A 228279-nucleotide genomic window follows, 5' to 3' on the forward strand; every position below is an offset into this window, starting at 1 on the left:
TTCGCTCGCCAACTGCTTCACCACGGCCAGTACTTCGTTGACCAGTTCCGGGTCCAGCGCCGAAGTGATTTCGTCGCAGAGCAGCACCTTGGGTGACATCGCCAAGGCGCGAGCAATCGCTACTCGCTGTTGTTGGCCTCCGGAAAGGCGTTCGGGATAGGCATCGAATTTCTCTGCCAGCCCGACCTTGTCCAGCATCTGCTGCGCCAGTCGTTCAGCGTCGGCATCGCCCATCTTCTTCACGACTTTGACTGCCAGCATTACGTTTTCGCCCGCGGTCAGATGGGGGAAGAGGTTGAACTGCTGGAACACCATGCCGACTTGACCGCGATTTGCGTGGCTGCCTGATCACCGAAGGCATGCGCGCGGACGATCCGATCGCTCGAAACATGGCCGAGAAATTCGGCGATGCAGGGATCCAGGCGATCCGCTGTTACTTGGACCAGGTACGCCCGGACGCTGCGTAGACCCTGGCTGACTACATGCTGATCACCCTGCGATAGTTGTCGGCGGCAGCATGCAGTGGCATGACCAGTCAGCGCCTGGTAGATGTGGCACGGATTGCCGGCAGGCTGATTGCCCGTGAGTTCGAGGCAAGCGACAGCGCTGCGAATTCCTGAGCCACCGAGCATGGCCGCTATCCCAGCAGGGTAAGCGGTCAGTAGTCAGTGACAGCCGTACCGGCGATGTGCTCGGCGAATCCGACTCCCAGCAGCTTCGCCGGCGTCTGGAAACCCTGCCGCCGCTCGCCGCTTCAATACCCGGCGCGCCGCCTCAACGGCAGCGATTGGCTTGTAGGTGTAGCCGTTGACGGTCTCGATTACTGAACGGGAAACTGTGCCGTCAGCGCCGGTCACCTCGGCCACTGCTCGGGCGCGATGAGCTTCACGCTGTTGCGCGTTCGGGCCCTCGGGAAGCTGCGAAAGGTCTCCTTGGAAGGGATCGCCGGAGTGCACGAACATGGCAATGTTGGGAATGCCGGTGGAGTGCCAGCCGGTAACCAGATCACCGAACGACAGCGGTTCACACAACTCCATGCCGTCGCCAAAATCGAGGTGTCACGGCTGCGCATCAGGCGTTGGCACGAGCTGTCCGTCAATCCGGGCCAGCAGCCCCGCTCCAACTATTTCGCTCACGCTCAGTGCCGACCCGCGTGACATGGACCCCGCAACCTGCAGCGCAATATTCAGCGAATGCGGACTTTGCACTCGACGAGCGACATGTACCGCCAGGCAGTCGGTCGGCACTACGTCCCAGCCGACGCCAGGCAGAAGCATGACCCCTGACTCAGCCCCCTCAGCGCCCCAATCGCTCGGCCAAACGATACACATTGATCTCCGCCGTGAGTCAGCCTCGCTGCCGAGCTGGGCTTGATCTATGCAAGCCGCGAGCGTAGACCGTGTTTAGTGGATCTCAAACGCTGATGAATGACGCCGTTTGCCTCGGCTGCATACGCATGCTCTCCCGGTAACCAAGCGACGTTTGGGTGGCATGCATTGGTTCGCGAAGACATCCCCTGTGGGATGCTCCCCATCTTCGGCTGACTTAATAGGAATAAGGAGCGGAGATTCACGTCAGAAGCAACGGTTAGCCAACGCTACGGCTAAAGGGATAAGACAAGTAGTATCATTTGTTTTTGACTTGGCAAATCTGGAAGGAAGCTGAATGGCGCAAATAAAAAAAACAGAGGTCAGACAAGCTATCGTTGAATCGGCGTTCACCCTGTTCAAGCACAAGGGATACACCGCAACGACGATGAGCGCCATCGCACGTGAAGCAGGGATGACGGTGTCTAACCTGTACGTGTATTTCGATTCGAAGATTCTGATCCTTTATGAAATCTACAGCCCCTGGCTGGTCGAACAGGTCGGCCGTCTGCGCGAATCGGTGCATAAGCTTCGTCAACCACGCGCGCGGCTTAAACGTATATTGATCGGTATATGGGGCGACATTCCCACTGCTGACCAGGCATTTGCGAACTGCATGATCGAGGCACTAGCCAGCGCCCCTCGTAACCAGGGCAAGCCCGACAATATCCTAGTCTGGTCCGAGCAGCAGATAACCGATTTGCTGCGCGAGAACCTCCCTCCTCACCGGCATGGGCTGATCGAAGACAACCTCTACGCCCACGTACTCTGGATGGCCTTCGATGGTTTCGTCGTCAACCAGCGCATCGGTGATTTGCGCGACGTCGAACGCATCGCCGACCTCTTCGTCGACATGCTCCTGGGTCAGGAAGACTGACCCCTAGCGGCCTACAGCTGGTCCAACACTTGACGATCACCCTCTAGCAAGCCCATCGCGCCAACCGGGCCAGCATTCGCCACCTCCTCCGTAATCTGCCGCGAGCCTGCCCCACCATCGCGCGGCCGGCTGCTCAGCTGACGCCTTTACTCCTATTGCTCCGCACGCGCGCTGCCAGCAGGCGCCTGAGCGCCTTCGATAACGTCCGCTCGGCCGAAGCGAGGCCGTCGGCATCGACGCATCAGCCACCGCGCAATCAAAAAATAAAGCCGCACGTTTTTGCACCAACTTGCTACCAGCAATCCCCCCTTCCGCACCAAGCCGGAGCGTACTAATTGCGCCAAAAACTCTTAAAGGCCAGCCATATGGCGGGCTACAGGCGTATTGATCCAAGTCAGCCGAAAAGCGATTGACAATCTTTTTTCTGGATTAGAGAATCATATTCACTAATGACGTCCTCCATCGCCTGAAGGGATTTCCATGACTGACAACACCTTGCGCTTTATCACCGATCGCTACCCGGAGCTGGGGAAAGGGCCAATACCTTCAGCGCCATACATTTCGCCTGAGTATTACGAGCGGGAGAAAGAAGCGATTTTCAAGAAGACTTGGCTGCACGTAGGCCGGGTGGAAGAGATTCCCAAGGCGGGTGACTACATCGTCAAGGACCTGGACTGCGCCAACGCCTCGATCATCATCGTTCGCAACAAGAAGGGTGAGATCAACGCGATGCACAACGTGTGCTCGCACCGCCTGAACCAGATCGCCTACGAAAAATGCGGCAACACCCGCAAGTTCGCCTGCAAGTTCCACGGCTGGGCGTTCGATCTTGACGGCAACCTGACCGGCGTTCCGGAAGAGGAGTGCTTCTTCGATCTGGACAAGAAGGAGCATGGCCTGGAGCGTGTGGCCTGCCAGGTCTGGCAGGGTTTCATCTTCATCAACCTGGACCCGAATCCGAGCGAGTCGCTGGACGAATACCTTAAGCCGATGTTCGGCTGCATCGAAGGCTATCCCTTCGAGAAAATGACCGCCGGTTTTTCCTGGGTTTCGGAAGTTAACTGCAACTGGAAACTGGCGCTGGACGCCTTCCAGGAGGCCTACCACGTCGCCTATATCCACGGTCTGTCGATCGCCGACGCGGTGGAAAAATCCGAGAACGGCGCTATGCCGCCGCTGGATGCGCTCTGTGGCGAATACCACCGTCGACTGTCCCTGGGCGGCAACCAGAAATCGGTCTACGGCAACCCGAAGGCAGTCACCGAAGGTGGCGCTGCTGCCGAGGAAGCACTATCCGAAGCTGCCAAGACCCGTCCGATTTCAGCCGCTGCACTGCGCGCCGCGATTGGCAGCGCCAAGCATGATTTCCCGCTCGACGCACTGCCCGAAGGCATGAACTGGACGAAGAGTCCGAACTGGTTGTTCGACATCAACGTGGTCTTCCCGGACCTCTATCTGTCGCTGCGTCCGAACTATTTCCAGTGCTACACCTTCCGCCCCACCGCGCACAACAAGACCCGCATCGAGTGCCGCGTGTTCTACCCGGAAATGACCACTGCCGGCGGCCGCTTCTTCCTGGAGTACATGAAGGTCGCGCTGCGTGACGTACTGCTCGAGGACATGAGCACCGTCGAGCGCACCCAGAAGGCTGCCGAGACCGGCGCCAAGAAATTCATGCTGCTGCAAGACAGCGAGATCCTGGTGCGCCACTCGTATCACGCCGTCGAGCGCATGTTGAACAAAAACCAGCCCAAGGCCAGCGCGGAGTAACACGCATGAACCTGATCGCCACTCTCAACCTCGACAACCCGGTCGTGCAACTGCCTGAAGCCTTTGCCAGCCTGCAACCCTTCGTCAGCCTGTGGGCCCTCGACACCGAGACCGCGCGCAACGTCCAGCGCCACGCGCAGCCCATGGAAGCCATCCGTGCCTTCGCCGACACCATGCTGGCGCACATGGACGCGCTGATCGCCTTCGTTAACCGCAAGCCCATGAGCGAGTTCGACGAAGTCGACGAAACCCTACTCAAGCTGCTGCTTTCCCTCGCCGAAGTCGCCCCAGCCGTGGAGTTCTATGGCCAGCAGGAAGTGGTCTGGGGCTTCGACCCGCGCCGCTTCGTGGCCGAGGAAGACTTCAACATGAAGCCCAAATTCTAAGGAGTCACAGATGCCTAAATGCAGAGTATTCGGAATCGACGACGGGCTGAAGGAAGTGGTTGTCGATGGCCTGTACATGAAGCACCTGTTCGGCCAGAACATCAGCGTTTCCATCGTCAAGTTCGTTGAAAAGGTCGGCCACGACCTGCCGGCCAAATCGCACCACCACGGTGAAGAAGCCTCGCTGCAGATCGTTGGCGAGTGTTCGGTCTTCGAGGGCCAGGGCACACCTGGCGACCCTGAAGTGAAGATGGCGCAACGCAGCGCCATGATCATCCCGGCCGAGCTGGATCATTACGGCAGCAACCGCTTCGGGGCCGAGGGCGTGAGCATGCGCCTGAACGTGGTCACTCCTCCACGCCCCGAATTCGGCCCGGAAGACAGCGTGCCCTACTACCCCCTCAAAGATCGGGAGGCACGCGCATGAGCAGCCTGGAACATTGCCTGGTAACCCCGCCGCTGGCCGAAGCCGAGAGCGGCAAAACCGGCCTCAGCGGCGACAAGTTCGAACTGCAGCTGCGCACCTTCGCCGAGGGTGAAACCGTCGAAGGCGGCCTGCCCGACCTCGGCGAGGAAGTCGGCGCGATCCTGGAAGGCAGCTTCGCGGTCGACGCCGCTGGCGAGCACTACGAGCTCAGCGCCGGCGAAGCCATCGTGATCCCGCCCCACGAGCCGCGCCAGTGGCGTTGCCTGAGTGCCACCGGCGTGCTGTACCGCGCCGTGGTACGCCTGACAGAGCAGGTCCCTGCATGAGCGGCAAGCGCGTCCTGATCGTGGGCGCAGGACATGCGGGCGGCCGCGTGGCGCAGAACCTGATCGCGCTAGACGAACATTGCCAGGTAATTCTGGTGGGCGAAGAATCCCATGCCCCCTATGAACGTCCGGCGCTGTCCAAGGACGTGCTGCTCGGCAAGCAGAGCAGCGATGAGCTGACCCTCGGGCCAGTGACGTTCTGGAACGAAACCCCGCGCCTTCAGCGCGTGGTGGGCCGCGTGATCGAGCTCAACCGTGCTCAGCGCAGCGTCACCCTGAGCGACGGTAACCAGATCGCGTTCGACGATCTGGTCATCGCCACCGGTGGCGCGGCACGCACCCTGAACATACCCGGCGGTGACTTGCCGGGCCTGCATGTGTTGCGCACCATTACCGATTGCCATCAGCTGGCCGATGCCCTGAAACAGGCAAAAAGCGTTGCCATCATCGGCGGCGGCGTCATCGGCATGGAAGTGGCAGCCAGCGCCACCCAGCTGGGCGTCAAGGCCACGGTGCTGGATGTCGGTGACCGGGTCATGCGCCGCTGCCTGCCAGCGGATGCCTCAGCCTGGCTTCGCCAGCTCCACCTCGACGCTGGGGTAGACCTGCAGTCGTCGGTCCGCCCGCAGGCGATCGCCAAGGTCAATGAGCAGTACGCCATCCAGGCAAAGCGTGAGGATGGCAGCACCTTCCAGGTCTGGGCGGACCAGGTGTTGGTGGCCGTGGGCATCGAATGCGAGATTTACTTTGCCCAGGCCGCTGGCATCGAGTGCGACAACGGCGTCGTGGTCGACGAATTCTGCCGCAGCCCTTCCGAGCCCTGGTGCTATGCCGTCGGTGACGTGGCCAATACCTTCAGCCCCTTCTACGGCCGGCACATGCGCCAGGAAACCTGGCGTAACGCCGAAAACCAGGCGCGTGCCGCGGCCCTGCAGATCGTCGGTCAAAACGAGTCGTACCACGAGATCCCCTGGATGTGGAGCGACCAGTTCAACCACAACCTGCAAGTGGTCGGCTCCGTCGAAGACTTCGATCAGCAGGTGCTGCGCGGCAACCCGGCCGAACACCAGGCCACCTGGGTACTGCTCAAGGAAAGCCGTGTGGTGGGCGGCGTGATGATCAACCAGGCCAAGGACCGCAAGCCCCTGGAAGCGCTGATCAACTCCCGTGCGCTGATCGACAGCCAATTGCTGGCCGACAGCAAGACCGCGCTGAAGAAGCTGGTCGCATGAGCCCGGACCTGCTGCAGCGCGTGCTGCGTCTGGAAGCCATCGAAGCCATCCGTGGCCTCAAGGCGCATTACAGCGCGCTGGCCGATGCCAAGTACACCGGCAACTACCAGCGCCAGCCAGCTGCGCGCATGCGTGAGCTGGCGCAGCAGCAGGCAGCCTGCTTCACCGAGCAGGCGGTGTGGTTCGGCGGCGAATTCGGCGGCGACCGGACTGGCCGTACAGCCCTGGCGCAATGGTTTGAAAGCTCACCCTGGTGCTGGGCGGCCCATTACTACCTGAGCCCGCAGATCACCATCGCCAACGACCTGACGCATGCCTCAGCCACCTGGCAGCTCTGGCAGCTGGCCCTGCGCGAAGACAACGGCGAAGCGATATTCCTGACCGCCACCACCCACGAAACCTATGCCCGCTGCAACGAACAGGGCTGGCTGATCGACTCCATGCGCTTCACCGGGCTGCATGTGATGCCGGCCAACCAGGGCTGCATGCCTCTGTATCCGGACCTGCCCAGCCTGGACAAAGCGCGCCTCCCTCTCAACGACCCCGAACCGGCCTCATCGACCGGTCAGTAAGAGCTACGAATCATGAGCGCATCGGAAAACCTGATTTACACCACCGCCCCTGCAGCTGATGCCTGGATTGAACTGGGCGCGCTGGACGATCTGTTCGACGACGGTCAGTGCTACGGCACCGTGATCAACGGCCTGAAGATCGGCCTGTTCTACGTCGACGACCAAGTGTACTGCGTCGATGACATCTGCACCCACGGCAACGCCCTGCTCAGCGAAGGCGACCTGGAAGGCCATGAAATCGAATGTCCTCTGCACGCCGGCGCCTTCGATGTGCGCGACGGCAAGGCACTGTGCAGCCCGCTGATCAAGGACACCCGCGTGCACAACGTACGCGTCGAAAACGGCGTCGTATTCGTCCAACTGAACCTGTAAGGAGCAGCCTATGAGCCTGGAAAACACGCGTCCCAAGATTGCAGTCATAGGCACCGGCGGCACCTTCGCCATGCAGGCCCGGCATCGTTTCGACTGGGTCGAATACGGTGAAAGTCAAATCGTTCTGCCCATCGACACCCTGCTCGATGAGCTGGGCGAACTGGCTCCCCACGTCGACTTGCTGCCCATCGCCTTCCGCGCGCTGGGGAGCGTCTCCATCACGCCGACAGACTGGCTGGAGCTGGCTCGCCTGATCGAGCAGACCGCCCAGGAACACCCGGACATTGATGGCTTCGTCATCACCCACGGCACGGCCACCCTGGAAGAGACCGCTTACTTCCTAGACCTGGCACTGAACCTGGACATGGGCCTGGTCATCACCGGTGCGCAGCGCCCCTCCAATACTGCCGGTACTGATGTACCAGCCAACCTGCGGGCGGCGCTCGCCGTCGCAGCCAGCCCGCAGGCGCGCGAGTGCGGCGCCCTGGTGGTGATGGACAACAAGGTCTACAGCGCCCGCGACGTGACCAAGAGCTCGAGCTTCGACCTGGCTGCCTTCGAGGCAGTGCCTTTCGGCCCGATTGCTCAGGTCGACGCCACGGCCCAGGTGCATTGGCGGCGCCTGCTGCCGGCCAATTCCTGGAGCACCCAGTTCGATCTGGCGCGCGTGGAAAGCCTTCCCCGCGTGGACATCGTGCTCTCCTACGCAGGCTGCGACGGCGTGCCGATCCAGGCTCTGGTGGCAGCAGGCAGCCAGGCCATTATCAGCGCCGGGCTGGCGCCGGGACGTCCGTCATCCGGTGAAGCGGCGGCATTGGCCGAAGCCGTACGTCAGGGGGTGGTGGTCGTGCAGTCGACTCGCGCCATGCGTGGCAACGTCCCTGTGCAGGACTTTCTGCTGCGGGCGGGCGTGCTCGCCGGCGGCGACCTCAGCCCGCACAAGCTGCGCATCCTGATGATGCTCGCCCTGACTCAAACCAAAGACTCCGCCCAACTGCAGCACTGGCTGCTAGCAGGCTGAACGCAAGCGCATTCCGAGTGGCGCAAAAGCGCCACCAACCTAGATCAATAACAACAAAAGGCATCCCACCACTTAGTACTTCCTGCCCTAACAACAAAACCGCACACCCAGGCGACGCAACAGCGCTCGCTCCGGGCTGTGAATGCATGAATTTACGCAAGGTGAATAAAGGAATGAGCCGATCTGCACTGTATTACTGCGCCCTGGCAGCAGCCGTGGCTAGTGTGAGCACCACCGCCGCCGCTTCCTCCGCGCAGAGCCAGAGCGCAGGCTTTATCGAAGACAGTTCGCTAAAGCTGTTGGTGCGCAATTACTACTTCAACCGTGACTACCGCAACGGCACCTCCAACATGAACCGCGCCGCCGGCACCACCAACGGCTATCGCGGTGAGTGGGCCCAGGGCTTCCTGAGCTATTACAGCTCCGGCTTTACCCAGGGCACCGTAGGCTTCGGCATCGACGCACACGCCTTCCTCGGCATGAAACTTGACAGCGGCAAGGGCAAGACAAACACCGGTCTGTTGCCTACCAACAAACAAGGCGAACCCCAGGACGACTACTCCGTCGCCGGCTTGGCAGCCAAAGCCCGGGTCTCCGACACCGTACTCAAATACGGTGACATGGAGCTGACCTCGCCCATCTTCATGACCGACCAGGGCGCCATCCGCCTGTTCAACTCGACCGTTCGCGGCTGGAACATCGTCAGCCGCGAGCTGGACAACTTAAGCTTCGAAGCCTCCCGCGTGACCTCCGGCCGTTCGGCTGCGCAGAACGACCACACCTCCACTATCCACAGCCAGTACGGTACGCGCCCCGCTACCGACTCGCTGAACATCTACGGCGTCAACTATGCCAACGGCAACTTGAAGACCAGCCTGTACGGGATGAAAGCCGAGGACCTGTGGCAGCAATATCTGGCCATGGCACAGTACGTGCACCAGATTGATGCAGGCAGAAGCCTGCGCACCAACTTCGTGCTTTACGACACCCACGAAAGCGGTGCCGAGCGCGGCGGGAAGATCGACAATACCACCTGGTCGCTGATGGTTGGCTACAAGACCGGAGCACACACCTTTTCCGTCGCTCACCAATCGGTACAAGGCGACTCGCCATTCGATTACCTGGGCTTCAGCGATGGCCTGACCACCCTGCCCCAGCTAGCTAACAACGTGCAGATCCACGACTTCAACGCGCCCCGGGAAAAGTCCTGGCAGCTGCGCTACGACGTCGACATGGCGGCGTTCGGGGTGCCGGGCCTGGGCCTGATGGCGCGCTATATCCGCGGCACAGGCGGCGACGGCAGCCACATCCAGGCGGACAGCATGTATGCCGGCCGCTACCAGTCCGGCGCCAAGCACTGGGAACAGAACCTCGAAGCACGCTACGTGGTGCAGAGTGGTGCAGCCAAGAACCTCAGTTTCCGGGTTCGCCACGCCTTGCATCGGGGCAACGGCAACGAAGCTCGTGAAGACATGAACGAGCTGCGCGTCATGGTCGATTACCCCATTAACATTTTTTAAAACCTCTTAAGCGAATATGGTTCGTTTCTTGCCTGATGAATGCCAGAATCAATTGCCTGCGAGGCGTCGGTCTGGCCTCACCAGGCAGGAAGCAAAACTGCCCTGCGGCACTTTTACGAGATAAGAAAAATGAGCCTGTCAAAATCCGCGTTAGTCCGAAAATTCAAAGGCACCCTGTGCGCCGCCGTCATCAGTTCGTTTGCCCTGGCAACTCCTTTTGCGAGCGCCTCGGAAATCGAACTGCGTGCAGCAGTGTTCGTCACGGTGGACACCAAATGGAGCAAGCCATTTGAGATGTTCGCCGAGCGCGTGAACCAGTCCGGCAAGGTGAAGATCCGCCTGATCGGGCCGGAAGCGCTGCCCGCCTCGGAGCAACCCAATGCCCTGCGCTCGGGCATGGTCGACATGGTCGTCACCCCACCAGGGACCTACAAGTCGGCAATGGTCGAGGTGAACGCTCAGGACCTGTCCAACATGACCCTGGCCGAGCAGCGCGCGTCGGGCGGTTACGATGCACTGAACGAAATTCTGATTAAACGCCTGAACGGCTTCGCGCTGACCACCTATGGCACTGGCGTGCCCTTCCACCTGTTCCTGAACAAGGACATTTCCAGCGCAGCGGATCTCAAGGGCCTGCGCGTGCGCACCCAGCCGATCCACGTGCCATTCTTCACCACCTTGGGAATGAGCTCCGCCACGGTTTCGGTTCCGGAGCTCTACACCGCGCTGGAGCGTAACGTCGTGCAGGGTTACGGCTTCGGTCTCTGGGGTATCGAAGACTTCAGCTGGGACGAGATGACCAAGACCCGCGTCGAGCCAGGCTTCTACAACGTCGTGATCAACGTGCTGATTAATGACCGCAAGTGGAAGAGCCTGTCGCCCGAGCATCAGGCGGTGCTCAAGGACGCCGTCAGCTGGTTCGAACAGGAGCTGCTGGTTTACACCCAGGAGGAAAACGCCCGAACGCGCGCGCTGCATGAGGAGCGCGGCATCAAGGTGGTGGACCTCGGCCCCGAGTTCGCGCAACAGGCCTCCGATGTGTACTGGGCTGAACTCGAAAGGCTCAGCCCCAACAACATCCCCCGGCTGAAATCCCTGCTGGTCAAGTAAGACTGAGGCTGCCCCTTCCGGGGGCAGCCGTGTTCTGCCCTGCCATAACCGGCAAGAGAGTTATCTATGCACCTTTTTCTGCGAAGCTTCTATTTCCTGGTCAATACCTGCGCGGTGCTGGCGGCAGTCTGTGTTGCGTTGCTAATCGTCATCATTGGCGCCGAAGCCATCTTCCGCTCTCTGGGCTGGGGTCTGTTTCGGGGCGTCATCGACCTGTCCGAATACGGACTCTTCATCATCGCGGTACTGGGCGCCCCGTGGCTCCTGGCACGCAACAAACACATCAAGGTCGACTTCCTCGCGTCCAACCTCAAGGGCGCCTGCAAGAGCGGCGCGCAGCTCATCGTCAACCTGCTGATGCTGTTCATCTGCGGGGTAATTTTCTATTACTCGCTGATCGTGCTGGGCGAGTCCTTCATGCGCGACGAGCACATCTACAAGGAACTGGAATTCCCGGATTGGTGGCTGCAATGGCAGGTGCCGCTGAGCATGCTGCTGATGTTTATCGAAGTGGTTCTACGCATGGCCAAGGTTGAGCGTGACGCTTACATCATGAAGTTCGAGGCAGAGGCGCTCGCCAACCTGCCTAACGTGGAGGCCTGAGTATGGACTGGGTAACAACGCTGATTCTGATGTTCGGCGGCGTGATATTTTTTCTGCTGCTGGGCCTGCCGATCGTTTTCTCCTTTCTGGTCGTCAACCTGATAGGTGCGTTCTTCGTCATGGGCGGAGACGTGGGCATCATGCAGATGGTGCGCAACATGCAGGGCTCGGTCGCCCAATACGCGTTGGCGCCCATCGTGCTCTTCGTGTTCATGGGCGAGATCATGCTGCATACCAAGATTGCAGCACGGGCGATCGACGCCGTGGACCGGCTGTTCAGCCGCGTCCCCGGGCGCCTGTCGCTGATCGCCGTTACCGGTGGTACCGTGTTCGCCACCCTGTCCGGCTCGACGCTCGCCAACACCGCGGTGCTGGGCAAGACCTTGCTGCCGGAAATGAAAGAGCGGGGTTACGCGCCGGGCATATCCATGGGTCCGATCATGGCGGTGGGTGGTATCGCCATGCTGATCCCACCATCGGGCCTGGCCGTACTGCTGGGCAGCCTGGGCAAGATTTCCATCAATCAGCTGCTGATTGCGGCCATTGTGCCAGCGGCGATGATGGCGGTGCTGTTCTTCGTCTACATCATCGCGCGCTGCATGGTTAACCCGAGCCTTGCGCCGGCCTATGAAGTGGAAGACCGCTCCTGGTCCGATCGCCTGCTGCCTTTCTTCAAGTACGTCGTGCCCCTGGGCGGCATTTTCGTCGCGGTGGTCGGCAGCATGGTTGCCGGTATCGCCACGCCGACCGAATCCGCGGCACTGGGCTCGCTGGCGAGTATCCTGGCCGCTGCTCTGTACCGCTCCCTGAGCTTCAGAGCGCTGATCGACTCGATCACCGAGACAATGAAGTTCTCGGCCATGATTCTGTTCGTCATTTGCGCCTCGTCCACCTTCTCGCAGATCTTGGCCTTCTCCGGCGCCACCCATTCGATCTCGATGTTCGTCGCCGAGCTGGGGCTGTCATCATTCGCTCTGCTGCTGGCGATGCTGGCCATTCTGCTGGTGCTGGGTTGTTTCATGGAGCAGGTGAGCATGATGATGTTGACCCTGCCGATTTTCATGCCCATCGCCCTTAGCGCGGGTATCGAGCCGGTATGGTTCGGCGTGATGCTGCTGATCGTGCTGGAGATGAGCCTCTGTACCCCGCCTTTAGGGCTGCTGATCTTCGTCATGCAAGGCATCGCCCCAAAAGGCACCACACTGCAAAACATCTATGCGTCGGTAACGCCCTTCATCCTGCTGGAGGTGCTGGTTCTGGGATTGATCATGGCCTTCCCGATCATCACCAGTTGGCTGCCATCGATGCTGCTGTAGCGCTACGTCAAACGGGCCGTCTCGGCCCGTTTACGAGATCAGCCCGGTGGGCAGGCCCGACAGGGCCCAGATTTATGCCGAGAGTCTAAACATGAGCCTGGGATTTGGAACACGCGCCAGAATCGGTCAACTCTATCCATCCGCTGGCCTGTGCGATTACGAAATACAACTGATGGCACCGGAGGGCGTGCAGTTCCTGACCACGCGCGTGCCCTTCAAGAAAACTGACATCAACCAGCACCACGCTTTCTGCGCACACCTGGAGCAGCATGCCTACCTGCTGGCTGACGCCGGTGTCGACCTTATCGCCGTCAACTGCACGGCTGTCACCATGATGGCCGGCCCGGAGCAACTGCGTCGCCGGCTGCTCAGCGCCACAGCCAAGCCGGCTGTGACCACCATCGACGCGGTACTGGCGGCCCTGCCCCAGCAAAGGATGCAGCGTATCGGCCTGCTGACACCCTACCCGCTGGAGGTGAGGCAGGCTGAGATGGCCTACTTGGCGCGGTACGGCATAGAGGTGGTGGTCGAGCACGCCACGCCCTGCCACAGCCCCATCGAGCAAGGCAGCCTCAGCTCGCAACATTGGTTCGAGATGGCCGAGAAGTTCGCCGGTGCGCCAATCGACGGTCTGCTGATCAGCTGTTCCGGCATCCAGATCGCCGCTCAGTTACAGCGCATCGAAGAGCGCCTGCAATTGCCAGTTATCTCCAGCAACCAGGCCCTGCTCTGGCATTGCCTGAGGCAGCTGGGCATCTCCGAACGTCCGTCCGGCTACGGCTCCCTGCTGGCTTCCTGAACCCTGAAACAGGTCCGAAAGAGCCTGTGGGCACCTTATAAATGACCAACAGCATTCTGTTCATCATCGCCGCCCTGAGCGCCTTCGGGCCCCTGGCGGTCGATTTCTACCTGCCCAGCTTTCCAGCCATGGCTACGGCCTTCTCCACGGATGTGGAGAATATCCAGCACTCGCTGGCGTCCTATTTCATCGGACTGGCCATCGGCCAGATCATCTACGGCTCCCTGTCGGACCGCTTCGGCCGGCGCATCCCCATGTTGGTGGGTGTCGGCATCTTTACCCTGACGTCGCTGGCCTGCGCCCTGGCCACCAGCCTTGAATGGCTGATCGGCCTGCGTTTCCTCCAGGCGCTCGGGGGCTGCGCCGGGATGGTCATCGGCCGGGCCGTTACCCGGGATCTGTGCGACCCGATCAACTCGGCCAAGGTGTTTTCGCAACTGATGCTGATCATGGGCGCCGCGCCCATGCTGGCGCCCCTTGGCGGCGCGCTGCTGCTGGAGCGTTTTGGCTGGGAGTCGATTTTCATCAGCCTGGCGATCTTCAGCGCGCTGTGCTGGGTCGCCGTGCTGGTGGGGCTGCCCGAGACCCGCGACCCCAACGAGCCGCCCGCGCCGCTATCCGGCGCCCTCAAGGCCTATGGCACCCTGCTCTGCGACAAGCCGTTCATGGGTTACGTGTTCAGCGGCGGCATGGCCCTGGCCGCGAAATTTGCCTATATCTCCGGCTCGCCCTTCGTGTTCATCCAGCTGTTCGGCTTGAGTCCCGAACAGTACGGCTGGCTGTTCGGCATCAACGCCATAGGCTTTGTCATCGGCGCGCAACTCAACGCCAGGCTGCTCAATTACCAATCCCCCGACTACTGGCTGATCCGGGTGGTCTGGCTGTTCATCATCTGCACCGCAACGCCTCTTGTCTGCCTGCTGCTGATGCCGGGAAACTTCTGGCCCGTCCTGGTCAGCCTGACGCTGGCGCTGTCCGTCCTTGGGCTGCTGACCCCCAATGCCATGGTGGGCGCCATGGCCACTCACGGCCGCATCGCGGGCAGCGCCTCGGCACTCATGGGCTGCCTGCAATTCACCCTGGCGGCGCTCGCCTCCGCCTTGGTCGCCACCCTGCACGATGGCACTGCGGTGCCGATGCTGGGAGTGATCTTCGGCTGCGCGCTGCTGTCGCTGGCGGCAACCGAGGTAACCAGACGCAAGGCTGCCGCTGACAGCCAGTCCTGATCCCAGGCATTGGCGCGCGCTAAAGCCCGTCGCCAAGCCCCTCGCCCGTTGCCGGCCATTCCCTTGGTCAGGACGACGGGCAATTGGGGGCATGGGCTAGCTGAATGACAGCCTGATGCAAAAAAAATGGCACACCCCTTTTGAGGGTGTGCCATTTGCCAACAGCACGAATCAACTGTCAGGGATTAGCCATTCAGGCACTCTGCAACGCGCGTGGACGCTCGCTGCGAGCCTCTGCTTGTGCAGAGGTCGCAAGCTGCAACTGAAAGTCGAAATCCATGACAGCGAATCGATCGCTGGCAACTCCACGGCTGCGTGCGGCTTCCCCATCTTCGATGATGCGCAGCTCGCCGATCAGCCCGTCACGGGTGGCGTAGGCAAAATCGTCCCACAGGTACTTGTCACCCTCGAAGTTGATCTGCGTGGTCAGGTGACGGTAGCCAGGTGCCGAAATGAAGAAATGCACGTGGGCCGGTCGCTGGCCGTGGCGGCCAAGCAGATCCAGGCATTCCTGGGTCGGGCCTTGCGGATCACAGCCATAGCCTGAGGGCACGATGGTACGGGCGCGGTAGTAGCCTTGCGCGTCGGTGACGATGCGCCGGCGCAGGTTGTAGTCGGACTGGCTGCTGTCGAAGTAAGAGTAGTTGCCCTTGGTATTGGCGTGCCACAGGTCAACCACGGCGCCAGCCAGCGGCTTGCCCTGCTCATCGATCACCTGCCCCTGCAGGAACATGACGGTACCCGGGTCGGTTCCATCATCCATGCGAACCTCGCCCTCGCCCATAGGCGCGCCAGCAACGTACAGCGGTCCTTCGATAGTACGTGGCGTGCCGCCTACCAGCCCTTGCTGCTCATCCTTGGCGTCCTGCAGCAGATCGAGGAAATGCTCGATGCCGAGACCCGCAGCCAGTAGCCCCGCCTCACCGCGAGCGCCCAGGCGGTTAAGGTAGTCGACGGCTTTCCAGAACTCGCTTTCGGTAATTTCCAGGTCTTCGACGACGCGCGCGAGATCCTGCACCAGCCGCAAAACGATCTGCTTGACCCGCGGGTTGCCCTGCTCCTGGCCCAGGCCTGCGGCCTGCTCAAAAAAGCTGGTGATTTCGGCAGTGTGGGAAATTTTTACAGTCATGCTTCGCTCCTCGAATTGTTCTTGTGAGGGTGTTTAAGCCTTAGCGGTCGTCGTCATGGATCGACGAAGGATGGCGGCATAGCCCGTCGATCTCGATGTCCATGTAGGGGAACAACGGCAGCTGCATCAGGGCGTCGTGCAACGCTTCCACGCTGGGAACGTCGAATACGCTGTAGTTGGCGTAGTGGCCGGCGATGCGCCACAGGTGACGCCACACGCCCTCGCGCTGCAGGCGCTGGGCCAGAGCCTTCTCGTCGGCCTTCAGCTGCGCCGCTTTTTCCGGGTTCATGTCGACCGGCAGGTTGACTGTCATCTTCACGTGAAAAAGCATGGTCTCTCCTTACTCTGAAATTGCCTTAACGGCGAGCGAAACGCGCCAACTGTTGTTCGTCCAGGCTCAGGCCCAGCCCTGGCGTGCGCGGTACATGCAGGTGGAAGTCCCGATAATCGGGCGCCTGGGTGACGATTTCCTCGGTCAGTAGCAGCGGCCCGAAGAGTTCGGTGCCCCATGTCAGCTGGTTGAGGGTGAGGAAAGCATGGGCCGAGGCTAAGGTCCCGACGGAGCCCTCGAGCATGGTCCCGCCGTAGAGGGCGATACCGGCGGCCTGAGCGATCTGCGCGGTGCGCAGCACGGCCCGCGGCCCGCCATTCTTGGCGATCTTCAGCGCGAAGATGCTGGCCGCGCCGTCTGCGGCCAGGCTGAAGGCGTCCTCGACGCTTTCGATGGACTCATCGGCCATGATCGGCGCCGAGCTGCGCTGGTTCAGGCGTACCTGGCCACTTCGGTTGATGCGCGAAATCGGCTGCTCGATCAGATCGACGCCGTTGTCGCCCAGTACCCGGCAGGCATACAGCGCCTGGGACTCATCCCAGTACTGGTTGACATCGACCCGTACGCTGGCGCGATCGCCCAGTTCGCGCTTGATGGCGATGACGTGCTTGAGGTCCTGCTCCAGCGGGTTGGCACCGATCTTTAGCTTGAACAGCCGGTGACGGCGGATCTCCAGCATCTTCTCGGCTTCGGCGATGTCCTTGGCTGTATTACCACTGGCGAGCGTCCAGGCAACCTCCAGGCTATCGCGCACGCGACCACCCAGCAGTTCTGAAACCGGTAAGCCCAGACGCTTGCCCTGGGCGTCCAGCAAAGCGCTTTCGATGCCAGATTTGGCAAAGGTGTTGCCCTTGGCAATCTTGTCGAGCTTGAGCATGGCGGCGTTGATGTTAACGGCGCTCATACCCACCAGCGCCGGCGCCAGATAGGCGTCGATGTTGACCTTCATGCTTTCCGGGCTTTCGTTGCCGTAGGCCAGGCCGCCAATGGTGGTGGCCTCACCGATACCCTCAACGCCATCGCTGCAAGTGATCCGCAAAATCACCATGGTCTGCTGCTGCATCGTATGCATGGCCAGCTTGTGCGGGCGGATCGTCGGCACATCGACAATAACGGCCTGGACGCGTTCAATCAGTGCGTTTGTCATTATTCGAATTTCCTTTGACTTCAGCCACCTAGGCTTGAGGAGAACTCGAGGCGGCGTGCGGATAAGGATTGCGCATGCCCCTGCACCCGGTCCAATATCAAAGAAATGCCCTACGATACCCAGGAGGTATGATGGAGCTGCGCCACCTTCGCTACTTCAAGGTGCTGGCCGAGACGCTGAACTTCACCCGCGCTGCTGAGATTCTGCATATCGCACAACCCCCGCTGAGCCGGCAGATCAGCCAGCTCGAACAGGAGCTGGGTACCTCGCTGCTCGTTCGCGAGCGTCCGGTGCGCCTTACCGAGGCCGGGCGTTTTTTCTACAAGCAGGTCTGCATTCAGCTACAACAGCTTGAAACCACCGTCGACAGCACGCGGCGCATAGGCCAAGGCCAACGTCACTGCCTGGGCATCGGCTTTGCCCCCTCGACGCTGTACACCAACCTGCCCAAGCTGATCCGCGAACTACGGCAGGACAGCGAGCTGGAGCTGAGCCTCAGCGAGATGACCACGGTGGAGCAAGTAGAAGCCTTGAAGAGCGGCCGGATCGATATTGGCTTTGGCCGCATCATCATCGACGATCCGGCCATCGAGCAGGAGGTGCTGAGCCAGGACCCCTTGGTGGCGGTGCTTCCCAAAGACCATGCATTGGCCGGCCACCCGGTGACACTCGAACAGTTGGGAACCGAAGAATTCGTGCTGTTTCCCACGCAGCCAAGGCCCAGCTATGCCGACCACATACTAGGGCTGTTCGCCCACCACGGCATAAGTCTGAAGGTCAGTCAGTGGGCCAACGAGCTGCAAACGGCCATCGGCCTGGTGGCGGCCGGAGTAGGCGTTACCTTGGTGCCCTCGTTGGTGCAGCAGCAACATCGTACCGACATCCAGTACGTGCGCCTGCTGGATACCCGGGCATGCAGCCCGATGATTTTCAGCCGCCGCGCCGGGGACGTCAGCTCATTGGTCACGCGCTGTCTGAGGTTTCTCGACGAGACCTAGAAGCAGAAACAGCCTGCCCCCAAACGCATCAAAGATCAGATTTTGGCAGTTAGCTAAGATCACCGAGGTGTTTGGCGCCCCGACTGGCAAACCACTCGATGTAGTTACGCCGCACTTTGATGCCATATTCGACATCTACAGCGGGCAGGTCCGCGGCGGCAAACCTTTTAGGGGCCAGAAGCGGACATTCCAGTTGAGATATCTAGATAAGCAAAAGGAGGCTCACCTTGTTCGAAGCCCCTTTGCCTTTGTCATCGCGACACCAAAAATGCCTGCACTTTCTTAGCGAAGGCATTGCGCTGCTCGACGTTAGACAGATGCGCTGCATCGAGCTCAATCAGCTCAGCGCCGGGTATACGCGCCTGCATAAAGCGACCGTGTTCTGTGGTCGTCACCGGGTCCTTGGCGCCACAGACAATGAGCGTCGGCACTTTGATCGTACCCAACTGCTCACGATAATCGGCGTCGCGAACCGCCGCGCAGTTGGCAGCGTAGCCTTGCGGTGATGTGCCGGCGATCATCTGTGTGATGCAATCGACCTCGAGGGGCTGCTGCTGGGCAAAAGCAGGCGTGAACCAGCGCGAAACCGATGCATCGCGCATGTCTCGCATGGCCTGTTCGCCGCCCTGCAGCACAGTATCGATACGCTCGTTCCATATCTCGTGAGTGCCAATTTTCGCCCCAGTGTTGCAGATCACCAGTCGGGTCAGCCTTTCGCCGGCGTTGATGCCAAGCCACTGGCCGATCAGGCCGCCCATGGACAGGCCACAGAAAGCGAAACGACCTATACCCAGCGCATCCACGAGCCCAAGTACATCACGCCCTAGCTGTTCGATGCTGTAGGGGCCCGGCGTGACCGACGAACCGCCATGGCCGCGCGTGTCGTAGCGCAGCACGCGGAAACACTCGCTGAAGGCCGGCGCCTGGGCATCCCACATGTGCAGATCGGTGCCCAGCGAGTTGGAGAGCACGAGCACCGGCGCGTCGACCGGGCCCTCAAGACAGTAATTCAGTTCGCAATCGTCAAGTTTTACGGTGGCCATGGAAAATCCATTAAGAAAATAAAAAAAACGAACTGCACGGCGAGGACACAAGGAGTCGACCACGCAGAGCGCAGCTCATCGCAAACCTTTCACACCCGTTCGACCGCCAGCGCCAGTCCCTGACCCACACCCACACACATGGTCGCCAGGCCCAGCTTGCCACCGGTTTTTTCCAGTTGGTGGATCGCTGTCAGCACCAGCCGTGCGCCGCTCATGCCCAGCGGATGGCCCAGAGCGATGGCGCCGCCGTTGGGGTTCACTTTGTCGCTGTCATCGGCCAGGCCCAGATCGCGGGTCACGGCCAGGCCCTGGGCGGCGAAGGCTTCGTTGAGCTCGATCACGTCGAAATCATTCACGGCGATGTTCAGTCGCTCGCACAGTTTGCGCACCGCCGGCACCGGACCATAGCCCATCACCCGCGGCGCCACGCCGGCGCTGGCCATGCCGAGGACTTTGGCGCGCGGCTTGAGGCCGTATTTCTGCACTGCTTCGGCGCTGGCGAGGATCATCGCCGCTGCACCATCGTTCACCCCTGAAGCGTTGCCTGCGGTGACCGTCTTGTCAGCACCGTTGATCGGCTTGAGCCGCGCCAGCGCTTCGGCCGTGGTGTCCGCACGGGGATGTTCGTCGCTATCAACCACGGTATCGCCCTTACGTCCCTTGATCACCACCGGTACGATTTCCTCGGCGAAGAACCCGGCAGCCTGGGCGGCGGCGGTGCGCTGCTGGCTGCGCAGGGCAAAGGCGTCCTGATCCTCACGGCTGACATTGTAGTCCTCAGCCACGTTATCGGCGGTCTGCGGCATGGCATCGACGCCATACAGTTCCTTCATCTTTGGGTTGATGAAGCGCCAGCCGATGGTGGTGTCCTCGATTTTCTGCGTGCGACCAAAAGCCGTGTCAGCCTTGCCCATCACATAGGGCGCGCGGGACATGGACTCAACGCCGCCAGCAACGGCCAGCTCGATCTCGCCGCAGGCGATGGCGCGAAAGGCGCTCCCCACAGCATCCATACCCGAAGCGCAGAGCCGGTTGAGGGTCACGCCCGGCACGGTTTCCGGGATACCGGCCAGCAGAGCGGCCATGCGAGCGACGTTGCGGTTGTCTTCGCCGGCCTGGTTGGCGCTGCCCATGAACACTTCGTCGATAGCTGAAGGGTCGAGTTGCGGGTTGCGCTCCAGTAGCGCGCGAAGCGGAATCGCCGCCAGATCATCGGCCCGCACCGCTGCCAAGCCGCCGCCGAAGCGGCCGATGGGTGTACGCACGGCGCCGCAGATAAAGACTTCGCGGGTCATTCGTCACCTCCAGCCTGGCCATGGGCCGCCGCCGTGCGGGCTTCCAGCGCACGCAGCGCTTCCAGTTCTTCGGCGTGTGGCGCTTCGGTGGTGGCTACCTGCTCAGAGAAACGGATTTCCCAGCCGGTGTTCTCGATCACCTGCTCGCGGGTCACGCCCGGGTGCAGGGAGGTCACCACGAATTCATTGGTGCCGTCTTCCGGCTCCATGATGCACAGGTCGGTGATGATGCCTACCGGGCCATTGCCCGGCAGCCCGAGCTGCTTGCGATGCTCGCCGCCTTCGCCGAATCCGACCGAAGTAACGAATGCCAACTTGTCGACAAAGGTGCGATGCGACTGCTTGAGAATGATCAACACCTGCTTGGCCGAGCCGGCAATTTCCGGCGCCCCGCCCGCCCCTGGCAAGCGCACCTTGGGCTGGTGATAGTCGCCAATCACGGTGGTGTTGATATTGCCGTACTTGTCCACTTGCGCCGCGCCGAGGAAACCGACGTCAATGCGCCCGCCCTGCAGCCAGTAGCGGAAGATCTCACCTGTGGGCACCACGGTGTCAGCGGTCTCGGCCAGCTCGCCATCACCGATGGACAGCGGTAACACCGAAGGTTTGGCGCCGATGGGGCCGGATTCGTAGATCAGCACCACTTCCGGTGCATGGGTCAGACGCGCCAGGTTGGCTGCCTTGGACGGCAGTCCGATGCCGACGAAGCAGACGCTGCCATTGCCGAGGCGACGCGAGGCGGCCACGGTCATCATTTCATTGGTCGTGTAGGTCATCACTTGGCCTCCTGCTGCGCGGCCAGCTTGGCCTGGAATGCACTGAAATCGGCGGTACCGCGGATAAATTCATCAATCCAAGCGGTAAAGGTTTCACGGCTGCGGGCAATCGGGTCCCACGCCTGATAGAAGCGGTTGTCGCGCTCGTAGTAGCCATGTGCGTAGGACGGATGTGCGCCACCCGGGACCAGGCAGACGGCGGTTAGCGCCCAGGTTGGCAGCACGCAGGAATTCATCGGCGCCTGCAGGTCATCGACAATTTCCTCGACGGTGACGATGCAGCGCTTGGCTGCCAGAGCCGCCTCCTTCTGTACGCCAAGAATCCCGGAGATCAGCACGTTGCCCTTGCGGTCGGCCTTCTGCGCGTGGATCACGGTGACGTCCGGGCGCACGCTGGGCACTGCCGCCAGGGTCTCGCCGGTGAACGGGCAGTCGATGAACTTGATCATCGGGTTGACCTTCGGCAGGTCGGAGCCGAGGTAGGCACGCAGCACCGCGAACGGCAGGCCGGAGGCGCCCGCGACGTAGGCATTTGCTAGGTCGGCGTGGCTGTGTTCTTCGATTTCCAGCGGCTGCGGCCACTGTTTTTCCACCGCGTCACGCAGGCGATGCAGAGAACCCACGCCTGGGTTCCCCCCCCAGGAGAAGATCAGCTTCTTCGCACAGCCGGCGCCGATCAGCAGGTCGTAGACCAGGTCGGGGGTCATCCGCACCAGGGTCAGGTCTTTCTTGTCCTGGCGAATGATTTCGTGAGCGGCAGCGGTGGGAATCAGATGGGTGAAGCCTTCAAGGGCGACGGTATCGCCGTTCCTGACGAAGCGATCAATTGCTTCGCGGAGAGAAAGAATTTCGGCCATGGTCATGTCTCGTGTAATGGACTGAATGCACCAACGGATCGGCGCCTGCTCCAAACACTAACCATCGCCCCCTAGCGAAACAATCCGATTATCGATTAACCGTTCGATAATCGAACACAAACAGCGTTCCTTAAAAACGCGACTTCGGCGGGAATTGTCCTTTTCGCGGGCGTGGCCCGCGCCTACAGAAGCGGGCTATACAACCTCTGTAGGAGCAGGCCATGCCTGCGAACAGGGACCTTCTGGGAACGTTTCGGGCGGCCGCTATGAAAGCAGCCGAGGGATGAGTCGCCTAACGCGCTGCGGTCATTTATCGCGCACTCGCGCGCTCGTCGAATCCTCAATGAAACAGGCGCGTACTCAGCTCTTTGCTTGCTTCCAGTAGCATCGGCAGGAAACGGGTTTCCAGTTCCTGGCGAGTCACGCGGCTGACGTGGGTGCCAACGTTGAGTGCCGCCAGGACCTGGCCGGCAGAATCCTTCAAGGGCACGGCCAGTGAACGCAGCCCGATTTCCAGCTCCTGATCGACAATGACCCAGCCCTGCTGGCGAATTTCGGCAACCGATGCACGAATGGCTTCCGGGGTATGCAGCGTGCGGCTGGTCTTGATCTGCAGATTGGCGTTTTCCAGATAGTCGTCCAGCGCCGCATCATCCAGCGCGGCCAGCAGGATGCGGCCCATGGACGTGCAGTAGGCCGGCAACCGGCTGCCGACGCTGAGGTCGACGGAAATCAGCCGCTGGGGTGTGGCCGAGCGGGCGACATAGAGCACCTCATCGCCTTCCAACGTGGCCATGGAACATGCCTCGTGGAGCTGGTTGCTGAGCTGGTCGAGAATCGGCTGCGCGGTTACGGCCAGGGGTGTCGAGGACAGGTAGGCGTGGCCGAGGGTCAGCACCTTGGGCAACAGCGAATAGGTTCGCCCGTCAGTGGTGGCGTAGCCGAGCTTGATCAGCGTATACAGGCATCGCCGTACCGCCGCCCTGGGGATCTCGGTGCGGTGGCTGATCTGGGCGATGGTCAGGTGGCGCTTGCGCTCCTGAAAAGCATGGATGACCGCCAGCCCGCGCGCCAGTGAACTCATGAAATTCGGGTCGCCTGTCAGCGCTTCAATGCGCTTGGCCGGCGATGCCACGATGGCCGGCGCCATTGGCGGTACAGCGGGGCGAGATTCCTCAGTCATAGCAGACGACCTTGTCAGAAAGCGGGTGCTCGATTATCGACCAGAGATCCGATAATCGCAAAATGCTTGGCGCCGCCTGCCCTCCTTATCTTGGGGGTAGACCAAGGACCGGTCATTACAGCTCTGTCCCAGCGCCACTGACTGACCCGCGGCCAACGGTTGCGGGCCCACAGGTCCTTACAGCAGCTGCCAGGTGTAGTTGAAGATCAAGCGGTTCTCGTCGATGTCGCTGCGGTAGTTGGAACGCGCGACGACATTGCGCACACGCACGTTGAGGTTTTTCAGCGGGCCACTCTGGAAGGTGTAACCCACATCCAGATCGCGCTCCCACTCCTTGCCCTCGAAGCCCCTGCCGGTGTCCACGTTGTCGCCCGAGATATAGCGCACCGTGGTCACCAGACCGGGGATGCCCAGCGCGCTGAAGTCGTAGTCATGGCGAACCTGCCAGGAGCGCTCATCGGCGCCGGCGAACTCATAGGTGGGGACCTCATTCCCCAGCGGCGTGATGTTGTTGAACACGCGTGGAAAGGCGTCATCGCCGAACATGGCCTGATAGCCAACCATAAAGGTGTGCCCGCCATACCTGGCGGAAAGCTGGGAGTACGCCGCCTGGTTGTCGATATTGCCCAGCAGCTGGTCGCCGTCCTCCTTGGAGTGATAGAAACCAATGTTGGTGCCCAGTACCCAGTCGCCCACCGGCTCGCTGTGCTTGAGGTTGTAGAAGCGCTGGTTGTAGATATCTTCCAACTGCGCGTACCAGACGCCCACCGAGGTTCGCTTGTCGTTGAAGGCATAATCGGCACCGGTGTAGTTGAAGCGGTCGCTGGCCGCGTCGCCACCCAGCTGTGGTGTATGGCCGAGTTTTGCGCGCATCTTGTCGTCACCCGCCGCATTCAGCAGGCTGCCGGAACGGAACTGGCCACCATGTAGGGTCAGACCGTCGATCTCCTGGGAAACGATACTGGCGCCCTGGTAGGTCGGCGGCAGCAGGCGGATATCGCTGAAGGTGAGCACCGGCAGGTTAGGCGTTTGCTCCCCGATCTTTAACTCGGTCTGCGACAGCCGCACCTTGAGCGCCGCGCCGAGACGGCTGTAGTTATCCACGGCCTTGCCATCTCTGTCGTTCGGCAACAACCCGGTATTGACCCGCCCCCCGCCGCTATCGAGCTTGATGCCTAGCTGGCCGAGCAGATCGACGCCGAAACCTACCGTGCCCTGGGTGTAGCCGGAGTTCACTTTGAGAATGAAGCCCTGCGCCCATTCTTCGGACTTGGACTGCTGGCTGGGACCGACGATATCGGAGAAGTCACGGCTGAAATAATAATTGCGTGCCTGCAGGGTCGCCGTGGTGTCCTCAATGAAACCACCCTCGGCAGCGAAGGCAGACGGCATCGCCAAGGAGGCTCCGATAGCCAGGGCCAGCGGAGAGATGTTCAGCATTTTGGTCATGTCTTTTCTCGTTGTTGTTGTTTTTTAGGTACAGGCCAGCGCTTCCCGGGCACAGCAGCGGAAAGCGGCGGCAATTTCGGTTGCTCTTTTCGTTTCTTTTTTAGGTTTAGCTCAGCGCGCCGGCTGTTCGCTTTCGGAAGCGACTGGCGGGTGAGCCGCAACACTTGGCTTGGGCTTCTTCAGCCCCAGCAGAAAATGGACGGCGATACCGAAGATCAGCCCCCAGAAGGCGGCGGACAGCCCTAGCAGCGACATACCCGAAGCAGTCACCAGGAAGGTGATCAGGGCGGCTTCACGATCCTTCGGAACCGCCATCGCCGAACTCAATGCGCCGCCAATTGCTCCCAGCAGGGCAAGACCTGCAAGGGCTGCGATAAGGGCCGCCGGAAAGGCGGTAAAGATCGAGACCAGGGTGGCGCCGAAAACGCCCAGCAGCAGATAGAACACACCGCCGGAAACGCCCGCGACATAGCGCTTGCCGGGGTCCTCATGGGACTCCCTGCCGGTACAGATGGCGGCAGTGATGGCCGCCAGGTTCAGCCCGTGGCAGCCAAACGGCGCCAGCAGCAATGAGCCCAGCGCGCTGCTGCTGATCAGTGGGCTGGCCGGTGTGTGGTAGCCATCGTTGCGCAGCACCACCATGCCTGGCACGAACTGCCCGGTCAGCGACACCATGACCAGTGGCAAGGCGATGCTGAGCATCACCTGCCAGCTGAATTCCGGCGTGATCCAGACCGGCGTGGCCAGCCCGATTACCAGCGCTCCGCTGTTCAGTTCCCCGCTGGCGAGCGTCATCAGCACGCCCACCACCAGCACGGCGAGCACTGCATAACGGGGCAATACCCGCTTGAAGATCAGGTAGGTGATGAACATCGCCAGCACCAGCCAGGGCTGATCCTTGACCGAAACGAACAGGCCGATGCCGAAGGAAAACAGGATGCCTGCCAGCATCGCCGCGGAAATCGCAGCAGGCAGTTTGCCGATGATGCGATCGAAGGCCCCCGACAGGCCGACCAGCAGGATGATCGCATTGGCGACCAGATAGGCACCGATTGCCTGATTCAGGGAAATGCCCGGCAAGAGCGTGACCAGCAGTGCCGAGCCAGGCGCGGACCAGGCGATGACGATGGGCACTCGATAGCGCAGGCTCAGAAGAATACCGAGCACGCCGCTGCCGATGGAAATGGTCCAGACCCAGGACGACAGCACGTCATGGGGCATGTTGGCCGCCTTGGCCGCCTGGAAGATGATCACCAACGGGCCGGCATAGGAAATCACCGTCGCGATAAAGCCGGCGACCACAGCAGATACCGAACAGTCCTTCAGTAGCGCTTTCATAGTGCCTCGCAAGTCAGGCATGGCTATCCGTGGCAGTGCCCGGATTGCTCTTGTTGTAGAGGTAACGCGGTGAAACGGTGGAACCAGGCGGGTCAACGGTGGATAAAAAGAGCGTTATCCACCCTACGAACCCTGATGCAAACGTAGGGTGGATGGCGCTTTATCATCCACCTTGAGTACCGCGAGAGGCTTAGGCCTCCTGCAGAGCGCGCGGACGCTGACTGCGTTGCTCGGCCTGGGGGGCTGGAGCCTTCTGCAGCTGGAAGTCGAAGTCCACTTCGGCAAAGCGGCCTTCAACACCACGGGCCCGTGCAGCTTCGGCATCTTCATTGAAGCGGATCTCGCCCACCAGGCCATCGCGAGTGGCATAGGCGAAGTCGTCCCACAGGTACTTGTCGCCGGACAGGTTGATCTGCGTGGTCAGGTGACGGTGACCTGGCGCGGAGATAAAGAAGTGGATGTGCGCCGGACTGTAGTGGTCAACAATTCCCGGACACAGAATTGAGTTTTTCTTCCGCAACCGCCGGCGGTACGAAGCCGTTGTGCTGATGCGGCCTTATCCAGTTGTACCGCTGCATGAGGTAGCGGCCGATGTCCTGCTCGGCCAACGCTGTCGTCATGTAACCCACTGTCGGCACCCACTCCGTTTTCAGGCTACGAAACAGCCGCTCCATGGGCGAATTGTCGTAACAATTTCCCCTTCGGCTCATGCTCTGAATCATCCGATAGCGCCAGAGCCGTTGGCGGAAACCCCGGCTGCCATATTGGCTGCCCTGGTCGCTGTGAAACAGCACGCCTTGTGGTCTGCCACGCATCTCGTAAGCCCTGTCGAGCGCTTTGACGACCAGTTCCGCATCAGGCTTGGCGGACATCGCCCAACCCACCACTCTGCGGCTGTACAAGTCCAAGACCGCCGCCAGATAGCTCCATCGACCCTCTGCCCAGATATACGTGATGTCGCCACACCAGACCTTGTTTGGCGCAGCCACGGTGAACTTGCGATCAAGCACATTGGGAATGTCGGGGCGCTCGACCGTGGCCTTCTTGTACGCATGAGAACCGGGCTGTTTGCTGATCAGTCCTTGTTCCTTCATCAATCTTCTGACTCTGAAACGCCCGACGTTAACGCCTTCATCCCGCAGCATGGCAACCAGACTGCGACTGCCCGCTGAGCCACGACTTTGGTTGAACAGCTCGTTGACACGACTGCGTAGGTTCACTCGGCGGACATCGATATGACGCCGCCGGGCCAAGTGGGCGTAATAACAAGACCGGGGTAGCTCGAAGACTGAACACAACAGTTGAACAGGGTAGTGCTTTACCAACTGCCGAATCGACTTCAACGTCTGCGCCCGTGTTCCTCGGCCATCAAGAGCGCAGTGGCCTCCTTTAATATTTTCTTCTCAAGCTCCAGCCGGTTGATACGGGCCTGAAGCTCCTGAATGGTCTGCTGCTCCGGTGTGAGCGCCTTGGCAGTGGGCGTAACGCCCCCGCGCTCCAGCTGCAACTGGGTAACCCAGCGGCGCAATAAGCTCTCACCTACATCGAGAGATCTGGCGGCCTCGGGACAGCTGTAGCCTTGGTCGAGCACCAGGCTGGCAGCCTCTCGCTTGAAAGTCGGGGTGAAGGTACGTCGTTGTCTGCTCATCGAACACCTCTGTATGGCGAGCATTCTCGCCCTAAATGGGTGTCTGGGGTTAGTAGACCACTACAGACCGAGAGAGCGCAGCAAAGGCCAGTGGAGGTAAACCTTCAAACCCCGCTATGCGCGGCGAGGTTGTGATACTGCCCTTTGAAATACAGCAATGGCTGCGCAACAGCAGCTTCTTGCAGGTTCAACGCCTTCACTTCACCAATCACGATCAGGTGATCACCCGCGGCGTGCTCGGCGTGAATTTCGCAATCGAGCCAGTGCAGGCTACCGCCAATGATTGGGTTGCCCAACGGCGACTCCTGCCATTCGACCCCCTGCCACTTGTCCGCACCTTGCCGAGCGAACTGGTTGGAAATCCTGGCCTGCTCGCCCGAGAGGATATTGACCGCGAACCGGCCGGCCCGGCGAATCTTCGGATAGCTGTACGAGTTGGCCATGACGCTGAATGACACCAGCGGCGGGCTCATCGACACGCTGTAAAACGACTGGCACGTAAAGCCGAGCGGCTCGTCATCGATGAGTGAGGTGATGACCGTAATACCGGAGGCGTAGTGCCCGAGCGCTTCGCGAAAGCGCAATGGCTCGATAGGAGTAGAAAGCGACATGGTAGATCCTACAGATTGAGTGCAGCTCGAAAGCGCTCGGGAGAACCTGAGTAGCCCTCAGGCCCTCCCTAAATCACTTTCGATCTGGCGCTAAGCGCTTAGGCGGAGAGCTCTCTACGGACGATTTCCGCGCCGGCGCTCAACGCATTCAGCTTGCCTCTCGCCACCTGGCGAGACAGCGGAGCCATGCCGCAGTTGGTGCACGGGCAGAGCTTGTCTGCATCGACGAACTGCAGGGCCTTGCGCAGGGTGTCGGCCACCTGCTCGGGGGTCTCGATGGTATTGCTGGCCACGTCGATGGCGCCGACCATCACCTTCTTGCCGCGAATCAGCTCGATCAACTCCATCGGCACGCGGGAGTTCTGGCACTCCAGCGAAACGATGTCGATATTGGAGGCCTGCAGTTTGGGGAAGATCTCCTCGTACTGCCGCCATTCCGAACCCAGGGTCTTCTTCCAGTCGGTGTTGGCCTTGATGCCGTAGCCGTAGCAGATGTGCACGGCAGTTTCGCACTTGAGGCCCTCGATGGCGCGCTCCAGGGTGGCGATACCCCAGTCGTTTACCTCGTCGAAGAACACATTGAAGGCCGGCTCATCGAACTGAATGATGTCGACGCCCGCCGCCTCCAGTTCCTTGGCTTCCTGGTTGAGTATCTTGGCGAATTCCCAGGCTAGCTTTTCACGGCTCTTGTAGTGGGCGTCGTACAGCGTATCGATCATGGTCATGGGGCCTGGCAGGGCCCACTTGATCGGCTGGTCGGTCTGCTTGCGCAGGAACCTGGCATCCTCCACAAAAACTGACTTCTGACGGCTGACCGCACCCACCACCGTCGGCACGCTCGCGTCATAGCGATCGCGGATGCGGACGGTCTCGCGCTTCGCGAAATCAACGCCGTCGAGGTGCTCGATAAAGGTGGTGACGAAGTGCTGGCGAGTCTGCTCGCCATCACTGACGATATCGATACCGGCATGTTGCTGCTCTTGCAATGACAGACGCAGCGCGTCCTGCTTGCCATCGGTCAGCTCTTCGCCTTCCAGTTTCCACGGTGACCAGAGTGTCTCGGGCTGTGCCAGCCAGGAGGGCTTGGGCAAGCTGCCAGCTGTCGAGGTAGGTAGTAATTTCTTCATGATAATTAATCTGCACGCCTGGTTTATTTAGAGGTTGTAGTTGGCCGACCATTGCTCAAGAACGCTCTGGTACGGCTTGATGAAGTGCTCTTCGGCAAACTTGCCCTGCTCCGCAGCCAGGCGGCTACGTTCTTCTCGGTCATACACAATTCGAGTCAACGAATAATCCTGGTGCTTCAGGCTCGGCTGATAGCATTTCCCCGCCGCAGCATTGGCGTTGTAGATCTCGGGGCGGTAGATCTTCTGGAACGTCTCCATCGTACTGATGGTGCTGATCAGCTCGAGGTTGCTGTAATCCACCAGCAGATCACCAAAGAAATAGAAGGCCAGCGGTGCGGCGCTGTTACGCGGCATGAAATAGCGAACCTGCAGCCCCATCTTCTGGAAGTACTGCTCGGTCAGAGACGACTCATTCGGCAGGTATTCGAAGCCTAGGACGGGATGCTGGTTCTCGGTCTGGTGATAGGTCTTGTTGTCCGAAACGCTCAGGCAGATGACCGGCGGCTTGCTGAAATTTTCCTTATAGGCCTTTGAGTTCACGAAGCTCTTGAAGAGCTTTCCGTGCAGCTCACCGAAATTGTCGGGAATGCTGAACGTGGGCTGCCCCTTGTTGTGATCCAGCAGCAGGATGCTGAAGTCATAGTCGCGCACATAGGAGGAGAAATTGTTCCCCACGATGCCTTCGATGCGCTCACCGGTTTTGTGATCGACAATAACCGTCTTCAAGATCTCGATTGCCGGGAAAGCACCAGCACTGCCTTCTAATTCAATATCGGCGGAAATAATTTCCAACTCAACTGAATAGCGATCGCCATTGGGATTATCCCAGTGCGCCAGCGAATTGAACCGGTTGTTGATCATCTGCAAGGTATTGCGCAGATTCTCCTGGCGGCTAGTGCCTCTGGCCAGATTGGCAAAGTTGGTGGTGAGGCGCGTGCTCTCCGCGGGCTGATAGCTCTCATCGAAGCGGATGCTTTTAATGCTGAAGGCAAGTTCTTTATTCATCGCGCAACACCCTAATCTCTGAAGCCCAAACCATTGCTTGCCATTGCGCATGGCCAAGAAACAACTTCCTGACTTAATTGCCTGGCAGCACTTGTATATTTCGATGAGGGTATTTTAGGGGGGAGGCCAGGATGAGAAAAAGTCAATTAAATTCATCGTGTCATTAGTCGTGCTCATGTTGCAGTGCGCGACCGCTGCCACCACGGAGTTGGAGCCCCCGGCCCGCCAGAGCTGACGAGCCGCCACAAGCTATCAGGGCGCAGGGGCTGGCGGCTGCAGCTTGCGCTGCCTATGAACGTCAAGCCGAATCAGCGAATCGTTTTCCGGTTGGTAGACGTAGGTATGCCCATAAGCCATAACCCGTCCATAGCGCCGAGCAATGCTGTAGGGCGTGCTCTTGACGTTTTCGATCACCGCCGGCGCAGCGTCACCAACCTTTGCCATTGTTCACCCTGTAGGAAATCACTCGCTGCACTTGGGAGTCAGCTGTTACTGGCATCGTCATCGCCGTAGTACTGCACGCCGATACGAATGAGGTCGCGGCCACTGGCCTTGCGCTGGTGGTTGGTGTCGCGCAACGAGTAGATACAGCCACAGTACTCCTGCTGGTAGAAGCGCTCGCGCTTGCTGATCTCGATCATCCGCGCCGAGCCGCCGCCCTTACGCCAGTTGTAGTCCCAGTAGCTGATGCCGGGGTACTTGGCCGCCGAGCGATGGCCGCAGTCGTTGATCTGCTGCATGTTCTTCCAGCGCGAGATGCCCAGCGAGCTGGAGATCACCGAAAAACCATGTTCATGGGCGTACAACGCGGTGCGCTCGAAGCGCATGTCGAAGCACATGGTGCAGCGGATGCCGCGCTCCGGCTCGTGCTCCATGCCCTTGGCGCGGGCGAACCAGTTGTCGGTGTCGTAGTCGGCATCGACGAAGGGCACGCCGTGCTGCTCGGCGAAGCGGATGTTCTCGTCCTTGCGCAGCAGGTATTCCTTCTGCGGATGGATGTTGGGGTTGTAGAAGAAGATGGTGTAGTCGATGCCGGAGGCGCTGATCGCCTCCATGACCTCGCTGGAACAAGGTGCGCAGCAGGAGTGCAGCAGCAGCTTGTCAGCACAGCCCGGCAGGCTCAGCTTGGGTCGCTGCAAGTCAGACATGGGGGCTCTCCAGAAAACAGAAAGACGAAGCGGAACACGGACTCCGCTGCGTCAGCGGTCACGCCTGAGGGTTAGGCCAGTTCGGCACGCAGCTAGCGAACGACGCGCAGGAAGCCGAGGCTATGCATCACGGTCATCGGACGGCCTCCTGAGTTCGTGGATGACACATATTCTCGACACCGACAGTCGCATGAGGCAAGCTCAATTTTCTCTGGATCATCTCAAATTTTGCTCATTATGCTCGAACTACGCCACCTCAAGACCCTGCACGCCCTGCGCGAAACCGACAGCCTGGTGGAGGCTGCCGAACGCCTGCACCTGACCCAGTCTGCGCTGTCACATCAGTTCAAGGAGCTTGAAGAGCGTTTGGGCCTGCAACTGTTCGCGCGCAAGACCAAGCCGGTGCGTTTCACCAGCGCCGGCCTGCGCCTGTTGCAGCTGGCCGACCATCTGCTGCCACAGCTGCGCACCGCGGAACGCGACCTGGCGCGTTTGATCAGCGGCGCCGCTGGCAGGCTGCACTTGGCCATCGAGTGCCACAGCTGCTTCCAGTGGCTGATGCCGACCATCGACCAATTCCGCAACGCCTGGCCCGAGGTGGAGCTGGACATGGCCTCGGGGTTCTCCTTCGCCCCGTTGCCGGCGCTAGCGCGCGGTGACCTCGATCTGGTGGTGACCTCCGACCCCGTGCAGATGAACGGCATTTCCTACGTGCCGCTGTTTGGCTATGAAGCGTTGCTGGCCGTCGACAATCACCATGCTTTGCGCGGAAAAGCCTCTATCGAACCCACCGACCTGCTCGGGCAGACGCTGATCACTTACCCGGTCGAGCGCGACCGCCTGGACATCTTCACCCGCTTCCTCGAACCGGCCGACGTCGAGCCGGCGCAGGTGCGTACCTCGGAGCTGACGATGATGATGATGCAGCTGGTGGCCAGCGGTCGCGGTGTATGCTGCCTGCCCAACTGGGCGCTGCACGAGTACAGCTCACGTGGCTACGTGACTGCCAAGCGCCTGGGCGAGAAGGGCCTGCACTGCACGCTGTACGCCGCAATCCGTAGCGACATGCTGGAAGTGCCGTACGTCAGTGACTTCCTGTTAACGGCAAAGGATATTTCGTTTGCCACCCTGGAAGGTGTCAACGCTGTAGCCGGACTCGCCGTCTGACGCTCCCCCTGGCTATCAGCATCAAGGCCCGCTTTTGTCTTTCTCGAACTTTACCGCTTTTCAAACATGCCTTCAGATCATGAACATACTGGAGGTGGGCCTTGGTACGACCCGTCATCAGTCGCCATGCCCCTGCAATGCGCTTCGGCCTGGTACTGAAGAGAAATGAGCATGTTGAGGCAGGCGCTGCAGGAACAACGCTTCGTGTGCGTCGTTGAGTTCATCCCGAAGCCTTCCGCCGAACGCTTCGCCTCCTTCGAGAGGCTGATGCAACGCTCACAGTTGTGCGGCTGGCCAATGATCGCGGCAATAGCCGACCGGGTCAGCAGCAATTTCGATCCCGCGCCATCGGACGCATTCTCACAGCTGGCGCGCCCGTTGCCGACGCTGCTCCACTTTTCCGGCAAGGATCGTGAGCGTCACGACCTCCTCGCGCAATTGGAGCGGATGGACGCCCTGGGTCTGGATCAACTCCTGCTCCTCAGTGGTGATCGTCTGCCCGGCCACGAGCCCGGCCAGAAATCGGTCCGCTATCTGGAATCAGTACCAGCGCTGCAGATCGTCCGGAGTGCCAGGCCGGCCTGGCTGCTCGGTGCTGCCCTTAATCCGTTCAAGTACCACGAGGAGGAAGGCGGCGCGCAGTACTTCAAGGCTGAGAAGAAGCTTGCGGCAGGTGCAGACTTCCTCACCCTGCAATTGGGGTTTGATGCGCAGAAACATCTGGAGGCCCACCAGTGGGTGCAGCAGCAAGCGTCTCCTGTTCCGCTGCTGGCCTGCGTCATGCAGCTGACCCTCAGCCGTGCCGCCATCCTGGAGCATGTTCCCGGCTTAGTGATTTCCCCCTTGATGCGCGACCTACTGGCCGCAGAAGAAGCCATCTCCAGTGCATACGCTCGGGAGCGCAGCCTTACACGCCTTGGTCTGCAGATCATTGGTCTGCGCTTGATGGGGTACGCCGGCATCCACCTGTCAGGCATCCACGACCCAGAGCAGCTGCACGCCCTGGAGCAAGTCATCGAAGCCCGAATGGCAGACATTCAGACGCTGGAGCAATGGTCTGTTGCCTGGGAAGCCAGTTGGCAGCTATCCGGTCAACCAGTTGTGACATTCCAGCCGCCCCATGCCGATTGGCAGTTGGGCATGTCTCACGTCAGTGCCACTAGAAAGGAACAGCTCCGCTACCACGTGCTGTCGGGCCTGCATTCCCTACTGTTCAGCCATACCAACTCGCTGAGCAGAGGGTTCGGCTGGATACTCAAGCGCCCCCTCTGGCACACGCCGCCTGGCAGACGCTGGCTTCATCAGCTGGAGCGCAGCCTGAAAAGGCCGGTCGTAGGCTGTGATACCTGCGGCAACTGCCGCCTTGAAGACACCTTGTACATTTGCCCGGAAACCTGCCCCAAGGGACTTGCGAACGGCCCCTGCGGAGGAACCCGGCTCAATCGTTGCGAGTTCGGCGATAGAGAGTGCATTCACAGCATCAAGTACCGAACGGCAAAGGCAATCGGCCAGACACGCGTGCTGACCGATCGCCTGATCCCATGCGTGGACGCCGACTCCCGATATCAAAGCTCTTGGCCTCGTTGGTTTGAGCCCCCTTCAGAAGGGGCTCAAAGCGAAAAGAGCAGCTCAAACGATGCACCGGAAGAAGCCTAGGAGAGGCTGAATAACCACGGTTTTCGGCGTCTTGTCGATGGGCTCAGGGATCGACCTGCCCCATCAGCTCCGCCACCGACTCCGGACGGTTTGCATAGCGCTGCGCCAGCACTGCACAAACCATCAGTTGGATCTGGTGGAACAGCATCAGCGGCAGGATCAGCATGCCGATTCCCGCGCCGGCGAACAGCACCTGGGCCATGGGCACGCCGGTTGCCAGGCTCTTCTTAGAGCCACAGAAGAGGATGGTGATGCGATCTTCCTGATTGAAGCCCAAGCGCTTGCCCAGCTGCGAGGTGCACAGCAGCACCAGCGCCAGCAGCACGCAGCAGACCAGCAGAAGGCCGCCCAAGGCCTGCAGCGGCACCTGGTGCCAGAGCCCCTCGACCACCGCCTCGCTGAATGCGCCATAGACCACCAGCAGGATCGAGCCCTGGTCGACGAACTTCAGCCAGTTCTTGTTGCGCGTCACCCAGCCGCCAATCCAGCGGCGGGCGATCTGCCCGGCAATGAATGGCAGCAGCAACTGCAGCGTGATCTTGCCGATCGCATCCAAGGTCGAGCCGCCGTCGCCTTGCGTGCCCAGCAGCAGCGCCACCAGCAACGGGGTGAGGAAGATGCCGAACAGGCTGGACGCCGCCGCGCTGCAGATCGCAGCCGGAATATTGCCGCGCGCCAGCGAGGTGAAGGCGATGGCCGACTGCACTGTGGCCGGCAGCGCGCAGAGGTACAGCACGCCAAGGTACAGCTCCGGGGTCACCAGGGGCGCCAGCAGCGGCTTGAGCGCCAGGCCGAGCAGGGGGAACAGCACGAAGGTGCAGGCGAAGATCAGCAGATGCAGACGCCAGTGCAGCGCACCGGCAATCACGGACTCGCGTGACAGCTTGGCGCCATGCAGGAAAAACAGCAGGGCGATGCCCAGGTTGGTGACCCAGGAAAACACCACCGCCGCCTGGCCGCTGACCGGCAACAGGCTGGCGCAGATGACCACGGCGAGCAGGCTCTGCGTGAACCGATCGGGGAGTAGGCTGGACAGGGACATGAATGGTTCTCGTGCTTGTAGGACAGTGGGCGCGACACTATCGTGTTGCGCCATTACCGACTAACGCCAAAGAGCCAGACAATGCCGTCTAACGGACAGCAGAAACCCTTCCGCCGCAGCATCCCCGGGCTAAAGAGCCTACCCAGGCCGCTCTATGGACGCTTCGAGTCGCTGCCCAATCGCGCCCTCACCCATCGTCACAGCCACCCCTGGGTGCAGCTGTCCTATGCCATCGCCGGGGTGCTGGAAATCCATACCGATGCCGGCCGTTTCGTTGCGCCGCCGCAGCGCGCCGTATGGATTCCCGCTGGCCTGCCGCACCGGGTGTTCAGCTCGCCGCACACCGAAATGCGCAGCCTGTACGTGGATTGCAGCGTGGCCACCCGGCCAGCCGACGGCTGTCAGGTGCTGCAGGTCAGCCCGCTGCTACGCGAGTTGATCAACGCGTTTAGCAACCTACCGGTGGCATACGATCAACAGGGCGAGCACGGTCGTCTGGCCCAGGTGCTGCTCGACCAGCTCAATGAGGCGCCGCCCGTTGACCTGATGCTGCCACTGCCCAAGGACTCTCGCCTGCGCGCTCTGTGCCGGCGCTTGCAGGCGCAGCTGGACGGCCAGGTCACCCTGGCGCAATGGAGCCAGCGTCTGGGCGTATCTGAAAAAACTCTCAGTCGCCTGTTCCTGCGTGACACCGGACTGACCTTTCGTGCCTGGCGCCAGCGTCTGCGCTTATTCGGCGCGCTGACACCATTGGAGCAGGGCCAGCGGGTGACCGATGTGGCCCTGAGCTGCGGCTACGACTCAACCTCGGCCTTCATCGCTGCCTTTCGCCAGCAGTTCGGTTGTACTCCGGGTGAGTTTTTCCGCGGCGGCTGAGCTACAGGACTGGCATCAGGTACAGCCCACATTTCAGCACCATCCCAGGCCAGCAGGTTGCATCCCAGTCTTGCCTTGCTGCCTGGAGCAATGTCCGCTTCTGGCCGGAAGCGGACGGTACAAAACTGGACCTGGGTTCATCTTGACCGGACGCACCAATGTCTGTAACGCCTTCATTTGAGGTTTAGGGTCCGATCCTCGCCTAGCCATGGCGCAGTTCGATTAGAACTGCGCCACATACGCAGCCCCAAATGGCGCAGTTCATTAAACTGCGCCAAGTCATCAACGCTCGCGAACGCTGCGATGCTGCTGGCTCGAAATCAAAAAACAACAGCTACTCAAACAGTCGACTCCACTCTCGGCTCACCAGTGATCGACAGATAACTGGTGAACCTCCGAAGCACCGATGCGAGACCGTCTTCAGTTGTGTCTCTGCCACGTATGAAATCTCTTCTCCGTCCTGATTGAGAAGGACGCCTCCAGCACCTTTTAGCAATGCGTGTCCTGCTACCACATCATGTGCGGAAACCTGAACAAGTGACACACCAGCAACCCCATCACCTGCAGCTACACGAGCTAACCGGTAGGCAATGCTTGGCATCGCGACAAATCTACCCGGAGCACACAATTCAGAATTTAGCTCTGGCTTCATCCTGGCAGCAGTACTGACCATTACTTGACTGTCTGAACTCCACTCCTGCTTTGACAGATGCGCGTCAACCGGTTCGCCATTACGCAGCACCGATGGCATGCCTTTAGCCCAGGCGATGCAGTCAGCAGGGCACCCTTCCAGCACAGGCGCATACACCACACCGAGAACAGGCTGAGCATTTTCAAGTAGTCCTACCGAAATGGCAGAGCCCTTGAACCCCTTCAAAAAGTCAGCAGTCCCATCGTTAGGATCGACTACCCAGCAGAACGGGGCACCGGTCAGCGAATGTCCTGTTTCCTCGCCCCAGAAATCCCCATCCAATAGGTCCAGCAGGCAAGGCCGCAATAGAGCCTCGATTTCTACATCAACATCCGCTTTATCACCTGCACCGCGAGGGCCCTCAGGACGCTGCCACTCTGCGACTAGAAGCTCGCCAGCCCTAGTGACCGCCTGGATGACCCCGGAGAGCACCGATGAATAATCCATTTGCTTTCTCCAGCGCTCATCCAGCCTTAAGAACCAGCATGCAGCCGCTCAACGCGGAGTCTTCGGCACAATGCCGACCTGCATGCCAAAGGGATTAAACACACTGTTCAACGTCTGAACCGTCGGGTTGCTCTCATCCAGTTCAAGCTGTCGCAAGGCACGCAAGGACAGCTTGCACATCTGTGCAAATCTGGCCTGCTGCAAGCCAGTCACCTCCTTCCGAAGACGCCGTACAGCTCCTCCGATTGTGATCTCGCCGCTAGCCAACTGCTGCTGCAGCTCATTCAAAATGCGATTGCGCTCAAGAATGTCCATTAGACCAACCCCCACTGGTTCAGCCGCTGCCGGAGATTTCTCAGGGCTATACGAGGGTGACTCATAGTCGAATCGGGAAGCCCTTCTGCACTCAGCAAGTCAGGTAACGCAAGGAACTCCTGAGCTGCCAACCGCAGCCGTTGGAACAGGTCATCAGCATCAACCCACTCTGAGACCTCATCACAGGCAGCTCTCCAGTTGACCTCACCTGCCAGCTCGATGTGCTTTGGCCACTTCGTCGTACGCGTTACACCTTCCTCGTCCATGACCATGGGTGCCAGGTCGTAGATTGGCGCTAAGCGAACCCCTTGCTCGCAACGAAGAATCGCGGTGTTGCGTCCGTGGTTGTCCGAATTGCCGAGTATCTGATTCAGCAGATCACGTCGCATGTATTCAAATATCAGGTCGCCGACCTGCTGTTCCTGCCCAACAGCTCGCCACAGTTCGACCAGCTTCTCTAGTACCTGCGTATGCAGCATATAGCTACCCGCCTCGGTTACACCGCATAGCGAGTACATGGACTCAACAGCAGTTCGGCTAACCCCTGCCGGGCCAACCTCCCGATCAAAGCGATGCATCCAGAGACTGGGCTTATTGCCCTCCTCCAATGCCAGCCCTTCAGCTGCAACCGTATCTATTCCGAGCTGCTGGACAGCGCGATAGAAGCAGTACTCGCTGCGCAGAATATCCTGATCGGTCTGACTGGCTTTATTACGCGCAAACTTAACAAACCAATGCTGAGCAGCATCTGCATCTGGCAGCACGGCATCTGGATGCAAGGCGCCCTGCCGATCTTCTGTCAGCAATAGCTTGGGGGCCTCACCACCAGCCCCTGTCGCCCCACCAATAGCTGCGCCCTGTTCATATGCGTACTCTAGGAACCGCACGTCCCGACTAATAACCTCATCGCGCGTGAAGCCGAGCACTGGACTGCCCGCAATCGCCTCCACAGACTCCTTGATGCGCAGATTGCCAATTGGCGCCGGCGTGCAACGCCCAAGGAGGTAGAGGTCAAGATTGAGCCCCTCGGGCCGCTCGCCTCCCAAACGCTTCAGTAGAAAGCGTCTTGCCGCACCAGACGGCAGAATGTCCAAGAGAAATGCAGGCGCTTTCTTGTCTCGCCAAGAGTCCCAACCGAGGGGATAAGCTGCACTGACAGCCACATTCAGCCGATTGCCGACAAACTCCAAGGAGTCAACCAAGTAGCCCTGCTGGTACCCATAAGCGCAAACGCCCTCCAGCCCCTCCTCGGGCTGCTCGAAACAGATCGCCATGGCATCACGCCACTGGCCATCCGTATAAACCTGCAATGTAAGATTATGCATACCAGCCACCGGCAACTTAATGCCTAAACCTTAGACAAACGGCCACATAAAGGCAATTTAATGCCTAATTTACCGCATATGAGGCCGAGAAACAGGCATTAAAATGCCCAATACACAGAGACTAGTTACAGATCCAAAAGTAAATTCTCGGGTTCAAATCCCAACTGCGAGTTGAACCTGGCACCTGCATACGTCTAGCTACCGCCCTGCGCGAGAGTTTTTGACTGCACTCTTGTGCGCTCAAGCAACCCGCCTATCTGACTTCAGAGTGAAATCTGCCAAACCTTTAGAAAAGGACTACGTCCTATTCGATGGAGCCGGCCCCCAGCTGAGACAACACGCCGATGGAAACGGCTGTTCCGCAGCCTGAACGACGAGCTGCATGACAGCCAGAGAGGTGCAGCGGGACATCAGCAGTTACTTGACGCATCGGTATAACTGGTTGAGGCCTCATCAGGCCAATGCTGGACTGCCGCCCGCTGTAGCCGAAGAAGAACTCAACCCACTGTCCGGGATGGCTTGACCACTACACCTGGCACAGGCTCGGCGACCGCTACCTGAACAGCGTCTCCTTCACCGCCAGTCCGTCTGGTAGGCCGCCAAGCAAGACAGCCCGCCGAAAACCCGGATAATGGCGGCCATTTTGTTTTGCTTGCCGGTGCCATTCCATGGAAATCAAGGTCAACTTTCTCGACAACCTTCGCCTGGAGGCCAAGTTCGACGACTTCACGGTGATCGCCGATCAGCCGATTCGCTACAAGGGCGACGGTTCGGCGCCGGGGCCGTTCGACTATTTCCTCGCGTCCTCGGCGCTGTGCGCGGCGTACTTCGTCAAGCTGTACTGCCAGACGCGCGACATTCCCACCGAGAACATCCGCCTGTCGCAGAACAACATCGTCGACCCGGAAAACCGCTACGCGCAGATCTTCAAGATCCAGGTCGAACTGCCGGCGGACATTTCCGAGAAAGACCGCCAAGGCATCCTGCGCTCCATCGACCGCTGCACGGTGAAGAAGGTGGTGCAGCAGGGTCCCGAGTTCATCATCGAGGAAGTCGACAACCTCGACGCCGATGCCCAGGCGCTGCTGATGCCGGTGAGCGACACCACCACCTACATTCCGGGCAAGGACCTGCCGCTGGAGCAGACCATCGCCAACATGTCGGGCATCCTCGCGGATCTCGGGATGAAGATCGAGATCGCTTCCTGGCGCAACATCGTTCCCAACGTCTGGTCGCTGCATATTCGCGACGCGCAGTCGAACCTGTGCTTCACCAACGGCAAGGGTGCGACCAAGGAAAGCGCCCTGGCCTCGGCGCTGGGCGAGTTCATCGAGCGGCTGAACTGCAACTTCTTCTACAACGATCAGTTCTGGGGCGAGGACATCGCGAGCGCCGAGTTCGTCCATTACCCTAACGAGCGCTGGTTCAAGCCGGGCCCGAAGGACGCGCTGCCCGAGGAAATCCTCGACGAGCACTGCCGGGCCATCTTCGATCCGGACGGCGAGCTGCGCGGCTCGCACCTGTACGACACCAACTCGGGCAACACCCTGCGCGGCATCTGTTCGCTGCCCTTCGTGCGCCAGAGCGATGGCGAAACGGTGTATTTCCCGTCCAACCTGATCGAGAACCTGTACCTGTCCAACGGCATGAGCGCCGGTAATACTCTGGCCGAGGCGCAGGTGCAATGCCTGTCGGAAATCTTCGAGCGGGCGGTCAAGCGCGAGATTCTGGAGAACGAGCTGTGCCTGCCGGATGTGCCGCAGGACGTGCTGGCCAAGTACCCGACCATCGTCGCCGGCATCCAGGGTCTGGAGGAGCAAGGCTTTCCGGTACTGGTCAAGGATGCCTCGCTGGGCGGTGAATTCCCAGTGATGTGCGTGACCCTGATGAACCCGCGCACCGGCGGCGTGTTCGCCTCCTTCGGCGCGCACCCGAGCCTGGAAGTGGCGCTGGAGCGCAGCCTCACCGAACTGCTGCAGGGGCGCAGCTTCGAAGGCCTCAACGATCTGCCGCAGCCGACCTTCGACAGCCTGGCGCTGACCGAGCCGAACAACTTCGTCGAGCACTTCATCGACTCCAGCGGCGTGGTGTCGTGGCGCTTCTTCGGCGCCACGCCAGACTTCGAATTCGTCGAGTGGGATTTCTCCGGTGAAGGCAGCGATTCCAACGAGCAGGAAGCCGCGACCCTGTTCGGCATCCTCGAGAACATGGGCAAGGAGGTCTACGTGGCCACCTATGACGACCTCGGTGCCAACGCCTGCCGCATCCTGGTGCCGGGCTACTCGGAGATCTATCCGGTCGAGGACCTGATCTGGGACAACACCAACAAGGCCCTGCTGTTCCGCAAGGACATCCTCAACCTGCACGCCCTGAGCGACCGCGAGCTCAAGTCGCTGCTACGCAACCTGAACAACAGCGAAGTCGACGACTACACCGACATCACCACACTGATCGGTGTCGAGTTCGACGACAACACCGTGTGGGGCCAGCTGACCATTCTCGAGCTGAAGCTGCTGATCAACCTGGCGCTGAAGAAATACGACGACGCCAAGGAGCTGGTGGAGATGTTCCTGCAGTACAACGACAACACCGTCGAGCGCGGGCTGTTCTACCAGGCGGTCAACGCCGTGCTGGAAATCCAGCTGGATGACGACCTTGAGCTGGCCGACTACGAGCACAACCTGCGGCGCATGTTCGGCAACGAGCGCATGGATGCGGTGATCGGCTCGGTAGACGCCAGCGTACGCTTCCATGGTCTGACCCCGACCAGCATGAAGCTCGAAGGCCTGGACAAGCACCTGCGCCTGATCGACAGCTACAAGAAACTGCACGCCGCTCGCGCCAAAGCGGCCGGGCTGGCGGGCTGAGCATGCACGCCGACGTCGCGGCCTTGATGCTGGCGGCCGGCTACAGCCGCCGCTTCGGCAGCGACAAACGGCGTCTGCAATTGTCCGACGGACGCTCGCTGCTCAGCGCCAGCCTGGCCCTGCCCTGCGCCCTGCTGCACGAAGTGTGGCTGGTGCTGCGCCCGAACGACGATGCCGCCGAACTGGCGTTGCCCGAGGGCATCAGGCTGGTGCAGCATCCAGCAACGGCGCAGGGCATGGGCCACAGCCTAGCCGCCGGCATCACGCGCTTGCAGGCCGAATCCTCGGCGCAGGCCGTGGCGATCTTTCTCGCCGACATGCCGCATATTCGCCGCGAAAGCCTCGAAGCCCTGCTGGCTTGCGCCAACGCGGGCAACATCGTCCAGCCGAGCTATCAGGGCAAACGCGGCCATCCGGTACTCTTCGGCCGCGACTTCTGGCCCCAGCTCTCCCGCTTGAGCGGCGATGCCGGCGCCCGCACCCTGCTGCAGGAAAATACCCAGGCCGTGCAACTCGTCGAGCTGGATGATCCCGGCGTGCTGCAGGACATCGACAGCGCCGCAGACGGCCAACGCCTGCAACAAGGCTGAGATGCCCTTACGCCTGCGCAGGCCTTTCCTCTAGACTGCGTCCAGTTCTTCCCAGCCGAGCCCCGCCATGCCCTCCCGAGACAGCTCCCAGATGCCCGAAAGTTCGCTGGAGCGCCGCATCAAAGCGCGTTACGAGGCGATGTCCGCCGTCGAGCAGAAACTCTCGGACGTGATTCTCGCCTCGCCTGGGCAACTGGCGATGCAAACGGCCACCGAACTGGCCGGCAACGCCGGGGTGTCGAAGGCCACTGCCACGCGCTTCTTCCGCTCACTGGGCTACGACTCCTACGAACAAGCGCGACGCGAGGCGCGCGCCGCACGCAGCGCCGGCTCACCGCTGTACATGCAGGACCGGGGCAAGGAAGACGCCAACACCAGCGACCTGATCAAGCATCACCTGGATCAGGAAATCGCCAACATCTACCAGACCTACCAGTCGCTGGACCGCAATGAACTGCTGACCATCGTCCAGGCCGTCGCCAACGCGCGCCGCGTAGTGATCATCGGCTTTCGTCACAGCCAGACCATCGCCCACATGTTTCGCAGCAACCTGATTCAGGTGCGCGCAGACATTCTCCTGCTGCCCTCTGCCGGCGACAGCCTGGCCGAGTACATGGCCGACCTCGGCCCGCAGGACCTGGCCATCTGCATCGGCCTGCGCCGGCGCATGCCGCAACTGGAGGCGGCCATGGCAGCGCTGCACGAGATGGCAGTGCCCATGCTTTACCTGGCCGACGTGCTGGCCGGCCACCCGGCACGCCTGGCTAGCTGGATCATCCGCTGCCAAACCGAGAGCAGCCTGATGTTCGACAGCAACGTCAGTGTCTCGGCCATCACCAACCTGCTCTGCTCACTGGTCGGCAAAGAGCTGAGCGAGCGCAAGTCGTCCTACCTGCAGCGTGTCGAACTACTGCACCAGCAACTCGACGAGCTGGAAAAGTCGCCCTGACGCACCAACAAGTTTCACCCTGCACCATTAACGCGCAGCCAGGTAAATCATTTCGCCTCGCTGTGAAATATTTTTTTCATGAAATAAATCCACGAAACCACTGTTTCAGAGCCTTTGCGCTCGCGCCTCACCTTCCACTCCGGGCGCTGGCATAAGTTCTGCTATGACTCCATGGCCACCACACCGCACCTGGAGTTCCCATGCATACCTTCACCTCCCGCGTTGCCACGACCCTGGCGGCCCTGACCCTCGGTCTGGGTATCGCCTGCTCTGCCGCTGCCGACAGCCTGGACGACATCAAGGCCAAAGGCACGCTGACTGTCGCCATCGACCCGACCTTCGCGCCTTACGAGTACACCGATGCCGACGGCAACATCATCGGTTACACCCCGGAAATCATGAAGCGTGTCGCCGAGCGACTGGGCGTCACCCTGCAGTACCAGAAGATGTCCTTCGGCGGCATCATCCCCTCGCTGATCGCCGGCTCGGTCGACGCTGAAGGCTCTTCGCTCAACGTCACCGCCGAGCGCGCCGAGAAAGTCCTGTTCACCGTGCCCTTCGGCAAGAGCGTGAACGCCGTGCTGATGCGCGCAGACGACGAGCGCATCGGTGAAGGCGCTCTGACCCTGGAAGCACTCTCCGGCCTCACCGCCGCTGTCAAAACCACCACCGCACCTGAGCAACTGCTCAAGCAGTTCAACCAGGACCTGCAGGCGCAGGGTCTGGCACCGATCAAACTGGTCAGCGTCGACAGCGTCGATCAGACCCTGGCGACCCTGATGACGCGCCGCGCAGACTTCGTGTTCGACGACATCACCGTGCTCGGCGGCCTGTCCCAGCGCCTGCCGGGCAAACTCAAGCAGGTTGGCGAGCTGGGTGACAGCCAGTGGATCAGTTGGGCCACGCGCAAGGAAGACCAGCGCCTGAACCAGGTGATCAACGACGAAATCACCGCACTGAAGCAGTCCGGCGAACTGACCAAGCTGCAACAAGAGCACCTCGGCGTGACCTTCGAGCTGCCTTCCGAAAACTTCATTCCGAGCAAATGAGTCATCCCATGTCCTGCGATCATCACGTACACGTGCCAGCCGGCCACGGCCAGACCTTCGAGGTCCGGGCCGGGCAATACCTCACCGTCATCGACAGCAATGGCCAGCAGGCTGCGGACTTCGTCGCCGTCGTGCTTGGCGATACCGCGCAACACCTGTCGCCGGTACACACCCGCCGTCACCTGAACTCACTGTTCTTCCAGGTTGGCGATCATCTTTACTCCAACACCGACGAACCGCTGCTCACGGTGCTCAGCGACAGCTGTGGCGTACACGATGCCAACGTCCCGGCCTGCGACTCGACGCGTTTCAGCATCGACTTCGGCGTGGATGACCACCGCAACTGCCTGGACAACCTGCACGAGGGGCTCAGCGCCTACGGCGTGCTGGCCGTCAACGTGCCCGAGCCGTTCAACCTGTTCCAGAACGGCCCGGTTACCGCCGACGGCCGTATGCAGGTCACCGACCCGACCAGCAAGCCGGGCGATCGCGTGGTGTTCAAGGTGCTCAAGGATCTGGTGTGCGCCGTTTCGTCCTGCCCTCAGGACATCATTCCCGGCAATGGCCTGCTGGTTACCCCGATCGACATCCGCATCAGTGACGATGCGCCGGAACTCGTCTGAGGAGCACCACCATGCTGTTGATGAAAAACCCCGCCACTGACCGTGCGCCACTGCCTGCCGTACGTGTCGAAGTCGCCGCCGGCAGCGCCGGTTCCATTGCCCTCAAACGCGGCCAGTTGCTGCGCATCGAAGCGCTCGAGGACGGCGCCGTCGCCAGCCTGTTCGGCTTCAGCGAGAACGACCCGATGGTGCACCTGTCGGTGCACCACACCCGCGTGTTCAGCAACTCCTACGTACTCGGCTCGGGCATGCGCCTGGTCAACAACCGTCGCCGCCCGGTGATGGTGCTGGGCAAGGACAGCGTCGGCCGCCATGACCTGCTGCTGCCCGCCTCGACCAGCGCCTACCTGCGCAGCAAGGGCTACGACGGCATGGGCTGCGTGGAAGCCGTGCAGGCCGAACTGGATCGACTGGGCCGCCAGCAGCCGAAGCTGCCCGACCCGATCAACCTGTTCATGCACGTTTCGCTGGAGCGTGACGGCACCATCATCCCGCAGAGCAACACGGTCAAAGCCGGCGACAAGGTGACCTGCCGTGTGGTGCAGGACATGCTGTTCATCGTCTCGACCTGCTGCACCGGCGTGGAAGGCAACGACAAGCCGGGGGCCGTCGCCCTGTCGGCCGCCGAAAACCTCAGCGACTTTGCGGGGTAAATCGTGCTGGCGCAGATCCTCGAATCCATTCCCCAGCTGGCAGAGGGTCTGCTGGTCACCCTGGAGCTGACGCTAGCCGCGGCGATCGTCAGCTTCTGCGGCGGCCATCTGATCTGGTGGTTGCGCGAGCGCGAGTCGGCGCCGGTGCGTGCCATCGGCCGGCTGTACGTCAGCCTGATGCGCGGCACACCGTCGATCGTGCAACTGTTCCTGGTGTTCTTCTCGTTGCCGCTGATCGGCCTGGGCGGGCAACCGCTGCTGGCGGCGATCATCGCCATCGGCCTGAACAGCGCCGCCTACACGGCAGAAATTCTCCGTGCCAACTACCGCACCCTGCCCAATGGCCAAGTGGAAGCGGCACAGGCGCTGGGCATGTCACGCTTCGAATGCTGGCGCCACATCCTCGCGCCACAGGCGCTACGCCGCAGCATGCCGGCCCTGGTCAACGAGTTCACCCTGATTCTGAAAACCACACCGCTGGCCTCGGTGGTCGCCGTTACGGAGCTGACCTATGCCGGGCAACTGATCGTCGCCCGCACCTACGAAGCCACTCCGGTGATGATCGTTGTGGTCGCCGGCTATCTGCTGATCTGCTGGCCCATTCTGCTTTTGGTTCGTCGTCTCGAATCACGTCTTGATCGCGGGAGGAACGCCTGATGGATATCGCCGTCATCGTCACCTACGCACCAATGCTGCTGCAGGGCCTGCTGCATAGCCTGTGGCTGTTCCTGCTGACATCCCTCACCGCGCTGGCCTGGGCCTCGCTGCTGACCTGGACCAGCATGTGCAGCCCGCAGGCAGCAATGCGCGCGTTGGTCGCCGGCTACACCCGGCTGATTCTCGGCCTGCCGCTGCTGGTGCTGATCTACGTGCTGTTCTTCATCCTGCCGGAGTACGGCATCACCCTGTCATCGCCGATGGTCGGGGTCACCGCCCTGACGCTGTACTACGGCCCGTACCTGACGCAGGTGCTGCGCGGCGCCTTCGAGTCGATCCCCAGCGGGCAATTCGAAGCGTGCAGTGCGCTGGGCATTTCACGCTGGCAAACCTTCCGCCACGTGGCTCTGAAACAGGCGCTGCCGGTGGCCTTGCCGCCAGTTACCGGGCTGTTGATCGGCCTGCTGAAAGACACCGCCCTGCTCTCCATCGTCTCGGTGGAAGAGTTCATGTTCAGCGCCAAACAGGCCATTTCGCAAAGTTACGCCCCACTGGAAATCTACCTGGCCGTGGCCCTGTGCTACTGGCTGGTCTCCCTGCTGATCGACAGTGCCAGCAGCGCGCTGGAGCGCCGCCTGTCTCGCCATCGCCAGCCCCAATCCGCTTAGAGGAACCACCGATGTCCGTCACTTCCATCGTCATCCCCGCCGGTCACGGCAAGGCCGTGCGCCTGCGCGCTCAGCAATGCGTACAAGTGGTCAATACCCACGGCACCCAGGTCGTCGACTGCTGGGCATGGAGCGCCTATGACCTCGACGAGTACATGTGCATGGAGGCGACCCGCGTCTACAACCAGCACCTTAACCCACTGCTCGGCGACAGCTTCGTGACCAACGAGCGCCGCCCGATCCTGACCGTGGTGGAAGACACCTCGCCCGGCGTACACGACACCTTCATGGCCGCCTGCGACCGTCGCCGTTACGAGCTGCTCGGCTGCACCCACTACCACCGCAACTGCGCCGACAACATGTTCGAAGGCATGCTGGAACTGGGTGCCACGCCGTCGCGACGCAACCTGGCCTCGTTCAACATTTTCATGAACATCCGTGTGCAGGCCGACAACATCCAACTCGACACCCTGCCGACCGTCACCCGCCCCGGCGACTACATCACCCTGCGCGCCGAAATGGACTGTTTCGTCGCCTTCTCGGCCTGTCCGCAGGACATCGTCAGCATCCAGGGTCAGGGCGACAACACACCGAAGGACGCTGAACTGCGCATCATCGACGAGCCATTCGCGCACATCCCGGTACGCGGTCCATGGGTGCCGGAGCACCTGCAACAACGCTGAGCGCCGTAGGGCGGATGCAGCCTCCAGCACCTGACTGACGACTTGCGCCCGCCCAACCCGCTAACCGCGCCCGGCCTGGCTCATCAGGGTTTCGCTGAGGGCCTGCGCCGCACTGGACAGCTGATGTCCGGCCAGATGCAGCAGGCCGATGCGTCGTGAAACCTGCGGTTCGCTGAGCGGCAGGCAACGCGCGCCCAGCCCTTCCATCTGCTGCCGGCACAATTGCGGCACCGCACTGACGCCCAGGCCTTCGGCGACCATGCGTCCGACCGTCACCAGTTGATGACTCTCGAACGCCACCGGCAGCTTGCCGTGGCTGGCGGTCACGCTGTCTTCCAGCAGCAGGCGCACCGCCGAGGGCCGCTGCAGGGTGATGAAGGGTTGCGCCAGCAGTTGCGCCCAGGTCAGCGCCGACTGCCCGGCCAGCTCACTGCCAGCCGGCACCACGGCGACGAAGCGGTCCTCATACAACGCGGTGAACTGCAGGCCATCGAGGCTCAAAGGCTCGAAGGCGATACCCAGCTCGACCCGACCATCGCGCACCATCTCCATCACCTGTTCGTTGATCACGTCATGCACCGCCACGTTGACCCGCGGATAAGCATCGCGAAAGGCGCGCAGCGCCGCCGGCAGGCGGTTGCCGGCGAACGACGGCATGGCCGCTACCGCCACTTTGCCCATCTGCAGGGTGAAGTGCTGACGCAGCAGATCCTCGGCGTTGTCCCAGTCGGCCAGCAGACGCACGGCGATCGGCAGCAGGGTTTCGCCTTCCGGGGTCAGCGCCACGCTGCGAGTGGTGCGCACCAGCAACTGCCCACCGAGAGACTGCTCCAGATTCTTTATCGCCAGGCTCAGAGCCGGCTGCGACAGATGCAGGCGTTCGCAGGCCTGGGCGAAGCTCAGGCTCTGCGCCACAGCGAGGAAGGCGCGTAGCTGCTTGACGGTCATTAATTTATTTACCTGATCAATCGAGAGGAAAAACAAACTTAACAAATAAGCCTGCAGCGCTGAAGCTTGGCCACACCTTGGCAGTGCGCCACAACAACAAGAGGCAGCCTCGAATGAGCGGACTCGACAAACGCGTCGGCAGCTATGAAGAAGCCCTGTACGGCCTGCAGGACGGCATGACCGTACTGGCCGGCGGTTTCGGCCTGTGCGGCATCCCCGAGAACCTGATCGCAGAGATCCGCCGCCGTGGCGTGCGCGATCTGACCGTGGTCTCCAACAACTGCGGCGTCGACGGTTTCGGTCTCGGCGTGCTGCTGGAAGACCGGCAGATCCGCAAGATGATCGCCTCCTATGTCGGCGAAAACGCCCTGTTCGAGCAGCAACTGCTCAGCGGCGAGCTGGAGGTCGAACTCACCCCGCAAGGCACCCTGGCCGAGAAGCTGCGCGCTGGCGGTGCCGGCATCCCCGCTTTCTTCACCGCCACCGGCTACGGCACCCCTGTCGCCGAAGGCAAGGAGGCGCGCGAGATCAACGGCCGTCACTACATCCTCGAGCCCGCCATCACCGGCGACTTCGCCATCGTCAAAGGCTGGAAGGCCGACCACTTCGGCAACGTGGTCTACCGCCACACCGCGCAGAACTTCAACCCGGTGGTCGCCACCGCCGGGCGCATCACCGTGGTCGAGGTCGAAGAGATCGTCGAACCGGGTGAACTCGACCCGACGCAGATCCACACGCCCGGCATCTATGTCGACCGGCTGATCTGCGGCAGCTTCGAGAAACGCATCGAAAAACGCACCCTGCGCAGCTAGCAGGTTGTTGAAAACGTTAACGAGGCAGCCGAGACAAGGCAAAAACAGGCGAAAAAGTGGAGTTTACGAGCTGTAAATGAGCATTTTGAGCCTGTTTTTAACGCCGTATCGGCAACGCAGGTAGTTTTCAGCAGCCTGCTAAGAGGACAAAGACCATGGCACTAACCCGTGAACAAATGGCCCAGCGCGTGGCCCGCGAGCTGCAGGACGGCTTCTACGTCAACCTCGGCATCGGCATTCCCACCCTGGTGGCCAACTACGTGCCCGAAGGCATGCAGGTGATGCTGCAGTCGGAGAACGGCCTGCTCGGCATGGGCGCCTTCCCTACCGAGGAGGAGGTGGACGCCGACATGATCAACGCCGGCAAGCAGACCGTCACCGCGGTCAAGGGCGCGGCGATCTTCGACTCCTCGCAGTCCTTCGCCATGATCCGTGGCGGCCATGTCGACCTGACCGTGCTCGGCGCGTTCGAGGTGGACGTGCGCGGCAACATCGCCTCGTGGATGATCCCCGGCAAGCTGGTCAAGGGCATGGGCGGCGCCATGGACCTGGTGGCCGGTGCCGAGAACATCATCGTCACCATGACCCACGCCTCCAAGGACGGCGAGTCCAAGCTGCTGGAGCATTGCAGCCTGCCACTGACCGGCTGTGGCTGCATTCGCAAGGTGCTGACCGATCTGGCCTATCTGGAGATCGAGAACAACGCCTTCATCCTGCGCGAACGTGCGCCAGGTGTGAGCGTCGAGGAAATCGTCGCCAAGACCGCCGGCAGGCTGATCGTGCCCGAGCATGTGCCGGAGATGCAGTTCTAGGTTGTCTACCGCCCCGGAGCACGCCACCACGTATGGTGTATCTCCGGGGTGTTTTTTATTTGTCCCTGTAGGAGCGGATTCATCCGCGAAGCTCTTGCTCTGCCACGCCAAGAGGATCAATCCCATGCAAGACGTCGTCATCGTTGCCGCCACCCGCACCGCCATCGGCAGCTTCCAGGGCAGCCTGGCCGATATTCCCGCCCCCGAGCTCGGCGCCATCGTCATCAGGCGCCTGCTGGAGCAGACCGGCCTCGATGCCGCGCAGGTCGATGAAGTCATCCTCGGCCAGGTGCTCACCGCAGGCTCCGGTCAGAACCCGGCGCGCCAGGCCGCCATCCGCGCCGGCCTGCCGCATGCCGTACCGGCCATGACCCTGAACAAGGTCTGCGGCTCGGGGCTGAAAGCCCTGCACCTGGCGGCCCAGGCCATCCGCTGCGGCGATGCCGAGGTGATCATCGCCGGCGGCATGGAGAACATGAGCCAGTCCCCTTACGTGCTGCCCAAGGCCCGCACCGGCCTGCGCATGGGTCATGCGCAGATGCTCGACAGCATGATCGTCGACGGCCTGTGGGATGCCTTCAACGACTATCACATGGGCATCACCGCCGAGAACCTGGTGGAGAAGTACGGCATCAGCCGCGAAGCCCAGGACGCCTTCGCCGCCGAATCGCAGCGCAAGGCCGTGGCCGCCATCGAGGCCGGCCGTTTCGATGCAGAGATCACCCCGGTGCTGATCCCGCAGCGCAAGGGCGACCCCATCGCCTTCGCCCGTGACGAGCAGCCGCGTGCCGGCACCAGCGCCGAATCTCTGGCCAAGCTGAAACCAGCCTTCAGGAAGGACGGCAGCGTCACCGCCGGCAACGCCTCCAGCCTCAACGACGGCGCCGCCGCCGTGCTGCTGATGAGTGCGGCCAAGGCTCAAGCGCTGGGCCTGCCGGTGCTGGCCAGGATCGCCGGCTACGCCAATGCCGGCGTCGACCCGGCGATCATGGGCATCGGCCCGGTCTCGGCCACCCGTCGCTGCCTGGACAAGGCCGGCTGGAGCCTGGCCGACCTGGACCTGATCGAAGCCAACGAGGCCTTCGCCGCCCAGGCGCTTTCGGTCGGCCAGGAGCTGGGCTGGGACACCGACAAGGTCAACGTCAACGGCGGTGCCATCGCCCTGGGCCACCCCATCGGTGCCTCGGGCTGTCGTGTGCTTGTCACCCTGCTGCACGAGATGATCCGCCGCGACGCAAAGAAAGGCCTGGCCACGCTGTGCATCGGTGGCGGCCAGGGTGTGGCGCTGGCCATCGAGCGCACCTGAGCAACTGAAACACCGTAGCCCGGCTGTCATCCGGGCTACGCCAGTCAGCCCGGATGACAGCCGGGCTTTATCATGTCCCCTGCAACTCGAAGGCGTAGCCAACCTCCAATACCTGGTTAAAGCCCTTACACAACCATAAGAAAGAGGCATCACCCCATGTTCAACACCCTCACTCGCATGAGCGTGAGCCTGGTACAGAAGTACCTGCCCTCACCGTTCGTTTTCTCTGCGCTCCTGACCTTGGGCGTTCTGCTCGCCGGTATCCTCTCCACCGGCCAGTCATTGCCAGCCATGGTGCAGCACTGGAGCGGCGGCTTCTGGACGCTGCTCGGCTTCGCCATGCAGATGGCACTGATCTTCGTCACCGGTCACGCCCTGGCCAGCGCGCCGATCATCAACCGTCACCTCGACCGTCTGGCCGGCATGGCGCGCACACCGGGCCAGGCGATCATCATGGTCACCCTGGTGGCGCTGGTCGGCTGCTGGGTCAACTGGGGCTTTGGCCTGGTCATCGGCGCCGTGTTCGCGCGCGCCCTGGCGCGCAAGGTCGATGGTGTCGACTACCCGCTGCTGGTGGCCTCGGCCTACTCGGGTTTCCTGGTCTGGCATGGCGGACTGGCCGGCTCCATCCCGTTGTCCATGGCCACTGGCGGGCCGGACCTGGCGCGTATTACCGCTGGTGTGCTGAGCGACCCGGTGAGCATCACCGAAACCCTGTTCAGCCCGCTGAACCTGACCATCGTGGCCCTGCTGTTCATCGGCCTGCCACTGCTCAACCGCGCCATGCACCCGCGCCAGGGCGCCAAGGTGGCCGACCCGGCCAAGCTGGTGGAAGCGCGCGCCGAACTGCCGGCCCGCGAAACCCCGGCGCAGCGCCTGGACGACAGCCGTATTCTCGGCCTCGCCCTGGTGGCCATGGCCGGTATCTACCTGTTCAACCACTTCGCCAGCAAGGGCTTCGTCCTCGGCCTGGATGTGGTCATCGCCATCTTCCTGTTCAGCGGCCTGCTGATGCACGGCACCCCGGAGCGCTACATGCGCGCAGTGGACGAGAGCGTGCGCGGCATCGGCGGCATCGTCCTGCTGTTTCCCTTCTACGCCGGGATCATGGGCATGATGATGGGCGCCAATGCCGAGGGCATCTCCCTCGGGCGGCAGATCACCGAAGCATTCATTTCCTGGTCGTCGGCCGACACCTTCCCGCTGCTGGCCTTCCTCAGCGCCGGCGTGGTCAACGTGTTCGTACCCTCCGGTGGCGGCCAGTGGGCCGTGCAAGGCCCGATCATGCTGCCGGCTGCGCAGGCACTGGGCGTCTCGCCAACCGTCACCGCCATGGCGATTGCCTGGGGTGACGCCTGGACCAACATGATCCAGCCGTTCTGGGCGCTGCCACTGCTCGGCATCGTCGGCCTCGGCGCCCGCGACATCATGGGCTACTGCCTGATCATGCTGCTGTACTCGGGCGTGGTGATCAGCGGTGCGTTCTACTTCCTCGGCTGACCAGGCAGCTAGGCCTTGCAGGGTGGGCTGGGCGGCGATCCGCTTCAGCCCACGCTGACCAACCCAGGTGGGCTAAAGCCCACCCCACTGGCTGAACGTTCACTTTTTTTACCCTCTCGCGATCAACTCCCTGTGAAGCCTCGCGAGCTAGAGCGATGCAAGGCAGAAGGAGGCGAGCAACGGTCGGAGTCGCGGGCGACTGTACTCTTGTACATGAGCATTGCTAGCTTGCTTCTAACGCAGCAGCGCCGACTCGCAGCAGGCCGAACTCAATCCCCCATCAGCCCCTGCGCCTTGGCCATGGCCACGGCCTGGGTGCGCCGCTGCACACCGAGCTTCACGTTGATCCGCCGCGCATGGGTCTTGACCGTGTGCAGCGAGATGAACAGGCGATCGGCGATTTCCTGGTTGGAACAGCCCTGCGCGATCAGCTGCAGTACAGCCAGCTCGCGCGAGCTGAGCAGTGCGGTCCCGGCGCTGGCCGGTTGATCCAGCGCCGACGATGGCTCGAACAGACGCTGGTGCAGGTTCTGCCCGGTCTCACCCGGCAGCATGCGTTCCAGCCATTGCGGCTGGCGTTGCTGCAGATCCTGCAGAGGCCGCAACAGACGCAGTTGCCGTGCCTCGCCGATGGCCTGCTGCAACAGCTCATCGGCCTGCTCCAGCTGCCCCTGCGCCAGTAGCGCCTCAGCCAGGCTGACCCGACACTCGCAGGCCAGGGTGCGATGGCCGGCAAGCTGGCTTTCATCCAGCAGCAGGCGCAACGCATGTTCGGCGGCAGCCTGATGGCCGAGCAGCAGATCGCTGATCGCCAGGCTGTGGCGCAAGCGCGGCAGCAGGTCGTAGAACTCGGAGGGCGCCAGCTGCTGGCGCTGCTGCAACTGTTGCAGGGTCTGCGCGAGCAGTTCACGCGCACGTCCCGTCTGTCCCTGACGCATCAGCAAACGCCCGGTCTGCAACTGCAGCACGCAGCGGTAACGCACCTCCGGCACCCGCGACCACTGCATCACCCGCTCGGCCTTCTGCAGCCACTGGTGCGCCTCTTCGAGGTCACCACGACTCTCGGCCAGCTCCAGCAGCCCCAGGTAGCCGGAAATGATGTAGGCATCCTCGCAATGCTCGGCTTCCTGCAGCCCCAGGCGATACGCCTGCTGCGCCTCCTCATCCAGTCCCTGGCGCGCCAGCAGGCTGGCCCGTACCAGCAGCAGGCGGGCGACCACCGGGCTGTGGCTGAAACCTTCACGCAGCAGTGCCAGCGTCTGCTCGGCCAGCTCGACTGCACGCCCGGTCTCGCCGCGCATCTTCAGCAGCAGGCAATGATCGGTAATGAGCAGGGCTTCGTAAATCAGGCTGCCATTCAGCCGCGCCAGTCGCAGGCCCTGGTCCAGCGCCTGCTTGGCCTGGTCCAGAGCGTGCTCGGCCATATGCTGCTGGGCCAGCGCCTGGTAACAGAGCACGCTCTGCGACCAGCTGCCCTCGTCCAGCATCTGCAGCGCCTCCTGGCAGTGCAGCCGCGCATCGCGACGCCCACACTGACGCGCCAGCACGCCCGACAGCGCCTGCCAATGGGCGATCAGCTTGCGCTGACGCCGCTCATCGGGTTGCGGCATGAAATGCGCCAGCCCCTTGATGCAGGCGCTGGCCTCGTCGAAACGGGCGCAGATGATCAAAGCCCAGGCCTGCAGCACGATCAGCCGCGGCGAACTGGCGAACAACCAGTCCGGCAGCTCCGCGCGCCATTGCAGCAGTTGCGCGACCGAGTGGCCCTGCAGCAACTGTTCCTGATCGAAGCGCTGCAGATAGTTGACCGCGACCTCGACCTGCCCCGCCTGCAGGGCATGCTCGACCGCCTCGCGGACGTCGCCATGCTGGGCGAACCACTGACAGGCGCGCACATGAATCGAGGCCGGCACCGGTGCCCCCGGCAGGCGCCGCAGCACCTCGGCCAGCGGCCGCCACAGGCGGAACCAGGTGCCGCTGCTGTCGAGACAGCGCACGAACAACTGACGTCGCTGCAGCTCGCTCGGCAGCTCGGCACCACGGCCGTCCAGCAGATGCTCGCAGAGCGACAGGGAAAAACGCGGCAACAAGGCCAGCGCATGCAGATCGCTGCGCAACTCCTGGTCCAGATCGTCCAGTACCTCACGCTGCACATAGTCGCGCAGCACCGGACAGCCATCGTGCAAGCGCTGACGCAGCGCGTCTTCGTCGGCATCGAGCAGCAGCAGACGAATCGCCGCCAGCCAGCCTTCGCTGCGCGCCAGCAACGTCTGCCGCAGATCATCGGCCATCCCGACCTGCAGGGCCGCCAGCAGCTCGCTCAGTCCGGCCTCATCCAGCGCCAGCTCTTCGCCCTTGAGCTCCAGCAGGTCACCCTGCAGCAGCAGGCGCGGCAGGTTCCAGGCTGGTGTACGGCGGCTGGCGACCCACCAGGTGACATGCGCCGGCGCTGCGGCGAACAGACGGTCGAGGCAGGCATCGAGCGCTTCGTCGGCCTGCCGCGGATAGTCGTCGATAAAGATCCACAGACGTCCCGAGCGCTCATGCAGATGATCGATCAGTACGCTTTCGCTGACCTCCTCGCCCGGCACCTGCATGGCTGCGGCCAGCCGCCTACACAGTTGCGCCGGCGTCAGGCTGCGCCCGGCGAGATCGAGCCAGACCCGCCCGACGGCGGCTGGCGTCTGCCGCGCGCACTGGCCGAGCAGCACGCTCTTGCCGGTACCAGCGGGCGCGCACAGCAGGCGCAGGCGCGACTCGCTGGCGAGCAGGCGCTGCTGCAAGGCGGGTCTGGACACAACGCATGGCGGCAGCCGCGGTAGATCGACAGGTTGCGCCTGCAGCGCAGTCGGGCGGGCGATGGCAAGGGTCGGCATGGCAGCGGTTCTCTCTGTTTGTCGTTGTTGAACCACCCGCCGATGGTACCCCGATCACCGCCCACGACCACCCCTTGACGCTTATGGCGCGAGATTCACGGGAGAGGGGCAGGCACAAAAAAGCCGGTGACGCACTGGGCGCCACCGGCTTGTTCAGGCGGCAGTCGGGTCAGCGAACGCCGGCGTTACGCAGTGCGGCCGGGGTGAAGTCCTTGGCCGAGGCCTGGGTGCCGTACTGCACCGCGGAGCGTTCCTCGTTGGCCATGCCGATGGCGATGTAGCGGCCAGCGATCACGTCGTAGAGGGCTTCCAGCGCGTACACCGGGATCTTCTTGTCGTACTGCTGGAACAGCAGCGCCTCGCCGACACGCCAGAGCTGACCACGACCGTCGTAATGCTCGGACATGGCGATCTGCCAGGAATCCTCATCGACGAAGAAGCGACGCTTGGCGTAGATGTTGCGCTCGCCGCTCTTCAGCGTGGCTTCCACTTCCCATACCCGGTGCAGCTCGTAGCGCGCCAGGTCCTGGTTGATATGGCCGGCCTTGAGGATGTCGCTGTACTTCACCTGCGGCGAGGCCAGGCGGAAGTTGTTGTAGGGGATGAACGCCTCGCGCTTGCCCACCAGCTTCCAGTCGTAACGATCCGGCGCACCGCTGAACATGTCGAAGTTGTCGGTGGTGCGCAGGCCGTCGGCGGCAGTACCCGGACCGTCGTAGGCTACCTGCGGAGCGCGGCGCACACGGCGCTGACCGGCGTTGTAGATCCACGCCATGCGCGGCTCGCGCACCTGGTCGAGCGAGTCGTGCACCAGCAGCACGTTGCCGGCCAGACGCGGCGGCGCGGTGACCCGCTGCTTGAACAGCAGCAGGGTGTTCTCGGCCTTGGCCGGATCGATGTCCGGCAGGTCGTCGGGCACCGCCACCTCATCCTCGAAGTTCACCAGGGTGTAGGAGCCGTTGGTCTGCGGCGAGGCCTGGACGATGCTGCGCTTGAGGTTGCCGCCGCGATAACGGGTGATGTGGTTCCACACCACTTCCAGACCGTTCTGCGGGATCGGGAAGGCGTAGTAGCGGCTGTGCTTGAAGTTGGTCAGGCCGTTGCCCCCCTCCACCAGCCCGGTGTTCAGCGCGCTGGTTCTGGCAGCCTCGTAGATACGATCCGGCACGGCCGCGCTGCGATGGGTCGGATAGACCGGCATTCGGTAGCTTTCCGGATAGCGCTGGAACATCGCCAGCTGGCCGGCGGTAAGGCGGTCGCGGTACTGGTCCAGGTTCTGCGCAGTGATGGTGAACAGCGGCTGCTCGCCGGCAAAGGGATCACTCAGAAAGCCACGGGCATCGACCTGCCCGGCGTCGCTGGCCAGGCCGCCGGTCCAGGCCGGGATGGTACCGGCATTGTTGCCGGCCATCTCCGCGCCCAGCGGGGTCAGGCTGGTACCGAGCTTGGCTGCTTCCTGTTCACTGACCGCAGCGAGCACGCTACCGGCCAGCAGGCTCAGGGACAGCGCGCCAAGCATCTTCAGGGTTGTATTCATCTGCATTCCTCAACTGATCCTGATGGCCTAGAAGCTCACGCCGAAGCTGAGCGCCAGGAAGTCGCGGTCGACCGCGATGTTGTAATCGCCGCCAAAGAAGTCGGTGTACGACAGGCTGGCGGTGTAGGTATTGCGATAGTCGGCGTCGATGCCGATGCTCACGGCCTTGCTGCCTTCGTTGAACAGGCCGTTGGGGCCGTAGCCGTCGACGTCATGCGACCAGGAGATGTTCGGCTTGAGGTTGACCCCGGCGAACACGTTGCTGTACTCCCACAGGCCGCGCACGCGGTAGCCCCAGGAGGTGCTGGTGACGAAACCGTGGGTGTCACCCTCGAAGCCGTAGGCACCGAACAGCGAATCGCGGCCGTAGCGCATCTTGTCGCGGCTCTCCAGACCGCCGACGTGAGCCATGCCGATCTCGCCCACCAGAGTGAAGCGGCCGGCACCCATGACCTGATCGAAGAAGTGGGTGAAGGTGGTCTGCACCTGGGTCACTTCCTTGCGCCGGTAGCCGATGTTGTCCTCGCCCGGCCCAGCACTGACTGGCGAGGTGCCCGGTGCGATGGGGTTGACCAGGCTCAGGGTCAGGTCCGTGGTGTTGATCTGCAGCGGCATGTTCGGCCGGTAACTGATCTCGCCGCTCCACGCGGTACCGGTAGGCAGGGTGGTGGAGAAGCTCGCACCGTACAGGCGAATGTCCTCGGGGTAGTCGAGGAAGTAGCGGCCGTTGCCGAGCATCACGCTCTGCGCCAGGCCGGCGCCGCTGCCCGGCACGATGCCTTCGGCGGTGCCGATGATCCCGGGCAGGGCTGCCAGGGTCGCCAGGCCGGCGTTCTGCGTACCGACGATGGGCGTGCGACTGTGGTAGTTCATGAAGTACAGGCCGTACTCGGTCTCGTCGCCCAGCCAGCGCAGGGCAACACCCCACTGTCCGCTGTCGCGGGCGTCACGGTCGCCGGCACGGGGAATGATCACGCCCTCGTCATCGACCCGGAAGCCCTGGCCGGCGCCGGCAGCCACTGGCTCGAGCCCGGCGATGGCCGGAGAGCCGACGTGGTAACCGCTGTCGCAGCCATCGGCCGCCACATCGGCGGTGGAGAAGAAGGTGCCGCAGTTGTCGGCGATGGTCTGGTCCCACTCCAGCTGATAGAAGGCCTCCATGCTCAGGCGGTCGGTCAGGCCCTGCGACAGATAGAGCATGTTGACCGGGATCAGACCTTCCTTGATCTCGGCGCCGGGACGGCGGAAGGCAGCCGCGTCGATCGGGTTGATCGAGTTGATGCTATTGCCGATGAAGGTGCTCTCGCCCCAGCTCACCACCTGCTTACCGACACGCACTGTACCCGGCAGATCGCCGATGGCGTAGTTGTGGTAGATGAAAGCATCGAGGATTTCCGCCCCGGCGGACTTGGCGCCCTCCTTGCGGTTGTGATCGTCGATGTCCTTGAACAGGCGGTGCTCGTCCTTGAGTTCGAAGTCGTACCAGTACTTGCCACGCACGAACACACCGGTATCGCGATAGCGCAACTCAAGGTCGTGGATGCCCTTGAAGATCTTCGAGAAGGTCTCGCCCTTCTTGAAGTTCAGCCGGCCGTCGTCACCGGTCTGCGACTGGCCCTGGCCGCCGTTGTTGGGGCCGATCAGGTCACGATCCGGGCTGCGCATCGACCAGCTGGCACCGACCGACAGCGAGCTGTCGAACTGCCCCTCGATCTCACCGATATTGAAATTGACGGCCTGTGCCGGGGCGGCGAAACCGACGGCAACGGCCAAAGCCAAGGTGTGCGGCTGGAATAGTCCGGGCCCTGTTGTTCTTGTCATGCGGGTCTCCTGAAGTGGGGGTGCAACTGCAGGAAACCCTACGCAGCGACCCCACCTCGGATAAGCGCACCAAGGAGGGATTTCACCTGTCGCCCGAAAGGATGAATGCCGCCCTGACGCGGGCGTACGCGAGCCGACCTCAACTTGCTGAATGACGGATCATCAAAGGGACAGGGAACTTTATGGCGGACAGGCTCAGCGCCAGCGATCGAGCAGGTTCACCGCCAGGCGGTCCAGCCAGCCCCACAGCCGTTGCTGCGTGCGGCGCCACCAGGGCCGCTGGCGCCAGTCGTCGAGCGTGATTTCGCGGCTGTTGGCGAAGTCGTCGATGAAGCTCGCCGCCACCGCCTGGGTCAGACCTGGGTCGAGCGCCTCGACGTTGGCGTCGAGGTTGAAGCGCAGGTTCCAGTGGTCGAAGTTGCACGAACCGACACTGACCCAGTCGTCCACCAGCACCATCTTCAGATGCAGGAAACGCGGCTGGTATTCGAAGATGCGCACACCGGCCCTGAGCAGCTTGGGGTAGTAGCGCTGACCGGCGAAACGCACCGGCGGATGGTCGGTATTGCGCCCGGCCAGCAGCAGGCGCACCTCGACACCACGGGCCGCAGCACGGCGCAGGGCTCGGCGGATCTTCCAGGTGGGCAGAAAGTACGGCGTCGCCAGCCAGACGCGCTGTCTGGCGCCCTTCAGCGCACGCAGCAATGAAAGCACGATGTCACGATGCTGCGCCGCATTGGCGTAGGCCACCCGCCCCAGGCCGACACCGGCTGGCGGACATTCGGGCAGGCTCAGCGCAACCGGCTGGTGGCTCGGGCGCCAGGAAAAACGCGCATGCCAGAGCTGTTCGAACAGCTGCTGCCAGTCGCCCACCAGCGGCCCCTCGATTTCCACCATGACTTCGTGCCAGGGACTGGGGGCCTCATCCGGCAGCCAGAATTCGTCGGTGGAGCCGGTGCCTCCGACATAGGCCAGGCACTGATCCACCAGCAACAGCTTGCGGTGATCGCGATGAAAATTGCGCATGCCCCGCCGCCAGCGCAGCGGGTTGTACCAGCGCAGCTGTACCCCCGCAGCCAGCATGCGCTCACGCAGCACGGCGCCCAGCCCCGCCGCGCCATAGGCATCGAACAGGCCACGCACCGTGATGCCTCGCTCGGCTGCCCGGCACAGGGCATCGACCAGGCGCTCGCTGCAGCGGCCGTCCTCGATCAGGTACAGCTCGATTTCCACCTGCTGGCGGGCGCCGTCGATGGCCGCCAGCATGCGCGGAAAGAACGCCGGCCCGTCCAGCAGCAACTCGAAGCGATTGCCGCCGCGCCAGGGAAAGATGCGACCGCGCGCGTGCACGCTCAACGCGCCGTGAAGATCAGCACGGCGCCCACCGGCACCGAAAGACTGATGGCGGGCAGATCGGCGACCTTGCGCAGCGCCTCGATGCCGCCGGCCAGGGCGAAGTCTTCGGCGTGCAGTACCAGCGGCGCCAGGGTCACCACCTGGAAACGACGCTCATCGAGACGGGTGACCAGCAGTTCGCTGTCCAGCTCGCGGCTGTGCTCGTTGAGGGTCAGTTGCAGGGGCAGGCGCAACTCCAGCTGCGCGCCGGGCGCCAGGTCGGTGAATTGCGCCAGATCTACCTGGGCACTGACACGCGCCTCGGGCAGACGCGAGGTGTCGAACAACATGGCACGCAGACGTTCGTCGCGCAGCGGGATGCCGGTGCTCAGCGAGTCCAGGTCCACGCGCAGGCGCGCGCGCCCATCGGCGGCGATCTGACCGTGCAGGGTGAGGAAGCGATGCACCTCCGACTGACTGCCGGAGTGCGTGGAAATGAACGACAGTCGCGAGGACTCGTTGTCCAGATACCAGTCGGCGTGAACGGGCAAGGCGGCAGCCAGCAACAGGGCAACAAGCGAACGGCGCATGAGAACTCGCAAACGGCATGACCAGGCGGCAACGATAGTCGCCACAACGAGGCTTGCAAAGCCCTGCTCCAGAGCCATTGTGCCGATGGCCATGCCCCTTAGCCCCGATAAAATCCGCAACTGCCGGACAGGGTCTAGTCGTTCGGCAGCAACTGGCAACCCTGCCGCTCGCCCAGCCAGACAGCGCTGTGTGTGCGGCCCAGGCCACTGGCGGTAACACGTTTGGCATCCTGGTCGTCGAGCAGGCTGCTGATCGGCACGTACTGCGCAACATAGCCTTCGCAATAATTCGCCGGATTGCCGCTGACGTAACGGCAGGAGCAATACTCCTTGGCCGTATAGGCACCGATGATGTCGGGGAACGCCGCCAGATGTGCGCGATTCGGCCAGGCCCAGGCCAGCAGCAGAATCAGCAGCAGCGCCAGCACGCTGAGAATCGGGTGACGACGAATCATGGCTGCACCTCCGCAAATGCCGCACGCACGCGCCTGAGCAACTCGTTGTGCTGGAAGCTGCGGTCGCGGTCATCGGCGTAGCGCACCACCACCAGTTTCTCCTGCGGCAGCACGTACAGCCCCTGGCCCCAATGGCCCAGCGCGGCGATGGTATCGGCCGGTGCATCCGGCCAGGGTCGCGTGCTGCCCGGCAGTTCTGCGTTGAGCCACCAGTGCCCACCCGGCACCGCGTCGCCTGGCGCGAAGCCCTGTGGCTGATAACCGGCGAACGGCGTGGAAACGAAATCGACCCAGGCCTGCGGCAACAACTGGCGTTCGCCCCAGCGACCGCCACGTTGCATCAGCAGGCCGACCCGGGCCAGATCGCGCGCTGTCATGTAGGCGTAGGACGATGCGATGAAGGTGCCGCTGGCATCGCGCTCCCAGGTAGCGCTGCTGATGCCCAGCGGCTCGAACAGCGCGGTCCAGGGATAATCGGCGTAGGCCTGCTCGCCAACCATGCCGCGCAGTGCGGCAGCCAGCACGTTGCTGTCGCCACTGGAGTAGCGAAAGCGCGTACCCGCTGCTGCATCAGCTGCGTGTGCAGCGGTGAAGGCGGCCATGTCGGCACGCCCACGGGTGTAGAGCATGGCTACCACCGAGGACTTCAGCGGCGCGTACTCGTAGTCCTCTTCCCAGGCCAGACCCGAGGCCCAGTTGAGCAGATGGCCGATCTTGATCTGCGGATGTTCGGCCATCGCCGGATAGTACTGCGCGGCCGGCGCATCGAGCTTGAAACGTCCTTCGCCGTAGGCCACACCCAGGGTGGTGGCCAGCAGACTCTTGGCCATCGACCAGGAAAGATGCGCGGTCTGCGCCGTGGTCGGCTCGGCATAGCGCTCGTAGACGATCTGCCCGTCGCGGATCACCAGCAGCGCATCGGTGCGTACGCCCTTGCGCTCGGCGTCATTGCGTTCGGCAAAGGCATAGTCTTCGAGCGCGGCCAGCGCAGCGCTCTCGGTACGGGGCTGGCTCTGCCAGTCGGGTTGCGGCCAGTTTTCCGCCAGAGCGGTGCTGGCGAGCAGGCTGAGACCGAGCGCCAGGCTCAGTCGACGAAGAGAAGGGGTGAGCATGATGGGCCTCGGTTAATGACCGAGGCGCACCCTAGCATGGCGAAGATGGCTGCTTGAAGGGCCTGTTGCGCCATCTCCGCGGCTCATTCGGGCAGCGCGCCCCTGCCGTCACTTGGGCAGTTGGTAATCTTCCGGGCCCATCAGGTCGAGACCGCACTCGAGGTTCTCGATCCAGTAGAGGAAGGCACTGATCATTTCCGGACCAACGAAAGGCCGGCCATGCTGCGGCACGATCATCGCCACATCCATCTCGCGCACCATCGCCGCCCACAGGCGACAGGCCTTGTTGCCGGCCATGTAGCGGCGGTGGAAGCCTTCCATGTTCGGCACATGGTTGACGAAGTCGCGCACCGGTGTGGCGTCATCGACCAGCGAAGCGCCCATGTCGCCGGAGAAGAGGATCTTACTCACCGGGTCGTACACCTGGAAGTTGCCCACCGAGTGCAGGAAGTGCGCCGGCACGGCCTTGAGGTTGCACTTGCCCAGCGGAATGCTCTGGCCACGGTCGGGCAGCGCAATGATGCGGTCGTAGGTGTTGATGCCCCGGCTCAGCGCCAGGTAGTTGGCGGTCAGGTGCGGCAGGAAGCGCGCCCACAGCTTGGAGCAAATCACCCGCGCACGGGTGTGCAGCAGCCATTTGTCCAGGGAGGCGATGATGTCCGGGTCCTGGTGCGAGGCGAAGATGTAGGTCAGGTCCTGCACCGGAATGTGCTTGGACAGTTCCAGCGACAGGGGCGTGTAGGTCAGATCGCCGCCCGGGTCGAGCAACAGGTACTGCTCGTTGTCGGTGATCAGGAACTGGTTGGACTGAACGCCTTCGCCGCTGACCAGGTCATCGAACATCAGGCATTGGTGGCTGCCGTTATCGAACAGCACGATAGGCTCGCGGCGCATGGAAACCTCGTAGATGAATCGCGAAACAACCTTATGCGCACGCCAGCATTGCGGTACTGATATGGATCAAAAGCCGGCGACAATGTGCCGCGCTTTCTCCAGGCGTTTGGCCCGCGCCGCCTCGGCGATGCGCAGCAGACCCTTGTCGCGCTGCCACAACTCGGCCCAGCCGGCAGGCCCGGCGGCGAGGGCGGCATCCAGCTCGCCAGCCAGGGCCTGTTGCTCGGCGAACAGCCCGGCCAGCAGCAGGTGCGTGGCGGGCGCATTCGGCTCCTGCCGCGCCACCTCGGCGCAGCCGGCGAGCAGCGCCTGCAGGCGCAACAGCAGAGCGTCCGGCCAGCAACTCTCGCGGCCGATGCCGAACAGCCAGGCGCTCACCGCCGTGAGCACATGGGTGTCTTCCAGAGTGCGAAAGGGTTTGACGTAGGCGTCCCAGCCGTCGCCAGCCAGGCGTTCACCCTGCGCCTGCTGCAGATGCAGACGCGCATGACCGATGTCGGGCATCAGCGGCAGCGCCGGCAGCGGCTCGATGCGCACACCCGGCGCCCCCTGACGCACCACGCCGAGAGCCAGGCGCGGCATCTGCCCTTCGCCCTCCTCGCGCGCGGCCACCAGCAGCCAGTCGGCGTATTCGGCGGCGGTGACGAAATCCTTGCGGCCACTGATCTGCAGGCCTTCGATGCGGGTGTTCATGTCCGCCGGGCGGGTGCTGCGATTCTCCGTCACGCACAGTGCGCCGGCCGTCCACGGCGCCGCCGGCCACAGCACGCGCAATGCGGCCTGGTAGCCGGCGAGAAAGGCCAGACCCGGCGTGGCCGCCTGCAAACCGCCCAGCAGCGCCAGCTCGAAGGGTTGCGGAGTACCGCCCAGCCGCGCCAGCAGGCGCGCGTACCAGTCTTCCAGCCCGGCTTCGGCATTCAGACGCTCGACGGGCTGAAACAGGCTCGACCAGGGCATCGCGACTCTCCTCGCAGCAGCCCCCGGGCTGCCGTCACACAAGCATCAAAAAAGCTTCACGGTGGCGACACCGCAGCTACCTAGCCTGAGCTTGCCCAACAAGATCGACCGGCTGCAAGCGTCCAGCCGGCATACAGAGGATCTGGCATGACTGAAAACGCCCGTCGCCTGCAGGCTGAACGCCTGCAAGGCCCCGTCGCCCTGCGTGAAGCCCAGGCCCTGCGCTACCGCGTGTTCAGCGCGGAATTCGGCGCCAGGCTCGATGGCGCCGAATTGGGTCTGGACAGGGACCACTACGACATCCACTGCCGGCATATCGGCGTACGTGATCTGCAAAGCGGTCAACTGGTGGCCACCACCCGCCTGCTCGATCACCAGGCCGCTGCCGGCCTCGGTGGCTACTACAGCGAAGAGGAATTCGCCCTGCACGGCCTGGCCGGTCTCGAAGGCCCGGTGCTGGAAATCGGCCGCACCTGCGTCGATGGCGCCTACCGCAACGGCGCCACCATCGCCGTGCTCTGGGGTGAGCTGGCCGAGATACTCAACGAAGGTGGCTACCGCTACCTGATGGGCTGCGCCAGCATCTCAATGCAGGACGGCGGCATCCAGGCCCGGGCCATCATGCAGCGCCTGCGCGAGCGCTACCTGTGCACCGAGCACCTGCGGGCCGAACCCAGGCACCCGCTGCCGCAGCTGGATCTGCCAGGCAACGTCATCGCCGAGATGCCGCCGCTACTCAAGGCCTACATGCGCCTGGGCGCGAAGATCTGCGGCGAACCCTGCTGGGACAGGGACTTCCAGGTAGCCGACGTGTTCATCCTGCTCAAGCGCGACGAGCTGTGCCCGCGCTACGCCCGGCATTTCAAGGCAGCCGTCTGAGGGCGCGTATACGGAAAACTTGCATCGCCCATGAAGGCCCTGTAGACAGAGGCCGGCTTTCTCACCTGGAGTCCTTCATGGCCCGACTGCGCCTTTCCCTGCGCCTGCTGCATCTGGCTCTGGTCATCGCCTTCGGCACGCTGCTGGCCGGCATCGTCAGCCTCTGTGAACGCATCGTGCGCCACGACCTGATGCCCCTGCGCCAGCGCCTGACGCGCTGGTTCCTCGCCCGACTGGGCAGCGCCCTGCCGTTTCGCGTCCGCGTCGAAGGCGAGCTGCCGGCGCAGCCGATGCTATGGGTGGCCAATCATGTGTCCTGGACCGACATCCCGCTGCTCGGCGCCCTGCAGCCGCTGTCGTTCCTGTCCAAGGCGGAAGTGCGCGACTGGCCGCTGGCCGGCTGGCTGGCGCACAAGGGCGGTACGCTGTTCATCCGGCGCGGCGCCGGTGACAGCGGCCAGGTCGGGCAACAGCTCACCCGCCATCTGCAGCAGGGCCATCACCTGCTGATCTTCCCCGAAGGCACCACCACCGACGGTCTGGCCCTGCGAACCTTCCACGGGCGCCTGATGAGCAGCGCCATCGACAGCGGCGTGGCCGTACAACCGGTGGCCATCCGTTATCTGCGCAATGGCCAGCCCTGTCCGGTGGCGCCTTTCGTGGGCGACGACGACATGCTCTCGCACCTGCTGCGCCTGCTTTCGGCCTCGGCCTGCGACGTGGAAATCCGCCTCTTGCAGCCGATTCCCAGCCAGTCACGCAGCCGCAACGAGCTGGCTCGGCACAGCCAGGCCATCATCGCCGGCGTCCTGCAAGCGGACGCGGCATCGCAAGGGCCAGCCGAGGCCGCCTAGCCTCAGCCGGCCGGCGGCACGATCAGCGCGTCGCTGTCGAGCGTGCCCAGCAGTCGGCTGGCTACGCTGCCAAGGAAAAAACGCGACGCGCCTTCACGGGCATGGGTACCGAGCACCAGCAAGTCGGCGCCGGACTGCCGCAGAGCCTCGCCGACCACTCCTTCGGGCGATCCGATCTGCACCAGCAGACGCTCCTGACTGAGCGACGCGCCGACAGCGTCCAGACGTTCCACCAGTTGCTGACGCAGCAGCTCGCGCTGGTTCTCCAGCACTTCGGCGCTGATACCCGCCTCCATCATCGCGCCTGCTGCCACCGGCTCGACCGCACTGGCCACATGCAGGCTGTCCAGGCTCGCCAGGCCCAGCTCACGGGCGCGCTGCAAAGCCTGCTGCGAGGTGCGCGAGAGGTCCATTGCCAGTACGGCCCGGCGGTACTCGTGGGTTACCGGCCCGTTGACTCGCAGCACCGGCAGATGGCTGCTGCGCACGACGCGCTCGAGCGTGGTGCCGACGAAGAAATCACGCAGCGCCGATTTGCGATGCGCTCCGACCACCAGCAGATCGGCGCCCATTCCACGCGCGCTTTCGACGATCACCGCAGCCGCTTCGCCGGTGCCGACGATCACTCTCGGCACGCTGCCGGCCTGCTCACCCAGGCGCTCGGCCTGGGCCAGCAGAAGAGTTTCCGCCTGCTGCACCTGACGCTGCACGTGCGCGGCCGGCGCATCGTCATCGATCACATGCAGCAGGGTCCATTCGCCGCCCCCCTGGCGACGCACCAGTTGCACGGCGCGCTGCACCGCATGCGCCGAACGCTCGGACAAATCGGTCGCTACCAGAATCTTGATCATTTCGTTTCCTCCATGGGTTCAACACCGAGTTACATTCAAGCGCCTGCCGGCGCCGTTCCCCTTGATGCAGGTCAGGCCAGCTCCACTAAAGCGCACTAGAGTGATCAGTACAGCTCGTCACGCCAGTTCAGGTGACCTGCACAGCCGCCCCAACGAAGGAGACGTGTGGCTCATGGGCAATCCTCCCTCTCGACATAGTGACCACGCCTGGCACGCTTTGACTGCACAGCAAGCGCTGGAGGCGCAGCACAGCAGCGCCAGCGGCCTCAGCCAGGCCGAAGCCGAACTACGCCTGCAAAGCCACGGCGCCAACCGTCTGCCGCCACCGCATCGCCGTGGGCCCCTGCTGCGCCTGCTCTATCAGTTCCACAACGTGCTGCTCTATCTGATGCTGGTGGCCGCCCTGATTACCGCCCTGCTCGGCCATTGGGTCGATACCGCGGTGATCCTCGTCGCGGTGCTGATCAACGTGATCATCGGCTTTATCCAGGAAGGCAAGGCGGAGAATGCGCTGGACGCCATCCGCAACCTGCTCTCGCCGCACGCCATGGTGCTGCGTGACGGCGAACGCCACGAAATCGATGCCGAACGCCTGGTGCCCGGCGACATCGTGCTGCTGGCATCCGGCGACAAGGTGCCGGCCGATCTGCGCCTGCTCAGCGTGAAGAACCTGCTGGTGGAGGAAGCCGCGTTGACCGGCGAATCGGTGCCGGTGGAAAAATCCGTCGCCCACTGCAACCGCGATACCGTGCTCGGCGACCGCCGCTGCATGGCCTTTTCCGGCACCCTGGTCAGCAGCGGCCAGGCCACCGGCGTGGTGGTGGCCACTGCGGCCGACACCGAACTGGGGCGCATCGGCGCCATGCTGCAGCAGGTGCAGGCGCTGTCCACGCCGCTGCTGCGGCAGATCGAGCAGTTCAGCCGCTGGCTGGCGGTGATCATCCTGATCCTCGCGCTGGCGACCTTCATCCTCGGCATCCTCTGGCACGGGCAAGCCCCCGGCGACATGTTCATGATGGTGGTGGCGCTGACCGCGTCGGCCATCCCCGAAGGTCTGCCGGCGATCATGACGGTGATCCTGGCCCTCGGCGTACAGCGCATGGCCGGCCACAACGCCATCATCCGGCGCCTGCCGGCGGTGGAGACCCTGGGCTCGGTGACGGTGATCTGCTCGGACAAGACCGGCACCCTGACGCGCAACGAGATGACCGTGCAGCGCGTGGTCAGTGCCAGCCGCATTCTCGATGTCAGCGGCGTTGGCTACGCCCCGGAAGGCGCCTTTCACCAGGATGGCACGCTGCGCGAGCCCGACGCAGAACTGCTGGAGATCGCCCGCGCCGCACAACTGTGCAACGACGCGCGCCTGCAGCAGGACGCTGCCGGCCACTGGCTGCTGCATGGCGACCCGACTGAGGGAGCACTGCTGACCCTGGCGCTGAAGAGCGGCCTCGACACCCGGAGCCTGCTGGCGCAACTGCCGCGCAGCGATGCAATCCCCTTCGAGTCCGAGCACCGTTTCATGGCCACCCTGCATCATGACCACGCCGGTCATGGCCTGATCCTGCTCAAGGGCGCCCCGGAACGCGTGCTGGAGATGTGCAGCAGTCAGCGCAGCGCCGACGGCGACAATGCGCCCCTGGACGCCGATTACTGGCGCCGCCAGGCCACCGACCTGGCCGCCCGCGGGCTGCGCCTGCTGGCCCTGGCCAGCAAGAGGGTGCCGGCAGAACAGCGCACGCTGACGTTCGCCGACGTGGACGATGGGCTGACCCTGCTGGCCCTGATCGGCATCATCGACCCGCCGCGTGAAGAGGCCATCGCCGCCGTCGCCGAATGCCAGCGCGCCGGCATCCGGGTGAAGATGATCACCGGCGATCACGCCGAAACCGCCCGCGCCATCGGCGCACAACTGGGCATCGGCGTCGGCCTGCCGACCCTGACCGGTGCCGAGCTGGAGCTGCTCGATGACCGCCGCCTGCGCGAAGTGCTGCCCGGCGTCGAGGTGTTCGCCCGGGCCAGCCCGGAGCACAAGCTGCGTCTGGTGCAGATCATGCAGGAGAGCGGCCAGGTGGTGGCCATGACCGGCGACGGGGTCAACGACGCGCCGGCGCTCAAGCGCGCCGATGTCGGCGTGGCCATGGGGCTCAAGGGCACCGAAGCGGCCAAGGAAGCCGCCGAAGTGGTGCTGGCCGACGACAACTTCGCCACCATCGCCGGTGCCGTGCGCGAGGGTCGGGCGATCTACGACAACCTGAAGAAGTTCATTCTCTTCTCCCTGCCCACCAACGGTGGCGAGGCCCTGATCGTGATCACCGCCATCCTGTTCCAGCTGGCCCTGCCGATGACCCCGGCGCAGGTACTGTGGATCAACATGGTCACCTCGGGCACGCTGGGCCTGGCGCTGGCCTTCGAGCCAGCCGAGCGCGGGCTGATGAATCGCCCGCCGCGTGATCCGGGCGAAGCCTTGCTGTCGGGCTTCTTCGCCTGGCGCGTGCTGATGGTGTCGCTGCTGATGATGGCCGCCGCGCTCGGCCTGTTCCATTGGGAACTGCAGCGCGGCAGCAGCCTGGAGATGGCGCGCAGCGTGGCGGTCAATGCGGTGGTGATCTGCGAGATGTTCTACCTGCTCAACAGCCGCAGCATCTTCGCCTCGGTAGTCAACCGCGACGGCCTCCTGGGCAACCGTGCGGTGCTCTGGACCATCGCCGCCTGTGCCGCTCTGCAGCTGCTGTTCAACTACGCGCCGCCACTGCAGCGGGTGTTCGGCTCCACCGGGCTGAGCCTGCAGCAATGGCTGCAGGTACTGCTGGCCGGCCTGGCGCTGTTCAGCGTGGCGGAACTGGAGAAGTGGCTGGTCAGACGCTATCGCCTGCACCCGCAGGCACGCTGATCAGCCGTCTGCCGCATCCAGCTGCGCCCGGGCGAAGGCCATCAGTTCCGGGTAAAAGGCGCGGAAGTCTTCACTGAGCGGCTCGTACAGCCGCTCCAGCTCGATCAGGCTGCCGTCGAGCAACTGCGGTCTGGACAGGCGTCGCTGCATGCCGGCGATCACCTGTTCCAGCACCGCGAACTCGCGGTAGCTGCCTAGCCAGTCCTGCTCCGCCATGCGCGGCGCCATCAGCGCCAGGCGCCCCGGCAGCTGCGGCTCGGCCGCCAGCACCCGATACACCCGGCCGGTGAACTGGTCCAGTGGCTGCGCTGCGTACGTCTGCCAGTCACGGGCCAGGCAATGATCGAAGAACAGGTCGAGCAACATGCCGGCCATTCTCCGCCGCTCCAGCGGAAAGCGTGCGCGCGCCTGCGCCTGCAGGGGATGGCTGTCGGTGAAGGCATCGATACGCCGGTGCAGGCGAATGGCTGCCTCGATTTGTGCCGGCCAGCGCCCGTTGAGCGGGCCTTTGACGAAGTCGCCATAGAGGCTGCCGAGCAACTGTGACGGGGCATTGCCGCCGAGATGCAGATGGGCGAGGTAATTCATCCCGGCAGCTTAACGCCGCTGGAAGAACAATCGAAGCGACTGATGAAGACTATTGGAACAATCGATCTGTATATCGCTCAGAGACGATATAAGGTTCGCCGCATGACGATACGCAACGATCACACCCTGGATATCGACGCCATCATCAAGGCCATTGCCCACCCGGTGCGCCGCGACATCCTCGGCTGGCTGAAGGAGCCCGAACGCCACTTCGCCGAACAGGCTCATCCGCTGGAGATCGGCGTGTGTGCCGGCAAGATCTTCCTGCGCACCGGGCTTTCGCAATCGACCGTATCCGCCCATCTGACCACCCTGCAGCACGCTGGTCTGGTGACCAGTCGCAAGGTCGGCCAGTGGCACTTCTTCAAGCGCAACGACGAGCTTATCCAGACCTTCGTCGAGCGCCTGGGCCAGCAACTCTGATTCGATCTTTAATCCCGGAGACATCGCATGCCGACATTGTTCGACCCCATCCAGATCGGTGATCTGCATCTGAACAACCGCATCATCATGGCGCCGCTGACCCGCTGCCGCGCCGACGAAGGCCGCGTGCCCAACGCACTGATGGCCGAGTACTACACCCAGCGCGCTTCGGCCGGCCTGATCATCAGCGAGGCCACTTCGGTCACGCCGATGGGCGTCGGCTACCCGGACACTCCCGGTATCTGGTCGGATGAGCAGGTTCGTGGCTGGAGCAACATCACCCAGGCGGTACACGCCAATGGCGGCAAGATCGTCCTGCAGCTGTGGCATGTCGGGCGCATCTCCGACCCGATCTACCTGAACGGCGAACTGCCGGTGGCTCCCAGCGCGATCAAGCCCGCCGGCCACGTCAGCCTGGTGCGTCCGATCAAGGAATACGTCACCCCGCGCGCCCTGGAAACCGAGGAAATCGCCGATATCGTCGAGGCCTATCGTCAGGGTGCCGAGAACGCCATGGCCGCCGGTTTCGATGGCGTGGAAATCCACGGTGCCAACGGTTACCTGCTCGACCAGTTCCTGCAGAGCAGCACCAACCAGCGCACCGACCGCTTCGGGGGCAGCCTCGAGAACCGTGCACGCCTGCTACTGGAAGTGGCCGATGCGGCCATTTCCGTGTGGGGCGCCGGCCGTGTCGGCGTGCATCTGGCGCCGCGCGCCGACTCGCACGACATGGGCGACGCCAACCGCGCCGAAACCTTCGGCTACGTGGCCCGTGAACTGGGTAAACGCGGCATCGCCTTCATCTGCACCCGCGAGAAAGTGGGTGAAGACAGCCTGACGCCACAACTGAAGCAGGCATTCGGCGGCGTGGTCATCGCCAACGAGCGCTTCACCAAGGATCAGGCCAACGCCTGGCTGGCCGAAGGCAAGGCCGACGCCGTGGCCTTCGGCATTCCCTTCATCGCCAACCCGGACCTGCCGGAGCGTCTGGCACAGGACGCCGCGCTGAACGAGCCGCATCCGGAAACCTTCTACGGCGCAGGCCCGGTCGGCTATATCGACTATCCGCGTCTGTAACGCACCGTACGACCGGCAATAAACGAACAAGCCCCGCATTGCGGGGCTTGTTCGTTCAGCCAAGCGCCTCAGCGCTGATCGATTTGCTGCTGCAGATTCATCACCTGGCTCTGCAGGGTGTTGATGTTGCGCGTCATCTGCGCGCGGAAGGCATCGAACTCGGCGGTGGTGGGGCCGGCGCTGGCGGCCGGGCGATTGTCCAGCTCGCTGCGCAGTACCAGCAGATCCTGCTCCAGGCTGCGGATGGACTGGGCCGGGTTACCCTGCTTCTTCAGCGCTTCGATATCAGTACCGAGTGCCTTGATCCGGGTATCGAGCTTGGCCAGCTCGGCCTGGGTCGCCTTGGCATCACCCTGCGCGGCCTTCAGCGCCGCCTGCTCGGTAGTGAGAGCCTGCAGGCGCTTGTCAAAATCGGCGCCGGCACCGATGCCGCTCTTGAGCTCATTACCCAGTTGTTCGACCCGTTTGTCCAGCGCGGCCTGCGCGGTAGCGCTCTGCTGTTGCTGCTGGCTCAGCTCGGCCAGGCGATTCTCCAGCTGCTTGACCTGCAGCTTGAGCGCCTCGCTGCCGCTGGTGACGCTGGATTCGGTCGCCACCACCTTGCCGGAAATATCCTGAATGCGTCCGGCCGCCTCCTCACTGATACGGGCGAAGCTTTCCTGGGTCGCCACCAGGCGCTGCTCCATCAGGCCGATCTGTTGCAGGCTCCACCAGCCCAGGCCGGCCAGGGCAAAACTCAGCGCACCGACCAGTGCCCACAGCGGCCCGGTGCTGGCGCCTTTGGGCGCCGCCTTGCTGCTGGAGACACGGCTGCTGCGTACAGCCGGCTCCTCGCGCGGCTCGGCGAAATCCTCGCGGCGCTCCGGGGTCAGGCTGGGCAGGTTGTCGAGCTCGTCGTTGGCGTCGTTACGCATGGTCGGACCTATGGTTGGAACGAAGAAACGGAAATGCCGCGCAGTATACCGATTCGCCACTATGCCATCAGCGTCGCGCCAAGCAGGTGCGCGATGCACCGACGAAGGGCGCGACAGGGCCATCGACTCGTCCGCATCCCAGCAGTTCCGTAGAAGTTGAACTGGTACGCACTTTGCTTTTGCCCTGACGCGAGCGCATCGATAGCACGTCGCTCACAAGCCAGCAGGCGGCCTGAAAGTTCTGCAGAGCACTTGGCACGACATGCGTGTTACAGCCGATGGGAAGCGGCTGGCCAGATCACGGCGGGAGAGGAAGGCCTCAGCCGGTGATCCTTCAACCAAGCGGGGGAAGTCATGATGGAACTGAACAAAGAAGTACTGGACTGCATGAAAGCACTGCGGCGTCGCCTGCGCGACGAGCAGGCAGCGGACATCCACCTGAGCCAGCCCAATGCAGTCGACGCCATGCTCGAAGGCTGCCTGAAGTCCCACGACGAAGAGACCCGCCGCCTGGGCCAGCGCCTGGCCGAACTCTCCGATCAACCCCAGCGCGTCGCCAAGCCGGTGGCCGAGGTGGAACTGCCGGTTGGCAATCCGACCGGCTCGGTGCGCATCTATCGCGGCCAGCGCATCTACTCCTGAGGCCCCATCTGCGCCTGCCACCAGGTGCAGAACTCGTCCAGCGCATCCCACAGGCTGGCCCTGGGCTCATAGCCCAGGTACTCACGGGCGCAGTCGATGTTCAGGGAAAAATCCCTGGCCATCACCGCCACGCCCAGGCGAAACAGGCTCGGCTCGGGATGCCCGGGCCACAGGCGACACACACCTTCATTGAGCGTCGCCGCAGCATAGGCCAGCGGGAACGGCACATGCCGGGTCACCGGCGGCAGCTCCAGGCGGCGCAGCACGTAGTTGACCACGTCCCACAACGGCACCGGCGCACCATTGCTGATGTTGTACACCTGGCCAAGGGCCGCCCCCCCGACCTGCAGCGAGCCGAGCAAGGCATCATTGAGATTGTGCACGCTGGTGAAGTCGACCTTGTTCAGGCCATTGCCGATGATCGCCAGGCGGCCCTTGCGCTGCATGCCAATCAGTCGCGGGAAGATGCTGGTGTCACCGGCGCCGGTGACGAAGCGCGGCCGCAGGGCGATCACCTCCAGACCGAACTCCTGTGCGGCGAACACCTGCTGCTCGGCCAGGTACTTGGTCTTGCCATAGTGATCGGAGAAGCGCCTGGGCAGCTGCTCCTCGCGGATATCGACATGGGATTTTCCATCGAAGTAGATCGACGGCGAGGACAGATGCACCAGGCGCCGGACCTTCTGCCTGAGGCAGGCATCGACGATATTCTCGGTGACCGTCACGTTGGCCTGGTGAAACTGCGCGTAATCACCCCATACGCCAACGGCGCCGGCGCAGTGCACCACCGCCTCGACATCCTGACACAGCGCCTGCGCCAGCTCGGCATCGCCAAGGTCGCCCTGGACGAACTCGGCGCCGCGCTTGATCAGATGCTGCACGCCTTCGGCACGGCGGCCGTTGACCCGCACATCCAGGCCCTGTTCGAGTGCGAACCGCGCGAAGCGCCCGCCGATGAAGCCACTCGCGCCGGTGACCAGAATCTTCATCGCATCCCCCAGACATTGGTTCTTGTAATGCCCGCACTCTAGCAGCGCACGGTCCGACCTGCGCTGTCGGCAGCGGCCAGAACTACGACTCTGCAGACCGCCAGGAGTGCAGTGGTACCAGCACCGAAGACGAGTGGCGACGCAACTGCTCGGTCAGTTCGCCAAGCAGTTCACCGCCGTTGCGCCAGTGATGCCAGTACAACGGCACATCGATGAAGCGCTCCGGCACCAGATCCACCAGCCTGCCGCTGGCCAGTTCGTCACGGACCTGCAGTTCCGGCACCAGCCCCCAGCCCAGCCCACCTTCGGTCAGACGCACGAAACCTTCCGACGAAGGACACAGGTGATAGGCGAAAGCGCCCGTCACGCCCAAACCAGCCAGGTAGCGATGCTGCAACTGATCATCCGGGCCATAGACGATGGCCGGCGCACGCGCCAGCGCCTCGGCGCTGACACCCGCGGAGAAATGTCGGGCGATAAAGGCCGGGCTGGCCAGGGCGCGATAACGCATCGCTCCCAGCGCCATGCTGCGCGCGCCGGCCACCGGCCGCTCGGCAGCACATACGCAGCCGGCCACTTCGCCGGCGCGCATGCGCCTGAGTCCCACTTCCTGATCCTCCACCACCAGCTCCATCAACACCCGCTGGGCGGCGCAGAACTCCGCAGTCGCCGCCGCCCACCAGGTAGCCAGGCTGTCGGCATTGATGGCAATGCGCAGACGCTCCGGCAAGGCCTGCTCATCCAGCCCCGGCACCTGGCCCTGCAGATCGCGTTCGAGCAGACGCACCTGCTGCACGTGGTTGAGCAGGCGCCGACCAATCTCGGTGGGCGCCGGCGGTGTGGCACGCACCAGCACGGGCTGCCCCACCCGCTCCTCAAGCAGCTTGATGCGCTGGGAAACAGCCGACTGCGACAAACTCAGCACCTGCGCCGCGCGCTCGAAACCAGCCTGCTCCACCACTGCGGCCAGAGCTGCCAGAAGCTTGTAATCGAACAATCGATTTTCCTAATGAGTGATCAGCAATATTTGTTTCTCTTATACATGCAGACGCCGCAGACTCGCCAGCATTCGGTCAGATCAGGAGCCAGGCATGTCCGGCGAAACCAACCTCGCGCGCCTGCTGCAAAGCATGACGCCCCAGCTCAACCCCGGTCAGTACGTGTTCTGCTGCGTGGCGGCCGAACATGACTGCAGCAACCTGCAGCCCATCGCCAGCCTGCGTGAAGCCGAAGGCCTGAGCCTGGTGTTAGCGCGCGAGAGTGCCGACCGGCACGGCCTGAGTTACGACTATGTCGCCGCCTGGATCACCCTGCAGGTGCATTCGTCACTGGCAGCGGTGGGCCTGACTGCCTCTTTCTCTGCCGCGCTGGCGCAGGCAGGCATCAGCTGCAACGTGATCGCCGGTTTTCATCACGACCATATCTTCGTACCCCTCCAGTGTGCCGAACGGGCGCTGTCGACCCTGCGCGCACTGTCGGCCGTGTCGCTGCCGGAGCCAGCCTGATGTGGCAGAGCTACAGTAACGGCCTGCTGGTGGCCATCGGTCTGATCATGGCCATCGGCGCGCAGAACGCCTTCGTCCTGGCGCAGAGCCTGCGCCGCGAACATCACCTGCCGGTGGCGGCGTTGTGCATCGTCTGCGACGCCGTGCTGGTGGCCGCCGGCGTGTTCGGCCTGGCCACCCTGCTGGTGCAGAGCCCGACACTGCTGGCCGTCGCCCGCTGGGGCGGCGCCGCCTTCCTGATCTGGTACGGCAGCCAGGCGCTACTGCGCGCGGCACGCCCACAATCGCTGCAGGCGGCCGCAAGCGAACCACGCTCATTGCGCGCGGTAATGCTCGCAGCGCTGGCGGTCACCCTGCTCAACCCGCACGTCTATCTGGACACCGTGCTGCTGATCGGCTCGCTCGGCGCCCAGCAACCCGAACCAGGCGCCTATGCCGCAGGCGCGGCCAGCGCCTCCTTTCTCTGGTTCAGTGCCCTGGCACTTGGCGCTGCATGGCTGGCGCCCTGGCTGGCCAGGCCGGTGACCTGGCGCCTGATCGATCTGGGCGTGGCGACGATGATGTTCAGCGTGGCGGCGCAGTTGATTCTGGGTGCGCTCTAGCCTCATCCCTCGCGCCTCCCGGCGGCGCGTACGCTTCCTGTCTCCACGCTCCGACTCCTATAGTGCTGATCGCCACCATCCGCGCCCTGCAGCCTTTCGGCTCACGGGAGCCATATCGCCCCCGCCAGGCGGTCTATGCTCAACAGCTGTTACCCAGGCGAGATTGCCTCAGCGATGCGGATGAGCGCATTGATGCACTCGCGCCCATGGGTATAACCGAGGTTGCACCATGATGATGCAGCGCATCGGCAAGCTGACCTGATCGAGGTGTTTCATCTTGCTCCAGGCCAGGCTAACGAATGCGCTTCATGGCCCGCAATCCACGAAATACAAGCATTACAGCGCACTAGTGAAGGCAAACCGAACGTCCGTCGGACCACCGAAACAATTGGTTGCACCTAGTTGCACCAAGCACCTGAGCAGGTTTAATCTCCTGCAGCTTTTGCTGCCCGCCCCTCAACAGGCGGCAACCCTTAGGGCCGTCGCAGGCGACGAAATTGCTCCAGGCAATTTCTACCGTGCATAACTGACAAGCAGGATTCTCCATGGCTACCACCACTCTTGGCGTAAAACTCGACGACGCTACCCGCGAGCGCCTGAAAAAGGCCGCTGCGCAGATCGACCGTACGCCGCACTGGATGATCAAACAGGCGATCTTCAATTATCTGGAGCAAGTCGAGAGTGGCCTGACGCCCGCCGAGCATGCCGGCCTCGCCGCTGCCGCCGGTGACGAAGCCCTGGATTCGCTGACCGAGCAGGGCCTGCAGGTATTCCTCGATTTTGCCGAGAGCATCCTGCCGCAGTCGGTGTTGCGCGCCGCCATCACCAGTGCCTACCGCCGCCCGGAAACCGAAGTGGTACCGATGCTGCTGGAGCAGGCGCGCCTGAACCCCGAGCAGGCCGAGGCCTCGCAGAAACTTGCTCTCGGCATCGCCGAGAAGCTGCGCAACCAGAAGAACGCCAGCGGCCGTCAGGGTCTGGTGCAGGGCCTGCTGCAGGAGTTCTCGCTGTCGTCGCAGGAAGGTGTGGCGCTGATGTGCCTGGCCGAAGCCCTGCTGCGCATCCCCGACAAGGCCACCCGCGACGCACTGATCCGCGACAAGATCGCCAGCGGCAACTGGAGCCAGCACCTCGGCCAGAGCCCGTCGATGTTCGTCAACGCAGCGAGCTGGGGCCTGCTGATCACCGGCAAGCTGGTGTCAACCCACAACGAGGCCGGCATGACCTCGGCGCTCAACCGCATCATCGGCAAGAGCGGCGAGCCGGTAATCCGCAAGGGCGTGGACATGGCCATGCGCCTGATGGGCGAGCAGTTCGTCACCGGCGAAACCATCGCCGAAGCCCTGGCCAACGCCGCCACACTGGAGAGCAAGGGCTTCCGCTACTCCTACGACATGCTCGGTGAAGCGGCACTGACCGAGGAAGACGCCAAGCGTTACCTGGCCTCCTACGAGCAGGCCATCCATGCCATCGGCAAGGCTTCCCACGGTCGCGGCATCTACGAAGGCCCGGGCATCTCGATCAAGCTGTCCGCCCTGCACCCGCGCTACAGCCGCGCCCAGTACGAACGCGTGATGGACGAGCTGTACCCGACCCTGCTGAGCCTGACCCAGCTGGCCAAGCAGTACGACATCGGCATCAACATCGACGCAGAGGAAGCCGACCGCCTGGAGCTGTCGCTGGATCTGCTCGAGCGCCTGTGCTTCGAGCCGAGCCTGGCCGGCTGGAACGGCATCGGTTTCGTCATCCAGGCCTACCAGAAGCGCTGCCCGTACGTGATCGACTACGTCATCGACCTGGCCAAGCGCAGCCGCCACCGCCTGATGATCCGCCTGGTCAAGGGCGCCTACTGGGACAGCGAGATCAAGCTGGCCCAGGTCAATGGCCTGGAAGGCTACCCGGTGTACACCCGCAAGCCGTACACCGATGTCTCCTACATCGCCTGTGCGCGCAAGCTGCTGGCCGCGCCGGAAGCCATCTACCCGCAGTTCGCCACGCACAACGCCCATTCGCTGTCGGCCATCTATCACCTGGCCGGGCAGAACTACTACCCGGGCCAGTACGAGTTCCAGTGCCTGCACGGCATGGGCGAGCCGCTGTACGAGCAGGTAGTAGGCACCATCAAAGACGGCAAGCTGAACCGCCCGTGCCGCATCTACGCACCGGTGGGCAGCCACGAGACCCTGCTGGCCTATCTGGTGCGTCGTCTGCTGGAAAACGGTGCCAACACCAGCTTCGTCAACCGCATCGCCGACCACAGCATCTCGCTGAAGGATCTGGTACTCGACCCGGTACAGCAGGTCGAGCAGATGGCGGCGCAGGAAGGCACCGTCGGCCTGCCGCACCCGCGCATCGCGCTGCCGCGCGACCTGTACGGCAAGGAGCGGGTCAATTCTTCGGGCCTGGATCTGGCCAACGAACATCGCCTCGGCTCGCTGTCCTCGGCGCTGCTGTCCACCGTCAACCACAGCTACCTGGCCGAGCCGATGCTCGGTTGCGATGGCGCCAACCCGGGCGAGCCGGAGCCGGTGCGCAACCCGGCCGATCATCGTGACCTGGTCGGCCATGTGCGCGAAGCCAGCGTTGCCGATGTCGACAGCGCCCTGCTCTGCGCCCTGGCCAGCGGGCAGATCTGGCAGTCCACCCTGCCGGCCGAGCGCGCCGCCGTACTGGAGCGCGCCGCCGACCTGATGGAAGCCGAGCTGCAACAGCTGATGGGCCTGCTGGTACGCGAGTCCGGCAAGACCTTCGCCAACGCCATCGCCGAAGTGCGCGAGGCGGTGGACTTCCTCCGTTACTACGCGATCCAGGCACGCAGTTTCAGCAATGACAGCCACCGGCCGCTGGGCCCGGTGGTGTGCATCAGCCCGTGGAACTTCCCTCTGGCGATCTTCACCGGTCAGGTCTGCGCCGCGCTGGCCGCCGGCAACACCGTGCTGGCCAAACCGGCCGAGCAGACGCCGCTGATCGCCGCCCAGGCCGTGCGCATCCTGCGCGAGGCCGGCGTGCCGGCCGGTGCCGTGCAGCTGCTGCCGGGCCGTGGTGAAACCGTCGGTGCGCGTCTGGTGGGTGACGAGCGCGTGCGTGGCGTGATGTTCACCGGCTCCACCGAAGTTGCCGGCATCCTCCAGCGCAACATTGCCGGTCGTCTGGATGCCCAGGGCCGTACCATTCCGCTGATCGCCGAAACCGGTGGCCTGAACGCCATGATCGTCGATTCCTCGGCGCTGACCGAGCAGGTGGTGATGGACGTGGTCGCCTCCGCCTTCGACAGCGCCGGCCAGCGCTGCTCGGCCCTGCGCGTGCTGTGCGTGCAGGACGACGTGGCCGACCGCGTGCTGACCATGCTCAAGGGCGCCATGGCCGAATACACCCTCGGCAACCCGGAGCGTCTGAACACCGACATCGGCCCGGTGATCGACGCCGAAGCCAAGGCCGGCATCGAAACCCACATCGCCAAGCTGCGCGAGAAAGGCCGCAAGGTCACTCAACTGGCACGCGTCAACGGCGAGGAGATCAAGCGCGGCACCTTCGTCGTACCGACCTTGATCGAGCTGGACAGCTTCGACGAAATGAAGCGCGAGATCTTCGGCCCGGTGCTGCACGTGGTGCGCTACCAGCGCGCTGACCTTGGCAAGCTGCTGCAGCAGATCAACGACAGCGGCTACGGCCTGACCCTCGGCGTGCACACCCGCATCGACGAGACCATCGCCCAGGTGGTCGGCACCGCCAAGGTCGGCAACCTGTATGTCAACCGCAACATGGTCGGCGCCGTTGTCGGCGTGCAGCCGTTCGGCGGCGAAGGTCTGTCCGGCACCGGCCCGAAAGCCGGTGGCCCGCTGTACCTGTATCGTCTGCTGTCGACCCGTCCGCAGGAGGCGGTCGCCCAGTACCTGCAACAGGCCGAGGTGCAGACCCTGCCGGTTCCGAGCGAACTGGACAAGGTGCGCGCCGCCTTCGCCGAGTGGGCAGGCAAGCAGGAGCCGGGCATCGCCACGCTGTTCGAGCAGTACCGCGCGCTGTCGCAGAGCTACAGCAGCCACACGCTGACCGGCCCGACCGGCGAGCGCAACAGCTACAGCCTGCTGCCGCGCGAGCGCGTGCTCAACCTGGCCGACGAGCGCAGCGACCTGCTGGCCCAACTGGCCGCCACCCTGGCGGTGGGCAGTAAGGCGATCTGGCTGGAAAGCCAGCGCGCGCTGCATGCCGAACTGCCGAAGGACGTGCAGAAGCACATCCAGCTGGTGGCCGACTGGAACAGCATCGACGTGGAGCTGGACGCCATCCTGCACCACGGCGATTCCGACCAGTTGCGCGCGGTGAGCGAGCAGGCAGCGCAGCGCAAGGGTGCCATCGTCGGCGTGCACGGGCTGAACAAGGGCGAAACCGACATTGCGCTGGAGCGCCTGCTGATCGAGCACGCCTTGAGCGTCAACACCGCAGCGGCTGGCGGTAACGCCAGCCTGATGACCATCGGTTAAACGCCGCTGTCATCTCGTGGAAAGCTGGCTGAAAGCTTTCCACGCCATGCTGTACCCACGCGGCGCAACTGCCTGCAGGGGCTACCCGCCCGGCACCGCGTTCTCTCCTTCCGACCTTCGGGTCTGCGCCAGCCTACCCGGCCGGCGCATCGAGCGGGGCCAAACGCCCCGCCCGCTCTTCCCCCCTCGAAACTCCATCTCAGTTAGCCATCATTGCGTAACGAAAAGTTCGGACTATAGTGTCAGGACTGGTGCGCCCAGGCGCGCCGGTCGGAGCTGCATTCCTGACTCGTTCAGGTGCTCGACAACGCCTGCATACAGGGATGTGCGTTGACGAATCCTGACTATTGATTCAAGTCAGGATGCAGTGCTCGTCAAACGCGCTCAATACCTATGTCCCCTTGTGACACGGAGGTAATTGAGATGTCTGATTCGACACAAAAACTCCGCCTCGGCGCATTGATTGCGCTGGTCGTCGGCTCCATGGTCGGCGGCGGTATTTTCTCCCTTCCGCAAAACATCGCTGCCAGCGCCAGCGCCGGGGCCACGCTTGTCGGCTGGTTGATCACCGGTGTCGGCATGCTGACCCTGGCGTTCGTGTTCCAGACCCTGGCCAACCGCAAGCCCGAACTCGACGGCGGGGTCTACGCCTACGCCAAGGCCGGTTTCGGCGACTACATGGGTTTCTCATCGGCCTGGGGCTACTGGATCAGCGCCTGGATCGGCAACGTCAGCTACATGGTGCTGCTGTTCTCCACCCTGGGTTACTTCTTCCCGGTGTTCGGTGAAGGCAACACCCTGCCGGCGGTGATCTGCGCCTCGCTGCTGCTCTGGCTGCTGCACTTTCTGGTGCTACGCGGCATCAAGGAGGCGGCGTTCATCAACACCGTCACCACCATCGCCAAGATGGTTCCCCTGGCGCTGTTCATCATCATCGCCGCCATCGCCTTCAAGTTCGACGTCTACACCGCGGATTTCTGGGGCCATGGCAACAGTGAACTGGGCAGCGTTATGGATCAGGTGCGCAACATGATGCTGGTCACCGTCTGGGTGTTCATCGGCATCGAAGGCGCAAGCATCTTCTCGGCCCGAGCCGAGAAACGCAGCGACGTTGGCAAGGCCACGGTGCTCGGCTTCGTCGGCGTGCTCCTGCTGCTGGTGCTGGTCAACGTGCTCAGCCAGGGCATTCTGGCTCAGGCCGAACTGGCCGGCCTGAAGAACCCGTCCATGGCCGGTGTACTGGAGCAGGTAGTGGGTCCCTGGGGCGCACAGCTGATCGCCATCGGCCTCATCGTCTCACTGGCTGGAGCCTTGCTGTCGTGGACGCTGCTGTGCGCCGAGATTCTCTTCGCCAGCGCGCGCGACCACACCATGCCGGAGTTCCTGCGCAAGGAGAACGCCAACCAGGTTCCGGCCAATGCGCTGTGGCTGTCCAACGGGCTGATCCAGCTTTTTCTGATCATCACTTTGTTCAGTGCCTCCACCTACCTCAGCCTGCTGTACCTGGCCACCTCGATGATTCTGGTGCCGTACTTCTGGTCCAGCGCCTATGCAGTGCTGCTGGCCGTGCGCGGCGAGACCTACGAAAACGCCGCTGGCGAGCGCAACAAGGATCTGCTGATCGCGGGTATCTCTACCCTTTACGCGGTCTGGCTGGTGTACGCCGCTGGCGTGCAGTACCTGCTGCTCTCGGCACTGCTGTATGCGCCTGGCGCGATTCTCTTCGCCAAGGCTAAGCGCGAACTGGGTCAACCCATCTTCACCGGCGTCGAGAAGCTGATTTTCGTCGTCGTGCTGATCGGTGCCGCCATTGCCGCCTACGGGCTCTATGACGGTTTCCTGAGTATCTGAAAACGCTGGCCGAGAGCGGCCAGCACGGGTCGCCGGCCAGTCTGAAAACTCGCTCAACGAGAAGGAGTTCGACATGTCCAAGAAAGCCCTCGGCGTTCATTCCGAAGCCGGCAAACTGCACAAGGTGATGGTCTGTTCGCCAGGCCTCGCCCACCTGCGCCTGACCCCCGCCAACTGCGACGAACTGCTGTTCGATGATGTGCTCTGGGTGTCGCAGGCCAAGCGCGACCACTTCGACTTCATGACCAAGATGCGCGAACGCGGCGTGGAAGTCGTGGAGATGCACAACCTGCTGGAAGAGACGGTCAGCGATCCTCACGCGCTGAAGTGGATTCTCGACCGCAAGATCACCCCCAACAGCGTCGGCCTCGGCCTGCAGAACGAAGTGCGTTCTTTCATCGAAGGTCTGGAACCGCGGCGCATCGCCGAGTTCCTCATCGGCGGTGTATCCGGTGCCGATCTGGCCAGGCACAAGGATTCCGAGGCGGCGAAGATGTTCAACGCCTACCTGGGCGAAGCCAGCTTCATCTTCCCACCGCTGCCCAACACCCAGTTCACTCGCGACACCACCTGCTGGATCTATGGCGGCGTCACCCTCAACCCGATGTACTGGCCGGCACGCCGTCAGGAAACCCTGCTCACCAGCGCCATCTACACCTTCCACCCGGACTTCGCCGACGAACCATTCGAGATCTGGTACGGCGATCCGGACAAGGATCATGGCTCGGCCACCCTTGAAGGCGGCGACGTGATGCCCATCGGCAACGGCACCGTGCTGATCGGCATGGGCGAGCGCACCTCGCACCAGGCCATTGGCCAGGTGGCACGCGCGCTGTTCGCCAAGGGCGCGGCAGACAAGGTGGTGGTCGCCGGCCTCGGCCGCTCGCGCGCGGCCATGCATCTGGACACCGTGTTCAGCTTCTGCGACCGCGATCTGGTGACCATCTTCCCGGAAGTGGCCAACAGCATCGTGCCCTTCATCCTGCGCCCGGACGAAAGCCGCCCCGGCGGCATCGACGTGCGCCGCGAGGACAAGCCCTTCGTCGACGTCGTCGCCGAGTGCCTCGGCCTCAAGCAACTGCGCGTGGTGGAAACCGGTGGCGACGCCTACGAGGCCGAGCGCGAGCAATGGGATGACGGCAACAACGTGGTCTGCCTGGAACCAGGCGTGGTCATTGGCTACGACCGCAACACCTACACCAATACCCTGCTGCGCAAGGCCGGCGTCGAGGTCATCACCATCAGCGCCAGCGAACTGGGCCGCGGTCGTGGCGGCGGCCACTGCATGACCTGCCCGATCATTCGCGACCCAATCGACTACTGATCCAGCCAACCCCGGCGGCCATCCGCTGCCGGGGCGTTTCAGCTGCCCACAAGGAGAGAGAACCATGGCGTTCAACATGCACAACCGTAACCTGCTCAGCCTGATGCACCACAGCACCCGCGAGCTGCGTTACCTGCTCGACCTGTCCCGCGATCTCAAGCGTGCCAAGTACACCGGCACCGAGCAACAGCACCTGACCCGCAAGAACATCGCGCTGATCTTCGAGAAGACCTCCACCCGCACCCGCTGCGCCTTCGAGGTCGCCGCCTATGACCAGGGCGCCAACGTCACCTACATCGACCCGAACTCGTCGCAGATCGGCCACAAGGAATCGATGAAAGACACCGCCCGCGTGCTCGGGCGCATGTACGACGCCATCGAGTACCGCGGCTTCAAGCAGGAAATCGTCGAAGAGCTGGCCACCTATGCCGGGGTACCGGTGTTCAACGGCCTGACCGACGAATACCACCCGACGCAGATGCTCGCCGATGTGCTGACCATGCGCGAGCACAGCGACAAACCCTTGCATGACATCGCCTACGCCTACCTGGGTGACGCCCGCAACAACATGGGCAACTCGCTGCTGCTGGTCGGCGCCAAGCTCGGCATGGACGTACGCATCGCCGCGCCCAAGGCGCTGTGGCCGAGCGACGAACACGTCGCCGCCTGCAAGAAGTTCGCGGAAGAAAGTGGCGCACGCATCCTGCTCACCGAAGATCCGAAAGAGGCGGTCAAGGGCGTGGACTTCGTCCACACCGACGTCTGGGTCTCCATGGGCGAGCCGGTGGAAGCCTGGGGTGAGCGCATCGAGGAACTGCTGCCCTATCAGGTCAACATGGACATCATGAAGGCCACCGGCAACCCGCGCGCCAAGTTCATGCACTGCCTGCCGGCTTTCCACAACAGCGATACCAAGGTTGGCAAGCAGATCGCCGAACAGTATCCGCACCTGGCCAACGGCATCGAAGTCACCGAAGACGTCTTCGAATCGCCCTGGAACATCGCCTTCGAGCAGGCGGAAAACCGCATGCACACGATCAAGGCGATATTGGTCGCGACACTGGCTGACATCTGAGAATCGACTGAAAGTCTGCTGCGCGTCGGCACTGCTGCGTTAAAAACAGGATCGGAATGCTCATGTACAAAAGTACACTCCGCTTCCTCCCTGTTTTTGCCTTGCATTGCTCTAGCTCGCAAGACTTTAAGCCGGTTCTGGCCGCCCGTAGCCCGGATGAAATCCGGGAACGACCTGTTCCACTACCCCGGATTGCATTCGGGCTACGAACACGAACAAGGAGAACAGCATGCGACTCGTCATCGCCCTGGGCGGCAATGCCCTGCTTCGCCGCGGTGAAGCCATGACCGCGGAAAACCAACGTGAGAACGTACGTACCGCTTGCCGGCAGATCGCCAAGGTGGCGCCCGGCAACGAGCTAGTAATCGCCCACGGCAACGGCCCGCAGGTCGGCCTGCTGGCCCTGCAGGGCAACGCCTATGACGCCGCCAACCCCTACCCGCTGGACGTGCTCGGCGCCGAGACAGAAGGCATGATCGGTTACATGATCGAACAGGAGCTGGGCAACCTGCTGCCTTTCGAAGTGCCCTTCGCCACCATCCTCACCCAGGTCGAGGTGGACAGTGGCGATCCGGCCTTCAAGAAACCCACCAAGCCCATCGGTCCGGTCTACGGAAAGGAAGAAGCCGAACGCCTGGCCGCCGAGAAAGGCTGGAATATCGCCCCGGACGGCGACAAGTTTCGCCGCGTGGTGGCCAGCCCAAGACCGCAGCGCATCTTCGAGATCCGCCCGATCAAGTGGTTGCTGGAAAAAGGCAGCGTGGTGATCTGCGCTGGTGGCGGCGGCATCCCGACCATGTACGACGGCAATCAGCTGCGTGGCGTCGAAGCGGTGATCGACAAGGACCTCTGCTCAGCCCTGCTGGCCGAACAGCTCAACGCCGACCTGCTGGTGATCGCCACCGATGTGGACGCGGCCTATGTCGAGTGGGGCAAACCCGGGCAGAGATCCATCGCCGAAGCTCATCCCGATGAAATTGAGAAACTCGGCTTCGCCGCAGGTTCCATGGGACCCAAGGTACAGGCTGCCTGCGAGTTCGCGCGCAATACCGGCAACAGTGCAGTGATCGGCTCGCTGGAAAACATCGAAGCCATCGTCCAGGGCCGTTCCGGCACGCGCATCAGCCTGGACGCCAAGGGCATCATCCATCGCTGAGAGGGCACGAGCATGTTCACCCCTGGTCACCTGCACCGCGACAACCACGACCGCCCCGAGCATATGCGCCAACTGCCGCCCTTCTCGGTGGATTTCTACTACGAAGTCCGTCAGGACCCGCAGCAGGGGCCGATGCTGCACATGCGCCTGGTCGGCGACGTCGACGGCAGGCACTTCGAGGAAACCTTCGAGCTGCATCGCGATGTCGCCTTCAACTTCGCCAGCGTCGCCACCCGCATCGCCGCCCGTCATGGCCTGCACCCCAACGCCAGTCCGGTGATGCGCGGCCACGACGAATACGACAAGGTATTCGCCGATATCCGCGCCAAACTGCACGCCAAACCAGGCGAGCCGGTGAACCTCGACCACGTGCTCTGACGTAGCCCGGATGAAATCCGGGGCTCTCGCTCATTTCCCGGATTGCATCCGGGCTACGCGCTGAAACAGCCATTTATCGTCACTCCCGCGTAGGCGGGAGCCCAGATGATTCCTAGGTTCTGGATGCCCGCCTGCGCGGGCATGGCGTTTTTCTCAGATGCGATCATTTAATTTAAGTAACCGCCTGGACGCTCGACCAGCGCGGTCCCGCGCGCCCTACTGGCTCTCAGGCCTGCATCGTCCAGCCATGCACACCCATCGCTGCTTGGCGCCCTGCCTCCGAGCGCGTCGGATGAGGGTGGCAGGTCAGCGCGATGTCTTCGGCCGAGGCAGAGAACTCCATGGCCACGCAGTACTCGCCGATCAACTCGCCCACGCTCGGACCGATCATGTGCACGCCAAGAATCTGGTCGGTATTGGCGTCGGCGAGGATCTTCACGAAACCTTCGGTCTCGTGGTTGATCTTCGCCCGGCTGTTGGCAGTGAAGGGAAACTTGCCCACCTTGTAGGCACGTCCCTCTGCCTTCAACTCCTCCTCGCCCTTGCCGACACTGGCCACCTCGGGTCGCGTGTAGATCACACCTGGAATCACCCCGTAGTTGACCTCCGCCTTATGCCCAGCGATGCGTTCGATACAGGCCACAGCCTCGTCTTCAGCCTTGTGCGCGAGCATCGGACCGGAGGTGACATCACCAATGACCCACACACCGGGTACGCCGCTCTGGTGTTTTTCGTTGCTCAGCATGCCGCGCTTGTCGGTGCTCAGCCCGACGTTCTCCAACCCCAGCCCGTTGGTATAGGGACGCCGGCCGATAGCCACCAGCACGTAGTCGGCCGCCAGGGTTTCACTCGCACCGCCAGCGGCAGGCTCCAGACTCAGGATGACGCCGGACTTGCTCGTCTTCGCACCCGTGACCTTGGTGCCCAGCTTGAAGCTCATGCCCTGCTTGGTCAGGGCGCGCTGCAAGGTCTTCGCGGTTTCGCCGTCCAGGCCGGGGCTAATGCGATCAAGGTATTCCACCACTGTGACCTGGCTGCCCAGACGACGCCAGACCGAGCCGAGCTCCAGGCCGATCACCCCGGCACCGATCACCACCAGATGCTTGGGCACTTCGGGCAACGACAGCGCACCGGTGGAGTCGAGGATGCGCGCATTGTCGATGCTCACCCCGGGCAGCGGCGTCGGTTCGGAGCCCGTGGCGATGACGATGTTCGGCGTTTCCAGCAGGCGCTCGCCGCCTTCGTGCAGCTTGACCTGCACGCGACCAGGGCCTTCGATGCGGCCCCACCCCCTGACACATTCCACCTTGTTTTTGCGAAACAGGAATTCCACCCCCTTGGTCAGCGCTTCGACGCTGTCTGCCTTCTGCTTCATCATCTGCCCCAGGTTGAGTGCCGGCGTGACCTCCACACCCAGCGCACTGAGTTCACCGCCGGACGCCGCCTCGTAGAGTTCGGAGGCATGCAGCAATGCCTTGGACGGCATGCAACCGACGTTCAGGCAGGTGCCGCCCAGGGTTTCGCGGCCCTCGACGCAGGCCACCTTCAGGCCCAGCTGGCCGGCTCGAATGGCGGCGTTGTAACCACCGGGGCCGGCGCCGATGATGACCACGTCATAGCTGCTCATTGCTTTGTCCTCGATTCAGGGAAGTTTGCCGATCACCGCAGCTGCGACGACCGGGCGGACACGCAGAAGGTGGAAGAACAGAAACGCCAGCAACGCGAACAGTGCGTTCAAGGCAACCATAGGCCAGGCCGAGCCATCCTGCAGCGCGCCAAGAAGCAGACCCGCCAGAGTGGCGCCGACCATCTGCGAGAAGCCCATCAACCCGGCTGCTAATCCGGCACGCTGCGGATTGGGAATTACCGCACCGGCCACGGCGGCCGGCAGCAGCATGCCGCCGCCCAGCGTTACCAGCACTTGCGGTAGCGACAACCCCAGAAGTGACAGGCCGAACAGCAGGTAAACCACCAGCGTCAGCAATGACCCGATCAGAACCAGCGCCACACCGATGCCCACCACCCGTTGCGGCCCCAGGCGCTGCACCTTGCGCAGGGTGAACAGCGCACCGCCGAGCAGGCCGGAAACGATCAGAGCAAAGGTCAGGCCGTACTGCGCGGCGCTTAGTCCCAACAGGCCGATATACACCGACGACGAGCCAGCTACCACGACGAACATAGCGCCGTAGGTACAGGCGATGGTCAGCGCCAGCGCGCGGCAGCTGGGCCAGACCTGCAGATAGGTGGTCAGCAGCCCCTTGAAGCGGCCAGCCTGCGGATCAGGTTGCAGGTGCGTTTCGCGATAGCCGCCAAGCACCGATAGCAATGCCAGGATGCCAAGCATCAGGGTCGCCATCAGAGGCGCGCGCCAACCTCCGTACTGGGTCAGCAGCCCGCCGACCACCGGCGACAGGACGATGGCAGCAAACATGCCAAGCACGGTCAGCGCAAGGGCCGGCCCCGCCTGCTCCTGCCACACGTCACGGATGATGGCGCGCGCCAGTACCAGTGCGGCACAGGCGCCCAGGCCCTGCAACACGCGCATGCCGATCAGCACCTCGATGTTAGGCGCCAGCAGCATGCCGAAGGTCGCCAGCAGGTAAAGACTCAGGCCGACCAACAACACCGGGCGGCGCCCCAGGCGATCCGACAAAGGCCCTAGCAACAACTGCCCAATGCCGAAAGCGCCAACGAACAGCGACAGCGCCAGCAGACTCCTACCGGGCGGTGCGCTCAAACCCCGTTCCAGCTCCCCCAAGGCTGGAATCAGTAATTGCGTGGAGGTTTCACCTAGCGCGGTGAGCAGCATCAGGATGGTCAACAGAACACGGGACGGACGCATGACAGGCTCCAAAGACTGGCGGTTATTTATATTTCGACCATAATATGAACTATTACATGTCGTCCATCATATTTATCCGGAGCTTGTATGCCCCCCTTATCACGAGATGCTCGCCTCGCCACCTGGATCGCCGAAGAACAGGCAGTTCGTAGCCAGCTCGCGGCCCCCGGCACCCTCACTCCGGCCGAGGTGGCCGCCATGGCACCGATGGATTTCTTCGACGGAATCGGTCGCGGCGACCTTCCTTCGCCGCCGATCAACGCAGTGCTCGACTTCACGCCGGTGCATTGGGCCAGCGGCCTGTTCGTATTCCAGGGCACTCCGGATCAGCGCCACTACAACCCGTTGGGCAGCGTACACGGCGGTTACATCGCAACCCTGCTCGACTCCTGCATGGGCTGTGCCGTACATACCCTGCTCAAGCCGGGCCAGGCCTACACCACCACTGACCTGCGGGTCAGCTACATCCGCGCACTGCGCAGCGAGGCTGGCCCAGTGCGCGCGGAAGGCCGCATCATCCATGTCGGTCGCTCCACGGCCCTGGCCGAAGGCCGCCTGTATGACGTCGAGGAACGCCTCTATGCCGTCGCCTCCACTACCTGCCTGATTCTCGACATGAACGCCGCGCGCCAGAACAGCGACGCGGGTGTAAGATGACGGCCAGCATCTGAAAGACGGGAATGCCCATGCGCTATTCGGAAGATCACAAGGCCAAGACTCATCAACGCATCATCGAAGAAGCGGCCCTGCGCTTTCGCCGCGACGGCGTCGGGGCTACCGGCCTGCAACCGCTGATGAAAGCGCTGGGTCTGACCCACGGCGGCTTTTACGCCCACTTCAAGTCCAAGGACGATCTGGTGGAAACCGCGCTGCAGCATGTCGTGCAGGAGCTTTCCGGCAACGCCGGGGCTCCGGAGAAGGATACCGAGGCGCCGCTGCCGCATCTCATTGCCAGCTACCTGTCCAGCGCGCACCGCGCCAATCCCGGTGCCGGCTGCCCGTTGCCGACCATGTCTGCTGAGCTGGGGCAGCGTGGCGAACCCAGTGCCACCACCGACACCATGGTACGTAACCGCCTGGCCCTGATCGAAAGCAACCTGCCAGGCGACGATGCTGAAGATCAAAGCGTGCTGATGCTGTCGGCCATGGTCGGCGCCCTGCTGCTGTCGCGCAGCGTCAAGGACCCGGAACTGTCCGACCGCCTGCTGAAAACGACTCGACGCCTGCTGATCGAAAAGGCGCAGAAGCAGTAACGCGTGCCACTTGGCGCACCCTGCAGCCCGGGTGCGCCGCTTGGCATCACTTATAGCGCGCAGCCGCCTGATTGCGCGACAGATTCGGCCCCAACGCTGCTCTCGCCTTGACGAAGGCATCCCAATCGGCGGCGTCAGGCAGCGACGGAATGGTCACCAGCTCCTTCTGATCGAAACCGGCCAGCGCTGCGTCAACCATCTCGCCCACCTCCATGATCATCGAGGGCGGCAGTGCCGACGCATCGGCGCCGCTGCGCTGCCAGATCTCGGTGCGGGTCACGCCCGGCAGCACCGCCTGCAGTTGCACCCCAGTTTCGCGCAACTCGCCAGCCAGTGTCTGGGTCAGGCTCAGTACATAAGCCTTGGTCGCGCTGTACACCGCGTTGAACATCTCGGGAGCCAGAGCCACCACCGAACCCAGATTGATGATGCTGCCCCGTCCTGCCGCTGAAAAATTGGCGGCAGCGGCAGCGGCAAGGCGCGTCAGCGTCACCACGTTGAGCTGAATCATGGCCTCGGCCTGATCCAGATCAGCGGACACCAGCGGGCCATTCATGGCAACACCGGCGTTGTTGACCAGCAGGGTGATGGTCGAGTCGTCACGCAGACGCTGCTCCACTTTCAGCACGTCGGCCTTGCTGATCAGATCGGCGGGCAGCACTTCGACCTGAATGCCGTGCTCGGCACCGAGTCGCTCGGCCAGAGCCTCGAGGCGCCCGGCATCGCGCGCCACCAGCAGCAGGTCATAACCGCGCCGGGCCAGGCGATCGGCATAGGTCGCACCGATGCCGGTCGAGGCACCTGTAACAAGAGCGGTTCCGAGGGTGGCTTGGGTATTCATGGTGTTTTTCTCCTGGGGTGAATGAGTGCGAGGAAATCCTCTCACTCATAAAATTATGGTCATAATTTAAAATTCATATTATGACCATAATAAAATCAGTCAAGCATTTCCTTGAGAAGGAAACGTTGTGTCCGCCAGGCGATCACGCACCAAGTTATGGCTTTATTGTCCTACTGGTCAGAAAATGGTGCACCGATCGTGCGCCGATCGGGCCTGAATCTCCGCACATCCGATTGATTTGCAAGAAATAAAAGCAGTCACGAGAATTGGCGCCGTTTTTGCTCCAGCAAAAACAGTCTGACCAGGCGGACAGCTTTAGTCTGTCGTCGCTAAGCGACGCTGCCCGCCAGAAATGCAGGCCAAAAAATATAACGACACGTCGTAACCACTAGGAGCTTCCATGAACCGCACCCTTTCTTCGCTGGTGCTCGCCGGCGGTCTGCTGGCAGGCGGCCAGGCCATCGCCGGCGACCTGATGCACTGGCAGAACAACAGCCTGACCTACCTCTATGGGCAGGACTTCAAGGTCGACCCCGAGATCCAGCAGACCATCACCTTCGAGCACGCCAGCGGCTGGAGCTTCGGCGACCTGTTCTTCTTCACCGATGTGATCAAGTTCAACACCGACGCGCAGAACGGTAACGGCGATGGCCACACCTACTACGGCGAGTTCAGCCCGCGTCTGTCGTTCGGCAAGATCAGCGGTGCCGATCTGTCCTTCGGCCCGATCAAGGACGTGCTGCTGGCCTTCACCTACGAGTTCGGCGAGAAGGACGTTGACGCCTACCTGCTGGGCCCGGCATTCGATCTGGACATCCCCGGTTTCGACTACTTCCAGCTCAACACCTACCTGCGCAAACCGGACGGCAGCCGTCCAGGCAAGAACGTCTGGCAGATCACCCCGGTGTGGAGCTACACCATCCCGGTCGGCGAATCCGACATCGTCATCGATGGCTTCATGGACTGGGTAGTGGACAACGACGAGAACCGCCGCGGCGACTACCACGCCAACCTGCACTTCAACCCGCAGATCAAGTACGACCTGGGCAAAGCGCTGAAGTGGGGCGAGAAACAGCTGTACGTCGGTATCGAGTACGACTACTGGAAGAACAAGTACGGCATCAAGGACGGCGGCGACGTCAGCCAATTCGTTGGCCCGACCGATCAGAACACCGCCAGCCTGCTGGTCAAGGCGCATTTCTGACCGGCGCCCGCTTGTGTGAATGGCCAAGGTCGCAGGATTTTGCGACCTTCTGCCAATGCCCACCGTCAACCGGACGTGTTTAGCTGCAAGGCATCACCAGACCTTCACCCAAGGATGGACGATGCCTCCGCGTATCCTGCTACTCACAACCCTCGCCATGCTGGCCTTCGCCGGCAACTCGCTGCTGTGCCGCCTGGCACTGCGTGAAACCGAAATCGACGCGGCCAGCTTCACCGCCATTCGCCTGCTCTGCGGCGCGGTGACCCTGTGGCTGTTGCTGAAACTGCGCCAAGGCAGGCAGCCGATGGCCGGCAACTGGCCTGGCGCCCTGGCGCTGTTCACCTATGCGGCCGCCTTTTCCTTCGCCTACCTGCAACTGGATACCGGTGCCGGCGCCCTGCTGCTGTTCGGCGCGGTGCAGCTGAGCATGCTGTTCTGGGGTTGGCTGCGCGGCGAACGCATGGGTCTGGCCGCCAGCCTCGGTACAGCACTGGCCACCGCTGGCCTGCTGGCACTGCTGCTACCGGGCGCCAGCGCACCACCGCTTGTGGCCGCACTGCTGATGCTACTGGCCGGTATCGCCTGGGGTGCATACTCCCTGCTTGGCCGCGGCCAGGGTGATCCGCTGGCAGTAACCGCCGGCAATTTCATGCGCGCAACGCCGCTGGCGTTGCTGCTGGCGGCGCTGCTATTGGCGCAGCTCGACTGGGACGGCCCTGGCCTGTTCTACGCACTGCTGTCCGGCGCTCTGACCTCGGGCATCGGTTACGCCATCTGGTACAGCGCCCTACCCGGCCTGCGCGCCAGCCAGGCGGCCACTGTGCAATTGAGCGTGCCGATTCTCGCCGCACTCGGCGGCAGCCTGCTACTGGGCGAAGCGCTGAGCCTGCGTCTGCTGCTCAGCGCCGTTGCCGTGCTAGGCGGCATCGCGCTGGTACTGGGCAGTCGGCAACGTGCCGGGAGCTAATGGCGCGTGCAGCGGTCTTCTATCCTGAGCCCATAACCTCCAGGGAAGATCGCCATGCCCCGCCTGCTTCGTCTTTGCCTTGTCACCCTGCTCGCCGCCGGCCTCGGCGCCTGCGCCAGCCTGGGCAACCGTGATCCGCTACGGGTCGATCTGGTCGGCCTGGAGCCTCTGCCCGGCCAGGGTCTGGAGGTGCGCTTCGCGGTCAAGCTACGGGTACAGAACCCCAACGACAGCGCGGTAAGTTTCAACGGCATGGCGCTGGATCTGGACGTCAACGGCCAACCGCTGGCCAGTGGTGTCAGTGACCAGAGCGGCAGCGTACCGCGCTTCGGCGAAACGGTGGTGAGCGTACCGGTGAGCATTTCGGCGTTTTCGGTGATGCGCCAGGCCTGGGGCGCGGCCGGCTACCAAGCGGGTCAGGAGGTGCCCTACAGGCTGCGCGGCAAACTGGCTGACGGCCTGTTCGGTACCCGCCGCTTCAGCGTCAGCGGTACCCTCGACTGGCCGCAGCCGCCAACCCCCTACTGACGCAGGAGCCGGCGGCTGTAATGGTTTCAGGCAGCCTGGCGGCTGCTCCGCGAGGACGCGCGGCGGTAACAGGCCTCGCCGAAAGCCTGGAAGATCTTCACCGAATCCGGGTTCAGTGCAGCCTGCCATTCCGGGTGCCACTGCACCGCAAACAGGAACGGCGACAGGCTCGGCGCATGGACGGCTTCGATCAGACCATCCTCGGCGGTGGCCAGCACTTCCAGCCCCTTGCCCAGGTTGCGGATGGCCTGGCCGTGCAGGGAGTTGACCTGAATTTCGTCCTTGCCAAGCAGTTCGGCAAACCAGCTTCCCGGTACGGGACGCACGCTGTGGCTGGGCGCGTATTGCACCTCGACCGGATCATCGGGGTTCTCGCGATGGTCGTTGAAGCCGGGTTCGGCGTAGACCTTCTGGTAGATGTCGCCGCCCAGTGCCACGTTGATTTCCTGCATGCCTCGGCAGATGCCGAAGATCGGCAGGCCGCGGGCGATGGCAGCACGAATCAGAGGCAGATCGAACAGATCGCGATCACGATCCTGCGCCTTGTTCGGCGTTTCGTTCTCCTGCCCGTAGAGCGCCGGGTCGATATTGCTGCCGGCCCCGGTCAGGTAAACACCGTCGGCCATGTCCAGATACTGCTCGAGATCCTCGGTGCCACAGCAGGTGGGCACCAGTACCGGCACGCAACCGGAGAACTCGACCAGAGGCTGGATGTATTTGTGGGTCATTACCTGATAGTCGTGGCCCTTGCGCTCCTGAGCACCCATGGACATCAACACGACGGGCTTGCGGGGGGTGTTGCGGTTCTTGTTGTCGGACATACGTCACCTTGGGACAGGCCGGGCCTGTCGTTGCTGTGCAGACCGGCGTCCGGCAGGGGCTCTGCCGCCACGGGTGGCCTGTTTGGCTAACCCCGTGCACCCATGCTCCTCCTGAGCCAGAGTGCCGCCTTCCGACGGCGGCTCGAACCGGGTCATCTCCATCCGGAGAGGGGCTGCAGCGATGCTGCCCGTTACCCGGTTCGGCAACGGAATCTGTAGCCAGTCTGCCCTAGCCGTAAAATATGTCAAACAAATCGCACCGTATTCTTCGACCTACTAGCTGCTGAACGGCCAAGAAAAGCGTTAAAAGTCGCCTGAAAGGCATATCCGACGAACATCTTCCTGTTTGAAAGTCCAATATTTAAAACACCCGCCTTGCAGCTGCTCTGCCCTCCGGAGCGGCGCGCATCGACAAAACCTTATATAATCTGCGGTTTTCTCCACACCGACGAGGCCACCCCTTGACCGCCCTGCCGCCCTGCCCCAAGTGCAACTCCGAATACACCTACGAAGATGGCGATCAGCTGATCTGCCCCGAATGCGCGCACGAATGGAAAGTCGGCGAAAACGCCGAGGCCAGCGACGATGCGCGTGTGATCAAGGACTCGGTCGGCAACCTGCTGCAGGATGGCGACACCATCACCGTGATCAAGGACCTCAAGGTCAAGGGCTCGTCCCTGGTGGTCAAGGTCGGCACCAAGGTGAAGAACATCCGCCTGGTGGATGGCGATCACGACATCGATTGCAAGATCGATGGCATCGGCGCGATGAAGCTCAAGTCCGAGTTCGTGCGTAAAGTCTGATATCGCGTCCCGCCTCGCCCGAAACTGGCTAACCTCTATAACAGGTCGGTCACGAGGTATCCCGCCATGCGCTATCTGTTGCTCGCCTTGCTGGCTCTGGCCAATTCGCTGGCAGCGCAGCCCTGGCGGGTTGTGGGTGACGAACAGTTCGCCCCCTACAGCTTCGTCACCGCCGAAGACGATACGCCGCGTGGACTCGATGTAGAGCTGGTCGACGCGGTGCTGCGCGAGGCGCAGGTTCCCTACGAAATTCGCCTGTATCCCTGGGAGCGGGTCAAGCGCATGCTCGACCGGGGCGAAGTGCAGATGGCTTTCCAGTTCGCCGGCACCCCGCAGCGTCAGGAGCAGTACGAGCTGGTCGGCCCGCTGCGCGTTGGCGCAACCGTGTTCATGACCACCGCCAAGACAGCTATAAAGGATTGGAAGACGCTGGATGACCTTTCGCCGTACGTGATCGGCCAGGTGCGCGGTTATGCCTATGAAGAGAATTTCGACGGCGCCGACCTGTCCCGCGACAGCAGCGCGCAGAACCCACGGCAACTGGTGTCGATGCTGCTGGCCGGGCGCATCGACATCATCGTCGGCGACCAGGCCCAGCTGCTGTATTTCATTCGCGAACAGCGTGCGCTGGATCAGGTACGCGTGCTTCCCCGTCCGCTGATCAAGATGCCGCGTTTCGTAGCCTTCAGCAAAGGCGATATCGAGCGCGCCCGGACATTTTCCGAAGCCCTGGTGCGTCTGCGCGGTAACGGCAAGCTGGATGCAATCCAGCACCGCTGGCAGCAGTGACGCGTCACTGCACCGGCAGGAAGTTCAACAGGAAAAGACTCTGCGCGTAGTTGGCGCCCATGCGCCGGTAACGCTCCTCCAGCACATGAGTGAGCAGATCGAGGCGCGCCACCATCTTGCCGAACTCCACGGCATAGCTGAGGTTGTTGCCCTGCTCGGAGAATTCGTTGGACAGCAGCAGCGGCTGCCCTGAGGCATCGCGCCGTTGCGAGAGCATCCAGCCGGCTTTCTCCAGGTTGCGCGCAGCGTTGTGGATGAACTGCGCATTGAAGCTGTCGGTCAGGTAGAACTCGGTGCGACCGCCATGCGCGGTGACCAGCATGCTGCCGATGGCATAGGTGAAGGCCGCCACGCGGTCGCCCTGAAAGGCCGGGCTCAGGGAGTAATCCAGTGCCTCGATATCGCGCCGACCACCCAGCGTCGGCCAGTCCTGATTGTGTTCGATGGCGTACTGGATGGCGCGCTCGGCAGCTGCGGCGTCGGGCAGGGAGTTCTTGCGCCATTCGCGCGGGTTGCGCTGGTACAGCTTGTTCATCAGCCGATACAGGCTGTTGAGATTGTTGCGCATGGCCAGGGTCGCCATACGGTCGACATCGGTCTGCAGCACTTCGGAGGGTTTGAGCGGGCTGCGGGTGTGGATGATCGAGTCATTGTCCAGACGGCCAGAGCAGCCACTCAGCAACAGGAACGCAGCAAGCCCCGGCAGCAATAACCGTCGCCACATCAGCGCGTCGTTGAATGCCCTGCCCTGTACGGCAGACGCTGGCCTCGCCCCCATAAGGAAGTTCCCTGGCTGGCGCGCGCCGGAGTGACGCGCGCAACACTCAGAACCTCAGTAAAGCGCAAAAATTCCATGCTGGCCGTGCACTGGCGCATAAACCATGCCGCAAATGCCCGGCACGGCAGGGAACGCGCCTGCTCAGGCCGGGCTGACAGCCCATTGCTCCAGCCGCGTCACGCTCTCGCGGTAGGGCTTGAGGCTCTTGCCCAGCAGGATGATGGACATCAGCACCGCCAGGGTGGTGACGATCAGCAGTGAATAGCGCAGGGCCGCGTCATCGGCGAAGACGAAGTCGGTGACCAGGGCCACGGCAGTCGGACCAATCCCCAGGCCGAACAGGGTGATGACGAACAGGTAGATGGCCGAAGCCTGACCGCGCATAGAGTTGGGCATGATTTCCTGGATCGCCGCCGGCGCCACGCCGAACGGCATGCTCAGGCAGAACACCGTGGGCGCCAGGAGCAGGCTGGCCCAGAAAGCGGTGTCCATCAGCGGGAACAGCGTCACCATCGGCAAGGCACCGAGCGCCGAATAAAGGCCCACGCGCATGTTGGCATCGCTGCGCCCGCGCTTGGCCATCCAGTCCGCCAGGCGACCACCGAAGACGATGCCCAGGCAACCGAACACCGCAACGATGCTGCCATAGACGATCCCGACCTGGCCGGCGTCCCAACCGTAGGTGCGGATGTAGAAGGAAGGAACCCAGGCCGCACTGCCGTAACCGGCGAAGGCCAGACCGGCGAAGCCGAAGTTGTGCAGCAGCACGGTGCGCCGGTTGGCGCGGATATAGCGGCCCACCTCGCTGAGCGGCACAGCGACGCCCGCACCGGCGCCACGCCGGACCGGTTCCTTGACAGCCAGCATCAGCAGGGTGAACAGCACGCCGGCGCCGCCGAGGATCAGGAAGATCAACTGCCAGGGGCGTACCTCGCCCAGCACCGGCAGGACTACGTCGCCCTGCGCCGAGGCGAACTGAATGACCAGACCGCCCACCAGAAAGGCCAGGCCCGAGCCCAGATAAACCCCCATCGAATAGACGCTGATCGCCGTGGCCCGGCGCTCGGCGGGAAAGCTGTCGGCGATCAGCGAATAGGCGGCCGGCGACAACGCCGCCTCGCCCACGCCCACGCCGATGCGGCAGAGCAGGAACTGCCAGTACATCTTGGCCATGCCGCAGGCTGCCGTGGCAGCACTCCAGAACAGGACGCCAACGGCTATCAGACCGCGCCGGCTACGGGTATCGGCCACACGGCCCAGCGGAATGCCGCACACGGTATAGAACAGCGCGAAGGACAGCCCCATCAGCAGGCTCATCTGCGTATCGCTGATCAGCAGGTCACGGCGGATGGGCTCGACCAGCAGGTTGAGGATCTGCCGATCGACGAAGGACAGGACGTACGCCACCATCAGGATGGCAACAGTGACCCAGGCTCGGACACTGGAGGGATAGCCGTTATTGTTGTTATGCACGGACGCTCTCCTCGGCACCGCAGAACGCGATGCGCGGCGGTTGAAAGTGGCGTCAGCTTAGGACGATATAAACGGCAGTGAGTATCGCTCGAAGGTGTTATCAGGTCGGCGAATGCTTCATACCCGCCGAGGCGAATGGCTCGCCTCGGCGATATGCGACACGGCTTAAAGTGACTGGGGCGCGCGCTCGCACAGACTGTTCAAAGCAGCTGCCCACTGTGGATGATCGTTCAGACAAGGCACCAGCTGCAGGCTCTCGCCGCCGGCTTCGACGAACTGTTCGCGGCCACGGTCGCCGATCTCTTCCAGGGTCTCGATGCAGTCGGCGACGAAGGCCGGACACATCACCAGCAGCTTCTTCACCCCCTGCGCAGCCAGCTCGTCGAGACGCGCCTCGGTATAGGGCTCGATCCACTTGGCACGGCCCAGGCGCGACTGGAAGCTTACCGACCACTGTTCCGGGCGCAGGCCGATGCGCTCGGCGAACAGCTCGGCAGTGCGCAGGCATTGCGCGCGGTAACAGTTGGCGAGCACCTCGGGCGACGCGCTGCGGCAGCAGTCGTCGCCTTTCAGGCAATGGCCACTGCTGTCGAGCTTGTGCAGGTGCCGCTCCGGCAGGCCGTGGAAGCTCAGCAGCAGGTGGTCGAAATCCTGTTCCAGATAGGGTCTGGCACTGGCCGCCAGGGCATCGAGGTACTCCGGCTGGTCGTAGAACGGCGGCAGCGTGGACAGATGCAGGTCCAGCCCACGCTCACGTATCACCCGCTTGACCTCTTCGATCACCGTCGTGGTGGTGCTGTCGGCGAACTGCGGATACAGCGGTGCCAGCGTCACCTGACGAATGCCCTGCGCGGCCATGCGCTGCAGGGTCGACTCGATGGACGGCTCACCATAGCGCATGGCCAGCTCCACCGGGCCATGGCTCCAGTGCGTTTTCATCGCTTCCTGCAGACGGCGGCTGAGCACCACCAGCGGTGAACCTTCATCCCACCAGATCGAGGCATAGGCATGCGCCGACGCCGCCGGACGCTTGATCAGGATCAGCGACACCAGCAGGCGCCGCAGGGGCCAGGGCAGATCGACCACATAGGGATCCATCAGGAACTGATTTAGATAACAGCGGACATCGGCTACTTCGGTGGACGCGGGCGAACCCAGGTTAACCAGCAACAATGCGTGATCGGTCATGCGAAATCCTAGTCAGTGATGGCTCAGCAGATCGACCAGAGCCACATCCAGATGGGTGAAACGAAAACTGAAGCCCGCCTCCAGCAGGCGCGTCGGCGCGGCACGCTGACCGCCCAGCAGCAACTCTGACATTTCACCGAGCACGGCACGCAGGACGAAGGCCGGTGCCGGCAACAGGGTCGGGCGACTCAGCGCCTGCCCAAGCGCCTTGCTGAACTCGGCATTGCGCACCGCTATCGGCGCGCAGGCATTATACGGACCGCTGGCATCGCCTTGCTGCAAGAGAAAATCCATCAGGCCGATTTGATCGGCGATATGAATCCACGGCATCCACTGCCGGCCATCGCCGAGGCGCCCGCCCAGGCCGAGCCTGAACGGCGGCAACAGGCGCTTGAGCATGCCGCCATCGGGGCTCAGCACCAGGCCGGTGCGGATCAGCACCACACGAATCCCCAGCTCCTCGGCGCGCAGAGCGGTTTCTTCCCAGGCACCACAGAGCTGGGCGGCGAAATCGTCGGTCACCGGTGACATGCCTTCGCTCAGCTCACGTTCACCGCCGTTGCCGTACCAGCCCACTGCCGACCCCGACAGTAGCACGGCCGGGCGCTGCGCTCTCCCCTGCAACCAGCTCAGCAGTTGTTCGCTCAAACCGATACGACTGGACCACAGCAGCGCCTTGCGTTTGCGGCTCCAGGGCTTGTCGGCAATCGGCGCACCGGCCAGGTTGACTACGGCATCCACAGGCTCCTCATCCAGCTCTTCGAGCCGGGCGATACCTCGGACGTCAGCGCCGCAGAGGCGCGCGACCTTGCCTGGTTCACGACTCCAGACGGTCAGGCGATGGCCCTGCTCGGCCCAGTGCGCGCAAAGCGCCCGACCGATCAGACCGGTACCGCCGGTCAGCAGGATATGCATGGTTCGTCCTCGCATGGTGGTGGAAGAAACTTCGCCTTTAGTCTGGTTCATGGCGCGCATACCTGTCGCGTTTGTCCTAAACCTAAAACAAGGGAGCGCCACTCAGAACCTGTTCAAAGCCTCGCGAGCTAGAGCGATGCAAGGCGCAACGACCAGCGGGAGTAACAGCCAAAGGCTGGCCCGAAGGGCGAGCACCACCGAGTCAAACAGGCGAGGATCGGTCGGAGTCGCGCTCGACTTTACGAGTTGCAAATGAGCAGTCCGAGCCTGTTTTTAACGCAGCAAAGCCGACGCACAAATAGGCTTTGAGCAGGTTCGACCGGAATCAGCTGTACATGAAAACATCCTTGTATAGCTTTTGTCCAAACCTTAGCCTGTATAGTATTCAGCGCTGACGAGGTAACCATGAATGCACCCATCGCCATCATCGGCACCGGCATAGCAGGGCTGTCCGCCGCCCAGGCCCTGCATGGCGCCGGCCAGCACATCGAATTGTTCGACAAGAGCCGCGGCAGCGGCGGGCGCATGGCCAGCAAGCGCAGCGACGCCGGTAGCCTGGATCTGGGCGCGCAATACTTCACCGCCCGCGACCGGCGCTTCGTCGAAGTCGTGCAGCAGTGGCAGGCCCGCGGCTGGGTCGCCGAGTGGCAACCGAGCCTGTACAACGCTCAGGACGGCCAGCTCAGCGCCTCCCCGGATGAGCAGGTGCGCTGGGTCGGCAGCCCGCGCATGAGCGCTATTACCCGCGCCATGCTCGGTGCCCTGCCAGTCCGGTTCAGCTGCCGCATCACCGAGGTGTTTCGCGGCGACCGCTTTTGGAACCTGCTCGATGCCGAAGGCAACAGCCACGGCCCCTACAGTCACGTCATCGTCGCCACACCTGCACCACAGGCCAGCGCTCTGCTGGCTGCCGCCCCGAAACTGGCCGGCACCGCAGCCAGCGTGATCATGGAACCGACCTGGGCCGTGGCACTGGGCTTCGCAAGCCCCCTGGATACCCACGTGGAAGGCTGCTTCGTGCAGGACAGCCCGCTCGACTGGCTGGCACGCAACCGCAGCAAACCCGGGCGCGACAACCACCTCGACACCTGGGTACTGCACGCCAGCAGCGCCTGGAGCCGCCAGCATCTGGATCTGGCCAGGGAAGCGGTGATCGAACACCTGCATGGCGCCTTCGCCGAGCTGATCGGCTGCGCTGTGCCGCCACCAGTCTTCACCCTCGCCCATCGCTGGCTCTATGCACGGCCGGCGCAAACGCACCAGTGGGGCGCGCTGGCCGATGCCGACCTGGGGCTGTATGCCTGCGGCGACTGGTGCCTGTCCGGTCGGGTCGAGGGCGCCTGGCTCAGCGGCCAGGATGCAGCGCGTCGTCTGCTCGAACACCTGCAATGAGCTGGCCCGATGACAGCCCCGGCAAACTCCGCCTCAACCCGCGCAAGCTGCTGCTGTCGAGGTGAACGGCAGCGTAGCCGCAGAATCGCGAACGCCACTTTCTGGTCACCGAGCTGATCCACGATGAAGCCGAGAACATCCTCAGCGTCGAGCTTCAGGCCGTACTGACGCAACGCAGCCAGCAGCTCGACTGGCGCCAACTACAAGACAGCGAATGCTGGCGACAAGGCTGGCACTGACTCCTCCCCTCCTCCTGATCCCGACGGCGCCGTTTTGCGGCGTCGCGTACCCGCCCTAGAAAAAAAACAATACAAAAGCTGTACAAAATAATTTGACTTGTACAATCTCATATCTATGATAGACGCAAGTTGTACATAACCAAGTATATGTACAGGATTTTCGAGATCAGGTCATGCAAGCAAAGAAAGCCAAGCTGGGTATCAGCGCCTGCCTGTTGGGCGCCGAAGTGCGCTACAACGGCGGCCACAAGCTGTCACGCCTGTGCAGCCGCAGCCTGAGCGAACACCTCGACTTCGTCCCGGTCTGCCCGGAAATCGGCATCGGCATGCCGATTCCGCGCGAGCCGATTCGCCTGATCGGCGATCCACAGGCTCCGCGTGCGGTGGGCACCGTCGACCGCTCGCGCGACGTGACCGATGCGCTGGCAGCCTACGGCGAGCGCATGGCCAGAGAACTGCAGGGCATCAGCGGTTACATCTTCATGCAGCAATCGCCCTCCTGCGGGCTGGAGCGGGTCAAGGTCTATCAGGAGGGCGGTCACCCGAGCGAGCCAGGTCGCGGCATCTTCGCCGCTGCCTTCTGCGCGCGGCATCCGGATCTGCCGGTTGAGGAAGACGGCCGCCTCAACGACCCGGTGCTGCGCGAGAACTTCATCACCCGTGTCTATGTCCACGCCGAATGGCAACGCCTGCTGCAACAGGGACTGACCCGTCGTGCGCTGATCGCCTTCCACTCGCGCTACAAGTACCTGCTGATGGCCACCGATCCGGTGCGCTACAAGTCGCTCGGGCGCCTGCTCGGCGAACTGAAGCAGCACGACCTCGGTGAACTGGCACCGCGTTACTTCAGCGAGCTGATGAACGCCCTGAAGAAATGCGCCACGCGCGGTACCCACAGCAATGTGCTGCAGCATCTGAGCGGCTACCTCAAGCGCGCCCTGAGCACTGACGAGAAGCAGGAGATGCTGCAGCTGATCGGCCAGTACCGCGCAGGCATCGTGCCGCTGGTGGTACCGCTGACGCTGCTCAAGCACCACTTCCGCCGTCACCCGGACAACTACATCGCCGGGCAGGCCTACCTGCAACCGCACCCCGAACCGCTTGCCCTGCGCAACGCAGTGTGACGCCATGACCTGCGAAATCACCGCCGGCGAAGACGCCAGCCACGACTACCGTCAGGCGCTCGACGAGGGCTACCTGCCGATCCGCGAGGTGGCGCGCAGTACCGGCATCAACCCCGTGACCCTGAGAGCCTGGGAGCGCCGCTACGGCCTGATCGTGCCGTACCGCACACCCAAGGGGCACCGCCTCTATTCCCCGGCCAACCTCGAGCGAATCAACGCCATCCTTGCCTGGCTCGCTCGCGGCGTCGCCGTCGGCCAGGTCAGGACGCTGCTCGATCATGGCCAGGAGCCCCAGGCTACCAGCAGCGATAACTGGGTGTGTCAGCGCAACGAGATGCTCGGCTGCATCGTCCAGCTCAACGAACGCCGTCTGGATGACCGTTTCAACGCGGTGCTGGCTCTCTACCCGGTCAGCACCCTGGCCGAGCAACTGTTCTGGCCACTGCTCGGCGACCTGCGCCAACGCTGGCAGGGCCAGTTCGGTGCCCGCGCCGAGCAGGTGTTCTTCCTCTCCTGGCTGCGCAGCAAGCTGGCCACGCGCATCTACCACTGCAATCGCCAGCTCGGTGGCGCGCCGCTGCTGCTGATCAATCTGGGGAATGCGCCGATGGAACCGGGCCTGTGGCTATGCGCCTGGCTGGCCAGCGCCAGCGATTGCCCGGTGGAAGTCTTCGACTGGCCGTTGCCGCCCAATGAACTGCTCACGACCTTGCAGCACATCGAGCCGCGTGCCGTGCTGCTCTACGCCGAGGACGCACTGGACGGCACCCTGGTGCGCCGCCAGTTGCCCCGCCTGGCCGAACAATGCCCGGTGCCGCTGCTGATCGCCGGCCCCGCTGCACGTATTCACCGCGACTCCCTTGCCAGCCTGGAGTCCGCCAACGATCCACTCACCGCGCACGCCTGGCTGCTGCGTCACGGCCTGCTCGGTGTTCAAGAGGTAACCCCATGCGGCAACTGATGTGGTTTCGCAGTGATCTGCGCATCCAGGACAACACCGCCCTGAGCCAGGCCATGCGCAGCGGCCCGACCATCGCCCTGTATCTGCTCACGCCCGGCCAGTGGCTGCGTCATGACGATGCCGCCTGCAAGGTGGACTTCTGGCTGCGCAACCTGCGCGAACTGGGCAAGGCCCTGGCCACGCTCAATGTGCCGCTGCTGGTGCGCCAGTGTCACGACTGGAGCGACGCCCCACTGCAGATCGCCGACATCTGCCGGGAGCACAACATCTTCTCCGTGCATGCCAACGAGGAATACGGCATCAACGAGAGCCTGCGCGACCGGCAGGTCGGCGCCTACCTCTGCCAGCAGGACATCAACTGGCACAGCCATCTCGACCAGATCCTGTTCAAACCGGGCAGCGTGCTGACCCGCGCCGGTGGCTACTTTCAGGTCTACAGCCAGTTCCGCAAGGTCTGTCACGAGCGCCTGCACAGCGCGCTGCCGAACCAGGTCGCGCCGCCTAGGGCGCAGATGCCGCTGAGCATGAAGAGCGACTCCGTCCCCGATAGCGTCAAGGGTTTCGCCACGCCCAGCGACAGCCTGCGCCAGCTGTGGCCGGCAGGCGAGCAGGCGGCGCGGCAGCGTCTGGAGCGCTTTGCCGACGAGCAGGTGGCCTACTACGAGAGCGAACGGGACTTTCCCGCCAAACCGGGTACCAGCCAGCTTTCCGCCTACCTGGCCGCCGGGGTTCTCTCGCCGCGGCAGTGCCTGCATGCCGCGCTTTCCGCCAACCACGGCGAATTCGACAGTGGCAACCCGGGCGTCGTCACCTGGATCAACGAGCTGCTCTGGCGCGAGTTCTACAAGCACATTCTGGTCGGTTATCCGCGGGTCTCGCGGCATCGCGCCTTCCGCGCGGAAACCGAGGCAGTGCCCTGGCGCAACGCGCCGGACGAACTGGCCGCCTGGCAGCAGGGCCGCACCGGTTTGCCGATCATCGACGCGGCCATGCGCCAGTTGCTGGCAACCGGCTGGATGCACAACCGCCTGCGCATGATCGTCGCCATGTTCCTGACCAAGAACCTGCTGATCGACTGGCGCGAGGGCGAGCGCTTCTTCATGCGCCATCTGATCGATGGTGACCTGGCCGCGAACAACGGCGGCTGGCAGTGGAGTGCTTCCACCGGCACCGATGCCGCCCCCTACTTCCGCATTTTCAACCCGATCAGCCAGTCGCAGAAGTTCGACCCCGATGGCCACTTCATTCGCCAGTGGGTGCCGGAGCTGGCGGGGCTGAACAAACGCGACATTCATGATCCCTCCGCGCTCGGCGGCCTGTTCGCGCCGGGCCCCTATCCGCGCCCGATCGTCGACCTGTCGCGCTCACGCGAGCGCGCCCTGGCGGCGTTCAGGAACCTCTCGACCCAGGAGCTTCCGGCATGAACGACTTCCTGCGTGACTTCGCCGAGCGCTTCGCCGCGCTGAACAGGGACAACCTCGATCGCCTGGGCGAGCTGTACAGCGACGATGTGCTGTTTCGTGACCCGCTGCACGAGGTACGCGGGCTGAGCGAGATGCACCGCTACTTCGCCGAGCTGTACGCCAATGTCGAGGCGCTGCGTTTCGAATTTCAAGGTTTCGACCAGGTTGCAGAGGGCGAAGGCTATCTGCGCTGGACCATGCGTTATCGCCACCCACGCCTGCGTGGCGGCGAGGAAATCGCCATCGAAGGCTGCTCGCACCTGCTGTGGCGCGAGCGCGTCTACCGGCACCGCGACTATTTCGACGCCGGCGCCCTGCTCTACGAACACCTGCCGCTGCTCGGCGGCGTGATCGCCTGGCTGAAACGGAGGCTGGCATGAAGCGCATCTGGCTGACCGGCGCCAGCAGCGGTATCGGCGCCGCCCTGGCAGAAGAACTGCTGCGTGCCGGCCATCGGCTGGCGCTCAGCGCGCGCAGCAGCGGCCCGCTGCAAACCTTTGCCGCGCGCTATGGCGAGCAGGTGCTGGTGGCACCGGGCGACCTGACCGACCCCGACCAGGTGCGCGCCATAGGCGAGCGCATCGAACAACGCTGGGGGGCGCTGGATTGCGCAATCCTCAACGCCGGCACCTGTGAGTACGTCGACCTGTGCCGGTTCGAGGCGGCGATGATCGAGCGCGTGGTCCGCGCCAATCTGTTTTCCGCCAGCTACTGCATCGAAGCTGCGCTGCCCCTGCTGCGCCAGGGCGAGCGCCCACATCTGGTGTCGGCAGCTCGGTCACCTTCCTGCCGCTGCCACGTGCCGAGGCCTATGGCGCCTCCAAGGCCGCCCTGCGTTACCTGATGCAGACGCTGCGCATCGACCTGGCGGTCGAAGGCATCGACGTCACCCTGGTCAGCCCGGGTTTCGTCGATACGCCGCTGACGCAGAAGAACGACTTCCCCATGCCCATGCGCTGGCCTGTGGAGCGCGCCGCCCGGCATATCGCCGCACGCCTGGACAAGCGCCCGCACGAAATCGCCTTTCCCACGCCCTTCATCGCCGTACTGAAACTGCTCGGCAGCCTGCCCGGCAGCCTGCAACTGGCCATAGGTCGCCGTCTGGCGCGTAACGAGGACAACGCATGAAAATCGCCATCGTCGGCAGCGGCATCGCCGGCCTGACCTGCGCCTACCTGCTCAACCGCAAGCACGACATCCAGGTGTACGAGACCGGCGACTGGATCGGCGGCCACACCCACACCGTCGACGTGCAGGTGATGGGGCGAAAGTACGCCATCGATACCGGCTTCATCGTCTTCAATGACTGGACCTACCCGAATTTCATTCTCCTGCTGGAGCAGGTCGGGGTGCGCTACAAACCCACCGAGATGAGTTTCTCGGTGAGCGACCCGGCCACCGGCGTGGAGTACAACGGCCACGACCTCAATACCCTGTTCGCCCAGCGCAGCAATCTGCTGTCGCCGGCCTTCTGGGGCATGCTGCGCGACATCCTGCGCTTCAACCGCCAGTCACTGGATGACCTGGCCAACAACCGCATCAGCGCCGACACCACGCTCGGCCAGTACCTCGAGCGCAACGGCTTCGGCCGCCGCTTCGTCGAGCACTACATCGTGCCGATGGGGTCGGCCATCTGGTCGATGTCGCTGGCCGACATGCTCGGGTTTCCACTGCAGTTCTTCGTGCGCTTCTGCAAGAACCACGGCCTGCTCTCGGTCAGCGACCGGCCCACCTGGCAGGTGATCGAAGGCGGTTCACGCAGCTATGTGGCGCCGCTGACCGAGAGCTTCGCCGAGCGCATTCGCCTCAATTGCCCGGTCAGCCGCGTCGTCCGTGATCAGAACGGCGTCACCCTGCACAGCGCGGCCGGTGTCGAGCGCTTCGACAAGGTGATCTTCGCCTGCCACAGCGACCAGGCCCTGGCGCTGCTCGATCAGCCCAGCACGCAGGAACGGGAGATTCTCGGCGACCTGCCCTATGCCAGCAACGACGTGGTGCTGCACACCGACACGCGCCTGCTGCCCGGGCGCAAACTGGCCTGGGCGAGCTGGAACTATCGCCTGGGCGGGCCGACCGATCAGCCTGCAGCCGTCACCTACAACATGAACATCCTGCAGGGCATCGAAAGCGATACCACCTTCTGCGTCAGCCTCAACCAGACCGCTGCCATCGACCCGGAGCAGATCCTCGCGCGCTTCCAGTACGCCCACCCGCAGTACAGCCTGGCCGGCACTGCAGCCCAGGCACGCTGGGCAGAATTGCTCGGCGCCCGGCACAGCTACTACTGCGGCGCCTACTGGGCCAACGGTTTCCATGAGGACGGCGTAGTCAGCGCCCTGCGTGTGGCCCGTGCCTTCGGGGAGACACTGTGATGCAGAGCGCTTTGTACAGCGGCTGGGTGCAACATCGCCGCTTCGCCCCCCGCGCCCATGCCTTTCGCTACCGCATGGGCCTGCTATACCTCGATCTCAGCGAGCAGGCGCAGCTGTTCGCCCTGTCGAAGCTGGCCGGCTGCGGTCGCTTCACGCCATTCGCCTTTCGCGAAACCGACTATCTGCCCGAGGCCACCCGCCAGGGCGTGGCACTGCACGAGGCGGTGCGCAACCGCGTGGAAGAGGCACTGGGCACGCGCCCGCAAGGTCGCATCTGCGTGCTGACTCAGCCGCGCAGCTGGGGCCTGTCCTTCAATCCGGTGAGCATCTTCTACTGCCACGACACTGAAGAACGCCTAGCGGCGATTCTCTGCGAAGTCAGCAATACGCCGTGGCGCGAACGCTATCACTACGTGCTGCCGGCAGCGGGCAACGGGCGTCACCGAGTCAGCGTGGACAAGGCCTTTCATGTCTCGCCCTTCCTGCCGCGCGAGCTGGAATACCGCATGAGCTTCAGCGCCGTGGGTGAACGCCTCGGCGTGCACATGGCCGACTGGCAGGGCGAGAACAAGCTGTTCGACGCCAGCCTCAGCCTGCAGCGCCAGCCGCTGACCCGCGCCAGCCTGCACCGCTACCTGCTCGACTTTCCCTGGATGACCGGCAAGACCCTGGCCGCCATCTACTGGCAGGCCCTGCACCTGCTGCTCAGGCGCATGCCGATTTTCGACCACAGCCCCGCGCAGGGCAGCTTCCGCGCTGCCCGCCCATACGTGAAGGACATGCCCCATGAAGAGCTCTAGCCTGACATCCACCTGCAGCCTGGTACGCACTGGCAAGGGTATCGGCGCCGGCCTGCTGCGACGCGCCGTACTGCGCCAGCTGGAAAAGCTGCACCACGGCCTGCTGCTTATTCAGGAAGGCGGCGACACCCTGCATTTCGGCACGCCGCTGAGCGAGCTGCGTGCCGAGATCCGGGTCAATGATCCTGCCATCTGGGGGCTGGTGGCCGGCAACGGCTCCATCGGTGCGGGCGAAGCTTATATCCACGGTTACTGGAGCACGCCGGATCTGACCGCAGTGATCCGCATCTTCGTCGCCAACCTCGAGGTACTGGACGCCATGGAAGGCGGCCTGGCAGGTCTGGGACGGCCACTCGTCCAGGGCCTGCACTGGCTCAACCGCAACACCCGGCAGGGCTCGCGACGCAACATCGCCGCGCACTACGACCTGGGTAACGACCTGTTCGAGCAGTTTCTCGACCCGACCATGATGTATTCGGCGGCCATGTTCCGCAGCGAGGACGACAGCCTGGAACAGGCGCAACTGAACAAGCTCGAACGCATCTGCCGGAAACTGGCGCTGAAGCCTTCCGATCACCTGCTGGAAATCGGCACCGGCTGGGGCAGCATGGCGCTCTACGCGGCGACCCGTTACGGCTGCCGGGTGACCACCACCACCCTGTCACGCGAGCAGCACGCCTACACCGAGCAGCGCATCCGTGACTTGGGCCTGGCGGATCGCGTGACCCTGCTGCTGGAGGACTATCGCGACCTCGACGGCCAGTACGACAAGCTGGTCTCCATCGAGATGATCGAAGCCGTCGGTCACCGCTACCTGCCCACCTACTTCGAACAGTGCGCGCGGCTGCTCAAGCCCGACGGCCTGATGCTGTTGCAGGCCATCACCATCCGCGACCAGCGCTACGAGCAGGCCCGCAGCTCGGTGGACTTCATCCAGCGCTACATCTTCCCCGGTGGTGCCCTGCCTTCGCTGCAGAAGATGCTCGACGTGGTGACCCGGCATACCGACCTCAACCTGCATCACATGGAAGATTTCGGCCTGCACTACGCGCGCACCCTGCGCCTGTGGCACGAGAACCTGCGCCAGGCCCGCCAGCGTCTGGAGCAGTTGGGCTACGACGATTACTTCTATCGCCTGTGGGAGTTCTACCTCTGCTATTGCGAAGGCGGCTTCCTCGAACGCACCATTGGCACCGCGCAACTGCTGCTGGCCAAACCGGCCGCTCGCCCTGCGCCACTGTTAGGAAACTTCGATGCCTAAGCTGATCGCCAATGCCCTCCTGTTCCAGCTCGGCTGGCTCGTCTGCGTGTTCGCGGGCGATGGCCCCTGGCTGCTGGTCGTGGCGGCGATCATCGCTGTGCACCTGCTGTGGGTCAGCAGCTGGGCGGCGGAAGGCAAGCTGCTGCTCAGCGTGTTTCTCGCCGGCAGCGCGCTGGACAGCTTTCTGCTCAACCTCGGTGTGTTCGACTTCGGTGAACAGCGCCAACTGATTCCGCTGTGGCTGGCCTTGCTCTGGCTGTTACTGGCCAGCACGCTCAACCATTGCCTGGCCTGGACGGCGCAACCCGGGTGGCGCGGCAGCCTGCTGGGCGCGCTTGCCGCACCGCTTTCCTACTACGGCGGCGCCAAGATCGCCGGCGTCGCCCTGCCGCTCGGCACCTGGCAGACCCTGGCCATCCTGGCTCTGGTCTGGGCCGTGGTGATGCCGCTGCTGCATGGCTTCGCCAAGCTGTATCGCGAGCAATACGAGCAGAGCCTGCGCAGCCGGAATCCCTGATCGTCGCCGCGTGGCGTACACTGCCGCGCCATGAGCGAGACCATCCCCCACACCCAACTGCCGACCACCCCCGAGATCAGTTGCAGCACCTGCGCAGCCTGCTGCTGCCAGCTGGAAGTGATGCTGTTCGGCGACACCGGTGTGCCGCAACGCTACATCGAAACCGACGAGTGGGGCGGCGAGGTCATGCGCCGTCTGGACGACGGCTGGTGCATCGCCCTCGATCGCGACACCATGCGTTGCACCATCTACGCACAGCGCCCGCTGATCTGCCGCGAGTTCGAACTCGGCGCGCCCGAATGCCTGGAAGAACGCCGTGGCATCGCCACTGCCTACGGCCAGTAGCATTTCATCCATGAATTTTGTTGCTGAATAAGTGCACTTCTATAAATGCATGGCGATCAGGCGTGAAGCAGCACTTAAGCCCAACACCGGGCCACTCCAGCCAGCAGGCCCCGACGCGCTGCGCCGGGGGTCGCCTCCCAGGCTTTGATATCAATAAAACAGAGCAAAACTGAATTTATTATTAATTAGTCGAATTCTTTTCCATCCCGCACACTTTCCGCCCTCTCTCCCACGAACCTGCCCGTGCTCTCGCGAACCGGCCGACAGCCCGTTCCGAGCGACAGGAGAGACACGCCTGAAATTCTCAGCAAGACGGATTCATGATGGCTACCCTTGCGACTGCCCCCCACTACTACAACTACGAGATCGTACGCCGTTTTACCCTCACCACACTGTTCTGGGGCATCCTCGGAATGGGCATGGGAGTGTTCATCGCGGCCCAACTGGTCTGGCCCGAACTGAACTTCGGTATTCCATGGCTCAGCTTCGGACGTATCCGTCCCGTCCACACCAATCTGGTGATCTTCGCCTTCGGCGGAGGCGCCCTGTTCGCCACCTCCTTCTACGTGCTGCAGCGTACCTGCCGGGTGCGGATCATCTCCGACAGCCTGGCCAACTTCCTGTTCTGGGGCTGGCAGGCAGCGGTGCTGGCGATGATCGTCAGCTATCCGCTGGGCATCACCTCCTCCAAGGAGTATGCCGAGATGGAGTGGCCGATCGCGCTGTGGGTCACCCTGTTGTGGGTGATCTACGCCTATCTGTTCTTCGCCACCATCGCTCGCCGCCAGGTGCGCCACATCTATGTGGGCAACTGGTTCTACGGCGCATTCATCATCGTTACGGGCATGGTGCATGTGATCAACCACATCGCCGAACCGGTCTCGCTGCTCAAGTCCTACTCGGTGTACTCCGGCGCCACCGACGCGATGATCCAGTGGTGGTACGGCCATAGCGTGGTCGGCTTCATCCTCTCGGTAGGCTTTCTGGGGATGATGTACTACTTCGTGCCCAAGCAGGCCGAACGACCGATCTACTCGTATCGCCTGTCCATCGTGCATTTCTGGGCGATCATCTCCCTGTATATCTGGGCCGGCCCGCACCACCTGCACTACACCGCGCTGCCGGATTGGGCACAAACCCTCGGCATGGCCATGTCGGTCATCCTCCTGGCACCGAGCTGGGGCGGCATGATCAACGGCATGATGAGCCTTTCCGGCGCCTGGCATAAGCTGCGCAACGACCCGATCCTGCGCTTTCTGGTGGTTTCCCTGGCCTTCTACGGCATGAGCACATTCGAAGGTCCGATGATGGCCATCAAGACGGTCAACGCCCTGTCCCACTACACCGACTGGACCATTGGCCACGTACACGCCGGTGCCCTCGGCTGGGTGGCAATGATCTCGATCGGCGCGCTCTACCACATGCTGCCCAAGCTCTACGGCCGCACGCAGATGTACAGCGTAGGCCTGATCAACGCGCACTTCTGGCTGGCTACCATCGGTACCGTGCTGTACATCGCCTCGATGTGGGTCAACGGCATCACCCAGGGCCTGATGTGGCGCGCAGTCAACGAGGACGGCACGCTGACCTACTCCTTCGTCGAGGCGCTGGAAGCCAGCCACCCCGGTTATGTCGTGCGCCTGATGGGCGGGGCGATCTTCGCCAGCGGCATGCTGCTGATGGCTTGGAACACCTGGCTGACGGTACGCAGCGGCGAACGCATCGATGCCGTGCCATCCACTCCGGATGCCGGAGTCGCCGCCCATGCCTGAAGCCCTGCTCCTGCCGGTGCTCGCCACCTTCGCTTGCCTGCTCGCTTGCTGGCTGAGCTGTCGAACTCCGTCGACGCTCGACCAGGCGAGCCTGCTGCCCTTTGCCGACGATCCCGAAGCTGCGGCGCGCATGACGCAAGCCACCGGCCGCCCCTGTGAGATCACCACGCAACCGGTCGAAGTCTGCGGCAACAAGGTCGAACAGCACCTGCTCGCCTGACGTTCCTCGCCCAGGGACGGGCGTCCCGACGTGCCGCTTGCGGCACCCTACGGGCTTTTCAGCAGTGAGGAGCCCTCTTTTTTTACCGGATACCATGAACACATCATCACGCCTGCACCAATGGTGCATCGCCTTTCTCCCCGACGCCCCGCACACGCGCCCTCGGGAATGGCTGCGCGCGGCACTCGGCGCCAGCCTGGGTTTCGTCTTCACCACCTGGCTGTGCAGCCAGCTGTTCGGCCCGCAGTTGGCCGTGCATTTCTCCGGCCCGCTGGCCGCCTCGGCGGTACTGCTGTTCGCCGTCTCTTCCGGCGCACTGGCGCAGCCCTGGTCGATTGTTGGCAGCTATCTGTGTGCAACGCTGGTTGGCGTATTGGTCGGCCAGCTGATCGGTCACAGCCTGCCCGGCGCTGCTCTGGCGATAGCGCTGAGTCTTTTGCTGATGTGTCCGCTGCGTTGCCTGCATCCACCGGGCGGCGCCATCGCCTTCTGCATGGTGTTCGCGCCGTCAGCGCCGAGCATAGAGGTCTGGTACCCGGCCCTGACGGTGGTGACCGCGGCGCTGGGTCTGCTTGGCAGCGCGCTGATTTACAACAACCTCACCGGCATGCGCTACCCGCGCCAGACCACACCGCCGGCCGATACTCACCACACCCGCGACCCGGTGCCCGGTGAGCGCGTGGGCATTCGCGACACCGACCTCGATCAGGCGCTCGATGAACTCGGCGCCTTTGTCGACGTGACGCGCGAAGACCTCGCCATGATCGTGAAAAGCACCGAACGCTACGCGCTGCGCCGGCGCATGGGCGACATCCGCGCCGGCCAGGTCATGTCACGCGACCTGATCTGCGCCACGCCGGGCACCAGCATCAAGCAGGGCCTGCACCTGCTGCGTCACCACCATCTCAAGGCGCTGCCGATCCTCGATCACAACCGCAAACTGGTCGGCATCGTCAGCCTCAGCGACCTGATCGCCCCGCTGCATCGCCGCCTGCCAAAGCGCATCGGCCTGTTCAGGCGGCGGCCCCGTCCGCGCCTGGGCGATCTGATGACCAGCCCGGTACGCTGCACCGACGTCGACACGCACGTGGTCGAGCTGATCGGCGTGCTGTCCGACCGTGGCCTGCACTGCCTGCCGGTACTGGAGAACGAGAAGCTGGTGGGCGTCATCACCCAGACGGACGTGATTGCGGCGTTGCAAAGAGAGCTGCTGGCCCACTTCGAGTGATTGCGTGAACTCATGACGCCGGCGATAGCAGCCCTTACACTGCCTGTCTGCCCGCTTGCTGAGCCCGCCACGCCATGGACATCGATCTGACCCGCACCTTTCTGGAAATCGTTCGCAGCGGCAGTTTCATTGCTGCCGCCGAACGCCTGCACGTTACCCAGACGGCCGTCACCGCTCGCGTCCAGAAACTCGAAGGCCACCTCAACTGCACGCTGTTCGTACGCAACCGTGCCGGGGCCAAGCTGACGGCCGACGGCGAAGCCTTCGTCGCCTACGCCAACCAGATACTGCAGACCTGGGAGGCGGCGCAGCGCGACCTGCCTCTGCCGGAGGGCTATCACAACGTCATCCACATCGGCGGCGAAGTCAGCCTGTGCAACCCGCTGATGCTGCGCTGGGTCAGCCGCATCCGCACCCATATCGACCAATACGCAGTGCACACCCACATCGCCGCCGGCCAGGAGCTGCTGCGCCAGCTGGAACTGGGCGTACTGGACGCCGCCCTGGTGTATCAGCCGCACTACTGGCCGGGCATGCAGGTGGAGCAGTTGCTCGAGGAAAAGCTGATCCTGGTGCGGGCGAAGAATCCGGAGCCCTACGTGTACATCGACTGGGGCGAGGCGTTTCGCCTGCAGCACGACAGCGCGCTACCTGACAAGGCCAAGGCAGCGGTGTCCTTCAACCTCGGGCCGCTGGCCCTGCAGTACATCCTCGAACATGGCGGCTCCGGCTACTTCCGCACGCGGGTGGTGCAGAGCTACCTGGACAAGAAGGTGCTCAAGCGCGTGCCCCGTGCGCCCGAGTTCAGCTACCCGACCTATCTGGTGTATTCCCGCGAGCGTGATTCGGCAGTGCTGCAGCAGTCGTTCGACCTGCTGCGCCAGATCATCGCCGAAGACACCGACTGGTCGCAGCGCTGGGACCCGATGATCTGAGCGGTACCTGAAACGAAATCGCCCCTCGTATGGAGGGGCGGTTCTTGTCGCTGCTTCGTCGAGGGCTGTTCAGAAGCTCATGCGGTAATGCACCGTATAGGCCTCTACACCATCGTTGGGCTTCTTCAGGCCGGCGTTGGAATAGTGGATCGCACGCAGGCCGATTTCCTGGCCGGCGAAGCGCAGACCGACACCGATACGGTCCTCGAACTGGAAGGAAGAACCCAGATCGTTGCTTTCCAGCTCGGTGCTGGAGAACGCAGCGACGCCGATACCGGCTTCGATATAGGGGCGCACGTTCTGCCCGGCGAACTCGTAAACGAATACCGGGGCGAAGGACAGGCTGTGGTTGCTCGCCGTATCGTCACCATCCCAATAGGTGTAACCCAGATCCCAATAGCCAGTCAGACGGCCGTAGCTGCTTTCCAGCCAGCTATGGTTCCAGTCCCACTGCGCGCCCAAACGATAAACCATTGTGGAGTCGCCACTCTGACCAATGGCCGCGGTTACATCCGCGGCCTGCGCAGCACCCAGAGTTCCGAACGTGAGGGCTGTTGCTGCGGCAAAGGCATACAACTTCTTCATGAGTCATTCCTTTTTAGCGAGGGTTTTTATCAGGCTGTGACAAAAATATAGAAGCATCCGATAACAGGGATAGCCTGATCGGAAAAAAATTCACTATATCGAAAGAACCTGGGCCTTTTCACCTAGTAAAATCGGCAAAACCCGGCGAAGTTGCGCCAGCTCCCCACTGCTCCAGTAACGCGTTTCCCCGGCCGGCAGCGTCGCCAGCAGATCGTTACGCGAGAGCAGGCGTTGCAACTGCCGCGCCACTGCCGCACCGGTATCGATCAGCGTTACCGACGCCGGTACCAGCTCACTCAGCAACGGACGCAGAAAGGGATAGTGGGTACAGCCTAGAATCAGCGTGTCGCAACCCTCGGCCAGCAGCGGCGTCACATAGCCCTGCAACAGTTCGCGCGTGGTCGGCGCCTGTAGTTCTCCCGCCTCGATGCACTCCACCAGCCCGGGACAGGGCTGGGTCACTACCCGCACGTCGTTGGCGAAGCGATCAAGCAGCGCGGCGAATCGGGCGCTCTTCAGCGTACCGGTGGTCGCCAGCACGCCGACCACGCCACTGCGCGTGGCTGCCGCGGCAGGCTTCACCGCAGGCTCCATGCCGACGATGGGCAGATTCGGATAACGTTCGCGCAACTCTGCAGCCGCAGCGGCAGTCGCGGTATTGCACGCCAGCACCAACGCCTTGGCACCTTGTGCCAGCAGATGTTCGGTGATCACCACGCAGCGCTCGCGAATGTACTCCGGGCTTTTCTCGCCGTAGGGCACATGGCCGCTGTCGGCCACGTAAAGCAGCGTCTCGTGGGGCAGCAGCTGGCGAATCTCGCGCAGTACCGACAGGCCGCCGACGCCTGAATCGAAAACGCCAACCGGCGCGTTACTGGGCATCGCCGCAAACACCGCAGGCCGGGTCACGCTTGACCCGCAACTCGCGAAAACGCGTACCCAGCGCGTCGATCAGCAGCAGGCGGCCCACCAGTGGCTCACCGAAACCGGCCAGCAACTTGAGCGCCTCCAGCGCCTGCAGGCTGCCGACCAGGCCAACCAGCGGACCGACCACCCCGGCCTCGCTGCAGGTCAGCTCGGCTTCGCTGCCATGGCCGTAAAGGCAGTGGTAGCAGGGGCTGGCCGCGTTGCGCGGATCGAATACCGACAACTGCCCTTCCAGGCGGATCGCCGCACCGGACACCAGCGGCTTGCCGGCCGCGACGCAGGCGGCGTTGACCGCCTCGCGGGTGGCGAAGTTGTCCGAGCAGTCCAGCACCAGATCGACGTTGCTCACCACGGCGACCAGCGAATCGGTGTCCAGTGCCTGACGATGCGGCACCAGCCTGATATGCGGGTTGATCGCTGCCAGGCGCGCCATGGCCGAATCCACCTTGGCCTGGCCGATGCTGGCGGTGTCGTGAGCGATCTGCCGCTGCAGGTTGGTCAGGTCCACCGTATCGAAGTCGGCCAGGTGCAACTCACCGACGCCGGCGGCGGCCAGGTACAGCGCCACCGGAGAGCCCAGCCCGCCCATGCCGACGATCAGCACGCGGCCCTGCCTGAGGCGCAGCTGCCCTTCCACATCGATCTGTTTCAGCAGAATCTGCCGGCTATAGCGCAGCAGTTCGTCATCGCTCAGCATCTGATCACTCACGGTCGAAACGTCCCAAACTGATGCGTTCGAGGCCTGCCAGGTCACGCCGGCTATGCACTTCGGCGAAGCCGGCGTCGCCGAGCAACCGTCGCACATCGCCGGCCTGGTCGAAACCATGTTCCAGCAGCAGCCAGCCACCCGGCAGCAGGTGCTCCGGCGCGGCCTGGATGATCGCACGAATATCGTCCAGACCGTCGCTGCCCGACACCAGCGCGCTGCTCGGCTCGAAGCGCACGTCCCCCTGGGCAAGGTGTCGGTCGTCGGCGCGGATATAGGGCGGGTTGCTCAGGATCAGGCCATAACGCCGCCCGGCCAGCGCGGAAAACCAGTGACTGAGCAGGAAGCCGGCATTTCCCAGTGCCAAGCGCTGACGGTTGCGCTCGGCCAGGGCCACTGCCTCCTCGACACGATCAACACCGGTCACCTGCCAGGCCGGACGTTCGCTGGCCAGGGCCAGGGCGATGGCGCCGGTGCCGGTGCCGAGGTCCAGTACCTCCAGCGGCGTCGCCGGCAGCAGGTCGAGCGCAGTTTCCACCAGCAGCTCGGTATCCGGGCGCGGAATCAGGGTGTGCGGCGCCACTTCCAGATCCAGACTCCAGAAGCCCTGATGGCCGAGGATATAGGCCACCGGCTCGCCCTGGCGGCGGCGCTGCAGACTCGCCTGAAACAACGCCAGCTGATCGGCATCCGGCTCACGCTCGGGCCAGGTCCGCAAGTAGCTGCGCGGCTTGTTCAGCGCGGCCGCCAGCAGCAGCTCGGCGTCCAGCCGTGGCGTGGGCGAGTCGGGAAGGTCGGCAGTGTCGAGCAGGGTTTCGATGGTGGCCATGGTGTTCTCGTAGCGCGGATGCCATCCGGGAAATCAGTCCCCGGATTGCATCCGGGCTCCGGCATTTTGCCCTCTCCGACTTGCCGGAGAGAGGAATGTCAGCGCAAGGGTAGCGGCGCGCCATGCGCACCGCAGCACTCAGTCGCCCAGCGCCGCCAACTGGTCGGCCTGGTATTCGGCCAGCAGCGGTTCGATCACTGCCTCCACGCCACCGGCCATGATTTCACTCAGCGAATACAGGGTCAGGTTGATGCGGTGATCGGTCACCCGGCCTTGCGGAAAGTTGTAGGTGCGGATGCGCTCGGAACGATCCCCCGAGCCCACCAGCAATTTGCGCGTCTCGGAGATTTCCTTGTGCGCAGCCGCCTCCTGCTGATCCTGCAGCTTGGCCGCCAGCCAGGCCATGGCCTTGGCGCGGTTCTTGTGCTGGGAGCGCTCTTCCTGGCATTCCACCACGGTGCCGGTGGGAATGTGGGTGATGCGGATCGCCGAGTCGGTGGTGTTGACGTGCTGACCACCGGCGCCAGAGCTGCGGAAGGTATCGACGCGCAGATCGGCCGGATTGATCTCGATGGCGGCCTGCTCGTCCGGCTCCGGCAATACCGCCACGGTGCAGGCGGAGGTGTGGATGCGGCCCTGGGATTCGGTTTCCGGCACACGCTGCACGCGATGGGCGCCGGACTCGAACTTGAGCTTGGCGTAGACATTGTCGCCCTCGACGCGGGCAATCACTTCCTTGAAACCGCCGTGCTCGCCCTCGTTGGCCGACAGCACCTCGACACGCCAGCCCTGCTTCTCGGCATAACGCGAGTACATGCGGAACAGGTCGCCGGAGAATATCGCCGCCTCGTCACCGCCAGTACCGGCGCGGATTTCCAGGTAGACGTTGCGACCGTCGTTGGGGTCCTTGGGCAGCAGCATGCGCTGCAACTTGTCTTCGAGGCTGGCCAGCGCTTCCTTGGCCTGTGCCACTTCTTCCTCGGCCATCTCGCGCAGATCCGGGTCGCTTTCCTTGAGCAGCGCCTGGGCGTCTTCTAGGTCGCCCTGCACCTTGCGCAGCTCGCGGAAGGTGGCGATCACCGGCTCGATCTCGGCGTACTCCCTGGAATAGGCGCGGAACTGGCTCTGCTTGGCAATCACCTCGGCGTCGCCGAGCAGCGCCGTCAGTTCCTCGAAGCGGTCGCTGAGGTTGTCCAGCTTGTTCAACAGTGAAGCTTTCATTGCAGACCTTTGTCCTGCGGCGCGCTCTCGTCGAGGGCGAACAATTCCTGGGCCAGGTTGAGCGCATCGACGCGCCCTTCGGCGGTAAGTTTCTTCATCCGCACGCTGGGCGCGTGCAGCAGCTTGTTGGTCAGGCCGCGCGCCAGCTGCGCCAGCACGTCTTCGGGATTGCCACCGTTGACCAGCAGGCGCTGGGCCTTGGCCAGCTCCTCGTCGCGCAGGCGCTCGGCCTGCTGGCGGTAGGCCTTGAGCACGTCCACCGCGGCCAGCTCGCGCAGGCGCTGCATGAAGTCTTCGGTGCCGGCGGCGACCAGTTCTTCGGCAGCCTGCGCCGCGCCCTGGCGGCTCTTGAGGTTTTCCTCGATGACCTCGTGCAGGTCATCGACGGTATAGAGGTAGACATCGTCCAGCTCGCCCACCTGCGGTTCGATATCGCGTGGTACGGCGATATCGACCATGAAGATCGGCTTGTGCCGGCGCTTCTTCAGCGCACGCTCCACCGCGCCCTTGCCGAGGATCGGCAGCTGGCTGGCGGTGGAGCTGATGACGATGTCGCTGTTGACCAGCTCGTCCGGAATGTCCGAGAGCAGCACCGCGTGCGCACCGAACTCCCCGGCCAGCTGGCTGGCACGCTCCAGGGTGCGGTTGGCGACGACGATGCGCTTGACGCCCTGGTCATGCAGGTGACGCGCCACCAGGCTGATGGTCTCACCGGCGCCGATAAGCAGCGCCTGGCTGCGGTTCAGGTTTGCGAAGATCTGCTTGGCCAGGCTGACTGCGGCAAAGGCCACGGACACCGGGTTCTCGCCGATGGCGGTATCGGTGCGCACGGTTTTGGCGGTGCTGAACGTGGCCTGGAACAGGCGCCCGAGCAGCGGGCCGACGGTGCCGGCCTCACGCGCCACTGCGTAGGCGGACTTGAGCTGACCGAGAATCTGCGGCTCGCCCAGCACCATGGAATCCAGACCGCAGGCCACGCGCATCATGTGGCGCACGGCGTCCTGCTCGCTGTGCACATAGGCACAGGCACGCAACTGGTCGACGCTCAGGCGGTGATAATCGGCCAGCCACTGCAGCACTTCGTCGCTGCTCAACTGCTCCTGCTCCAGGTACAGCTCGCTGCGGTTGCAGGTAGAGAGGATCGCTGCCTCACGACTGGGCGTCAGTCGGCACAGCTGCTGCAGCGCCTCGACCAGTTGCTCCGGGGTGAAGGCAACGCGCTCGCGCACCTCTACCGAGGCGGTCTTGTGATTGATACCGAGGGCGATAAAGGCCATGCAGGGTCGCTGAGGGGCAATACGGAAGCCGGCAATTGTCCTACTTCGCCCCCGAGAGAACAACTACCGCGACCTATTGTCCCAATAGACGGTTCGCCGCATCCTCCTGGCCAGTGGGCTTGCTCCAAGGCTTGTGTCATGATGCCGCGAACGTTGCAGGGCACGGGCCAGTACGGCCCCGCCCCGGAATAACGCACGACAAGGCACTATGAACAGACCCCTCGCGTTGCTCACCGCATTCGCTTTCCTCAGCGGCTGCCAAACCTTCGCCCCCAGCGAACCCGACGGTACGCCGCCGGTGCAGGAAGCCGATCAGATCACCCAGCCTGAACCGAGCGAATACGGCTCGTTCAGCCAGGAAACCCTGTTCGCTCTGCTCACCGCCGAGCTGGCCGGGCAACGCAACCGCTTCGACATCGCCCTCGGCAACTATGTGCAGCAGGCGCAGGTCACCGGCGATGCTGGCGTCGCCGAGCGCGCGTTCCGCATAGCCGAATACCTCGGTGCCGAACAGCCTGCGTTGGAAAGCGCGCTGATCTGGGCCCGCAACGCCCCCGGCAATATCGATGCACAACGCGCCGCTGCCGTGCAGCTGGCCCGCGCAGGTCGCTACGACGAATCCATGACTTATATGGAGCAGGTGCTGCAACGCCAGGGCGACACTCACTTCGACTTCCTTGCCCTGTCCGCCGCGGAAACCGACCCGGACACCCGCGCCGGACTGCTACAGGGCTTCGACCGCCTGTTGGCGAAGAATCCGGACAACAGCCAGCTGCTGTTCGGCAAGGCCATCCTCCTGCAACAGGACGGGCGCGCCGCAGAAGCCCTGGAGCTGCTTGAAGACAGCGCCGCGAGCAGCAACGAGGTGTCGCCGATCCTGCTGCGCGCGCGCCTGCTGCAAAGCCTCGGCCGTGGCGACGAAGCCCTGCCGCTATTGCAGAAGGGCATTCGCAAGAACCCCGACGACAAGCGCCTGCGCCTGACCTATGCGCGCCAGCTGGTGGAACAGGACCGCCTCGACGACGCCAAGGGCGAGTTCTCCAAGCTGGTGCATGAAAACCCCAACGACGACGACCTGCGCTTCTCCCTGGCGCTGGTGTGCCTGGAAGCCGAGGCCTGGGAAGAGGCCATCGTCTACCTGGAAGAGCTGGTCGAACGCCGCAGCCATGTCGACGCTGCCCATTACAACCTCGGTCGTGCCTACGAGGCGCTGAACGATAGCGACAGCGCCCTGCAGGAATATGCCCTGGTCGGCCCGAGCAACGACTACCTGCCGGCCCAGCAGCGCCAGACCGAGCTGCTGATCACCCAGCAACGCGGTGAAGAAGCCAGCGCGCGCCTGGCCCAGGCCCGCGATGCCCAGCCGGATTACGCCATCCAGCTGTACCTGATCGAGGCCGAAGGGCTGAGCAACAGCGGCCAGATCGAGCCGGCCTGGAAGACCATCAGCGAGGGCCTGGAGCAGTACCCCAATGATCTGAACCTGCTCTACACCCGCGCCATGCTGGCAGAAAAACGCGATGATCTGCCCCAGCTGGAAACCGACCTGCGCTACATCATCGAACGCGAGCCGGAACATGCCATGGCGCTCAATGCCCTCGGCTACACCCTGGCCGACCGCACCACGCGCTACGAAGAAGCGCGCGAGCTGATCGCCAAGGCGCACCAGCTCAACCCGGATGATCCGGCAATTCTCGACAGCCTCGGCTGGGTCAACTATCGCCTGGGCAATCTCGACGAGGCCGAACGTCTGCTGCGCCGGGCGCTGAAAAAATTCCCCGACCACGAAGTCGCTGCCCACCTCGGTGAGGTGCTCTGGGCTCAGGGCAAGCAGCGTGAAGCCCGCAGCGTCTGGCGCGAAGCCCTGAGTGCGACGCCCGACAGCTCCATCCTGCGCGACACCCTGTTGCGCCTGACCGGTTCCGAGACCCTCTGATGCTTCGTCACCTGCTCGTATTCAGCCTCATCGCCCTGCTCGCCGGTTGCGCCGGCCTTACCTCGCGCGAAGCGCTGGAAGGTCAGGGCGACCCCGACCAGTGGAAGGCCCACAAACAGCAGATCAGCCAGCTCGACGGTTGGCAGATCAATGGCAAGATCGGCATCCGTGCCCCCCGCGACTCCGGCAGTGCCACGCTGTTCTGGCTGCAGCGCCAGGACTACTACGACATTCGCCTGTCCGGCCCGCTGGGCGGTGGCGCCGCGCGCCTGACTGGCCGCCCGGGCGATATCCTGCTGGAAGTATCCAACCGCGGCCGCTTCCGCGCCGAATCCCCGGAGGCACTGCTGCGCGAGCAGCTACGCCTGGATCTGCCGGTGTCCAACCTGCTCTGGTGGATTCGCGGCCTGCCCGCCCCGGACAGCCGCAGTCGTATCACCCTCGATGGCGAAAGCCACCTGTCGCAGCTGCAACAGGACGGCTGGAAGGTCGAGTACCTGCGCTACACCGAACAGAACGGCTATGCCCTGCCGGAGCGCCTGAAGCTCTACGGCCAGGACCTGGAAGTGACCCTGGTGATCAAGGACTGGCAGCCGCGGCAATTGGGGCAGTAACCTCGTTTTACTGCGCGCGAGCACCAAACCCACCCTGCAGGAGCGGCTTCAGCCGCGAGCCGCCGATACAGTAGAGAATGCACGGTCAGTTCCCCTCTCCCCCGTTTACGGAAGAGCGGTTAGCCGTAGCCCGGATGAAATCCGGGAACCATCGCCACCTAGCCCCGGACTGCATCCGGACTACGAACCGGCATTTCGGCTAAAGCCGCTCCTACGGGGGAGGCCGTGGTGTTTGCAGGAGCGGCTGGTCGGCGTTCCGTTTCAGCCGCGATGCTCCTCTGACTCACCGCAACTGCCGATGCATTTCCCGAATACAATCGCCTCATGCCTCACGACGACGCCCCTGCCACGACCATGACCGCCATCCCCGCCCAAGCCGAACTGATCCTGCCCGCCCCGGCCAAGCTCAACCTGATGCTGCACATCCTCGGTCGCCGCGCCGATGGCTATCACGAGCTGCAGACCCTGTTCCAGTTTCTCGACCATGGCGACGAACTCGGTTTCAGCGTGCGCCAGGATGGCGAGATCCACCTGCACACGCCCATCGAAGGCGTGCCGCATGACAGCAACCTGATCGTGCGCGCCGCCAGGCTTCTACAGCAGGCTTCGGGCACCGCGCTGGGCGCCGACATCTGGCTGGACAAACGCCTGCCCATGGGCGGCGGCATCGGCGGTGGCAGCTCGGATGCAGCTACCACGCTGGTCGGCCTCGATCACCTGTGGAACACCCGGCTTGGCGAAGACCGCCTGGCCGAACTGGGCCTGAGCCTGGGCGCCGACGTACCGGTATTCGTGCGCGGCCGCGCCGCTTTCGCCGAGGGTGTTGGCGAGCGCCTGACACCGGTGGAACTGGATGAACCCTGGTTCCTCGTCGCCGTGCCGCAAGTCTTTGTAAGCACAGCAGAAGTTTTCGGCTCGCCCGAGTTGACACGGGATACGCCGCCCATTAAAGTTCGCAGCCTTCTTGCGGGGGGTGGTCGAAACGACTGCCAGCCGGTGGTAGAGAAGCGTTACCCCGAAGTTCGTAACGCTTTGATCTTGTTGAACAAATTTGTTTCAGCTAGATTGACCGGCACTGGAGCTTGCGTATTTGGGAGCTTCCCAAATCGGGACGATGCTGATAAAGTCGCCCGCCATCTTCCAGGCACTCTGCCGAGCTTCGTAGCTCAAGGTCGCAACATCTCGATGCTGCACCGACGGCTTCAGGCACAGGCCAAGAAGTGAATGCTCAGCATTCGGTTATACGATACAGGGGCGTCGCCAAGCGGTAAGGCACCAGGTTTTGATCCTGGCATGCGTTGGTTCGAATCCAGCCGCCCCTGCCATAACCTCCTCCGGGAGGCATCGGAAACCGGATCAAAAGCATTCGACACAGAATATAGGGGCGTCGCCAAGCGGTAAGGCACCAGGTTTTGATCCTGGCATGCGTTGGTTCGAATCCAGCCGCCCCTGCCATTTTCCATACCCATCCAGGTATACCCTCAGCCGGCAGGTACTGCGCGTGTCCAAGATGATGGTCTTCACGGGGAACGCAAACCCCGACCTGGCGCGACGGATCGTACGTCAGCTGCACATTCCCCTCGGCGATGCTTCGGTCGGTAAGTTTTCCGACGGCGAAGTCATGATCGAAATCAACGAAAATGTCCGCGGCAAGGACGTCTTCCTGATTCAGCCGACCTGTGCACCAACCAACGACAACCTGATGGAACTGGTCGTGATGGCCGATGCCTTCCGTCGTTCCTCGGCTACCCGCATCACCGCGGTTGTCCCCTACTTCGGTTACGCCCGCCAGGACCGCCGTCCGCGCTCCGCTCGCGTGGCGATCAGCGCCAAAGTGGTTGCCGACATGCTCACCGTGGTCGGTATCGACCGCGTGCTGACCGTCGACCTGCACGCTGACCAGATCCAGGGCTTCTTCGACATACCGGTGGACAACATCTACGGTTCCCCGGTCCTGGTCGATGACATCGAGGATCAACGTTTCGAAAACCTGATGATCGTCTCTCCGGACATCGGTGGCGTGGTTCGCGCCCGCGCCGTGGCCAAGAGCCTCGGCGTCGACCTGGCGATCATCGACAAACGTCGCGAGAAGGCCAACCAGTCCGAAGTGATGCACATCATCGGTGACGTCGAAGGCCGTACCTGCATCCTTGTCGACGACATGGTCGACACTGCCGGTACCCTGTGCCACGCCGCCAAAGCGCTGAAAGAGCGCGGTGCCGCCAAGGTCTACGCCTACTGCACCCACCCGGTGCTGTCCGGCCGCGCCATCGAGAACATCGAAAATTCCTCGCTGGACGAGCTGGTGGTGACCAACACCATCCCGCTGTCCGCTGCGGCGCAGTCCTGCTCGCGCATTCGCCAGCTCGACATCGCCCCGGTCGTTGCCGAAGCGGTCCGCCGTATCAGCAACGAAGAATCGATCAGCGCCATGTTCCGCTAAGCGGAACAGGCCAGATCACACTGCCCCGCCTCGCGCGGGGCTTTTTGCCCTACCGCCCGAGGCTGGTCGCAAGCCACAAGGCGGTTTGGTTATTTTGGAGAAGTGAAATGACTGTTGAATTTACCCTGAGCGCTGAAGTGCGTTCCGACCTGGGGAAAGGTGCGAGCCGCCGCCTGCGTCGTAACGTGTCCATGGTTCCTGCCGTGATCTACGGTGGCGAGAAAGCCCCGCTATCCATCAGCCTGCTGGCCAAAGACCTGGCCAAGCTGCTGGAAAACGAAGCTGCCTTCAGCCACGTTCTGAACCTGAACGTTGACGGCACCAAAGAAAGCGTCGTGATCAAGGCCCTGCAGCGCCACCCGGCCAAAGGCTTCGTCCTGCACGCTGACTTCCAACGCGTCGTTGCCGGCCAGAAGCTGAGCGCTCACGTCCCCCTGCACTTCATCAACGAAGCCACTTCCGTTGGTGTGAAGCAGCAAGGTGGCGAGATTTCCCACACCGTCAACGAAGTCGAAGTTTCCTGCCTGCCGAAAGACCTGCCGGAATTCATCGAAGTCGACATGGCTGCCGTAGAAGTTGGCCAGACTGTCCACATGTCCAACCTGAAGCTGCCGAAAGGCGTTGAGCTGGTGGCTCTGGCCCACGGTAACGACCTGGCCATCGCCAACATTCACGCCTCCCGCGTGAAGGCTGAAGAAGAAGGCGAAGGCGCTGCCGAGTAATCGCAGCGCGGAACCCGTCCGGCAGGCGATCACGCCGGACGATTTCCTCAAAAGGGCTCCTGTATGACTGCCGTACAACTGATCGTTGGCCTGGGTAACCCCGGCCCCGAATACGACCAGACCCGGCACAATGCGGGGGCCCTTTTCGTTGAGCGCGTGGCCGCCAGCCAGCGCGTCAACCTCAGCGTTGATCGCAAGTATTTCGGCCTGGTGGGCAAGTTCAACCACCAGGGGCGCGAAGTTCGTCTGCTCATCCCCACCACCTACATGAACCGCAGCGGCCAGTCCGTGGCGGCATTGGCCAATTTCTTCAAGATCAAACCCGAAGAAATCCTGGTGGCCCACGACGAACTCGACATGCCGCCCGGCGTCGCCAAGCTCAAACAGGGCGGCGGTCACGGCGGGCACAACGGCCTGCGCGACATCATCGCCCAGCTCGGCAACCAGAATAACTTCCATCGCCTGCGGCTCGGCATCGGCCACCCGGGGCATGCCAGCCTGGTATCCGGCTACGTGCTCGGACGCGCCCCACGCAGCGAACAGGAACTGCTCGACAAGAGCATCGACTTCGCCCTGGAGGTCCTGCCGGAAATACTCGCCGGCGACTGGACCGTGGCCATGCGCAAACTGCATAGCCAGAAGGCCACCAAGTAACCACCTTTCCCCCGAGGGACACACCATGGGATTCAACTGCGGCATCGTAGGCCTGCCCAACGTCGGCAAGTCCACCCTGTTCAACGCCCTCACCAAGTCCGGCATCGCCGCAGAAAACTTCCCCTTCTGCACCATCGAGCCGAACAGCGGCATCGTGCCCATGCCCGACCCGCGCCTGGATGCGCTGGCCGAGATCGTAAAGCCCGAGAAGGTCATCCCCACCACCATGGAATTCGTCGACATCGCCGGCCTGGTAGCGGGAGCGTCGAAAGGTGAAGGCCTGGGCAACAAGTTCCTCGCCAACATCCGCGAGACCGACGCCATCGCCCACGTGGTGCGCTGCTTCGAAGACGAGAACGTCATCCACGTCGCCAACAGCGTCGACCCCAAGCGCGACATCGAGATCATCGACCTCGAACTGATCATGGCCGACCTCGACAGCTGCGAGAAGCAGCTGCAGCGCGTTGCCCGTACCGCCAAGGGCGGCGACAAGGAATCGGTGGCGCAGAAAGCCCTGCTGGAAAAGCTCATCCCGCACCTCACCGAAGGCAAGCCGGCGCGCAGCCTGCTCAAGGACCTCGGTGACGAAGAGAAGCGCCTGGCCAGGACCTTCCACCTGCTCACCACCAAGCCGGTGATGTACATCGCCAACGTCGCCGAAGACGGCTTCGAGAACAACCCCCATCTCGACGTGGTAAAAGCCATCGCCGAAGAAGAAGGCGCCATCGTCGTGCCGGTGTGCAACAAGATCGAAGCCGAGATCGCCGAACTGGACGATCCCGAAGAGATGCAGATGTTCCTCGAAACCATGGGCATGGAAGAGCCGGGCCTGAACCGCGTGATCCGCGCCGGTTACTCGCTGCTCAACCTGCAGACCTACTTCACCGCTGGCGTGAAGGAAGTGCGCGCCTGGACCGTCCGCATCGGCGCCACTGCCCCGCAGGCCGCCGCCGTGATCCACACCGACTTCGAGAAAGGCTTCATCCGCGCCGAAGTGGTCGCCTATGACGACTTTATCGCCTACAAGGGCGAAGCCGGCGCCAAGGAAGCCGGCAAATGGCGCCTGGAAGGCAAGGACTACATCGTCAAGGACGGCGACGTGATGCATTTCCGCTTCAACGTTTGATCGTTGTAGGTAGCGCATAGACAAAACCCCGCCTTGGCGGGGTTTTGTTGTTTTGGGATGTGGAATTGCCGAGTGGCGGCTGCCGGACCGGGCATTATGAAGAAGCGCCATATCCCTCGGTAGCAGCTGGATACCAGTAAGTTCGAGTTCTGTAGGCGCATCTCGCGGTCAGGCTGTTCAGCGCCTACAGGTCAGCCTTCCGCAAGGCCTATGAGCGCACCGGCCTGCATACGCCAGGGCAGATGATCCACCACACCTTCGCCAGCCACTACATGATGCAGGGCGGGAATATCGTCACCCTGCAGCGCATCCTGAGCCATGGCGATATAAAGATGACGATGCGCTATTCACACCTCGCGCCGAGTCTGGCTTGTCCACACCATCGCTTGGGCTGAGACAAGAATGGGACAGTTCGGGGACACCGGCCCAAATAAAAAGGGGCTAGCTTGCGCTAACCCCTTGAAATTTATGGTGGCTACACCGGGACTTGAACCTGGGACATCAGCATTATGAATGCTGCGCTCTAACCGACTGAGCTATGTAGCCAACGGCGCGCATTGTCCGCGTCTCGCCCATCGCTGTCAACCCCACATCATCGATAAATTTACGTTTTATCAATCGCTTAGGCTTCAGCAGCGGCGACGTGCTCAACTGCTGCTTTCCGGCCCATCGGTTCAACTCGCCACTGCTCGGGTGGCGCTTGCGGGGCCGTCGGGCGATGCCGGAAAATTCGCCCCCAGCAGGCTGCAGCGCCGCCGCGCGCTGGCCCATGAATCAGGAGAGCACCTTGAGAGCGAGAGACGACTTCGACGATCTGCGGGCGGAGCGTGATATGCCGCTGCACCATCGCAACGAACCCAACCGCTTCGCCGGTCTGTGGAAGCAGATCGCGATTTGCATCGTCATCGGCTACAGCGTCCTGGGCATCATCAGCGCAGTTGCCTGGCTGCTGCTCGCTCAGGTCGCGCTCAGCAGCCTGGCGGTCACCCTGCCCTAGCGCCTGCACCATTGCGTTTCACAGGGCACGCCATCGTTGTCGCCATCCATCTTGGTGCCCGGGCAGTTGCGCAGGAAGAAGGTGGCTTCGGCACAGGAGGTCATTTGCGAGCAGTGGGTGCGGCCATCGCAGCGATAGTTGCTGCTGGCCACCTGAGCCGCGGGTTGACTGAGCGAGGATGAGGAACGCAACTTGTCCAGCGAGAGGCTGGACGTACCAGGCTGGTTGACCACCGGGTTGTCCATCAGTGAACCATCACTGGCGATATTGCTGATGATCGGGTTGCCGGGCTTGCTCAGGTAGAACTGCCAGAAGGCGGCGCCCAGCAGCAGAATGATGATCAGCTTCTTCATTGCACAATCCCTTGCCTGTTTTGCGTGATTGCCAGTATTGCCTCACAGCGCCGACTAATCCACAGCGGTACATTGGGTCTTGCCATCCCCTGACCGTCTCTTCATTCTGCCCATTGTTTGCCAAACGAGCCCTGTCATGACGCCCATCCAGAATATCGGCCTGGCGCTATTCGTCCTGCTATCCATCGGTATCGCCATCGGTCACAAGACCGAGTGTGGCGATGGACGTGTGGTGGAAACCTATCTGGCCCGGGGCCTGGCCTCGCAGTTGCTGGGGCATGACCTTTGCCAGCAACCCTGAACCACTCCATTAAGGAATGATGTGATGAATAAGCTCGCCTTGCTTGTCAGCGCTGGCCTTCTCGGTGCCTGCGCCAATCTGGGTTCGCAGCCTCCGATGCCGGTTACCTCGCCGGTGGTGCAGGCCTTTCGCGACATCTGCCTGAGGACGGCGCCGAGCTTCGCCGAGGCGCATCGCGTGGCGCTGCAGCATGGCATCACCGAAATGACCGATATGGGTTTTGCCACCATCGGATTCAATGCGGACAAGAGCCTGAGCATTCAGGTGAAGGTCAGCCACGAGTGCGTGGTCACCAGCGAGCCTCAGCAGGATGACACCCTGACTCGCCAGCTGCTGACCGCAGCTGCAGTCAACGCCGGCACCACGGTGCCGCGCAAGGCACCGGTGAAAATGATGATCGCCGGCCAGCCGTTCATCCTCATGCATGATCGCGAAGGCGGTGAGGCCTTCGTGATGATGAAGCCGGAATAACCCCCTTCTCCCCGCCTCTTTCCCGCAAGCGGAAGAGAGGCGCAGATATTTCAGGCGTTCTTGACTGGCCGCGTGGCCAGCAGCACGCCACCGAAGATCATCGCCGCACCCAGCCAGTGATAGACCTGCAGGCTCTCGTTCAACAGTACCCAGCCCAGCAACGCGGTGAACACCGGCATCAGGTAGTTGGTCAGCGCCGCCTTGGCCGCCCCGATCACGCGGATACCGTGGTTCCAGGCCAGGTAGGCCAGCAGCGAGGCGAATATCGCCGTGTAGGCGATGGCCGAGAGGTTGGCGACGTTGACTGTCAGGTGCGCGCCCTGACTCAGCTCATATAGATAGAAGGGCAGGATCAGCGGCACGCCGAGCAGGATGAACACTCCGAGCAGCGCCAGTGGTGGAATCGGCTGCAGGTAGGCGGCCCAGCGCCGCAGCAGCAGCGAGTACAGCGCCCAGTCGACCACGGCGAGCAGCATGATCAGGTCACCGCGATTGAAGGACAGGCTGGCCAGGCGGCTCCATTGTCCCTGGCTGATCAGCACCACAAGGCCCAGCACCGCCACCAGCATGCCCCACCAGGCACGTCGCGCCGGCCATTCGTTGAGCAGCAGACCGGCGCCGATGAAGGTCACCAGCGGCAGGCAGGTGTTGACCAGCGAGATATTGATCGCTGCCGTGGTCTGCGCTGCGCTGTAGAGCAATGAGTTGTAACCGGCGATGCCCAGGCCGCCAAGCACCAGCAGGCGCCAGCCGGCATTGCCAACCGCCGCGCGATGGCGCCACAACGGCACGGCGACGAAGGGCAACAACAGCGCCAGCGCCAGGCACCAGCGCCAGAATGACAGGGTGAAGGGGGCGATATCGCCAGCGAAGGCGCGTGCCACCAGGGCATTGCCGGACCAGCAGAGGTTGGCCAGCAGCAGGCCGAACAGCGCCAGCGGGCGCGAATGATTGAATGCGTTCATAAGGCGAGTGCCACACCAGCGGCGTGGCTCTTATCCGAGCGGGAATTGGTCGATTGTGCGCGATCGGCGAGCGGACAGTGCGGAAAGATCATTGCGTAGCTTCCGAAGCAGGCGGTTTTGCACCATACGGAGGCAGGCCAGGCTTGGCAAGATTGCGGGGCAAGCCAGGGCGTGCCATGCGTACCGCATTCGGTACGCAGGCGCGCCCTAGATACTCAACGCCGGCGGCGCAGCGGGCGACTCAATAGCCAGAGGATCAGCAACACGCAAGCCAGAACTACCGCACTGGTGCCCCACTGCAGCGGCCCGGCGAGACGGAACATGTCCGCAGGATGCAGGCTGGGCGCACGAATCATGCGCACCTCGGCAGCGACGCCGGTGGTGGGGATGTCGGCCAGCCCGTCGCCGTCGAGATCCGGCAGGCTGCGGATGTGATCGAGCAGCGCCTGCCACTCCTTGAGTTCCTGCACGCCGTCGGTATCCGGGTCCTGGTCGACGATGGCATCTTCGATGCGCGGTAGCGGGCGGCCCTCGGCATCCTTGGGTGTCACGCTGAGCAGGCCCTTGGTCAGATCCGGCACCAGCCAGGTGAAACTGCCGACGTAGCTGGTCGCGCCGATGCTGTAGAGGCGCGTGTCATCGAGATCCAGATCGCGGTAGCCCTTGACCGGGTCGCCGATCTCGAGGCGACTGATGCGGTCGAACGGCACGCGCCAGGGGTTGTAGGTAAAGCGCACGCCGGAAACCCGCGGGTAATAGCTGTCGCTGTCACGCAGCTGATAGGCCAGCAGCAGCACCTCCAGCAGCGACTTGATCTCGCGGGCGGTGAAGTAGGCCTTGATCATCGGGTAGCCGGGTTCGTCGTCGAAATGACCGATACCCAGCGGGGCAATGCGGAACAGATCGGAAACGCCCTGCACACCGTTACGGCCCTTGATCAGGTCATCGCGGATGGTGCCGTTGCCGGTGAAGCCGAAGTCCGCATCCACCGCATGACGCAGCGCATCGGTGACAAGATTGGACAGGCTGTGCTCGCTGAAATCGCGACCCAGGCTCTGGTCGACCTTGGCCAGCTGCTGGTCGAAACCGTAGCCCTTCGGTGCCAGCATGTGCTCGCTGACTACCTGCTTGAAGTCCTCCACCCTGGCAGTGATGGTCGCGTCGCCAACGATGCTGTCGTTGACCGCATGCAGGCGGTAGTCGCGCACACGCGGTACGCCGTCATCGCCGATGGTCATGCGCAGTTCGCCGAGGTACTGGATTTCCGAGCCGGCCTGCACCACCGGGGTATGCCCGTTGACCAGCACCGGCTGCGGCAGCGCCACGTGAGAGTGGCCGCCGACAACGATATCGATGCCGGGCACCTGCTCGACCAGTTCCACCTCCTCGCCGCGCCAGCTGCCGTCATTCTGCTGGGTGACGCCCATGTGCGACAGCAGAATGACCACTTCGGCGCCCTGCTCACGCAGCTTGGCCACGGTTTCCCTGGCGGTGGCTACCGGGTCGGCGAAGGTCAGCGGCTTGATCATCGGGCTGACCGCGACAGCGTCGTTGCCGAGCAGCCCGAACAGACCGAAGCGGATTCCACCGCGCTCGATCAGCGTATACGGCAGGATGCGCCCGGCCTCGGCATGCGCCTCGAGGCTGTCGTCGGCCTTGCTCGCCGGATCGAACCGCATGTTGCTCGACAGCAGCGGCAGCAGCGCATCGCCCTTGGCCTTGTACGCGGCATTGATCATTGCTGCGAGGCCGGCCGGGCGAAAGTCGAACTCGTGGTTGCCGATCACTGCGGCGTCGTAACCCAGCTCGGTCATCAGGCGCAGTTCGCTGCCCATCTCACGGGCGACGGTGTGGAACAGCGTGCCCATGGTGAAGTCGCCGCCATCGAGCAGCAGCAGAGGCTCGTCACCGGCTGCCGCGCGGCGCTCGTTCAACAAGGTGGCCAGGCGCGCGACGCCGCCAACGGTGCCGTCATCGTTCACCGTGGCCGGGGTGTATTCGTCGTTCGGCCCGAAACCGAGCAGACGCGACTGCCAGTCGTTGCTGTGCAGGATGGTGAAGCTGCGCTCGGCAGCGTGCAGCGGTGTGGTGGCCAGCAGGCCGGCGAGCAGGAGTGAGGGAAGCAGGCGCATGGACGATCCTTGACGATGACTGCGCGCAGTATGAAGCAGGCCATGCGGCGAGACAGCGACCGATCAAGACGCAATTTGTCGCCAATCGAGTCAGGCATTCATTGCCGCAGGTCAGCCCCCGAGGCAGACGGAGGGGCTAGGCTGTAACAAAGACCGGGAAGCGGAGAAGAGCGATGGATCACTTTAACCTGATGCTGGTGCTGCTGATCGGGGGCTTCCTGCTGCTGGGAGTCGGTTTCAACTTTCGCGAGCATGAGTGGGGTATACGCGTGCTCGGCCTGGGCGTGCTGCTGATGCTGATCCCCATTGCCCTGCGGGTACATCTGGCGCTGGCGTAGGCGTGCAGGTGATCGCCAGCGCCGGGCGCACCGCACGGCAGAAGCCTTAGGGTTTCTGCCAGCGCTCGGCAGCGCTCTGGTCGCTGCAACGGCCTTCGACCCAGCGCGGGCCTTCGCTGGTGTCTTCCTTCTTCCAGAAGGGTGCGCGGGTCTTCAGGTAGTCCATGACGAAATTGCAGGCATCGAACGCCGCCTGGCGATGGGCGCTGCTGGTACCGACGAAGACGATGGGCTCGCCCGGCTCCAGACGGCCGATGCGGTGAATGATCTCGACACCCAGCAGCGGCCAGCGCTCGCGCGCTTCATCGGCGATCTTGGTCAGGGCCTTCTCGGTCATGCCGGGAAAATGTTCGAGAAACATGCCGCCGACTTCGCGCCCCTCGTTGAAGTCGCGTACATAGCCGACGAAGCTGACCACCGCGCCGATGCCGAGGTTGGCGGCATGCAGGGCGTTGAGCTCGGTGCCGGGATCGAAGGGCTGGGCCTGTACGCGGATGGTCATGCGCTATGTCTCGCTTGAAGGAGCTGTAATCAACCGTTGCTGCTGTTATCAGCCGCCGGTCACGGTGGGGAAGAAGGCCACTTCATCGCCCTCGGCCAGCGGCTCGTCGAGACTGCACAGTTCCTGGTTGCGCGCACACATCAGGTTCTGCTCGCCCAGCACTTCCCACTCGCCGCCACGGGCGACCAGATGCAGACGCAGATCGTCGAGGGTGGCGAAGTCGCCGCTGAGTTGTTCATCGTCACGGCCCAGGGCTTCGCGATAGCGCGCGAAATACTGCACGCGGATCATGCTTGTTCCTCCAGCTTGTAATGACCGCTCTTGCCGCCGAGCTTCTCCAGCAGGCGCACCTGCTCGATGACCATGCCGCGATCCACGGCCTTGCACATGTCATAGATGGTCAGCGCGGCGACGCTGGCGGCAGTCAGTGCCTCCATCTCGACACCGGTTTGCCCGGACAGTTTGCAGCGCGCGGTGATATGCACCGTGTCGTCGCCCTCTGCACTCAGCTCGACCTTGACCCCGGTGAGCATCAGCGGGTGGCACAGGGGGATCAGGTCGCTGGTTTTCTTCGCCGCCTGGATGCCGGCAATGCGCGCCACGGCGAACACATCGCCCTTGGGATGCTCACCGGCGACGATCATCTGCAGGGTGGCGGGCAGCATGCGCACGCGCGCTTCGGCGGTGGCTTCACGGAAGGTGGTCGCCTTGTCGGTGACGTCGACCATGTGTGCGCGGCCTTGGGAATCGAGGTGGGTCAGCACGGGAAGGCTCCTGGCGGGAATCGGCCGATTGTAAACCCGCGGGTCAGGATTTCGTAGCCCGGATGAAATCCGGGGCCAGAGCTGCAAAAATCTCCGGATTTCATTCGAGCTACGCCCCCTCTCCCGCAAGCGAGAGAAGGGAGCCAAATGCTCGCTTCTGCAGGAGCGGATTTATCCGCGATCATCGCGGCTGAAGCCGCTCCCACGGGACCTATGGAAATTCGTTGATGCTGACTGAAACGCCCCCTGCTCTTGCGAGCAGGGGCGTCAGTGTTTAACAGCTGGAGTTACATATGGGTTTCCGCGTATTCCGCCAGGATCGAGCGCGGTACGCCTTGCAGGGTGATGTGAACGCCGTGGGGGAAGTCCTTGAACCTTTCGGTGAGGTAGGTCAGGCCCGAGCTGGGCGCTGACAGATAGGGGGTATCGATCTGCGCCAGGTTGCCCAGGCACACCACCTTAGAGCCGCTGCCGGCGCGGGTGATGATGGTCTTCATCTGGTGCGGGGTGAGGTTCTGACACTCGTCGATGAGGATCAGGCTCTGCTGGAAGCTGCGTCCGCGTATGTAGTTGAGCGACTTAAACTGCAGCGGCACCTTCTGCAGGATGTAGTCGACGCTGCCGTGCGTGTTCTCGTCCTCCATATGCAGTGCTTCGAGGTTGTCGGTGATTGCGCCGAGCCAGGGCTCCATCTTTTCCGCTTCGGTGCCTGGCAGAAAACCGATCTCCTGATCCAGCCCCTGCACGCTGCGGGTGGCGATGATCCTCCGATAACGCTTGCTGACCATGGTCTGCTCGATGGCGGCAGCCAGCGCCAGGATGGTCTTGCCCGAGCCGGCAGAGCCGGACAGGTTGACCAGATGGATGTCGGGGTCGAGCAGCGCGAACAGTGCCAGCGCCTGATGGATGTCGCGCGGTTTCAGGCCCCAGGCCTCCTGATGCAGCAGCGGCTCCTGGTGCATGTCGAGGATCACCAGTTCGTCACCCTTGACCGCCTTGATCCAGCCGACGAAACCCTGCTCATCGAGAATGAACTCGTTGATGTGGGCCGACGGCAGGTTGTCCGTGAGTTGCACGCGGTGCCAGGTGCGACCGTGGTCCTGACGCGTCTCCACCTTGCTCACGCGATCCCAGAACGAGCCGGGCATGTCGTGATAGCCCTTCGACAACAGCGAGACGTCATCGACCAGCTGGTCGGTGTGGTAGTCCTCGGCGTCGATGCCACAGGCACGCGCCTTCAGGCGCATGTTGATGTCCTTGGTCACCAGCACCACGGACAGCCCCGGATTGCGGGTCTTCAGCTCCACCAGCTGGTTGATGATCTTGTTGTCGTTGAGGTCTTCCGGCAGCCAGGTGACCGGCGCGGCGCTCTTGCTCATGAGAATCGATAGACGACCGCAGGGACCGCTCTTGCCACGCTGGATAGGGACCCCGTATTCGACGTCCTCGGGTTCGGCACCGGCGAGAATCTGATCGATCAGGCGGATGGCCTGACGACATTCGGCGGCGACGCCGTGCTTGCCGGATTTCAGTTTGTCGAGTTCCTCCAGCACCGTCATCGGGATGGCGACATGGTGTTCTTCGAAGTTGAGCAAGGCGTTGGGGTCGTGAATCAGAACATTGGTGTCGAGGGCGTAGAGGGTTGGAGCGGTGGGCTTGGAGCGTCCGTGGTCATCCATACTCGGTCACCTTCTTGTAATAGCCGGGCGACGCAATACCTGGGCGGTGCTGCGCCGGACAGAGACCGCCGACTTTTCAGATCGGGGCCGAAAGGTGGCAAGCAAGGTGAGGGCCAATGGCCGCCACCTGTCTGCAGGTTTCGGCGGTCTTGCTTTTTTATTACTCCAATTCCCATGACAGAAAAACGTTTTTTTCTCGGCCTGCAGGTTTATTTGCAGACGCGACAGATAACGCTTGGCGCACCGCCAGCGCCCCGTTACAGTCCTAAGTCCTACCTGTTGTCCCACGCTTCGCTTACCCGCCCCCACATGCAGCACGCCGCGCCAATTGGGTGCAGCCCTCGCTTACCTCACAATGCTCCTGCCCTCCGCCGACCTTCAGCAAAGAATGCGTCTGCGAAGCCATCGACGCTGCCTGGCTCAATCGCCCCGATAGGTGGTCTTGCCGCCCCCTGACCTCTAGAATCGCCGTCACGCTTTCTGGAGACCTTGCACATGCTGATGGTGATTTCACCGGCCAAGACCCTCGATTACGAGACCCCGCCTGCCACCCCGCGCTTCACCCAACCCGAACACCTCGACCACGCCCAGGAACTGATCGCGCAGCTGCGCGAGTTCAGCCCGGCGCAGATCGCCGAACTGATGGGCCTGTCCGACAAGCTCGCCGGCCTCAATGCCGCGCGCTTCGGCAGCTGGGAACGGCCGTTCAACCCATCCAACGCCAAGCAGGCGCTGCTGGCGTTCAAGGGCGACGTCTATACCGGGCTCAATGCCGAGGATTTCTCCGAAGACGATTTCGATTTCGCCCAGGCGCACCTGCGCATGCTGTCCGGCCTGTATGGCGTGTTGCGCCCGCTGGATCTGATGCAGGCCTATCGCCTGGAAATGGGCACCAAGCTGGTCAACAGCCGTGGCAAGGACCTGTACGCCTTCTGGGGCGAGCGCATCAGCGGCTGGCTGAACGAAGCGCTGGTCGCTCAGGGGGACGACGTGCTGCTCAACCTGGCGTCCAACGAGTACTTCGGCGCGGTCAAGCGCAAGGCCCTGAACGCGCGCATCATCGACACCGAGTTCAAGGACCTGAAGAACGGCCAGTACAAGATCATCAGCTTCTATGCCAAGAAGGCCCGTGGTCTGATGGCGCGCTACGTGATCAAGGAACGCCTGAACAATCCCGAAGGCCTGAAGGACTTCAACTATCAGGGCTACCGTTATTCGGCCGAGCATTCCAAACCCGATAGCCTGGTTTTCCTGCGCGACCAGCCGCAAGACTGACCGCCGATCCGGCCGAACCCGTGCACCGCTCATCGGTTACTGCATGGGTTTGGCCGCTGCGTTGAACAACTTCCTGCCTTTCTTTCCCCTCTTCGCCTCCGCTGCCTCCCGGCGCCCCGAGCGCAGCGGCAGACGAAAATTCCCGCCCCGTTGCGTTTGATTCTCAAAAACCTGTTTGGCATCACAGTTTCAGCGCGGTCGCACTTTTCGCAGAACTTATCCGTGCGCTTAGTTATCGGATAGTTTCACGTTAATTAACTTGCAGCTTGCCATCATGCATTTTGCAAGTTGCCACCATATTGCGATCAAATTACCCGTTCAGCTCCCGTTCAGCTTCAGGACGAACGGTAGGAACTATCCGAAAGTGCCGCCACTCATACAGCCCGTAACACTTTTCAATACATAACTTTTCATAGCCAGAAACTGCCCGCAGTGCCAAGCAGCTTCATCCGAAGGAAAGTTTATGTAATCCAAACGGAGACAGATCGACCCGCAAGAGCACCGAAACAGAGCCTTCAAGCGAAGCGCAAGCAATAACATCAAAGGGCCACGTTATATATAAGGCCCGCACTTGGTGCCGACTCAGGCACCGCTTTCTACTTATGCCTGAATGAATTTGCTAACAGTCGAAAAGCAAGTTCTCGGATTAGTTTTGGCCAACTGGCCAGTATTTGAAACTGCATCAAACGGATGAGGTGAATACCATGCGAATCAGTATCTTCGGTTTGGGTTATGTAGGTGCCGTTTGTGCCGGCTGTTTGTCGGCACGGGGTCACGATGTGATTGGCGTGGATATTTCCGCGAACAAGATCGACCTGATCAACAATGGCAAATCGCCCATCGTCGAACCGGGCCTGGAAGAACTGCTGCAACAGGGTCTGCGTCAGGGCCGCCTGCGTGGCACCACCGATGTCGCCACTGCCGTGCTGGAGAGCGATGTGTCGTTCATCTGCGTCGGCACCCCGAGCAAGAAGAACGGTGATCTGGAACTGAACTACATCGAAGGCGTATGCCGCGAGATCGGCATGGCCATGCGCGACAAACAGGAGCGCCACACCGTGGTGGTACGCAGCACCGTACTGCCGGGCACCGCCAAGAACGTGGTGCTGCCGATTCTCGAGGATTGCTCGGGCAAGAAGGCCGGCGTGGATTTCGGCCTGGCAGTGAACCCCGAGTTCCTCCGCGAAAGTACCGCGATCAAGGACTACGACTTTCCACCGATGACCGTCATCGGTGAGCTGGACAAGACCTCCGGCGACCTGCTGGAAAGCATTTACAGCGAGCTGGACGCACCGATCATCCGCAAGGACATCGAAGTCGCCGAGATGATCAAGTACACCTGCAACGTCTGGCACGCGGCCAAGGTCACCTTCGCCAACGAGATCGGCAACATCGCCAAGGCAGTCGGCGTCGACGGTCGCGAGGTGATGGACGTGGTCTGCCAGGACCACAAGCTGAATCTCTCCAGGTACTACATGAAGCCCGGCTTCGCCTTCGGCGGCTCCTGCCTGCCCAAGGACGTGCGTGCGCTGAACTACCGCGCCAGCAGCCTGGACGTGGAAGCCCCACTGATCAGTTCGCTGATGCGCAGCAACGCCGCCCAGGTGCAGAAGGCCTTCGACATCATCGCCAGCCATGACTCGCGCAAGGTCGCGCTGCTGGGCCTCAGCTTCAAGGCCGGCACCGATGACCTGCGTGAAAGTCCGCAGGTGGAGCTGGCGGAAATGCTCATCGGCAAGGGCTTCGACCTGAGCATCTACGACCGCAACGTCGAGTACGCCCGCGTACACGGCGCCAACAAGGACTACATCGAGTCGAAGATCCCGCACGTCTCCTCGCTGCTCAACAGCGATCTGGACGACGTGGTGGCCAAGGCCGACATCATCATCCTGGGCAACAGCGACGAGCGATTCGCCCAACTGGCCGAGCAGGCGCCGAGCGGCAAGCGGGTGATCGACCTGGTCGGTTTCATGCCCCACGCCAGCAATGGCGTGGCCGAAGGCATCTGCTGGTAAGGACCCGAGCGCACCTGCACGCCAAGCGCGTGCAGGTGCCCGGAGACGCATATGGACAAGCTCAAGAACGGCCTCAACCAAACCACCGGCTGGATGTTCTATCTCAGCCTGCTGATGCTGCTGGCACTGGCCCTGCCGCGTACGGTGTTCGACCCCGAGTCGCGGGATTTCCTCCTGCTGATCGGCATCGTCGGCATCTGGCGATATTCCATGGGCGCCATGCACTTCGTGCGCGGCTGCCTATTTCTTTACCTGGTGTACCCCTGGTACCGCCGCAAGGTTACAAAACTCGGCAAGGACGCCGACCCCTCTCATGTGTTCCTGCTGGTCACTAGCTTCCGCATCGAGGCGCTGACCACTGCCATGGTCTATCGCTCGGTGATTCGCGAAGCCATCGACTGCGGCTATCCCTGCACCGTGGTGTGCTCGATCGTCGAGCTCTCCGACGAGCTGCTGATCAAGAACCTCTGGGCCCAGGCCGAGCCGCCGGCGCACGTCACCCTGGACATCGTGCGCATCCCCGGCACCGGCAAGCGTGATGGTCTGGCCCACGGTTTCCGCGCCATCTCGCGGCAGATGCCGGACCGCGATGCAGTGGTGGCGGTGATCGACGGTGACACCGTGCTCGAGCCGGAAGTGGTACGCAAGTGCGTGCCCTGGTTCAAGCTCTTCCCCAATGTCGGCGGGCTGACCACCAACGAGTTCTGCGAAGTCCGCGGCAGCTACCTGATGAGCGAATGGCACAAGCTGCGCTTCGCCCAGCGCCACCTCAACATGTGCTCGATGGCGCTCTCCAAGCGCGTGCTGACCATGACCGGACGCATGTCGGTATTCCGCGCCAGCGTGGTGACCGATCCCGAGTTCATTCGCGATGTCGAGGCCGATCACCTCGAGCACTGGCGTCTGGGGCGCTTCCAGTTCCTCACCGGGGACGACAAGTCCAGCTGGTACAGCCTGATGCGCCTGGGCTACGACACCTTCTACGTGCCGGATGCCGCCATCAACACGGTCGAGCACCCGCCGGAAAAGAGCTTCATCAAGGCCAGCCGCAAGCTGATGTTCCGCTGGTACGGCAACAACCTGCGGCAGAACTCGCGCGCCCTGCGCCTGGGCCTGGGTCGTCTCGGCGCCTTCACCACCCTGGTGCTGTTCGACCAGCGCGTATCGATGTGGACCTGCCTGCTGGGTCTGTGCGTGGCGATCATCGCCAGCCTCAAGTACAGCGTGATGTACCTGCTGATCTACCTGCTGTGGATCGGTACCACGCGACTGATCCTGACCCTGCTGCTGATGCTCTCCGGACACCGCATCGGCCCGGCCTATCCGGCGCTGCTCTATTACAACCAGATCGTCGGCGCGCTGGTGAAGATCTACGTGTTCTTCCGCCTCGACCAGCAGTCCTGGACGCGCCAGAACACCAAGCTCAACCGCGGCCTGTCCAGCTTCGCCAACTGGTTCAACAGCTGGTCGTCGCGCGCCATGACTTTCTCTGCTGCCTCCGTCTTCATCGCCGCGCTGCTGGCGCTGGTATGACCCTACTCGAATAGGAACTAGCCACCATGAACTCCGTCGCCAATCTCAACGTCGTCCATGAGTCCGAAGCCCAGCGCCAGCATGCCCGCGTCAAGTTGCCGGGGCGTCTGCGCTACACCAATGCCCAGCGCGAACGCATCGATGCGCGCCTGCTGGATGTCTCTGCCGGCGGCTTCAGCTTCACCAGCGACAACGCCAAGCACAAGGTCGGGGACTTCCACCGCGGCCAGCTGCAATTTCAGCTCGACAGCCTGGTACTGGGCCTGGACATCGAATTCCAGGTCACCTCGGTGCAGCCGGAACACAACCGCGTCGGCTGCCAGTTCCACGGCCTCGGCGCACGTGAAACCGCAGCCCTGCGCCACCTGATCAGCAGCCACCTGGCCGGTGAGCTGGTCAACGTCGGCGAGGTGCTGCACATCCTCCAGCGCGACAACTTCACCAAGACGCGCAAGAACGGCTCCGGCGGCGGCATGGGCATGTTCGGGCGTCTGCGCGCCGTGACCTTCAGCGCCGCCATCTTCGTGATCGGTCTGGCCGCCTTCGGCTACATCGGCAAGTCAATCTACGGCCTGTACTTCGTCACCCACGCGCAGTCGGCGCAGATCAGCCTGCCGGCGCTGCAGGTCACCATGCCGCGTGAAGGCAGCGTGCAGGCACTGGTTCAGCCTGACGGCATCGTGGAGAAGGGTGCGCCGGTCGCCACCTTCACCACCAGCATGCTGGAAATGCTCAAGGGTCACCTGGGCGACGACCAGCTCGAACCGAGCCAGATCGAAGAGCTGTTCGCCCGCGAAATGCAGGGCACCCTGACCAGCCCGTGCAACTGCAAGATCTCTCGCCAACTGGTGGCCGACGGCCAATTCGCCAGCAAGGGCGACGTGATCTTCGAACTGGTGCCGCAGGATGGCGTCGCCACCGTCAACGCCAGCTTCTCCTACCGCCATCTGGAACAGGCACGCCCCGGTACGCCGGTGACCTTCAAGGTGGCCGGTGAAGACAGCGCACGTCACGGCGAGATCGTCAGCAGCGCGCTGCATGACGGCGGCCTGAGCTCGGACATCCGTGTGGTTATCAAGCCGCAGGACACCCTGCCGGCCAGCCTCGCCGGTCAGCCGGTGGACGTGGTCATCGACCGCGGCCCGTCACTGAGCTGGCTGGTCGACCGCGCTGTCGCGGCAGGTCGCTAAGGAGGTCACGCCGTGAGCATGCCCCTCCTTCGCCCTGCCCTGCTCGGCCTCGCCGTCAGCGCCACCCTGGCCGGCTGCGCCGGCCTGCCGGATGAGCGCCTGGCCCGCGAAGCCCTGCAGAGCGGTGATCAGCAGACTGCCGAATGGCATTTCCGCCAGCTCGCCGAGATGGGCTACAGCGACTCGCAGATCGGCCTCGCCGACATCTACGCCGCCAATGGCCAGACCCAGGATCTGGATGAGGCCGAGCGCATCTATCGCCAGGCCCTGGACGGCTCGCCACGTGCCAAGGCGCGCCTCGGCAAGCTGCTGGCGCGCAAGCCCGGCAGCAGCCTGGCCGAGCGCCAGGAAGCAGCCGAGCTGCTGGAGAGCGCAGCCCAGGCCCGCGAGCCCAGTGCGCTGCTGCCACTGACCGAACTCTACCTGTTCTACCCACAGGACTTTCCCGCCATGAACCTCGCGCAACGTATCCAGGACTGGCGCCAGCAGGGTCTGCCGCAGGCAGAACTGGCGCAGATTCTTCTGTATCGCAACGACGGAACCTACGACCAGCACCTGGGCGAGATCGAGCGCATCTGCCAGGCGCGCCTGGCCAGCAACGACGCCTGCTACGCCGAGCTGGCCACCGTGTACCAGAAGCAGAACCGCGCAGACGACCGCCAGGCGCTGATCGACCAGCTGCTGGCGGGCTATCGTGCCGGCCGCGTTTCGCCCAATCAGGTCGAGTCCGTGGCGCAGGTGCTCAGCGATCCCGAGCTGGGCCAGCCACAACCGCAGCAGGCGCAGGACCTGCTCGAGACCATCGCGCCCGACTACCCGGCCGCCTGGGTCAGCCTGGCGCGCCTGCTCTACGACTATCCGGGCCAGGGCGATATCGACACCCTGCTCGGCTACTTGGAGAAGGGTCGCGAAGCCGCTCTGCCGCGTGCCGAACTGCTGCTCGGACGCCTGTACTACGAAGGCAAGCTGCTGCCGCAGCAGCCGAAGAAAGCCGAACAGCACCTGCGCAAGGCTGCTCCCAGCGAGCCCAGCGCCAACTACTACCTGGGGCAGATCTACCTGCGCGGCTACCTCGGCGAGGTCTACGCCCAGCAGGCGCTCGACCACCTGCTCAGCGCCGCCCGCGCCGGCCAGCTCAGTGCCGACTTCGCCCTGGCGCAGATGTTCAGCCAGGGCCGCGGGGTCAAGCCCAACCCGGTCAACGCCTATGTCTTCAGCCAGCTGGCCTTGCCGCGCAACACACCGCCGACCTTCGAGCTGGCGCACGCGGTGGCCGAGAGCCTGAGCCCGGAACAACTGGCCGAAGGCCAACGCCTGCTGCGCGAGGAGCGTGATGCCCGCGGCATCGTCCTGCAGCAGCAGGCCGCTCTGCAGGTCAGCCAGCCATGAACAGGGAAGCACGCATGCAGCTAAACCGTATCGTCAGCCAGCTGGGGCTGAGCGCCAGCCTGCTGGCAGCCAGTGCTGCCTGGGCGGCGGATGCGCCGAAGAACTTCGGCGTGGATGTGAAGATCACCGCGCAATCGGAAGACGACCGTGACCTCGGCACCCGCGAGGGCGGCGACGTCAGCGGTATCGGTCTCGACCTGCGCCCCTGGGCCTACGGCGAGCGCGGCGACTGGAGCGCCTTCGCCATGGGCCAGGCGGTGACCGCCACCGATACCATCGAAACCGACCCGTTGCAGGACGACGGCGAAGACAGCACCCAGCGCAGTGACGCGCGCCAGCCGGACAAGAGCTACCTGGCCATGCGCGAGTTCTGGGTCGACTACGCAGGCCTCACCGCCTACCCCGGCGAGCATCTGCGTGTCGGCCGCCAGCGCCTGCGCAGTGACGAAGGCACCTGGTGGGACACCAACATCGAAGCGCTCAACTGGACCTTCGACACCACCCTGCTGCGAGCCACGGTGGGCGTTGCCGAGCGTTTCTCCGACTACCGCACCGACCTCGACGACCTCACCCCCGAAGACGAGGACCGCCGCCACTTCTTCGCCGGCCTCGACTATCAGTGGACGCCGGGCCACCGCATCGGCGCCAAGCTGCACCACAGCCGTGACGACGGTCATCTGGCCAACCCCGGCGAGCGCGTCGACGAGCTGAGCAAGCGTTACACCGGCGACCTGACCTGGTTTGGCCTGCACGCCGATGGCGGCTTCTTCGAGCGCAATTCGCGCAACCGCCTCAACTACTGGGCGCAGCTGACCTGGCTGCAGGGCGATACCGATCAGTTGCAGCAGGAAGTGGTCGGCAACGACCGCATCGCCAGCGGCTCGCGCAGCCAGGATGTCGACGCCTGGGCGATGGACCTTGGTCTGCGCTACAGCCTCGACGACAACTGGAAGATCGGCGCCGCCTATGCCCGCAGCAGCGGCGGTGGCGATGAAGGCAAGTCGCGCCAGTTCATGCAGACCGGCCTGCACAGCAACCGCGCCAACTTCACCGGCGTCGAATCGCGCCTGCACCGTTACGGCGAGGCCTTTCGCGGCGAACTGTCGAACCTGCAGGTGGCCAGCGCGTTCAGCTCCTGGCAGCTGGGCGAGGACTACGACGCCAGCGTCGTCTATCACCGCTTCTGGCGTGTCGATGGCGATCAGGATGTCGGCGACAGCGGCATCACCGCGCCGCTGGTCGCTGGCGAGAAAGACATCGGCCAGGAAGTCGACCTGGTGCTGACCCGCTACTTCAAGCAGGGCCTGCTGCCGGCCAGCGTCGCCGAACAGCTCGACGACCGTTCGGCTCTGGTACGCCTGCGCGCCGGCGTGTTCCTGCCGGGCGACGCCTACGGCAGCGGCACAGACTCGGTGATGCACCGCGCCTTCGTCGACTTCATCTGGCGCTTCTGAGGGATCGGATCATGCAATCCAACGGACTAGCCCTACCCCTGCTGCTCAGCGCGCTGTGCCTCACCGCGCCGCTGGCCCAGGCCAATCCTGAGCAACACCAGTTCGACTACCGCGTGCGCAGCGCACCGGCGGGCGAACTGCATATGGAAGCGCCCGAGCTGCCGGAGCTGTCCGGCTACACCAGGGAAGCCGTGCTGGCCAAGATTCCGCATGGCAAGAAAGGCGATGTGGTGGTGCGGCGCATGCTGCGCCAGGACGCGCTGAAGGACTTCACCGGCGGCAACGAACGCCTGCGCGAATGGATCAAGCGCCAGCAGGGCATGCCCCAGGCGATCTTCATCGAAGGCGGTCTGGTCACCGCCCAGGATCTGGCCAAGGCGCTGCCTGACAGCCAGTTCGCCGAGCAGGAGCCAGGCGTGTACCTGGCTCGTCTACCCATCGTGGTGGCCGAGGGTGCCGCGCTGCACATCGGCAAGGAAACCCGGGAACTGCGCCTGTCGCAGGAGCGCGGCTCGTTCCTGGTCAACGACGGCCTGATGTTCATCACCGACACCCGCGTTACCGCCTGGCGCGAGGCGGACAACGGCCCGGCGAGCATGCGCGACAACGGCAAGGAGTTCCGCCCCTTCCTGGTGTCCTGGGGCGGTAGCGAGCTGTATATCGCCAGCAGCGTGATCACCAGCCTGGGCTACAGCAACTCGAAGTCCTACGGGGTATCGATTACCCAGTACACGCCGAACATGCACGAGCGCCTCCAGCGCGACGAGCCGACCGGTTGGCTGATCGATTCGGAGTTCGTCGATCACTGGTACGGCTTCTACTGCTACGAAGCGCAGAACGTGGTGATCAAGGGCAACACCTACCGCGACAACATCGTCTACGGCATCGACCCGCACGACCGCTCGCATGGCCTGATCATCGCCGAGAACACCGTGTTCGGTACCAAGAAGAAGCACGGCATCATCATCTCGCGCGAGGTCAACGACAGCTGGATCATCAACAACGAGAGCTACGACAACAAGCTCTCCGGCGTGGTCATCGACCGTAACAGCGAACGCAATCTGATCGCCTACAACCGCGTGCACGGCAACCACTCCGACGGCATCACCCTGTACGAGAGCGGCGACAACCTGCTGTGGGGCAACCATGTACTGGGCAACCGGCGCCACGGCATTCGCATCCGCAACAGCGAGAACATCCGCCTCTACGAGAACCTCGCGGCGATGAACCAGCTCACCGGAGTGTACGGCCACATCAAGGATCTGTCCGACACCGACCGCGACCTGGACCTCGACCCCTTCGATACCAAGATCTCGATGATCATCGTCGGCGGCACCCTGGCCGGCAACGGCTCCAGCCCGATCAACATCGACTCGCCGCTGTCGGTCGAGCTGTACCGCGTGAAGATGCTCGCGCCGCGCAAGAGCAGCGGCATCCAGCTCGCCGGCATTCTCGGCGAGAAGCAGGACGAAATCCTTGACCTCATGGTGCGCCAGCGCCTGCCCGTGCTGATCGATCCGATCGAGCCCGAGCCGATGACCAACTGACGAGGCCTCCCATGACTGCATACAAACTCAAGACCCTGGCCCTGGCAGTGACCTGCGCCGCATTCGGTAGCGCGCTGCAGGCCGAAGAACGCCAGGCGCCGCAATACCAGGTGGAAGACTGCTGCTCGCTGTGCCCGGCTGCGCACGATGCCAGCCGCTACACCACCAGCTACATGAAGAACTTCATCACCCTCATGGATGCCGACGAGGGTTGGCTGTTCCGCAGCGTGGAAGATCTGCGCACCGAGTTCGGCACCACCGAGGCCGGCTACCAGCGCCTCAAGGAGCTGCGCGACGGTCTCAAGCAGCGCGGCGTGGAACTGGTGGTGGTCTATCAACCGACCCGCGGCCTGGTCAATCGCAGCAAGCTGCGCCCGGCCGACTACCAGCGCTTCGACTATGACAAGGCGCTGCGCAACTACCGCCAGGCATTGAGCCGCTTCGAACAGCTGGGTATCTGGGTGCCGGACCTGACGCCGCTGACCGACGAGGACAGCGACAAGGAGTTCTACTTCCGCCGCGACCAGCACTGGACGCCCTACGGCGCCGAGCGCACCGCGCGCCTGGTGGCCGAGACGGTCAGGCGCATTCCCGGTTTCGACGAGATTCCGCAGAAGGAATTCGTCACCGAGCGCATCGGCCTGATGGGCAAGACCGGCACCATGCAGAACGTCGCCAGCCAGCTGTGCGGCACCGGTTATGCGGTGCAGTACGTCGATCAGTTCGTCACCGAGCCGAAGGACGCCAGCGATGGCGACGCGCTATTCGGCGACGACAGCAGCCCGAAGATCACCCTGGTCGGCACCAGCCACAGCGGCAAGAACTACAACTTCGGCGGCTTCCTCGAACAGCACCTGGGCACCAACGTGCTCAACGCAGCCTTCCCGGGTGGCGGCCTGGAAGGGGCGATGCTCGAGTACCTGGCCAGCGATTCGTTCCAGAACGACCCGCCGAAGATCCTTATCTGGGAATTCTCGCCACTCTACGACCTGGCCTCGGACAAGATTCACCGGCAGCTGATGGCCACCCTGAACAACGGCTGCAGCGGCCAGACCGAACTGCTCAGCAGCGAAAAGCGCCTGCATCCGGGCAGCAACGAGGTGCTGGTCAATGGCGAGAACAAGCTGCTGACCCTGCGCGGCAACCGCCACCAGCTCGACCTGCGCTTCAGCGACCCGTCGGTCAAGCGCGTCGACGCCACCATCTGGTACCTCAACGGCCGCCGCGAGCAGCTCAAGCTGGAGAAACCCGACACCGTCGACACCGACGGCCGCTTCGCCGTGGAACTGCGTAACGAGCCGGGCTGGGGTGATCAGAACTTCTTTGCCCTGGAAATCCAGAAGCCCGAAGACAGCGCGGACGACCTGAAAGTCCAGGCCAGCCTGTGCCAGCGCCCCAGCGGCGCCCAGCAGGTCGCCCAACGCACCGCGCAAGACTGAGGAGGCCCCATGCCTACACGACTGATCCCATTGGCCCTGAGCGGAATTCTGCTCTGTGGACCGGCATTCGCGGCGTTGCAGCCGCCGGCCGGCTACTACGCCGCGGCCGCCGGACAGGCCGGCAGTAAGGAGCTGGCCTGCCCGAAGCTGCCGACGCCCTACACCGGCGAGCTGGAATTCACCAGCAAGTACGAGGGCTCCGACAGCGCCCGCGCCACGCTCAATGAAGCGGCCGAGAGCGACTTCCGCGAGCAGACCGAGGCCATTACCGAGCTGGAGACGGAAGCCATCAGGCTGATCACCCAGTACATGCGCAACGGCAAGCGCAGCCAGCTCGACTGCGTGGTCGCCGCACTAGACCGGTGGGCCCAGGCCGGTGCGCTGCAAGCGCCGGCGCTCAACCACACCGGCAAGTCGATGCGCAAATGGGCGCTGGGCAGCCTGGCCGGGGCCTGGCTGCGCCTGAAGTTCTCCGAGTCGCAGCCGCTGGCCGATTACCCAGAGCAGCGCCAGCGCATCGAGCGCTGGTTCGTCAGCCTCGCCGAGCTGACCGTGGAGGACTGGAGCAACCTGCCGCTGAGCAAGATCAACAACCACAGCTACTGGTCGGCCTGGTCGGTGATGGCGGTGGCAGTGATCAGCGACCGACGCGACCTGTTCGACTGGTCGGTGGACCAGTTCCGCATCGCCGCCAACCAGGTGGACGACGAGGGTTATCTGCCCAACGAGATCAACCGCAGCCAGCGCGCCCTGTCGTATCACAACTACAGCCTGCCGCCGCTGGCGATGATCGCCGCCTTCGCTCAAGCCAACGGTGTCGACCTGCGCAGCACCAACCACGAAGCGCTCAAGCGCCTGGCCGAAGGCGTGCTCGAGGGTGCCGAGGATCCATCGGCCTTTGCCAAGCGCGCCGGCGCCAAGCAGGACATGAAGGAGATGCGCGAGGACTACAAGTACGCCTGGCTGGCGCCGTACTGCAGCGTCTACAGCTGCAGCGCGCAGATCCAGGCCCGGCGTGACCGCATGGGGCCATTCAACAACACCCGGCTCGGCGGCGAGATCAGCAAGGTGTTCGACCAGGACAGCTAAGCGTGGCCCCGCGGGGGCGACCAACCCTCTATCCCGCCCCGCCATGCGCCCAGCGCTTCGCAGAGCCCAGGGCGCTTCAGCGGACGAGGTGAGAAAGCTACACACCGTTCAAGCGCCCCCTCCGATTCACGGGAGAGGGTTGGGGAGAGGGCAAGAGCCACTCCCTGCGCCCAGTAAGCAGGGCAAAAACAAACCCTCCACTCGTGGGGGGGAAAGGGGGGGTGATGCCCCGGCTATTTTCGGAGAAGCACGGATGGTCTTTTCATCCAACGTATTCCTGTTCCTCTTCCTGCCGATCTTCCTCGGCCTGTACTACCTGTGCCCGAATCGCGGGCGTAACCTGCTGATCCTGATCGGCAGCTACACCTTCTATGCCTGGTGGCGGGTGGATTTCCTCCTGTTGTTCGCCGCCGTAACGATGTGGAACTACCTCTTCGCCCTGCGCATTCACGCCCACGTCGGCACCCAGACGGCGCGTCGCTGGGTGGTGGCCGGGGTAACCGGCAACCTGGCCACCCTGGGCTACTTCAAATACGCCAATTTCGGCGTCGCCAACATCAATGCCGTGCTCGAATCCATGGGGCTGGAGCCCTTCGTGCTCACCTCGGTGATCCTGCCGATCGGCATCTCCTTCTACATCTTCCAGTCGATCAGCTACCTGATCGACGTGTACCGCCGCGACACCGAACCGACGCGCAACCTGATCAACTTCGCCGCCTTCATCGCCCTGTTCCCACAGCTGATCGCCGGCCCTGTGCTGCGTTACAAGGACCTGGCCGACCAGTTCACCGACCGTACCCACAGCCTCGACAAGTTCAGCGAAGGCGCCACGCGCTTCATGCAGGGTTTCGTCAAGAAGGTGTTCATCGCCGACAGCCTGGCGCCGCTGGTCGACCACTGCTTCGCCCTGGAAAACCCCAGCACCGGTGACGCCTGGCTGGGCATGATCGCCTACGCCGCGCAGCTGTACTTCGACTTCTCCGGCTACAGCGACATGGCCATCGGCCTGGGCCTGATGATGGGCTTTCGCTTCATGGAGAACTTCAACCAGCCCTATATCAGCCAGTCGATCACCGAGTTCTGGCGGCGCTGGCACATCAGCCTGTCCACCTGGTTGCGCGACTACCTCTACGTCCCCCTGGGCGGCAATCGCCACGGCACCTTCAACACCTACCGCAATCTGTTTCTGACCATGCTGCTGGGCGGTTTCTGGCACGGCGCCAACTGGACGTTCCTGATCTGGGGAGCCTGGCACGGCATCTGGCTGGCCATCGAACGGGCCCTGGGTGTGAAGGCTGCACCGACAGTGTTCAACCCGCTGAAGTGGGTCTTCACCCTGCTGCTGGTAATGCTCGGCTGGGTGATCTTCCGCGCCGAGAACCTGGAGGTGGCCGGGCGCATGTATGCCGCGCTGTTCAGCTTCGCCGACTGGCACCTGAGCGAGCTGACCCTGGCGCGCATCACCGGGCTGCAGATGGTCACGCTGGTGCTGGCCTGGGTGGTGATCGCAATCTGCGGCGCGCGCCAGTTCCTCGCCAGCCGCGGCCATGAAGCGGGCCTGGCCCTGGCCAGCGCCGGCGTCGCCCTGCAGGCCATCGATCTGCGCATGGTGGCCCTGCGTGGCGCGCTTCTGCTGCTGTTCTGCGTGTCGCTGCTCAAGCTCTCGGCGCAGAGCTACTCCCCCTTCCTCTACTTCCAGTTCTGAGCGGAGGCCAAGTATGAATCGCCCCATCAAGACCTTCTACGTCGTGCTGTTCGCCCTGCTGCTGTTGCCGACCAGCCTGCTCGCCCTGACCAGGCTCGCCGACTACCACATGCCGACGCGGCCGAGCGTGCTAGACGGAGGCCTGGCCAAGAGCATCGAGCGTCACTACGACGACAACTTCCCGCTCAAGCAGGCGGGTATCAACCTCTGGGCGGCCGTGGAATACCTGCTCTTCGGTGAAGGCCGCAGCGGCCTGGTGATCGGCGAGGACGGCTGGCTGTACTCGGATGAGGAGTTCGATCCGGTGGCCGACGGCCAGCGCCAGATGCGCGACAACCTGGCGTTGATCCGCGGCGTGCAGCGCCAGCTGGAAGAACGCGATGTCCAGCTGCTGCTGGCCATCGTCCCGGCCAAGACCCGCCTGTACCCGGAACACACCGGCAGCCATCGTCCCAGCGCCCTGCAGCGCAGCCTGTATCCGCGCTTTCACCGTGCGGTGCGCAACGCCGGGATCGCCGCGCCGGACCTGCTCGAACCGCTGCAGACGGCCAAGAATGAGGCGCCGGTGTTCCTGCGTACCGACACCCACTGGACGCCGGAAGGCGCCGACGTCGCGGCCAAAGCGCTGAGCGAGGTGGTGCACAGCGCCATGCAGCTGCGCGGCGAGCCGCAGCAGTTCGTCACCGAAACCGTGGAAACCCGCACGCATCAGGGCGACCTGACCCGTTTCCTGCCGCTCGCCCCGCTGTTCGAGAGCCTGATGCCGCAGGCCGACCGCCTGCAGCAGCGTGAAACCTATGCAGCCGACGATGGCGGCGATGACCTGTTCGGCGATCGCGACCTGCCGGTAACGCTGGTCGGCACCAGCTACAGCGCCAACCCGGCCTGGAATTTCGCCGGTGCCCTGCGCCAGCACCTGCAACGCGACCTGACCAACCACGCCGAAGAAGGCGTCGGCCCGCTGGTGCCGATGCTCAAGTACCTGCAGAGCGAGGAATTCGAGAACAACCCGCCGCAGCTGGTGATCTGGGAATTTCCCGAGCGCTACCTGCCGATGACCAGCGATTTCACCGATTTCGACCCGCAATGGCTCGCCGCCCTCAAAGAGGGCGGCGAGCGCCAGGGGCTGGCCTCTGCCAGTCACTGATTCATCCCCCAAGGAGGACTATCCGATGAGCAATCAAACCACCCTACGCCGCTTCACCCTGGGCGCCTGCGCCCTGGCTCTGGGCCTCGGCATGATCCAGGCACAGGCCGATGACGGTGCCCTCTACGGTCCCAAGGCGCCCAAGGGCTCGGCCTTCGTCCGCGCTTACAACGCCGGTAGCGCCGAACTCGATGTCAGCGTCGGCCAGACCCAGCTCAAGCAGATCGCGCCGCTGGGTTCGAGCGACTTCAAGTACCTCCCGGCCGGCAGCTATCAGGCCCAGGTCGGCAACGCGCAGATGCCGGTGGATCTGGAAGCCGAGCATTACTACACCCTGGTCAGCCAGACCGGCGACAAGCCGCGCCTGGTCGAGGAGCCGCCCTTCACCAGCCGGCAGAAAGCCCTGCTGCGCGTACAAAACCTGACCGACAGCACCCTCAGCCTGAAGACCGCCGACGGCAAGACCGCCGTGGTCGCCGACGTGAAACCGGACGGCCGTGGCGACCGCGAGATCAACCCGGTCAAGGTCGGCCTGGCACTGTTCGACGGCGAGCGCAAGGTCGCCGACCTGAAGCCTGTGACGCTGGAGCGCGGCGAGGTGGTCAGCCTGTTCGTCACCGGCGGCCAGGGCAAGTTTTCGCCGGTGTGGGTCAAGCGCCCCATCGACGGTTAATGCAGTGAGCGGACTTTCTAGAACAAGGAAAACGGCGGGTACACGTCGCACCGACACGACACGGGCAAACCACTTGATCAATCGTTCAGGAGAGACACAACCATGACCCCCATCATCCTTTCCGGTGGCAGCGGCTCGCGACTCTGGCCTCTTTCGCGCAAGCTGTATCCCAAGCAGTTCCTCGCCCTGACCGGTGAGCAGACGCTGTTCCAGCAGACCCTGCAGCGCCTCTCCATCGAAGGCATGCAGCCGCCGGTGCTGGTGTCCAATCAGGAGCACCGTTTCATCGTGCTCGAACAGATGGAGCAGATCGGCCAGCAGGCGCAACTGCTGCTGCTCGAGCCCTTCGGCCGCAATACCGCGCCAGCCGTGGCCATGGCGGCTCTGCAACTGGTCGCCGAAGGCCGTGACGAGCTGATGCTGGTGCTGCCGGCCGATCACGTGCTGGACGATCAGCAAGCTTTCCGCCAGGCCCTGGCGCTGGCCACCGTGGCAGCGGAAAAAGGCGAGATGGTGCTGTTCGGCGTGCCCGCCGACCGTCCGGAAACCGGTTACGGCTACATCCGCGGCCAGGCCGACGGCACCCTGCCCGATGGTGTCGCGCGCGTCGCCAACTTCGTCGAGAAGCCCGACGCCAAGCGTGCCACCGAGTACGTGAAGAGCGGCGACTACTACTGGAACAGCGGCATGTTCCTGTTCCGCGCCAGCCGCTTCCTGGAAGAGCTCAAGCACCACGACGTGGACATCTACGACACCTGCCTGCTGGCGCTGGAACGCAGCCAGCGCGAGGACACGCAGATCACCATCGACCCGGCCACCTTCGCCTGCTGCCCGGACAACTCCATCGACTACGCGGTGATGGAGAAGACCAGCCGCGCCTGCGTAGTGCCGCTTTCCGCCGGCTGGAACGATGTCGGCAGCTGGTCGTCGATCTGGGAAGTGCACGCCAAGGACGACGCCGGCAACGTCACCAAGGGCGACGTGGTGGTCGAAGACAGCCGCAACTGCCTGATCCACGGCAACGGCAAGCTGGTCTCGGTGCTGGGCCTGGACGACATAGTCGTCGTAGAAACCAAGGACGCCATGATGGTGGCGCACAAGGACCGCGTGCAGGACGTCAAGAAGCTGGTCGGCAAGCTCGACCAGCAGGGCCGCTGCGAGACCCAGAACCACTGCGAGGTCTACCGCCCGTGGGGCTCGTACGACTCGGTGGATATGGGCGGCCGCTTCCAGGTCAAGCACATCACCGTCAAGCCGGGCGCGCAGCTGTCGCTGCAGATGCACCACCACCGTGCCGAGCACTGGATCGTGGTGTCCGGCACCGCCAAGGTGACCTGCGACGACCGTGAGTTCCTGCTCACCGAGAACCAGTCCACCTACATCCCGATGACCTCGGTGCACCGCCTCTCCAACCCGGGCAAGATCCCGCTGGAGATCATCGAAGTGCAGTCCGGCACCTACCTGGGCGAGGACGATATCGAGCGCCTGGAAGACGTGTACGGCCGCAGCGATGCAGTAGCCGCCGGCGCCGCACACTGAGCTGTTCGTAGCCCGGACGCAATCCCGGATATACGCAGCGAGCTCCCCTCTCCCATTCATGGGAGAGGGGCTGGGGGAGAGGGCCAGGACACCCACGCCATTTGCGGCTATCTCTTCCCCGCCCCCTTTCCCATCGATGAAGGAAGCTGTCACACCCTGCTACAGCCCACGCGGTTACCCTGACCTGACAGCTTGTGTAGGATGAACGCAGACTTTCACAAGGGCTGCTCTCATGCTGTTCGGTGTCGTACTCGTCATCACCTGGCTGATCCTGCTGATCCGCTACCCGACCAAGGCACTGCCGGTGTCCATGGCCGCGCTGATCGGTCTCGGCCTGGTGGCCACCTGGGTGCTCTGGCAGGAGGGTCGTGACGAGCGCCATCTCGCCCATCTCGAACTGCGCCTGAACCACGACCCGCAACGCTGCCCTGCCGACCGCCCGCTGGCCGTCGAGCTGAAGAACGGCAGCGATGCCGCCTTGCTGGAGCTGCGCTGGGAAGTCGCGGCCTACCGGCCCGGCAATGCCACCAATTTGGCCCAACGCCTTTATGAATCGCCGCGCTACAGTGGCCCGGGCGAACTGCTGCCTGGCGCCAGCTGGAGCGACTGCATGCCCCTGCCCGACCTGCGCAGCGGCTATCGCCCGGCTACGCTGGAGTTTCGCGCCGAGCGCCTGCAAGGCAAGTTCATCCGTTAACCCACAGCAACGAGCTCTGCTCGCGCCCACATACCCGACATCCATTGCCAGGAAACCTCGTCATGTCTCAACCCAGCGTACTGATCACTGGCTGCTCCAGCGGCATCGGCCGCGCTCTGGCCGATGCCTTCAAGGCCGCCGGTTACGCGGTGTGGGCCACGGCACGCAAGGACAACGACGTCGCCGCCCTCCAGCTGGCCGGATTCCATGCCGTGCGGCTCGATGTCAACGATGCCGAGGCACTGCAGCAACTGGCCACGCGCCTGAGCGAGGAAATCGGTGGCCTCGACGTATTGATCAACAATGCCGGTTACGGAGCCATGGGCCCGCTGCTCGACGGCGGCGTGGACGCCATGGCGCGACAGTTCGAAACCAACGTGTTTTCCATCGTCGGCGTCACCCGCGCGTTCTTCCCGTTGCTGCGCCGCAGTCGCGGCCTGGTGGTCAATATCGGCAGCGTTTCCTCCGTGCTGGTAACGCCTTTCGCCGGCGCCTATTGCGCGTCCAAGGCTGCGGTACATGCGCTGAGTGACGCACTGCGCATGGAACTGGCGCCCTTCTCCATCGAGGTGATGGAGGTGCAGCCCGGCGCCATCGCCTCCAGCTTCGGCGCCAACGCCAGCCAGCAGGCCGAGGCGCTGATCAGCCAGGAGTCGCCCTGGTGGCCGCTGCGCGAGGGCATCCGCGCCCGCGCCAACGCCTCGCAGGACAACCCGACACCGGCCAGCGACTTCGCCGCGCAACTGCTCGCCGCCGTGCAGCGCGACAATCGTCCGCGCCTGCTGCGCCTGGGCAATGGCAGCCGCACCCTGCCATTGCTCGCCACACTGCTGCCCAAGGCGCTGCTCGAACGCGTTCTGCGCAAACGCTTCGGCCTGGTGCAGAACCTGTGAGCCAGGGCGTGCAACTGCGCTACTACGCAGCTGCCGGGGTAATCGCGGCCATCGTGCTGAACCTGCTGCTGCGCACCTTCGTGCGCCTGGGCGGCGTGTTCACCACCCTGCTGATCGCTGCGGCCATCGCCGCCGGTCTGGCGCTGGCATTTCACTGGCGAAACGGGCGCGCACCGGGCAACGCCGAGCGCTGGCGCTTTACCCTGCTCTATGGCGGCATACTCGGCCTGCTCTATCTGGGTTTGCTGGGCATGATGTACATGCAGGACACGCCAAGCCCTATGGGCCTGTTTCTGTTCAGCCTGCACTATCTCTGCTACCCGGTGCTGGCCTGGCTGGCCTTTTCGCCACGCTATGGCCGCTGATCCCGCCGTCAGGACGACACCCGCATGCTGCACACCCTCGCCGTCGCCAACTACCGCTCGATCAACCGCCTGATCCTGCCGCTGGGCCGGCTCAACCTGATCACCGGCGCCAACGGCAGCGGCAAATCCAATCTCTACCGCGCCCTGCGCCTGCTGGCGGAAACCGCCCAGGGTGGCGTGGTCAACGCGCTGGCCCGCGAAGGCGGGCTGGAATCGAGTTTCTGGGCAGGGCCGGAGAAGATTTCCCGGCGCATGCTCAAGGGTGACGTGCCGGTACAGGGCGGTCCACGGCAGAACGTGATGCGTCTGCATCTGGGTTTTGCCGGCGAGGATTTCGGCTATGCGATCGCCCTTGGCCTCCCCGAGCCAAGCAACTCGGCCTTTGCCCTCGACCCGGAAATCAAGCGTGAATGCATCTGGGCGGGCCCCTGCTATCGCCCCTCCTCGCTGCTGGTGGACCGCAGCGGGCCGCTGGTGCGCCTGCGTGAGGGGCGCAGCTGGCAGGTACTGGCCCAGCATGTGCCGAACTACGACAGTCTGTTCGACCAGATCGGCAACGATCCGAATTGCCCGGAGGTGTTCCAGCTGCGCGAAACCATCCGCCGCTGGCGCTTCTACGATCACTTTCGCAGCGATGCCGACGCCCCGGCGCGCCAGCCGCAACTGGGCACTCGCACGCCAGTGCTGCATCACGATGGCCGCGACCTGGCCGCGGCGCTGCAGACCATTCGCGAAATCGGCGACCGCGACGCGCTGAACGCCGCCATCGACGACGCCTTTCCCGGCAGCCGCCTGCATATCGACTTCCAGGCCGGCGGACGCTTCGCCGTCGAGCTGCGCCAGGAAGGCCTGCTACGCTCCCTGAGCGCTGCCGAACTGTCCGACGGCACGCTGCGCTACCTGCTGCTGGTCGCCGCCCTGCTCACACCGCGGCCACCGTCGCTGATGGTGCTCAACGAGCCGGAAACCAGCCTGCATCCGGACCTGCTGCCGGCACTGGGGCGACTGATCATCGCCGCCTCGAAACAGACCCAGGTCTGGGTGGTGTCTCACGCCAGCCGACTGATCGCCACGCTCAGGGAAAGCCCCGAATGCAACACCCTGGAACTGGACAAGCAGCTCGGCCAGACCTGTATCCGCGGACAGGGCATGCTCGACGAGCCGCCTTGGAATTGGCCGGATTGAATCGACCGCGGCTCGCCAGAAAATCCTCCCGGCACGCTTCACATCACCTCGAGCATTACCAATAGGCATTCACAGCAATGCGATAAGCCGCACCGACGTGGTCCGCTAGTTGCGTCACGCATGGTCTTGGCGACTGGATCATGGCTGCAGAGCGTCGCAGACGGCCTGATGCAGACGGGCAAACTCGGCTACGAAGGCCGCCTGGCAGTCCCGCCAGACACCGCGCTCGCGTAGTCGCGTCTCCAGGTCGAGGCAGAGGCCCTCCAGCCGGTCGGCTCCGAGGGTGGCGACCAGTGCACGCAGGCGATGCAGCAGGGCCTGGGCCTCCGCGAGGCGCTGTTCGTCCAGATGGCCCTGCAGCTCGCTCACAGTCTGCCCGCAGTCCTCGGCAAAGCGCAGCAGCAGACGCCTATACAGGTCGTGGTTGCCCAGCAGCCGTTCGAGAGCTGCGCGCTGGTCGAGGCCTTCGATGGCCGGTAGCGTCGCCCGCGGCATTGCGCCTGCAGTGCTCGCCGGCTGCGCTCGGGTGTCCCGACTGCTACGACCCAGCCAGCGCTCCAGCACCGCTTCCAGATGGCGAGGGTTTACCGGCTTGGCCAGGTAATCGCTCATGCCCACCTCCAGGCAGCGCTCGCGGTCGCCGCTGAGGTTGTTGGCGGTCAGGGCGATCACCGGCAGCTCCGGAAGCAGCGGGCGCAACCGACGGGTGGCCTCCAGGCCGTCCATCACCGGCATCTGCACGTCCATCAGCACCAGGTCGATACTCGCATCGGTACTTAGCTGCTGCAGCGCCTCGGCACCATTGCAGGCCTGACTGACGCGCAGCCCGAGGGCCGCCAACTGCTCGCTGGCCACCTCACGGTTGAGCGCATCGTCCTCCACCAGCAGCACGTGGCGTCCCTGCAGCGGCAGACCCTGCGGGCCGCCACCGGCGTCACCCGGCGCAGCATCCTCGGTAGCCTGCAGCTTCAGCACCAGGCCGAACAGGCTGCCCTGGCCGAGCACGCTGCGGATCACCAGGCGACCGCCGAGCAGGCTGGCCAGCTGCGCGCAGATCGCCAGGCCAAGGCCGGTTCCGCCATAGCGGCGCGAGGTCGAGTCATCCATCTGCTGGAACGGCTCGAGCATCTCCGCGACCCGCTCCTCCGGCATGCCGATGCCGCTGTCCTGGACCTCGAAGCACAGCTGGTAGTGGTCACCGGCGTGCTCCTCCAGCAGCACCCGCAGCGAGATGCTGCCGCTGTCGGTGAACTTGATGGCGTTGTCCATGAAGTTGATCAGGATCTGCATGATCCGCAGCGGATCGCCGAAGAACTGCGCCGGCAGCCGCGCGTCGATGTCCACGGTGAGCTGCAGCTGCTTGCCGCGGGCGCGCTCCCAGACCATGTCGACCACGCTGGAGACCAACCGCTGCAGCGAGAAGCCGACCCGCTCGATCTGCATCTTGCCCGCCTCGATCTTGCTGAAGTCGAGGATGTCGCCCACCACATCCAGCAGGTGCTCCGCCGAGCGCAGGATCTTGTCCAGGTAGCCGGTCAGGCGCGGTTCGTCGGTGAGCCGCTTGGCCAGGTGGGTGAGGCCGACCACGGCGTTGAGCGGCGAGCGGATCTCGTGGCTCATGTTGGCCAGGAAGTTGGCCTTGACGCGGGTCGCCGCCTCGGCCTGGTCCTTGGCCGCCACCAGCTCGGCGGTGCGCTCCTGCACCTGGCGCTCGAGGTCGGCGGCCAGTTCGGCCAGGGCGTGGCGATCGCGTGCCTGGGCGGTTTCCTCGACGGCCAGGCTGCCCAGGCCGCGCAGCTCGCCCTGCAGGTCGAGGATGGGGAAACCCACCACTCGGTAGGCGGCGTAGTCCGGGGCCTGGCTGTCGCCCATTTCGACCTGCTGCTCATGCGACCTGCCATAGGCCAGCACACCTCGCTGTGCATCGCGGACCGCCTGCGCTAGGGGCGGCAGCGCACCGTCACCGGCGTGCAGGTCGAGATCGTTCCACCGGGCGACCTGCGGCGTACTCCGCGCCAGGCGGTTTTCCAGGCGCACCCGACCGCGCAGGTCGCGGATGCGCACCACCAGCGGCAGATGGTCGAGCACCTGGCGGTAGAGCATCTCGCGCTCGGCGAGCCGATGGCGGTCGCGGCGCGTGCGCAGGGTCAGCCAGAGCACCAGCAGGATGGCCAGGCCGCAGAGGCCGAGGACCAGGTTGCGCGACAGCGGGTAGGCGGAGCCCGGGGCATCGGTATGGCGTTCCGCGGCCAGGCCCAGACTGAGCTCATCCAGCCACAGCGCCGCACCGATCAGCCATTCGCCACGGCTGTTCTGGTAGGGCTCGAGGTAATGGATGCGCCCGTCCGTCTCGCTGAGGCCGGCCACATCGGGCGCCTCGCTGCCGGCAGGCGGGCTGTGGTGGCCATGGTGATCCAGGGCGAACACCCGCATGAACGGCGAGGCCAGGCGGTCCAGGCTGGGCTTCAGGCTCTGCTCGCTGCCCAGGCGCAGGCACAGCACCGGGGCGCCGTGGGAACCCAGGCCTTCCACAGGTATGCGTGCGCAGGTCACCAGCAGGTCATGGGCTCCGGCCAAGTGGCCGAGACTGGCGCCCTGGTGCTGGGCACGCTGCAGCAGCGGAGTCATGGCCTCGACCACCGCGGGAGCCTCGAGCAGACCGTGGCCGCCGAGGGGGCGCAGCTCGCCGTCGAACAGGCCGTGGCCGAGATAGCCCTGGGCCCGGTACAGGGCGCGCAGCGTGGCATCGGCGGCGCCGTCGGCGGCACTCGAGCGGTTATCGAACCAGAAGTGCAGCTCGGGCAGGCTGGCCATGCCGCGCACGGCGCGCTGGTGCCCCAGCTGCCACATCAAGGCAAGATCGCTGGCGGCATGCAGGTAGATCTCCAGCTGCTGGCGTTCGCCCGCAGCCTCGCGCTGGTCGATCACCCGCAGCGCGGCCAGGCTCAGCAGCACCAGCAACAGGCACACCCCGAGCGGTGCCAGGGTGCGGAAATGACCATTGCGGGAAAGAAACGCCTTCATTCGCCGAGCCAGGCGGACAGTGCGCGGCACGCCTTGCGCTCCAGGTGCCAGGAAAACAGCTGCTCCGCGGGCATCGGCCGGGCCAGCAGGTAGCCCTGGGCCGAGTGGCAGCCGAGGGATTCGAGCAATAGCAGTTCCTCGCGATTTTCCACGCCCTCGGCCACACAGGGCAGGCCGAGCTGGCGCCCCATCTCGATGGCCGAGTTGAGGATGGCCCGGGCGCGGCGGTTGCTCTCAGCGTCACGGATGAAGGCGCGATCGATCTTCAGCTCGGTGAAGGGCAGCCGTGACAGCTGGCGCAGGGTGGAGAAGCCGGTGCCGTAGTCGTCGATGGACAGGCCGAAGCCGGCCAGGCGCAGGCGGCCGACCGAGGCCAGGGTGATCATCGGATCGTCCATCAGCGCACTCTCGGTGACCTCCAGCACGAACTGGTCGGGACGGCAGCCGGCCAAGGCCACGCGGCGGATCAGATCATCGACGAAATGGCGGTTGGCGAGCAGGCTGATGTCGACGTTGAAGGCCATGCTGATCGAGTCGTCGCGCAGGCGCTGCAGATGCCCCAGCACCTGATCGACCAGGCTGAAGGTCAGCTCGCCGAGCCCCCCGCAGCCGGTGGCCATGGGGATGAAGTCGGCCGGCGGGATCTGCGTTCCATCGGTCTCGATCCAGCGCGCCAGCACCTCGTAGCCGATCACCCGGCCGCTCTTCAGGTGGACCTTGGGCTGGTAGTAGGGCTGGATATCGCCGCCCCGCACGGCCGCCACCAGCTGCGCCTCGTCCAGGTTGCGCCGGGGCGGTGCCGGCCGCCGTGCCATCTCGACCGGACACACAGCGGCAGCCAGCAGGCGGTGCAGGTCGGCGCCGCTGATCGGCTTGCTCAGGCTGCCGAGCAGCGGCACCCCGGCGGCGTGGAGCATGCCCTCGACGGTGGACACCAGGGCCTCCTCGCGGGCAGTGACGATCAGTACCTGCGGGCGTATCTGCTCTTCACCGAGCCGCTGCAGCAGCTCGAAACCGTTCATCCCGGGCATCTCCAGGTCGAGCAGCAGCAGCGGCAGGCAGCCGTGGCAGTCGCGGAGGATGGCCAGCGCCTCGCTGCCCTCGGCCACCGCATGCAGTTCGCGAAAGCCCAGCTCGCGCAGCAGCGCGCTCAGCAGCTCACGCTGGAAGGGGCTGTCCTCGACGATCAGAACCCTCCTGCCGCGGATATCTTCCGGCAGTTCGGGCAAGGCTGTACACATGACGGGTTCTCTTAAGTTCAGAGCTTCTGCCCGAAGTGGGCAATTCGCTGGGGAATCTCGTCCAGACTACAGATCTGCTCCACGGCGCCGAGGCGGATCGCTTCCTTGGGCATGCCGAACACCACGCAGCTGGCCTCGTCCTGGGCCAGGGTCAGGGCGCCCGCCTCGCGCATGGCCTTCAGGCCGCGCGCGCCATCATCGCCCATGCCGGTCATTATGACCCCTACCGCGTTGCGACCGGCAGCCAGGGCCAGGGAGCGGAACAACACGTCGACGGACGGTTTGTGCCGTGACACCGGAGGCCCGTCCTGCACCTGCACCTGGTACTGGGCTCCGTTGCGCCGCACGCTCAGGTGCAGGCCGCCGGGGGCGATCAGCGCCCGCCCGGGGATCACCCTATCGCCGTCCTGGGCCTCACGCACCTCGATGGCACAGGCCGCATTGAGGCGCTGAGCGAACTGGCGGGTGAAGTTGGCCGGCATGTGCTGAACAATGACCAGGCCGGTGCAGTCGCGCGGCAGGCGGGTCAGCAGGTACTCCAGGGCGCGGGTGCCCCCGGTGGATGTGCCCAGGGCGACGATAGCGTCGGTGGTCTGGCTCTGGGTCAGGGTACTGCGCGCCTGAATCGCCGTGCTGCCGCCCGGCGCCTGCTGGCGGGCCGCCACCTGGCGCAACCGGGCCCCGGCCGCCTGACGCACCGTCTGCACCAGCTGGGCCCGCTGTTCCTGGATGAACTGGCCGACGCCCATCCCCGGCTTGCAGAGGATGGCCACCGCACCGGCATCCATGGCGTCCAGGGCGATCGCCGAGCCTTGCGCGGCCAGCGATGAGAAGACGATGGTCGGGATCGGATTTTCCTGCATCAGCTGGCGCAGGAAGGTCAGCCCGTCCATGCGCGGCATTTCCACGTCCACCACCAGCACGTCGGGACACAGTGTCTTGAGCTTCTGTAGGGCAAACAGCGGGTCCGGGGCCACGCCCACCACCTCGATGTCCGGCTCGCTGGCCAGCTGCTCGCGGAGCATGGAGCGCACCACCGCCGAGTCATCGACGATCATCACCTTGATCATGCCGACATCCTCTCACTGTTCGGCTCGCTGACGCGACGATAGACGGAGGGCGCCTGCTGCTGCAGCGGCAGGGAAAGACCGGCCAGCGACTCGCAGTGGCCGATGATCAGCCAGCCGCCGGGACGCAGCACGCTGCACAAGTGGTCGAGGACCCGTTGGCGGGTCGGCTGATCGAAATAGATGAGCACGTTGCGCAGGAAGATCACGTCAAAGTCATCGGCTTCCGGCCATCTGTCGAGCAGGTTGTGCTGAACGAAGCGAACCCGACCGCGCAGCGTGGGATCGATCAGCAGCATGCCCTCATAGCTGCCGGTGCCACGCCGGCAGAAGCGCTTGAGGTAGTCCTCGGGCATCAGGTTGAGCCGCTCCATGCGGTACAGACCCGAGCGCGCCTTTTCCAGCGCCCGGCCACAGATGTCGCTGGCGGCCAGCTGCCAGCTGGTGCCGAGCTGGTCGCTCAGCAGCATGGCCAGGCTGTAGGGTTCCTCGCCGGTCGACGCCGCCGCGCACCAGACGCGGGGGGTGCGGCCGTGCAGGCTGGGCAGGATGCGGTTCTTGAGCAGGGCGAAATGGCCCGGCTCACGGAAGAAGTAGGTCTCGTTGGTGGTCAGGCGATCGAGCATCTCGGCCCGCTCGCCCGCCCCCTGGGGACCGAAGACGTACGCCAGATAGGCGTCGAAGTCGGCCAGCCCGAGCGCCTCCAGACGCCGCCACAACCGGCTCACCACCAGGGACTGCTTCTGTGCACTGAGAAGAATCCCGGCGCTGCTGTACAGCCAGTCCTGGATGCGTTGAAACGCTTCGGGGCTGAGCGGCTTCATGGGATCAGCCGTCCGAGCTTTCGATAGGGGTCTGGTTGCCGGCCTCGATCAGGCTTTCCAGCTCGCCCAGCGAGAGCACAGCCGCCACGTCGAGAATCGGGATGAAACCCTGCTCGCGACGCAGCATGGCGGTGACGAAGTCGTTGCGCAGGCCGGTGCCGAACTGCGGGCGACTTTCCACCTCGCTGGCCTCCACCTCGCGCACCTCGCTGACCGCATCGACCAGTACGCCCAGCATGTGCAGGGCCTCGCCCTGCGCCACCTCGACCACCACTATGCAGGTCCGGCGATTGATCACGGTCGGCTCGCGACCGAAGCGCACCGACAGATCGAGCACCGGCACCACGGCGCCGCGCAGGTTGATCACGCCGTGCAGAAAGGCCGGCGCCAGCGGAATGGTGGTGACACCCGGGTATTCGATGATTTCCCGGATGGCGTGGATACCCACGCCATAGGTCTCGCCACCGAGGTTGAACATCAGGTACTGGCGCACGAGCTCCAGCCCTTGAGCGGAATCAGCCATGTCCGGGGTTCCTTAGAAGTTCACGAACAGGCTTTCGTCGACCGACGAGGAAGCAGCCGCCGCGGGGCTGGCCGGACGCGGGGCAGCGACCTGCGGAGCACGCGGAGCGCGACGCTCGGACGCCTTGGCGGTCTTGAAGAAGCCCATCACGCTCTGCAGCTGCAGGGCCTGGCTGCTCATCTCCTCGGCGGTGGCAGACAGCTCCTCCGAGGCCGAGGCGTTGGCCTGGGTGCTCTTCGACAGCTCGACGATGGCCAGGTTGATCTGCTCGGTCCCGGCACGCTGTTCCTGCGAAGCCGCAGCGATTTCCTTGACCAGGTCGGCGGTCTTGTCGATCGACGGCAGGATTTCCTCGAGCAGGCCACCGGCGCGCTCGGACATCTTCACGCTGGAGCCGGCCAGAGTACCGATCTCCTGGGCTGCGACCTGGGAGCGCTCGGCCAGCTTGCGGACCTCGGCGGCCACCACCGCGAAGCCCTTGCCGTGGTCACCGGCACGGGCGGCCTCGATGGCGGCGTTCAGCGCCAACAGGTTGGTCTGGTAGGCGATGTCGTCGATGATGCCGATCTTGTCGGCGATCGACTTCATGGCCTCGACGGTTTCGCGCACCGCTTCGCCGCCTTCCTTGGCCGCGCTGGCGGCCTGGGTGGCCATGCTGTCGGTCAGGGAGGCATTCTCGGCATTCTGGCTGACCGAGGCGGCAGCCTCCTCCACGGAGGAGCTGATTTCCTCGACGCTGGAAGCCTGCTCGGTGGCGTTCTGGCTCAGCGTGCCGGAGGAGGCGGACACCTGCTCGGAGGCGGAAGCCAGCGATTCGGCCGAGGAACTGACCTGGCCGATCACTTCGGTCAGGCGCTCGACCATGCCGTTCATGGCGGCCAGCAGACTGTCCTCGTCGCCCTTGCGCAGCTCGACCTTGACGGTCAGGTCGCCCTGGGCGATGCGCTGCACCACTTCACGGGCGTAGTCGGGCTCGCCACCGATCTGGCGGACGATCACTCGGGCCAGGAACACGCCGAAGATAATCGCGATCAGCGCGGTCAGCGCGATTATCACGCCCATCACCACCTGCATCGTCGCGACGGTATCGATGGCACTCTGATCGGCCTCTCCAGCCTGCCGCGTCATTTCGGCAACCAGGTCACCGAAGTCGCTTTCGATCTTGTGAGCAATCGGACGCAGCGGGCCGTTGACCAGCGCCAGCCCTTCGTCCGCACGACCGGCCCTTGCCAGCGCCAGCGCTTCCTGAACACCCTTGATATAGGTATCCAGGCCCTGCTGGATCTTGTCGGCAATGGCCACTTCGGCAGGCAACATATTCGTCTGCCGATACTCGTCGAACGCGGTCTGGGCTCTCTCACGGTACTCGATGGAGCGTTTGACGGTTTCCTCGCGCGCCTCCCCTTCCTGAGTGAGGAAGCGGATGACGGTCCGGGTGTAGATCAGGTATTCGCGGTAAGCGACCTGTGCCTTCACCGTTGCCACAAGATTGTTTTCGTACATGCGATGCATGGACGAGCCGACGGCGACGATGTTGTTCAGCCCGTAGAGGCCCATCGCCGCCGCAATGATCGCCAAGGTGAAGAAGGCGCTTAGCAGCTTCTTGGCCAGGGAAAGTTTCATGAACCAGTTCATTGGAGTGCCTTGAGTCAGATCAGAGAGTGAGTTGAGCCGGGCTGGCGACCAGCGCCGGTATGTCGAGCAGGAGGGCGACGCTGCCGTCGCCGAGGATGGTGGAGCCGGCCAGGCCGCGCATGCCGTCCAGCAGACGGCCGAGCGGTTTGATCACCGCCTGGATCTCGCCGACGAAGCGGTCGACGACAATGCCGGCACGCTGTTCGCCGCACTGAACCACCACCAGGCATTCGCGGGCGCCTTGGCGCCGGCCGACGCCGAAGCGTTCGGCCAGGCGCAGGTAGGGCAGCGGCTGGCCGCGCAGGTTGACCACCTGGCTGCCGGGCTGCTCGTCGAACTCCAGGCACTCGACCACCAGGTCGAGGGGCAACACGAAGTCGGCATCGCCGACCGCCACCTGGAAGCCGTCGATGATCGCCAGGGTCAGCGGCAGGTTGATGCGGAAGGTGCAGCCCTGCCCCGGCACGCTGTGGATCTCCACGGTGCCGCGCAGCTGTTCGATGTTCTGCCGCACCACGTCCATGCCCACGCCACGACCGGACAGGTCGGTGACCTTCTCGGCGGTGGAGAATCCGGGGGCAAAGATCAGGTTGTGGATGTCGCGCTCGGCCAGCTGGACGTCGGCGGCTACCAAACCACGCTCGACGGCCTTGGCCAGGATGCGCTCGCTGTTCAGGCCACGGCCGTCGTCGCTGATCTCGATCACCACGCTGCCGGAGCGGTGGTAGGCGTTCAGCGACAGGGTGCCCTGCTCCGGCTTGCCGGCGGCGCGGCGCTCCTCGATGGATTCGATGCCGTGGTCCATGGCGTTGCGCACGATGTGCAGTAGCGGGTCGTTGAGCTTCTCGACCATGGACTTGTCCAGCTCGGTCTCGGCGCCGCTGACTTTCAGCTCGATGCGCTTGCCCAGCTCGGCGCAGACGTCGCGTACCACCCGCGGGAAGCGCTGGAACACCTCGCCGATCGGCACCATGCGCAGGTTCAGGGCGCGGTCGCGGATCTGCTCGACCAGTTGCCCGACACCGGCCAGCAGTTCGCTCAGTTCCGGGTCCTGGCGGCCGGCGCAATGGGTGTTGCAGGCAGAGCTGCGGATCACCAGTTCGCCGACCGAGTTGATCAGCTCGTCCAGCTTGCGCGCATCGACCTTGATGAACACCTGCTCGGCGGCCCGGGCGCGACCGGTGTCCGCCACCTCGGCCAGACGCTCGGCCGCCTGCTCCTGGGCGGGCGGCGGGTCGAGACACTCGATGTCGATGGCGCAGTCCTGGGCGATGAACTCCAGCGCCTGCTCCAGGCTCTCGCGGCTGGCATCGCTGCGCAGCTCGAGGACGAAGCCCAGGTAGCAGCTCTCCGGGTCCAGTTCGGCCAGCGGAGGCAGCTGCTCGTCGAGGATCTGCAGCGACAGCAGCTCGCCCTTGTCGGCCAGGTACTGGACGAAGGCCAGCGGGTCCAGGCCGTAGGCCAGCACCTGGGGCTGCGGACGTAGCTCGATGCGCCAGCGCTGCGCGGAGCCGGCGCTCGCCTGGCCGGAGGCGGCCTGGGCCGCGGCGGCCGGGGCGCCGTCCAGGTAGGTGTTCAACTGCGCGCACAGTCGGGCACGCTCGGCCGGGTCCGGGTCATGTTCGTCACGGCCGGCGGCCACTTCGTCGAACAGCCGGCTGAGGTAGTCGCCGCAGCTCAGCAGCAGCGAGATCAGCGCCGCGCTCATCGCCAGCTCGTCGTTGCGCACGCGCACCAGCAGGTTTTCCATCAGGTGGGTGAAGTCCACCACCAGCTGCAGGTTGAACATGCCCGATGAGCCCTTGAGGGTGTGGGCGGCGCGGAAGATGGCGTTGATGCGCTCGGCATCGGCGCCGGCGCTCTCCACGGCCAGCAGGCTCTGCTCCATGTCGACCAGCAGCTCGCGGGCCTCGTCGAGCAGCACGCTACGAACGGATTGCATGTCCATTGGGCGTCCTCAGTCGAACAGGGTGGTCAGGCGCAGGCGTTCGAGCAGTTGCTCGACGGCCGGGCTGGGAGCAATGAAGGGGGCGTCGGGCAGGTGGCGGCGCAGGGCCAGGAGCAGTTGCAGGCCGGCGCAGTCAATCTCGCCGATACCGACCAGGCACAGGCTGTCCGGCTGCTGGCGCTGGATATCCATCAGCAGCAGCTCCTTGAGTTCGGCGGCGCGCTCGATGGTGAAGCTGCCGCCGAGCCGCAGGCGACTCTCGGAACAGGTTTCCATGGTCACATCACCAGCTTGGAGACAGCGTCGAGCAACATCGGCGGCTGGAACGGCTTGACGATCCAGGCACGTACGCCGGCGGCCTTGCCCTGGGCCTTCTTGTCGTCGCTGCCTTCGGTGGTCAGCATGACGACCGGTGTGAACTTGTAGGCCGGCTGTTTCTTCGCTTCCAGAACGAAGCTGATGCCATCCATGTTCGGCATGTTCACGTCAGAAATAATCAGGTTGTACTTGCGTCCGTCCAGCTTGCTCAGCGCATCCTTGCCGTCCTGTGCCTCAACAACGGTGTAACCGGCGCCGCGCAGGGTCAGGCCGACCATCTGTCGCATGCTCGCGGAGTCGTCGATCACCAGAATCGTCTTGCTCATGTCGTCTCAACTCAGAAGAAAGTGATGGAATTGGAGGAACTGACCGGTGCCGCACTGCGGCCCCCGTGCAGCTCGTGTTGTTCCAGGGTGGTGTAGGTGCTGCTGAGGCGCGCCAGCCAGTCGCTCACCGCCGGCAGCTCGCCGGTTTCGGCCTGCTCAGCTACAGCCTGGGTCAGGTGCTGCATGTCGTCGCCGACATGGCCCATGATCTGGTCGACCCGATCCTGGAACTGCAGGTGCATGACCAGCTGATTGATCTCGGCCTCGACCAGCAGACGCTCCTCCTGCAGCTCGAAAAGAGAGCCCTGCAGCATCGAGGCGGTCTGGTTGAAATCGCCGATGATCTGTTCCACACGCTGCTGGGATTCGGTCACCACCACCTGCTCGCGCTCGGCGAAGGAAGCCGACAGTTCCTGGGCCTTGTTGATTACCTCGGTGACGGTGTCGACGGTCTGGCGGATCAGCTTGCCGGTTTCGCCCGACTCGCTGGACAACTTGCGCACCTCGTCGGCGACCACCGAGAAGCCACGCCCGGCCTCCCCGGCACGGGCAGCCTCGATGGCGGCATTGAGCGCCAGCAGGTTGGTCTGGTCGGCGATCTTGCCGACCTGTCCGGCCATGCGGCTCAGATCGTTGGTGTAGCTGGCGATGCGGTCTATCTCGGCCAGCAGCAGAGCACGGTACTCCTGAGTCTGCAGCAGCGCAGCGGTGATCTGCTGCAAGCCGCTTTCAGCCTGCTGGATGGTCTCGATGGCGCGACCGCTCTGAGCCTGACTGTCCTGCGGTGAATGACTGACCAGACGCTGGCTGAGAGCGGCGAAACCGCCGGCCAGACCATTGATGGCCTCACCGATCTGCCCACGGGCCAACAGCAGATGCTGCCCCCACAGCGGCAGCACGCCGCCGACCAGCTGGCGCAACGACTCATCGACGCGCGGCCGGGATTCTACAGACTGAAGGTTGCTCGCCTGCTCGCGGCTCGGCGGCTGGCGACAGAGCAGCAGGGTGGCAACCAGCCCCAGCGCGCCCCACCCCAGACCGAGCCAGGTGGATTCGGCCAGGATGGCGCAGATGACCAGGTTAGCCAGGGCCAGTGCCCGTGCCGCATTCGCGTGTCGCATGCCCGCTCCGTTCCAGCGTCCGTTTAGGAGCGCCATTGTCGGCAGGCAATAGCTTTATGCCATGAGTGGAACTACTCAGGTCATGCGGGGGGAGTTACTTCACAGCAGCAGGCGCACCAGCTCCACCACCGAGCTGGCATGCAGCTTCTCCATCAGCCGCGCGCGATGGTTCTCCACGGTGCGCACGCTCAAACCGGCGCGTTCAGCGATCTCGCGGCTGGATTGGCCTTCCACCACCCCCTGGGCGATGCGCCGCTCCTGCGGAGTGAGCAACGCCAGACGTGCCTCGCGGAACTCACGCTGCAGCCGCTGCTGGTGAAGTTCAACGCTGAGCGCCAGAGCCGCGTTGACCCGGTCCAGCAGCCGCTGGCCGTGCACCGGCTTCTCGATGTAATCGAAGGCGCCGCGGCGCATGGCCTCGACCGCGGTGGCCACGTCGGCATGGCCGGTGATGAACAGGATCGGCGTCTCCACGCCGCGCTCGAGCAGTTCTGCCTGCAGCTGCAGACCGCCCATCAGCGGCATGCGCAAGTCGCTGAGGATGCACTCGTGGGCGCCGGGGCGGTAGCTGTCGAGGAAGGCCGGCGAGGAAGTGAAGCGGTATACCGCCAGGCCGATGGAGCCGAGCAACTCGGCATGCACCTGGAGGATGAGGGGATCGTCGTCGATAAGATAAACGGTGCCAGACTGAGTGGTACTGTTCATACAGGCGACCTGTTCGGCGCACTAAGGAGGGGGCGCATTGTAGCCGCTGAAGGACGAGCAGATGCAACATGGGCATCGTCTCCCACGAAAAGCCCCGCCATCTCGCGATAACGGGCCCTGCCCCACGGCCTGCGCTCAGAGCCCGTCGAGATAACGCTCCACATCCAGTGCCGCCATGCAGCCGGCACCGGCTGAGGTAATCGCCTGGCGGTAGACCGAGTCGGCGACATCGCCGGCGGCGAACACCCCAGGGATGCTGGTCGCGGTGGCATTTCCCTCACGCCCGCCGTTGACCACCAGGTACCCGCCCTTCAGCGCCAGCTGGCCTTCGAACAGACTGGTATTGGGCGTATGGCCGATGGCGACGAACAGGCCATCGACCTTCAGCTCGCGATAAGCACCGCCATATTGCTTCAGACGCACACCGGTCACGCCGCTGGCGTCGCCCAGCACTTCGTCGATCTCGGCATTGAGCTGCAGCTCGATCCTGCCCTCGGCCACGCGCTCCTGCAGTTTGTTCTGCAGGATCTTCTCGGCGCGAAAGGCATTGCGACGATGAATCAGGGTGACCTTGCTGGCGATATTGGCCAGGTACAACGCCTCTTCCACCGCGGTATTGCCGCCACCGACCACTGCTACCTCACGGCCGCGATAGAAGAAACCATCGCAGGTCGCACACGCAGAAACGCCACGCCCCATGAACGCCTCTTCACTGGGCAGGCCCAGATAGCGTGCGCTGGCACCGGTGGCGATGATCAGCGCATCGCAGTTGTAGGTGGCGCTGTCACCGATCAGGGTGAACGGCTTGCCGGCCAGGTCCACGGCATTGATGTGATCGAAGACGATCTCGGTCTCGAAGCGCTCGGCATGCTCCTGCATGCGCTGCATCAGCGCCGGGCCGGTGAGCCCGTGCGGGTCGCCCGGCCAATTGTCCACCTCGGTGGTGGTGGTCAGCTGACCGCCAGCCTGAAGGCCGGTGATCAGCAGCGGTTTCAGATTGGCGCGCGCCGCGTAGACGGCAGCGCTGTAGCCCGCCGGGCCGGAGCCCAGGATGATGACGCGGGCGTAACGAACGGTCATCGCTAACTCCTTGTCGGCCCGGAGGCCGGCAGGTCGGATAAAAAGGGACTCTCGAAGCGCTAGGGGAAGGCTTGAAGGGTGAGAGCCCCGCAAAAGAAAGCTGTGCGCAAGGCTATCGAGGCCGCCGGGCCAGCGGAAATATCCATTACCAATTCCGCGAATAGAATCCGGCTATGACTGCCCGCTGCATCTCTGAACTTTCACCGCGCCAGCGAAGTCGGTATGGTCGCGCGCATCAACCACTCAGGAGATCGCCATGCCCGCCGCTCCCGTTCTCTCCGGCCCGCAATATCTGCGCGAAGGCCTGAGGCTGGTCCTCAGCCCCGGCCTGCGCCTGTTCGTTCTGCTGCCGCTGGCGGTCAATCTGATCCTGTTCATCACCCTGATCGGCTTCGCCGTGCAGCAGTTCAGTAGCTGGGTCGACACCTTCATGCCCACCCTACCGGGCTGGCTGAGTTTTCTGCAGTACATCCTCTGGCCACTGTTCGTGGTGCTGGTGCTGCTGATGGTGTTCTTCACCTTTACCCTGCTGGCCAACATCATCGCCGCCCCGTTCAACGGCTTTCTTGCGGAGAAGGTCGAGGTGGTGGCGCGCGGCGAGGACCACTTCCCGCCATTCAGCTGGGGGGAACTGGCGGCCATGGTGCCGCGCACCATGGGCCGCGAGATGCGCAAGCTGGCCTACTTCCTGCCCCGCGCCATCGGCCTGCTGATCCTCAGCTTCATCCCTGTGGTGAACCTGGTCGCCGCGCCGCTGTGGCTGCTGTTCGGCGTGTGGATGATGGCCGTGCAGTACATCGACTACCCGGCCGACAACAACAAGATGAGCTGGCAGGACATGCTCGCCTGGCTGCGCGAAAAGCGCTGGCAGAGCCTGAGTTTCGGCGGCATCACCTACGCCGCGCTGCTGGTGCCCGGTCTGAACATCCTGATGATGCCGGCCGCAGTGGCCGGCGCCACGCTGTTCTGGGTGCGCGAGCGTGGCGAGCTGGCGTTAAGTACGCGCAAGGACGTCGCGTAAGGCCTGCATGGAGGCCAACGACTCACGTTCGACGCGCCGCCTCAACAACAGGTAATTGGCCAGGCGCATCAGGCCGTTATCGAAGCCATACTCGAGGGTGCGCACAAACTCGCAGCCATTCTTGAGCCCTACGCACTCGTAAGTCAGCAGCAGCTGCAGGCCATTGTCGCCGCGCGCGCTGGCCTGCCAGCGCCGGGCTGGCTGATAGTCCAGCACGTCCCAGCGCAGATGCCCGGGACGACCGCCGGCATGAATGTCCTCCTCGAAGCCCTCACCGGCTAACAGCGCACCCTCGCGCCCATAGATGCGCAGCGACGACGGATGCCATTCGGGCCAGTGACAGGGTGCAGCGGCATATTCCAGAACCTGCTCGGCCGGCAGATCGATGCGGATGCGGTGCTGCTGACGATTCTGCTGATGAGTCGGCTCAGGCTCCCAGTGCAGCGTCCCGTACAACCAGTCCATGAGCGGATGAACGATGCCGAAGTTGCGCGAGTGCATCAGTTCACGACGATGATGCAGTGCATGCAGACGGCGCATCTGGCGAATCCACGGCAAGCGCGAAACAGGATGTTCGGCCGGCAGATGCTCACAGGCATGCACCACTTCGTAAGTCATGTAACCCAGCAGCATGCTGCCGGCGAACAGCCCGGCGAGGTTGCCGTCGAGCTGAGACAGCAGCCACCAGGCGGCGAAGGTAGGCAGGCTGAACAGCACGATGAGCCAGGCCGGGAACAGGATCACCCGCCAGTCACGCGGCGTTTCGTAGGGCATCAGCGTCTCGACGAAGAAGCTGTGGTGATCGCCGGTATGGCGTTTGTAGAAGAGTTTGCCGAAGCGCGTCTTGTTGTGCCCGAGGCGCTTGTGCACCTGATACTCGCCCCAGCTGAAGAACACCAGCGTGGCCGGCACCAGCAGCCATTGCCAGGGAGCCACGGACTCCAGCGTGCTCCACAGCCAGACGATGCAGAGCAGGCCGTAGGTCTGCACGAATACAGCGTGCAGCCAGGGGTTGTACAGCGGGTGGATACCAGCCCGGTAATCGCTACGAAAAGCCTGGGCATTGTCATTGTTGTAGGCCATGGCGTTCTCCTGTGGATTGACAGCAGTCTAGGCCCGGCCTAAATCATTTGAATAATGGATATTTGAAAAGAGCATTATTCATGATCTCGAATTTACGCCAGCTCGATCTCAATCTTCTGCTGGTCTTCGATGCCCTGATGCAGGAGGGCAATCTGACCCGCGCCGCTGAGCGCCTGCACCTGAGCCAGTCGACGGTGAGCAACGCCCTCGCCCGCCTGCGTCAACAGCTGGGCGAAGAATTGTTCCTGCGACACGCGCGGGGCATGTCTCCGACCGCACGCGCCACGGCGCTCTACCCACCCGTGCGCCAGGCGCTGCAGCTGCTGCAGTCTGGCCTGAGCCCGGCGGAGCCTTTCAATGTGCAGGCGCCGCACACATTCAACCTGTCACTCAATGACTACGCTCAGGCCGCATTGCTGCCGATACTGCAGGCGCATCTGGCGCAGGTCGCGCCGCTGGTCGAGGTCGTGGCACACGGCGACGATGCCGACAATCTGCTCACACGTCTGGAAAACGGCGCTCTGGACGCGGCCATCGACTACCTGCACTTCGATTCGCCCGACCTGCACTATTCCCCATTGCGCGAAGAGGCGCTGGTCGTAATCGGGCGCAAGGATCATCCCGCCTTCACCGGAGGACTGCAGCTCAGGGATTACCAGCAGGCGCGCCATGTGATCGTGACGCCACGCGCGGGACGGGGTTCGCCGCTGGAAATCGTGCTCGGCTCGGCCAAGGTCAGACGCCAGGCAGCGCTGCACCTGCCCAACTACCTGCCGATTCCCGCCATCGTCGCCCGAACCGAACTGCTCGGCACCGTACCGGCACGTCTGGCGAAAACCTTCGCAGCACTGTTCGAACTGCAGGTGGCAGCGCTGCCCTTCGACATGCCTGCGGTGCAGATCAGCTTGATCTGGCATCGCCAGCAACAGCACGACCCGGCGCATATCTGGCTGCGCGAACAGCTTCACGCCCTGCTCGCAGACCTGTAAACGCCGCCAGAATGCCACCCTCACTGCATGGCCCGGACTGGCACCGCGTGCATGAACGCTGCGTCTATGCGCGTCGCGCTGATCGGCCAACAGCGATGCAACATCAGGCAGCCCATCTGCCTGAGCAGCGAGCCTTCCGGCAGGGCGAGTGACATCCGCCTTGCCAGTACATCCAGGCAAAACATGCAGACATAAAAAAGCCCCGATGTGCCGGGGCTAAAAACGGGGCGTCGGTTCGCGACGCCCTTCAATCACTGGCTCAGACCAGCGAAGTCAGCGCCTCGCGGCTGAACGGCAGGATGTCCTGCTCACGCCCTTCACGCACCTTCAGCGCCCAGTCCGGGTCGACCAGCAGGGCACGCCCCACTGCCACCAGGTCGAACTCCTCCTTGTTCAGGCGTTCGAGCAGGTTCTCGATGCTGGCCGGCTCGGCCACCTTGTCGGTCTTGACCATGAACTGCAGGAACTCGCCATCCAGCCCGACGCTGCCGACAGTGATGGTCGGCTTGCCAGTCAGCTTGCGCGTCCAGCCGGCCAGATTGAGGTCGCTGCCTTCGAATTCCGGCTCCCAGAAACGACGGGTCGAGCAATGGAAGATGTCCACGCCGGCCTCGGACAAAGGCTTGAGGAAGGCCTCCAGCTGCTCCGGAGTCTGTACCAGGCGTGCGCTGTAGTCCTGCTGTTTCCACTGCGAGAAGCGCAGGATGATCGGGAAGTCCGGACCAACCGCAGCGCGCACGGCCTGAATCAGCTCGATGGCGAAACGCGAACGCGCCGCCAGGTCACCGCCGTACTGGTCGGTACGCTGGTTGCTGCCCTCCCAGAAGAACTGGTCGATCAGGTAGCCGTGGGCACCATGGATCTCCACGCCATCCATGCCGATGGCCTTGGCGTCGCGCACAGCCTGGGCGAAGGCGGCGATCACCTCATCGATGTCGGCCTGGGTCATGCCGTGCACGACCACTTCGCCATCCTTGAGCTTCTCCATCGGGCCATAGCCCGGAACACTGGCGTCCGGCTCGGTGCCAAGGCGACGCACGTTGCCCACGTGCCAGAGCTGCGGCACGATCTTGCCACCTTCGGCATGCACGGCGTCGACCACCTGCTTCCAGCCGGCCAGGGCATCATCGCCATAAAAGCGCGGCACGTTCGGGTAGCCATTGGCGGCCTTGTGGCCGACGGTGGTGCCCTCGGTGATGATCAGGCCCACGCCGGCAGCAGCGCGACGGCGGTAGTACTCGACGACCTTGGCGTTGGGCACGCCACCGGGCGAGAAGGAACGGGTCATCGGTGCCATGACCACACGGGTCGGCAGCTCCAGGTTACCGAGGCGGAACGGGGCGAACAGGGCTTGAACGGGAGCGCTCATCATCTTTCCTCTGGGTTGAACGGTAATCAGGCCTGCAGCAAACGCTCCAGGCGGGTGACGAAAGCTTCCAGCGGCTGCAGAGTGCGGCCCACCTTGAGGCGGGCGAGCACGCCCTGCCAGGCGTCGCTGATAAAGGTGGCGAGGTTGCCGCAGTCTTCGTCGGCCGGCAGTTCACCGGCCGCCTGCGCCTGCTCCAGACAGTCACGCAGAATGTCCACAGACGCCTGCTGGATGGCCGCAACCTCGGCACCGATCGCCGGCAGCATCTCGCTCATCTCGAAACTCAGGCTGCCGATGAAGCAGTGGTACTGCGGCGTGTCCTGGCGGGCGAAATGCGCCAGCAGATCGCGGTAGTAAGCGAGGATGCGTGCACGCGGGCTCAACGCCGGCTCGTTCAGCGCCTGGGCATAACGCGCCAGGCGTGGCCGATAGATGAAGGCCAGCGCCTGCAGGGCGAAGTCTTCCTTGCTGGCGAAGTAGTGATAGAAGCTACCCTTGGGAATCCCGGCCGCCTGGACGATTTCCAGCACACCGGTGCCGTGATAGCCGCGCCGGGTCATCACCGCGGCGCCCTTGCTCAGGATCAGGTCGCGCTTGTCGAGTCGAGTGCTGTTCATGGCGACGAGCATATGACCGGTCGTCTCGCTCGGCACAGCACTATTGATAACGGTGATCGGGAGTTAGAACGCCCACGCCATCACCGACCGAAGCGGGTTACACCGCCGAAACTCAGGGCTGCAGCCAGATCAGCGAGGCGAAACGCCCGGTGCGGGCGCTACGGCGATAGGAGTAGAAACGCGGGTCGTTGTAGGTACACAGGCCACCACCACTGACGGCAGTCACGCCCCTGGCCGCCAGGCGAATGCGCGCCAGCTGGTAGATATCGGCCATGAACTTGCCGGCGTTGATGCTGGGCACGAATGCATCGGCAGCCTCGGCATGCTGCTGCACGAAGGCCTCGCGCACCTCGGCGCCCACCTCGAATGCCTGCGGACCGATGGCCGGGCCGAGCCAGACCAGCAGGTCCTGCGGGGCGACGTCCAACGCCTTGACGGTCGCTTCCAGCACGCCACCGGCCAAACCGCGCCAGCCGGCATGCGCCGCTGCCACACGGGTACCGGCACGGTCGCAAAACAGCGCCGGCAGGCAGTCGGCGGTCATGGCCGTGCAGGCGATACCGGGCGTGCTCGTCCAGTTGCCGTCGGCCTCGATGATCACGGCAGGATCAGCCGGCGCCACAACGATGCCATGCACCTGACGCATCCAGGCGGGCCGGCACCCGAGCGCATCGACCAATTGGGCACGATTGCTCGCCACCGCTGCCGGATCATCGTCGACATGATCGCCGAGATTGAAGGTGTCGAACGGTGCGCTGCTGACCCCGCCGCTGCGCGTGGTGACGCAGGCGCGCACGTTGGCGGGCGCTGGCCAGTCGGGCGTCAGCCAGTCGTGAACACTCACCCGACGAAGGCCTCGCGGTCCTGACGCAACAGGGTCAGCAGCCAGACCAGATCATCCGGCAGCGGCGACTCCCACTTCATGCGCTTGCCAGTGGCCGGGTGATCCAGTTCGAGGAAGCGCGCATGCAGGGCCTGGCGCGGAAATTCCTTGAGGCTCTGCACCAGACTCGGGCTGGCCGCCGGCGGAATGCGGAAGCGCCCGGCGTAGACCGGATCGCCCACAAGTGGGTAACCGACATGGCTCATATGCACGCGAATCTGGTGGGTACGCCCGGTTTCCAGCTTGACCCGCACATGAGTGTGCGAGCGATAGCGCTCCAGCACCCGGTAATGAGTAATCGCTGGCTTGCCGCCATCGGTCACTGCCATGCGCTGACGCTGGCTGGAGCTGCGCCCGATCGGCGCATCGATGGTGCCGCCGGCGGTGATCACGCCGATGCTGATGCATTCATAGATGCGGCTGACCGTACGCTTCTGCAGCTGCTCGACCAGATTGGTCTGCGCCTGCAGGGTCTTGGCCACCACCATCAGGCCGGTGGTGTCCTTGTCCAGACGATGGACGATACCGGCACGCGGCACGTTGACGATATCCGGCACGTGATGCAGCAACGCGTTGAGCAGCGTGCCGTCGGCATGCCCCGCAGCCGGGTGCACCACAAGGCCTGCCGGCTTGTCGATCACCAACAGGTGTTCGTCTTCATAGACGATGTTCAGTTCGATGTCCTGGGCAATCCACTCGCCCTGCGCTTCCTGCTCGGCATCGAGCACCAGCGTCGAGCCGGCATGCACGGTGTCGCGCGGGCGCGCCACGGCACCATCGACGGTCAGGCGGCCTTCCCTGATCCAGCTGGAGAGACGCGAACGGGAGTACTCGTCAAACAACTGCGCAGCCACCTGGTCGAGGCGTTGGCCGCCCTGTTCGAAGGGGACGACGGCCTGGAGTTGGATCAATTGCTTGTCTATAGAAGTCATCTTCAGAACCAGTTCAAAGTTTGCTGCGCGTTGGCCCTGCTGCGTTGAAAACAGGCTCAGAACGTCGCTTGCGGCTAACGCACTTCAGTGCGGCCCCTATAGGGGCGAGCGAAGCGAGTCATGCTCAATTACCGCTCGTACAGTCGAAGGCGACTCCGACCGATCCTCACTGTTTTGCCTTGCATTGCTCTAGCTCGCGAAACGTTGAACAGGCACTTAGGCAACGGCGGGAGCCTGGCCTTTGGTTTCGGCGACAGGCTTGTGGTTAAATACGGCGTCTTTGCCCCAGGGTTTTCCGGGGGCGCTCATCATAACAGGACGGCCGCGCGGCCGTCACAGGGACGCAAGCCGCCATGCAAGTGAAACACCTGCTGCTGATCGCCATCCTCGCCCTTACCGCCGCCTGCTCTTCCAAGCAGCCGGAGGTCGATGAAAACCTCAGCGAGGTGGAGCTGTACCAGCAGGCTCAGGCCGACCTGGACAACCGCAGCTACACCCAGGCCATCTCCAAGCTCAAGGCGCTTGAATCGCGCTATCCCTTCGGTCGCTATGCCGAGCAGGCGCAGCTGGAGCTGATCTACGCGTACTACAAGAATGCCGAACCGGAAGCGGCCAAGTCCTCTGCCGAGCGCTTCATCCGCCTGCACCCGCAGCACGCCAATGTCGACTATGCCTACTACCTCAAGGGCCTGGCCTCGTTCGATCAGGACCGCGGTCTGCTGGCGCGCTTCCTGCCGCTGGACATGACCAAGCGTGACCCGGGCGCCGCGCGCGACTCCTACAACGAGTTCGCCCAGCTCACCAGCCGCTACCCGACCAGCCGCTACGCACCGGATGCCAAGCAGCGCATGATCTACCTGCGCAACCTGCTGGCCGCCTATGAAGTACACGTCGCCCACTACTACCTGACCCGCCAGGCCTACGTCGCCGCCGCCAACCGTGGCCGCTACGTGGTAGAGAACTTCCAGGAAACTCCGTCGGTCGGTGACGGTCTGGCGATCATGACCGAGGCCTATCAGCGTCTGGCGCTGGACGACCTGGCTGCCACCAGCCTGGAAACCCTCAAGCTCAACTATCCGGATCACCCGAGCCTGGAGAACGGCAAGTTCGTGCCGCGCGAGGAAGAGGCCGACAACCGTTCCTGGCTGGCCAAGGCCACCCTCGGCCTGATCGAAACCGACACACCGCTGCCGCCGGGCGAAACCCGCGCCAGCCAGGACGTGATTCGCCAGTACGAAGACGCCGAGCAGCAGATCCCGGCCGAACTGCAGCAGGATGCCAAGACCGGCGAAACCGCCAAGAAGCGCTCGATCTGGAGCCGTCTGACCTTCGGTCTGTTCGACTGATCGCAGCTGCCGGTGAAAAGGGAGGCCTCGGCCTCCCTTTTTATTGCCTGGCGTTTCCTGCCCCTCTGGCAAGAATGTGTCGCCCTGGGCGCAGATATAGCTCGGAAACAGCTCACAAGCTGCCCTGCGGATACTGTGCCGATGCCTTCGGCTTGGCTAAACTGCGGGCTTTAAATGAACAGAAGAGCACGATATGGGCCTTATTCGCCTGCTGTTCTGGATTGCCGTCATCTTTGCAGCGATCTGGATCTGGCGCCGCTTCATCAGCAACCCCAAGAGCACTGGCCCCGCCGAAGAAACAGCTGCGCCTATGGTGCGCTGCGCACATTGCGGCGTGCATGTCCCCAAACCCCTTGCCCTGAGCCAGGATCAGCAGTGGTACTGCAGCCAGGCCCATCTCGAACAAGGCCCACGCACCGGTGACCGCTGATCACAGTTTGCAAGGCGAAACCCAGGGGCGACGCATTTTCAGGCTCTATCATTTCTATCGCCTGAGCATCGGTCTGGCGCTGGTACTGCTGATCTCCAGCAACCTTGATGAGCAGCTTCTGGATGTGGTGCATATCGAGCTGTTTCGTACCGGCAGCTGGGTCTACCTGATCCTCAACATCCTCATTGCCGTACTGGTGCAACGCCCCAAGCACCTGATGCAGCTATTCAGCCTGGCGCTGGTGGATGTGATCTTTCTCTCCGCGCTGTTCTACGCAGCTGGCGGCACACCCAGCGGCATCGGCAACCTGCTGGTGGTGGCGGTGGCCATCGCCAATATCCTGCTTCGTGGCCGCATCGGCCTGCTGATCGCCGCCATTGCCGCAATGGCGCTGATCTACCTGACCTTCTATCTCAGCCTCAGCCGCCCCGCCGCTGCCGCCCAGTACGTGCAGGCCGGCGCCCTCGGCGCCCTATGCTTCGCCGGTGCGCTATTCATTCAAGGCATCACCCGCCGCCTGCGCCTGAGTGAAAGCCTGGCCGAGCAACGCGCGGCAGACGTCGCCAATCTGGAGGAGCTCAATGAACAGATCCTGCAGCGCATGCGTACCGGCATCCTGGTGCTCGACACGCAGCATCGTGTGCTGCTGGCCAACCAGGGCGCGACACAGCTGCTGGGCCGCAGCGAACTGACCGGCAAGATCATCGACCCGTACTGCCCCGAGCTGGTGAAGCGCCTGCAACAGTGGTTGCACAACCCGACCCTGCGCCCGGACAGCCTGCAGGCGCAGGTCGACGGGCCTATGCTGCAGCCCAGCTTCATCTCCCTGCAGCGCGGAGAAGAACAGCACATCCTGGTTTTTCTCGACGACATTTCGCAGATCGCCCAGCAGGCGCAACAGCTGAAACTGGCCTCGCTCGGCCGCCTGACCGCAGGCATCGCCCACGAAATCCGCAACCCGCTCGGTGCAATCAGCCACGCCGCGCAGCTGTTGCAGGAATCCGAAGATCTGCAAGGCCCCGATCAGCGCCTGGCGCAGATCATTCAGGATCACTCCAAGCGCATGAATCTGGTGATCGAGAACGTTCTGCAGCTCTCGCGCCGACGTCAGGCCGAGCCACAATTGCTGGACCTGAAGTACTGGCTGCACCGCTTCGCCAGCGAATTTCGCAGCTCGGCGCCGAGCGACCGGCAAATCCATCTGGAAACCCAGAGTGGCAGCCTGCAAACACGCATGGACCCCCATCAGCTGACCCAGGTGCTGACCAACCTGGTACAGAACGGCTTGCGCTACAGCGCGCAGAAACACCGGGTCGGCCAGGTCTGGCTGCGTCTGTTCCGCGACGAGTTCAGCGACCTGCCGGTGCTGGAGATTCTCGACGACGGCCCCGGCGTGCCGCCCGAGCAGGAGCAGCACATCTTCGAGCCCTTCTACACCACTGAAAACAAGGGCACCGGACTCGGCCTGTATATCTCCCGCGAGCTATGCCAGAGCAACCAGGCCCGCCTCGACTACAAACCTCGTGAAGGGGGCGGCAGCTGCTTCCGCATCACCTTCGCCCATCCGCGCAAACTGAGCTGAACATGAACCGTCAGAGAGCCCTGATCGTCGACGACGAACCCGATATCCGCGAACTGCTGGAAATCACCCTCGGACGCATGAAGCTGGATACCCGCAGCGCCCGCAACGTCAAGGAAGCACGCGAGTGGCTGGCGCGCGAGCCCTTCGACCTGTGCCTGACCGACATGCGCCTACCCGACGGCACCGGCCTGGATCTGGTGCAGTACATCCAGCAGCGCCATCCGCAAGTCCCCGTGGCAATGATCACCGCCTATGGCAGCCTGGATACCGCGATCAACTCGCTCAAGGCCGGAGCCTTCGACTTCCTCACCAAGCCGGTAGACCTCGGCCGGCTGCGCGAACTGGTCGCCACCGCTCTGCGCATTCGCTCCCCCGAAGGAGAAGAAACTCCGGTCGACAGCCGCCTGCTCGGCGACTCCCCGCCGATGAAGTCCCTGCGCAAGCAGATTCAGAAACTTTCGCGCAGCCAGGCGCCGGTCTACATCAGTGGCGAATCGGGCAGCGGCAAGGAATTGGTGGCCCGTCTGATCCACGAACAGGGTCCTCGCGTCGAGCAGCCCTTCGTCCCGGTCAACTGCGGCGCCATCCCCTCGGAGCTGATGGAGAGCGAGTTCTTCGGTCACAAGAAAGGCAGCTTCACCGGCGCCATCGAAGACAAGCAGGGCCTATTCCAGGCAGCCAATGGTGGCACCCTGTTCCTCGACGAAGTCGCCGACCTGCCGCTGCCGATGCAGGTGAAGCTGCTGCGCGCCATCCAGGAAAAGGCCGTGCGTGCGGTCGGTGGTCAGCAGGAAGTGGTGGTCGATGTACGCATCCTCTGCGCCACCCACAAGGACCTGGCCGCCGAAGTCGCCGCCGGGCGTTTCCGACAGGACCTCTACTATCGCCTCAACGTCATCGAACTGCGCGTACCGCCACTGCGCGAGCGCCGCGAGGACATCGCCCAGTTGGCCGAGGTGATGCTCGCGCGCCTGGCCGAAGGCACCGGCCTTGCAGCAGCCAAACTGCACCCCGACGCACTGGAAAAACTGAAGAACTATCGCTTCCCGGGCAATGTGCGCGAGCTGGAAAACATGCTCGAACGCGCCTACACCCTGTGCGAGGACGATCAGATCACTCCGAACGATCTGCGCCTGGCCGACGCCAGCGGTCCCGGTAACGAAAGTGGCGAAGCCAGCCTGGCGCAGATCGACAACCTCGAGGACTACCTCGAGGACATCGAACGCAAGCTGATCATGCAGGCATTGGAAGAAACCCGCTGGAACCGCACCGCCGCGGCCCAGCGCCTGGGCCTGACCTTCCGCTCAATGCGTTATCGCCTGAAGAAGCTGGGCATCGACTGACGCCTTGCCCCGTCAGCGCCCCAGACGCCCCGCTGGGGCATAGGGCGCTGGATCGATGATCGGCTCACGCCCCAGCATCAGATCGGCCAGCAGTTGGCAGGATGCCGGCGCCAGCACCAAGCCATTGCGGAAATGTCCGCAGTTGAGCCAGAGCCCGGGGTGCGAGGAAACCTCGCCGATAAAGGGAATACCTTCCGGTGAGCCAGGCCGCAAACCGGCCCAATGCCCTACCACTTCGGCGTCCCGGAGCGCAGGCAGCAGCTCCTCGGCCGAAGCCTTGAGGCTTGCCAGCGCGTTATCGGTCGGCGTCTTGTCGAATCCGGCGTACTCCAGCGTGCTGCCGACCAGGATATGTCCATCCTTGCGCGGAATCGCATAACGCCCCTTGGCCAATACCATGCTCGGCAGAAAATCCTCGGCACACTTGTAGAGAATCATCTCCCCCTTCACCGGCTCGACCGGTAACTCCAGCCCAAGCGTATTGAGCAACGCTCCACTCCAGGCACCGGCAGCGAGCACTACGCGATCAGCGCGAATCTCTCCATCCGCCGTGGTCACGCCACGAATCTGCCCGTCCTCCTGGATAAACCCGGTAACCGCGCAATGCTCACGCACATCCACATTCGGCATGGCTGCCAAAGCCGCTCGCAGCGCCTTGACCAAGCGCGGGTTACGCACATTGGCCACCCCCGGCATATGGATGGCCTGCTCAAAACCACCTCCCAGCACGGGCACGTCCCTATAGACCTCCGCGATATCCACCGACCGGAGCGGACGCCCTTCGCGCTCTGCCCACACCAGGGCTTCGCCCTCGTCATCCAGATCAAGCCAGTACAGCCCTGTGACATGCACTTCGGGATCGATACCCGTCTCGTCCAGCAACCGCTGACCAAAGCCCGGATAGAAGTCCTGTGACCAATGCGCCAGCGCCGTCACCGCGGCGCTGTAGCGCCAGGGGTAGAGCGGAGAAACAATGCCGCCGCCGGCCCAGGAGGATTCCTGACCTGTAGAGCCAGCCTCCAGCAATTGCACCGAGGCCCCGCTTCGTGCAAGCGATAACGTGGAGAGCATGCCAATCGCTCCGCCCCCAACAATCAGAAAATCCTTCGACATCAAACCTCCGCCTTGCCCTTTTCATATTGAAGGTCTACACCTTTCAACACCAGGACGGTAAACATACATACAAGGATGTGGATATGCGCCATTCCCAGCAATTGGCCTTCAGCTTGGCCGAGCTCCTCATAGCCCTCCTAGTGCTTGCCATTCTGGCGAGCATCACAGTTCCGCAAATCAATCAGCTGGTCGAAAAGGACCGACAACAGGCCTCAGGGGACTTGCTACTTCGGAACTTGGAAAACGCCAGAGCCAGAGCAATTGCCGAGAAAAGAGCAGTGCTAGTCTGCCCCTCATCCAGCGTCGAATGCGCAGAAGATTGGAACGAGGGCTGGATCCTGAAGTCACCGTCAACCGACGAAATACTGAGCCGCGACAAGCTCTCCGAACTTGACGGCACACTGCACTGGACGGGATACCGGAAAATCATTCTATTCAGAAGCGACGGCACCAGCCCCACGGGTAATGGCCGCTTTTTCCTATGCACGCAGCAGGGTCTGGCGTGGCAATTGATCATTAACCGACAGGGCCGTATTCGACGGTCGGACTTCAAGGAAGATATGAACGAGGCCCACCGCTGCAACTGACCAACGACACGGCGTGAACTGGTCCACATTACCACGCAGCGGACAACCGGCCGTCTCTTCAGAAAAACCAACCGTCCCGCCGCACAGGACTTCCATCGCTCATATCGGCCATCATCCACTCAAAGTTATGAGTGGAGTCAGTCATGCGAGGCAAAGCGGCAACCGGCGGATTCACCCTGGTCGAGTTGATGATCGTCATCGCGCTGATCGCTATCGTGGCGATGATCGCAATGCCGAATTTTACCGACATGATCGAGCGTAATCGCCTGCAGAGCCAGGCAGAAGAACTCAGATCATTTCTTCTCTACGCCAGAGGCGAAGCTGTAACCCTGAAGTCAACCATTACGGTCGAGACCGATGACGCAGATCCTTGGGTTATTGAACGGGATGGCACTGCCATTCGCAAGCTTGAGCATAACCCTGAGCTGGTGACCATACGCTCGAGTGGAGAAACCATCACCTTCAGAAGCAACGGCACTGCGACCGCAGCGACGTTCACCGTCTGCCATGATGACGACCCCACCCGAGGGTACTTTCTGGAAATACAAGCCAGCGGCGCAACAAGCCTATATCTACAGGGGGAAAAGGATGCCAACCACACAGCTCTCGACAGCTGCACCTTGTGAGAATGCATATGAGCAATAACAAAGGTTTCAGCCTCATCGAGGTATTGGTCGCCCTCTTGCTGACCACTGTTGGCGTGCTCGGCATGGTTGCCTTGCAAGGACGCAGCATTCAGTACACACAGGATTCAGTTCAGCGCAACACGGCCGTTTCGCTGGCTAACGAGTTGATTGAAATAGCTCGGGCAAATCCGCAAGCGCTTTACAACTCACCGGCCCCGAAGTTCCCGATCAACAGCGGAATGAAAGAAGACTCTCTCTTTTACAAAGAGAAAGGCGAAGACTTCGCAGACCGAGAAGCGTGCGTCACCAGCACAACACGCCTTGCCGAAACACCGAAAGAGCAGCGCGACTGCTGGGCCGACAAGGTCGAAGCGATGCTGCCTGGCGGAGCCACAGTATTCGAGAGCGAGTCCAGCATCTGCCGCAGCTCAACCCCTGGCGACTGTGACGGTGCAGGCTCCATGCTCGAAATTCGCCTCGCCTGGCAGGTGCGTGACGGCGCCTGCCTAAATGCTGATGACCCGGACTCCACCGTATGCACCTACACCGTTAGGGTAGAACCATGAATACAGTTAAACGCCAGTTCGGTCTGTCACTCATCGAGCTGATGATTGCCCTGGCCATAAGCAGCCTGCTAATCCTCGGCATTACTCAAGTCTACATCGACAACAAGCGCAATTACGTATTCCAGCAAAGCCAGGCAGGTAACCTGGAAAACAGCCGCTTTGCTTCCTTGATGATCAATGAATACCTGGGGAAAGCCGGGTACAGACGAGATCCCGTAATCCTGGTGGAAGAAGCCTTTCCTAGCAGAAATGCTGGTGGTGATTGCCAGGCTTTTGGTGCTGGTCATTCCATCACCGGGTTGGATCCGAGCGTGGGCAGAGGTTTTTGCATCCGCTACCAGCCGCAGACCAGCGGTGAACTGGATTGTCAGGGGGCAGCCAGCGCGGCATTTGATGACGATGTGGCCTTTTCATCTCCGCCTGCATCAAGCCTGATAATACTGGCATTCAAGTATGAGCCCAGCACCGACAACGATCTGCCCAACGGCCGCCTGCTTTGCAAGAGCCTTAATGTTTCGTCCCCACAGTATGGGGAGTTACTTCGCGGAATTGCGGACATGCGTCTGGACTTTGGAGTGGGCGCCTCCGATCTCCTGGAAAAAGAAGTCACTAGTTATATTCCTCAGGCAGATTGGACAGCTACGGCTGGCTCAATTCGAAGCGTACGTTACTCCCTGCTGATGGCCAGTCGAAGTAGCCAACGCGATAGTGATGATTCAAAAATTCTCGACGACTGGCTGGCAACTGCGACCGAGGATGAGAAGACACGCTTGCAGACAGCGGATAGCCGCCGCCTATATCAAGTAACAAGTAGCACGCAGACAGTCAGGAACCTCATGCCATGAGAGCCATCACCTATCAAAAACAAAGAGGTGCAGTTCTGTTCATCGCCCTCATCATGCTGCTTGTACTGACATTACTTGCGATCAACAGCATGCGCGGGGTGACCCTGGAAACACGCATCACTGCCAATCGCGCTCAGGAGACAAAACTTATCAACGTCGCCGACGCCGCTTTGCGTGAGGCCGAGTTTCGTTACTACGGGCCGGGTAATATTCGCGACAAACTAGAACCAAAAGCCGCCAACTGCAGTACGAACAACACACTGAACGTCAATGGCATCAATAAACCATGCCTTCTTGCCATACAAAACAGCAACCTCCTCGACTTCGTTAACAACCCGAAAGAGGCAAATGAAGACTACCTCGGCGACAGCTCATCAGGGGGCCTGCTCTGGATGCCTTATCGCGGAACCGACGCTCAAGCAAGCACACAGGCGAGCGCCCAAACAGACGCCCACTGGAACAGCATACGAGCAGGCGAAGCAGGTAACGCGGCAGTCAATGCCGAATACGGGATGGTTGCCGAAGGCCAGGGCACCTATTTCTACATGAACAATGGCAAGGCTGGAGAGGTTTTGTTCCTGCAGTCTACGAACGCCAACATCTACCTTGGTATCAACAACTGAGCACCGATATCATGAACCGTTTCCTTAGCTCTTCTCTCGCCAAGACTATTTCATATGCCTTGTTTGGTACTACGCTGCTGAGTGCCGCCGACGCCTATGCTACCGTCTCGCAAAGCCCGCTCAGCCTTACCGTGGGCGTTCCACCGAATCTTATTCTGACACTGGACGAATCCGGCAGTATGTCCTGGGGTTTTGTCCCGGATACAGTAGAAAGTAGTGTTATCAGCGGGTCCAACATTACACGCCTTTACGCAGCCCCTGCGTTCAACCCGATGTATTACAATCCCAACACCCAATACACGATCCCACCATTTTTCGACGTCAATGGCGACGAGGTACAACTATCCACTAGCTTCACCAGCGCGCCAATCAACGGTTTCAGACCAAATGACGGGACGCTTAATCTTGCGGATTATTACCGACCGACGGGCAAGGAATATCGCATGCCCACGGGAGCCCATAACCGGCTCAACGGCCCGGCTGCCGATTTCCAAGTGGACATCAGCTTCTCATCAAATGGCACTAAGACTGCGACCAGTGCCGCGGGAATTAATTTCGAAGTAACACGTTCAGGAAGCTTTACCCTTAATTACACCTGCCAGATAAAAACTGGCGGACCGGTTACAGACACCACTAATTTCTCCTGTTCAAGAAGCAATAATACCTACACAGCCAGAACCCCTGCCTACTACTACATATTTGATCAGTCTCTTTCCGGCTGCAACAACTCAATATCCAACACCAGCTGCTACAAACTTAAGTTTGTAGAGGATAGTGAAAAGGAGAATTTTGCGGTCTGGTATTCTTTTTACAGAACCAGAGCTCTGGCAACTCTCTCCGCTACCAGTTTGTCCTTTGCCCAACTGTCGCCGGCAATCCGCATGACATGGCAGAACCTCGATACCTGCAAGACGTTCAATGGCGGAGACACGACAAACTGCAAGGACAACCGTTTCCGGCAGTATGACCAGCAGCATAAAGGGCAGTTCTATAGCTGGCTGAAGGATATTTACTTCAACAAAGGGACGCCACTGCCTGCAGCCATGAAGAGAGCGGGTGAATTTCTAAAACAGGATGTTGCCTGGCAAAAATACCCAAACAGCCGCGATTCCTCCAACAGAAATACAACTGACAACACCTACGCCTGCCGGGCCAGCTACCACATTCTGATGACCGATGGCATGTGGAATGAGACAGCGACCAATCCTGCTTCCTTCAAGCACGACGGCAACAACATAGATCTGCCTGACGGCAAAGTCTATACGAACAAACACCCCTACTATGACAGCCAGAGCAGCACACTCGCAGACTTGGCGATGCATTATTGGGCAACGGATCTTAATCCTAATCTCAACAATAAGCTGCCGGCTTACATTCCATTCAAGAGTGGAGACACCACTACAGACTATTGGGATCCTCGTAACGACCCTGCAACCTGGCAGCACATGACCAATTTTGTCATGGGACTTGGCTTAACCAACTCGCTGAACAGATCCGATATTCCGTGGGAAGGCAGCACTCATTCAGGCGCCGGCTATGAAGCTCTTGCTGCAGGCACGGTAAATTGGCCACAGGCATCCAGTGGTAGCAACAACAATGTCTACGACCTCTGGCACTCGGCTATCAATTCCCGAGGTGAATTCTTCAGCGCCGACAGTCCGGAAGCAATGGTCCAGGCGTTCGATGATGTCCTCTCGCGTATTGCTGACCGCAAATCGACAGCCGCTCGGCCGGCTATTAACTCAGGCCAAATCAGCACGGATGAGGATGATAATGGCGTTGTAAAAACCGTTTCCTATCAGACTTCCTACGCCAGTGACGACAACTGGTCTGGTGATGTGAAGCGCTTTGAAAAAGGGTGGAACTCGCAGACCAATACCTTTGAAACACAGGAAATCTGGAGTGCCAAGAACCAGGTTCCCGGCGCAGCAAGCCGAAGAATAAAAATTGCGGGCGATAGCAACAGCGGGCTGGTGGACTTCACCTGGGCGAATGCGGGGTCAAGCGGAACCGTAGGCACGCTGGCCTATTTCCTGAGCCGTGACCCGGAAAACGGCAACGTCGTGGATAGCAAAGGCTCGCAACGCCTCGATTATTTGCGTGGTGTCCGTACGGGTGAAGGTACTACTTTCCGCCAACGCAGCGGTGTACTGGGAGACTTTTACTCCTCTACACCGGCGGTCGTTTCCGGCCCGCGTTATCTGATCGATTTTTCCAACCGACTGGAAGGCAACACAGCCTACAGCACCTTTGCTCAGAGCATTGCCGAACGTCGTCCCCGTATATACGTGGGCGGAAACGATGGCATGCTCCATGGATTCAATGCCAATACCGGTGTCGAAGAATTCGCGTTCATTCCTACTGAGGTATTTCACAAGCTCAACAAGCTGACCGGTGCCAATTACAGCCATGAGTTCTATGTCGATGGTCCGCCTGTTGTCGCTGATGTATTCAACGGCACCGAGTGGCGCACCATTCTCGTGGGTACACTCAAGGCTGGCGGCAAATCCATATTCGCCCTGGATGTAACAACCCCCGGCGAAGAGGAGCTGTTGTGGGAATTTAATGACAGCGACCTACCAGACCATGCAGAAGCCAGAATGGGCTACAGCTTCTCCCAGCCGACCATTGCTCGCTTGCACACTGGGACCTGGGCTGTTGTGTTTGGCAACGGTTATGAAAGCGCCAACAATACCAATGGCAAGGCAGCACTATTTATTGTCGACGCCATGGAAGGGACTCTTCTCAAGAGCCTTGAAGTTTCTGGTGTAGAAGGCGTAGCCAATGGTCTGTCCACACCCAAGCTCGGTGATTACAACGGCGACGGTGTAGCCGATTACGCCTATGCAGGCGACCTGCAAGGCAACGTCTGGCGTTTCGATCTGCTACGAAACGGCCGCACTGACAGCACCCCTTTCACTCGGGAGGATGATGGTGATACAGCTATTGATGACTTCGAAGTAGCCTATGACGGTGAGCCGCTGTTCAGCGCCACCTCAAGCAACAACGATAGCCGGCAACCCATTACGTCTGCTCCCAGCCTGGTTCGCCACCCAACCGGTGTTGGATACCTGGTGATCTTTGGCACGGGCAAGTTCTTCGAAACCAATGACAAGGACGGCGACAAAACGATGCCCCAGACCGTTTATGGCATCTGGGACAAGCAGACGCTTGGCGAAGAGGCAAGCGCTCCAAATATCACTCGCAGCAGTCTGCAGGAACAGGAAATTACCAACCAGGTAACGGTGGCCGCCGATGGCTCATCTCGACAAGGCTTGGTTATCAGCAATAACGCTATTGACTGGAGTGGATCACCTACGCAGGCCGCGCAAAATGGCTGGTGGCTCGATCTTCGCAAGAGCGAGGGCGAAATGGTGGTAGAGAACATGTCGCAACTGGGCCGCACGGTTTTCTTCCAGACCCTGATCCCCAATGACGACCCATGCGGTGACGGCGCGACCAACTGGACCTTCGCCATCAACCCGTTTACAGGCGGCAGAACGCCTCACAACGCTTTCGACTACACCCCGACATCCGATGTAGGCACCAACAACATCTCGGCTATTCGTCAGGACGGTGAAGGTGGTGGCACGCTGTCGCAGAACTCTGACAACTCGTTCCAGTACTGCACCGGGCAGGAATGCACCAATATCTATCCGGACCCATCCAGCATTGGACGTCAAAGCTGGCGCCGAGTCGGGCTTGAGTGAAGAAGAATAAACAGCTATGGAGTATTCGATGAAACCTGCTCAAACCGGCTTCACCCTGATTGAAGTCATGATAGTGGTCGTGGTCATAGCCATTCTGGCCTCGATCGCCTACCCGAGCTATACGGAGTACGTGCAACGAGCAAACCGAAGCGAAGGCCAGGCTCTGCTGGCCGACGCTTCGGCTCGCCAGGAACGCTACTTTGCGCAAAATAATGTCTATGTCACCAGCAATAGCGACTTGGGCAAACTGGGGCTCGGCGGAAACACCTCCGAAACGGGCAAGTACACGCTTTCCGTCGCCAGCGCAAGTGGGGACGGCGGTTATACGTTGACGGCCACCAATACGTTCAACGATACAAAGTGCGGTAACTTGACACTCAACGCCATGGGTGAAAAAGGTGTTACCGCTTCTGGCGCTTCCGTAAGTAACTGCTGGAAATAGTGCCTGCGGCAAATTAAAGCCCCCGCCAGATCGCTCTGACGGGGGCTTTTTTCTATAACGCCTTAACCCGCAACTCCTTCGGCATCGAGAACGTGATGTTCTCCGGCCTTCCGTCCAGCTCTGTCTCCCCTTCCGCCCCCCAGGCGCGCAACTGGTCGACCACCCCGCGCACCAGCACCTCAGGTGCCGACGCCCCGGCCGTGATGCCGATCCCTTTCGTACCTTCGAACCACTCACGCTTGAGGTCTTCGGCGCCGTCGATCAGGTAGGCTGGTGTGCCCATGCGCTCGGCCAGTTCGCGCAGGCGGTTGGAGTTGGAGCTGTTCGGGCTGCCCACCACCAGCAGCACATCGCATTCACTGGCCAGTTGCTTGACCGCATCCTGACGATTCTGCGTTGCGTAGCAAATGTCGTCCTTGCGTGGACCGCCGATGGCCGGGAACTTGGCCCGCAGGGCGTCGATCACCTTGCTGGTGTCGTCCATCGACAGGGTGGTCTGGGTGACGAACGCCAGGTTATCGGGATTGCGCACCTGCAATTCGGCAACGTCCTCCTCGTCTTCAACCAAGTAGATGGCGCCACCATTGCTCGCGTCGTACTGGCCCATGGTGCCTTCGACTTCCGGGTGACCTTCATGGCCAATGAGGATGCACTCGCGCCCCTCACGGCTGTAGCGCACCACTTCCATATGCACCTTGGTCACCAGCGGGCAGGTGGCGTCGAAGACTTTCAGACCACGGCGGGCCGCCTCGTCGCGCACGGCCTTGGAAACCCCGTGGGCACTGAATATGACAATGACGTCGTCCGGCACCTGATCCAGCTCTTCGACGAATACCGCGCCACGGGCACGCAGATCCTCGACCACGAACTTGTTGTGCACCACTTCATGGCGCACGTAGATCGGTGGGCCGAACACTTCCAGCGCGCGGTTGACGATCTCGATGGCGCGATCGACGCCTGCGCAGAAGCCGCGGGGGTTGGCGAGTTTGATATGCATGCAAGACGTCTCGCGATAATTCGAGGGATCGGCCCAAAGCTGTTGAGCGATCCCGAAAGTCGAAGCCTGCGCGCAATGCGTGCAGGCTGCAAGAAAAGCTCGCGGCTAAAGCCGCTCCTACAGGGTCGGCACTACTATTTAGAGCGCCTTGACCCCGATGATTTCCACGTCGAACTGCAGCGTCTTGCCGGCCAGCGGGTGGTTGAAGTCGATGGTGACCTGCTTGTCATCGAATGCCTTGACCACGCCCGGCAGCTCGGCATTGGCAGCGTCGTTGAAGATCACCAGCAGCCCTTCGGAAAGCTCCATGCCCTCGAACTGGCTGCGCGACATGATCTGCACGTTCTGCGGGTTCGGCTGGCCGAAACCCTGCTCCGGCTGTACCTGCACGCTGCGTTTGTCGCCGGCCTTGAAGCCGTAAAGCGCCTGTTCGAAACCAGGCAGCAGGTTGCCGTCGCCGACCTTGAAGGTGGCCGGTTGCTTGTCGAACGTGCTGTCGACCACATCGCCGTTTTCCAGCTTGAGGGCGAAGTGCAGGGTCACTTCCCTGTCCGGACCGATGCGTACGTCTGTCATTGCGCAGCCTCCTTCGCGGACTTGTCGCTCTTGAACATATCCAGTGCCAGCAGAATGGCACCGATGGTGATGAAGGTGTCGGCCAGGTTGAAAGCCGGGAAGAACCAGCGGCTCTGCCAGTGCACCAGAATGAAGTCGACCACGTGGCCGAGCACCACGCGGTCATAAAGATTGCCCAGCGCACCACCGAGGACCATGGCCAGGGCCACGGCCAGCAGCGTTTCGTGGCGCTTGAGACGCTTGAGCCAGACCACCAGCACGACGCTGACGACAATGGCGATGGCCGCGAAGAACCAGCGCTGCCAGCCGTCTGCATCGGCCAGGAAGCTGAACGCAGCACCGGTGTTGTAGGCCAGGGTCCAGTCGAAGTAACCCGGAATGACTTCGATGCGCTGATACATGCTCAGGCCGCTCTCGAAGATGTCCTTGGTCACCCGATCGACGATCAGGATCAGCGCGCTCAGCAGCAGCCAGGGCAGATGTCCGAAACGCGAGGTCTCAGGCATGCTTGCGCACCTCTCCCTCGCCCTCGATGTTGCTCACGCAACGATCGCACAGCTCCGGGTGGGCGGCATGGCTGCCGACATCCGCGCGGAAGTGCCAGCAGCGGCCGCACTTGGCGTGGGAGGATTTGAGGATCTTCAGCTTCAGGCCTTCAACTTCGGTCACCACCGCATCGGCAGGCGCGTCGGCCAGCGGTGCGATCTGCGCCGCCGAGGTGATCAGGGCAAAGCGCAGCTCGTCACCGAGCTTGGCCAGGTCGGCCTGCTTGGCCTCGTCGCAGAACAGGGTGACTTCGGCCTGCAGGCTGGCACCGATGGCCTTGGCCGAACGCAGGTTCTCCAGCTCCTTGTTGACCGCAGCCTTGACCTGCATGACGCGATCCCAGTAGGCACGATCCAGCTCGAAGCCTTCCGGCAGGCGTTCCAGGCCCGTGTACCAGGTGTTGAGCATCACCGACTCGTTGCGCTGGCCCGGCAGGAACTGCCAGATTTCCTCGGCGGTGAACACCAGGATTGGAGCGATCCAGCGCACCAGTGCTTCGCTGATGTGAAACAGCGCGCTCTGGCAGGAGCGACGCGCCACGCTGTCGGCGGCGGTGGTGTACTGACGGTCCTTGATGATGTCCAGATAGAAGCCGCCCAGCTCCTGCACGCAGAAGTTGTGCACCTTGGAGTAGACGTTCCAGAAACGGTAGTCGGCGTAGGCTTCGATGATTTCTTCCTGCAGACGTGCAGTGGCGTCCAGCGCCCAGCGGTCCAGATCGAGCATCTGCTCGGGCTGCAGCAGGTCCTTGGCCGGGTCGAAACCATTGAGGTTGGCCAGCATGAAGCGTGCGGTGTTGCGGATACGCCGGTAGGCATCGGCGCTGCGCTGCAGGATCTGGTCGGAGACGGCCATCTCGCCGGAATAGTCGGTCGAGGCTACCCACAGACGCAGGATGTCGGCGCCCATGCTGTCGATGACCTTCTGCGGCGCGACCACGTTGCCGAGGGACTTGGACTGCTTGCGGCCCTGCTCGTCGACGGTGAAGCCGTGAGTCAGCAGTTCCTTGTACGGTGCGTGGCCATCGATGGCACAACCGGTCAGCAGGGAAGAATGGAACCAGCCGCGGTGCTGGTCGGAACCCTCCAGATAGAGGTCGGCGGCCGGGCCATCGGCATGTGCCAGCTCGGCGTGAGAGCCGCGCAGCACGTGCCAGTGCGTGGTGCCGGAGTCGAACCACACGTCCAGGGTGTCGCGGCTCTTGTCGTACTGGTCGGCCTCGGCGCCCAGCAGCTCGGCTGCATCGAGCTTGAACCAGGCTTCGATGCCTTCCTGCTCGACGCGCTTGGCAACCTCCTCCATCAGCTCGACGGTGCGCGGGTGCAGCTCACCGGTCTGCTTGTGGGTAAAGAACGGGATCGGCACGCCCCAGTTACGCTGACGCGAGATGCACCAGTCGGGGCGCCCGGCGATCATGCTGTGCAGGCGCGCCTGGCCCCAGGCCGGGACGAATCTGGTCTGCTCGATGGCAGCCAGGGAGCGCTCGCGCAGGGTGCCGCCCTCCTTCGGCTGGCTGTCCATGCCGACGAACCACTGCGCGGTGGCGCGGTAGATCAGCGGCGTCTTGTGGCGCCAGCAGTGCATGTAGCTGTGGCTGATGGTGGCATGCTTGAGCAGCGCGCCCACTTCTTCGAGCTTGGTGACGATGGCCGGATTGGCTTTCCAGATGAACTGGCCGCCGAAGAACGGCAGCGAGTCGACATACACACCGTTGCTCTGCACCGGATTGAGGATGTCGTCGTTGCTCATGCCGTACGCCTTGCAGGTACGGAAGTCGTCCTCACCATAGGCCGGCGCGGAGTGAACGATACCGGTACCGGCGCCCAGCTCTACGTAGTCGGCCAGGTACACCGGCGACAGACGCTCGTACAGCGGATGGCGGAAATTGATCAGGTCCAGCGCTGCACCTGGCGCGGTGGCGACCACCTCGCCTTGCAGGTCGTAGCGCTGCAGGCAGCTTTCGACCATTTCCTCGGCCAGCAGCAGCAGGCGGTCACCGACGTCTACCAGGGCATAGGTGAATTCCGGGTGCACGTTCAGCGCCTGGTTGGCCGGAATGGTCCAGGGGGTGGTGGTCCAGATGACGATGGCAGCCGGCTTGCTCAGGCTGGCCAGACCGAAGGCGGCGGCCAATTTGCCTGCGTCCTCGGCCGGAAAGGCGACGTCGATGGCTTCGGACTTCTTGTCCATGTATTCGACTTCGGCCTCGGCCAGTGCCGAACCGCAATCGAAGCAGAAGTTGACCGGCTTGAGGCCCTTGAACACGAAACCGTTCTTGACCATTTCCGCCAGGGCGCGGATCTCGCCGGCTTCATTGGCGAAGTTCATGGTCAGGTACGGGTTGTCCCAATCACCCAGCACACCAAGACGGACGAAACCGGCCTTCTGCTCTTCCACCTGCTCGGCGGCGTAGGCACGGCAGCGCTCGCGGGTCAGGTCGGCCGGCTGGTTCTTGCCGAAGGTGGTTTCCACCTTGTGCTCGATCGGCAGGCCATGGCAGTCCCAGCCCGGCACGTACGGCGCGTCGAAGCCGGCCATGGTCTTGGAGCGGGTGATGATGTCCTTGAGAATCTTGTTCAGCGCATGACCGATGTGGATGCTGCCGTTGGCATAGGGCGGGCCGTCGTGCAGGACGAACTTCGGCCGACCTTCGCCAAGCTTGCGCAGCTTGCTATACAGACCAATCTCGTTCCAGCGCTGCAGGGTCTGCGGCTCGCGTTGCGGCAGGCCGGCCTTCATCGGGAACTGGGTATCGGGCAGGTTCAGCGTAGCTTTGTAGTCGGTCATTTCGGGCTCTTCATCAGCGGGTGGCTCTGCCAGTATTCACGGGCAGCGGCGATATCAGCGGCAATCGCCGCCTTCAAGGCCTCCAGCGAGGCGAAACGCTGCTCAGCGCGCAGCTTGTGGTGGAAAGCCACCGAGAGACGCCGGCCATACAGATCACCGGCAAAATCCAGAAGGTGCACTTCCAGATGGGCGCTGCCGTCACCGGCAACACTGGGGCGCACGCCGATATTGGCGACGCCCGGTTGAATCACGCCATCGATCTCGCAGCTCACCAGATAGACGCCGGTCAGCGGTACCTTGCGCCGCTTGAGCTGGATGTTGGCGGTCGGCGCGTCGAGCTGGCGGCCCAGCTTCTGTCCGTGCAATACCCGCCCGGCGATACGAAACGGCCGGCCGAGCAAGGCTTCGGCCAGTTCGAAATCGCCGTCGGCCAGCGCCTGGCGTACCCGGGTACTGCTGACCCGGCCACCCAGCACCTCCACGGTGGTCGAGGCATCGACGCTGAACCCGTGGCGCTGGCCGGCAGCCTTGAGAAATTCGAAATCACCGGCCCGGTCGCAGCCGAAGCGGAAGTCGTCGCCGATCTCCAGGTCCTTCACGCCAAGCCCGTCGACCAGCACGCGCTGGACGAACTCGGCGGCAGACAGCTCGCGCAGGCGGCGGTTGAAAGCCAGACACAGCACCATGTCGACGCCTTCGGCAGCCAGCAGCGCGAGCTTGTCACGCAGGCGCGTCAGGCGCGCCGGCGCCGTGCCGGGGGCGAAGAATTCACGCGGTTGCGGCTCGAAGATCACCACGCAACTGGGCACAGCCAATTCCACCGCGCGCTCGCGCAGACGCGCCAGGATAGCCTGGTGCCCGCGGTGAACACCGTCGAAATTACCGATGGTGACCACACAACCCCGCGCCTGGGGCTGCAGGTTATGAAGACCTCGAACCAGCTGCATAGCACGCTTCTTGTTCACAAAGTGGCCGATTATACGCACAGCACGCCATGCACAACAGGCATGGCGACACCTGAACCGCTACAAGGCCCGCCGGGCAAAATCACGTGGACGGAAACCCAGTATCAGCAGCATGCCGAAGTAGGCGACCAGCCCGGCAGCCACCAGAGCGCCGAGACGCAACAGGCGCACGAGCATATCCCCTTGCGCCCAGCCCGGCATGATCTGCAGCAGCCCGAGCAACACGGCGACCATCACCGCCACTGCGATAATCAGCTTGAACAGGAACATTCCCCAGCCCGGCATCGGCTGGAAGATATCGGCGCGGCGCAGTTGCCAGTACAGCAGGCCGGCATTCAGACAGGCCGCCAGGCTGATCGCCAGCGCCAGGCCGACATGCGCCATGCCCAGACCGAAAACGAACAGCGCGTTCATTGCCTGAGTCGCCAGCAGGCTGATCACGGCGATACGCACCGGCGTCTTGATGTTCTGCCGGGCGTAGAAACCCGGCGCGAGGATCTTCACCAGAATCAGCGCCAGCAGACCGACCGCGTAAGCCACCAACGCCTGCTGAGTCATCAGCGAATCATTGGCGGTGAACTTGCCGTACTGAAACAGCGAGACCACCAGCGGCTCGGCGAGGATCGCCAGCGCCAGGGTGCAAGGCAGCACCAGCAGAAAGCACAGGCGCAACCCCCAGTCGAGCAGGTGCCGGTACTCGTCGCGGTTCTTGCTGGCGTAGGTCTTGGAAAGCGCCGGCAGCAGGATGGTGCCCAGTGCCACGCCCAGCACGCCCGAGGGCAGCTCCATCAGGCGGTCGGCGTAATACATCCAGGACACCGAACCCGCCACCAGGAAGGAGGCGAAGATGGTGTTGATGATCAGCGAAATCTGGCTCACCGACACACCGAAGATCGCCGGCCCCATCTGCTTGAGCACGCGCCAGACGCCGAGGTCACCGAAATTCAGGCGTGGCAGCACCAGCATGCCGATCTTCTTCAGGTGCGGCAGCTGCCAGAGCAGCTGCGCCAGGCCGCCGACCAGCACCGCCCAGCCCAGCGCCATGATCGGCGGATCGAAATAGGGCGTCAGGAACAAGGCGAAGACGATCATGCTGACGTTGAGCAGGGTCGGCACGAACGCCGGCACCGAGAACCGGTTCCAGGTATTGAGAATGGCCCCAGCCAGCGATGACAGGGAGATCAGCAATATATAAGGGAAGGTCACCCGCAACAGATCGACGGTCAGTTCGAAGCGCTCGGCCTCATCGGCGAAGCCCGGCGCCGTGGCCCAGACGATCCAGGGCGCGGCGAGCACGCCGCTGGCCGTAACCAGCGCCAGCACCAGAGTCAGCAAGCCGCAGACGTAGGCAATGAAGGTTCGGGTGGCCTCCTCGCCCTGCTGCATCTTGTACTCCGCCAGAATCGGTACGAAGGCCTGGGAGAAGGCACCTTCGGCGAAGATGCGGCGCAGCAGATTGGGCAATTTGAACGCCACCACGAAGGCATCCGAAGCCACTCCGGCACCGAAGGTGCGGGCGATGATGGTGTCGCGCACGAACCCCAGCACGCGCGACACCATGGTCAGGGAGCTGACGGCGGCCAGGGATTTGAGCAGATTCATGGAGTGTTCCGGCTTCCATTAAGGGTTGCAGTAGCGGACAATCCGCCGCCCAACGAAGGCGACGAGTGTAGCGAGCCTCCACTGGTCAGGCCAGCACAGGAAAGCGTCATCAGACTTGACAGCAGGCAGATGGATCGGCATGATTCGCGGCCTTATTTGTCGTAACCCCCCAGTTTTCGAGGAGCTTGACGGTGGCCAACTCACCTTCTGCCAAAAAACGCGCCAAACAGGCTGAGAAGCGCCGTAGCCATAACGCCAGCCTGCGCTCGATGGTTCGTACCTACATCAAGAACGTGGTCAAGGCTATTGCTGCCAAGGATCTCGAGCTTGCCAAGACCGCCTACACCGCAGCTGTTCCGGTCATCGACCGTATGGCTGACAAAGGCATCATCCACAAGAACAAAGCCGCTCGTCACAAGAGCCGCCTGAACGCGCACATCAAGGCGCTGGGCGAAGCTGCTGCCGCCTAATCGCGACAGGTTCTTGAAAAACCGGCCCCAGGGCCGGTTTTTTATTGCCCCGAGTTGACTCATAGAAAGGGCAAGCCACAAAAAATGCCCGCCTCCCAAGGGAGCGCGGGCATTTTTGCTGCCGGAGACGATCAGCCGCGAGCAGCCTTGATCACTTCGATATAAGGCTCGGCGTTGCGCTGATCCTGAATCAGCGCGATGAAATCGTTGCCCTGCGCATCGGTGGCGCAGAGGTCGTAGCCTTCGGCGACGAAGAAACCTACGAAACGCTCGAAATCATCGATACGCAGACCGCGATAGGCCTTGATCAGCTTGTGCAGCGAGGGCGGCGTAGCATCCGCCGGTTCCACCGCAAGGAACAGCTTGATCGAGTCATCGCTGATTTCTTCGCCAATCACCTGCTTCTTGTCTTTACGCATCGCCCGCTCCCGCCAGCATTACAGAGGGCCGGCAGTGTACCGCCGTGCTGCGTGCGGCTCAACGCGCAGCCGGACAGGCTAACACGTGAAAAATCGACACGACAGCAGACCTAGGTCAAGCCTCTGCACGGTGCCCGGCTCCTATAATGCGCCAAGCCATTAGGGGAGCCAGCATGTCACGTCAATCGTTACCGCTGTTCGCCGCCTGGCGCCAGACCCTGCGTGCGGGCTACTCCTGGAAAGCCCTGCGCGGGGATCTGAGTGCCGGACTGACGGTCGGCATCATCGCCATTCCGCTAGCCATGGCGCTGGCCATCGCCGTGGGCGTGGCGCCGCAGCACGGTCTCTACACCGTGCTGATCGCCGCGCCTCTGATCGCCTTGTGCGGCGGCTCGCGCTTCAACATATCCGGCCCCACCGCGGCCTTCGTGGTGATCTTGCTACCGATCACCCAACAGTACGGCCTCGGCGGCCTGCTGCTGTGCACCATGATGGCCGGGATGATTCTGATCACCCTCGGTCTGTTGCGCGCCGGACGACTGATCGAGTTCGTGCCCTACCCGGTGACGCTGGGCTTCACCGCAGGCATCGGCATCGTCATCGCCATCTTGCAGATCAAGGACCTGCTCGGCCTGGAACTGGCCGCTACACCCCAGCATTTTCTCGACAAAGTGGCGCTGCTCTCCGAGGCCCTGCCAAGCCTTCAACCTGGCGACACCCTGGTCGCCGTCTGCAGCCTCGCCACCCTGCTGCTGTGGCCACGCCTGGTACCGCGGATACCCGCGCATCTGGTGGCCCTGGCCGTAGGCGCCCTCCTCGCCCTTGCCCTGGAGCATGTCGGACTGCCGGTCGCGACCCTGGGCGAACGCTTCAGCTACACGCTCGACGGCATCGAACATCCAGGCATTCCCCCTTTCCTGCCGGCCCTGGCATTGCCCTGGACACTGCCCGGTCCGGACGGGCAACCTCTTCACCTGTCGTTCGAACTGATTCGTCAGTTGCTCGCCCCCGCCTTCGCCATTGCCATGCTGGGCGCGATCGAGTCCCTGCTCTGCGCCGTGGTGGCCGACGGCATGACTGCCAGCAAGCATGACCCGAACGCCGAGCTGGTAGGCCAGGGTCTGGGTAACCTGGCCGCGCCCTTCTTCGGTGGCATTACCGCCACCGCCGCCATCGCTCGCAGCGCCGCCAACGTACGCGCAGGCGCGTTTTCACCACTGGCGGCGATCATTCATGCCGGCGTGGTGCTCGCCGCCATCCTGTTACTGGCGCCGCTGTTCAGCTACCTGCCGATGGCGGCCCTCGCCGCTCTGCTGCTGATGGTGGCGTGGAACATGAGCGAGGCGCGCCACGTCGCGCACACCCTGCGCATCGCGCCGCGCGGTGATGTGCTGGTGCTGCTGACGTGCCTGGTACTGACCGTGCTGTTCGACATGGTCCTGGCCGTGGGCGTCGGCCTGCTGCTGGCCGCCGGCCTGTTCATCAAGCGCATGAGCGAGCTGACCGACACGGCAGCGCCGAGCCGGCGCCAGCGCCAGGCCCTGCAGGACTTGCCGCAGCAGGTGATGGTCTACGTGATTCGCGGGCCGCTGTTCTTCGGCGCCGCAGAGAAGGCTCTGAGCGTGCTGCGCCGTTTCAGTCCGGAGGTGAAGGTGGTGATCGTCGACATCAGCGCCGTGCCGCTGCTGGACATGACCGCCATCGCGGCACTGGACAACGTCCTGCGCGACTACCACAAGCAGGGTGTGGCCCTGATTCTCTGCGGCCCCAGCGCTCAGGTGCGACTGCAACTGCGCCGTGCCGGCATCCATCGCCAGCCCGGTCAACTGGCCTATGTACATGACCTGCCCCAGGCGCGGGAGAAGGCGCTGCGCTGGCTGGCTGGAACAACGAAAGAGGCGCCCTCCGAGTAGGGACACGCCTTGCACACTCGGGGGTAGCGGCCGGCAAGCAGGTGCGCGCGGCGCCCCTGCCCCGGCAAAGCCCGAGGCTCCTGTGTGCAGTCAGATGAAGGGGCTTACAGCCCCTTGACGGCGAAGATGCCTGCGGCGTTGCGCCAGTAGCCCTTGTAGTCCATGCCGTAGCCGAAGATGTAACGGTCGATGCACTGCAGCCCGACGTAATCGGCTTTCAGGTCGGGCCGCGCCTTGCGGTCGTGTTCCTTGTCGATCAGCACGGCGGTGTGCACGGCACGCGCACCGGCATGACGACAGAAATCGATGATCGCACCCAAGGTGTGCCCTTCATCGAGGATGTCATCGACGATCAGCACGTCGCGGTCGATAAAGGAGACTTCCGGCTTGGCCTTCCAGAACAGTTCGCCACCGCTGGTTTCGTTGCGATAACGGGTGGCGTGCAGATAGGACGCCTCCAGCGGGAAATTCAGCTTGGTCAGCAGCTTTCCGGAAAAGATCAGACCGCCGTTCATCACGCAGAAGACCACCGGATTGCGCTCGGCCAGCTCGGCGTTGATCCGACTGGCAACCTTGTCGATGGCCGCTTCCACCTCGGCTTCGGTGTACAGGCAGTCAGCTTCCGCCATGACTTGGCGAATGTGCACGAGATCGGCGGACATGATGGACTCTCTCTTGATCGTTGATCGGCTGATAAGTGGCGGCGAACAGCCTGAAAGCTGATCGACCCGTCAAATAAAAGCGGGCAAAGGTACAGACCCGTGCAGCGCTTGCCAAGTATCGACTGACCAGCGTAGACGATAAGCGGCGCAGATCATGATGACCAATCAGTCACCCACCACTTGGCATGAGCAATGCTTTAATCTAACGCAATTTTTCCCAGAGCCCGTTGGAGATCCCAGCCCATGCCCACCCGCGAGATCCGCCATCCGCTGATCCGTCACAAGATCGGCCTGATGCGCCGCGCCGATATCAGCACCAAGAATTTCCGCGAGCTGGCTCAGGAAGTGGGTGCCCTGCTGACTTATGAAGCCACCAACGACCTGCCGCTGGAAGCCTACGAGATCGAAGGCTGGGCGGGCACCGTGCAGGTGGAGAAGATCGCCGGCAAGAAGATCACCGTGGTACCCATTCTGCGTGCCGGCATCGGCATGCTCGACGGCGTGCTCAGCCTGATCCCTGGCGCCAAGGTCAGCGCCGTGGGCGTGGCGCGCAACGAGGAAACCCTCGAAGCCCACACCTATCTGGAAAAGCTCGCACCTGAAATCGACTCGCGCCTGGCCCTGATCATCGACCCGATGCTGGCCACCGGTGGCTCGATGGTCGCTACCATCGACCTGCTGAAGAAGGCAGGCTGCAAGGACATTCGCGCCATGGTCCTGGTCGCTGCACCCGAAGGTATCAAGGCTGTCGAACAGGCCCACCCGGACGTGACCATCTTCACCGCCTCCATCGACCAGTGCCTGAACGAAAATGGCTACATCATTCCGGGCCTGGGCGATGCTGGCGACAAGATCTTCGGCACCAAGCAGAAGGACGCCTGACATGTCTCAGACGGAATTCAACGACCCGCTGTGGCGCCAGGGCATATCCGGCGCGCAGATGCTGTTCGTGGCCTTCGGCGCCCTGGTGCTGATGCCGCTGATCACCGGCATGGACCCCAACGTCGCGCTGTTCACCGCCGGTATCGGCACCCTGCTGTTCCAGCTGGTGACCAAGCGCCAGGTACCGGTATTCCTGGCCTCCAGCTTCGCCTTCATTGCGCCGATCCTGGCTGCCAAGGGCGAGTTCGGCCTGCCTGCGGTCATGGGCGGGGTCATCGCTGCCGGCGCGGTCTACATCCTGCTCTCGGTACTGGTCAAACTGCGCGGCCCCAACTTCATCGACCGTCTGCTGCCACCGGTGGTGATCGCGCCAGTGATCATTTCCATCGGCCTGGCGCTGTCGCCGGTTGCGGTGAACATGGCCATGGGCAAGGCCGGTGACGGCAGCGTCGAGCTGGTGCCCTACAACACCGCGATGATGATTTCGATGCCGGCGCTGATCACCACCCTGCTGGTGGCCGTACTGGGCCGCGGTATCTTCCGCCTGGTGCCGATCCTCGCCGGTATCGCGGTCGGTTGCGCCATTGCCGCCGTGCTTGGCGTGATCGACACCAGTGCCGTGAGCCAGGCGGCCTGGATCGCCATGCCCAACTTCATCGCACCGGAACTGCACTGGGGCGCCATCCTGTACATGGTGCCCGTGGCGCTGGCACCGGCCATCGAGCACATCGGCGGCGTGGTCGCCATCGGTAATGTCACCGGCAAGAACTTCGTCAAGCAGCCAGGCCTGCACCGCACCCTGCTTGGCGATGGCCTCGCCACGTCGGCAGCCGGCCTGTTTGGTGGTCCGCCCAATACCACCTACGCCGAAGTCACCGGCGCGGTGATGCTGACCAAGAGCTACAACCCGAAGATCATGACCTGGGCTGCGGTTTTCGCCATCGCCCTGGCCTTCATCGGCAAGTTCGGCGTAGCCCTGCAGAGCATCCCGGTACCGGTAATGGGCGGCATCCTCTGCCTGCTGTTCGGTTCCATCGCCGTGGTTGGCCTCAACACCCTGATTCGTCATCAGGTCGACCTGTCCGAAGCGCGCAACCTGATCATCGTTTCGGTGACTCTGGTATTCGGCATCGGCGGCATGGTCATTGGCGGCAAGGAATTCGCCCTATCGGGCATCTCCCTGTGCGCGATCAGCGCCCTGCTGCTCAACCTGGCGCTGCCAGGCGGCGCCGGCTGGCGCAAGCGGGACGTGGAAGAAGCCTGATACCTCACCCAACAAAAAGCCCGCGATAATCGCGGGCTTTTTCATTGGCAACAGCGCCAATACCTACCAGCCGACGCCAAAGCCCAGCGTGTAACGGGTTTCATCCAGGTCGCCCTCGGCGCCACTGACGATATCCTTCTCGGCCTTCATGTTCAGCGAGGCCCAGTCGGTCACCTTGTAGCGCAGACCCACCTCGGCATCCAGGCTGTACTCGGCAGCGCCGCTCAGCGGGCGGCCAACTTCGCCGACGCTGAACAGCTCGACGGTCTTGCCGATCAGGTAGCGGTTGTAGTCCCACTTCACGCTCAGGGCATAGAAGCGGTCCTGCTCGCCATTGCTGTAGCGGTAGTCACTGCGGTTGGCCAGGGTGGCAACGGAGAACGCACCCAGTTCATCGTCCCAGAACTGGTAACCCGGACCGGTACCCAGGGTGCGCTGACGCTCGACTTCCTCGATGCGATCACGCTTGTACTCGAAGCGGCCCTGCCAGAACCATTTCTCGGTGAGGAAGCGGTCCAGCGCGTATTCGGCACTCCAGTTGTCGGTACTGACCACGTCGTTCTTCAGTTCACGGTTGTAGTCGGCAAGTGCGTTGTGCCGCCACAGACCATGACGCGCCTGGGTCTTGATACCGACATCGTAGTCGTCGGAGTCGCGCTCACCGCGCTTGTAGTCCAGGCCGATGTCGATATTGCCCTTCCAGGTGAAATCCTCCACCAGAGGCTTGGGCTTCATGATCTGTTCGATCTGCGCCAGATCGATGGTCTTCGGCGCCTCACCATTGGCCAATGTCACCTTGCCGGGCTCGGCAGCGAGCAGCGATTTGGCGCGCTCGCCGTTCACCGGCCCGAGCTTGACCAGCAGTTCATGCTCGCTCTCCAGCGTGGCGACCTTCTTCCAATCCAGCGGGATGGAACCGCCGTAATCGGTTTCCAGCAGCAGCTTGCTGCCGTCGAAGAAGCGGATGGTGCCGGTAAGGCGATCACCGTTCTTCAACCAGACGGTATCGGCGAAAGCGGCGGAGCTGCACAAAGCGATGCTCAGACCTAACAGGGACAGCGATATGGAGCGCGACATAAGTTGGGCAACGGCGTTGGTGGGCGAAAGCCGGGCATTATCCGCAACCCCGGCGCCAGAGCAACAGCTGACCGGGCCCGATACGCAGAGTTCAGCGCTTTCCGCCGGACGGCAGCCGCCGGGTGGCATCCCCTGCTGCAATGCCCGCAGCCAACCTTTCGCTGCGTTCGTTGTCGAAACCGCTACGCGGCACCGGCAGGGGCTTGTCCGAACCGAGGGTATCGATATCCTTGCAGGCGATCAGCACCTGACCGGCGTACCTGACATCGAGCTTTCCAGCAGACGGAATCTGACCCAGAGCGAGCAGCCAGGGCAAAAAGGAACAGGGCGATAGTACGCGCATGATTAAGGACGAATCCGATGGCCAAGAAACCGCCAGAGCCTGCATGGCCGGCATCACCACCGGCCAGCGCGGGGGCGCGCCGCGAAGCGCTGTACCTGGTACTGGCGCAGGTACCGCAAGGCAAGGTCGTCAGCTACGGGGAGCTGGCCCAGCTGGCGGGTCTGGGCCGCGCCGCGCGCTGGGTCGGCCGCACGCTGAGCCAGCTGCCCGATGGAACCACCCTGCCCTGGCATCGGGTGATCGCCGCTGGCGGACGTCTCAGCCTGGCAGCCGGCAGCCCCTCCGGTGCAGAACAGCGGGCGCGCCTGCGTGCAGAGGGCATCAGCATCCTGAACGAACGCGTGGATATGCGTCGTCACGGCTGGCGCCCGATGGAGCACAGCAGTTAGAGTGCGCCCTACGAACCACCCCAGCCCAGATTCGAGCCTGATGCCACGCAAATCCTGGCGAGAAGCCCTCGCCACCTATGCCAACCCCGCCACACTGGCTCTTCTGCTTCTGGGTTTCGCCGCCGGCCTGCCCTATATGCTGGTGTTCTCGACCCTTTCGGTATGGCTGCGCGAAGCCGGCGTGGCGCGTGAGACCATCGGCTTCGCCAGCCTCATCGGTCTGGCCTATGCCTTCAAGTGGGTGTGGGCACCGATGCTCGACCAATGGCGCCTGCCACTTCTGGGCAAACTCGGCCGGCGCCGTTCCTGGCTGGTGCTGTCGCAGGGTCTGGTCGCCATCGGTCTGATCGGCATGGCCAATTACGACCCGCAGACGCATCTGTCCATGCTGATCGCCCTCGCCGTACTGGTGGCCTTCGCCTCGGCCACCCAGGACATCGCCGTGGACGCCTACCGCCTGGAGATCCTCGGCGACGAACACCAGGCCGCGCTGGCCGCCGCCTACATGACCGGCTACCGCGTCGCCGCACTGCTGGCCACCGCTGGCGCACTGTACTTCGCCGAAGGTTTCGGCTCGACCTCCCAGAACTACCAGTTCAGTGCCTGGACCGGCACCTATCTGGTGTTCGCGCTGCTCATGCTGCCGGGCCTGCTCACCTCCATCTGGATGCGCGAACCGCCGCCCCCGCCTCATATTCATGTCACGCCGCCGAAACACGGCTTCTTCCATCAGCTGCTGGCGATCAGTGCGGTGATCGTGCTGATCATCGCTGTACCGACCCTGTTCATTCAGTTCTACCAGAGCGACCTGGTGCCCATGCTGCTCGGCGAGGTCAGCATGCAGGAACTGCTCTACAACGACCGCGCCTTTCTCCGTGCCATGCTCTACAGCACCCTGGCCTGCGTGTGCGCCTCGGGACTGTTCTGGGGCGGGCTGGCCCCGGTACTGAAAACCGCCGCAGCGAAGTACGGGTTCTTCCACCAGCTGCTTTCCGTGCTGCTGCTGATCATCCTGCTGATCTCCATTCCGGCCATGGTCACCCAGTTCTACGATAGTGATCTGGCGCTGCTGTTCCGGGGCCAGATCAGCCTGCAGGAACTGCTGCTCCACGACCGCGCCTTCCTGCGCGCGCTGCTCTATACCCTGCTCACCAGTCTGTCGATATCCAGCCTGTTCTGGGGCGGCATGGCGCCAGTGCTCACCCCGATCAACGACTTCATCGTGCGATATCGCTGGCAGGCACTGCTTCTGCTGAGCCTGATCGCCACCTATCGCCTGTCCGATACGGTGATGGGCGTGATGGCCAACGTGTTCTACATCGACCAGGGCTTCACCAAGGAGCAGATCGCCAGCGTCAGCAAGGTCTTCGGCCTGATCATGACCCTGCTCGGCGCAGGTGTCGGCGGCCTGTTGATCGTGCGTTTCGGCATCATGCCGATCCTGCTGATCGGCGCGGCGGCATCGGCGGCGACCAACCTGCTGTTCATGCTGCTGGTGGGTATGGGCCCGCACCTGAACATGCTGATCGTCACCATCAGCTGCGACAACTTCAGCGCCGGCCTGGCCACCTCGGCGTTCGTCGCCTACCTGTCGAGCCTGACCAACCTCAAGTTCTCCGCCACCCAGTACGCCCTGCTCAGCTCCATCATGCTGCTGCTGCCACGCCTGATCGGCGGCTATTCCGGGGTGATGGTGGAGCACCTCGGCTATGCCCATTTCTTCCTCGCCACAGCGCTGATGGGCATCCCGACGCTATTGCTGATCGTCGTCCAGTGGCGCCGCGACAAGCGCCAGCCGCTGCCCGAGACGCCGCCACCTGCAGTCGATAAGACCTGATCGCCAGACAGAAAAAAGCCCCGGCTCCCCGGGGCTTTTTCATTGCGTCGAGTTTTACTCGGCCTTGGCCAGATGCACTACCCGCTGCGGGAACGGAATGCCTATACCGGCTTCGGTCAGGCGCTCCTTGGCCAGTTCGGTGAAGGCGAAGGTCACCGGCCAGAAGTCGCCGGTCGCCACCCACACGCGCAGCGACAGATTCACCGCACTGTCGCCCAGGCCGGTGACGAAGACCACCGGCGCGGGCTCGACATGCACTCGCGGGTCCCTGGCGATATCCAGCAACACCTCACGCGCCCGCTTGATGTCGCTGGAATAGTCGATGCCGATGTTGATATCGGCGCGACGGCGCGGTTCACGCGAGTAATTGGTGATATGACCATTGGAGAGCGCGCCGTTGGGCACGATCACCACCTTGTTGTCGCCGGTCTTCAGCGTGGTGTGAAAGATCTGGATACTGTCGACGCTGCCGGACACACCCTGCGCCTCGATCCAGTCGCCGGCCCGGAACGGGCGAAACAGCATGATCAGCACGCCGCCGGCGAAATTGGCCAGGCTGCCCTGCAACGCCAGGCCGATGGCCAGACCTGCGGCACCGATCATGGCGATGAAGGAGGTGGTTTCCACGCCGATCATCGAGGCGACGCTGATCAGCAGCAGAATCCGCAGCACGATGCTGATCAGGCTGCAGATGAAGCTGCTCAGCGCGCGGTCGACCTTGCGCACCTCGAGAACGCGCCCAACGCTGGCGGTAAGCCTGCTGATCAGCCACCAGCCAATCAGCAGGGTGATCAGCGCAAGGATCAGCTTGCCGCTGTACTCCAGCAACACGGGTAGCCAGGCCTCGGACAGCTTGACCAGTTCGTCGACATTCATCTCCATAGGGTGCTCCCGTTTTCCCGTACACGAAACGAAACCGCCATGGCATGCCATGGCGGTCAGAATGCTATCAACCAGGGCTGCGACGCCTCAGCGCCGCAGAGGTTCAATCGCGGAAGTTGTTGTACTGCAGTGGCATGCCGAACTCGTGACCGCGCAGCAGGGCGATGGCTTCCTGCAGGTCATCGCGCTTCTTGCCGGTGACGCGCACCTGCTCGCCCTGAATGGCGGCCTGCACCTTGAGCTTGGCGTCCTTGATGTGGGCGACGATCTTCTTCGCCAGCTCCTTGTCGATACCCTCGCGGAAGGTGACTTCCTGCTTCATCACCTTGCCCGAAGCATAGGGTTCCTTGGTCTCCATGCACTGGCAGTCGATCTTGCGCTTGACCAGACTGCTGCGCACGATGTCGAGCATCTGCTCGAGCATGAACTCGGCTTCGGCGGTCAAGGTCAGCGCCTTGTCCTTGCTCTCGATACTGCACTTGCCACGCAGATCGAAACGGCGATCGAGCTCCTTAATGGCGTTGTCGACCGCGTTGGTCAGTTCGTGTTTGTCCAGTTCGGACACGACGTCGAACGAAGGCATGAGTGGGCTCCCTGATGGACGGCGCGATCCTCTTCACGGAGTGAGCGCGCGTGACTTGACGATAACTATGACGGGCTCATTATAACCAGACTGATACCCGCCGTTTGGCGTCCTTCCTCTCTGCCTGCGAGCCTGCACCATGCCCAACCCCTATCTCAGCATCCTGGTGGTGGACGACGCCAAGTTTTCCAGCGCCATGATCGGTCGAGCACTGAGCCAGGCCGGCTACCAGGACGTACGCTTCGCCACCAGCGCCAGCGAAGCGCTGCAGTTGCTGGAGCAACGCCCGGCCAGCGTGCTGCTGGCCGACTGGCTGATGCCCGAGATCGACGGCCTGGAGCTGACCGCACGGGTGCGGCAGCTGGACGAGACGGCCGATCACTACACCTACATCATCCTGCTCACCGGCAAGGAAGGCGAAAACGTTCTGGGCGAAGCCTTCGACCGTGGTGTCGATGACTTCATCAGCAAGGCGGCGATGAACGAACAGCTGGTGCCGCGCGTCTACGCTGCCGACCGCCTGTGCAACACCCTGCAGCGCCTGCTGCAGGAGAACCGCATGCTGACGCAGAACATCGCCAGCCTGGAGCGGCGCAACCTGGTCGACCCGCTCACCGGCCTGGGCAACCCGCGCTACCTGCGGCAGAAGCTCGCCGACAGCCTGCGTCAGATCGAATCGCGCGGCGGCGCCGTCTGCTACCTGCTGATCGGCCTGCAGGATGCGAGTCAACTGCGCAACCAGTATGGCAATCGCTTCTTCAACGAACTGCTGCACAGCGCCGCGCGCAGGCTGCAACAACTGGTGCGCCCGCTGGACGTGCTGACCCGCCTGGATGACAACCACTTCGGTCTGATCACCCTGCTCGAAGACCTGCACGAGTGCTCGCCGAGCAGCTTCAAGCGCCTGCACGAAGGCCTGAATCTCAAGGCCTTCAAGACCAGCGAGGGCTTCATCACGCTGAAGGCCGGCATCAGCCTGGTCGGGCTGGACGCCAAGGCGCTGCCCATCGATCCCGAACAACTGATCCAGCACGCACAGAAGCTGCTGGCAGAGTCCTACGCCAGCGGCCGGGTCGCCGCCATGCGTCTGCCCCTGCAGTGACCTGGCACATCCTCGGCGCCGGCAGCCTCGGCTGCCTGTGGGCCACTCGTCTGGCCCGCGCCGGTCTGCCGGTCAGGCTGATCCTGCGCAACCCGCAACGCCTCGCGGCCTATCGCCAGGCCGGCGGCCTGACGCTGATCGAAGCAGGCCAGGCCCGGCAGTACGCCGTTGCGGCCGAGCTGCCACAGGCGAGCACACCGATTCATCGCCTGCTGCTCGCCTGCAAGGCCTATGACGCGCAAGACGCGGTGGCAGGCATCGCCGGGCGCCTGGCCCCGGGCGTCGAACTGCTGCTGTTGCAAAATGGCCTGGGCAGCCAGGATGAAGTCGCCCAGGCACTTCCCGGACAGCGCTGCCTGCTCGTCTCCAGCACCGAAGGCGCCTTCCGCCCTGCCGAATTCCAGGTGGTGTTCGCCGGCAATGGCCAAAACTGGCTGGGCGACCCGAGCGATCCCCGGCCGCCCACCTGGCTGGACGAGCTGCAGCGCGCCGGCATCCCTCATCAGTGGACTCCGGACATCCTCACACGCCTGTGGCGCAAGCTGGCGCTGAATTGTGCGATCAACCCGCTCACCGTATTGCACGACTGCCGCAACGGCGGACTGGCCGAACATCCGGCCGAGGTCGCCACCCTGTGCGAGGAGCTCGGCGAGCTGCTGCAACGCTGTGGCCAACCGGCTGCAGCGAACAATCTGCACGAGGAGGTGCAGCGGGTGATTCACGCCACCGCGGCGAATTACTCGTCCATGCATCAGGACGTAGCCCTGGGCCGCCGCACCGAGATCAGCTATCTGCTGGGCTACGCCTGCGCCGCCGCGCAGCGTCATCAACTGCATCTGCCGCATCTGCTTCATCTGCAACAACGCCTGCTCGGGCATCTGCAAGCGCGCGGCCTGCCCGTGAACTAGCGGCCCCGGCCGTGGCAATGACCGCCCCGGCGCGCTAACCTGCCGTTTCCATTCGCCACAGCGATAACTTCATGAGACTGCGTCAGCGCCTCGAAAACCTGCCGGTTGGCCGCAAACTGCTCGCCGCGCTGCTGGTGTTGCTCGCCGCGGTGATGCTGGTGGCCAACCTGGCGTTCATCATCGCGGCCTACTGGATCACCCAGGAGAGCATGGCGCCTCAGGCCCTGCACACCCTCGGCCGGCTTATCGCCAGTCCGACGCTGAGCAAGGAGGCTCTGCACTCGTCGGCCTCGGCCGAAACCGTCCTCAAGCGCCTGGACGATTACGCACCGCTGCGTGCGGCGGTTATCTACGACAGCAACGGCAACAGCCTGGCACAACTGCAGCGCGGTGAAAAACTGCAGCTGCCACAGCAACTGAGCCAGCTGGAGAACTGGCGTGAAACCGCCTTTCGCACCAACCTGCTGGTCGACCTGCCCCACCCCAGCGGCCGCCCTGGCGCCCTTCTGCTGGTCGCCTCCAGCGAGCTGCCCAGCGTCTTCTATACCGGCACCCTGACCGCCAGCCTGGTCATTCTGGCCTTCAGCGTGCTGCTCTGGCTGCTGGTGGCCAAACAGATCAGGCGCCTGGTGACCAGGCCCATCCGCCGCCTGGAAGAACTCTCACGCCAGGTCACCCGCGAAGAGAACTATGCTCTGCGCGCCAATCGTGGCAATCAGGATGAAATCGGCAGTCTGGCCGACGCCTTCAATACCATGCTGATGCGCATGGAAGCACGCGAGCAGCAGCTCAAGCGCGCACGTGATGATGCCCAGCAGGCGTTCGACCAGGCCCAGAGCCTGGCCGAGGAAACCCGCCACTCCAACCGCAAGCTGGAGCTGGAAGTACAGGTGCGCAGCAAGATCGAGAAGAAGCTCACCGGCTTTCAGAACTATCTCAACAGCATCATCGACTCCATGCCTTCAGCGCTGATCGCGCTCGACGAGCAGCTCTACGTCACGCAGTGGAATCAGGAGGCCAGTGCCCTGTCCGGCACGCGCCTGGAAGAGGCACTGAACCAGCCGGTCTTCCTCGCCTTCCCCCCCCTCAAACCGTTCCTACCGCAACTCAAGCGCACCGCCGAACACCACAGGGTGGAGAAGGTCGAGCGCGTGACCTGGCACAAGGATGACGAGCCCCACCACTACGCCCTGACCTTCTACCCGCTGATGGGCAGCGCCGGGCGTGGCGTGGTGATCCGCATCGATGACATCACCCAGCGCCTGGCCCTCGAAGAAATGATGGTGCAGTCGGAAAAGATGCTGTCGGTCGGCGGCCTGGCCGCAGGCATGGCGCACGAGATCAACAACCCGCTCGGCGCCATCCTGCACAACGTGCAGAACATTCGCCGGCGTCTGTCGCCGGATCTGGAAAGGAACATCGAGCAGGCCGAACAGGCGGGCGTCAGCCTGGAAGCCATTCAGCACTACATGGAGGCACGCGAGATACCGCGTCTGCTCGACGGCATTCAGCAGGCCGGCCAGCGCGCGTCCAAGATCGTCAGCCACATGCTCAGTTTCAGCCGACGCAGCGACCGCCAACTGGCGCCCTGCGACCTGCCGGCACTGATCGACCAGGCACTGGAGATCGCCGGCAACGACTTTGACCTGGCCGACAGCTTCGACTTCAAGAAACTGGAGATCGTGCGCCAGTTCGACCCGCTGCTGGGGCCGGTGGCCGGCACCGCCAACGAACTGGAACAGGTGTTGCTCAACCTGCTGAAGAACGCTGCACAGGCCATCCACCAGCGCGAAGAAAGTGCCGAGCCCGGTCGCATCATCCTACGTACCCGGCAAACCGGAAACTGGGCGGAGGTGCAGGTGGAAGACAACGGCACGGGCATGAGCGAAGCGGTGCGCAAACGCATCTTCGAACCCTTCTTCACCACCAAGGAAGTCGGCCAGGGCACCGGACTCGGCCTGGCAGTCTCCTATTTCATCGTCACCAACAATCACAAGGGGCAGATGGAGGTGCACTCCACGCCGGGTCAGGGCACCTGTTTCACCCTGCGCCTGCCGCTGGCCTCTCTGCCCGAGAACACAGGACTCTGAACCATGGGCTTTCGCCTTTCGAAGATCTACACCCGCACCGGCGACAAGGGGGAAACCGGCCTGGCCGATGGCCGCCGAGTCGGCAAGGACCATCCGCGTATCGAAGCCATCGGCGAGCTGGATACGCTCAACAGCCAGCTCGGCCTGCTGCTCGCCGACCTGCAGGAGGCTGCCGCCACCTGCCCGGGACTCAGGGAGATCGGCGAAGTGCTGAGCCCTTGCCAACATCGCCTGTTCGACCTCGGCGGCGAACTGGCGATGCCCGAGTACCAAGCCCTGCAACCGGTTGAAGTGGAACGCCTCGAGACCGCCATCGACCGCTGGAACGAAGAGGTCGGGCCGCTGGAGAACTTCATCCTGCCCGGCGGCTCGCGATTGATCGCCCAGGCCCACGTCTGCCGCAGCTTCGCGCGCAGCGCCGAGCGTCGCTGTCAGCACCTCAATGTCGTGGAACCGCTACGCGCCGAGGGCCTGGCTTACCTCAACCGGCTCTCCGACCTGCTGTTCGTCGCCGCTCGCCTGATCGCCAGGCGTCAGGGCATCGCCGAAGTGCTGTGGCAGGCTGCCGACAAACCCTAGGCCGCGCCTACTGCGGCCAGAACGCGCGGATACCCGCCACACCTTGTGCACCGCTCTGCCAGGCACGTTCGATATCGCTCGGAGCAACACCGCCGAGCAGATAGGCCGGCAGGTTGAAATGGCTCAGCATTGCACTGGCCGCCTCCCAGCCCAGCGGCCGCGCCTCGGGATGAGTCGCGGTCGCCTGCACCGGCGACAGAGTGACGAAGTCCACGCCCATCTGCGCTGCCAGCGCCAACTCCTCGGCCCCATGGCAGGACGCTGCCAGCCAGCGATCCCTGGGGAAAGGGCGACCGCCCGCGGCATACTTGCGCAGTTGTTCGGAGGTCAGATGCCAACCGGCTGCGGGGAAATCGCCCAGCCATTCCAGCGGCCCCTTGAGCATCAGCTGCGCCTTGCCGGCGCACAGGCCCTGCACATCGACCGCCAGATCACGGTACTGCGGGTCGAACATGTTCGGCGCACGCAGCTGAATCAGCCGCCCCCCTTGCGCCAGGGCACTGCGGATCCCAGCCAGCAGCTCGCCCGGCTGCAGACCATCCGGAGTGATCAGGTAGCGATCAGGCAGACGCGCAGCGGCGACTATGGGGTTGTTGGCCGCGGGAAACTGGTATTCAAGCAGTTGCCGCTCGCTGGCCCAGGCCAGCGGTTGGCCTTCCGCACCATGCGGCTCGCCGGTGAAGGACGAGACTTCCCAGACGTCCAGCAGCACCTGCTTGTCCGGGTAGTCGTGGCGGATCTGGATCAGCGGGCGCGCTGCCTGCGGCCGAATGCCCAGCTCCTCCTCCAGCTCACGATCCAGGGCGGCGCGTACAGCTTCACCCTCCTCCACCTTGCCACCGGGGAATTCCCACAGGCCGCCCTGGTGTTTGTCCTCGGGCCGTCTGGCGATCAGGATGCGTCCATCGACACCCCGGATCACCGCTGCCGCGACATGAATACGCTTCAACCCTTCACCTCCTGTAATGCCGCCTGATACCAGCGCTGAAACGCCGGCCAGCGATAGATGGTTTCGACATAGGCCGCAGCCGCCGTCGGCAATGCCACATGGTAACTGCGCAGGCGCGCGGCGACCGGCGCGTAGAAGGCATCAGCGATGCCGGCCTGGCCGAACAGGTAATTGCCGGTGCCGGCGTAACGCTCGCGGCAGTCGGCCCAGATTGCGCAGATACGGTCGATATCGGCCTGCGCCTCGTCAGGCATCGCAGCCAGCGCCTCGTCGCGCGCCAGATCCATGGGCAGATGGTTGCGCAGCGCGCTGAAGCCGCTGTGCATTTCCGCACAGACACTGCGCGCCAGCGCGCGGGCGTGACGATCCTGCGGCCACAGCTGCGCCTCCGGGTAGCACTCGGCCAGATACTCGGCGATCGCCAGCGAATCCCACACCGGCCCCTGCTCGGTCAGCAGCACCGGCACCTTGCCGGTGGGGGAATAGCGCAACAGCTGTGTGCGGCTGTCCGGCTGATACAGACGTACCTGCAGTTCTTCACAGTCGGCACCGGCCAGATCGACCGCCAGCGCCGCACGCAGAGACCAGGAGGAATAGTTCTTGTCGCCAATCACCAGTTGCAGGGCCATCTTGCGCCTCCTCCGAGGTTCGAAGAAATCTTCAGAAGTCGCCCGACGTTAAGATTCCGCACCCCGAATAGCAAATTCCCGCGCGTCATGGGCTCATGAGGCGCGGGAATAATGCACGGCAGAAACCAATCAGGTGCGGTATTCGGCGTTGATCTTCACGTATTCGTGGGACAGGTCGGTGGTCCAGATGGTCTCGCTGCAGCTGCCGCGACCCAGCTCGATACGGATGGTGATCTCCTCGCGGGCCATCACCGCCGCGCCCTGCTCTTCGGTGTAGGAGGCCGCACGGCAGCCCTTGCTGGCAATGCAGACCTCGCCGAGGAACACGTCGATCTTGCCCACATCCAGTTGCGGCACACCGGCATAGCCGACGGCTGCCAGGATCCGCCCCCAGTTCGGGTCGGAGGCGAACAGCGCGGTCTTGATCAGCGGTGAATGGGCCACGGCATACGCCACATCCAGACACTCCTGATGGGTACCTCCACCGTTGACCTGCACGGTAACGAACTTGGTGGCCCCTTCGCCGTCACGAACGATGGCCTGCGCCACCTCCATGAACACCTCGAATACCGCCTGCCTGAGCTTGGCGAACAGCTCGCCGGAGGCCTCGCTGATCTCAGGCAGTGCAGCCTGGCCGGTAGCGATCAGCATGCAGCAGTCATTGGTCGAGGTATCGCCGTCGATGGTGATGCGGTTGAACGATTTGTTCGCCGCGTCGCGCACCAGATCCTGCAGCACGCCCTGGGCGACCTTGGCGTCGGTAGCGATATAGCCAAGCATGGTGGCCATGTTCGGGCGGATCATGCCGGCACCCTTGGAGATGCCGGTGACGGTGATGGTCACACCGTCGTGCTGGAACTGGCGGCTGGCGCCCTTGGGCAGGGTATCGGTGGTCATGATGCCGGTGGCGGCCGCTTCCCAGTTGTCAGCCTTGAGGTCATCCAGCGCGGCCTGCAAGGCGGACTCGATCTTCTCGACCGGCAGCGGTTCGCCGATCACCCCGGTGGAAAATGGCAGCACCGCGCTTTCGGCAACACCGGCCAGCTCGGCCAGGCGTGCACAGGCGCGACGCGCACGCGCCAGACCATCGGCCCCGGTACCGGCGTTGGCATTGCCGGTATTGGTCAGCAGGTAGCGCACCTCGCCGCCGAGACGTTCGCGGGTGATCAGCACGGGGGCGGCGCAGAACGCATTGGTGGTGGTCACACCGGCAATACGCGAGCCTTCCGCGCAGCGCATCACCACCACATCCTTGCGCCCGGGACGCTTGATGCCGGCCGAGGCGATGCCCAGCTCGAAACCAGGAACCGGGTGCAGGGTAGACAGCGGGCCAAGACCAACAGCCATGAGGTGCGCTCCTTCAGATATGCGGTGATCGCTTCAGCGACCGAGTGAGATGGTAAAACGCCGCGAGCGGCTGAGCCGTTCGCGGCGTTGTCAGGGCGCTGGCAGCATAGCCGAAGCGTCCACTACTGCAAGCAGTGCGATCAGCCGATCTGGCCGTGGCAGTGTTTGTACTTCTTGCCCGAGCCGCATGGGCAGGGCTCGTTGCGACCAACCTTGGCCTCGGCACGCACCGGCGCGGTGGCCACGGCAACGTCGCCTTGTTCACCATCCTTCTCTTCAGATGCTAGCGCAGAGGCGTCAGCGTGCTGGAACTGCATGCGCTCGGCCATGGCTTCGGCTTCGCGACGCAGGCGGGCCTCTTCTTCGGCCGGGTCTTCTCGACGCACCTGAACATGGCTGAGCACGCGGATGGTGTCGCGCTTGATCGACTCCAGCAGTTCCTGGAACAGGGCGAAGGACTCGCGCTTGTATTCCTGCTTGGGGTTCTTCTGCGCGTAGCCGCGCAGGTGAATGCCGTGGCGCAGGTGATCCATGGTCGACAGATGGTCTTTCCACAAATCGTCCAGTACGCGCAGCAGAATCTGCTTCTCGAAGGTACGCAGGGCTTCGGCGCTGGCCTGGGTCTCCTTCTCGTTGTACGCAGCCAGCAGCTCGGCGAGGATGCGCTCGCGCAGGGTTTCCTCGTACAGCTTGTCGTCTTCGTCCAGCCACTGCTGGATCGGCAGTTTGATGCCGAAGTCGCTCTGCAGGGTAGCTTCCAGGCCGGCGACGTCCCACTGTTCCGGCATCGACTGCGGCGGAATGTGGTTGTTGATGGCGGCGGTCAGTACTTCCTCGCGGAACTCGGCGATGGTGTCACCGACGTTATCGGCCGCCAGCAGGCTGTTGCGCATGTGGTAGATGACCTTGCGCTGCTCGTTGGCCACGTCGTCGAATTCGAGCAGCTGCTTACGCATGTCGAAGTTGCGGCCTTCGACCTTGCGCTGGGCCTTCTCGATGGCGTTGGTCACCATGCGGTGCTCGATGGCCTCGCCGGACTGCATGCCGAGGGCCTTCATGAAGTTCTTCACCCGGTCGGAGGCGAAGATGCGCATCAGGTTGTCTTCCAGCGACAGGTAGAAGCGGCTGGACCCCGGGTCACCCTGACGGCCGGCACGACCACGCAGCTGGTTGTCGATACGGCGCGATTCGTGGCGCTCGGAGGCGATCACGTGCAGGCCGCCGGCTTCGATCACCTGCTGATGGCGCTTCTGCCACTCGGCCTTGATCTGCGCGATCTGCTCTTCGGTGGGGTTCTCCAGCGCCGCGACTTCCACTTCCCAGTTGCCGCCAAGAAGGATGTCGGTACCACGACCGGCCATGTTGGTAGCGATGGTCAGCGCCCCCGGACGACCGGCCTGAGCGATGATCTCGGCTTCCTTGTCGTGGAATTTGGCGTTGAGCACCTTGTGCTCGATGCCTTCCCTGTTCAGCAGCTGGCTGACGTATTCGGAGGTTTCGATGGTGGCGGTACCCACCAGCACCGGACGGCCCTGAGCCTGGCACTCCTTGATGTCGGCGATGATCGCCTGGTACTTCTCCTCCTGGGTCAGATAGACCAGATCGTTGAAGTCCTTGCGCGCGACCGGCTTGTTGGTCGGAATCACCATCACGTCCAGACCATAGATCTGGCGGAACTCGAAAGCCTCGGTATCGGCGGTACCGGTCATGCCGGACAGCTTGTTGTAGAGGCGGAAGTAGTTCTGGAAGGTGGTCGAGGCAAGAGTCTGGCTCTCGGCCTGGATATTCACCCCTTCCTTGGCCTCGATGGCCTGGTGCAGACCTTCGGAGAGGCGGCGACCCGGCATGGTACGGCCGGTGTGCTCATCGATCAGGATGACCTGACCGTCCTGCACGATGTATTCGACATTGCGATGGAACAGCTTGTGCGCACGCAGGCCGGCGTAGACGTGGGTCAGCAGGCCTAGGTTGTGGGCGGAGTAGAGGCTCTCGCCTTCGGCCAGCAGGCCGGCAGCGGTGAGCATCTCCTCGACGTACTGGTGGCCGGCTTCGTTGAGCTCGACCTGACGGCTTTTCTCGTCGACCTTGTAGTGGCCTTCCTGAGTGACCACGCCCTCTTCTTCCTCGATGTGCTGCTTCAGGCGAGGAATCAGTCGATTGATCTCGACGTACATCTTCGAGCTGTCTTCGGCCTGGCCAGAGATGATCAGCGGGGTACGGGCTTCGTCGATGAGGATGGAGTCGACTTCGTCGATCACGGCGAAGTTAAGCTCGCGCTGGAACTTGTCTTCCAGGCTGAAGGCCATGTTGTCGCGCAGGTAGTCGAAACCGAATTCGTTGTTGGTGCCGTAGGTAATGTCGGCGGCGTAGGCGGCGCGCTTCTCTTCCGGCGGCTGGAACGGAGTGACGATGCCCACGGAAAGACCGAGGAATTCGTACAGCGGACGCATCCAGTTGGCGTCACGACGGGCCAGGTATTCGTTGACCGTGACCACGTGCACGCCCTTGCCGGACAGCGCATTGAGGTAAACCGCCAGGGTACCCACGAGGGTCTTGCCCTCACCGGTGCGCATCTCGGCGATCTTGCCTTCGTGCAGGGTCATGCCACCGATCAGCTGCACATCGAAGTGGCGCATGCCCATGACGCGCTTGCCCGCCTCGCGGCACACCGCGAAGGCTTCGGGAAGCAGCTGGTCGAGCGTTTCGCCCTTGGCCAGACGGGCCTTGAACTCTTCGGTCTTGCCGCGCAGCTGCTCGTCCGAGAGGGCGATCATCTGCTCTTCGAGGGCGTTGACGGCCTGCACCGTCTTGAGCATGCGCTTTACTTCACGCTCATTCTTGCTTCCGAAAAGTTTTTTCAACAGAGGCGCAAACATATCGACAGGATCTTCCGGCGAATGGATGGAGGTCGGCGCAAATCGCGACATGGCAGCCTGCATGGCTGCGGGCGAAGGGGGCATTCTACCCGGAAAAGCCGGGGAGGAAAGTGACGTTGTCAGCCCATTGCTGCCGCGTGATGGCGCAAACCGGGTATCCCCGGAGAACCAGGGACGCGGCGTAATGTTTTATATGAGGATCAATGCTGGCAATTCAAGGGCAGCGCGAAAACCGCTCATTCGACGCCACTGGCACGTGCGATGTACAGCGACGGGTTGACCTGCCGGCCATCCTTGCTGACTTCGAAATGCACGTGATAACCCGTGGAGCGCCCCGTGCGGCCGACCCTGGCGATGGTCTGGCCACGCTGCACCAGATCACCGATCTGCACGATGTTGCTCTGGTTGTGCGCGTACAGCGTGACGTAGCCATCGGCGTGACTGATTTCCACGGTATTGCCGTAACCGTTCTTCTTGCCGGAGAAAGTCACCACCCCGGCCGCCACGGCGACCACATCACTGCCCGGCTTGGCTGCGAAGTCCATCCCTTTGTGCACACTGGTACGGCCGGTCAGCGGATGCACGCGGCGCCCGAATGGCGAGGACACATATCCCTGCAAGACAGGGCGACCGGAGAGGGTTTCAGCTTCGCTCAGGCGACGCTCGCCAAGCAGTTGCTCCAGCACCTCCAGCTGCTGCTCACGGCTTTCGACACGCAGCGCCAGGTCGTCCAGCGCATTCATGAAAGGTGGCGGGGCATAGGCCGAAGCGCCCAGAGCATCTTCCGCGCCACCCTGACCGACACTGAGGGAGAAGTCGAACTCGCCGGCATCCAGCTCCGCCAGCTCCGTGAGGCGCTCACCCAGCGCATCGAGCCGGGTCAGACGCGCCTGCAACTCGGCAACATGCGCGGCGAAGGCGTCGAGCTGGCGCTGAGCGTCCTGACGCACGGCGCCGACCTGCTCGCGCTGCTGATCGAGCGCTTCGGCCAGCGAGGCATCGACCACAGGCTCGGCGGTCAGCCACTTGGCCCCCATCGCGGCACCAGCACCAAGGCTCATGCACAGCAACAGAACAACCGACAACAGCAGCCAGCGCAGGTTTAGATGGATCGTTTGCGCCGAACCGTGGCGACTATTAAGCAGAATGATATGCATCGCTTCCCCATTTCGCCGAACACAGGCCGGCAGCACGCTCTGCTACCATGTCGGCTCTGCAACCAAAGGCCTCCTGCCATGTCGTTTCGTCCCTTGCCGGCCCAGGCACCCGCCAAGCTTCTGCGCGAAGCCAAGCCCCTGAAAGCGCTGTTCGGTCAGGCGCAACGCCTTACCCACCTGCAGCGTCTTGTCGAAAGCCAGCTGCAGCCGGCAGCCAGGGAACACTGTCACGTGGCGTCCTGGCGCGACGGCTGTCTGCTATTGATAGTGACCGATGGCCACTGGGCAACACGCCTGCGTTATCAGCAAAAAAGACTGCAACGACAACTGCAGGCACTTGAAGAGTTCGCGACCTTAACGAAAATTCTGTTCAAGGTGCAACCACAAGGCGGCCAGATTCGTGGAACCGGTCGCACCTTGCACTTGTCTGATAGCGCCGCACAAAGTATCCAGGCAACAGCCGAAGGTATCAGCGACCCCAGGCTACGTGCCGCATTGGAGCGCCTGGCCAGCCATACGCAGAAGAACGAGTAACCCCCTAGTTCCGCTCGTCGCCACCTTTTGCCTCACCGCCCTCACCAGACAAACGGCACGCCATAAAAAGGCCACCCGAAGGTGGCCTCAACTTGATGCAGGAAAGAGAGTTGGCTTACACGGCCGCAACCGGGCGCATGTAAGAGATCGGCGCAAGTTTGGCGTCCTCGAAGGTCACCATTTCCCAGGCATCGGTCTGCTCGATCAGCGTGCGCAACAAACGATTGTTGAGCGCGTGACCAGACTTGAAGCCCTTGAACTCGCCGATCAGGCTGTAGCCCAGCAGGTACAGGTCGCCGATAGCATCTAGAATCTTGTGTTTGACGAATTCGTCCTCGTAACGCAGGCCGTCTTCATTGAGCACGCGGTTCTCGTCGACCACGATGGCGTTTTCCACACTGCCACCGAGTGCCAGGTTCTGCGAACGCAGGAACTCGATGTCACGCATGAAGCCGAAGGTGCGGGCCCGGCTGACTTCCTTGACGAAAGACGTGCTGGAGAAATCCACGCTGGCGCTCTGCGTACGATTGCGGAACACGGGGTGATCGAAGTCGATCTCGAAGCTCACCTTGAAGCCGTCGAAAGGCACGAAGGTGGCGCGCTTGTCGCCCTCCTCCACAGTCACCTCACGCAGGATGCGGATGAACTTCTTCGGCGCTTCCTGCTCCTGCAGGCCAGCGGATTGAATCAGGAATACGAAGGGACCAGCGCTGCCATCCATGATCGGCACTTCGGACGCGGAGAGCTCGACGTAGGCGTTATCGATGCCCAGGCCTGCCATGGCCGAAAGCAGATGCTCTACCGTATCCACCTTGACATCACCATTGATCAACGTGGTCGACATGGTGGTTTCACCGACATTCCCGGCCAATGCGCGGATTTCCACGATCGGGTCGAGATCGGTACGACGAAACACGATACCGGTATCCACCGGAGCCGGCTTCAGGGTCAGGTAAACCTTTTCCCCCGAATGCAGGCCAACGCCGGTGGCACGGATGATGTTCTTCAGGGTGCGTTGTCTGATCATGGCTTGGCCGCTATATCGCTAGTTGCGAACTGTTTTCAACAATGGTCGGGAATGATAGCAGAACCGACCTTTGCTGAACACCAATCACCCTTATACTCCTGATAAATTCCATCAATCAGCCTGGCGACGCAGGAAGGCCGGAATATCCAGGTAATCCAGATCATCCTGGGTATTGAGCTTGGCTGCAGTGGCCGCACCGCTGTGGCTCTGACGCTGAACGGTCGGACGCTCGTAGTCCTTGTAGTTGACCGACTGCTCGCTGCGCGGCTGCGCGGCAGGCTGCTGGGCAACCGGCTGGCTGACGGCAACCTGCACGGTGTTGTCGACCACCTTGACCGGTTTTTCCATGCGCGCGCCGAGGCCGGTGGCGACCACGGTCACGTGCAGTTCGTCACGCATGTCGGCATCGATCACGGTGCCGACCTTGACGGTGGCCTGCTCGGAAGCGAACTGCTCGATGATGTTACCCACGTCGGAGTACTCGCCCAGCGACAGGTCGGGACCGGCAGTGATGTTAACCAGGATGCCGCGCGCGCCCTGCAGGTTGACGTCTTCCAGCAGCGGGTTGCGGATGGCCGCTTCGGTAGCCTCACGCGCACGGTTCGGACCGCTGGCGCAGCCGGTGCCCATCATCGCCATGCCCATTTCGCTCATCACGGTCTTAACGTCGGCGAAGTCGACGTTGATCATCCCCGGACGCTTGATGATGTCGGAGATGCCGCGCACGGCGCCGGCCAGCACGTCGTCCGCCTTGGCGAAGGCGGACAGCAGGCTGGCATCCTTGCCGAGGATGGTCAGCAGTTTTTCGTTGGGGATGGTGATCAGCGAGTCGACGCTCTCGGCCAGCGCGCGGATGCCTTCATCGGCAATGACCATGCGCTTCTTGCCCTCGAACGGGAACGGACGAGTGACCACGGCCACGGTGAGGATGCCCAGCTCCTTGGCGACCTCGGCGATCACCGGAGCGGCGCCGGTACCGGTGCCACCGCCCATGCCGGTGGTGATGAACACCATGTCGGTGCCCTGCAGCACTTCGGCGATGCGCTCGCGGTCTTCCAGAGCGGCCTGACGACCGACCTCCGGATTGGCGCCAGCACCCAGGCCCTTGGTCACGCCCGGGCCGAGCTGCAGCACGGTGCGCGCACCGATGTTCTTCAGCGCCTGCGCATCGGTGTTGGCGCAGATGAACTCGACGCCTTCGATGTTGCTGACCGCCATGTGGTTGACCGCGTTACCGCCGCCACCGCCGACACCGATGACCTTGATCACCGCACTTTGTGGAATGTTATCTACTAGTTCGAACATGATCCCTCTCCTTCCTTTCTAGTTGTGTAACGCCTACTGCAAATTCAGAAATTGCCTTGTACCCAGCGCTTGATGCGCTCGAGTACCGGGGTTTTGCCTTCGTCCTGATAAGGACTGCCCACCGACATGGAAATGCCATCGTTCTGCTTCTGCAGCCCGTACAGCAGCAAGCCCACACCAGTGGAATAAATCGGGTTGCGCACGACGTCGGCCATGCCCTTGACGCTATGCGGCACGCCAAGGCGCACCGGCATGTGGAAGATTTCCTCGGCCAGTTCGACCGCACCTTCCATCTTCGCCGTACCGCCGGTCATGACGATGCCGGCGGGAATCAGGTCCTCGTAGCCACTGCGACGCAACTCGGCCTGCACCAGGGTGAACAGTTCGTCGTAACGCGGCTCGACCACCTCGGCCAGGGACTGGCGGGACAGGTCGCGCGGCGGACGATCACCGACGCTGGGCACCTTGATGGTTTCACCGGCACCGGCCAGCTTGGCCAGCGCGCAGGCGTAGCGGATCTTGATTTCCTCGGCATACTGCGTCGGCGTACGCAGAGCCATGGCGATGTCGTTGGTGACCTGGTCACCGGCAATCGGGATGACCGCGGTGTGGCGAATCGCACCTTCGGTGAAGATGGCGATATCGGTGGTGCCGCCGCCGATATCCACCAGACACACGCCCAGCTCCTTCTCGTCTTCGGTCAGTACCGAATATGCGGACGCAAGCTGCTCGAGGATGATGTCGTCGACTTCCAGACCACAGCGACGCACGCATTTCTCGATGTTCTGCGCGGCATTGGTGGCGCAGGTCACCACATGTACCTTGGCTTCCAGGCGCACGCCGGACATGCCCAGCGGCTCGCGCACGCCTTCCTGGTTGTCGATCACATAGTCCTGCGCCAGGGTGTGCAGCACGCGCTGATCGGCCGGGATGGCGACGGCCTGCGCGGCGTCGAGCACGCGCTCGATATCTGCCGGGCTCACCTCGCGATCACGAATGGCGACGATACCGTGGGAGTTCAGACTGCGGATGTGATTGCCGGCGAGGCCGACGAAGGCCGAGTGGATGCGGCAGCCGGCCATCAGCTGGGCTTCTTCGACGGCGCGCTGAATCGAGGCCACGGTGGACTCGATATTGACCACCACGCCCTTCTTCAGGCCGCGCGACGGATGGGTGCCGATGCCGACGATCTCCAGCTGGCCGTCGGCCGTCACCTCACCCACCAGCGCCACCACCTTGGAGGTGCCGATGTCCAGGCCAACGATCATCTTGCCGCTCTGCGCGCTACTCATTAGTCCTGTCTCTCCTCAATTCACTTTCTGCTCGGCCGCAGCCGGCTCCACCGGCTCACGCCAGGCCACGGCGAGGCCGTTGGCATAACGCAGGTCGATGCGCGCGATGTTCGCGCTCTGTTCTTTCAGCTCGCGCTCATAGATGGCGGCGAACCGACGCATTTTTTCCACCACGTGATCACGCCCCAGCAGGATGTCGATGCGTTGACCGCTGGCGTTCTCGGTGGCCGAGAGGAACCAGCTGCCACGCTCGCGCAATTGCAGGCCGACCACGGTGAAGCCCATCGGCCGCAGCAACTGGCTGAGCATCTGATACTGCTGCATCACCTTGGGTTGCGCTCGCTGCGGGCCGGACAGCTGAGGCAGGTGCTGGTAGTTGTCCAGCTCCTGCGGTGCAAACGCCTGCCCCTGATTGTTCAGCAGTGCCTCGTCGCCCCAACGGGCGATGGGCAGTTGTTCTTCCAGACGCACGTCGATCTGATCCGGCCAGACGCGGCGCACTTCTGCGTGGGCGATCCAGGGCATACGCTCCAGCTCTTCACGCATGCCGCGCAGGTCGACGCTGAAGAAGCTCGCCTCGATGAACGGCGCGATGCGCCGCTCCACCGCCTGCTGGCTGATGTAGGCCAGATCGCCCTGCACGCTGATGCGCGCTATCGGCCGGTCGGCATAGGGCAGCAGACGCTGCGCACCTTCGTAGGCAGCAAAGCCCAGACCGATCAGCACCAGCGGCCAGAGCAAGCGCCCGACCCAGGAAAAATCCGCCTTGGGCATGCGCAGACGCATCGGCTCCTTGGCCACCAGACGGCTGGCGCCACGCGGCGCGGGCTTGCCGCGCAGCGGAGCCCTCAGCGTGTCCTGGTGACGCAAAGCCACTGCCATGACTTAACCCCTCGCCTCGACGCTGTCGGCCAGAATTGCCAGCACCAGCTGCTGGAAATCCAGACCGGCGGCACGCGCGG

Annotated in this window: 213 protein-coding genes, 3 tRNA genes and 8 pseudogenes (2 of these 224 cut by a window edge); 125 read left to right on the top strand and 99 right to left on the bottom strand. The window is 63.2% G+C overall.

The genetic code is table 11. The features are described from left to right. Together OEG79_RS15635 and OEG79_RS15640 are read right to left on the bottom strand one after the other, a co-directional pair. Positions 1-330 (bottom strand): annotated as a pseudogene (locus OEG79_RS15635) (amino acid ABC transporter ATP-binding protein); its annotated part reaches 171 nt to the left of the window's first position; the annotation flags it as partial. Between the two features lie 328 nt (positions 331-658). Further along, positions 659-1347, bottom strand: a pseudogene (locus OEG79_RS15640) (hypothetical protein); the annotation flags it as partial. 318 nt (positions 1348-1665) lie between these two features. On the opposite strand from OEG79_RS15640, the gene OEG79_RS15645 reads away from it, so the two are divergent. From OEG79_RS15645 to OEG79_RS15715, 15 genes are all read left to right on the top strand, one after another. After that, on the top strand, positions 1666-2244 hold the full coding sequence (locus OEG79_RS15645; protein WP_264145882.1) for a TetR/AcrR family transcriptional regulator: 579 nt from the start codon (positions 1666-1668) through the stop codon (positions 2242-2244). Between the two features lie 480 nt (positions 2245-2724). Then, positions 2725-4014, top strand: coding sequence for an aromatic ring-hydroxylating oxygenase subunit alpha (locus tag OEG79_RS15650; protein ID WP_264145883.1), 1290 nt, complete (start codon positions 2725-2727; stop codon positions 4012-4014). 5 nt (positions 4015-4019) lie between these two features. Further along, the gene (locus tag OEG79_RS15655; RefSeq protein ID WP_264145884.1) at positions 4020-4400 is read left to right on the top strand and encodes a hypothetical protein; all 381 of its coding nucleotides are present in this window, start codon (positions 4020-4022) and stop codon (positions 4398-4400) included. A 10-nt stretch (positions 4401-4410) separates the two neighbouring features. Then, entirely contained in the window at positions 4411-4827 is a 417-nt protein-coding gene (locus OEG79_RS15660; RefSeq protein ID WP_264145885.1) for a cupin, read from the top strand. Beyond that, positions 4824-5153 (top strand): cupin domain-containing protein, encoded by a 330-nt coding sequence (locus OEG79_RS15665; RefSeq protein WP_264145886.1) that lies wholly within the window; start codon positions 4824-4826, stop codon positions 5151-5153. Before OEG79_RS15660 ends, OEG79_RS15665 begins: the two co-directional genes overlap by 4 nt. Continuing rightward, positions 5150-6385, top strand: coding sequence for an NAD(P)/FAD-dependent oxidoreductase (locus OEG79_RS15670; protein WP_264145887.1), 1236 nt, complete (start codon positions 5150-5152; stop codon positions 6383-6385). Before OEG79_RS15665 ends, OEG79_RS15670 begins: the two co-directional genes overlap by 4 nt. Then, positions 6382-6957: a nuclear transport factor 2 family protein gene (locus tag OEG79_RS15675; RefSeq protein WP_264145888.1), complete on the top strand. Its 576-nt coding sequence runs from the start codon at positions 6382-6384 to the stop codon at positions 6955-6957. Before OEG79_RS15670 ends, OEG79_RS15675 begins: the two co-directional genes overlap by 4 nt. Before the next feature lie 12 nt (positions 6958-6969). Beyond that, complete coding sequence (locus OEG79_RS15680) at positions 6970-7329, top strand: non-heme iron oxygenase ferredoxin subunit (protein ID WP_264145889.1); 360 nt, start codon at positions 6970-6972, stop codon at positions 7327-7329. Positions 7330-7339: 10 nt separating this feature from the next. Next, positions 7340-8350, top strand: coding sequence for an asparaginase (locus OEG79_RS15685; RefSeq protein ID WP_264145890.1), 1011 nt, complete (start codon positions 7340-7342; stop codon positions 8348-8350). Between the two features lie 173 nt (positions 8351-8523). Further along, positions 8524-9870, top strand: a complete 1347-nt coding sequence (locus OEG79_RS15690; protein ID WP_264145891.1) for an OprD family porin — start codon at positions 8524-8526, stop codon at positions 9868-9870. A 129-nt stretch (positions 9871-9999) separates the two neighbouring features. Further along, a complete protein-coding gene (gene dctP, locus OEG79_RS15695; protein WP_264145892.1) occupies positions 10000-10980 on the top strand; it encodes a TRAP transporter substrate-binding protein DctP in 981 nt (326 codons plus the stop codon). A gap of 66 nt (positions 10981-11046) precedes the next feature. Continuing rightward, positions 11047-11583, top strand: coding sequence for a TRAP transporter small permease (locus OEG79_RS15700; protein WP_264145893.1), 537 nt, complete (start codon positions 11047-11049; stop codon positions 11581-11583). A 2-nt stretch (positions 11584-11585) separates the two neighbouring features. After that, the gene (locus tag OEG79_RS15705) at positions 11586-12899 is read left to right on the top strand and encodes a TRAP transporter large permease (protein ID WP_264145894.1); all 1314 of its coding nucleotides are present in this window, start codon (positions 11586-11588) and stop codon (positions 12897-12899) included. A 91-nt stretch (positions 12900-12990) separates the two neighbouring features. Further along, on the top strand, positions 12991-13698 hold the full coding sequence (locus OEG79_RS15710; RefSeq protein ID WP_264145895.1) for an AroM family protein: 708 nt from the start codon (positions 12991-12993) through the stop codon (positions 13696-13698). A gap of 41 nt (positions 13699-13739) precedes the next feature. After that, entirely contained in the window at positions 13740-14924 is a 1185-nt protein-coding gene (locus OEG79_RS15715; RefSeq protein WP_264145896.1) for a multidrug effflux MFS transporter, read from the top strand. A gap of 193 nt (positions 14925-15117) precedes the next feature. On the opposite strand, the gene catA is transcribed toward OEG79_RS15715, so the two are convergent. The 3 genes from catA to OEG79_RS15730 are packed head-to-tail and all read right to left on the bottom strand — an operon-like array spanning position 15118 to position 17531. Continuing rightward, entirely contained in the window at positions 15118-16053 is a 936-nt protein-coding gene (gene catA / locus OEG79_RS15720) for a catechol 1,2-dioxygenase (RefSeq protein ID WP_264145897.1), read from the bottom strand. A 40-nt stretch (positions 16054-16093) separates the two neighbouring features. Then, positions 16094-16384, bottom strand: coding sequence for a muconolactone Delta-isomerase (gene catC / locus OEG79_RS15725; protein ID WP_264145898.1), 291 nt, complete (start codon positions 16382-16384; stop codon positions 16094-16096). A 25-nt stretch (positions 16385-16409) separates the two neighbouring features. Next, entirely contained in the window at positions 16410-17531 is a 1122-nt protein-coding gene (locus OEG79_RS15730) for a muconate cycloisomerase family protein (protein ID WP_264145899.1), read from the bottom strand. 131 nt (positions 17532-17662) lie between these two features. Here OEG79_RS15730 and OEG79_RS15735 point away from each other — a divergent pair, with 131 nt between their 5' ends. Continuing rightward, a complete protein-coding gene (locus tag OEG79_RS15735) occupies positions 17663-18529 on the top strand; it encodes a LysR family transcriptional regulator (RefSeq protein ID WP_264145900.1) in 867 nt (288 codons plus the stop codon). A 251-nt stretch (positions 18530-18780) separates the two neighbouring features. Here the strand turns inward: OEG79_RS15735 and pcaD are convergent, their stop codons facing one another. The 13 genes and pseudogenes from pcaD to OEG79_RS15800 form a co-directional block, all read right to left on the bottom strand. Beyond that, positions 18781-19572: a 3-oxoadipate enol-lactonase gene (gene pcaD / locus OEG79_RS15740; protein ID WP_264145901.1), complete on the bottom strand. Its 792-nt coding sequence runs from the start codon at positions 19570-19572 to the stop codon at positions 18781-18783. Between the two features lie 89 nt (positions 19573-19661). After that, positions 19662-20867: a 3-oxoadipyl-CoA thiolase gene (gene pcaF / locus OEG79_RS15745; protein ID WP_264145902.1), complete on the bottom strand. Its 1206-nt coding sequence runs from the start codon at positions 20865-20867 to the stop codon at positions 19662-19664. After that, positions 20864-21646, bottom strand: coding sequence for a CoA-transferase subunit beta (locus OEG79_RS15750; RefSeq protein ID WP_264145903.1), 783 nt, complete (start codon positions 21644-21646; stop codon positions 20864-20866). Before OEG79_RS15750 ends, pcaF begins: the two co-directional genes overlap by 4 nt. Next, positions 21643-22500 carry a CoA transferase subunit A gene (locus OEG79_RS15755; protein WP_264145904.1) on the bottom strand — a complete coding sequence of 286 codons (858 nt, stop codon included), beginning with the start codon at positions 22498-22500 and terminating at the stop codon, positions 21643-21645. The genes OEG79_RS15750 and OEG79_RS15755 overlap by 4 nt, the downstream gene beginning before the upstream one ends. Before the next feature lie 340 nt (positions 22501-22840). Next, positions 22841-23683, bottom strand: coding sequence for an IclR family transcriptional regulator C-terminal domain-containing protein (locus OEG79_RS15760; RefSeq protein ID WP_264145905.1), 843 nt, complete (start codon positions 23681-23683; stop codon positions 22841-22843). A gap of 177 nt (positions 23684-23860) precedes the next feature. Further along, positions 23861-25123, bottom strand: coding sequence for an OprD family porin (locus tag OEG79_RS15765; protein WP_413247547.1), 1263 nt, complete (start codon positions 25121-25123; stop codon positions 23861-23863). 120 nt (positions 25124-25243) lie between these two features. After that, the gene (locus OEG79_RS15770; RefSeq protein WP_264145907.1) at positions 25244-26470 is read right to left on the bottom strand and encodes a benzoate/H(+) symporter BenE family transporter; all 1227 of its coding nucleotides are present in this window, start codon (positions 26468-26470) and stop codon (positions 25244-25246) included. A gap of 190 nt (positions 26471-26660) precedes the next feature. Continuing rightward, positions 26661-26939: pseudogene (locus tag OEG79_RS15775) on the bottom strand (catechol 1,2-dioxygenase); the annotation flags it as partial. A gap of 10 nt (positions 26940-26949) precedes the next feature. Continuing rightward, a protein-coding gene (locus tag OEG79_RS15780; protein WP_264145293.1) for an IS3 family transposase occupies positions 26950-28118 on the bottom strand; the annotation gives its coding sequence in 2 pieces (ribosomal slippage) (positions 26950-27857 and positions 27857-28118; 1170 coding nt in all). 104 nt (positions 28119-28222) lie between these two features. Continuing rightward, positions 28223-28729, bottom strand: a complete 507-nt coding sequence (locus OEG79_RS15785) for a flavin reductase family protein (protein ID WP_264145908.1) — start codon at positions 28727-28729, stop codon at positions 28223-28225. A 98-nt stretch (positions 28730-28827) separates the two neighbouring features. Continuing rightward, entirely contained in the window at positions 28828-29856 is a 1029-nt protein-coding gene (locus tag OEG79_RS15790; RefSeq protein WP_264145909.1) for a methionine synthase, read from the bottom strand. Between the two features lie 27 nt (positions 29857-29883). Further along, positions 29884-30861, bottom strand: coding sequence for a DUF1852 domain-containing protein (locus OEG79_RS15795; protein ID WP_264145910.1), 978 nt, complete (start codon positions 30859-30861; stop codon positions 29884-29886). A gap of 482 nt (positions 30862-31343) precedes the next feature. After that, on the bottom strand, positions 31344-32009 hold the full coding sequence (locus tag OEG79_RS15800) for an epoxyqueuosine reductase QueH (RefSeq protein WP_264145911.1): 666 nt from the start codon (positions 32007-32009) through the stop codon (positions 31344-31346). 237 nt (positions 32010-32246) lie between these two features. Here OEG79_RS15800 and metR point away from each other — a divergent pair, with 237 nt between their 5' ends. Together metR and OEG79_RS15810 are read left to right on the top strand one after the other, a co-directional pair. After that, on the top strand, positions 32247-33176 hold the full coding sequence (metR, locus tag OEG79_RS15805; protein ID WP_264145912.1) for a transcriptional regulator MetR: 930 nt from the start codon (positions 32247-32249) through the stop codon (positions 33174-33176). Positions 33177-33341: 165 nt separating this feature from the next. Then, complete coding sequence (locus tag OEG79_RS15810) at positions 33342-34832, top strand: methylenetetrahydrofolate reductase C-terminal domain-containing protein (RefSeq protein WP_264145913.1); 1491 nt, start codon at positions 33342-33344, stop codon at positions 34830-34832. Positions 34833-34875: 43 nt separating this feature from the next. Here OEG79_RS15810 and OEG79_RS15815 read toward each other — a convergent pair whose 3' ends face one another. Continuing rightward, positions 34876-35874 carry a bile acid:sodium symporter family protein gene (locus OEG79_RS15815; protein WP_264145914.1) on the bottom strand — a complete coding sequence of 333 codons (999 nt, stop codon included), beginning with the start codon at positions 35872-35874 and terminating at the stop codon, positions 34876-34878. Between the two features lie 81 nt (positions 35875-35955). Here OEG79_RS15815 and OEG79_RS15820 point away from each other — a divergent pair, with 81 nt between their 5' ends. Then, positions 35956-36750, top strand: coding sequence for an AraC family transcriptional regulator (locus OEG79_RS15820; protein WP_264145915.1), 795 nt, complete (start codon positions 35956-35958; stop codon positions 36748-36750). Between the two features lie 334 nt (positions 36751-37084). Here OEG79_RS15820 and OEG79_RS15825 read toward each other — a convergent pair whose 3' ends face one another. From OEG79_RS15825 to OEG79_RS15835, 3 genes are read right to left on the bottom strand one after another with little or no spacing between them, the layout of a single operon-like run. After that, positions 37085-37888 carry an inositol monophosphatase family protein gene (locus OEG79_RS15825; RefSeq protein WP_126571865.1) on the bottom strand — a complete coding sequence of 268 codons (804 nt, stop codon included), beginning with the start codon at positions 37886-37888 and terminating at the stop codon, positions 37085-37087. A 48-nt stretch (positions 37889-37936) separates the two neighbouring features. Continuing rightward, the gene (locus tag OEG79_RS15830; protein ID WP_003459718.1) at positions 37937-38203 is read right to left on the bottom strand and encodes a helix-turn-helix domain-containing protein; all 267 of its coding nucleotides are present in this window, start codon (positions 38201-38203) and stop codon (positions 37937-37939) included. Then, positions 38203-39528, bottom strand: a complete 1326-nt coding sequence (locus OEG79_RS15835; RefSeq protein WP_264145916.1) for a type II toxin-antitoxin system HipA family toxin — start codon at positions 39526-39528, stop codon at positions 38203-38205. Before OEG79_RS15835 ends, OEG79_RS15830 begins: the two co-directional genes overlap by 1 nt. A 370-nt stretch (positions 39529-39898) precedes the next feature. On the opposite strand from OEG79_RS15835, the pseudogene OEG79_RS15840 reads away from it, so the two are divergent. The 10 genes and pseudogenes from OEG79_RS15840 to OEG79_RS15885 all read left to right on the top strand — a co-directional run. Continuing rightward, positions 39899-40051, top strand: a pseudogene (locus OEG79_RS15840) (IS3 family transposase); the annotation flags it as partial. Between the two features lie 145 nt (positions 40052-40196). Further along, entirely contained in the window at positions 40197-42395 is a 2199-nt protein-coding gene (locus tag OEG79_RS15845) for an OsmC domain/YcaO domain-containing protein (protein WP_264145917.1), read from the top strand. Positions 42396-42397: 2 nt separating this feature from the next. Beyond that, complete coding sequence (locus OEG79_RS15850) at positions 42398-42985, top strand: NTP transferase domain-containing protein (protein ID WP_264145918.1); 588 nt, start codon at positions 42398-42400, stop codon at positions 42983-42985. Positions 42986-43076: 91 nt separating this feature from the next. Next, positions 43077-43934 carry a MurR/RpiR family transcriptional regulator gene (locus OEG79_RS15855; RefSeq protein WP_264145919.1) on the top strand — a complete coding sequence of 286 codons (858 nt, stop codon included), beginning with the start codon at positions 43077-43079 and terminating at the stop codon, positions 43932-43934. A gap of 200 nt (positions 43935-44134) precedes the next feature. Continuing rightward, on the top strand, positions 44135-44983 hold the full coding sequence (locus tag OEG79_RS15860; RefSeq protein ID WP_264145920.1) for a transporter substrate-binding domain-containing protein: 849 nt from the start codon (positions 44135-44137) through the stop codon (positions 44981-44983). Positions 44984-44991: 8 nt separating this feature from the next. Beyond that, positions 44992-45606, top strand: coding sequence for an urea carboxylase-associated family protein (locus OEG79_RS15865; RefSeq protein ID WP_264145921.1), 615 nt, complete (start codon positions 44992-44994; stop codon positions 45604-45606). A gap of 11 nt (positions 45607-45617) precedes the next feature. Further along, complete coding sequence (locus OEG79_RS15870; protein WP_264145922.1) at positions 45618-46259, top strand: urea carboxylase-associated family protein; 642 nt, start codon at positions 45618-45620, stop codon at positions 46257-46259. Positions 46260-46262: 3 nt separating this feature from the next. Further along, on the top strand, positions 46263-46916 hold the full coding sequence (locus OEG79_RS15875; RefSeq protein ID WP_264145923.1) for an amino acid ABC transporter permease: 654 nt from the start codon (positions 46263-46265) through the stop codon (positions 46914-46916). Continuing rightward, on the top strand, positions 46916-47584 hold the full coding sequence (locus OEG79_RS15880) for an amino acid ABC transporter permease (protein ID WP_264145924.1): 669 nt from the start codon (positions 46916-46918) through the stop codon (positions 47582-47584). The genes OEG79_RS15875 and OEG79_RS15880 overlap by 1 nt, the downstream gene beginning before the upstream one ends. A gap of 11 nt (positions 47585-47595) precedes the next feature. Then, positions 47596-48267, top strand: a complete 672-nt coding sequence (locus OEG79_RS15885) for an urea carboxylase-associated family protein (protein WP_264145925.1) — start codon at positions 47596-47598, stop codon at positions 48265-48267. Positions 48268-48327: 60 nt separating this feature from the next. Here the strand turns inward: OEG79_RS15885 and OEG79_RS15890 are convergent, their stop codons facing one another. Continuing rightward, positions 48328-49215, bottom strand: coding sequence for a LysR family transcriptional regulator (locus OEG79_RS15890; protein ID WP_264145926.1), 888 nt, complete (start codon positions 49213-49215; stop codon positions 48328-48330). 113 nt (positions 49216-49328) lie between these two features. Here OEG79_RS15890 and OEG79_RS15895 point away from each other — a divergent pair, with 113 nt between their 5' ends. The 4 genes from OEG79_RS15895 (at position 49329) to OEG79_RS15910 (ending at position 53645) form a co-directional block, all read left to right on the top strand. After that, positions 49329-50027, top strand: coding sequence for a CoA transferase subunit A (locus OEG79_RS15895; RefSeq protein WP_264145927.1), 699 nt, complete (start codon positions 49329-49331; stop codon positions 50025-50027). Between the two features lie 155 nt (positions 50028-50182). Next, positions 50183-50839, top strand: coding sequence for a CoA transferase subunit B (locus OEG79_RS15900; RefSeq protein WP_264145928.1), 657 nt, complete (start codon positions 50183-50185; stop codon positions 50837-50839). A gap of 124 nt (positions 50840-50963) precedes the next feature. Further along, positions 50964-52145, top strand: coding sequence for an acetyl-CoA C-acetyltransferase (locus OEG79_RS15905; protein WP_264145929.1), 1182 nt, complete (start codon positions 50964-50966; stop codon positions 52143-52145). Positions 52146-52301: 156 nt separating this feature from the next. Then, a complete protein-coding gene (locus OEG79_RS15910; RefSeq protein WP_264145930.1) occupies positions 52302-53645 on the top strand; it encodes a short-chain fatty acid transporter in 1344 nt (447 codons plus the stop codon). Positions 53646-53914: 269 nt separating this feature from the next. Here the strand turns inward: OEG79_RS15910 and OEG79_RS15915 are convergent, their stop codons facing one another. The 9 genes from OEG79_RS15915 to OEG79_RS15955 all read right to left on the bottom strand — a co-directional run bounded on the left by OEG79_RS15915 (position 53915) and on the right by OEG79_RS15955 (position 65222). Continuing rightward, complete coding sequence (locus tag OEG79_RS15915; protein ID WP_264145931.1) at positions 53915-56521, bottom strand: LuxR C-terminal-related transcriptional regulator; 2607 nt, start codon at positions 56519-56521, stop codon at positions 53915-53917. 169 nt (positions 56522-56690) lie between these two features. Then, complete coding sequence (locus OEG79_RS15920) at positions 56691-58058, bottom strand: DUF1329 domain-containing protein (RefSeq protein WP_264145932.1); 1368 nt, start codon at positions 58056-58058, stop codon at positions 56691-56693. A gap of 27 nt (positions 58059-58085) precedes the next feature. Further along, positions 58086-59879, bottom strand: coding sequence for a DUF1302 domain-containing protein (locus OEG79_RS15925; RefSeq protein ID WP_264145933.1), 1794 nt, complete (start codon positions 59877-59879; stop codon positions 58086-58088). A gap of 195 nt (positions 59880-60074) precedes the next feature. Continuing rightward, complete coding sequence (locus OEG79_RS15930; RefSeq protein WP_413247514.1) at positions 60075-61235, bottom strand: phospholipase D-like domain-containing protein; 1161 nt, start codon at positions 61233-61235, stop codon at positions 60075-60077. Further along, complete coding sequence (locus tag OEG79_RS15935) at positions 61232-61804, bottom strand: YceI family protein (RefSeq protein WP_264145935.1); 573 nt, start codon at positions 61802-61804, stop codon at positions 61232-61234. The genes OEG79_RS15930 and OEG79_RS15935 overlap by 4 nt, the downstream gene beginning before the upstream one ends. A gap of 134 nt (positions 61805-61938) precedes the next feature. Continuing rightward, positions 61939-62259 (bottom strand): amidase, encoded by a 321-nt coding sequence (locus OEG79_RS15940; RefSeq protein WP_264145936.1) that lies wholly within the window; start codon positions 62257-62259, stop codon positions 61939-61941. Further along, positions 62256-63371 (bottom strand): serine hydrolase domain-containing protein, encoded by a 1116-nt coding sequence (locus OEG79_RS15945; RefSeq protein ID WP_264145937.1) that lies wholly within the window; start codon positions 63369-63371, stop codon positions 62256-62258. Before OEG79_RS15945 ends, OEG79_RS15940 begins: the two co-directional genes overlap by 4 nt. Before the next feature lie 108 nt (positions 63372-63479). Beyond that, positions 63480-64265: an MBL fold metallo-hydrolase gene (locus OEG79_RS15950; RefSeq protein WP_264145938.1), complete on the bottom strand. Its 786-nt coding sequence runs from the start codon at positions 64263-64265 to the stop codon at positions 63480-63482. A 66-nt stretch (positions 64266-64331) separates the two neighbouring features. Beyond that, positions 64332-65222, bottom strand: coding sequence for an acyl-CoA dehydrogenase family protein (locus OEG79_RS15955; RefSeq protein ID WP_264145939.1), 891 nt, complete (start codon positions 65220-65222; stop codon positions 64332-64334). Between the two features lie 147 nt (positions 65223-65369). Here OEG79_RS15955 and olsB point away from each other — a divergent pair, with 147 nt between their 5' ends. Together olsB and OEG79_RS15965 are read left to right on the top strand one after the other, a co-directional pair. Continuing rightward, the gene (gene olsB, locus OEG79_RS15960) at positions 65370-66101 is read left to right on the top strand and encodes an L-ornithine N(alpha)-acyltransferase (RefSeq protein ID WP_264145940.1); all 732 of its coding nucleotides are present in this window, start codon (positions 65370-65372) and stop codon (positions 66099-66101) included. Positions 66102-66178: 77 nt separating this feature from the next. Continuing rightward, positions 66179-66955 (top strand): lysophospholipid acyltransferase family protein, encoded by a 777-nt coding sequence (locus OEG79_RS15965; RefSeq protein ID WP_264145941.1) that lies wholly within the window; start codon positions 66179-66181, stop codon positions 66953-66955. A 2-nt stretch (positions 66956-66957) separates the two neighbouring features. On the opposite strand, the gene OEG79_RS15970 is transcribed toward OEG79_RS15965, so the two are convergent. Then, positions 66958-67806 carry a universal stress protein gene (locus OEG79_RS15970; protein WP_264145942.1) on the bottom strand — a complete coding sequence of 283 codons (849 nt, stop codon included), beginning with the start codon at positions 67804-67806 and terminating at the stop codon, positions 66958-66960. 172 nt (positions 67807-67978) lie between these two features. On the opposite strand from OEG79_RS15970, the gene OEG79_RS15975 reads away from it, so the two are divergent. Further along, entirely contained in the window at positions 67979-70696 is a 2718-nt protein-coding gene (locus OEG79_RS15975) for a cation-transporting P-type ATPase (protein ID WP_264145943.1), read from the top strand. On the opposite strand, the gene OEG79_RS15980 is transcribed toward OEG79_RS15975, so the two are convergent. Beyond that, positions 70697-71284 carry an ACP phosphodiesterase gene (locus OEG79_RS15980; protein ID WP_264145944.1) on the bottom strand — a complete coding sequence of 196 codons (588 nt, stop codon included), beginning with the start codon at positions 71282-71284 and terminating at the stop codon, positions 70697-70699. It lies immediately after the preceding gene. A gap of 102 nt (positions 71285-71386) precedes the next feature. On the opposite strand from OEG79_RS15980, the gene OEG79_RS15985 reads away from it, so the two are divergent. Together OEG79_RS15985 and OEG79_RS15990 are read left to right on the top strand one after the other, a co-directional pair. After that, positions 71387-71707, top strand: a complete 321-nt coding sequence (locus OEG79_RS15985) for an ArsR/SmtB family transcription factor (protein ID WP_264145945.1) — start codon at positions 71387-71389, stop codon at positions 71705-71707. A 27-nt stretch (positions 71708-71734) separates the two neighbouring features. Then, on the top strand, positions 71735-72784 hold the full coding sequence (locus OEG79_RS15990) for an alkene reductase (RefSeq protein ID WP_264145946.1): 1050 nt from the start codon (positions 71735-71737) through the stop codon (positions 72782-72784). A 68-nt stretch (positions 72785-72852) separates the two neighbouring features. Here OEG79_RS15990 and OEG79_RS15995 read toward each other — a convergent pair whose 3' ends face one another. Next, positions 72853-73698 carry an ATPase gene (locus tag OEG79_RS15995; protein WP_264145947.1) on the bottom strand — a complete coding sequence of 282 codons (846 nt, stop codon included), beginning with the start codon at positions 73696-73698 and terminating at the stop codon, positions 72853-72855. A gap of 357 nt (positions 73699-74055) precedes the next feature. On the opposite strand from OEG79_RS15995, the gene OEG79_RS16000 reads away from it, so the two are divergent. After that, positions 74056-74340: a hypothetical protein gene (locus OEG79_RS16000; protein WP_264145948.1), complete on the top strand. Its 285-nt coding sequence runs from the start codon at positions 74056-74058 to the stop codon at positions 74338-74340. On the opposite strand, the gene OEG79_RS16005 is transcribed toward OEG79_RS16000, so the two are convergent. Both OEG79_RS16005 and OEG79_RS16010 read right to left on the bottom strand, forming a co-directional pair. After that, a complete protein-coding gene (locus tag OEG79_RS16005) occupies positions 74331-75329 on the bottom strand; it encodes an NAD-dependent epimerase/dehydratase family protein (RefSeq protein WP_264145949.1) in 999 nt (332 codons plus the stop codon). The two genes, OEG79_RS16000 and OEG79_RS16005, sit on opposite strands and share 10 nt — an antisense overlap. 82 nt (positions 75330-75411) lie before the next feature. Continuing rightward, entirely contained in the window at positions 75412-76326 is a 915-nt protein-coding gene (locus OEG79_RS16010) for a LysR family transcriptional regulator ArgP (RefSeq protein ID WP_264145950.1), read from the bottom strand. A gap of 94 nt (positions 76327-76420) precedes the next feature. On the opposite strand from OEG79_RS16010, the gene OEG79_RS16015 reads away from it, so the two are divergent. The 8 genes from OEG79_RS16015 to OEG79_RS16050 all read left to right on the top strand — a co-directional run bounded on the left by OEG79_RS16015 (position 76421) and on the right by OEG79_RS16050 (position 87701). Next, a complete protein-coding gene (locus tag OEG79_RS16015) occupies positions 76421-76834 on the top strand; it encodes an ACT domain-containing protein (protein WP_264145951.1) in 414 nt (137 codons plus the stop codon). Continuing rightward, the gene (locus tag OEG79_RS16020; RefSeq protein ID WP_264145952.1) at positions 76834-77436 is read left to right on the top strand and encodes a LysE/ArgO family amino acid transporter; all 603 of its coding nucleotides are present in this window, start codon (positions 76834-76836) and stop codon (positions 77434-77436) included. Before OEG79_RS16015 ends, OEG79_RS16020 begins: the two co-directional genes overlap by 1 nt. 545 nt (positions 77437-77981) lie before the next feature. Continuing rightward, the gene (gene putA, locus OEG79_RS16025; RefSeq protein WP_264145953.1) at positions 77982-81917 is read left to right on the top strand and encodes a trifunctional transcriptional regulator/proline dehydrogenase/L-glutamate gamma-semialdehyde dehydrogenase; all 3936 of its coding nucleotides are present in this window, start codon (positions 77982-77984) and stop codon (positions 81915-81917) included. Between the two features lie 423 nt (positions 81918-82340). Continuing rightward, complete coding sequence (gene arcD, locus OEG79_RS16030; RefSeq protein WP_264145954.1) at positions 82341-83768, top strand: arginine-ornithine antiporter; 1428 nt, start codon at positions 82341-82343, stop codon at positions 83766-83768. Between the two features lie 73 nt (positions 83769-83841). Continuing rightward, positions 83842-85092, top strand: a complete 1251-nt coding sequence (gene arcA / locus OEG79_RS16035) for an arginine deiminase (RefSeq protein WP_264145955.1) — start codon at positions 83842-83844, stop codon at positions 85090-85092. Between the two features lie 64 nt (positions 85093-85156). Next, positions 85157-86167 (top strand): ornithine carbamoyltransferase, encoded by a 1011-nt coding sequence (locus tag OEG79_RS16040; RefSeq protein ID WP_264145956.1) that lies wholly within the window; start codon positions 85157-85159, stop codon positions 86165-86167. Between the two features lie 229 nt (positions 86168-86396). Next, positions 86397-87323 (top strand): carbamate kinase, encoded by a 927-nt coding sequence (arcC, locus tag OEG79_RS16045; protein ID WP_264145957.1) that lies wholly within the window; start codon positions 86397-86399, stop codon positions 87321-87323. A gap of 12 nt (positions 87324-87335) precedes the next feature. Next, positions 87336-87701 carry a DUF5064 family protein gene (locus OEG79_RS16050; RefSeq protein ID WP_264145958.1) on the top strand — a complete coding sequence of 122 codons (366 nt, stop codon included), beginning with the start codon at positions 87336-87338 and terminating at the stop codon, positions 87699-87701. Positions 87702-87927: 226 nt separating this feature from the next. Here OEG79_RS16050 and lpdA read toward each other — a convergent pair whose 3' ends face one another. Then, positions 87928-89328, bottom strand: a complete 1401-nt coding sequence (gene lpdA / locus OEG79_RS16055) for a dihydrolipoyl dehydrogenase (protein ID WP_264145959.1) — start codon at positions 89326-89328, stop codon at positions 87928-87930. A 15-nt stretch (positions 89329-89343) separates the two neighbouring features. After that, entirely contained in the window at positions 89344-90543 is a 1200-nt protein-coding gene (locus OEG79_RS16060) for an MFS transporter (protein ID WP_264145960.1), read from the bottom strand. Between the two features lie 87 nt (positions 90544-90630). Here OEG79_RS16060 and OEG79_RS16065 point away from each other — a divergent pair, with 87 nt between their 5' ends. Together OEG79_RS16065 and OEG79_RS16070 are read left to right on the top strand one after the other, a co-directional pair. Next, positions 90631-91200 carry a PaaI family thioesterase gene (locus OEG79_RS16065; RefSeq protein WP_264145961.1) on the top strand — a complete coding sequence of 190 codons (570 nt, stop codon included), beginning with the start codon at positions 90631-90633 and terminating at the stop codon, positions 91198-91200. 29 nt (positions 91201-91229) lie between these two features. Beyond that, positions 91230-91796 carry a TetR/AcrR family transcriptional regulator gene (locus tag OEG79_RS16070; protein WP_264145962.1) on the top strand — a complete coding sequence of 189 codons (567 nt, stop codon included), beginning with the start codon at positions 91230-91232 and terminating at the stop codon, positions 91794-91796. Between the two features lie 46 nt (positions 91797-91842). On the opposite strand, the gene OEG79_RS16075 is transcribed toward OEG79_RS16070, so the two are convergent. Further along, complete coding sequence (locus tag OEG79_RS16075) at positions 91843-92637, bottom strand: SDR family NAD(P)-dependent oxidoreductase (RefSeq protein WP_264145963.1); 795 nt, start codon at positions 92635-92637, stop codon at positions 91843-91845. Between the two features lie 400 nt (positions 92638-93037). Between OEG79_RS16075 and OEG79_RS16080 the strand changes: the two genes are divergently transcribed. The 3 genes from OEG79_RS16080 to OEG79_RS16090 all read left to right on the top strand — a co-directional run bounded on the left by OEG79_RS16080 (position 93038) and on the right by OEG79_RS16090 (position 95336). Then, a complete protein-coding gene (locus tag OEG79_RS16080) occupies positions 93038-93841 on the top strand; it encodes an outer membrane protein OmpK (RefSeq protein ID WP_264145964.1) in 804 nt (267 codons plus the stop codon). Positions 93842-93962: 121 nt separating this feature from the next. Further along, complete coding sequence (locus OEG79_RS16085; protein ID WP_264145965.1) at positions 93963-94808, top strand: EamA family transporter; 846 nt, start codon at positions 93963-93965, stop codon at positions 94806-94808. 54 nt (positions 94809-94862) lie between these two features. Further along, positions 94863-95336 (top strand): LEA type 2 family protein, encoded by a 474-nt coding sequence (locus OEG79_RS16090; RefSeq protein ID WP_264145966.1) that lies wholly within the window; start codon positions 94863-94865, stop codon positions 95334-95336. Between the two features lie 26 nt (positions 95337-95362). Here OEG79_RS16090 and OEG79_RS16095 read toward each other — a convergent pair whose 3' ends face one another. Further along, the gene (locus OEG79_RS16095) at positions 95363-96157 is read right to left on the bottom strand and encodes a gamma-glutamyl-gamma-aminobutyrate hydrolase family protein (protein WP_264145967.1); all 795 of its coding nucleotides are present in this window, start codon (positions 96155-96157) and stop codon (positions 95363-95365) included. 461 nt (positions 96158-96618) lie between these two features. Here OEG79_RS16095 and OEG79_RS16100 point away from each other — a divergent pair, with 461 nt between their 5' ends. Together OEG79_RS16100 and OEG79_RS16105 are read left to right on the top strand one after the other, a co-directional pair. Continuing rightward, positions 96619-96960: a zinc ribbon domain-containing protein YjdM gene (locus OEG79_RS16100; protein WP_264145968.1), complete on the top strand. Its 342-nt coding sequence runs from the start codon at positions 96619-96621 to the stop codon at positions 96958-96960. 66 nt (positions 96961-97026) lie between these two features. Then, on the top strand, positions 97027-97749 hold the full coding sequence (locus OEG79_RS16105; RefSeq protein WP_264145969.1) for a substrate-binding periplasmic protein: 723 nt from the start codon (positions 97027-97029) through the stop codon (positions 97747-97749). Positions 97750-97753: 4 nt separating this feature from the next. On the opposite strand, the gene OEG79_RS16110 is transcribed toward OEG79_RS16105, so the two are convergent. The 4 genes from OEG79_RS16110 to OEG79_RS16125 form a co-directional block, all read right to left on the bottom strand. Then, positions 97754-98473, bottom strand: a complete 720-nt coding sequence (locus OEG79_RS16110) for a hypothetical protein (protein ID WP_264145970.1) — start codon at positions 98471-98473, stop codon at positions 97754-97756. A 195-nt stretch (positions 98474-98668) separates the two neighbouring features. Then, a complete protein-coding gene (locus OEG79_RS16115) occupies positions 98669-100000 on the bottom strand; it encodes a spinster family MFS transporter (RefSeq protein ID WP_264145971.1) in 1332 nt (443 codons plus the stop codon). A 165-nt stretch (positions 100001-100165) separates the two neighbouring features. Then, positions 100166-101188: a ferrochelatase gene (gene hemH, locus OEG79_RS16120; protein WP_264145972.1), complete on the bottom strand. Its 1023-nt coding sequence runs from the start codon at positions 101186-101188 to the stop codon at positions 100166-100168. Between the two features lie 12 nt (positions 101189-101200). After that, entirely contained in the window at positions 101201-102103 is a 903-nt protein-coding gene (locus OEG79_RS16125; protein WP_264145973.1) for a TIGR01777 family oxidoreductase, read from the bottom strand. A 405-nt stretch (positions 102104-102508) separates the two neighbouring features. On the opposite strand from OEG79_RS16125, the gene OEG79_RS16130 reads away from it, so the two are divergent. The 16 genes and pseudogenes from OEG79_RS16130 to OEG79_RS16205 all read left to right on the top strand — a co-directional run bounded on the left by OEG79_RS16130 (position 102509) and on the right by OEG79_RS16205 (position 116732). Further along, entirely contained in the window at positions 102509-103495 is a 987-nt protein-coding gene (locus tag OEG79_RS16130) for an NAD(P)/FAD-dependent oxidoreductase (protein WP_264145974.1), read from the top strand. Further along, positions 103492-103734: pseudogene (locus tag OEG79_RS16135) on the top strand (TIGR02450 family Trp-rich protein). Before OEG79_RS16130 ends, OEG79_RS16135 begins: the two are co-directional and overlap by 4 nt. 173 nt (positions 103735-103907) lie before the next feature. After that, a complete protein-coding gene (locus tag OEG79_RS16140) occupies positions 103908-104858 on the top strand; it encodes a YbgA family protein (protein ID WP_264145975.1) in 951 nt (316 codons plus the stop codon). Positions 104859-104862: 4 nt separating this feature from the next. After that, positions 104863-105819, top strand: a complete 957-nt coding sequence (locus OEG79_RS16145; protein ID WP_264145976.1) for a MerR family transcriptional regulator — start codon at positions 104863-104865, stop codon at positions 105817-105819. Next, complete coding sequence (gene phrB, locus OEG79_RS16150; RefSeq protein ID WP_264145977.1) at positions 105807-107243, top strand: deoxyribodipyrimidine photo-lyase; 1437 nt, start codon at positions 105807-105809, stop codon at positions 107241-107243. The genes OEG79_RS16145 and phrB overlap by 13 nt, the downstream gene beginning before the upstream one ends. Beyond that, entirely contained in the window at positions 107240-107662 is a 423-nt protein-coding gene (locus tag OEG79_RS16155) for a nuclear transport factor 2 family protein (RefSeq protein WP_264145978.1), read from the top strand. The genes phrB and OEG79_RS16155 overlap by 4 nt, the downstream gene beginning before the upstream one ends. Then, positions 107659-108410 (top strand): annotated as a pseudogene (locus OEG79_RS16160) (SDR family NAD(P)-dependent oxidoreductase). The gene OEG79_RS16155 and the pseudogene OEG79_RS16160 overlap by 4 nt, the downstream one beginning before the upstream one ends. Next, entirely contained in the window at positions 108407-109654 is a 1248-nt protein-coding gene (locus tag OEG79_RS16165; RefSeq protein ID WP_264145979.1) for an NAD(P)/FAD-dependent oxidoreductase, read from the top strand. The pseudogene OEG79_RS16160 and the gene OEG79_RS16165 overlap by 4 nt, the downstream one beginning before the upstream one ends. Further along, positions 109654-110454, top strand: coding sequence for a DUF1365 domain-containing protein (locus OEG79_RS16170; RefSeq protein ID WP_264145980.1), 801 nt, complete (start codon positions 109654-109656; stop codon positions 110452-110454). The genes OEG79_RS16165 and OEG79_RS16170 overlap by 1 nt, the downstream gene beginning before the upstream one ends. Beyond that, entirely contained in the window at positions 110441-111715 is a 1275-nt protein-coding gene (locus tag OEG79_RS16175; RefSeq protein WP_264145981.1) for an SAM-dependent methyltransferase, read from the top strand. Before OEG79_RS16170 ends, OEG79_RS16175 begins: the two co-directional genes overlap by 14 nt. Then, positions 111708-112232 (top strand): DUF2878 domain-containing protein, encoded by a 525-nt coding sequence (locus OEG79_RS16180; RefSeq protein WP_264145982.1) that lies wholly within the window; start codon positions 111708-111710, stop codon positions 112230-112232. Before OEG79_RS16175 ends, OEG79_RS16180 begins: the two co-directional genes overlap by 8 nt. A 30-nt stretch (positions 112233-112262) precedes the next feature. Beyond that, positions 112263-112577 carry a YkgJ family cysteine cluster protein gene (locus OEG79_RS16185; RefSeq protein WP_264145983.1) on the top strand — a complete coding sequence of 105 codons (315 nt, stop codon included), beginning with the start codon at positions 112263-112265 and terminating at the stop codon, positions 112575-112577. Positions 112578-112900: 323 nt separating this feature from the next. Then, a complete protein-coding gene (ccoN, locus tag OEG79_RS16190) occupies positions 112901-114349 on the top strand; it encodes a cytochrome-c oxidase, cbb3-type subunit I (RefSeq protein WP_264145984.1) in 1449 nt (482 codons plus the stop codon). Further along, entirely contained in the window at positions 114342-114569 is a 228-nt protein-coding gene (locus tag OEG79_RS16195; RefSeq protein ID WP_264145985.1) for a hypothetical protein, read from the top strand. The genes ccoN and OEG79_RS16195 overlap by 8 nt, the downstream gene beginning before the upstream one ends. Positions 114570-114663: 94 nt before the next feature. Next, positions 114664-115797: an HPP family protein gene (locus tag OEG79_RS16200; protein ID WP_264145986.1), complete on the top strand. Its 1134-nt coding sequence runs from the start codon at positions 114664-114666 to the stop codon at positions 115795-115797. A 74-nt stretch (positions 115798-115871) separates the two neighbouring features. Continuing rightward, on the top strand, positions 115872-116732 hold the full coding sequence (locus tag OEG79_RS16205) for a LysR family transcriptional regulator (RefSeq protein ID WP_264145987.1): 861 nt from the start codon (positions 115872-115874) through the stop codon (positions 116730-116732). 69 nt (positions 116733-116801) lie between these two features. Here OEG79_RS16205 and OEG79_RS16210 read toward each other — a convergent pair whose 3' ends face one another. From OEG79_RS16210 to hemA, 6 genes are all read right to left on the bottom strand, one after another. Further along, entirely contained in the window at positions 116802-117317 is a 516-nt protein-coding gene (locus OEG79_RS16210; RefSeq protein ID WP_264145988.1) for an acyloxyacyl hydrolase, read from the bottom strand. Between the two features lie 93 nt (positions 117318-117410). Continuing rightward, a complete protein-coding gene (gene murI / locus OEG79_RS16215; protein ID WP_264145989.1) occupies positions 117411-118199 on the bottom strand; it encodes a glutamate racemase in 789 nt (262 codons plus the stop codon). After that, positions 118189-118941, bottom strand: a complete 753-nt coding sequence (locus OEG79_RS16220) for a molybdopterin-synthase adenylyltransferase MoeB (RefSeq protein ID WP_264148736.1) — start codon at positions 118939-118941, stop codon at positions 118189-118191. The genes murI and OEG79_RS16220 overlap by 11 nt, the downstream gene beginning before the upstream one ends. A gap of 4 nt (positions 118942-118945) precedes the next feature. Next, positions 118946-119779 carry a peptide chain release factor N(5)-glutamine methyltransferase gene (gene prmC, locus OEG79_RS16225; protein WP_264145990.1) on the bottom strand — a complete coding sequence of 278 codons (834 nt, stop codon included), beginning with the start codon at positions 119777-119779 and terminating at the stop codon, positions 118946-118948. 138 nt (positions 119780-119917) lie between these two features. Further along, on the bottom strand, positions 119918-121000 hold the full coding sequence (gene prfA, locus OEG79_RS16230) for a peptide chain release factor 1 (RefSeq protein WP_264145991.1): 1083 nt from the start codon (positions 120998-121000) through the stop codon (positions 119918-119920). Further along, positions 120997-122277, bottom strand: coding sequence for a glutamyl-tRNA reductase (hemA, locus tag OEG79_RS16235; protein ID WP_264145992.1), 1281 nt, complete (start codon positions 122275-122277; stop codon positions 120997-120999). The genes prfA and hemA overlap by 4 nt, the downstream gene beginning before the upstream one ends. 208 nt (positions 122278-122485) lie before the next feature. On the opposite strand from hemA, the gene OEG79_RS16240 reads away from it, so the two are divergent. From OEG79_RS16240 to OEG79_RS16285, 10 genes and pseudogenes are all read left to right on the top strand, one after another. Continuing rightward, positions 122486-124213 carry a tetratricopeptide repeat protein gene (locus OEG79_RS16240; RefSeq protein WP_264145993.1) on the top strand — a complete coding sequence of 576 codons (1728 nt, stop codon included), beginning with the start codon at positions 122486-122488 and terminating at the stop codon, positions 124211-124213. Beyond that, positions 124210-124827 (top strand): lipoprotein insertase outer membrane protein LolB, encoded by a 618-nt coding sequence (gene lolB, locus OEG79_RS16245; protein WP_264148737.1) that lies wholly within the window; start codon positions 124210-124212, stop codon positions 124825-124827. Before OEG79_RS16240 ends, lolB begins: the two co-directional genes overlap by 4 nt. Before the next feature lie 354 nt (positions 124828-125181). After that, on the top strand, positions 125182-126051 hold the full coding sequence (ispE, locus tag OEG79_RS16250; protein WP_264148738.1) for a 4-(cytidine 5'-diphospho)-2-C-methyl-D-erythritol kinase: 870 nt from the start codon (positions 125182-125184) through the stop codon (positions 126049-126051). Positions 126052-126077: 26 nt separating this feature from the next. Then, positions 126078-126152 (top strand) — tRNA-Gln (locus OEG79_RS16255). A 55-nt stretch (positions 126153-126207) separates the two neighbouring features. Further along, positions 126208-126282: transfer RNA gene (locus OEG79_RS16260), tRNA-Gln, on the top strand. A 46-nt stretch (positions 126283-126328) separates the two neighbouring features. Next, positions 126329-127270 (top strand): ribose-phosphate pyrophosphokinase, encoded by a 942-nt coding sequence (locus OEG79_RS16265; protein ID WP_264145994.1) that lies wholly within the window; start codon positions 126329-126331, stop codon positions 127268-127270. A gap of 107 nt (positions 127271-127377) precedes the next feature. Next, on the top strand, positions 127378-127992 hold the full coding sequence (locus OEG79_RS16270) for a 50S ribosomal protein L25/general stress protein Ctc (RefSeq protein WP_264145995.1): 615 nt from the start codon (positions 127378-127380) through the stop codon (positions 127990-127992). A gap of 63 nt (positions 127993-128055) precedes the next feature. Further along, a complete protein-coding gene (gene pth, locus OEG79_RS16275) occupies positions 128056-128646 on the top strand; it encodes an aminoacyl-tRNA hydrolase (RefSeq protein WP_264145996.1) in 591 nt (196 codons plus the stop codon). Between the two features lie 25 nt (positions 128647-128671). Next, positions 128672-129772 carry a redox-regulated ATPase YchF gene (gene ychF / locus OEG79_RS16280; RefSeq protein WP_264145997.1) on the top strand — a complete coding sequence of 367 codons (1101 nt, stop codon included), beginning with the start codon at positions 128672-128674 and terminating at the stop codon, positions 129770-129772. A gap of 170 nt (positions 129773-129942) precedes the next feature. Next, positions 129943-130134: pseudogene (locus OEG79_RS16285) on the top strand (tyrosine-type recombinase/integrase); the annotation flags it as partial. Positions 130135-130241: 107 nt separating this feature from the next. Here the strand turns inward: OEG79_RS16285 and OEG79_RS16290 are convergent. Continuing rightward, positions 130242-130318: transfer RNA gene (locus OEG79_RS16290), tRNA-Met, on the bottom strand. 241 nt (positions 130319-130559) lie between these two features. Between OEG79_RS16290 and OEG79_RS16295 the strand changes: the two genes are divergently transcribed. After that, positions 130560-130769, top strand: a complete 210-nt coding sequence (locus OEG79_RS16295; RefSeq protein WP_413247515.1) for a hypothetical protein — start codon at positions 130560-130562, stop codon at positions 130767-130769. Here the strand turns inward: OEG79_RS16295 and OEG79_RS16300 are convergent. Beyond that, positions 130766-131122: an excalibur calcium-binding domain-containing protein gene (locus OEG79_RS16300; protein WP_264145999.1), complete on the bottom strand. Its 357-nt coding sequence runs from the start codon at positions 131120-131122 to the stop codon at positions 130766-130768. The two genes, OEG79_RS16295 and OEG79_RS16300, sit on opposite strands and share 4 nt — an antisense overlap. A 136-nt stretch (positions 131123-131258) precedes the next feature. On the opposite strand from OEG79_RS16300, the gene OEG79_RS16305 reads away from it, so the two are divergent. Next, positions 131259-131423 (top strand): hypothetical protein, encoded by a 165-nt coding sequence (locus OEG79_RS16305; RefSeq protein WP_264146000.1) that lies wholly within the window; start codon positions 131259-131261, stop codon positions 131421-131423. 24 nt (positions 131424-131447) lie between these two features. After that, a complete protein-coding gene (locus tag OEG79_RS16310; RefSeq protein ID WP_264146001.1) occupies positions 131448-131894 on the top strand; it encodes a hypothetical protein in 447 nt (148 codons plus the stop codon). 50 nt (positions 131895-131944) lie between these two features. Here OEG79_RS16310 and OEG79_RS16315 read toward each other — a convergent pair whose 3' ends face one another. Beyond that, positions 131945-132859, bottom strand: a complete 915-nt coding sequence (locus OEG79_RS16315; protein ID WP_264146002.1) for a DMT family transporter — start codon at positions 132857-132859, stop codon at positions 131945-131947. A 215-nt stretch (positions 132860-133074) separates the two neighbouring features. Then, positions 133075-134991, bottom strand: a complete 1917-nt coding sequence (locus OEG79_RS16320; RefSeq protein WP_264146003.1) for a bifunctional metallophosphatase/5'-nucleotidase — start codon at positions 134989-134991, stop codon at positions 133075-133077. A 173-nt stretch (positions 134992-135164) separates the two neighbouring features. On the opposite strand from OEG79_RS16320, the gene OEG79_RS16325 reads away from it, so the two are divergent. Further along, the gene (locus OEG79_RS16325; protein ID WP_264146004.1) at positions 135165-135329 is read left to right on the top strand and encodes a hypothetical protein; all 165 of its coding nucleotides are present in this window, start codon (positions 135165-135167) and stop codon (positions 135327-135329) included. Between the two features lie 46 nt (positions 135330-135375). On the opposite strand, the gene moaE is transcribed toward OEG79_RS16325, so the two are convergent. The 4 genes from moaE to OEG79_RS16345 all read right to left on the bottom strand — a co-directional run bounded on the left by moaE (position 135376) and on the right by OEG79_RS16345 (position 138274). Then, positions 135376-135831: a molybdopterin synthase catalytic subunit MoaE gene (gene moaE / locus OEG79_RS16330; protein WP_264146005.1), complete on the bottom strand. Its 456-nt coding sequence runs from the start codon at positions 135829-135831 to the stop codon at positions 135376-135378. A gap of 48 nt (positions 135832-135879) precedes the next feature. Continuing rightward, a complete protein-coding gene (locus tag OEG79_RS16335) occupies positions 135880-136122 on the bottom strand; it encodes a MoaD/ThiS family protein (protein WP_003459467.1) in 243 nt (80 codons plus the stop codon). Beyond that, positions 136119-136595 (bottom strand): cyclic pyranopterin monophosphate synthase MoaC, encoded by a 477-nt coding sequence (moaC, locus tag OEG79_RS16340; RefSeq protein WP_013714224.1) that lies wholly within the window; start codon positions 136593-136595, stop codon positions 136119-136121. The genes OEG79_RS16335 and moaC overlap by 4 nt, the downstream gene beginning before the upstream one ends. A gap of 287 nt (positions 136596-136882) precedes the next feature. Next, positions 136883-138274, bottom strand: a complete 1392-nt coding sequence (locus OEG79_RS16345) for a PhoH family protein (RefSeq protein ID WP_264146006.1) — start codon at positions 138272-138274, stop codon at positions 136883-136885. A 495-nt stretch (positions 138275-138769) separates the two neighbouring features. Here OEG79_RS16345 and yaaA point away from each other — a divergent pair, with 495 nt between their 5' ends. The 17 genes from yaaA to OEG79_RS16430 all read left to right on the top strand — a co-directional run bounded on the left by yaaA (position 138770) and on the right by OEG79_RS16430 (position 159409). Further along, positions 138770-139549, top strand: a complete 780-nt coding sequence (gene yaaA, locus OEG79_RS16350) for a peroxide stress protein YaaA (protein WP_264146007.1) — start codon at positions 138770-138772, stop codon at positions 139547-139549. A gap of 704 nt (positions 139550-140253) precedes the next feature. Then, positions 140254-141564, top strand: a complete 1311-nt coding sequence (algD, locus tag OEG79_RS16355) for a GDP-mannose 6-dehydrogenase (RefSeq protein WP_264146008.1) — start codon at positions 140254-140256, stop codon at positions 141562-141564. 51 nt (positions 141565-141615) lie between these two features. Then, positions 141616-143097: a mannuronan synthase gene (gene alg8, locus OEG79_RS16360; RefSeq protein ID WP_264146009.1), complete on the top strand. Its 1482-nt coding sequence runs from the start codon at positions 141616-141618 to the stop codon at positions 143095-143097. A 26-nt stretch (positions 143098-143123) separates the two neighbouring features. Continuing rightward, positions 143124-144287 (top strand): alginate biosynthesis protein Alg44, encoded by a 1164-nt coding sequence (locus tag OEG79_RS16365; RefSeq protein WP_264146010.1) that lies wholly within the window; start codon positions 143124-143126, stop codon positions 144285-144287. 12 nt (positions 144288-144299) lie between these two features. Then, a complete protein-coding gene (gene algK, locus OEG79_RS16370; RefSeq protein WP_264146011.1) occupies positions 144300-145676 on the top strand; it encodes an alginate biosynthesis TPR repeat lipoprotein AlgK in 1377 nt (458 codons plus the stop codon). A gap of 14 nt (positions 145677-145690) precedes the next feature. Continuing rightward, positions 145691-147130, top strand: coding sequence for an alginate export family protein (locus OEG79_RS16375; protein WP_264146012.1), 1440 nt, complete (start codon positions 145691-145693; stop codon positions 147128-147130). An 11-nt stretch (positions 147131-147141) separates the two neighbouring features. Next, positions 147142-148677 (top strand): mannuronan 5-epimerase AlgG, encoded by a 1536-nt coding sequence (gene algG / locus OEG79_RS16380; RefSeq protein ID WP_264146013.1) that lies wholly within the window; start codon positions 147142-147144, stop codon positions 148675-148677. 11 nt (positions 148678-148688) lie between these two features. Continuing rightward, positions 148689-150116, top strand: a complete 1428-nt coding sequence (locus OEG79_RS16385) for an alginate O-acetyltransferase AlgX-related protein (RefSeq protein ID WP_264146014.1) — start codon at positions 148689-148691, stop codon at positions 150114-150116. Positions 150117-150125: 9 nt separating this feature from the next. Further along, entirely contained in the window at positions 150126-151205 is a 1080-nt protein-coding gene (locus OEG79_RS16390; protein WP_264146015.1) for a mannuronate-specific alginate lyase, read from the top strand. A 253-nt stretch (positions 151206-151458) separates the two neighbouring features. After that, complete coding sequence (locus tag OEG79_RS16395; protein ID WP_264146016.1) at positions 151459-152910, top strand: MBOAT family O-acyltransferase; 1452 nt, start codon at positions 151459-151461, stop codon at positions 152908-152910. Between the two features lie 13 nt (positions 152911-152923). Continuing rightward, entirely contained in the window at positions 152924-154057 is a 1134-nt protein-coding gene (locus tag OEG79_RS16400; RefSeq protein WP_264146017.1) for an alginate O-acetyltransferase, read from the top strand. A 25-nt stretch (positions 154058-154082) separates the two neighbouring features. Further along, a complete protein-coding gene (locus OEG79_RS16405) occupies positions 154083-154730 on the top strand; it encodes an alginate O-acetyltransferase AlgF (RefSeq protein WP_264146018.1) in 648 nt (215 codons plus the stop codon). A gap of 102 nt (positions 154731-154832) precedes the next feature. Beyond that, a complete protein-coding gene (locus tag OEG79_RS16410) occupies positions 154833-156269 on the top strand; it encodes a mannose-1-phosphate guanylyltransferase/mannose-6-phosphate isomerase (RefSeq protein WP_264146019.1) in 1437 nt (478 codons plus the stop codon). 232 nt (positions 156270-156501) lie between these two features. Then, positions 156502-156966 (top strand): multidrug transporter, encoded by a 465-nt coding sequence (locus OEG79_RS16415; protein ID WP_264146020.1) that lies wholly within the window; start codon positions 156502-156504, stop codon positions 156964-156966. Positions 156967-157028: 62 nt separating this feature from the next. Then, a complete protein-coding gene (locus OEG79_RS16420) occupies positions 157029-157859 on the top strand; it encodes an SDR family oxidoreductase (protein WP_264146021.1) in 831 nt (276 codons plus the stop codon). Beyond that, entirely contained in the window at positions 157856-158224 is a 369-nt protein-coding gene (locus OEG79_RS16425; protein ID WP_264146022.1) for a hypothetical protein, read from the top strand. Before OEG79_RS16420 ends, OEG79_RS16425 begins: the two co-directional genes overlap by 4 nt. A 24-nt stretch (positions 158225-158248) precedes the next feature. After that, complete coding sequence (locus OEG79_RS16430; protein ID WP_264146023.1) at positions 158249-159409, top strand: AAA family ATPase; 1161 nt, start codon at positions 158249-158251, stop codon at positions 159407-159409. A 138-nt stretch (positions 159410-159547) separates the two neighbouring features. On the opposite strand, the gene OEG79_RS16435 is transcribed toward OEG79_RS16430, so the two are convergent. From OEG79_RS16435 to trxB, 12 genes are all read right to left on the bottom strand, one after another. Next, positions 159548-162463 carry a response regulator gene (locus OEG79_RS16435; RefSeq protein ID WP_264146024.1) on the bottom strand — a complete coding sequence of 972 codons (2916 nt, stop codon included), beginning with the start codon at positions 162461-162463 and terminating at the stop codon, positions 159548-159550. Beyond that, positions 162430-163674 carry an EAL domain-containing protein gene (locus OEG79_RS16440; protein WP_264146025.1) on the bottom strand — a complete coding sequence of 415 codons (1245 nt, stop codon included), beginning with the start codon at positions 163672-163674 and terminating at the stop codon, positions 162430-162432. Before OEG79_RS16440 ends, OEG79_RS16435 begins: the two co-directional genes overlap by 34 nt. Positions 163675-163691: 17 nt before the next feature. Then, positions 163692-164744, bottom strand: a complete 1053-nt coding sequence (locus OEG79_RS16445; protein ID WP_264146026.1) for a protein-glutamate methylesterase/protein-glutamine glutaminase — start codon at positions 164742-164744, stop codon at positions 163692-163694. Next, positions 164741-165565 (bottom strand): CheR family methyltransferase, encoded by an 825-nt coding sequence (locus OEG79_RS16450; RefSeq protein ID WP_264146027.1) that lies wholly within the window; start codon positions 165563-165565, stop codon positions 164741-164743. The genes OEG79_RS16445 and OEG79_RS16450 overlap by 4 nt, the downstream gene beginning before the upstream one ends. A gap of 4 nt (positions 165566-165569) precedes the next feature. Next, positions 165570-166088 carry a chemotaxis protein CheW gene (locus OEG79_RS16455; RefSeq protein ID WP_264146028.1) on the bottom strand — a complete coding sequence of 173 codons (519 nt, stop codon included), beginning with the start codon at positions 166086-166088 and terminating at the stop codon, positions 165570-165572. Between the two features lie 12 nt (positions 166089-166100). Continuing rightward, positions 166101-167711, bottom strand: a complete 1611-nt coding sequence (locus tag OEG79_RS16460) for a methyl-accepting chemotaxis protein (protein WP_264146029.1) — start codon at positions 167709-167711, stop codon at positions 166101-166103. A 31-nt stretch (positions 167712-167742) separates the two neighbouring features. Next, positions 167743-169671: a chemotaxis protein CheA gene (locus OEG79_RS16465; RefSeq protein ID WP_264146030.1), complete on the bottom strand. Its 1929-nt coding sequence runs from the start codon at positions 169669-169671 to the stop codon at positions 167743-167745. 9 nt (positions 169672-169680) lie between these two features. Further along, positions 169681-169947: an STAS domain-containing protein gene (locus OEG79_RS16470; RefSeq protein ID WP_264146031.1), complete on the bottom strand. Its 267-nt coding sequence runs from the start codon at positions 169945-169947 to the stop codon at positions 169681-169683. A 2-nt stretch (positions 169948-169949) separates the two neighbouring features. Further along, complete coding sequence (locus tag OEG79_RS16475; RefSeq protein WP_264146032.1) at positions 169950-170315, bottom strand: response regulator; 366 nt, start codon at positions 170313-170315, stop codon at positions 169950-169952. Between the two features lie 11 nt (positions 170316-170326). Beyond that, positions 170327-171472 carry a methyl-accepting chemotaxis protein gene (locus OEG79_RS16480; protein WP_413247516.1) on the bottom strand — a complete coding sequence of 382 codons (1146 nt, stop codon included), beginning with the start codon at positions 171470-171472 and terminating at the stop codon, positions 170327-170329. A 63-nt stretch (positions 171473-171535) separates the two neighbouring features. After that, positions 171536-172141, bottom strand: a complete 606-nt coding sequence (locus OEG79_RS16485; RefSeq protein ID WP_264146034.1) for a response regulator transcription factor — start codon at positions 172139-172141, stop codon at positions 171536-171538. 135 nt (positions 172142-172276) lie between these two features. Then, on the bottom strand, positions 172277-173221 hold the full coding sequence (gene trxB, locus OEG79_RS16490) for a thioredoxin-disulfide reductase (RefSeq protein WP_264146035.1): 945 nt from the start codon (positions 173219-173221) through the stop codon (positions 172277-172279). 256 nt (positions 173222-173477) lie between these two features. Between trxB and cysZ the strand changes: the two genes are divergently transcribed. Continuing rightward, on the top strand, positions 173478-174242 hold the full coding sequence (gene cysZ, locus OEG79_RS16495) for a sulfate transporter CysZ (protein ID WP_264146036.1): 765 nt from the start codon (positions 173478-173480) through the stop codon (positions 174240-174242). On the opposite strand, the gene OEG79_RS16500 is transcribed toward cysZ, so the two are convergent. Beyond that, positions 174216-175325 (bottom strand): SRPBCC family protein, encoded by a 1110-nt coding sequence (locus tag OEG79_RS16500; protein WP_264146037.1) that lies wholly within the window; start codon positions 175323-175325, stop codon positions 174216-174218. The two genes, cysZ and OEG79_RS16500, sit on opposite strands and share 27 nt — an antisense overlap. A gap of 80 nt (positions 175326-175405) precedes the next feature. Between OEG79_RS16500 and OEG79_RS16505 the strand changes: the two genes are divergently transcribed. Continuing rightward, entirely contained in the window at positions 175406-176314 is a 909-nt protein-coding gene (locus OEG79_RS16505) for a LysR family transcriptional regulator (RefSeq protein ID WP_264146038.1), read from the top strand. 259 nt (positions 176315-176573) lie between these two features. On the opposite strand, the gene OEG79_RS16510 is transcribed toward OEG79_RS16505, so the two are convergent. The 4 genes from OEG79_RS16510 to rluD form a co-directional block, all read right to left on the bottom strand. Beyond that, positions 176574-177683 carry an NADH:flavin oxidoreductase gene (locus OEG79_RS16510; RefSeq protein WP_264146039.1) on the bottom strand — a complete coding sequence of 370 codons (1110 nt, stop codon included), beginning with the start codon at positions 177681-177683 and terminating at the stop codon, positions 176574-176576. 26 nt (positions 177684-177709) lie between these two features. Next, a complete protein-coding gene (locus OEG79_RS16515; RefSeq protein ID WP_413247517.1) occupies positions 177710-178312 on the bottom strand; it encodes a TetR/AcrR family transcriptional regulator in 603 nt (200 codons plus the stop codon). A gap of 100 nt (positions 178313-178412) precedes the next feature. Continuing rightward, positions 178413-179144 (bottom strand): peptidoglycan editing factor PgeF, encoded by a 732-nt coding sequence (pgeF, locus tag OEG79_RS16520; RefSeq protein ID WP_264146041.1) that lies wholly within the window; start codon positions 179142-179144, stop codon positions 178413-178415. After that, positions 179141-180115, bottom strand: coding sequence for a 23S rRNA pseudouridine(1911/1915/1917) synthase RluD (gene rluD / locus OEG79_RS16525; RefSeq protein WP_264146042.1), 975 nt, complete (start codon positions 180113-180115; stop codon positions 179141-179143). Before rluD ends, pgeF begins: the two co-directional genes overlap by 4 nt. A gap of 353 nt (positions 180116-180468) precedes the next feature. Between rluD and OEG79_RS16530 the strand changes: the two genes are divergently transcribed. The 4 genes from OEG79_RS16530 (at position 180469) to OEG79_RS16545 (ending at position 184816) form a co-directional block, all read left to right on the top strand. Then, entirely contained in the window at positions 180469-181461 is a 993-nt protein-coding gene (locus tag OEG79_RS16530) for an outer membrane protein assembly factor BamD (RefSeq protein ID WP_264146043.1), read from the top strand. Positions 181462-181654: 193 nt separating this feature from the next. Then, a complete protein-coding gene (locus OEG79_RS16535) occupies positions 181655-181891 on the top strand; it encodes a PP0621 family protein (protein WP_264146044.1) in 237 nt (78 codons plus the stop codon). Beyond that, positions 181881-183473 (top strand): sensor histidine kinase, encoded by a 1593-nt coding sequence (locus OEG79_RS16540; protein WP_264146045.1) that lies wholly within the window; start codon positions 181881-181883, stop codon positions 183471-183473. Before OEG79_RS16535 ends, OEG79_RS16540 begins: the two co-directional genes overlap by 11 nt. A 2-nt stretch (positions 183474-183475) precedes the next feature. After that, complete coding sequence (locus OEG79_RS16545) at positions 183476-184816, top strand: sigma-54-dependent transcriptional regulator (protein ID WP_264146046.1); 1341 nt, start codon at positions 183476-183478, stop codon at positions 184814-184816. Positions 184817-184828: 12 nt separating this feature from the next. Here OEG79_RS16545 and thiO read toward each other — a convergent pair whose 3' ends face one another. Beyond that, the gene (thiO, locus tag OEG79_RS16550) at positions 184829-185929 is read right to left on the bottom strand and encodes a glycine oxidase ThiO (protein ID WP_264146047.1); all 1101 of its coding nucleotides are present in this window, start codon (positions 185927-185929) and stop codon (positions 184829-184831) included. Positions 185930-186012: 83 nt separating this feature from the next. On the opposite strand from thiO, the gene OEG79_RS16555 reads away from it, so the two are divergent. The 7 genes from OEG79_RS16555 (at position 186013) to OEG79_RS16585 (ending at position 193328) form a co-directional block, all read left to right on the top strand. Beyond that, entirely contained in the window at positions 186013-186516 is a 504-nt protein-coding gene (locus OEG79_RS16555; RefSeq protein ID WP_264146048.1) for a GspH/FimT family protein, read from the top strand. Between the two features lie 143 nt (positions 186517-186659). Beyond that, positions 186660-187142, top strand: coding sequence for a GspH/FimT family pseudopilin (locus OEG79_RS16560; RefSeq protein WP_264146049.1), 483 nt, complete (start codon positions 186660-186662; stop codon positions 187140-187142). 8 nt (positions 187143-187150) lie between these two features. Beyond that, positions 187151-187708 (top strand): type IV pilus modification protein PilV, encoded by a 558-nt coding sequence (gene pilV / locus OEG79_RS16565; protein WP_264146050.1) that lies wholly within the window; start codon positions 187151-187153, stop codon positions 187706-187708. Continuing rightward, positions 187705-188553 (top strand): PilW family protein, encoded by an 849-nt coding sequence (locus OEG79_RS16570; RefSeq protein WP_264146051.1) that lies wholly within the window; start codon positions 187705-187707, stop codon positions 188551-188553. The genes pilV and OEG79_RS16570 overlap by 4 nt, the downstream gene beginning before the upstream one ends. Further along, positions 188550-189176, top strand: coding sequence for a PilX N-terminal domain-containing pilus assembly protein (locus OEG79_RS16575; RefSeq protein WP_264146052.1), 627 nt, complete (start codon positions 188550-188552; stop codon positions 189174-189176). The genes OEG79_RS16570 and OEG79_RS16575 overlap by 4 nt, the downstream gene beginning before the upstream one ends. 11 nt (positions 189177-189187) lie before the next feature. Beyond that, positions 189188-192886, top strand: a complete 3699-nt coding sequence (locus tag OEG79_RS16580) for a pilus assembly protein (protein WP_264146053.1) — start codon at positions 189188-189190, stop codon at positions 192884-192886. Between the two features lie 28 nt (positions 192887-192914). Next, positions 192915-193328: a type IV pilin protein gene (locus OEG79_RS16585; RefSeq protein ID WP_112210483.1), complete on the top strand. Its 414-nt coding sequence runs from the start codon at positions 192915-192917 to the stop codon at positions 193326-193328. A gap of 52 nt (positions 193329-193380) precedes the next feature. On the opposite strand, the gene ispH is transcribed toward OEG79_RS16585, so the two are convergent. The 6 genes from ispH to murJ all read right to left on the bottom strand — a co-directional run bounded on the left by ispH (position 193381) and on the right by murJ (position 200801). Beyond that, positions 193381-194325, bottom strand: a complete 945-nt coding sequence (gene ispH / locus OEG79_RS16590) for a 4-hydroxy-3-methylbut-2-enyl diphosphate reductase (RefSeq protein ID WP_264146054.1) — start codon at positions 194323-194325, stop codon at positions 193381-193383. Positions 194326-194463: 138 nt separating this feature from the next. Next, positions 194464-194901, bottom strand: coding sequence for an FKBP-type peptidyl-prolyl cis-trans isomerase (locus tag OEG79_RS16595; protein WP_264146055.1), 438 nt, complete (start codon positions 194899-194901; stop codon positions 194464-194466). Then, positions 194898-195407 (bottom strand): signal peptidase II, encoded by a 510-nt coding sequence (gene lspA / locus OEG79_RS16600; RefSeq protein WP_264146056.1) that lies wholly within the window; start codon positions 195405-195407, stop codon positions 194898-194900. The genes OEG79_RS16595 and lspA overlap by 4 nt, the downstream gene beginning before the upstream one ends. Beyond that, on the bottom strand, positions 195400-198234 hold the full coding sequence (gene ileS, locus OEG79_RS16605; protein ID WP_264146057.1) for an isoleucine--tRNA ligase: 2835 nt from the start codon (positions 198232-198234) through the stop codon (positions 195400-195402). Before ileS ends, lspA begins: the two co-directional genes overlap by 8 nt. Continuing rightward, on the bottom strand, positions 198231-199181 hold the full coding sequence (gene ribF, locus OEG79_RS16610; RefSeq protein WP_264146058.1) for a bifunctional riboflavin kinase/FAD synthetase: 951 nt from the start codon (positions 199179-199181) through the stop codon (positions 198231-198233). The genes ileS and ribF overlap by 4 nt, the downstream gene beginning before the upstream one ends. Before the next feature lie 78 nt (positions 199182-199259). Then, positions 199260-200801 (bottom strand): murein biosynthesis integral membrane protein MurJ, encoded by a 1542-nt coding sequence (gene murJ, locus OEG79_RS16615; protein WP_264146059.1) that lies wholly within the window; start codon positions 200799-200801, stop codon positions 199260-199262. A 191-nt stretch (positions 200802-200992) separates the two neighbouring features. Here murJ and rpsT point away from each other — a divergent pair, with 191 nt between their 5' ends. Continuing rightward, on the top strand, positions 200993-201271 hold the full coding sequence (gene rpsT, locus OEG79_RS16620; protein WP_003243036.1) for a 30S ribosomal protein S20: 279 nt from the start codon (positions 200993-200995) through the stop codon (positions 201269-201271). 131 nt (positions 201272-201402) lie between these two features. On the opposite strand, the gene OEG79_RS16625 is transcribed toward rpsT, so the two are convergent. Continuing rightward, on the bottom strand, positions 201403-201690 hold the full coding sequence (locus OEG79_RS16625) for a PA4642 family protein (RefSeq protein WP_264146060.1): 288 nt from the start codon (positions 201688-201690) through the stop codon (positions 201403-201405). A 173-nt stretch (positions 201691-201863) separates the two neighbouring features. On the opposite strand from OEG79_RS16625, the gene dauA reads away from it, so the two are divergent. Then, positions 201864-203603, top strand: coding sequence for a C4-dicarboxylic acid transporter DauA (dauA, locus tag OEG79_RS16630; RefSeq protein WP_264146061.1), 1740 nt, complete (start codon positions 201864-201866; stop codon positions 203601-203603). Between the two features lie 104 nt (positions 203604-203707). On the opposite strand, the gene OEG79_RS16635 is transcribed toward dauA, so the two are convergent. Further along, positions 203708-204265 carry a hypoxanthine-guanine phosphoribosyltransferase gene (locus OEG79_RS16635; protein ID WP_264146062.1) on the bottom strand — a complete coding sequence of 186 codons (558 nt, stop codon included), beginning with the start codon at positions 204263-204265 and terminating at the stop codon, positions 203708-203710. Between the two features lie 243 nt (positions 204266-204508). Here OEG79_RS16635 and upp point away from each other — a divergent pair, with 243 nt between their 5' ends. Next, positions 204509-205147, top strand: coding sequence for a uracil phosphoribosyltransferase (gene upp / locus OEG79_RS16640; protein ID WP_264146063.1), 639 nt, complete (start codon positions 204509-204511; stop codon positions 205145-205147). Between the two features lies 1 nt (position 205148). After that, positions 205149-206411 (top strand): uracil-xanthine permease family protein, encoded by a 1263-nt coding sequence (locus OEG79_RS16645; protein WP_264146064.1) that lies wholly within the window; start codon positions 205149-205151, stop codon positions 206409-206411. A gap of 63 nt (positions 206412-206474) precedes the next feature. Here OEG79_RS16645 and OEG79_RS16650 read toward each other — a convergent pair whose 3' ends face one another. Beyond that, on the bottom strand, positions 206475-207488 hold the full coding sequence (locus OEG79_RS16650) for a DUF481 domain-containing protein (protein WP_264146065.1): 1014 nt from the start codon (positions 207486-207488) through the stop codon (positions 206475-206477). Positions 207489-207579: 91 nt separating this feature from the next. Continuing rightward, positions 207580-207831: a hypothetical protein gene (locus OEG79_RS16655; RefSeq protein WP_264148766.1), complete on the bottom strand. Its 252-nt coding sequence runs from the start codon at positions 207829-207831 to the stop codon at positions 207580-207582. Positions 207832-207848: 17 nt separating this feature from the next. Here OEG79_RS16655 and OEG79_RS16660 point away from each other — a divergent pair, with 17 nt between their 5' ends. Both OEG79_RS16660 and OEG79_RS16665 read left to right on the top strand, forming a co-directional pair. Beyond that, the gene (locus OEG79_RS16660) at positions 207849-208220 is read left to right on the top strand and encodes an MGMT family protein (RefSeq protein ID WP_264146066.1); all 372 of its coding nucleotides are present in this window, start codon (positions 207849-207851) and stop codon (positions 208218-208220) included. A 40-nt stretch (positions 208221-208260) separates the two neighbouring features. Then, a complete protein-coding gene (locus tag OEG79_RS16665) occupies positions 208261-210057 on the top strand; it encodes an AmpG family muropeptide MFS transporter (protein ID WP_264146067.1) in 1797 nt (598 codons plus the stop codon). Positions 210058-210111: 54 nt separating this feature from the next. Here OEG79_RS16665 and OEG79_RS16670 read toward each other — a convergent pair whose 3' ends face one another. Together OEG79_RS16670 and OEG79_RS16675 are read right to left on the bottom strand one after the other, a co-directional pair. Beyond that, on the bottom strand, positions 210112-210939 hold the full coding sequence (locus tag OEG79_RS16670) for a mechanosensitive ion channel family protein (RefSeq protein ID WP_264146068.1): 828 nt from the start codon (positions 210937-210939) through the stop codon (positions 210112-210114). A gap of 103 nt (positions 210940-211042) precedes the next feature. After that, positions 211043-211522, bottom strand: coding sequence for a YajQ family cyclic di-GMP-binding protein (locus OEG79_RS16675; protein ID WP_013714167.1), 480 nt, complete (start codon positions 211520-211522; stop codon positions 211043-211045). A gap of 136 nt (positions 211523-211658) precedes the next feature. On the opposite strand from OEG79_RS16675, the pseudogene OEG79_RS16680 reads away from it, so the two are divergent. The 4 genes and pseudogenes from OEG79_RS16680 to OEG79_RS16695 form a co-directional block, all read left to right on the top strand. After that, positions 211659-212624: pseudogene (locus tag OEG79_RS16680) on the top strand (response regulator); the annotation flags it as partial. Next, positions 212621-213532, top strand: coding sequence for a putative 2-dehydropantoate 2-reductase (locus OEG79_RS16685; protein WP_264146070.1), 912 nt, complete (start codon positions 212621-212623; stop codon positions 213530-213532). The pseudogene OEG79_RS16680 and the gene OEG79_RS16685, both read left to right, overlap by 4 nt. Positions 213533-213603: 71 nt before the next feature. Beyond that, positions 213604-215622 carry an ATP-binding protein gene (locus tag OEG79_RS16690; RefSeq protein ID WP_264146071.1) on the top strand — a complete coding sequence of 673 codons (2019 nt, stop codon included), beginning with the start codon at positions 213604-213606 and terminating at the stop codon, positions 215620-215622. 3 nt (positions 215623-215625) lie between these two features. Then, a complete protein-coding gene (locus OEG79_RS16695; RefSeq protein ID WP_264146072.1) occupies positions 215626-216201 on the top strand; it encodes a cob(I)yrinic acid a,c-diamide adenosyltransferase in 576 nt (191 codons plus the stop codon). A gap of 7 nt (positions 216202-216208) precedes the next feature. On the opposite strand, the gene OEG79_RS16700 is transcribed toward OEG79_RS16695, so the two are convergent. From OEG79_RS16700 to OEG79_RS16720, 5 genes are all read right to left on the bottom strand, one after another. Further along, a complete protein-coding gene (locus OEG79_RS16700) occupies positions 216209-217150 on the bottom strand; it encodes a Nudix family hydrolase (protein ID WP_264146073.1) in 942 nt (313 codons plus the stop codon). Further along, positions 217147-217779, bottom strand: coding sequence for a glutathione S-transferase family protein (locus OEG79_RS16705; RefSeq protein ID WP_264146074.1), 633 nt, complete (start codon positions 217777-217779; stop codon positions 217147-217149). The genes OEG79_RS16700 and OEG79_RS16705 overlap by 4 nt, the downstream gene beginning before the upstream one ends. 129 nt (positions 217780-217908) lie before the next feature. After that, positions 217909-219126, bottom strand: coding sequence for a bifunctional glutamate N-acetyltransferase/amino-acid acetyltransferase ArgJ (argJ, locus tag OEG79_RS16710; protein ID WP_264146075.1), 1218 nt, complete (start codon positions 219124-219126; stop codon positions 217909-217911). A 140-nt stretch (positions 219127-219266) separates the two neighbouring features. Continuing rightward, positions 219267-222002 carry a preprotein translocase subunit SecA gene (secA, locus tag OEG79_RS16715; protein WP_264146076.1) on the bottom strand — a complete coding sequence of 912 codons (2736 nt, stop codon included), beginning with the start codon at positions 222000-222002 and terminating at the stop codon, positions 219267-219269. A gap of 236 nt (positions 222003-222238) precedes the next feature. Next, positions 222239-223159, bottom strand: a complete 921-nt coding sequence (locus OEG79_RS16720) for a M23 family metallopeptidase (RefSeq protein WP_264146077.1) — start codon at positions 223157-223159, stop codon at positions 222239-222241. Between the two features lie 78 nt (positions 223160-223237). Here OEG79_RS16720 and OEG79_RS16725 point away from each other — a divergent pair, with 78 nt between their 5' ends. Continuing rightward, entirely contained in the window at positions 223238-223693 is a 456-nt protein-coding gene (locus tag OEG79_RS16725; protein WP_264146078.1) for a DUF721 domain-containing protein, read from the top strand. Positions 223694-223808: 115 nt separating this feature from the next. On the opposite strand, the gene lpxC is transcribed toward OEG79_RS16725, so the two are convergent. From lpxC to OEG79_RS16750, 5 genes are all read right to left on the bottom strand, one after another. Further along, on the bottom strand, positions 223809-224720 hold the full coding sequence (gene lpxC / locus OEG79_RS16730) for a UDP-3-O-acyl-N-acetylglucosamine deacetylase (protein WP_264146079.1): 912 nt from the start codon (positions 224718-224720) through the stop codon (positions 223809-223811). Between the two features lie 111 nt (positions 224721-224831). Next, positions 224832-226025, bottom strand: coding sequence for a cell division protein FtsZ (gene ftsZ / locus OEG79_RS16735; protein WP_264146080.1), 1194 nt, complete (start codon positions 226023-226025; stop codon positions 224832-224834). 44 nt (positions 226026-226069) lie between these two features. After that, on the bottom strand, positions 226070-227317 hold the full coding sequence (ftsA, locus tag OEG79_RS16740) for a cell division protein FtsA (RefSeq protein ID WP_264146081.1): 1248 nt from the start codon (positions 227315-227317) through the stop codon (positions 226070-226072). Positions 227318-227332: 15 nt separating this feature from the next. Next, complete coding sequence (locus tag OEG79_RS16745; RefSeq protein WP_264146082.1) at positions 227333-228199, bottom strand: cell division protein FtsQ/DivIB; 867 nt, start codon at positions 228197-228199, stop codon at positions 227333-227335. 3 nt (positions 228200-228202) lie between these two features. Then, positions 228203-228279, bottom strand: the final stretch of a protein-coding gene (locus tag OEG79_RS16750) for a D-alanine--D-alanine ligase (protein ID WP_264146083.1). It continues 865 nt past the right edge of the window; 77 of the gene's 942 nt are visible here — the last part of the coding sequence; the start codon falls outside the window, past its right edge — the gene reads right to left on this strand; it ends in the stop codon at positions 228203-228205.

The organism is Pseudomonas sp. Z8(2022), from assembly GCF_025837155.1.
Classification (GTDB): domain Bacteria; phylum Pseudomonadota; class Gammaproteobacteria; order Pseudomonadales; family Pseudomonadaceae; genus Aquipseudomonas.

Coding starts and splice junctions, on each gene's coding strand:
- OEG79_RS15645 (WP_264145882.1), top strand. CDS start 1,666: ATGGCGCAAATAAAAAAAACAGAGGTCAGACAAGCTATCGTTGAATCG.
- OEG79_RS15650 (WP_264145883.1), top strand. CDS start 2,725: ATGACTGACAACACCTTGCGCTTTATCACCGATCGCTACCCGGAGCTG.
- OEG79_RS15655 (WP_264145884.1), top strand. CDS start 4,020: ATGAACCTGATCGCCACTCTCAACCTCGACAACCCGGTCGTGCAACTG.
- OEG79_RS15660 (WP_264145885.1), top strand. CDS start 4,411: ATGCCTAAATGCAGAGTATTCGGAATCGACGACGGGCTGAAGGAAGTG.
- OEG79_RS15665 (WP_264145886.1), top strand. CDS start 4,824: ATGAGCAGCCTGGAACATTGCCTGGTAACCCCGCCGCTGGCCGAAGCC.
- OEG79_RS15670 (WP_264145887.1), top strand. CDS start 5,150: ATGAGCGGCAAGCGCGTCCTGATCGTGGGCGCAGGACATGCGGGCGGC.
- OEG79_RS15675 (WP_264145888.1), top strand. CDS start 6,382: ATGAGCCCGGACCTGCTGCAGCGCGTGCTGCGTCTGGAAGCCATCGAA.
- OEG79_RS15680 (WP_264145889.1), top strand. CDS start 6,970: ATGAGCGCATCGGAAAACCTGATTTACACCACCGCCCCTGCAGCTGAT.
- OEG79_RS15685 (WP_264145890.1), top strand. CDS start 7,340: ATGAGCCTGGAAAACACGCGTCCCAAGATTGCAGTCATAGGCACCGGC.
- OEG79_RS15690 (WP_264145891.1), top strand. CDS start 8,524: ATGAGCCGATCTGCACTGTATTACTGCGCCCTGGCAGCAGCCGTGGCT.
- dctP (WP_264145892.1), top strand. CDS start 10,000: ATGAGCCTGTCAAAATCCGCGTTAGTCCGAAAATTCAAAGGCACCCTG.
- OEG79_RS15700 (WP_264145893.1), top strand. CDS start 11,047: ATGCACCTTTTTCTGCGAAGCTTCTATTTCCTGGTCAATACCTGCGCG.
- OEG79_RS15705 (WP_264145894.1), top strand. CDS start 11,586: ATGGACTGGGTAACAACGCTGATTCTGATGTTCGGCGGCGTGATATTT.
- OEG79_RS15710 (WP_264145895.1), top strand. CDS start 12,991: ATGAGCCTGGGATTTGGAACACGCGCCAGAATCGGTCAACTCTATCCA.
- OEG79_RS15715 (WP_264145896.1), top strand. CDS start 13,740: ATGACCAACAGCATTCTGTTCATCATCGCCGCCCTGAGCGCCTTCGGG.
- catA (WP_264145897.1), bottom strand. CDS start 16,053: ATGACTGTAAAAATTTCCCACACTGCCGAAATCACCAGCTTTTTTGAG.
- catC (WP_264145898.1), bottom strand. CDS start 16,384: ATGCTTTTTCACGTGAAGATGACAGTCAACCTGCCGGTCGACATGAAC.
- OEG79_RS15730 (WP_264145899.1), bottom strand. CDS start 17,531: ATGACAAACGCACTGATTGAACGCGTCCAGGCCGTTATTGTCGATGTG.
- OEG79_RS15735 (WP_264145900.1), top strand. CDS start 17,663: ATGGAGCTGCGCCACCTTCGCTACTTCAAGGTGCTGGCCGAGACGCTG.
- pcaD (WP_264145901.1), bottom strand. CDS start 19,572: ATGGCCACCGTAAAACTTGACGATTGCGAACTGAATTACTGTCTTGAG.
- pcaF (WP_264145902.1), bottom strand. CDS start 20,867: ATGACCCGCGAAGTCTTTATCTGCGGCGCCGTGCGTACACCCATCGGC.
- OEG79_RS15755 (WP_264145904.1), bottom strand. CDS start 22,500: ATGGCCGAAATTCTTTCTCTCCGCGAAGCAATTGATCGCTTCGTCAGG.
- OEG79_RS15760 (WP_264145905.1), bottom strand. CDS start 23,683: ATGACTGAGGAATCTCGCCCCGCTGTACCGCCAATGGCGCCGGCCATC.
- OEG79_RS15765 (WP_413247547.1), bottom strand. CDS start 25,123: ATGCTGAACATCTCTCCGCTGGCCCTGGCTATCGGAGCCTCCTTGGCG.
- OEG79_RS15770 (WP_264145907.1), bottom strand. CDS start 26,470: ATGAAAGCGCTACTGAAGGACTGTTCGGTATCTGCTGTGGTCGCCGGC.
- OEG79_RS15785 (WP_264145908.1), bottom strand. CDS start 28,729: ATGTCGCTTTCTACTCCTATCGAGCCATTGCGCTTTCGCGAAGCGCTC.
- OEG79_RS15790 (WP_264145909.1), bottom strand. CDS start 29,856: ATGAAGAAATTACTACCTACCTCGACAGCTGGCAGCTTGCCCAAGCCC.
- OEG79_RS15795 (WP_264145910.1), bottom strand. CDS start 30,861: ATGAATAAAGAACTTGCCTTCAGCATTAAAAGCATCCGCTTCGATGAG.
- OEG79_RS15800 (WP_264145911.1), bottom strand. CDS start 32,009: ATGTCTGACTTGCAGCGACCCAAGCTGAGCCTGCCGGGCTGTGCTGAC.
- metR (WP_264145912.1), top strand. CDS start 32,247: ATGCTCGAACTACGCCACCTCAAGACCCTGCACGCCCTGCGCGAAACC.
- OEG79_RS15810 (WP_264145913.1), top strand. CDS start 33,342: ATGAGCATGTTGAGGCAGGCGCTGCAGGAACAACGCTTCGTGTGCGTC.
- OEG79_RS15815 (WP_264145914.1), bottom strand. CDS start 35,874: ATGTCCCTGTCCAGCCTACTCCCCGATCGGTTCACGCAGAGCCTGCTC.
- OEG79_RS15820 (WP_264145915.1), top strand. CDS start 35,956: ATGCCGTCTAACGGACAGCAGAAACCCTTCCGCCGCAGCATCCCCGGG.
- OEG79_RS15825 (WP_126571865.1), bottom strand. CDS start 37,888: ATGGATTATTCATCGGTGCTCTCCGGGGTCATCCAGGCGGTCACTAGG.
- OEG79_RS15830 (WP_003459718.1), bottom strand. CDS start 38,203: ATGGACATTCTTGAGCGCAATCGCATTTTGAATGAGCTGCAGCAGCAG.
- OEG79_RS15835 (WP_264145916.1), bottom strand. CDS start 39,528: ATGCATAATCTTACATTGCAGGTTTATACGGATGGCCAGTGGCGTGAT.
- OEG79_RS15845 (WP_264145917.1), top strand. CDS start 40,197: ATGGAAATCAAGGTCAACTTTCTCGACAACCTTCGCCTGGAGGCCAAG.
- OEG79_RS15850 (WP_264145918.1), top strand. CDS start 42,398: ATGCACGCCGACGTCGCGGCCTTGATGCTGGCGGCCGGCTACAGCCGC.
- OEG79_RS15855 (WP_264145919.1), top strand. CDS start 43,077: ATGCCCGAAAGTTCGCTGGAGCGCCGCATCAAAGCGCGTTACGAGGCG.
- OEG79_RS15860 (WP_264145920.1), top strand. CDS start 44,135: ATGCATACCTTCACCTCCCGCGTTGCCACGACCCTGGCGGCCCTGACC.
- OEG79_RS15865 (WP_264145921.1), top strand. CDS start 44,992: ATGTCCTGCGATCATCACGTACACGTGCCAGCCGGCCACGGCCAGACC.
- OEG79_RS15870 (WP_264145922.1), top strand. CDS start 45,618: ATGCTGTTGATGAAAAACCCCGCCACTGACCGTGCGCCACTGCCTGCC.
- OEG79_RS15880 (WP_264145924.1), top strand. CDS start 46,916: ATGGATATCGCCGTCATCGTCACCTACGCACCAATGCTGCTGCAGGGC.
- OEG79_RS15885 (WP_264145925.1), top strand. CDS start 47,596: ATGTCCGTCACTTCCATCGTCATCCCCGCCGGTCACGGCAAGGCCGTG.
- OEG79_RS15890 (WP_264145926.1), bottom strand. CDS start 49,215: ATGACCGTCAAGCAGCTACGCGCCTTCCTCGCTGTGGCGCAGAGCCTG.
- OEG79_RS15895 (WP_264145927.1), top strand. CDS start 49,329: ATGAGCGGACTCGACAAACGCGTCGGCAGCTATGAAGAAGCCCTGTAC.
- OEG79_RS15900 (WP_264145928.1), top strand. CDS start 50,183: ATGGCACTAACCCGTGAACAAATGGCCCAGCGCGTGGCCCGCGAGCTG.
- OEG79_RS15905 (WP_264145929.1), top strand. CDS start 50,964: ATGCAAGACGTCGTCATCGTTGCCGCCACCCGCACCGCCATCGGCAGC.
- OEG79_RS15910 (WP_264145930.1), top strand. CDS start 52,302: ATGTTCAACACCCTCACTCGCATGAGCGTGAGCCTGGTACAGAAGTAC.
- OEG79_RS15915 (WP_264145931.1), bottom strand. CDS start 56,521: ATGCCGACCCTTGCCATCGCCCGCCCGACTGCGCTGCAGGCGCAACCT.
- OEG79_RS15920 (WP_264145932.1), bottom strand. CDS start 58,058: ATGAATACAACCCTGAAGATGCTTGGCGCGCTGTCCCTGAGCCTGCTG.
- OEG79_RS15925 (WP_264145933.1), bottom strand. CDS start 59,879: ATGACAAGAACAACAGGGCCCGGACTATTCCAGCCGCACACCTTGGCT.
- OEG79_RS15935 (WP_264145935.1), bottom strand. CDS start 61,804: ATGCGCCGTTCGCTTGTTGCCCTGTTGCTGGCTGCCGCCTTGCCCGTT.
- OEG79_RS15940 (WP_264145936.1), bottom strand. CDS start 62,259: ATGATTCGTCGTCACCCGATTCTCAGCGTGCTGGCGCTGCTGCTGATT.
- OEG79_RS15945 (WP_264145937.1), bottom strand. CDS start 63,371: ATGCTCACCCCTTCTCTTCGTCGACTGAGCCTGGCGCTCGGTCTCAGC.
- OEG79_RS15950 (WP_264145938.1), bottom strand. CDS start 64,265: ATGCGCCGCGAGCCTATCGTGCTGTTCGATAACGGCAGCCACCAATGC.
- OEG79_RS15955 (WP_264145939.1), bottom strand. CDS start 65,222: ATGCCCTGGTCGAGCCTGTTTCAGCCCGTCGAGCGTCTGAATGCCGAA.
- olsB (WP_264145940.1), top strand. CDS start 65,370: ATGACTGAAAACGCCCGTCGCCTGCAGGCTGAACGCCTGCAAGGCCCC.
- OEG79_RS15965 (WP_264145941.1), top strand. CDS start 66,179: ATGGCCCGACTGCGCCTTTCCCTGCGCCTGCTGCATCTGGCTCTGGTC.
- OEG79_RS15970 (WP_264145942.1), bottom strand. CDS start 67,806: ATGATCAAGATTCTGGTAGCGACCGATTTGTCCGAGCGTTCGGCGCAT.
- OEG79_RS15975 (WP_264145943.1), top strand. CDS start 67,979: ATGGGCAATCCTCCCTCTCGACATAGTGACCACGCCTGGCACGCTTTG.
- OEG79_RS15980 (WP_264145944.1), bottom strand. CDS start 71,284: ATGAATTACCTCGCCCATCTGCATCTCGGCGGCAATGCCCCGTCACAG.
- OEG79_RS15985 (WP_264145945.1), top strand. CDS start 71,387: ATGACGATACGCAACGATCACACCCTGGATATCGACGCCATCATCAAG.
- OEG79_RS15990 (WP_264145946.1), top strand. CDS start 71,735: ATGCCGACATTGTTCGACCCCATCCAGATCGGTGATCTGCATCTGAAC.
- OEG79_RS15995 (WP_264145947.1), bottom strand. CDS start 73,698: ATGCGTAACGACGCCAACGACGAGCTCGACAACCTGCCCAGCCTGACC.
- OEG79_RS16000 (WP_264145948.1), top strand. CDS start 74,056: ATGGAACTGAACAAAGAAGTACTGGACTGCATGAAAGCACTGCGGCGT.
- OEG79_RS16005 (WP_264145949.1), bottom strand. CDS start 75,329: ATGAAGATTCTGGTCACCGGCGCGAGTGGCTTCATCGGCGGGCGCTTC.
- OEG79_RS16015 (WP_264145951.1), top strand. CDS start 76,421: ATGTCCGGCGAAACCAACCTCGCGCGCCTGCTGCAAAGCATGACGCCC.
- OEG79_RS16020 (WP_264145952.1), top strand. CDS start 76,834: ATGTGGCAGAGCTACAGTAACGGCCTGCTGGTGGCCATCGGTCTGATC.
- putA (WP_264145953.1), top strand. CDS start 77,982: ATGGCTACCACCACTCTTGGCGTAAAACTCGACGACGCTACCCGCGAG.
- arcD (WP_264145954.1), top strand. CDS start 82,341: ATGTCTGATTCGACACAAAAACTCCGCCTCGGCGCATTGATTGCGCTG.
- arcA (WP_264145955.1), top strand. CDS start 83,842: ATGTCCAAGAAAGCCCTCGGCGTTCATTCCGAAGCCGGCAAACTGCAC.
- OEG79_RS16040 (WP_264145956.1), top strand. CDS start 85,157: ATGGCGTTCAACATGCACAACCGTAACCTGCTCAGCCTGATGCACCAC.
- arcC (WP_264145957.1), top strand. CDS start 86,397: ATGCGACTCGTCATCGCCCTGGGCGGCAATGCCCTGCTTCGCCGCGGT.
- OEG79_RS16050 (WP_264145958.1), top strand. CDS start 87,336: ATGTTCACCCCTGGTCACCTGCACCGCGACAACCACGACCGCCCCGAG.
- lpdA (WP_264145959.1), bottom strand. CDS start 89,328: ATGAGCAGCTATGACGTGGTCATCATCGGCGCCGGCCCCGGTGGTTAC.
- OEG79_RS16060 (WP_264145960.1), bottom strand. CDS start 90,543: ATGCGTCCGTCCCGTGTTCTGTTGACCATCCTGATGCTGCTCACCGCG.
- OEG79_RS16065 (WP_264145961.1), top strand. CDS start 90,631: ATGCCCCCCTTATCACGAGATGCTCGCCTCGCCACCTGGATCGCCGAA.
- OEG79_RS16070 (WP_264145962.1), top strand. CDS start 91,230: ATGCGCTATTCGGAAGATCACAAGGCCAAGACTCATCAACGCATCATC.
- OEG79_RS16075 (WP_264145963.1), bottom strand. CDS start 92,637: ATGAATACCCAAGCCACCCTCGGAACCGCTCTTGTTACAGGTGCCTCG.
- OEG79_RS16080 (WP_264145964.1), top strand. CDS start 93,038: ATGAACCGCACCCTTTCTTCGCTGGTGCTCGCCGGCGGTCTGCTGGCA.
- OEG79_RS16085 (WP_264145965.1), top strand. CDS start 93,963: ATGCCTCCGCGTATCCTGCTACTCACAACCCTCGCCATGCTGGCCTTC.
- OEG79_RS16090 (WP_264145966.1), top strand. CDS start 94,863: ATGCCCCGCCTGCTTCGTCTTTGCCTTGTCACCCTGCTCGCCGCCGGC.
- OEG79_RS16095 (WP_264145967.1), bottom strand. CDS start 96,157: ATGTCCGACAACAAGAACCGCAACACCCCCCGCAAGCCCGTCGTGTTG.
- OEG79_RS16105 (WP_264145969.1), top strand. CDS start 97,027: ATGCGCTATCTGTTGCTCGCCTTGCTGGCTCTGGCCAATTCGCTGGCA.
- OEG79_RS16110 (WP_264145970.1), bottom strand. CDS start 98,473: ATGTGGCGACGGTTATTGCTGCCGGGGCTTGCTGCGTTCCTGTTGCTG.
- hemH (WP_264145972.1), bottom strand. CDS start 101,188: ATGACCGATCACGCATTGTTGCTGGTTAACCTGGGTTCGCCCGCGTCC.
- OEG79_RS16125 (WP_264145973.1), bottom strand. CDS start 102,103: ATGCATATCCTGCTGACCGGCGGTACCGGTCTGATCGGTCGGGCGCTT.
- OEG79_RS16130 (WP_264145974.1), top strand. CDS start 102,509: ATGAATGCACCCATCGCCATCATCGGCACCGGCATAGCAGGGCTGTCC.
- OEG79_RS16140 (WP_264145975.1), top strand. CDS start 103,908: ATGCAAGCAAAGAAAGCCAAGCTGGGTATCAGCGCCTGCCTGTTGGGC.
- OEG79_RS16145 (WP_264145976.1), top strand. CDS start 104,863: ATGACCTGCGAAATCACCGCCGGCGAAGACGCCAGCCACGACTACCGT.
- phrB (WP_264145977.1), top strand. CDS start 105,807: ATGCGGCAACTGATGTGGTTTCGCAGTGATCTGCGCATCCAGGACAAC.
- OEG79_RS16155 (WP_264145978.1), top strand. CDS start 107,240: ATGAACGACTTCCTGCGTGACTTCGCCGAGCGCTTCGCCGCGCTGAAC.
- OEG79_RS16165 (WP_264145979.1), top strand. CDS start 108,407: ATGAAAATCGCCATCGTCGGCAGCGGCATCGCCGGCCTGACCTGCGCC.
- OEG79_RS16170 (WP_264145980.1), top strand. CDS start 109,654: ATGCAGAGCGCTTTGTACAGCGGCTGGGTGCAACATCGCCGCTTCGCC.
- OEG79_RS16175 (WP_264145981.1), top strand. CDS start 110,441: ATGAAGAGCTCTAGCCTGACATCCACCTGCAGCCTGGTACGCACTGGC.
- OEG79_RS16180 (WP_264145982.1), top strand. CDS start 111,708: ATGCCTAAGCTGATCGCCAATGCCCTCCTGTTCCAGCTCGGCTGGCTC.
- OEG79_RS16185 (WP_264145983.1), top strand. CDS start 112,263: ATGAGCGAGACCATCCCCCACACCCAACTGCCGACCACCCCCGAGATC.
- ccoN (WP_264145984.1), top strand. CDS start 112,901: ATGGCTACCCTTGCGACTGCCCCCCACTACTACAACTACGAGATCGTA.
- OEG79_RS16195 (WP_264145985.1), top strand. CDS start 114,342: ATGCCTGAAGCCCTGCTCCTGCCGGTGCTCGCCACCTTCGCTTGCCTG.
- OEG79_RS16200 (WP_264145986.1), top strand. CDS start 114,664: ATGAACACATCATCACGCCTGCACCAATGGTGCATCGCCTTTCTCCCC.
- OEG79_RS16205 (WP_264145987.1), top strand. CDS start 115,872: ATGGACATCGATCTGACCCGCACCTTTCTGGAAATCGTTCGCAGCGGC.
- OEG79_RS16210 (WP_264145988.1), bottom strand. CDS start 117,317: ATGAAGAAGTTGTATGCCTTTGCCGCAGCAACAGCCCTCACGTTCGGA.
- murI (WP_264145989.1), bottom strand. CDS start 118,199: ATGCCCAGTAACGCGCCGGTTGGCGTTTTCGATTCAGGCGTCGGCGGC.
- OEG79_RS16220 (WP_264148736.1), bottom strand. CDS start 118,941: ATGCTGAGCGATGACGAACTGCTGCGCTATAGCCGGCAGATTCTGCTG.
- prmC (WP_264145990.1), bottom strand. CDS start 119,779: ATGGCCACCATCGAAACCCTGCTCGACACTGCCGACCTTCCCGACTCG.
- prfA (WP_264145991.1), bottom strand. CDS start 121,000: ATGAAAGCTTCACTGTTGAACAAGCTGGACAACCTCAGCGACCGCTTC.
- hemA (WP_264145992.1), bottom strand. CDS start 122,277: ATGGCCTTTATCGCCCTCGGTATCAATCACAAGACCGCCTCGGTAGAG.
- OEG79_RS16240 (WP_264145993.1), top strand. CDS start 122,486: ATGAACAGACCCCTCGCGTTGCTCACCGCATTCGCTTTCCTCAGCGGC.
- ispE (WP_264148738.1), top strand. CDS start 125,182: ATGACCGCCATCCCCGCCCAAGCCGAACTGATCCTGCCCGCCCCGGCC.
- OEG79_RS16270 (WP_264145995.1), top strand. CDS start 127,378: ATGACTGTTGAATTTACCCTGAGCGCTGAAGTGCGTTCCGACCTGGGG.
- pth (WP_264145996.1), top strand. CDS start 128,056: ATGACTGCCGTACAACTGATCGTTGGCCTGGGTAACCCCGGCCCCGAA.
- ychF (WP_264145997.1), top strand. CDS start 128,672: ATGGGATTCAACTGCGGCATCGTAGGCCTGCCCAACGTCGGCAAGTCC.
- OEG79_RS16300 (WP_264145999.1), bottom strand. CDS start 131,122: ATGAAGAAGCTGATCATCATTCTGCTGCTGGGCGCCGCCTTCTGGCAG.
- OEG79_RS16305 (WP_264146000.1), top strand. CDS start 131,259: ATGACGCCCATCCAGAATATCGGCCTGGCGCTATTCGTCCTGCTATCC.
- OEG79_RS16310 (WP_264146001.1), top strand. CDS start 131,448: ATGAATAAGCTCGCCTTGCTTGTCAGCGCTGGCCTTCTCGGTGCCTGC.
- OEG79_RS16315 (WP_264146002.1), bottom strand. CDS start 132,859: ATGAACGCATTCAATCATTCGCGCCCGCTGGCGCTGTTCGGCCTGCTG.
- OEG79_RS16320 (WP_264146003.1), bottom strand. CDS start 134,991: ATGCGCCTGCTTCCCTCACTCCTGCTCGCCGGCCTGCTGGCCACCACA.
- OEG79_RS16325 (WP_264146004.1), top strand. CDS start 135,165: ATGGATCACTTTAACCTGATGCTGGTGCTGCTGATCGGGGGCTTCCTG.
- moaE (WP_264146005.1), bottom strand. CDS start 135,831: ATGACCATCCGCGTACAGGCCCAGCCCTTCGATCCCGGCACCGAGCTC.
- OEG79_RS16335 (WP_003459467.1), bottom strand. CDS start 136,122: ATGATCCGCGTGCAGTATTTCGCGCGCTATCGCGAAGCCCTGGGCCGT.
- OEG79_RS16345 (WP_264146006.1), bottom strand. CDS start 138,274: ATGGATGACCACGGACGCTCCAAGCCCACCGCTCCAACCCTCTACGCC.
- yaaA (WP_264146007.1), top strand. CDS start 138,770: ATGCTGATGGTGATTTCACCGGCCAAGACCCTCGATTACGAGACCCCG.
- algD (WP_264146008.1), top strand. CDS start 140,254: ATGCGAATCAGTATCTTCGGTTTGGGTTATGTAGGTGCCGTTTGTGCC.
- alg8 (WP_264146009.1), top strand. CDS start 141,616: ATGGACAAGCTCAAGAACGGCCTCAACCAAACCACCGGCTGGATGTTC.
- OEG79_RS16365 (WP_264146010.1), top strand. CDS start 143,124: ATGAACTCCGTCGCCAATCTCAACGTCGTCCATGAGTCCGAAGCCCAG.
- OEG79_RS16375 (WP_264146012.1), top strand. CDS start 145,691: ATGCAGCTAAACCGTATCGTCAGCCAGCTGGGGCTGAGCGCCAGCCTG.
- algG (WP_264146013.1), top strand. CDS start 147,142: ATGCAATCCAACGGACTAGCCCTACCCCTGCTGCTCAGCGCGCTGTGC.
- OEG79_RS16385 (WP_264146014.1), top strand. CDS start 148,689: ATGACTGCATACAAACTCAAGACCCTGGCCCTGGCAGTGACCTGCGCC.
- OEG79_RS16390 (WP_264146015.1), top strand. CDS start 150,126: ATGCCTACACGACTGATCCCATTGGCCCTGAGCGGAATTCTGCTCTGT.
- OEG79_RS16395 (WP_264146016.1), top strand. CDS start 151,459: ATGGTCTTTTCATCCAACGTATTCCTGTTCCTCTTCCTGCCGATCTTC.
- OEG79_RS16400 (WP_264146017.1), top strand. CDS start 152,924: ATGAATCGCCCCATCAAGACCTTCTACGTCGTGCTGTTCGCCCTGCTG.
- OEG79_RS16405 (WP_264146018.1), top strand. CDS start 154,083: ATGAGCAATCAAACCACCCTACGCCGCTTCACCCTGGGCGCCTGCGCC.
- OEG79_RS16410 (WP_264146019.1), top strand. CDS start 154,833: ATGACCCCCATCATCCTTTCCGGTGGCAGCGGCTCGCGACTCTGGCCT.
- OEG79_RS16415 (WP_264146020.1), top strand. CDS start 156,502: ATGCTGTTCGGTGTCGTACTCGTCATCACCTGGCTGATCCTGCTGATC.
- OEG79_RS16420 (WP_264146021.1), top strand. CDS start 157,029: ATGTCTCAACCCAGCGTACTGATCACTGGCTGCTCCAGCGGCATCGGC.
- OEG79_RS16430 (WP_264146023.1), top strand. CDS start 158,249: ATGCTGCACACCCTCGCCGTCGCCAACTACCGCTCGATCAACCGCCTG.
- OEG79_RS16440 (WP_264146025.1), bottom strand. CDS start 163,674: ATGTGTACAGCCTTGCCCGAACTGCCGGAAGATATCCGCGGCAGGAGG.
- OEG79_RS16445 (WP_264146026.1), bottom strand. CDS start 164,744: ATGATCAAGGTGATGATCGTCGATGACTCGGCGGTGGTGCGCTCCATG.
- OEG79_RS16450 (WP_264146027.1), bottom strand. CDS start 165,565: ATGAAGCCGCTCAGCCCCGAAGCGTTTCAACGCATCCAGGACTGGCTG.
- OEG79_RS16455 (WP_264146028.1), bottom strand. CDS start 166,088: ATGGCTGATTCCGCTCAAGGGCTGGAGCTCGTGCGCCAGTACCTGATG.
- OEG79_RS16460 (WP_264146029.1), bottom strand. CDS start 167,711: ATGAAACTTTCCCTGGCCAAGAAGCTGCTAAGCGCCTTCTTCACCTTG.
- OEG79_RS16465 (WP_264146030.1), bottom strand. CDS start 169,671: ATGGACATGCAATCCGTTCGTAGCGTGCTGCTCGACGAGGCCCGCGAG.
- OEG79_RS16470 (WP_264146031.1), bottom strand. CDS start 169,947: ATGGAAACCTGTTCCGAGAGTCGCCTGCGGCTCGGCGGCAGCTTCACC.
- OEG79_RS16475 (WP_264146032.1), bottom strand. CDS start 170,315: ATGAGCAAGACGATTCTGGTGATCGACGACTCCGCGAGCATGCGACAG.
- OEG79_RS16480 (WP_413247516.1), bottom strand. CDS start 171,472: ATGGCGCTCCTAAACGGACGCTGGAACGGAGCGGGCATGCGACACGCG.
- OEG79_RS16485 (WP_264146034.1), bottom strand. CDS start 172,141: ATGAACAGTACCACTCAGTCTGGCACCGTTTATCTTATCGACGACGAT.
- trxB (WP_264146035.1), bottom strand. CDS start 173,221: ATGACCGTTCGTTACGCCCGCGTCATCATCCTGGGCTCCGGCCCGGCG.
- cysZ (WP_264146036.1), top strand. CDS start 173,478: ATGCCCGCCGCTCCCGTTCTCTCCGGCCCGCAATATCTGCGCGAAGGC.
- OEG79_RS16500 (WP_264146037.1), bottom strand. CDS start 175,325: ATGGCCTACAACAATGACAATGCCCAGGCTTTTCGTAGCGATTACCGG.
- OEG79_RS16505 (WP_264146038.1), top strand. CDS start 175,406: ATGATCTCGAATTTACGCCAGCTCGATCTCAATCTTCTGCTGGTCTTC.
- OEG79_RS16510 (WP_264146039.1), bottom strand. CDS start 177,683: ATGAGCGCTCCCGTTCAAGCCCTGTTCGCCCCGTTCCGCCTCGGTAAC.
- OEG79_RS16515 (WP_413247517.1), bottom strand. CDS start 178,312: ATGCTCGTCGCCATGAACAGCACTCGACTCGACAAGCGCGACCTGATC.
- rluD (WP_264146042.1), bottom strand. CDS start 180,115: ATGACTTCTATAGACAAGCAATTGATCCAACTCCAGGCCGTCGTCCCC.
- OEG79_RS16530 (WP_264146043.1), top strand. CDS start 180,469: ATGCAAGTGAAACACCTGCTGCTGATCGCCATCCTCGCCCTTACCGCC.
- OEG79_RS16535 (WP_264146044.1), top strand. CDS start 181,655: ATGGGCCTTATTCGCCTGCTGTTCTGGATTGCCGTCATCTTTGCAGCG.
- OEG79_RS16545 (WP_264146046.1), top strand. CDS start 183,476: ATGAACCGTCAGAGAGCCCTGATCGTCGACGACGAACCCGATATCCGC.
- thiO (WP_264146047.1), bottom strand. CDS start 185,929: ATGTCGAAGGATTTTCTGATTGTTGGGGGCGGAGCGATTGGCATGCTC.
- OEG79_RS16555 (WP_264146048.1), top strand. CDS start 186,013: ATGCGCCATTCCCAGCAATTGGCCTTCAGCTTGGCCGAGCTCCTCATA.
- OEG79_RS16560 (WP_264146049.1), top strand. CDS start 186,660: ATGCGAGGCAAAGCGGCAACCGGCGGATTCACCCTGGTCGAGTTGATG.
- pilV (WP_264146050.1), top strand. CDS start 187,151: ATGAGCAATAACAAAGGTTTCAGCCTCATCGAGGTATTGGTCGCCCTC.
- OEG79_RS16570 (WP_264146051.1), top strand. CDS start 187,705: ATGAATACAGTTAAACGCCAGTTCGGTCTGTCACTCATCGAGCTGATG.
- OEG79_RS16575 (WP_264146052.1), top strand. CDS start 188,550: ATGAGAGCCATCACCTATCAAAAACAAAGAGGTGCAGTTCTGTTCATC.
- OEG79_RS16580 (WP_264146053.1), top strand. CDS start 189,188: ATGAACCGTTTCCTTAGCTCTTCTCTCGCCAAGACTATTTCATATGCC.
- OEG79_RS16585 (WP_112210483.1), top strand. CDS start 192,915: ATGAAACCTGCTCAAACCGGCTTCACCCTGATTGAAGTCATGATAGTG.
- ispH (WP_264146054.1), bottom strand. CDS start 194,325: ATGCATATCAAACTCGCCAACCCCCGCGGCTTCTGCGCAGGCGTCGAT.
- OEG79_RS16595 (WP_264146055.1), bottom strand. CDS start 194,901: ATGACAGACGTACGCATCGGTCCGGACAGGGAAGTGACCCTGCACTTC.
- lspA (WP_264146056.1), bottom strand. CDS start 195,407: ATGCCTGAGACCTCGCGTTTCGGACATCTGCCCTGGCTGCTGCTGAGC.
- ileS (WP_264146057.1), bottom strand. CDS start 198,234: ATGACCGACTACAAAGCTACGCTGAACCTGCCCGATACCCAGTTCCCG.
- ribF (WP_264146058.1), bottom strand. CDS start 199,181: ATGCAGCTGGTTCGAGGTCTTCATAACCTGCAGCCCCAGGCGCGGGGT.
- murJ (WP_264146059.1), bottom strand. CDS start 200,801: ATGAATCTGCTCAAATCCCTGGCCGCCGTCAGCTCCCTGACCATGGTG.
- OEG79_RS16625 (WP_264146060.1), bottom strand. CDS start 201,690: ATGCGTAAAGACAAGAAGCAGGTGATTGGCGAAGAAATCAGCGATGAC.
- dauA (WP_264146061.1), top strand. CDS start 201,864: ATGTCACGTCAATCGTTACCGCTGTTCGCCGCCTGGCGCCAGACCCTG.
- OEG79_RS16635 (WP_264146062.1), bottom strand. CDS start 204,265: ATGTCCGCCGATCTCGTGCACATTCGCCAAGTCATGGCGGAAGCTGAC.
- upp (WP_264146063.1), top strand. CDS start 204,509: ATGCCCACCCGCGAGATCCGCCATCCGCTGATCCGTCACAAGATCGGC.
- OEG79_RS16645 (WP_264146064.1), top strand. CDS start 205,149: ATGTCTCAGACGGAATTCAACGACCCGCTGTGGCGCCAGGGCATATCC.
- OEG79_RS16650 (WP_264146065.1), bottom strand. CDS start 207,488: ATGTCGCGCTCCATATCGCTGTCCCTGTTAGGTCTGAGCATCGCTTTG.
- OEG79_RS16655 (WP_264148766.1), bottom strand. CDS start 207,831: ATGCGCGTACTATCGCCCTGTTCCTTTTTGCCCTGGCTGCTCGCTCTG.
- OEG79_RS16660 (WP_264146066.1), top strand. CDS start 207,849: ATGGCCAAGAAACCGCCAGAGCCTGCATGGCCGGCATCACCACCGGCC.
- OEG79_RS16665 (WP_264146067.1), top strand. CDS start 208,261: ATGCCACGCAAATCCTGGCGAGAAGCCCTCGCCACCTATGCCAACCCC.
- OEG79_RS16670 (WP_264146068.1), bottom strand. CDS start 210,939: ATGGAGATGAATGTCGACGAACTGGTCAAGCTGTCCGAGGCCTGGCTA.
- OEG79_RS16675 (WP_013714167.1), bottom strand. CDS start 211,522: ATGCCTTCGTTCGACGTCGTGTCCGAACTGGACAAACACGAACTGACC.
- OEG79_RS16690 (WP_264146071.1), top strand. CDS start 213,604: ATGAGACTGCGTCAGCGCCTCGAAAACCTGCCGGTTGGCCGCAAACTG.
- OEG79_RS16695 (WP_264146072.1), top strand. CDS start 215,626: ATGGGCTTTCGCCTTTCGAAGATCTACACCCGCACCGGCGACAAGGGG.
- OEG79_RS16705 (WP_264146074.1), bottom strand. CDS start 217,779: ATGGCCCTGCAACTGGTGATTGGCGACAAGAACTATTCCTCCTGGTCT.
- argJ (WP_264146075.1), bottom strand. CDS start 219,126: ATGGCTGTTGGTCTTGGCCCGCTGTCTACCCTGCACCCGGTTCCTGGT.
- secA (WP_264146076.1), bottom strand. CDS start 222,002: ATGTTTGCGCCTCTGTTGAAAAAACTTTTCGGAAGCAAGAATGAGCGT.
- OEG79_RS16720 (WP_264146077.1), bottom strand. CDS start 223,159: ATGCATATCATTCTGCTTAATAGTCGCCACGGTTCGGCGCAAACGATC.
- OEG79_RS16725 (WP_264146078.1), top strand. CDS start 223,238: ATGTCGTTTCGTCCCTTGCCGGCCCAGGCACCCGCCAAGCTTCTGCGC.
- lpxC (WP_264146079.1), bottom strand. CDS start 224,720: ATGATCAGACAACGCACCCTGAAGAACATCATCCGTGCCACCGGCGTT.
- ftsZ (WP_264146080.1), bottom strand. CDS start 226,025: ATGTTCGAACTAGTAGATAACATTCCACAAAGTGCGGTGATCAAGGTC.
- ftsA (WP_264146081.1), bottom strand. CDS start 227,317: ATGAGTAGCGCGCAGAGCGGCAAGATGATCGTTGGCCTGGACATCGGC.
- OEG79_RS16745 (WP_264146082.1), bottom strand. CDS start 228,199: ATGGCAGTGGCTTTGCGTCACCAGGACACGCTGAGGGCTCCGCTGCGC.